Annotated in this window: 210 protein-coding genes, 3 tRNA genes and 2 pseudogenes (1 of these 215 running past the window's edge); 86 read left to right on the forward strand and 129 right to left on the reverse strand. The window is 61.2% G+C overall.

The annotated features are described in order from the left end of the window. The first annotated feature begins 102 nt into the window (after positions 1-102). From VIN30_RS00515 to VIN30_RS00525, 3 genes are all read left to right on the forward strand, one after another. Complete coding sequence (locus tag VIN30_RS00515; RefSeq protein WP_338208406.1) at positions 103-1,470, forward strand: magnesium transporter; 1,368 nt, start codon at positions 103-105, stop codon at positions 1,468-1,470. 75 nt (positions 1,471-1,545) lie between these two features. Beyond that, on the forward strand, positions 1,546-2,826 hold the full coding sequence (locus VIN30_RS00520) for an NRAMP family divalent metal transporter (protein WP_420915309.1): 1,281 nt from the start codon (positions 1,546-1,548) through the stop codon (positions 2,824-2,826). Between the two features lie 498 nt (positions 2,827-3,324). Then, the gene (locus VIN30_RS00525; RefSeq protein WP_326425719.1) at positions 3,325-3,810 is read left to right on the forward strand and encodes an Rrf2 family transcriptional regulator; all 486 of its coding nucleotides are present in this window, start codon (positions 3,325-3,327) and stop codon (positions 3,808-3,810) included. Here VIN30_RS00525 and VIN30_RS00530 read toward each other — a convergent pair. The 4 genes from VIN30_RS00530 to VIN30_RS00545 form a co-directional block, all read right to left on the reverse strand. Beyond that, positions 3,807-4,115, reverse strand: coding sequence for a hypothetical protein (locus VIN30_RS00530; protein ID WP_338208410.1), 309 nt, complete (start codon positions 4,113-4,115; stop codon positions 3,807-3,809). The genes VIN30_RS00525 and VIN30_RS00530 overlap by 4 nt on opposite strands. Before the next feature lie 179 nt (positions 4,116-4,294). After that, positions 4,295-5,938: a Na+/H+ antiporter NhaC family protein gene (locus tag VIN30_RS00535; protein WP_326425716.1), complete on the reverse strand. Its 1,644-nt coding sequence runs from the start codon at positions 5,936-5,938 to the stop codon at positions 4,295-4,297. A 118-nt stretch (positions 5,939-6,056) separates the two neighbouring features. Next, complete coding sequence (locus tag VIN30_RS00540) at positions 6,057-7,637, reverse strand: sodium:solute symporter family protein (RefSeq protein WP_338208412.1); 1,581 nt, start codon at positions 7,635-7,637, stop codon at positions 6,057-6,059. A 151-nt stretch (positions 7,638-7,788) separates the two neighbouring features. After that, positions 7,789-8,013 carry a hypothetical protein gene (locus VIN30_RS00545; protein ID WP_326425711.1) on the reverse strand — a complete coding sequence of 75 codons (225 nt, stop codon included), beginning with the start codon at positions 8,011-8,013 and terminating at the stop codon, positions 7,789-7,791. A 31-nt stretch (positions 8,014-8,044) separates the two neighbouring features. On the opposite strand from VIN30_RS00545, the gene VIN30_RS00550 reads away from it, so the two are divergent. Next, on the forward strand, positions 8,045-8,203 hold the full coding sequence (locus VIN30_RS00550; protein ID WP_338208414.1) for a hypothetical protein: 159 nt from the start codon (positions 8,045-8,047) through the stop codon (positions 8,201-8,203). Positions 8,204-8,237: 34 nt separating this feature from the next. On the opposite strand, the gene VIN30_RS00555 is transcribed toward VIN30_RS00550, so the two are convergent. The 4 genes from VIN30_RS00555 to VIN30_RS00570 all read right to left on the reverse strand — a co-directional run bounded on the left by VIN30_RS00555 (position 8,238) and on the right by VIN30_RS00570 (position 13,621). Beyond that, complete coding sequence (locus tag VIN30_RS00555; protein ID WP_338208416.1) at positions 8,238-9,167, reverse strand: alpha/beta fold hydrolase; 930 nt, start codon at positions 9,165-9,167, stop codon at positions 8,238-8,240. Position 9,168: 1 nt separating this feature from the next. Then, positions 9,169-11,310, reverse strand: coding sequence for a 2-succinyl-5-enolpyruvyl-6-hydroxy-3-cyclohexene-1-carboxylate synthase (menD, locus tag VIN30_RS00560; RefSeq protein ID WP_338208418.1), 2,142 nt, complete (start codon positions 11,308-11,310; stop codon positions 9,169-9,171). Between the two features lie 169 nt (positions 11,311-11,479). Further along, positions 11,480-12,844, reverse strand: a complete 1,365-nt coding sequence (locus tag VIN30_RS00565) for an isochorismate synthase (RefSeq protein WP_338208420.1) — start codon at positions 12,842-12,844, stop codon at positions 11,480-11,482. A 216-nt stretch (positions 12,845-13,060) separates the two neighbouring features. After that, entirely contained in the window at positions 13,061-13,621 is a 561-nt protein-coding gene (locus tag VIN30_RS00570) for a flavin reductase family protein (RefSeq protein ID WP_338208422.1), read from the reverse strand. 116 nt (positions 13,622-13,737) lie between these two features. On the opposite strand from VIN30_RS00570, the gene VIN30_RS00575 reads away from it, so the two are divergent. After that, a complete protein-coding gene (locus VIN30_RS00575) occupies positions 13,738-14,073 on the forward strand; it encodes a winged helix-turn-helix transcriptional regulator (RefSeq protein ID WP_326425702.1) in 336 nt (111 codons plus the stop codon). Positions 14,074-14,179: 106 nt separating this feature from the next. Here VIN30_RS00575 and VIN30_RS00580 read toward each other — a convergent pair whose 3' ends face one another. Next, positions 14,180-14,455: an ACT domain-containing protein gene (locus VIN30_RS00580; protein WP_326425701.1), complete on the reverse strand. Its 276-nt coding sequence runs from the start codon at positions 14,453-14,455 to the stop codon at positions 14,180-14,182. A gap of 118 nt (positions 14,456-14,573) precedes the next feature. Beyond that, complete coding sequence (folE, locus tag VIN30_RS00585) at positions 14,574-15,137, reverse strand: GTP cyclohydrolase I FolE (RefSeq protein WP_326425699.1); 564 nt, start codon at positions 15,135-15,137, stop codon at positions 14,574-14,576. Positions 15,138-15,252: 115 nt separating this feature from the next. Between folE and mscL the strand changes: the two genes are divergently transcribed. Beyond that, on the forward strand, positions 15,253-15,732 hold the full coding sequence (gene mscL / locus VIN30_RS00590) for a large conductance mechanosensitive channel protein MscL (RefSeq protein WP_338208426.1): 480 nt from the start codon (positions 15,253-15,255) through the stop codon (positions 15,730-15,732). A 170-nt stretch (positions 15,733-15,902) separates the two neighbouring features. Here mscL and rlmH read toward each other — a convergent pair whose 3' ends face one another. From rlmH to VIN30_RS00610, 4 genes are all read right to left on the reverse strand, one after another. Further along, on the reverse strand, positions 15,903-16,373 hold the full coding sequence (gene rlmH / locus VIN30_RS00595; RefSeq protein WP_338209082.1) for a 23S rRNA (pseudouridine(1915)-N(3))-methyltransferase RlmH: 471 nt from the start codon (positions 16,371-16,373) through the stop codon (positions 15,903-15,905). Positions 16,374-16,523: 150 nt separating this feature from the next. After that, a complete protein-coding gene (locus tag VIN30_RS00600; protein ID WP_338208428.1) occupies positions 16,524-17,312 on the reverse strand; it encodes an exodeoxyribonuclease III in 789 nt (262 codons plus the stop codon). A 76-nt stretch (positions 17,313-17,388) separates the two neighbouring features. After that, positions 17,389-18,996: an LCP family protein gene (locus VIN30_RS00605; protein ID WP_326425692.1), complete on the reverse strand. Its 1,608-nt coding sequence runs from the start codon at positions 18,994-18,996 to the stop codon at positions 17,389-17,391. Positions 18,997-19,230: 234 nt separating this feature from the next. After that, a complete protein-coding gene (locus tag VIN30_RS00610; protein ID WP_338208430.1) occupies positions 19,231-21,459 on the reverse strand; it encodes a MurT ligase domain-containing protein in 2,229 nt (742 codons plus the stop codon). 277 nt (positions 21,460-21,736) lie between these two features. On the opposite strand from VIN30_RS00610, the gene VIN30_RS00615 reads away from it, so the two are divergent. From VIN30_RS00615 to VIN30_RS00630, 4 genes are all read left to right on the forward strand, one after another. Then, the gene (locus VIN30_RS00615; RefSeq protein ID WP_338208432.1) at positions 21,737-23,008 is read left to right on the forward strand and encodes an ArsB/NhaD family transporter; all 1,272 of its coding nucleotides are present in this window, start codon (positions 21,737-21,739) and stop codon (positions 23,006-23,008) included. A gap of 145 nt (positions 23,009-23,153) precedes the next feature. Further along, positions 23,154-23,229, forward strand: a tRNA-Thr gene (locus tag VIN30_RS00620). Positions 23,230-23,388: 159 nt separating this feature from the next. Beyond that, entirely contained in the window at positions 23,389-26,100 is a 2,712-nt protein-coding gene (locus VIN30_RS00625; protein ID WP_338208433.1) for an excinuclease ABC subunit UvrA, read from the forward strand. A 211-nt stretch (positions 26,101-26,311) separates the two neighbouring features. Continuing rightward, positions 26,312-27,322 carry a Fic family protein gene (locus tag VIN30_RS00630; RefSeq protein WP_338208435.1) on the forward strand — a complete coding sequence of 337 codons (1,011 nt, stop codon included), beginning with the start codon at positions 26,312-26,314 and terminating at the stop codon, positions 27,320-27,322. Positions 27,323-27,404: 82 nt separating this feature from the next. On the opposite strand, the gene VIN30_RS00635 is transcribed toward VIN30_RS00630, so the two are convergent. The 3 genes from VIN30_RS00635 to VIN30_RS00645 all read right to left on the reverse strand — a co-directional run bounded on the left by VIN30_RS00635 (position 27,405) and on the right by VIN30_RS00645 (position 31,598). Next, positions 27,405-27,974, reverse strand: a complete 570-nt coding sequence (locus VIN30_RS00635; RefSeq protein WP_338208437.1) for an NAD(P)H-dependent oxidoreductase — start codon at positions 27,972-27,974, stop codon at positions 27,405-27,407. Positions 27,975-28,276: 302 nt separating this feature from the next. Further along, the gene (locus VIN30_RS00640; RefSeq protein ID WP_326425681.1) at positions 28,277-29,992 is read right to left on the reverse strand and encodes an FAD-dependent oxidoreductase; all 1,716 of its coding nucleotides are present in this window, start codon (positions 29,990-29,992) and stop codon (positions 28,277-28,279) included. A gap of 148 nt (positions 29,993-30,140) precedes the next feature. Next, on the reverse strand, positions 30,141-31,598 hold the full coding sequence (locus VIN30_RS00645; RefSeq protein WP_326425678.1) for a helix-turn-helix transcriptional regulator: 1,458 nt from the start codon (positions 31,596-31,598) through the stop codon (positions 30,141-30,143). 173 nt (positions 31,599-31,771) lie between these two features. Between VIN30_RS00645 and VIN30_RS00650 the strand changes: the two genes are divergently transcribed. The 4 genes from VIN30_RS00650 (at position 31,772) to VIN30_RS00665 (ending at position 35,496) form a co-directional block, all read left to right on the forward strand. Then, positions 31,772-32,209: a helix-turn-helix transcriptional regulator gene (locus VIN30_RS00650; RefSeq protein WP_338208440.1), complete on the forward strand. Its 438-nt coding sequence runs from the start codon at positions 31,772-31,774 to the stop codon at positions 32,207-32,209. 137 nt (positions 32,210-32,346) lie between these two features. Further along, positions 32,347-33,549: a HipA domain-containing protein gene (locus VIN30_RS00655; RefSeq protein ID WP_326425673.1), complete on the forward strand. Its 1,203-nt coding sequence runs from the start codon at positions 32,347-32,349 to the stop codon at positions 33,547-33,549. An 11-nt stretch (positions 33,550-33,560) separates the two neighbouring features. After that, positions 33,561-34,733, forward strand: coding sequence for an iron-containing alcohol dehydrogenase (locus tag VIN30_RS00660; RefSeq protein ID WP_326425672.1), 1,173 nt, complete (start codon positions 33,561-33,563; stop codon positions 34,731-34,733). 397 nt (positions 34,734-35,130) lie between these two features. After that, complete coding sequence (locus VIN30_RS00665) at positions 35,131-35,496, forward strand: DUF488 domain-containing protein (protein ID WP_326425670.1); 366 nt, start codon at positions 35,131-35,133, stop codon at positions 35,494-35,496. 216 nt (positions 35,497-35,712) lie between these two features. Here the strand turns inward: VIN30_RS00665 and VIN30_RS00670 are convergent, their stop codons facing one another. Then, entirely contained in the window at positions 35,713-37,092 is a 1,380-nt protein-coding gene (locus tag VIN30_RS00670; protein ID WP_420915310.1) for a uracil-xanthine permease family protein, read from the reverse strand. A 394-nt stretch (positions 37,093-37,486) separates the two neighbouring features. Next, positions 37,487-38,509 (reverse strand): VanZ family protein, encoded by a 1,023-nt coding sequence (locus VIN30_RS00675; RefSeq protein ID WP_338208445.1) that lies wholly within the window; start codon positions 38,507-38,509, stop codon positions 37,487-37,489. Between the two features lie 358 nt (positions 38,510-38,867). Between VIN30_RS00675 and VIN30_RS00680 the strand changes: the two genes are divergently transcribed. After that, the gene (locus tag VIN30_RS00680) at positions 38,868-39,509 is read left to right on the forward strand and encodes an LOG family protein (RefSeq protein WP_338208447.1); all 642 of its coding nucleotides are present in this window, start codon (positions 38,868-38,870) and stop codon (positions 39,507-39,509) included. A 70-nt stretch (positions 39,510-39,579) separates the two neighbouring features. Here the strand turns inward: VIN30_RS00680 and VIN30_RS00685 are convergent, their stop codons facing one another. The 3 genes from VIN30_RS00685 to VIN30_RS00695 all read right to left on the reverse strand — a co-directional run bounded on the left by VIN30_RS00685 (position 39,580) and on the right by VIN30_RS00695 (position 41,819). Next, positions 39,580-40,881: a GGDEF domain-containing protein gene (locus VIN30_RS00685; RefSeq protein WP_338208449.1), complete on the reverse strand. Its 1,302-nt coding sequence runs from the start codon at positions 40,879-40,881 to the stop codon at positions 39,580-39,582. 262 nt (positions 40,882-41,143) lie between these two features. After that, entirely contained in the window at positions 41,144-41,449 is a 306-nt protein-coding gene (locus tag VIN30_RS00690) for a thioredoxin family protein (protein WP_326425657.1), read from the reverse strand. A 145-nt stretch (positions 41,450-41,594) separates the two neighbouring features. Then, positions 41,595-41,819, reverse strand: coding sequence for a hypothetical protein (locus VIN30_RS00695; RefSeq protein WP_326425655.1), 225 nt, complete (start codon positions 41,817-41,819; stop codon positions 41,595-41,597). Between VIN30_RS00695 and VIN30_RS00700 the strand changes: the two genes are divergently transcribed. Continuing rightward, positions 41,818-43,140, forward strand: coding sequence for an MFS transporter (locus tag VIN30_RS00700; protein ID WP_338208452.1), 1,323 nt, complete (start codon positions 41,818-41,820; stop codon positions 43,138-43,140). The genes VIN30_RS00695 and VIN30_RS00700 overlap by 2 nt on opposite strands. Positions 43,141-43,463: 323 nt before the next feature. Beyond that, positions 43,464-43,910, forward strand: a complete 447-nt coding sequence (locus tag VIN30_RS00705) for a GNAT family N-acetyltransferase (RefSeq protein WP_338208454.1) — start codon at positions 43,464-43,466, stop codon at positions 43,908-43,910. A 73-nt stretch (positions 43,911-43,983) separates the two neighbouring features. Here the strand turns inward: VIN30_RS00705 and VIN30_RS00710 are convergent, their stop codons facing one another. After that, on the reverse strand, positions 43,984-44,514 hold the full coding sequence (locus tag VIN30_RS00710) for a GNAT family N-acetyltransferase (protein ID WP_338208455.1): 531 nt from the start codon (positions 44,512-44,514) through the stop codon (positions 43,984-43,986). Between the two features lie 189 nt (positions 44,515-44,703). Between VIN30_RS00710 and VIN30_RS00715 the strand changes: the two genes are divergently transcribed. Next, positions 44,704-45,321, forward strand: a complete 618-nt coding sequence (locus VIN30_RS00715) for a helix-turn-helix transcriptional regulator (protein WP_338208457.1) — start codon at positions 44,704-44,706, stop codon at positions 45,319-45,321. 162 nt (positions 45,322-45,483) lie between these two features. On the opposite strand, the gene VIN30_RS00720 is transcribed toward VIN30_RS00715, so the two are convergent. After that, positions 45,484-47,700: a cation:proton antiporter gene (locus tag VIN30_RS00720; protein WP_338208459.1), complete on the reverse strand. Its 2,217-nt coding sequence runs from the start codon at positions 47,698-47,700 to the stop codon at positions 45,484-45,486. Between the two features lie 190 nt (positions 47,701-47,890). Here VIN30_RS00720 and guaA point away from each other — a divergent pair, with 190 nt between their 5' ends. After that, complete coding sequence (gene guaA / locus VIN30_RS00725) at positions 47,891-48,871, forward strand: glutamine-hydrolyzing GMP synthase (protein ID WP_338208461.1); 981 nt, start codon at positions 47,891-47,893, stop codon at positions 48,869-48,871. A gap of 816 nt (positions 48,872-49,687) precedes the next feature. Here the strand turns inward: guaA and VIN30_RS00730 are convergent. From VIN30_RS00730 to VIN30_RS00740, 3 genes are read right to left on the reverse strand one after another with little or no spacing between them, the layout of a single operon-like run. Beyond that, complete coding sequence (locus VIN30_RS00730; RefSeq protein WP_338208462.1) at positions 49,688-50,038, reverse strand: hypothetical protein; 351 nt, start codon at positions 50,036-50,038, stop codon at positions 49,688-49,690. Continuing rightward, a complete protein-coding gene (locus VIN30_RS00735; protein ID WP_338208463.1) occupies positions 50,038-50,406 on the reverse strand; it encodes a hypothetical protein in 369 nt (122 codons plus the stop codon). Before VIN30_RS00735 ends, VIN30_RS00730 begins: the two co-directional genes overlap by 1 nt. A 9-nt stretch (positions 50,407-50,415) precedes the next feature. After that, positions 50,416-51,276: a helix-turn-helix domain-containing protein gene (locus tag VIN30_RS00740; protein ID WP_338208465.1), complete on the reverse strand. Its 861-nt coding sequence runs from the start codon at positions 51,274-51,276 to the stop codon at positions 50,416-50,418. A 259-nt stretch (positions 51,277-51,535) separates the two neighbouring features. On the opposite strand from VIN30_RS00740, the gene VIN30_RS00745 reads away from it, so the two are divergent. The 7 genes from VIN30_RS00745 to VIN30_RS00775 all read left to right on the forward strand — a co-directional run bounded on the left by VIN30_RS00745 (position 51,536) and on the right by VIN30_RS00775 (position 56,297). After that, positions 51,536-51,661: a hypothetical protein gene (locus VIN30_RS00745; protein ID WP_338208467.1), complete on the forward strand. Its 126-nt coding sequence runs from the start codon at positions 51,536-51,538 to the stop codon at positions 51,659-51,661. A 180-nt stretch (positions 51,662-51,841) separates the two neighbouring features. Then, complete coding sequence (locus VIN30_RS00750) at positions 51,842-52,006, forward strand: hypothetical protein (RefSeq protein ID WP_338208469.1); 165 nt, start codon at positions 51,842-51,844, stop codon at positions 52,004-52,006. Between the two features lie 111 nt (positions 52,007-52,117). Then, positions 52,118-52,717, forward strand: coding sequence for a type IV toxin-antitoxin system AbiEi family antitoxin domain-containing protein (locus VIN30_RS00755; RefSeq protein WP_338208471.1), 600 nt, complete (start codon positions 52,118-52,120; stop codon positions 52,715-52,717). Next, the gene (locus VIN30_RS00760; protein WP_338208473.1) at positions 52,714-53,571 is read left to right on the forward strand and encodes a nucleotidyl transferase AbiEii/AbiGii toxin family protein; all 858 of its coding nucleotides are present in this window, start codon (positions 52,714-52,716) and stop codon (positions 53,569-53,571) included. The genes VIN30_RS00755 and VIN30_RS00760 overlap by 4 nt, the downstream gene beginning before the upstream one ends. Positions 53,572-53,704: 133 nt before the next feature. Then, positions 53,705-54,673 (forward strand): GNAT family N-acetyltransferase, encoded by a 969-nt coding sequence (locus VIN30_RS00765; RefSeq protein WP_338208475.1) that lies wholly within the window; start codon positions 53,705-53,707, stop codon positions 54,671-54,673. Between the two features lie 628 nt (positions 54,674-55,301). After that, positions 55,302-55,853 carry a type IV toxin-antitoxin system AbiEi family antitoxin domain-containing protein gene (locus VIN30_RS00770; RefSeq protein WP_338208477.1) on the forward strand — a complete coding sequence of 184 codons (552 nt, stop codon included), beginning with the start codon at positions 55,302-55,304 and terminating at the stop codon, positions 55,851-55,853. Further along, on the forward strand, positions 55,854-56,297 hold the full coding sequence (locus VIN30_RS00775) for a nucleotidyl transferase AbiEii/AbiGii toxin family protein (RefSeq protein WP_338208479.1): 444 nt from the start codon (positions 55,854-55,856) through the stop codon (positions 56,295-56,297). A 150-nt stretch (positions 56,298-56,447) separates the two neighbouring features. Here VIN30_RS00775 and VIN30_RS00780 read toward each other — a convergent pair whose 3' ends face one another. After that, positions 56,448-57,386: a LysR family transcriptional regulator gene (locus tag VIN30_RS00780; RefSeq protein WP_338208481.1), complete on the reverse strand. Its 939-nt coding sequence runs from the start codon at positions 57,384-57,386 to the stop codon at positions 56,448-56,450. Positions 57,387-57,516: 130 nt separating this feature from the next. On the opposite strand from VIN30_RS00780, the gene VIN30_RS00785 reads away from it, so the two are divergent. Together VIN30_RS00785 and VIN30_RS00790 are read left to right on the forward strand one after the other, a co-directional pair. Next, the gene (locus VIN30_RS00785; RefSeq protein ID WP_338208483.1) at positions 57,517-58,356 is read left to right on the forward strand and encodes an SDR family oxidoreductase; all 840 of its coding nucleotides are present in this window, start codon (positions 57,517-57,519) and stop codon (positions 58,354-58,356) included. Between the two features lie 2 nt (positions 58,357-58,358). After that, a complete protein-coding gene (locus VIN30_RS00790) occupies positions 58,359-59,117 on the forward strand; it encodes a carboxymuconolactone decarboxylase family protein (protein WP_338208485.1) in 759 nt (252 codons plus the stop codon). 108 nt (positions 59,118-59,225) lie between these two features. Here VIN30_RS00790 and VIN30_RS00795 read toward each other — a convergent pair whose 3' ends face one another. From VIN30_RS00795 to VIN30_RS00810, 4 genes are read right to left on the reverse strand one after another with little or no spacing between them, the layout of a single operon-like run. Next, positions 59,226-60,431: a hypothetical protein gene (locus VIN30_RS00795; protein WP_338208487.1), complete on the reverse strand. Its 1,206-nt coding sequence runs from the start codon at positions 60,429-60,431 to the stop codon at positions 59,226-59,228. Between the two features lie 43 nt (positions 60,432-60,474). After that, complete coding sequence (locus tag VIN30_RS00800; RefSeq protein WP_338208489.1) at positions 60,475-61,380, reverse strand: ABC transporter ATP-binding protein; 906 nt, start codon at positions 61,378-61,380, stop codon at positions 60,475-60,477. A gap of 55 nt (positions 61,381-61,435) precedes the next feature. Then, complete coding sequence (locus VIN30_RS00805; protein ID WP_338208491.1) at positions 61,436-62,227, reverse strand: hypothetical protein; 792 nt, start codon at positions 62,225-62,227, stop codon at positions 61,436-61,438. Then, positions 62,220-62,732, reverse strand: a complete 513-nt coding sequence (locus tag VIN30_RS00810; protein ID WP_338208492.1) for an RNA polymerase sigma factor — start codon at positions 62,730-62,732, stop codon at positions 62,220-62,222. The genes VIN30_RS00805 and VIN30_RS00810 overlap by 8 nt, the downstream gene beginning before the upstream one ends. 324 nt (positions 62,733-63,056) lie before the next feature. On the opposite strand from VIN30_RS00810, the gene VIN30_RS00815 reads away from it, so the two are divergent. Both VIN30_RS00815 and VIN30_RS00820 read left to right on the forward strand, forming a co-directional pair. Then, positions 63,057-63,581 carry a type IV toxin-antitoxin system AbiEi family antitoxin domain-containing protein gene (locus VIN30_RS00815; RefSeq protein WP_326425608.1) on the forward strand — a complete coding sequence of 175 codons (525 nt, stop codon included), beginning with the start codon at positions 63,057-63,059 and terminating at the stop codon, positions 63,579-63,581. Beyond that, positions 63,578-64,396 (forward strand): nucleotidyl transferase AbiEii/AbiGii toxin family protein, encoded by an 819-nt coding sequence (locus VIN30_RS00820; RefSeq protein ID WP_338208496.1) that lies wholly within the window; start codon positions 63,578-63,580, stop codon positions 64,394-64,396. Before VIN30_RS00815 ends, VIN30_RS00820 begins: the two co-directional genes overlap by 4 nt. A 574-nt stretch (positions 64,397-64,970) precedes the next feature. Here VIN30_RS00820 and VIN30_RS00825 read toward each other — a convergent pair. Next, positions 64,971-65,582, reverse strand: a complete 612-nt coding sequence (locus VIN30_RS00825) for a helix-turn-helix transcriptional regulator (protein WP_338208498.1) — start codon at positions 65,580-65,582, stop codon at positions 64,971-64,973. Between the two features lie 221 nt (positions 65,583-65,803). Between VIN30_RS00825 and VIN30_RS00830 the strand changes: the two genes are divergently transcribed. After that, on the forward strand, positions 65,804-66,271 hold the full coding sequence (locus VIN30_RS00830; protein WP_338208500.1) for a hypothetical protein: 468 nt from the start codon (positions 65,804-65,806) through the stop codon (positions 66,269-66,271). 148 nt (positions 66,272-66,419) lie between these two features. On the opposite strand, the gene VIN30_RS00835 is transcribed toward VIN30_RS00830, so the two are convergent. From VIN30_RS00835 to VIN30_RS00850, 4 genes are all read right to left on the reverse strand, one after another. After that, the gene (locus tag VIN30_RS00835) at positions 66,420-66,803 is read right to left on the reverse strand and encodes a type II toxin-antitoxin system PemK/MazF family toxin (RefSeq protein ID WP_338208502.1); all 384 of its coding nucleotides are present in this window, start codon (positions 66,801-66,803) and stop codon (positions 66,420-66,422) included. Beyond that, positions 66,796-67,074 (reverse strand): type II toxin-antitoxin system RelB/DinJ family antitoxin, encoded by a 279-nt coding sequence (locus tag VIN30_RS00840; RefSeq protein WP_338208504.1) that lies wholly within the window; start codon positions 67,072-67,074, stop codon positions 66,796-66,798. Before VIN30_RS00840 ends, VIN30_RS00835 begins: the two co-directional genes overlap by 8 nt. A gap of 102 nt (positions 67,075-67,176) precedes the next feature. Beyond that, complete coding sequence (locus VIN30_RS00845; RefSeq protein ID WP_338208506.1) at positions 67,177-67,533, reverse strand: hypothetical protein; 357 nt, start codon at positions 67,531-67,533, stop codon at positions 67,177-67,179. Next, the gene (locus VIN30_RS00850; RefSeq protein ID WP_338208507.1) at positions 67,530-68,831 is read right to left on the reverse strand and encodes a helix-turn-helix domain-containing protein; all 1,302 of its coding nucleotides are present in this window, start codon (positions 68,829-68,831) and stop codon (positions 67,530-67,532) included. Before VIN30_RS00850 ends, VIN30_RS00845 begins: the two co-directional genes overlap by 4 nt. 86 nt (positions 68,832-68,917) lie before the next feature. On the opposite strand from VIN30_RS00850, the gene VIN30_RS00855 reads away from it, so the two are divergent. Both VIN30_RS00855 and VIN30_RS00860 read left to right on the forward strand, forming a co-directional pair. Continuing rightward, positions 68,918-69,778, forward strand: coding sequence for an alpha/beta fold hydrolase (locus tag VIN30_RS00855; RefSeq protein WP_338208509.1), 861 nt, complete (start codon positions 68,918-68,920; stop codon positions 69,776-69,778). 40 nt (positions 69,779-69,818) lie between these two features. After that, positions 69,819-70,334: a GNAT family N-acetyltransferase gene (locus VIN30_RS00860; RefSeq protein WP_338208511.1), complete on the forward strand. Its 516-nt coding sequence runs from the start codon at positions 69,819-69,821 to the stop codon at positions 70,332-70,334. A 59-nt stretch (positions 70,335-70,393) separates the two neighbouring features. Here the strand turns inward: VIN30_RS00860 and VIN30_RS00865 are convergent, their stop codons facing one another. Beyond that, positions 70,394-70,726, reverse strand: a complete 333-nt coding sequence (locus VIN30_RS00865) for a YbjQ family protein (RefSeq protein WP_326454215.1) — start codon at positions 70,724-70,726, stop codon at positions 70,394-70,396. 85 nt (positions 70,727-70,811) lie between these two features. On the opposite strand from VIN30_RS00865, the gene VIN30_RS00870 reads away from it, so the two are divergent. The 5 genes from VIN30_RS00870 to VIN30_RS00890 all read left to right on the forward strand — a co-directional run bounded on the left by VIN30_RS00870 (position 70,812) and on the right by VIN30_RS00890 (position 74,237). Continuing rightward, complete coding sequence (locus VIN30_RS00870; protein ID WP_338208514.1) at positions 70,812-71,561, forward strand: MerR family DNA-binding transcriptional regulator; 750 nt, start codon at positions 70,812-70,814, stop codon at positions 71,559-71,561. A 355-nt stretch (positions 71,562-71,916) separates the two neighbouring features. Then, positions 71,917-72,462, forward strand: a complete 546-nt coding sequence (locus tag VIN30_RS00875) for an AAA family ATPase (RefSeq protein WP_338208515.1) — start codon at positions 71,917-71,919, stop codon at positions 72,460-72,462. 14 nt (positions 72,463-72,476) lie between these two features. After that, positions 72,477-72,689 carry a hypothetical protein gene (locus tag VIN30_RS00880; protein WP_326438586.1) on the forward strand — a complete coding sequence of 71 codons (213 nt, stop codon included), beginning with the start codon at positions 72,477-72,479 and terminating at the stop codon, positions 72,687-72,689. Between the two features lie 56 nt (positions 72,690-72,745). Beyond that, complete coding sequence (locus VIN30_RS00885) at positions 72,746-73,702, forward strand: Fic family protein (RefSeq protein ID WP_338208519.1); 957 nt, start codon at positions 72,746-72,748, stop codon at positions 73,700-73,702. An 85-nt stretch (positions 73,703-73,787) separates the two neighbouring features. Further along, the gene (locus VIN30_RS00890; protein WP_326454210.1) at positions 73,788-74,237 is read left to right on the forward strand and encodes a zinc ribbon domain-containing protein; all 450 of its coding nucleotides are present in this window, start codon (positions 73,788-73,790) and stop codon (positions 74,235-74,237) included. Between the two features lie 32 nt (positions 74,238-74,269). On the opposite strand, the gene VIN30_RS00895 is transcribed toward VIN30_RS00890, so the two are convergent. Then, the gene (locus VIN30_RS00895; RefSeq protein ID WP_326438580.1) at positions 74,270-75,316 is read right to left on the reverse strand and encodes an ATP-binding protein; all 1,047 of its coding nucleotides are present in this window, start codon (positions 75,314-75,316) and stop codon (positions 74,270-74,272) included. 277 nt (positions 75,317-75,593) lie between these two features. Between VIN30_RS00895 and VIN30_RS00900 the strand changes: the two genes are divergently transcribed. Continuing rightward, entirely contained in the window at positions 75,594-76,013 is a 420-nt protein-coding gene (locus VIN30_RS00900; RefSeq protein ID WP_338208522.1) for a DUF3788 domain-containing protein, read from the forward strand. A 180-nt stretch (positions 76,014-76,193) separates the two neighbouring features. Next, positions 76,194-76,358: pseudogene (locus tag VIN30_RS11530) on the forward strand (GNAT family N-acetyltransferase); the annotation flags it as partial. 38 nt (positions 76,359-76,396) lie between these two features. On the opposite strand, the gene VIN30_RS00905 reads toward VIN30_RS11530, so the two are convergent. From VIN30_RS00905 to VIN30_RS00920, 4 genes are all read right to left on the reverse strand, one after another. After that, positions 76,397-77,359: a CPBP family intramembrane glutamic endopeptidase gene (locus VIN30_RS00905; RefSeq protein WP_338208524.1), complete on the reverse strand. Its 963-nt coding sequence runs from the start codon at positions 77,357-77,359 to the stop codon at positions 76,397-76,399. Continuing rightward, on the reverse strand, positions 77,356-78,234 hold the full coding sequence (locus tag VIN30_RS00910) for a MerR family transcriptional regulator (protein WP_338208526.1): 879 nt from the start codon (positions 78,232-78,234) through the stop codon (positions 77,356-77,358). The genes VIN30_RS00905 and VIN30_RS00910 overlap by 4 nt, the downstream gene beginning before the upstream one ends. A gap of 83 nt (positions 78,235-78,317) precedes the next feature. After that, positions 78,318-78,980: an HAD family hydrolase gene (locus tag VIN30_RS00915; RefSeq protein ID WP_338208528.1), complete on the reverse strand. Its 663-nt coding sequence runs from the start codon at positions 78,978-78,980 to the stop codon at positions 78,318-78,320. Positions 78,981-79,041: 61 nt separating this feature from the next. Further along, positions 79,042-79,968, reverse strand: coding sequence for a HipA domain-containing protein (locus VIN30_RS00920; RefSeq protein WP_338208531.1), 927 nt, complete (start codon positions 79,966-79,968; stop codon positions 79,042-79,044). 127 nt (positions 79,969-80,095) lie between these two features. On the opposite strand from VIN30_RS00920, the gene VIN30_RS00925 reads away from it, so the two are divergent. Both VIN30_RS00925 and glsA read left to right on the forward strand, forming a co-directional pair. Then, positions 80,096-80,560, forward strand: a complete 465-nt coding sequence (locus VIN30_RS00925) for a hypothetical protein (RefSeq protein ID WP_338208533.1) — start codon at positions 80,096-80,098, stop codon at positions 80,558-80,560. A 129-nt stretch (positions 80,561-80,689) separates the two neighbouring features. Then, the gene (gene glsA, locus VIN30_RS00930) at positions 80,690-81,658 is read left to right on the forward strand and encodes a glutaminase A (protein ID WP_338208535.1); all 969 of its coding nucleotides are present in this window, start codon (positions 80,690-80,692) and stop codon (positions 81,656-81,658) included. A 16-nt stretch (positions 81,659-81,674) separates the two neighbouring features. Here glsA and VIN30_RS00935 read toward each other — a convergent pair whose 3' ends face one another. Further along, positions 81,675-82,124, reverse strand: coding sequence for a hypothetical protein (locus tag VIN30_RS00935; protein WP_338208538.1), 450 nt, complete (start codon positions 82,122-82,124; stop codon positions 81,675-81,677). A 317-nt stretch (positions 82,125-82,441) separates the two neighbouring features. Between VIN30_RS00935 and VIN30_RS00940 the strand changes: the two genes are divergently transcribed. Continuing rightward, entirely contained in the window at positions 82,442-82,783 is a 342-nt protein-coding gene (locus tag VIN30_RS00940) for a SemiSWEET family transporter (protein WP_338208540.1), read from the forward strand. Between the two features lie 167 nt (positions 82,784-82,950). On the opposite strand, the gene VIN30_RS00945 is transcribed toward VIN30_RS00940, so the two are convergent. The 7 genes from VIN30_RS00945 to VIN30_RS00975 all read right to left on the reverse strand — a co-directional run bounded on the left by VIN30_RS00945 (position 82,951) and on the right by VIN30_RS00975 (position 91,176). Continuing rightward, positions 82,951-83,508, reverse strand: coding sequence for a nuclear transport factor 2 family protein (locus VIN30_RS00945; RefSeq protein ID WP_338208542.1), 558 nt, complete (start codon positions 83,506-83,508; stop codon positions 82,951-82,953). 125 nt (positions 83,509-83,633) lie between these two features. Further along, entirely contained in the window at positions 83,634-88,016 is a 4,383-nt protein-coding gene (locus VIN30_RS00950) for an MBG domain-containing protein (protein WP_338208544.1), read from the reverse strand. 252 nt (positions 88,017-88,268) lie between these two features. Beyond that, entirely contained in the window at positions 88,269-88,763 is a 495-nt protein-coding gene (locus tag VIN30_RS00955) for a hypothetical protein (protein ID WP_338208546.1), read from the reverse strand. A 286-nt stretch (positions 88,764-89,049) separates the two neighbouring features. Continuing rightward, positions 89,050-89,238, reverse strand: a complete 189-nt coding sequence (locus VIN30_RS00960; RefSeq protein WP_326424718.1) for a 4Fe-4S binding protein — start codon at positions 89,236-89,238, stop codon at positions 89,050-89,052. Between the two features lie 226 nt (positions 89,239-89,464). After that, positions 89,465-90,490: a hydrogenase expression/formation protein HypE gene (gene hypE / locus VIN30_RS00965; RefSeq protein WP_338208550.1), complete on the reverse strand. Its 1,026-nt coding sequence runs from the start codon at positions 90,488-90,490 to the stop codon at positions 89,465-89,467. After that, positions 90,490-90,912: a nickel-responsive transcriptional regulator NikR gene (gene nikR, locus VIN30_RS00970; protein WP_338208552.1), complete on the reverse strand. Its 423-nt coding sequence runs from the start codon at positions 90,910-90,912 to the stop codon at positions 90,490-90,492. The genes hypE and nikR overlap by 1 nt, the downstream gene beginning before the upstream one ends. A 9-nt stretch (positions 90,913-90,921) precedes the next feature. Continuing rightward, on the reverse strand, positions 90,922-91,176 hold the full coding sequence (locus VIN30_RS00975; protein ID WP_338208554.1) for a dynein gamma chain protein: 255 nt from the start codon (positions 91,174-91,176) through the stop codon (positions 90,922-90,924). A 101-nt stretch (positions 91,177-91,277) separates the two neighbouring features. Here VIN30_RS00975 and VIN30_RS00980 point away from each other — a divergent pair, with 101 nt between their 5' ends. After that, the gene (locus VIN30_RS00980; protein WP_338208556.1) at positions 91,278-91,709 is read left to right on the forward strand and encodes a hypothetical protein; all 432 of its coding nucleotides are present in this window, start codon (positions 91,278-91,280) and stop codon (positions 91,707-91,709) included. A gap of 442 nt (positions 91,710-92,151) precedes the next feature. Here the strand turns inward: VIN30_RS00980 and VIN30_RS00985 are convergent, their stop codons facing one another. Beyond that, positions 92,152-93,564: a phosphohexomutase domain-containing protein gene (locus VIN30_RS00985; RefSeq protein ID WP_338208557.1), complete on the reverse strand. Its 1,413-nt coding sequence runs from the start codon at positions 93,562-93,564 to the stop codon at positions 92,152-92,154. A gap of 177 nt (positions 93,565-93,741) precedes the next feature. Between VIN30_RS00985 and VIN30_RS00990 the strand changes: the two genes are divergently transcribed. The 3 genes from VIN30_RS00990 to galE all read left to right on the forward strand — a co-directional run bounded on the left by VIN30_RS00990 (position 93,742) and on the right by galE (position 98,490). After that, a complete protein-coding gene (locus tag VIN30_RS00990) occupies positions 93,742-95,271 on the forward strand; it encodes a helix-turn-helix transcriptional regulator (protein WP_338208559.1) in 1,530 nt (509 codons plus the stop codon). Positions 95,272-95,427: 156 nt separating this feature from the next. Continuing rightward, positions 95,428-97,137: an FAD-dependent oxidoreductase gene (locus VIN30_RS00995; RefSeq protein WP_338208561.1), complete on the forward strand. Its 1,710-nt coding sequence runs from the start codon at positions 95,428-95,430 to the stop codon at positions 97,135-97,137. A 135-nt stretch (positions 97,138-97,272) separates the two neighbouring features. Then, complete coding sequence (gene galE / locus VIN30_RS01000; RefSeq protein WP_338208563.1) at positions 97,273-98,490, forward strand: UDP-glucose 4-epimerase GalE; 1,218 nt, start codon at positions 97,273-97,275, stop codon at positions 98,488-98,490. A 148-nt stretch (positions 98,491-98,638) separates the two neighbouring features. Here galE and VIN30_RS01005 read toward each other — a convergent pair whose 3' ends face one another. Next, positions 98,639-99,088: a VanZ family protein gene (locus tag VIN30_RS01005; RefSeq protein WP_338208565.1), complete on the reverse strand. Its 450-nt coding sequence runs from the start codon at positions 99,086-99,088 to the stop codon at positions 98,639-98,641. After that, entirely contained in the window at positions 99,085-99,768 is a 684-nt protein-coding gene (locus tag VIN30_RS01010) for an HAD family hydrolase (protein WP_326424728.1), read from the reverse strand. The genes VIN30_RS01005 and VIN30_RS01010 overlap by 4 nt, the downstream gene beginning before the upstream one ends. Positions 99,769-99,963: 195 nt before the next feature. On the opposite strand from VIN30_RS01010, the gene VIN30_RS01015 reads away from it, so the two are divergent. After that, entirely contained in the window at positions 99,964-100,743 is a 780-nt protein-coding gene (locus VIN30_RS01015; RefSeq protein WP_326424729.1) for an SDR family NAD(P)-dependent oxidoreductase, read from the forward strand. Between the two features lie 102 nt (positions 100,744-100,845). Then, the gene (locus tag VIN30_RS01020; protein WP_326424730.1) at positions 100,846-101,370 is read left to right on the forward strand and encodes a ferredoxin domain-containing protein; all 525 of its coding nucleotides are present in this window, start codon (positions 100,846-100,848) and stop codon (positions 101,368-101,370) included. Positions 101,371-101,553: 183 nt separating this feature from the next. Here the strand turns inward: VIN30_RS01020 and VIN30_RS01025 are convergent, their stop codons facing one another. Beyond that, positions 101,554-101,820, reverse strand: coding sequence for a PIN domain-containing protein (locus VIN30_RS01025; RefSeq protein ID WP_326424731.1), 267 nt, complete (start codon positions 101,818-101,820; stop codon positions 101,554-101,556). Positions 101,821-101,932: 112 nt separating this feature from the next. On the opposite strand from VIN30_RS01025, the gene VIN30_RS01030 reads away from it, so the two are divergent. Next, the gene (locus VIN30_RS01030) at positions 101,933-102,544 is read left to right on the forward strand and encodes a hypothetical protein (protein WP_326424732.1); all 612 of its coding nucleotides are present in this window, start codon (positions 101,933-101,935) and stop codon (positions 102,542-102,544) included. 20 nt (positions 102,545-102,564) lie between these two features. On the opposite strand, the gene VIN30_RS01035 is transcribed toward VIN30_RS01030, so the two are convergent. The 7 genes from VIN30_RS01035 to VIN30_RS01065 form a co-directional block, all read right to left on the reverse strand. Next, the gene (locus VIN30_RS01035; RefSeq protein WP_338208570.1) at positions 102,565-103,692 is read right to left on the reverse strand and encodes a hypothetical protein; all 1,128 of its coding nucleotides are present in this window, start codon (positions 103,690-103,692) and stop codon (positions 102,565-102,567) included. A gap of 10 nt (positions 103,693-103,702) precedes the next feature. Further along, a complete protein-coding gene (locus tag VIN30_RS01040; RefSeq protein WP_338208572.1) occupies positions 103,703-104,371 on the reverse strand; it encodes a hypothetical protein in 669 nt (222 codons plus the stop codon). 547 nt (positions 104,372-104,918) lie between these two features. Then, entirely contained in the window at positions 104,919-106,115 is a 1,197-nt protein-coding gene (locus VIN30_RS01045) for a hypothetical protein (RefSeq protein WP_338208574.1), read from the reverse strand. A 147-nt stretch (positions 106,116-106,262) separates the two neighbouring features. Next, positions 106,263-107,474 (reverse strand): coiled-coil domain-containing protein, encoded by a 1,212-nt coding sequence (locus tag VIN30_RS01050; protein WP_338208576.1) that lies wholly within the window; start codon positions 107,472-107,474, stop codon positions 106,263-106,265. A gap of 11 nt (positions 107,475-107,485) precedes the next feature. Beyond that, positions 107,486-108,322: a hypothetical protein gene (locus VIN30_RS01055; protein WP_326424737.1), complete on the reverse strand. Its 837-nt coding sequence runs from the start codon at positions 108,320-108,322 to the stop codon at positions 107,486-107,488. Between the two features lie 4 nt (positions 108,323-108,326). Continuing rightward, positions 108,327-109,535 carry an OmpA family protein gene (locus tag VIN30_RS01060; protein WP_326424738.1) on the reverse strand — a complete coding sequence of 403 codons (1,209 nt, stop codon included), beginning with the start codon at positions 109,533-109,535 and terminating at the stop codon, positions 108,327-108,329. Beyond that, positions 109,504-110,373: a hypothetical protein gene (locus tag VIN30_RS01065; protein WP_338208578.1), complete on the reverse strand. Its 870-nt coding sequence runs from the start codon at positions 110,371-110,373 to the stop codon at positions 109,504-109,506. Before VIN30_RS01065 ends, VIN30_RS01060 begins: the two co-directional genes overlap by 32 nt. Positions 110,374-110,694: 321 nt before the next feature. Here VIN30_RS01065 and VIN30_RS01070 point away from each other — a divergent pair, with 321 nt between their 5' ends. From VIN30_RS01070 to VIN30_RS01080, 3 genes are all read left to right on the forward strand, one after another. Continuing rightward, positions 110,695-112,887 (forward strand): TIR domain-containing protein, encoded by a 2,193-nt coding sequence (locus tag VIN30_RS01070; RefSeq protein ID WP_326424740.1) that lies wholly within the window; start codon positions 110,695-110,697, stop codon positions 112,885-112,887. Positions 112,888-112,996: 109 nt separating this feature from the next. Next, positions 112,997-114,535 carry a RyR domain-containing protein gene (locus VIN30_RS01075; protein ID WP_338208581.1) on the forward strand — a complete coding sequence of 513 codons (1,539 nt, stop codon included), beginning with the start codon at positions 112,997-112,999 and terminating at the stop codon, positions 114,533-114,535. Between the two features lie 24 nt (positions 114,536-114,559). Beyond that, entirely contained in the window at positions 114,560-114,700 is a 141-nt protein-coding gene (locus VIN30_RS01080; protein ID WP_338208583.1) for a hypothetical protein, read from the forward strand. A gap of 42 nt (positions 114,701-114,742) precedes the next feature. On the opposite strand, the gene VIN30_RS01085 is transcribed toward VIN30_RS01080, so the two are convergent. Next, complete coding sequence (locus tag VIN30_RS01085) at positions 114,743-115,735, reverse strand: virulence RhuM family protein (protein ID WP_338208584.1); 993 nt, start codon at positions 115,733-115,735, stop codon at positions 114,743-114,745. A gap of 405 nt (positions 115,736-116,140) precedes the next feature. On the opposite strand from VIN30_RS01085, the gene VIN30_RS01090 reads away from it, so the two are divergent. From VIN30_RS01090 to VIN30_RS01115, 6 genes are all read left to right on the forward strand, one after another. After that, positions 116,141-117,352, forward strand: a complete 1,212-nt coding sequence (locus VIN30_RS01090) for a tyrosine-type recombinase/integrase (RefSeq protein WP_338208586.1) — start codon at positions 116,141-116,143, stop codon at positions 117,350-117,352. A 421-nt stretch (positions 117,353-117,773) separates the two neighbouring features. Then, positions 117,774-118,097 carry a hypothetical protein gene (locus VIN30_RS01095; RefSeq protein WP_338208588.1) on the forward strand — a complete coding sequence of 108 codons (324 nt, stop codon included), beginning with the start codon at positions 117,774-117,776 and terminating at the stop codon, positions 118,095-118,097. A 10-nt stretch (positions 118,098-118,107) separates the two neighbouring features. Beyond that, the gene (locus VIN30_RS01100) at positions 118,108-118,590 is read left to right on the forward strand and encodes a hypothetical protein (protein ID WP_338208590.1); all 483 of its coding nucleotides are present in this window, start codon (positions 118,108-118,110) and stop codon (positions 118,588-118,590) included. A gap of 591 nt (positions 118,591-119,181) precedes the next feature. Continuing rightward, a complete protein-coding gene (locus VIN30_RS01105) occupies positions 119,182-121,116 on the forward strand; it encodes a hypothetical protein (RefSeq protein ID WP_338208592.1) in 1,935 nt (644 codons plus the stop codon). Between the two features lie 4 nt (positions 121,117-121,120). Continuing rightward, positions 121,121-121,801: a hypothetical protein gene (locus VIN30_RS01110; RefSeq protein WP_338208594.1), complete on the forward strand. Its 681-nt coding sequence runs from the start codon at positions 121,121-121,123 to the stop codon at positions 121,799-121,801. A gap of 94 nt (positions 121,802-121,895) precedes the next feature. Further along, positions 121,896-123,701 (forward strand): BspA family leucine-rich repeat surface protein, encoded by a 1,806-nt coding sequence (locus tag VIN30_RS01115; RefSeq protein WP_338208596.1) that lies wholly within the window; start codon positions 121,896-121,898, stop codon positions 123,699-123,701. 118 nt (positions 123,702-123,819) lie between these two features. Here the strand turns inward: VIN30_RS01115 and VIN30_RS01120 are convergent, their stop codons facing one another. From VIN30_RS01120 to VIN30_RS01135, 4 genes are all read right to left on the reverse strand, one after another. Then, positions 123,820-124,761, reverse strand: coding sequence for a hypothetical protein (locus VIN30_RS01120; protein ID WP_338208598.1), 942 nt, complete (start codon positions 124,759-124,761; stop codon positions 123,820-123,822). Positions 124,762-124,891: 130 nt separating this feature from the next. Next, a complete protein-coding gene (locus VIN30_RS01125; RefSeq protein ID WP_338208600.1) occupies positions 124,892-125,329 on the reverse strand; it encodes a hypothetical protein in 438 nt (145 codons plus the stop codon). A 36-nt stretch (positions 125,330-125,365) separates the two neighbouring features. Next, a complete protein-coding gene (locus tag VIN30_RS01130) occupies positions 125,366-125,929 on the reverse strand; it encodes a hypothetical protein (RefSeq protein WP_338208602.1) in 564 nt (187 codons plus the stop codon). A 26-nt stretch (positions 125,930-125,955) separates the two neighbouring features. Then, positions 125,956-126,759 (reverse strand): hypothetical protein, encoded by an 804-nt coding sequence (locus tag VIN30_RS01135; RefSeq protein ID WP_338208604.1) that lies wholly within the window; start codon positions 126,757-126,759, stop codon positions 125,956-125,958. A gap of 540 nt (positions 126,760-127,299) precedes the next feature. Here VIN30_RS01135 and VIN30_RS01140 point away from each other — a divergent pair. The 8 genes from VIN30_RS01140 (at position 127,300) to VIN30_RS01175 (ending at position 131,153) form a co-directional block, all read left to right on the forward strand. Further along, positions 127,300-127,635, forward strand: a complete 336-nt coding sequence (locus VIN30_RS01140) for a hypothetical protein (protein WP_338208606.1) — start codon at positions 127,300-127,302, stop codon at positions 127,633-127,635. Between the two features lie 33 nt (positions 127,636-127,668). Beyond that, positions 127,669-128,007, forward strand: coding sequence for a hypothetical protein (locus tag VIN30_RS01145; protein ID WP_338208608.1), 339 nt, complete (start codon positions 127,669-127,671; stop codon positions 128,005-128,007). A 71-nt stretch (positions 128,008-128,078) separates the two neighbouring features. Beyond that, on the forward strand, positions 128,079-128,471 hold the full coding sequence (locus VIN30_RS01150; RefSeq protein WP_338208610.1) for a hypothetical protein: 393 nt from the start codon (positions 128,079-128,081) through the stop codon (positions 128,469-128,471). An 11-nt stretch (positions 128,472-128,482) separates the two neighbouring features. Continuing rightward, positions 128,483-129,253: a hypothetical protein gene (locus tag VIN30_RS01155; RefSeq protein ID WP_338208613.1), complete on the forward strand. Its 771-nt coding sequence runs from the start codon at positions 128,483-128,485 to the stop codon at positions 129,251-129,253. A 2-nt stretch (positions 129,254-129,255) separates the two neighbouring features. After that, positions 129,256-129,477 (forward strand): hypothetical protein, encoded by a 222-nt coding sequence (locus VIN30_RS01160; protein ID WP_338208615.1) that lies wholly within the window; start codon positions 129,256-129,258, stop codon positions 129,475-129,477. Continuing rightward, entirely contained in the window at positions 129,478-130,284 is an 807-nt protein-coding gene (locus tag VIN30_RS01165; protein ID WP_338208617.1) for an FtsK/SpoIIIE domain-containing protein, read from the forward strand. A gap of 168 nt (positions 130,285-130,452) precedes the next feature. Further along, positions 130,453-130,863 carry a hypothetical protein gene (locus tag VIN30_RS01170; protein ID WP_338208619.1) on the forward strand — a complete coding sequence of 137 codons (411 nt, stop codon included), beginning with the start codon at positions 130,453-130,455 and terminating at the stop codon, positions 130,861-130,863. Beyond that, positions 130,857-131,153 carry a hypothetical protein gene (locus tag VIN30_RS01175; protein ID WP_338208622.1) on the forward strand — a complete coding sequence of 99 codons (297 nt, stop codon included), beginning with the start codon at positions 130,857-130,859 and terminating at the stop codon, positions 131,151-131,153. The genes VIN30_RS01170 and VIN30_RS01175 overlap by 7 nt, the downstream gene beginning before the upstream one ends. A 178-nt stretch (positions 131,154-131,331) precedes the next feature. Here the strand turns inward: VIN30_RS01175 and VIN30_RS01180 are convergent. Then, a tRNA-Met gene (locus VIN30_RS01180) sits at positions 131,332-131,409 on the reverse strand. Positions 131,410-131,589: 180 nt separating this feature from the next. On the opposite strand from VIN30_RS01180, the gene VIN30_RS01185 reads away from it, so the two are divergent. Further along, on the forward strand, positions 131,590-132,576 hold the full coding sequence (locus VIN30_RS01185) for a DMT family transporter (protein WP_338208624.1): 987 nt from the start codon (positions 131,590-131,592) through the stop codon (positions 132,574-132,576). A 61-nt stretch (positions 132,577-132,637) separates the two neighbouring features. On the opposite strand, the gene VIN30_RS01190 is transcribed toward VIN30_RS01185, so the two are convergent. From VIN30_RS01190 to VIN30_RS01295, 22 genes are all read right to left on the reverse strand, one after another. Continuing rightward, entirely contained in the window at positions 132,638-134,062 is a 1,425-nt protein-coding gene (locus tag VIN30_RS01190) for an amidophosphoribosyltransferase (protein ID WP_338208626.1), read from the reverse strand. Between the two features lie 183 nt (positions 134,063-134,245). After that, positions 134,246-137,044 (reverse strand): AMP-binding protein, encoded by a 2,799-nt coding sequence (locus VIN30_RS01195; protein ID WP_338208628.1) that lies wholly within the window; start codon positions 137,042-137,044, stop codon positions 134,246-134,248. Between the two features lie 53 nt (positions 137,045-137,097). Beyond that, a complete protein-coding gene (gene menB / locus VIN30_RS01200; protein ID WP_394355782.1) occupies positions 137,098-137,937 on the reverse strand; it encodes a 1,4-dihydroxy-2-naphthoyl-CoA synthase in 840 nt (279 codons plus the stop codon). Between the two features lie 81 nt (positions 137,938-138,018). Next, positions 138,019-139,092, reverse strand: a complete 1,074-nt coding sequence (locus VIN30_RS01205) for a type IV pilus twitching motility protein PilT (RefSeq protein ID WP_338208630.1) — start codon at positions 139,090-139,092, stop codon at positions 138,019-138,021. A gap of 20 nt (positions 139,093-139,112) precedes the next feature. Then, complete coding sequence (locus tag VIN30_RS01210) at positions 139,113-139,742, reverse strand: hypothetical protein (protein WP_338208632.1); 630 nt, start codon at positions 139,740-139,742, stop codon at positions 139,113-139,115. After that, positions 139,735-140,346, reverse strand: coding sequence for a hypothetical protein (locus tag VIN30_RS01215; protein WP_338208634.1), 612 nt, complete (start codon positions 140,344-140,346; stop codon positions 139,735-139,737). Before VIN30_RS01215 ends, VIN30_RS01210 begins: the two co-directional genes overlap by 8 nt. Continuing rightward, positions 140,343-140,933: a DUF4860 domain-containing protein gene (locus tag VIN30_RS01220; RefSeq protein WP_326424749.1), complete on the reverse strand. Its 591-nt coding sequence runs from the start codon at positions 140,931-140,933 to the stop codon at positions 140,343-140,345. Before VIN30_RS01220 ends, VIN30_RS01215 begins: the two co-directional genes overlap by 4 nt. Next, positions 140,930-141,253, reverse strand: coding sequence for a hypothetical protein (locus VIN30_RS01225; protein ID WP_326424750.1), 324 nt, complete (start codon positions 141,251-141,253; stop codon positions 140,930-140,932). The genes VIN30_RS01220 and VIN30_RS01225 overlap by 4 nt, the downstream gene beginning before the upstream one ends. 4 nt (positions 141,254-141,257) lie before the next feature. Next, positions 141,258-142,310 (reverse strand): type II secretion system F family protein, encoded by a 1,053-nt coding sequence (locus VIN30_RS01230; RefSeq protein ID WP_338208637.1) that lies wholly within the window; start codon positions 142,308-142,310, stop codon positions 141,258-141,260. Positions 142,311-142,328: 18 nt separating this feature from the next. Beyond that, on the reverse strand, positions 142,329-143,291 hold the full coding sequence (locus tag VIN30_RS01235; protein ID WP_326424752.1) for a transglutaminase-like domain-containing protein: 963 nt from the start codon (positions 143,289-143,291) through the stop codon (positions 142,329-142,331). Between the two features lie 4 nt (positions 143,292-143,295). Then, a complete protein-coding gene (locus VIN30_RS01240) occupies positions 143,296-146,292 on the reverse strand; it encodes a hybrid sensor histidine kinase/response regulator (protein ID WP_338208640.1) in 2,997 nt (998 codons plus the stop codon). A 69-nt stretch (positions 146,293-146,361) separates the two neighbouring features. Next, a complete protein-coding gene (locus tag VIN30_RS01245; RefSeq protein ID WP_326424754.1) occupies positions 146,362-146,724 on the reverse strand; it encodes an Hpt domain-containing protein in 363 nt (120 codons plus the stop codon). A 30-nt stretch (positions 146,725-146,754) separates the two neighbouring features. Further along, positions 146,755-148,881 carry a bifunctional diguanylate cyclase/phosphohydrolase gene (locus VIN30_RS01250; protein WP_326424755.1) on the reverse strand — a complete coding sequence of 709 codons (2,127 nt, stop codon included), beginning with the start codon at positions 148,879-148,881 and terminating at the stop codon, positions 146,755-146,757. A gap of 100 nt (positions 148,882-148,981) precedes the next feature. Next, entirely contained in the window at positions 148,982-150,217 is a 1,236-nt protein-coding gene (locus VIN30_RS01255) for a phenylacetate--CoA ligase family protein (RefSeq protein ID WP_338208641.1), read from the reverse strand. A 225-nt stretch (positions 150,218-150,442) separates the two neighbouring features. Then, the gene (locus tag VIN30_RS01260; protein ID WP_338208642.1) at positions 150,443-150,862 is read right to left on the reverse strand and encodes a PIN domain-containing protein; all 420 of its coding nucleotides are present in this window, start codon (positions 150,860-150,862) and stop codon (positions 150,443-150,445) included. Further along, positions 150,859-151,155 (reverse strand): hypothetical protein, encoded by a 297-nt coding sequence (locus VIN30_RS01265; RefSeq protein WP_326424758.1) that lies wholly within the window; start codon positions 151,153-151,155, stop codon positions 150,859-150,861. Before VIN30_RS01265 ends, VIN30_RS01260 begins: the two co-directional genes overlap by 4 nt. Before the next feature lie 194 nt (positions 151,156-151,349). Further along, entirely contained in the window at positions 151,350-152,075 is a 726-nt protein-coding gene (locus tag VIN30_RS01270) for a response regulator transcription factor (RefSeq protein ID WP_326424759.1), read from the reverse strand. Further along, complete coding sequence (locus VIN30_RS01275) at positions 152,059-153,744, reverse strand: ATP-binding protein (RefSeq protein ID WP_326424760.1); 1,686 nt, start codon at positions 153,742-153,744, stop codon at positions 152,059-152,061. The genes VIN30_RS01270 and VIN30_RS01275 overlap by 17 nt, the downstream gene beginning before the upstream one ends. A 201-nt stretch (positions 153,745-153,945) precedes the next feature. Continuing rightward, on the reverse strand, positions 153,946-154,545 hold the full coding sequence (locus VIN30_RS01280; protein WP_326424761.1) for a 4Fe-4S dicluster domain-containing protein: 600 nt from the start codon (positions 154,543-154,545) through the stop codon (positions 153,946-153,948). Positions 154,546-154,548: 3 nt separating this feature from the next. Further along, a complete protein-coding gene (locus VIN30_RS01285) occupies positions 154,549-157,215 on the reverse strand; it encodes a molybdopterin-dependent oxidoreductase (RefSeq protein WP_326424762.1) in 2,667 nt (888 codons plus the stop codon). A gap of 219 nt (positions 157,216-157,434) precedes the next feature. Next, on the reverse strand, positions 157,435-157,746 hold the full coding sequence (locus VIN30_RS01290) for a type II toxin-antitoxin system RelE/ParE family toxin (RefSeq protein WP_326424763.1): 312 nt from the start codon (positions 157,744-157,746) through the stop codon (positions 157,435-157,437). Beyond that, positions 157,739-158,044 carry a type II toxin-antitoxin system Phd/YefM family antitoxin gene (locus tag VIN30_RS01295; RefSeq protein ID WP_326424764.1) on the reverse strand — a complete coding sequence of 102 codons (306 nt, stop codon included), beginning with the start codon at positions 158,042-158,044 and terminating at the stop codon, positions 157,739-157,741. Before VIN30_RS01295 ends, VIN30_RS01290 begins: the two co-directional genes overlap by 8 nt. Positions 158,045-158,293: 249 nt before the next feature. On the opposite strand from VIN30_RS01295, the gene VIN30_RS01300 reads away from it, so the two are divergent. The 4 genes and pseudogenes from VIN30_RS01300 to VIN30_RS01315 all read left to right on the forward strand — a co-directional run. After that, positions 158,294-159,634, forward strand: a complete 1,341-nt coding sequence (locus tag VIN30_RS01300) for an ammonia-forming cytochrome c nitrite reductase subunit c552 (protein ID WP_326424765.1) — start codon at positions 158,294-158,296, stop codon at positions 159,632-159,634. A 132-nt stretch (positions 159,635-159,766) separates the two neighbouring features. Beyond that, positions 159,767-161,284 carry an ATP-binding protein gene (locus VIN30_RS01305; RefSeq protein WP_326424766.1) on the forward strand — a complete coding sequence of 506 codons (1,518 nt, stop codon included), beginning with the start codon at positions 159,767-159,769 and terminating at the stop codon, positions 161,282-161,284. Continuing rightward, positions 161,265-162,026 (forward strand): response regulator transcription factor, encoded by a 762-nt coding sequence (locus VIN30_RS01310; RefSeq protein ID WP_326424767.1) that lies wholly within the window; start codon positions 161,265-161,267, stop codon positions 162,024-162,026. Before VIN30_RS01305 ends, VIN30_RS01310 begins: the two co-directional genes overlap by 20 nt. Positions 162,027-162,082: 56 nt before the next feature. Further along, positions 162,083-162,187 (forward strand): annotated as a pseudogene (locus VIN30_RS01315) (toxin-antitoxin system HicB family antitoxin); the annotation flags it as partial. A gap of 78 nt (positions 162,188-162,265) precedes the next feature. Here the strand turns inward: VIN30_RS01315 and VIN30_RS01320 are convergent. The 3 genes from VIN30_RS01320 to purE form a co-directional block, all read right to left on the reverse strand. Next, a complete protein-coding gene (locus VIN30_RS01320) occupies positions 162,266-163,033 on the reverse strand; it encodes a 2-oxoacid:acceptor oxidoreductase family protein (RefSeq protein WP_338208647.1) in 768 nt (255 codons plus the stop codon). After that, a complete protein-coding gene (locus tag VIN30_RS01325; RefSeq protein ID WP_338208649.1) occupies positions 163,030-165,381 on the reverse strand; it encodes a thiamine pyrophosphate-dependent enzyme in 2,352 nt (783 codons plus the stop codon). Before VIN30_RS01325 ends, VIN30_RS01320 begins: the two co-directional genes overlap by 4 nt. Positions 165,382-165,658: 277 nt before the next feature. Next, positions 165,659-166,120, reverse strand: coding sequence for a 5-(carboxyamino)imidazole ribonucleotide mutase (purE, locus tag VIN30_RS01330; protein WP_326424772.1), 462 nt, complete (start codon positions 166,118-166,120; stop codon positions 165,659-165,661). 169 nt (positions 166,121-166,289) lie between these two features. Here purE and VIN30_RS01335 point away from each other — a divergent pair, with 169 nt between their 5' ends. From VIN30_RS01335 to VIN30_RS01350, 4 genes are all read left to right on the forward strand, one after another. Further along, positions 166,290-166,520 (forward strand): hypothetical protein, encoded by a 231-nt coding sequence (locus tag VIN30_RS01335; protein WP_338208651.1) that lies wholly within the window; start codon positions 166,290-166,292, stop codon positions 166,518-166,520. A 190-nt stretch (positions 166,521-166,710) separates the two neighbouring features. Next, positions 166,711-166,797, forward strand: a tRNA-Leu gene (locus tag VIN30_RS01340). Between the two features lie 57 nt (positions 166,798-166,854). Continuing rightward, a complete protein-coding gene (locus tag VIN30_RS01345; protein WP_338208652.1) occupies positions 166,855-167,598 on the forward strand; it encodes a Fic family protein in 744 nt (247 codons plus the stop codon). Positions 167,599-167,935: 337 nt separating this feature from the next. Further along, the gene (locus tag VIN30_RS01350) at positions 167,936-168,931 is read left to right on the forward strand and encodes a hypothetical protein (RefSeq protein WP_338208655.1); all 996 of its coding nucleotides are present in this window, start codon (positions 167,936-167,938) and stop codon (positions 168,929-168,931) included. Positions 168,932-169,014: 83 nt separating this feature from the next. On the opposite strand, the gene VIN30_RS01355 is transcribed toward VIN30_RS01350, so the two are convergent. From VIN30_RS01355 to VIN30_RS01365, 3 genes are all read right to left on the reverse strand, one after another. Next, positions 169,015-169,494 carry a helix-turn-helix domain-containing protein gene (locus tag VIN30_RS01355; RefSeq protein ID WP_338208657.1) on the reverse strand — a complete coding sequence of 160 codons (480 nt, stop codon included), beginning with the start codon at positions 169,492-169,494 and terminating at the stop codon, positions 169,015-169,017. A gap of 106 nt (positions 169,495-169,600) precedes the next feature. Next, the gene (locus VIN30_RS01360; RefSeq protein ID WP_338208658.1) at positions 169,601-170,416 is read right to left on the reverse strand and encodes a hypothetical protein; all 816 of its coding nucleotides are present in this window, start codon (positions 170,414-170,416) and stop codon (positions 169,601-169,603) included. Positions 170,417-170,515: 99 nt separating this feature from the next. Continuing rightward, the gene (locus VIN30_RS01365; protein ID WP_326424778.1) at positions 170,516-170,854 is read right to left on the reverse strand and encodes a hypothetical protein; all 339 of its coding nucleotides are present in this window, start codon (positions 170,852-170,854) and stop codon (positions 170,516-170,518) included. 673 nt (positions 170,855-171,527) lie between these two features. On the opposite strand from VIN30_RS01365, the gene VIN30_RS01370 reads away from it, so the two are divergent. Next, positions 171,528-173,141 (forward strand): FAD-dependent oxidoreductase, encoded by a 1,614-nt coding sequence (locus VIN30_RS01370; protein ID WP_338208660.1) that lies wholly within the window; start codon positions 171,528-171,530, stop codon positions 173,139-173,141. A 67-nt stretch (positions 173,142-173,208) separates the two neighbouring features. Here VIN30_RS01370 and VIN30_RS01375 read toward each other — a convergent pair whose 3' ends face one another. Further along, entirely contained in the window at positions 173,209-176,271 is a 3,063-nt protein-coding gene (locus VIN30_RS01375) for a hypothetical protein (RefSeq protein WP_338208662.1), read from the reverse strand. Positions 176,272-177,647: 1,376 nt separating this feature from the next. On the opposite strand from VIN30_RS01375, the gene VIN30_RS01380 reads away from it, so the two are divergent. From VIN30_RS01380 to VIN30_RS01390, 3 genes are all read left to right on the forward strand, one after another. Further along, entirely contained in the window at positions 177,648-178,730 is a 1,083-nt protein-coding gene (locus VIN30_RS01380; protein ID WP_338208664.1) for an RNA polymerase sigma factor, read from the forward strand. Between the two features lie 137 nt (positions 178,731-178,867). After that, a complete protein-coding gene (locus tag VIN30_RS01385; protein ID WP_326424782.1) occupies positions 178,868-179,947 on the forward strand; it encodes a type IV toxin-antitoxin system AbiEi family antitoxin in 1,080 nt (359 codons plus the stop codon). Next, the gene (locus tag VIN30_RS01390) at positions 179,944-180,756 is read left to right on the forward strand and encodes a GSU2403 family nucleotidyltransferase fold protein (RefSeq protein ID WP_338208666.1); all 813 of its coding nucleotides are present in this window, start codon (positions 179,944-179,946) and stop codon (positions 180,754-180,756) included. The genes VIN30_RS01385 and VIN30_RS01390 overlap by 4 nt, the downstream gene beginning before the upstream one ends. A gap of 30 nt (positions 180,757-180,786) precedes the next feature. Here the strand turns inward: VIN30_RS01390 and VIN30_RS01395 are convergent, their stop codons facing one another. Both VIN30_RS01395 and VIN30_RS01400 read right to left on the reverse strand, forming a co-directional pair. Beyond that, positions 180,787-181,392 carry an ATPase gene (locus VIN30_RS01395; protein ID WP_338208668.1) on the reverse strand — a complete coding sequence of 202 codons (606 nt, stop codon included), beginning with the start codon at positions 181,390-181,392 and terminating at the stop codon, positions 180,787-180,789. Beyond that, on the reverse strand, positions 181,392-181,802 hold the full coding sequence (locus VIN30_RS01400; RefSeq protein WP_338208670.1) for a helix-turn-helix domain-containing protein: 411 nt from the start codon (positions 181,800-181,802) through the stop codon (positions 181,392-181,394). The genes VIN30_RS01395 and VIN30_RS01400 overlap by 1 nt, the downstream gene beginning before the upstream one ends. A 105-nt stretch (positions 181,803-181,907) precedes the next feature. Between VIN30_RS01400 and VIN30_RS01405 the strand changes: the two genes are divergently transcribed. Further along, positions 181,908-182,045, forward strand: a complete 138-nt coding sequence (locus VIN30_RS01405) for a hypothetical protein (RefSeq protein ID WP_338208672.1) — start codon at positions 181,908-181,910, stop codon at positions 182,043-182,045. A 146-nt stretch (positions 182,046-182,191) separates the two neighbouring features. Here the strand turns inward: VIN30_RS01405 and VIN30_RS01410 are convergent, their stop codons facing one another. The 19 genes from VIN30_RS01410 to VIN30_RS01500 all read right to left on the reverse strand — a co-directional run bounded on the left by VIN30_RS01410 (position 182,192) and on the right by VIN30_RS01500 (position 206,682). Beyond that, positions 182,192-182,905, reverse strand: coding sequence for a hypothetical protein (locus VIN30_RS01410; RefSeq protein ID WP_338208674.1), 714 nt, complete (start codon positions 182,903-182,905; stop codon positions 182,192-182,194). A 33-nt stretch (positions 182,906-182,938) separates the two neighbouring features. Beyond that, a complete protein-coding gene (locus tag VIN30_RS01415) occupies positions 182,939-183,676 on the reverse strand; it encodes a TorD/DmsD family molecular chaperone (RefSeq protein WP_338208676.1) in 738 nt (245 codons plus the stop codon). A gap of 10 nt (positions 183,677-183,686) precedes the next feature. Continuing rightward, on the reverse strand, positions 183,687-185,075 hold the full coding sequence (locus VIN30_RS01420) for a radical SAM protein (protein ID WP_338208678.1): 1,389 nt from the start codon (positions 185,073-185,075) through the stop codon (positions 183,687-183,689). A 55-nt stretch (positions 185,076-185,130) separates the two neighbouring features. Then, the gene (locus tag VIN30_RS01425; protein ID WP_338208680.1) at positions 185,131-185,748 is read right to left on the reverse strand and encodes a 4Fe-4S dicluster domain-containing protein; all 618 of its coding nucleotides are present in this window, start codon (positions 185,746-185,748) and stop codon (positions 185,131-185,133) included. 2 nt (positions 185,749-185,750) lie between these two features. Next, positions 185,751-188,216 (reverse strand): molybdopterin-containing oxidoreductase family protein, encoded by a 2,466-nt coding sequence (locus tag VIN30_RS01430; RefSeq protein WP_338208682.1) that lies wholly within the window; start codon positions 188,214-188,216, stop codon positions 185,751-185,753. A gap of 247 nt (positions 188,217-188,463) precedes the next feature. Then, on the reverse strand, positions 188,464-189,393 hold the full coding sequence (locus VIN30_RS01435; RefSeq protein WP_338208684.1) for a slipin family protein: 930 nt from the start codon (positions 189,391-189,393) through the stop codon (positions 188,464-188,466). Beyond that, entirely contained in the window at positions 189,393-189,803 is a 411-nt protein-coding gene (locus VIN30_RS01440; RefSeq protein ID WP_338208686.1) for a GntR family transcriptional regulator, read from the reverse strand. The genes VIN30_RS01435 and VIN30_RS01440 overlap by 1 nt, the downstream gene beginning before the upstream one ends. Before the next feature lie 27 nt (positions 189,804-189,830). Then, complete coding sequence (gene nrfD, locus VIN30_RS01445; protein ID WP_338208687.1) at positions 189,831-190,781, reverse strand: NrfD/PsrC family molybdoenzyme membrane anchor subunit; 951 nt, start codon at positions 190,779-190,781, stop codon at positions 189,831-189,833. Between the two features lie 245 nt (positions 190,782-191,026). Continuing rightward, entirely contained in the window at positions 191,027-192,781 is a 1,755-nt protein-coding gene (locus VIN30_RS01450) for an FAD-dependent oxidoreductase (RefSeq protein ID WP_338208690.1), read from the reverse strand. A 589-nt stretch (positions 192,782-193,370) separates the two neighbouring features. After that, positions 193,371-194,054 carry a PspA/IM30 family protein gene (locus VIN30_RS01455; RefSeq protein ID WP_338208692.1) on the reverse strand — a complete coding sequence of 228 codons (684 nt, stop codon included), beginning with the start codon at positions 194,052-194,054 and terminating at the stop codon, positions 193,371-193,373. A gap of 120 nt (positions 194,055-194,174) precedes the next feature. Continuing rightward, complete coding sequence (locus tag VIN30_RS01460; RefSeq protein ID WP_338208694.1) at positions 194,175-195,335, reverse strand: hypothetical protein; 1,161 nt, start codon at positions 195,333-195,335, stop codon at positions 194,175-194,177. 194 nt (positions 195,336-195,529) lie between these two features. Continuing rightward, complete coding sequence (locus VIN30_RS01465; protein WP_326424790.1) at positions 195,530-196,000, reverse strand: universal stress protein; 471 nt, start codon at positions 195,998-196,000, stop codon at positions 195,530-195,532. 150 nt (positions 196,001-196,150) lie between these two features. Further along, positions 196,151-197,803 (reverse strand): ABC1 kinase family protein, encoded by a 1,653-nt coding sequence (locus tag VIN30_RS01470; RefSeq protein ID WP_338208696.1) that lies wholly within the window; start codon positions 197,801-197,803, stop codon positions 196,151-196,153. A 605-nt stretch (positions 197,804-198,408) separates the two neighbouring features. Beyond that, a complete protein-coding gene (locus tag VIN30_RS01475) occupies positions 198,409-199,239 on the reverse strand; it encodes a mechanosensitive ion channel family protein (protein WP_338208698.1) in 831 nt (276 codons plus the stop codon). 76 nt (positions 199,240-199,315) lie between these two features. Next, a complete protein-coding gene (gene pknB, locus VIN30_RS01480; protein WP_479273908.1) occupies positions 199,316-201,292 on the reverse strand; it encodes a Stk1 family PASTA domain-containing Ser/Thr kinase in 1,977 nt (658 codons plus the stop codon). A gap of 98 nt (positions 201,293-201,390) precedes the next feature. Then, positions 201,391-204,168 (reverse strand): FtsW/RodA/SpoVE family cell cycle protein, encoded by a 2,778-nt coding sequence (locus tag VIN30_RS01485; protein ID WP_338208702.1) that lies wholly within the window; start codon positions 204,166-204,168, stop codon positions 201,391-201,393. Between the two features lie 7 nt (positions 204,169-204,175). Further along, complete coding sequence (locus VIN30_RS01490; protein ID WP_338208704.1) at positions 204,176-205,375, reverse strand: Stp1/IreP family PP2C-type Ser/Thr phosphatase; 1,200 nt, start codon at positions 205,373-205,375, stop codon at positions 204,176-204,178. Further along, complete coding sequence (locus VIN30_RS01495; RefSeq protein ID WP_326424797.1) at positions 205,375-205,788, reverse strand: FHA domain-containing protein; 414 nt, start codon at positions 205,786-205,788, stop codon at positions 205,375-205,377. The genes VIN30_RS01490 and VIN30_RS01495 overlap by 1 nt, the downstream gene beginning before the upstream one ends. Positions 205,789-205,827: 39 nt before the next feature. Further along, positions 205,828-206,682 carry a DUF3662 and FHA domain-containing protein gene (locus VIN30_RS01500; RefSeq protein ID WP_326424798.1) on the reverse strand — a complete coding sequence of 285 codons (855 nt, stop codon included), beginning with the start codon at positions 206,680-206,682 and terminating at the stop codon, positions 205,828-205,830. A 691-nt stretch (positions 206,683-207,373) separates the two neighbouring features. Between VIN30_RS01500 and VIN30_RS01505 the strand changes: the two genes are divergently transcribed. Then, on the forward strand, positions 207,374-208,039 hold the full coding sequence (locus VIN30_RS01505; RefSeq protein WP_338208707.1) for a 4Fe-4S single cluster domain-containing protein: 666 nt from the start codon (positions 207,374-207,376) through the stop codon (positions 208,037-208,039). A 115-nt stretch (positions 208,040-208,154) separates the two neighbouring features. On the opposite strand, the gene VIN30_RS01510 is transcribed toward VIN30_RS01505, so the two are convergent. Next, positions 208,155-209,927 (reverse strand): FAD-dependent oxidoreductase, encoded by a 1,773-nt coding sequence (locus VIN30_RS01510; RefSeq protein ID WP_326424800.1) that lies wholly within the window; start codon positions 209,925-209,927, stop codon positions 208,155-208,157. Between the two features lie 380 nt (positions 209,928-210,307). Between VIN30_RS01510 and VIN30_RS01515 the strand changes: the two genes are divergently transcribed. Beyond that, positions 210,308-211,669, forward strand: a complete 1,362-nt coding sequence (locus tag VIN30_RS01515) for a helix-turn-helix domain-containing protein (protein ID WP_338208709.1) — start codon at positions 210,308-210,310, stop codon at positions 211,667-211,669. Here the strand turns inward: VIN30_RS01515 and VIN30_RS01520 are convergent. The 6 genes from VIN30_RS01520 to VIN30_RS01545 form a co-directional block, all read right to left on the reverse strand. Next, complete coding sequence (locus VIN30_RS01520) at positions 211,596-212,828, reverse strand: sensor histidine kinase (protein ID WP_338208712.1); 1,233 nt, start codon at positions 212,826-212,828, stop codon at positions 211,596-211,598. The genes VIN30_RS01515 and VIN30_RS01520 overlap by 74 nt on opposite strands. Beyond that, positions 212,825-213,556 (reverse strand): response regulator transcription factor, encoded by a 732-nt coding sequence (locus VIN30_RS01525; protein WP_338208714.1) that lies wholly within the window; start codon positions 213,554-213,556, stop codon positions 212,825-212,827. Before VIN30_RS01525 ends, VIN30_RS01520 begins: the two co-directional genes overlap by 4 nt. A 121-nt stretch (positions 213,557-213,677) precedes the next feature. Continuing rightward, positions 213,678-214,730 carry a Na/Pi cotransporter family protein gene (locus VIN30_RS01530; protein ID WP_338208716.1) on the reverse strand — a complete coding sequence of 351 codons (1,053 nt, stop codon included), beginning with the start codon at positions 214,728-214,730 and terminating at the stop codon, positions 213,678-213,680. Positions 214,731-214,952: 222 nt separating this feature from the next. Further along, positions 214,953-217,286 (reverse strand): anaerobic ribonucleoside triphosphate reductase, encoded by a 2,334-nt coding sequence (locus VIN30_RS01535; protein WP_338208719.1) that lies wholly within the window; start codon positions 217,284-217,286, stop codon positions 214,953-214,955. 446 nt (positions 217,287-217,732) lie between these two features. Further along, positions 217,733-218,638: a homocysteine S-methyltransferase family protein gene (locus tag VIN30_RS01540; RefSeq protein WP_338208721.1), complete on the reverse strand. Its 906-nt coding sequence runs from the start codon at positions 218,636-218,638 to the stop codon at positions 217,733-217,735. Positions 218,639-219,166: 528 nt separating this feature from the next. Further along, positions 219,167-219,760 (reverse strand): hypothetical protein, encoded by a 594-nt coding sequence (locus VIN30_RS01545; protein WP_338208723.1) that lies wholly within the window; start codon positions 219,758-219,760, stop codon positions 219,167-219,169. A 170-nt stretch (positions 219,761-219,930) separates the two neighbouring features. Here VIN30_RS01545 and VIN30_RS01550 point away from each other — a divergent pair, with 170 nt between their 5' ends. The 3 genes from VIN30_RS01550 (at position 219,931) to VIN30_RS01560 (ending at position 225,883) form a co-directional block, all read left to right on the forward strand. Continuing rightward, complete coding sequence (locus tag VIN30_RS01550) at positions 219,931-221,049, forward strand: MBL fold metallo-hydrolase (protein WP_338208725.1); 1,119 nt, start codon at positions 219,931-219,933, stop codon at positions 221,047-221,049. Between the two features lie 68 nt (positions 221,050-221,117). Continuing rightward, positions 221,118-223,712, forward strand: a complete 2,595-nt coding sequence (locus VIN30_RS01555) for a YhgE/Pip family protein (protein ID WP_338208727.1) — start codon at positions 221,118-221,120, stop codon at positions 223,710-223,712. Beyond that, positions 223,709-225,883 (forward strand): YhgE/Pip domain-containing protein, encoded by a 2,175-nt coding sequence (locus tag VIN30_RS01560; RefSeq protein WP_338208729.1) that lies wholly within the window; start codon positions 223,709-223,711, stop codon positions 225,881-225,883. Before VIN30_RS01555 ends, VIN30_RS01560 begins: the two co-directional genes overlap by 4 nt. Before the next feature lie 250 nt (positions 225,884-226,133). Here the strand turns inward: VIN30_RS01560 and VIN30_RS01565 are convergent, their stop codons facing one another. The 4 genes from VIN30_RS01565 to VIN30_RS01580 all read right to left on the reverse strand — a co-directional run. Beyond that, positions 226,134-227,438 (reverse strand): GTP-binding protein, encoded by a 1,305-nt coding sequence (locus VIN30_RS01565; protein WP_338208731.1) that lies wholly within the window; start codon positions 227,436-227,438, stop codon positions 226,134-226,136. A gap of 149 nt (positions 227,439-227,587) precedes the next feature. After that, a complete protein-coding gene (gene hydG, locus VIN30_RS01570; protein WP_338208733.1) occupies positions 227,588-229,033 on the reverse strand; it encodes a [FeFe] hydrogenase H-cluster radical SAM maturase HydG in 1,446 nt (481 codons plus the stop codon). Positions 229,034-229,150: 117 nt separating this feature from the next. Then, positions 229,151-230,209, reverse strand: a complete 1,059-nt coding sequence (gene hydE / locus VIN30_RS01575) for a [FeFe] hydrogenase H-cluster radical SAM maturase HydE (protein ID WP_338208735.1) — start codon at positions 230,207-230,209, stop codon at positions 229,151-229,153. Positions 230,210-230,297: 88 nt separating this feature from the next. Further along, positions 230,298-230,686, reverse strand: the 3' end of a protein-coding gene (locus VIN30_RS01580; protein ID WP_338208738.1) for a [FeFe] hydrogenase, group A. It continues 1,324 nt past the right edge of the window; the window shows 389 of its 1,713 coding nt (coding positions 1,325-1,713); its start codon lies off the right edge, out of view — the gene reads right to left on this strand; its stop codon occupies positions 230,298-230,300.

Below are 230,686 nucleotides of genomic sequence, written 5' to 3' on the forward strand. Positions count from 1 at the left end.
GTATGCGCAGGTTGACCACGGGGATTAGCATCCTCGACCTGCTGGGTTCCCGCCCGGCCCCAACCTCCGGATACGCGCGCCCCCAACCACGGAGGAACATTCATGCTCTACCTGTCCCAAATGATCGGGGAACCGGTGGTGGATGCCACCGGCGAGCGCCTCGGCACCATATCCGACCTGGCCATTTCCACCGGCGAGGTTTTCCCGCGCATCACGAGCCTGGCCTTCCAGGGCCCCGGGCGCGTGCCCTTCATGATCTCGTGGCGCAAGTACGTGGACACCTTCGACGACGACGGCATCACGCTGTCGGTGGACGCCCACGACATCCGCTTCAGCTACTTGCAGCCCGACGAGGTGCTGCTGGCCCGCGACCTGATGGACCGTCAGATCGTGGACACCCAGGGGCTCAAGGTCGTGCGCGTGAACGACCTGAAGCTGTCGCAATCGGGCACGCAACTGCGCCTGCTCGGCGCCGAGGTGGGCGTGCGCGGCATCCTGCGCGGGCTGCACCCCCTGCTCGAGAAAGCCGTGGTGAATGTGGCGAAGCTGTTCCACAAGAAAGTGGACGAGCAGCTGATCGCTTGGAACTACATGGACCTTCTGGACCGCGACCTGTCCGAGGTGCAACTGTCGGTGACCCACCGTCGCCTAGACGAGCTGCACCCTGCCGACGTGGCCGACATCTTGGAGCAGCTGGACCCCCAGCAGCGCGCCAGCGTGTTCGAGCACTTGGACGACGCGCGGGCCACCGAGGCTATCTCCGAGATGGAAGACGAGTACCAGGCCGAGTTCATCGACGATTTGGACGATGCGCGGGCCGCCGAGCTCATCGGCAACATGGACCCGGATGACGCGGCCGACATCGTGCGCGACCTTCCCTACGAGAAGGCCGAGACACTTTTGCGCCTCATGGGCGTAGAGGATGCTGCCGAGATTCGCCGTCTTCTGGGCTACAAGGACGGCACCGCCGGCGGCATGATGACCACCCAGTTTGTGGCCGTGCCGAGAACGGCCACCGTGGGTGACACCATCGAGGTGCTGCGCGCCCTGCCCGAGGACCACCCCACCGTGCACTACGTGTACGTCACCGACGAGTACGGCAAGCTTCTGGGCGTGAACTCCCTGCGCACGCTAGTGCTGTTCAACGCCGACCGCCTCATGGGCGACATCATGTACGATGACATCATCAGCTGCCTGCCTTCCGAGGAAGAGGAGGACGTGGCCGCCGACATCTTCAAATACGACATTCCCGCCATGCCCGTGGTGGACGAGCACGGCACCCTGCTGGGCATCGTGACCACCGACGACGCCTGGGACGCCATCGAGGACGACGTAGCGGGCGACAAAACCCGCATGAGCGTACTGTCGGTGGCGGGCATCGTGGTGGCGTCGCTGCTGGGCCTGTTTCTGTACTCGCTCATCCTGCTGCAGCTGGCCGGTTCACTGCACATCGGCGGCTTGCACTACTAGGCCGGTGATCCTGTGAACGCGAAGAAAACCTCCCTCACCGCCGACGAGCGCGACCGCGCCCGGGCCGCCTCGGAGCTGGCCGATACCGGGATCCCCGCCGGGGACCAGGTAGGGCCTGCGGCCTCGAAGGGACCGAACAAGCTGCTGCTGGTGCTGGCGGCCATGGGGCCGGGCATCATCACCGCCATGGCTGGCAACGACGCCGGCGGCATTTCCACCTATTCTACCGCCGGCGCGAACTTCGGCTTCGGCACCTTGTGGGTCATCCCTATTATGTGCGTGCTGCTGATTATCGTGGAAACCACCGCCGGTCGCATGGGCGCCGTTACGGGCAAGGGCTTCGCCGCCCTCATTCGCGAGCGATTCGGCATCCGGTTGGCGGCCTTCGCCATGCTGGCACTGCTGGTGGGTAATGTGGCCACCACGTTCTCGGAGTTCGCGGGCATCGCCAGCGGCATGGAGATGTTCGGGGTGTCGAAGTACATCTCGGTGCCTGTAGCTGCCCTGGCCGTGTGGCTTTTGGTGGTGGGCGGCTCCTACAAGCGCGTGCAAAACGTGTTTCTGGCCCTGTCGTTCGTGTTCCTCACCTACGTGGTGGCGGCGTTTCTGGCCCAACCGAACTGGGCCGAGGCCGCCCACGACACCGTGGTGCCCACCTTCGTGGGCGACGTGAGCTTCATCTCGCTGGTCATCGCCATGATCGGCACCACCATCGCGCCTTGGATGATGTTCTTTACCCAGAGCAACGTGGTGGAGAAGGGCCTCACCACCAAGGATCTGTTCTCCCAGCGAGTGGATGCCGTGTCGGGCACCATCGCCGCCTGCGTTGTGGCCTGGTTCATCATCGTCACCACCGGGGCGGTGCTGTTCCCCGCCGGCATCACCATCGACTCGGCGGCCGACGCTGCTACGGCGCTCGCGCCCTTCGCGGGCCCCTATGCCGAGGCGCTGTTCGCCGTGGGGCTCATCGCCGCGTCGTTTCTGGCAGCCTGCGTGCTGCCGCTGACCACGGCCTTCGTCATCTGCGAGGCTTTCGGCTGGGAAGCGGGCGTGTCGTTCAAGTGGCGCGAGGCACCCACGTTCAAGTCCATCTTCACGTTCGTCATCGCGTTCTCGGCCATCGTGGTGCTGCTGCCCGATGTGAACCTGCTGGGCATGATGCTCACGGCCCAGTTCGTGAACGGCGTGATTCTGCCCATCCTACTGGCGTTCATGGCCATCATCTCGGCCGACAAGCGCATCATGGGCGACCATCGCTCGGGGCGCATTTCGAAGGTACTGCTGTGGGCCACCGTGGGCATGGTGGCGGCGCTGACGGCGGTGTTGCTGGTGATGCAGGTGCTGGGCCTGGCCTAAAGGGTCGCACTCCGCGAATGCCGCGGGCGGGCTGAAGCAGCAGCATGCCCGACATGTCCACGGAGTTGATCGCCCCTGCCCGGCGCCGTGGGCGGCCTGGCACCGCGGGCGGGCTGAAGCCCGCCCCTACGAGGGCGAGCCGCACGTTCAGGAGTCGCACGTTCACGTGGGAACCGCTTCGTAGGGGCGGCCTTCAGGCCGCCCGCAACAGAGACGCGATCGCTGGCGGGGAAGCCGCCACCTCTTCCCCACCAGCACCGTACCGCCATTTCAGGTGCCGAATTCAACGCCGCGGCAACGTATACGAATCGGCCCGCTCATCGTTTGGTACAACCCTTGTATTAGGACTTCGCCCGTCGTTACACTGCAAGTGTCGGATGGCAAAACAGACCGCCTCCGGCACACCTGAAGGGTGACGCGCACCGGCGGTACGTCGGATGCGGCCGTCAGTGCGGCGCACGCTGCAACCCGCAGGTGTTGGCAAGATAGGAGGCTGCAGTGCAACTGAAAGCATCAACAGATTATGGACTGCGCGCCGTTCTGTACCTGGCCGCGCAGGAGCAAACCTGCTCATCGAAAGATATCGCTCAGGACATGTCGATTCCCCGCGACTATCTGATTCAGCTGGCCCAGCTTCTGCGCAACGCCGGCATCATCGAGGCGCGCCCGGGCAAGCACGGTGGATACCGGCTGGCAAAGAGTCCCTCCGACATCACGCTGCTGCAAGTGGTGAACGCCCTTGACGACGACGCCAAGGACACCACCCGCGCGCGGCGCAAGGACCGGGCCGGCGCGCCCATGGTCCAGGGTATCAAAAAGGCCTACGACCTGGTTCTAGATGGCTACGACGCCTACTTCGACAGCATCACCCTGGCCATGTTGCTCGACTGCTCGCGCGACGAGAAGATGGGCAAGGAATTCCTGGCCGGTCGCCTGATCGCCGAAAGCCAGCGCCTGCTGGCCGAGGCCGCCGCTGCCGCCTAAGCGCCCCGGCAAACGCAGTTCCGCCCACTCCACCAGAAAGGCCCCGACGATCGGGGCCTTTCTGCTTCGCTCCACAAGAACAGCGTAGGGGCGGGCTTCAGCCCGTCCTCCACAAGATCAACCTTCCCGATCGGAGGGGCGGGCTTCAGCCCGTCCTCCACAAGATCAACCTTCCCGATCGGAGGGGCGGGCTTCAGCCCGTCCTCCACAAGATCAACCTTCCCGATCGGAGGGGCGGGCTTCAGCCCGTCCTCCACAAGATCAACCTTCCCGATCGGAGGGGCGGGCTTCAGCCCGCCCTCCACAAGATCAACCTTCCCGATCGTAGGGGCGGGCTTCAGCCCGCCCTCCCCGCAAGAAAGCATTCCCCGCTGAGAGGGACGGCTGAAGCCGTCCCCTACGAATTCAATGCCTAAAACCGTCCCCTGCGAATTCAACGCGCGTCCGCAATTCACAGGCAAGAACACGCAGCTCGCGGACCGGCCTACGCCTTCTTCTTCCCTGCTTCCAGCTTGACCAGCACCAGCACGGCCACCACGATGAGCACCACGCCGAGCGCCAGGGAAATCCACGGAGTCTTGGTGAAGCCCGCAATGATATAGCCCACGAAGCACACGACCATGACCAGCGTGGCATAGGGAATCTGCGTAGCCACATGGCGCAGGTGGTTGCACTTCGCGCCCGCCGACGACAGAATGGTGGTGTCCGAGATGGGCGAGATGTGGTCGCCGTACACCGCGCCGGCCAGCGCCGAGCCCACGGCCACCAGGAACAGCGGATCGTCAGCCGCAAACACGCCGATGATGATGGGCAGGATAAGCGCGATAGTGCCCCAGCTGGTGCCCATGGCGAAGCCGATGAACGCCGCCACCAGGAAGATAACCGCCGGCAGCAGATCGAGCCCCACGCCCAGGCCGTTCAGGAAGCCCGACACGAACTCGCCCGTGCCCAGCAGATAGCGGCAGCAGCCGCCGAGCGACCAGGCCAGCACCAGAATCATGATGGCGCCGATCATCGATCGCACACCTTCGGACATAGCCTCCACGAAGCCGCCGAGGTTCATGAGCTTGCGCGGCAGGAACATGGCCGCCGCCACGACGAGCGCCACCACAGCGCCGATGCACAGGCCCATAACCGGGTTCTCGCCCACGGCAGTGGCGAAGTCGACCCCGCTGAAGAAGCCGCCCACATACATCATGCCCAAAATGGAGAACACGATAAGCACCAGGATGGGCACAATGAGATCCCACACCGTACCGCGCTCGGAGATGTTCAGGCCCTTGTATTCCTCGATGGCACCCGCTGCAGCATCGTCGATGTCGCCCTCTTCGGTGACCACCGTGGGAATGTTGGGCGCTCCCTCCAGGTCGACCTGGGCCTTATCGGCAATGCGCGCGAGGGACACGGCCTCAAGCGCCGAGCCCTCGGCGGGAATGCGCCCGTCCATCTCGGCCTGGGCTGCCGCCATGGGTCCGAAGTCCTTCTGCAGGAACAGCATGAAGAACACGAAGAAGATGGTGAGCAACGCGTAGAAGTTGTAGGGGATGGAGGCCACGAAGGTGTTGAAGCCGTCCTCGCCCATGTAACCGCCCACGGCCACCGCCCACGAGGACACCGGCGCGATGATGCACACCGGAGCTGCCGTGGAGTCGATGATCCAGGCCAGCTTCTCGTGACTCACCTTGAATTTGTCCGTCACAGGACGCATGACCGCGCCCACGGTAAGGCAGTTGAAGTAGTCATCCACGAAGATGATGATGCCCAGAAGCGCCGTCAGGATAGAAGCGGCACGAGCGTTCTTCACGTGGGTGGTCACCCATTCCGCATAGGCGCGGGAGCCGCCCGCCGTAGCGATAACCACGGTGAGCGCCCCCAAAAGCGCAAGGAACAGCAGCAGCGCCCCGTTCCCGGCTATTTGCTCGGCCATCATCTGGGGCACCATGGTGAACGAGGCCACCAATTGCTCGCCGCCGGCGCCGTTCAGCGTGAACTGGTAAATGATCATACCCACGAACACGCCAATGGTCAGCGACGAGTACACCTCCTTCGTAATGAGGGCCAGCACCAGTGCCAAAATCGGCGGCACGATAGACCACAGGCCCGTGGCGATAAGATCGAAACCTTCCATGATTCTCCTTCCGTTCGCGCCCTCCCCTGTGGGGCAACCGAACGCTCGGACTACAGATGGGCATAAGTATACCCAAGTTGGTCATGAAATCCCGCGCAATCGCCTACGACTTCCTGCCTTACACGTCGGCGGCAGCTCCCGCAGCGGCGCTTTCCAGCATCTCCTGCTCCACTTCGCGATCGTACTCGCGGTCGATGGCGCTTTCCGGCGTGGGCGGCTTTATCTGGAAGGGCACCGCCGGCGTGAACAGACTGACCACCGGCACGATCACAAGCGAGATGATCATGCACAGCGCGCCGCAGTTGATGGGGCTGGCAATAAGCGGCGTACCGCCCAGAAGCCCCAGACCCATATTCACAGCCGTCAGCCCCACGCCCACGGCGAACGAGCACCACACGGCCGCCTTCGAAATGCGGCCGGAATACAGCCCCCACAGGAAGGGGCCGAGGAACGAGCCGGCCAGAGCGCCCCACGAGTAGCCCATCAGCTGGGCGATGAACACAATGCTGGAATGATACTGGAACAGCGCGATGATGGCCGAGATGGCGATGAACACCACCAGCAGCCCGCGCATCCACGCCAGCTGCTTCTTCTCGGACATGTTCTTCACCACATTGCCCTTGATGAGGTCGATGGTCAGCGTGGACGACGACGTGAGCACCAGCGAGCTGAGCGTCGACATAGAGGCCGACAGCACCAGCACGATCACCAGGCCAATGAGCAGGTCGGGCAGCGTCGACAGCATAGTGGGAATAATGGAGTCGTACACCGGCGTGCCGTTGGCGGCGTACTCGATCTGCCCCTCGTACAGGCGCCCAAAGCCGCCCAGGAAATAGGAGCCGCCCGCCACCACGAAAGCGAAGATGGTGGAGATGATGGCGCCTTGCTTGATGGCCGGACCCGTTTTAATGGCGTAGAACTTCTGCACCATCTGCGGCAGGCCCCAGGTACCGAGCGACGTGAGAATAACCACGCCGATGAGGTTGAACAAGTCGGGCCCGAAGAAGCTGACGAAGGGTCCCTGCATGGCGCTACCGTCGGCGGGAATCTGCGACAGCGACACAATGGCCTCGGAGAAGCCGCCGTTGTTGATGATAACGGCCACGATAACCGCAATGATGCCGAGCAGCATCACGATGCCCTGGATGAAGTCGTTCATCACCGTGGCCATGTAACCGCCGAGCACCACGTACAGGCAGGTAACCACCGCCATGCCGATCACGCAGGCATCGTAGGGCAGGGCGAAGGCCATGCCAAACAGGCGCGACAGGCCGTTGTACACGCTGGCGGTGTACGGAATGAGGAACACGAAGATGATGGCCGCCGCAGCGATACGCAGAGCCCGGGAATCGTAGCGCTTCCCAAAGAACTCGGGCATGGTGGAAGCCTTCAAGCGATGGGTGATCTCGCGCGTGCGAGGACCCAAGATCCACCAGGCGAGCAAACTGCCCAGAATGGCATTACCGATGCCGGCCCACGTGGCGGAAATGCCGTACTTGAAGCCGAACTGGCCCGCATAGCCCACGAACACCACCGCCGAGAAGTAGCTGGTGCCGTAGGCGAAGGCGCTCATCCACGGGCCCACGTTGCGCCCGCCCAGGATGAATCCGTCAACCGTACCGGCATGGCGACGGCAGTAGATGCCCACCGCCACGGCCACGGCCACAAAGGCCACGACGAGGAGAATTTTCGCGATCATAGCTCTTTCCTTCTTTCAATCGTGCGAATACAGCGGCGCTTGCGTTCCCCAACTCAAACGCCCTCGGCCCCCTTCGGAAACCGATGCCTCAGGCGCACACGACTTTTCGCCGGCGGCTACAAAAAAATAGCCACGGGCGAAAACCCGTGTGCTATTGGTATCGGAACTCGAATTGTGGGGAGACATCGCGCAGAGACTGCTGGGCCAAGTGCTGGCTGGCCACAGCGCGGGCGGCCTCGGCGATACACTGGGCGGCCTTGTGCGCGCTCATAAGGGCGCACGCCACCGCGCCGCACGACTGCTGCGCGATGTGCTGGCTGGCCACGGCGAGCGCCGCGGCGTCCATGCCGCTTTTATGTCCCTGAACGAATGTCATGGCCGACACTTTAGCACATTAAAGAGAGCTTGTGGGTTATCTTTTTGAAAGAGGCTGCGGGAAACTCAAGCGCGCGTTTTTTGGCTTGGAAATCGAGGTTTTGTTACCTGTCGAGGCGCCACAGGCAACAAACGCGCAGTTTCCAAGCCAATTTGAGCCTCTGAAGGATCAATCGAGCTTTCAGGCGTAACAAAGTCGGGTGTTTCAAGCCAAAGCAGGCGCCTTCAGGCTAGGATGGATGCCAGCGCCTCCAAATACGCCGCTGGCTGCTCAAGGTGCACGTTGTGGCCAGCCTCGGGAACAACGGACGCGGGGAGATCGGCTTGCCAGACGCGCTCGGCCAAGGCAGCGTACTTCTCGTCGCGCGCGCCGGCGAGATAGAGCGCGGAAACACCTCGCTCGCCAAGAGTCTGCAGCGCAACGAGTGTATCGGCCTCGATGGCCTGGTGCTGGGCGCCCCACGCTTCCAAGCTGCGGGCCAGCTCATCCGCCGTATGAACCATACGCTCGGCGCGCACGGCAGCGCGCATTTCCGCGGGCAAGGTTCGCTGGCTCGCGAACAGGGGCAGCGTCTCCCACCAATCCATGAAGGCCCCCACGCCCCCGTGACGCAAACGAGCCGCCCAATCCCGATTGCGCCGGGCCAGAACAGCGCGGCCAGCCTCATCCGCGGGGCCGAGGCCGGCACCCTCCAGCAGCACGGCGGCCAAGGGCAGGCCGGGGTGACGCACCAGGGTCTCGGCCACAATGCGACCGCCCATGGAATAGCCCACCAGCACCGGCGCGCCTTCGACAGCAGCCACGAGTTGCACGATGGCAGCCACCCGATCGCACACTGCGGCAAGCGATGCCAAGGAGCCGCAAGACGTCCCCTCGGGCATCGTTCCGAGCGAAGGCTCCCCCTCAAGCACGGGCGCGACCCCGGACGCAAACGCCGTCGCAAGTGCGGGCGCGATCCCAGACGCAGGTGCACCCCCAGGCGCACCTAGCTCGCCCACCGCCGGCTCGCCCCAAGTCGCACTCGAACCCATCAGGCCCGCACCGTACAAATCGAGCGCGTAAGTGTGATGGCCCGTTTCCTGCAAGGCGCGCGCCACCGTATTCCACGACCGCGGCGTTTGGGCGAACCCATGCAGAAGCACAAACGCAGCCATGTTAGGCCTGGTAGGGGGCGTAACGGTCTTTCACCCCACGCAAGGGCAGCTGCACCTCGATGAGGCTGAGGCCAGGGTGCCCCAGAAAGCCCGCGTAGGCTTCGCGAAACGCGGCCACCGTGGACACGCGAACCGACGGCACCATGAACGCATCGGCAGCAGCCTGGAAGTCGACGTCCTGGGGGGCCAGGAACAACCGCTCGAAGTAGGGGTCGTCGGAAGCCTGGGGCAGCATGTCGAAGATGGCGCCGCCATTGTTGTTCAGCAGCACCACAACCACCGACGGGGCGTCCACATCGCCAGCCAAGGCAGCCGCCATTGCGCCCCCCTCCCCATCATCCGCGGGCGCACTCGGACGGCCGTGCACCTTCAGCATCTCCCGCTGCAAGGCCAGTGCGCTCAGATCGTGCAGCAGGGTGAAGTCGCCGGTGAGAAACGTGGTCTGGGCGAAATGCTGGGCAGCCCCGATGGCCGTAGAGGTAACGCCGTCGATGCCGTTCTGACCGCGATTGGCCATCACAGCGATGGGCTTGCCGTCTTTCAGGTAGAACGTATCCAGGGCGCGAATGGCCATGGAATTGGCCGAGAACAGGCACGATCCCTCGGGAATGATCTCCAGCAGCGCGCGCACGAAAGCGCCCTCCACAGGCAGCGGCTCAAGAGTTGCCGCAGGGACCGACGCCACATCCGCCGCAGTTGGCGCAGCCTGCGGCATGCCGTCTACCAGCGGCAGCGTCACCGTGTCGCCGGCCAAGGGCGCACCGGCGGAAAACGCCGGGGCGACGCCGGCCTGCTCCACCGCCAAAATGCGCAGTCGAGCCTCGTCGTTTGCCGCCACCCACGCCTCGGCGAAGGCACGCTGCACCTTGCGACCCTCGCCGTGCCAGGGACTGCGCACGAAACCGAGGGGAGTGGTGCCCACGAACACGTCGGTGGACACGTTGAAGTCGCGGGTTTCCGCCACGTCCACCACGATGGACAGCGGGCGCACCTTCTCCAGGAAGGCCGCCGTGCTCTTCGATACCGGATAGCGCCCGAAACGAATGACCACCTCGGGGCGCGGGCAGCCGCCATGACGACACAGGTTGTCGTAGTTGTCGATGACCAGCGCATCGTCGATGGAACGCAGCCCCGACAACGGATCGGCCAGCAGCGGGAACGACCAGCGGCGCGCCCAGGCCACCAGCTCTTCAGCCTCGGCCAGGGTCTCGCAGGCGCCCTCTCCCACCAGCACCAATGTCGGGCGCTTGCGCAGAGCCTCTTCCAAGGCTGCCACGCTGGCATCCGACAACGTACCCGTCGGTCCCACGAGCGGTCCCAGAGCCGATCGCAGCGCGACCGTTTCCGGTTCGCCGGCATCGTCTTTGCGGCGTCCCGCCGGCAGAGAACGCGCGCCCACCGTAAAGCAATCGCGCGCGCCGTGGAAGGCTGCCTGAATGTCGGCACCTCCGAAGTCGGGCTTCAAGGGCGCCTCCAGGGGAAAGTTCAGGTGCACGGGGCCGGCGAAGTGCATGGAAGCCCGCGAGGCCACCTGCAAGGCGGAATCGTAGTTGGCCAGCGCGGCGAAATCTTCCAAACCCGTGCGCGGACCAGCCGGCGAGCCGGAAGCCGGCCCCGCCGACATCGTGGCCGAAGGACCCAGGGCCGCCAGCACAGCCTCGCGCGCTGCCTGGCGCACGAAGGCGATGTCGCGATCGCGGCCCCCGGGCAGCGGCATGGCGCGGAAGGCGCGCACGTGGTCACCATAGGCTTTCAGCTGATCGGTGGTCTGCGGCGCCCCCAACCCCTGCAGCTGGGGCGGCCGGTCGCCCGACAGCACAATGAGCGGCACCCGCGATGTTTCCGCCTCGATGACCGCCGGATAGTAATTCGCCAACGCCGTGCCCGACGTGCACACCAGCGCCGCCGGACGTCCGCTTGCCTTCGCCAGGCCCAGGGCGAGAAAGCCCGCACCGCGCTCGTCGATGTCCACGAACAGCCGCAAATCGCGCGGACGGCGGCACGACAGCTCGAACGCCGCCATGGCCAGCGCCGTGGAGCGCGACCCGGGACTGACCACAACGTCGCGCACGCCCCAGCGCACAAGCTCGTCGAAAAACGCCGCCACGAACAGGGCGGTATCGGTCTGATGGGTGGTGGTCATAGAGTTCCTTCCGCATGAGGTTCCGCACCATGATACCGCTCTTCACGCGCCGATACAGCGGCCCCGCATTTTCACCGCATCAAACAACGGACGCGCCGTTTTAGTGGCGGAAAATGCCGCGAGCAGTAATGCGAAAGCCCCAGGCCGCGAGGCGCATGCTGCCAGGGGCCTAGGCGCCGAAGGCCGACAGGATGGTGCGCAGCTTCAGGTTGATCTCCTCATATTCGGCCGTGGCGTCGCTGCCAGCCACAATACCGCAGCCCGCATACACCCAGCCGCTCTCGCCGTCGAAGACGCCGGTACGCAGGGCCACCGAGAACTCGCCGTCGCCATCGCCATCGACGAAGCCACAGGCCCCGGCGAAGAAACCGCGGTTGTAGGGCTCGATGACCCGCAGGAGCATCTTCGCCTCCCCTACCGGCGTGCCAGCCACCGCCGGCGTGGGATGTAGGTCCTCCATGAGGTCGGCCAGCGTAATGCCGGCGAGCACCCGGGCACGGGCCGGCGTGAACAGATGCTGCACGTGAGAGAGCGTCATGATCTGGGGCGTAGTGGGAACGTCTACGTTGTAGCAGACGCGGTCGAGCACGCCGCGAATAAGCTGCACCACGTAATCGTGCTCGGCGCGGTTCTTGCCGTCGTCCATGAGCTCGTCGGCAAGCGCCGCTGATTCCTCGGGCGTGGCACCCACCGGACACGTGCCGGCCAGGCACATGGATTCCACGGCACCGCCCTGCTTGCGCACCAAAAGCTCAGGCGTGCAGCCGCAGAAAAACACGTCGGCATAGCGGTACAGAAGCACGGTGCCGCGCGCATCGCCGTCGATGAGGTTCACCAGCAAATCCTTGGAAGAGAAGGGGCGCTCGGCCACCAGACGTTGACGCCGCGAGAGCACCACCTTCTGCACGCGCCCGGCGTCGATGGCATCCAGGGCCGCCTCCATTTCCGCATCCCACGCCGCGCGGGAATCGGGCTGCAGTGTGAAGGGAATGGTCTCGGAGGCGCGCGCAGGGGCCGCGGCCACCATACGCTGGAAGCGGGCCACACGACCCGGATACACCGGACCCAGCGAGTTCACCTGGAGGAAGCGGCCGCGCTCGTTCTCGATGAGCACGATTTCCGGCAGCATGAAACGCAGGTGCGGAAACGACGCCATCAGTTCGTCGGCGGGAGCCGGGTTGGTGGCGTCAAAGCGATTGAACGAGAAGAACACCGGCGGCTGCTCGTCGGCCGGCATGTGCCCCTCGGTAGCGCCCGCGGCCGTCCCGCAGGCCCCACCGGCGACATCGCCACAAGCCGGCACGCCGCCCGCCGCCTCACCCGCAGCCACCTCGCGAAGGGGACTGCCCTCACCGCACTCGTATTCCACATCGCGCAGGCTGGGCAGGGCAATGCAACGGCCGAGACCCATGTAGCGGCAGGCGCGGGCTTTGTCGTAGTACACGAACTGATCGGTGAACCCCTTCTGAAGCCAGCAGAATGCATCCACCAAATCGGCCTCAATGGGCACGTTGCACGTATAGATTCGGGTCATGACCGCCTCGCTCGCGTCGCTTACTATCGCGGGAAGCATTCTACCACCCGCACCATCCGCGCGCGGATGGTGGTCGCTTCATATCGACCGCAACGCGCGTGGGCGGCCCAGTCGCATCTCGTCGGCACTTCCGCGTTCGGCATCGCCCAAAACGGGAGCGCCCGTCGCGGAACCGGACGCTCTCGCATGGGTATGATGCCCGATCGCGACGGCACGCTACATCAGTGCCTTGCCGGCGTCCCAGGCGCCGCCCATTTCCTCGCCGACCACCCGGTAGATACGGCGCGTGGAATCGTACACGATCGGACGCATGCGAGCGAAGTCGACGCGGCCTTCCTCGTCGAGCACAGACTCGTCGACGCGGGTATTCACCACCTCGCCGATGAACCGCTTCTCGCCGCCCCAATCCTGCACGTCGCGCACGACGCATTCCATGGTCAGCGGAAACTCCTCGATCACCGGCGCGTCCACGTGAGCCGAGGGAACAAACGTCAGCCCCGACGTCTCGGCCTTGTTCACCGTACGCCCGGTGGCCATGCCGAAGTAGTCGGCCTCCACCACATGGGCCGCATCAGCCGGTGCCACGGTGAAGGCGCCCTTGGCCAGGATGTTCTCGGTGGTCTTGTGGTCGCCGATGTTGATGGCTATCTCGTGGCGCGTGCACGCACCGGCCCAAGCCACGTTCATGGCGTTGGGCACGCCCGCCTCGTCGTAGCTGGCCACGATGAACACTGATTGCGGGAAGAGCTCGCTGGCAACACCCAGATCCTTCTTCATGTTCGCTTCCTTTCGACAGCACTTGCTTTTCTGCTCGCTTCGAGTATCGTATAGCGTCGAAGCAATTTCTAGTACTGGTTTATTTGCCAGGTACTATCCCAAAAGAAAGTGAAACGATGGGAAATCTTCCAATTGCCGAGGCCGACTTCGCCCAAACGGGATACAGCTACACGCTTTCCCTCATCCAGGGAAAGCATAAGATGGTGATCCTCTACTGCCTGATGGAATACGAGCCCGTGCGCTTCAACGAAATGCGCCGCTACCTGGGACGCATCTCGGACAAGACGCTCTCGGTGAACCTGAAGGAGCTGGAACGCGACGGCCTCGTCCGCCGCACCGAGTACCCGCAGATTCCTCCGAAAGTGGAGTACTCGCTGACCGATCTGGGCGCGTCTCTCATGGAAGTGCTCGACCAAATGTGCACCTGGGGCGAGGCCCACCGCCCCCGCTAGACGCTACCGCTCGGCTCTCACAAGAAGGCGGGGAAGTTAACGCCTCCCCGCCCTCTTCCTTGTCTTTCGAGATACGGCCTCGCCTCTGCGAGCACCAGGCTACCGGCTAGATCTGGTACATCGCCTGGAAGACGTCCTCGCGCTGAATGAGCACCTGCATGCCCAGCTCGTCGCCGGTAGCGGTCAGGCGCTCCTGCACGGTGTTGAAGTCGGCGCGGGCAGGCTCCAGGGTGACCATCATGGTCATGGAGAACATGCGGCCCTCGCCGAGAATGGTCTGGGAGATGTCGTCGATGTTGGCGCCGCAGTCGGCCAGCACGGTGGCGATGGCGGCAACCACGCCGGAGCGGTCCTTGCCGAGAACGGAGATAACGCACTTCATGGGCAACCTTCTTTCTGTCGTACGGGCTGTCGAAAGATCCTTCGACTCGCTTCGCTCGCTCAGGATGACACGGGCGGGGACCTTGCGCTCGCTCAGGATGATGCAGGCTGATCGGGCTCTAATGGCGGAAGATCAGGGACAAGGCCTCGGCGCGGGCGTCGGCGTCGGTCTCGAAGCAGCCGCGCACGGCGCGCGTGGTGGTCTTCGCGCCGGGCTTCTTCACGCCGCGCATGCTCATGCACAAGTGCTCGGCCTCCAGCACCACGATGACACCAGCCGGATGCAGCGCCTCCACCAGCGTGTCGGCGATCTGGCCGGTCAGGCGCTCCTGCACCTGCGGGCGCTTCGCGAAGCCGTCCACGAGGCGCGCCAGCTTCGAGATGCCGCAGATGCGGCCGTCCTCGCCAGGAATGTAGGCCACGTGCGCGCGCCCGAAGAACGGCGCCAGATGATGCTCGCACATGCTGTAGAACGGGATATCGCCCACCAGCACGATCTCGCTGTGACCCTCGTCGAAGGTCACGTCGAAGTGCCGCGACGGATCTTCTTCCAAGCCTCCCAGCACTTCCTCGTACATGCGGGCCACGCGCGCGGGCGTTTCCAGCAGACCCTCGCGGTTGGGGTCTTCCCCGATACCTTCCAAAATCAGGCGGACGCCTGCTTCGATCTTCGATGTATCCACGGTTGTCGTTACTCCTTGCAAACGGTTGGCGTCATGTTATCACGACGTCACCGACCCACGGCGCCCGAGCGCGATAATAGCAAGATCAAAGGCTGTTCGCGAGAAGGGATCGACCATGAAGAACCTCTTGGCCGAATTCAAGGAATTCATCAACCGCGGGAACGTCATCGACATGGCCGTCGGCATTATCATCGGCGCCGCGTTCACCGCCATCGTCACGTCGCTGACCGACAACATCATCAACCCGTTCATCAAGCTCATCACCGGCGGCAACGGCACCGACGTGGCCGGCCTCACCATCCCCGTGCCCGGCACCGAGAACGGCATCGACTTCGGGGCATTCATCAGCGCCATCATCAATTTCCTCATTGTGGCGTGGGTGGTGTTCCTCATGGTGAAGGCCTTCAACAAGATGAAGGATGCCGGTGCCAAGAAGCTCGTGCGCCGCAACGGCAAGAACGAGGAGATCATCGAGCACGCTCCCACGTGCCCCTTCTGCCTGGAGGAGATCAACGTGGGCGCCACCCGCTGCCCCCACTGCACCGCCGAGCTTCCGGCTCCGGCCGAGATGACCGTGGAAGTGGTGGAGAAGTAGCACCCATTCGCTTCACCGGCAATTTCTGCTTGGAAAACGACGGGTAGCGTAGTCGTGCTGCCCGTTTTTCTTCTTTCGGAAAAAATGCGACCTGGGAAAACGCCGGGTTGTCGCAAGAATTCTGCTTTGAAAACTACGCTACCCGTCGTTTTCAAAGCAGATGAGCAAACTTACTTGTGGTACGGCTCGCCGCGGGAGATTTTGAAGGCGCGGTAGATCTGCTCGAGCAGCACCACTCGGGCCAGATTGTGCGGCAGGGTGATGGGGCCGAACGAAAACGCCTCGTCGGCCCGGGCGCGCACGGCATCGCTTACGCCATCGGAGCCGCCGATGACGAAGACGAGCTCGCTCTCGCCGCGCAGGGCCAGCTCGTCCATATGGCGCGAGAAGCCCTCGCTCGATCGCTGCTTTCCCTCGATGTCCATGAGGATGACCCGCGCGCCCTCGGGCACCGCGGCCAGAATGCCCGTGCCCTCGCGCTCGCGCGCCGCGTCCACCCCGCCGGCACGCGCCGGATCCACATCGGAAATCTCAGCCACCGATACCTTCGCATAGGGCCGCAGCCGCTTCAGGTACTCATCGCAGGCCGCAGCCCAGAACTTCTCCTTCAGCTTGCCCACGGCCACAATGGTTATCTTCAACACGATGGACTCCTTTCCGAGCGACCTTCTGCGGGGGTGGTGCTTGCGCCGCCCTCGGTCGCGGATGACACCGTTGCCGAAAGCGGGGGCAGGCTGAAGCCTGCCCCTACGGGATTGGCCCGCAAAATGGGATTGACCGACGGAACAGGCCTAGCCGATCTCCACATCGAGACCGACAGGGCAGTGATCGGAACCTTCCACGTCGTCGTAGATGCTCGCGGCCACCACGGCATCGCGCAGCGCGTCGCTTACGAGGAAGTAGTCGATGCGCCACCCCGCGTTCGTGGACCGCGCGCGGAACCGATAGCTCCACCAGCTGTAGCGCCCTGTCTCGTCGGGATGCAGCAGGCGGAACGTGTCGGTGAAACCAGCATCAAGAAGGTCGGTGAACTTTCCGCGCTCCTCGTCGGAGAAGCCCGAGGCACCGCGGTTGGGTCCCGGGTTCTTCAGGTCGATCTCCTGATGCGCCACGTTGAAGTCGCCGCACATCACCACGGGCTTGGGCTCGCTCACCTCGCCGCTCGGCAGGATGCCGGCCTCAAGTCCCTTGCAGAAGTCGCGGAAGGCGTCGTCCCATTCCATACGGTGGTCGATGCGCGCCAGCTCGTTCTGGGAATTCGGCGTGTACACGTTCACGAACCAGAACTGCGGGAACTCGCAGGCCACGATGCGTCCCTCGGTATCCAGATACTCGTTGCCCAGCCCATGCAGCACGCGCATCGGCTCCTCGCGGGTGAACACCGCCGTGCCCGAGTAGCCCTTCTTCTCGGCAGCGCTCCAATACTGGTGGTAGCCCGGCAAGTCCAGCTCCACCTGGCCCACCTGGCATTTGGTTTCCTGAATGGCGAAGATGTCGGCGTCGAAGGCGTCGAACACTTCCAGGAAGTTCTTCTTCAGCACGGCGCGAATGCCGTTCACATTCCACGAAACAAATCGCATGGGACTCCTTTACTGCAAAAGGCCCCGGACTATCCGAGGCCTTTCATAATGCTCGAACGGAGCAGGCGGCACAAAGCTACTCCCAGTCGGAACCGATGAGGATGAGGAAGTCGCCCTCGTACATATACTGGCCGTCCTTGTTCTGCACAGCGCGGCCGCAGCCCAGGGCATCCACCAGCTCCTCGGCGTACACGCGTTGGTCAGCGGTATCAAACACCACCACCGTCTCGTCGTAGCTGAAGCTGTTGGCGTTGCTGGCGTCGGCGGTATAGCCCAAAGGCTCGATACGCTCCAGCGCTTCGGCGCCGCACCCGTTGATGCCGTTACCGTTCTTGATGGTCACCTTGCCCGTGCGCGTTTCCGAGAACGTCTTGCCCGTGCCGGTACCGCTGGCCGTCTGCACGCCCGTCTCGTCGTCGCCCGCCGCGCCCGAACCGTCACCGGCGCTGGCCAGCACGGTGCCGTTCAGCTCATCCACCTCGTCTTCTTCAGTAGGAGGCAGACCCTGCTTCACGCGGTTCATCATGGTGTTCCACGCCGTTTTGTCCAGCTTCTCGTACCACGTGTCGTTGCGGTATTCGCTCTCGGTGGGTTCCATGGCCGAATAGATGTCCTTGGAAGGATCGATGTCCTTCAGCGAATTGGCCAAGGCAAGAATGTCGCCGATCTTGAAATCGGTGGTGATGTACTGCGACAGCGCCTCGATGGTGCTGGCCATGGTGGCCACATCCGACGACAGAATCTTCTTGGCGATGGCCGCCAGCACCAAACGCTGGTTGGCGGCGCGATAGCGGTCGCCGTCGCCGTACTGATCGTAGGCGTGGCGGGCGCGGCACAAAATGAGCGCCTGGTCGCCGTTCAGGGTCTGAAGGCCCGCGTCCACATGGCCGCCAGCCATGTCGTCGTTGATCTCCATGGGCACGTCCACTTCCACGCCGCCCAGGGCATCCACGGCAGCTTTGAAGCCGTCGAAGTTGATCTCGGCGTAATGGGAAATGGGCACACCAGCCATCTGGGACACCGCGCGAATGGCGCCGGCCGGGCCGTTGATCGCATAGGAGGCGTTCAGCTTCTGAGTGCCGTAGCCGTCGATCTCGATCTCGGTGTCGCGATGCAGCGACACCATGGTGACCTTCTTGTTCTCAGGGTCGACGCGCGTGAGAATCATGGAATCGGAGCGGAAGTTGTCGCCGGCGTACTCCTCGGAATCGGAACGCTCGGCCGAGCCGTCGGTGCCCATGAGCAGCATGTAGAACGTGCCCCCGTCGTAGGCGGCAGCGGGCTCGAGCGAGTCCAGGGTCTCCTGGGAAATGTCGTCGTTCAGCTGCGACTCGATCTGGCTGATGTAGGCGAAGGCCATGCCCACGCCGCCCATAACCACGGCCAGCACCACGGCCAGCACGCCGAGGGCCACGCGGCGACGGCGCTTGCGACGACGATCGTAGGCGTAGTCGCTTCCCGCGGCGCTGCGCGAATAGGGGTTCATCTCGCCTGCCGAAAGCAGCGGCGTGTCGCTCGGTTGCTTGCCCATGAGAGCCGGCTGGGTGTTCACCGGCTGGGAGTGACGGGGCTGACGGGGAGCCGACACCGGTTGGGAGTGACGGGGGTTGCCCTTGCCCACCGGCTGGGAGGCATGCTTACCGCGCTGGGCGCGGGGATTGTTCGTTCCTGATGGTTCGGCCATCGTGTGCGGTCTCGCTTTCGTTTGACATCATGCTATGGCGCGCCGGCCACAGACCTCTTCATCGAGGTTACATTTTGGTAAAAAGCACTCTGCCATGCAAGAAATCGCCCGTCATTACCAGCGAAAAGCCACAGGACAACGGTGGTTTATCCACAATTTTGCCACGGGAAACGCCGAGGGGGAATGTCAGGAAAACACACAGAGCATGCAGGGAAACCGCCCACAGGCTCCCGTTTAAGCCAAGCGCCGCACCATGGCCTCGTTGGCCGCCAGCTCCGCCGCATCGTCAAGCGGTGCCAGCGACGGCAGCGGCACACCCGTGCGAGCAGTCCGGCGCTCCAGGGCATGGGCGAGCAACCAATCGGCCACCGCGGGGTTCTTCGAAAGCAGCGGGCCATGGGAATAGGTGCCCACCACATTGCGGTAGCGCACGCCTTCCACGCCGTCATCGTCATTGTTGCCGAAACCCGCTTTGCCCACGATGCGGCCAAAGGGCTGGACACCCTCATCCAAGTAGGTGCGACCCGCATGGTTTTCATAGCCGATAACGGGCCGTTCTGTCAGGGGAGTCTCCAGCATCAGGTTGCCGATCAGACGGTTGGCCGACGTACCCGGGCGGCGCGTTTCCATGCCGATGATGCCAAGGCCGGGAACCAGTTCGTCGCCCCAAAGCCATTGGCGGCCGAGAATCTGATAACCACCGCAGATAGCCAGCAGCGGACCGTCGGCTTCCACATAGGCGGCCAAGTCGGCGGCCATGCCCAGCAGCTGCTCGCTGGCCAGCTTCTGCTCGCGGTCGGGGCCACCGCCCATGAACACCAGGTCCACTTCAGAGAAGTCCACCGACTCGCCGTAGGACACCCGCCGCACTTCCACAGGAATACCGCGCCAGCGCAGCCGCTGCTCCAGAATGCGCACGTTGCCTCCGTCGCCGTAGAGGTTCAGCAGATCGGGCAGCATATGAGCAATGACAACAGGGGTCTCGCCGGGGGTGGAAGCGGAAGCAGGATCCTTCGACTCCGCGCCTTCGGCGCTGCGCTCAGGACGACACGGCGAGGACGACGCGGCAGCACCGTCGGCATGGGCCGGCGCGGCGGAGACGCGGGACGCCGCATCGCCGGCGGCCATAGCGTTCAGGGCGCTGTGCACCGGCGGCAGTGCCGTGTAGTTCGCAATGGCGTACACAGCAGCCTCGACCGGCAGCCTCCCCTCGGCGATAAGGCCGTCCATGCGGGCGAAAGCGTCCCCGATACCATCCACCACCTCGGCGTTGATGCCCGCGTACTTCAGCCGTACGGCCACATCGTGAGCGCGCGTGCCCCCGGCGAACACCACGGTGTTCAGCTGACCGGCCAGCTCCTCGAAATCGATATCCCAAATCCAGGAGATGTCACGACCGTCCACGGCGTTGTCGTTCACGAAGAACGCCACCATCTTGGGCCCCTCATCCACCTCCACAATCTTCAGGTTCTGGTTGAAGCCCGTGGGGTTCTTCGCCAGGTTCAGCAGTACCTTGTGGCCGCCAATGGCGTAGTGCTGTAGACGCCCGTTCTGCGGATCGAAATCGTCCACCACCCGCTGAAGCACCGGCGTGGGAATGCCGGCTTCGCGGCAGGCGGCATAGGCGGCAATGAGGTTGTAGGCCGCATAGGGGGTGGCCTGGGGCGTGTGCAGCGGCTCGCAGGCCGTCGGCCCGCACGCCTCCATGGTCACGCCATCGGCGTTCAGGGCGATGGAGCGACCGACATAGGCCAGCGACGGGCGGGCGAAATCGCACTGCTCGCAGTAGTAGTCGCCCAGCTGGCCGTACTGGCGGAATCGGTACTGCACCATGCCGTCGCACTGCTGGCACATCTGGGCGTCGGTCACCGTGTTCTGGGCAAGCCCCATAGATTCGGCCAGGCCGAAGGCCACGCTGTGGTTTTGAACGGCCGCGGCAATGGCGGCGCACAGCGGATCGTCGCCGTTGTAGATGAGCACCGTGTCGGGCGATGCCGTCAGCGCGCCGGCGATGGACTCCTGGATGCGATCGATTTCCCCGCAGCGATCGAGCTGGTCGCGAAACAGATTCAGCAGCAACACATAGGTGGCCTGCAGCGAGGGCAGCACCCGGGCCAGAGACAATTCGTCGCACTCGATAATGCCCCACTGGGGATGCTTTGCCTGCAGAAGCGCCGAGGACACCCCGGCCACCAAGTTAGCGCCCGTGCGGTTGCACGCCACCGTGCAACCAGCGGCCTCGAAAGCGTCGGCGAGAATGTTGTTCGTCGAGGTTTTGCCGTTGGTGCCCACGGTGATGAGCATGCCCTCGGTGCAGCGGCCACGCAGGTCGCGCAGCAGGGAAGGGTCCACCTTCAGGGCCATCTTCCCCGGCAGGCTGGCTGCAGGGCGGTGAGCCACATGCTTCAAGCCCCACGTTGTCACGCCTCCGACGGCCTTCGCCAAAGTGAATCGCACGCTCATGCCCGTACCTCAACGTCAAATCGGGAGGGCGACAGCGCCCCCTCTGCGGTTTCCATGGCGACCAGTATACCGTGGCCCCTCCCCTCGCCCCAGCGTGCCCACGGCCTCTCCAAATTCGCTTCGTAGCCCGCGCGGGATGAGGGCAACCCTTATCTGGAGGGTAACGTTTCTCCGTCTGGGCCCTTTCCGATGGACGACGCGGCCCTTCAACCAAGACAGCGTCCCGTACGCTAGGGAAAATGCCTGCAGCCAATGGCGACGCGAAGGGAGGTGCCCGGTGACTATCGCGCAGATTGTCTCCATCGCCGTGTTCCTGGGCGTGCTGGCCCTCGTCGTTTCCGAGAAGGTGAACCGCGCGCTGGCTGCCCTCACCGGAGCTGTGCTGCTGCTCGCCCTGCATGTGGTGCCCTTCGACGCGGCCATGGGCCACGTGGACCTGAACACTCTCGGCGTGCTTCTGGGCATGATGCTGTTCGTGGCCGTGGTGAAGCGCTCGGGTGTCTTCGAGTACCTGGCCATCCGCTGCGCACGGCTCGCCCAAGGGCATCCGCGGCGCATCATGGCCCTGTTCATGGTACTGACGGCCTGCCTGTCGGCCTTTCTGGACAACGTGACCACCGTGCTGTTGGTGGGCCCGGTCACACTGACGTTGTGCCGGCTTCTGAACCTGCACCCCGTACCGTTCTTCCTGGCGGAGATCCTGTCGTCGAACATCGGCGGCACGGCCACCCTCATCGGCGACCCGCCTAACATCATGATCGGCTCCGCATCGAAACTCACCTTCGCCGATTTCCTCGGGATGAACGGCCCCGCTGTGGCCCTGGCGCTGGCGGCGGTCATGATCGTGTTCTATCTCATGTACGGCCGCGCCATGGAAAAATGCCCACGCAACCCCAACGTTGTGATGGAGCTGAACCCGGCCGACTACATCAAAGACCGGCGGCTCCTGCGGCTGTCAGTGGGACTCACGATGCTTGTGGTGCTTGGTTTCGTGTTCCATGGTGCATTGGGATTGGAATCCTGCGTCGTCGCCCTGGGCGCTGCCGCCGCCATCTTGCTGCTGTCGCGTACGAGCATCGAGGAGGCCTTGGGGCAGGTGGAATGGGTGACGCTCGCCTTCTTCACGGGGCTGTTCGTCGTAGTAGGGGCGCTCACGGAAACCGGCGTGATCGCCATGGTGGCCCAGGGCATCATGGGCGCAACGGGCGGCAACGTGTTCGCCACCATGCTCGTGCTGCTGGTCGGATCGGCCCTGGTGTCGGCGTTTCTGGACAACATTCCCTTCGTGGCTACGATGATCCCCATCTTGCTGTCGCTGCAGGCCAGCGGCATGGACGTGACGCCCCTGTGGTGGGCCGTGTCGCTCGGCGCGTGCCTCGGCGGCAACGGCTCCATCATCGGCGCGAGTGCCAACGTGGTGCTGGCCGATATCAGCAAGCAGAACGGGCATCCCATCACCTTTGCCCAGTTCTTCCGCGTGGGCTTCCCCTGCATGCTGCTCACCGTGGGAATCGCCGCCGTCTACCTTATGGTGCGCTTCCCGATGTGAGGCAGCCGAAATCCCCCGGCGCGAGTGGACATGATTCCGAACCGCTGACCCACGCATTACGAGTGCGTAAGTCAGTTGTGGTTTCTCCTTGCGCCCCGTGCGCGCATTCGCTATACTTAGCAGCCGCTTCTGAAAGAAGCGCTTCGCCAACGTGGCTCAGCTGGTAGAGCAACGCACTCGTAATGCGTAGGTCAGCGGTTCGAATCCGCTCGTTGGCTCCAGGAACTAAAGCCCCGCTTATCGCGGGGCTTTTTCATTTCGGAAACGCCGCTCCTCAAAAACGCGAACGGGAATCGGCGACGGCAGGACCGGAGCGCACAATGAGAGCGCTACACTACAGAGCATCGAAGCCGACGCTACGAACCCGAACGAGGAAATCCATGAGCAAGCACGAGAGCCATTCGCACCCCGCGACAAATCGCGCCGCAACCGCCACCTCCGCCGCAATCGCGACGCCGGCCACAACCGCCGCCATCCCCGCCACCTTCACCGAGCCCGAGGCCATCGAGGTGCGCGGAGCGCGGGTGCACAACTTGAAGAACCTCTCGCTTGACGTGCCGCTGCGCCAGCTGGTGGGCATCGCGGGCGTGTCGGGATCGGGCAAGAGCTCGCTGGCGCTGGGCGTGCTGTACGCCGAGGGAAGCCGTCGCTACCTGGAGGCGCTTTCCACTTACACCCGCCGCCGCATCTCGCAGAGCGGCCGCGCCGCCGTGGACGAGGTGCTGCACGTGCCGGCGGCCCTGGCCCTGCGCCAACGGCCCGGCGTGCCCGGCGTGCATTCCACCTTCGGCACCTCCACCGAGCTTTTGAATCACCTGAGGCTCATGTTCTCGCGCCTGGCCTCGCACCGCTGTCCCCACGGGCACGCGAACCCGCCTACCCTGAACGTGGCCCTGGAGCAGCCCATCACCTGCTGCGTGTGCGGCGAGGAGTTCTACGGCCCCGGTGCCGAGGAGATGGCCTTCAACAGCGGCGGCGCCTGCCAGACATGCGGCGGCACCGGCGTGGTGCGCACCATCGACGAGTCCACCCTCATACCCGACCCCACGCTCACCCTGGACGAGGGCGCCGTGGCCCCGTGGCGCCAGCTCATGTGGTCGCTCATGGCCCAGGTGGCCGGCGAGATGGGCGTGCGCACCGATGTGCCCTACCAGGACCTCACCGACGAGGAGAAGGAGATCGTGCTGCACGGGCCCATGGAGAAGCGGCACATCCTGTACGTACCGAAGAACAAGGACAGCGCCACTGAGCTGGACTTCACTTACTACAGCGCCGTGAACACCGTGAAGAACGCCCTTTCGAAGGTAAAGGATGAGAAGGGCATGGCCCGCGTGGCGAAGTTCCTCTGCGAGTCCCCATGCCCCGCCTGCCACGGCACGCGCCTGTCCGAGAAGGTGCGCGGCAGCGAGATAGACGGCCTGAACCTGGCCCAGGTCACCGCCTTCACCTTGGACGAGCTGCGCGACTGGCTGCCCACCGTGGCCCCGTGGCTGCCCGCCGACATGCGGCCAATGTGCGATTCCATCACCGCCGAGATGACCGAGCCCATCCAACGCTTGGAACAGCTGGGGCTGGGGTATCTGGCCCTCGACCGCGCAAGCGATACGCTCTCCAACGGCGAGCGCCAGCGCGTGGCCCTCACGCGCGCGGTGCGCAGCCGCACCACCGGCGTGCTCTACGTGCTGGACGAGCCCTCCATCGGACTGCACCCCGCCAACGTAGAGGGGCTTCTGGGCGTGATGGACGACCTGCTGGCCGACGGGAACTCCGTGGTGATGGTAGACCACGACGTGGCCGTGCTGCGCCACGCGAACCATCTTATCGAGATAGGCCCCGGGTCGGGCGCCGACGGCGGTCGCGTGATCGCCCAAGGATCGGTGGCCGACGTGGAGGCGAACCCCGCAAGCCGCATCGGGCCGTTTTTGGCGGGCACGGCGAAGGTGCGCGTGCGCACGCCCGTGGCGGCGGAGCACCTGTTCGACGAGGGGGTCATTCGCCTAAAGACCGGCGCTATCCACACCGTGCATCCGCTGGAGGTGCGCATTCCCAAGGGGCGCCTCACCGTGGTGACCGGCGTGTCCGGCTCAGGAAAGACGACCCTTGTGCTGGAAAGCCTGGTGGCGGGGTTGAAGGCCGCCACCGCGGGAACGCACCCGCCCGCCCATGTGCACGACCTGGATGCCCCGGGCATCGCGCGAGTCGACCTGGTGGACGCCACGCCCATCGGCGTGAACGTGCGCTCCACCGTGGGCACCTACTCCGGCGTGCTGGACGATCTGCGCCGCGAGTTCGCCAAGCTGCCCGAGGCGAAAGAGCGCGGCCTGAAAGCGGGCGCGTTCTCCTACAACACGGGAAGCCTGCGCTGCCCCACCTGCGATGGCACCGGCCAGATCTCGCTGGACGTGCAGTTCCTGCCCGACGTGGACATCCCCTGCCCCGACTGCCGCGGCTCCCGCTACAGCAAGGACGCCTACGCCATCCAAATGGCCATCGACGGCGAGGTGACCCTTTCCGCCGATGCCGAAAGGGAGCGCACCGCGTCCCACGAGACTTCGCATGAATCGGGCACAGCGCGACATCAGCACGCCGACGACTTCGAAAGCGTGCACACGCTATCGCTGCCGGAAGTGCTTACGCTTACGGTTGACCAGGCGCTTGTGGCTCTCGCCCATCTGAAGAAAGTGCGCGGGAAGCTGGAAATCCTCAGCAACTTAGGGCTCGGGTACCTCACGCTCGGCGAGGCCACGCCGGCGCTTTCCGGCGGCGAGGCTCAGCGCCTGAAGCTCGCCAGCGAGATGCGCCGCAACCAGGACGACACCCTCTTCGTCTTCGACGAGCCCACCATCGGCCTGCACCCGCTGGACGTGGAGACCCTCATCGGCGTGCTGCAGAACCTCATCGAGCACGGCGCCACCGTGGTGGTCATCGAGCACGACCTGGACATGATCGCCAACGCCGACTACCTCATCGACATGGGCCCCGGCGGCGGCGAGCAGGGCGGCCGCATCGTTGTGGAGGGGACCCCCGCCCAGGTAGCCGCCTGCCCCGAGAGCATCACCGGCCGCTACCTGGCCCGCGAGCTGGAAGCCTAGCGCGAAGAGTCGCAGGATCGCAAACGCCGGCCTGCGACTCTTCGCGCGCCGGCTGCCCGGCGTATCGCGTACCCCGATGTCGTAATAAAACGCGCTCATTCCTGATTTTTCGAGAAAATGTCGTAATAAACTCCCCGTTTCTTACGACATTTCGTATCATACGAGAAAAACTGGTACCTTTTATTACGACATCGGAAAGACGGGCCTGCTGATGTTGAGCACTTCATTTCCCTCCAGCGACTACCGCGAGGAAATCGCGCAAGTCGAATCTCTCGCCGCCACGTGGCGGCGGCAGCGCAGGCCCATCGCGAGTCTCGAGGCCTTGCGTTCCTACGAGGAGGACTTTCTCGTGCGCATGGCCTACAACTCGAACGCCATCGAGGGATCGACTCTCACGCTCGCGGAAACGGAAATCATCTACGAAGGCGAGTTCGTCCCCGGCAAGCCCGGCCGCGAGCAGATAGCGGCACGCGGCATTTTCGAAGGCCACGACTTTCTCTCGCGTTGTAGCGCCGAGAGGCATCCTTTCGACAAGAACCTTATCCTAGATACCCACGAGCGATGCGCTCTCGACCTTCAGCCCGCCGCCCGCGGCATCTACCGCAATGCGCCGGCCATCATACGGGCATCGCGGACAACCCCCACCTCTCCTTTGCGCATCCGTGAGGAAGTGGACGATCTGCTCTTTCACTTCAATCGTCTGATTCAGGAGGGCAGCCCCCTTCTGGCCTGTGCGTGGTTCCATGCCGCCTTCGAGGCCATCCACCCCTTCGCCGACGGCAACGGGCGCACAGGACGCTTGCTGCTGAACGCCCAGCTAGAGTCTTTCAAATTCGCCCCAGTCGCCATCAAGGCATCCCACGCCCTGGAGTACAAGGAGTCCCTGGAGCGCTGGCAGGCCGACGGCGACGATGCCCCGTTCGTGCACCTGCTGCTCGCCTGCGAAACCGAAGAGCTCGAGAAACGCCTGCAGTTCCTCGCGCAGTTTCCTGCAGACGCGAAGAGCCATGCACCGCTCGACGCACACGTTCTCGAGTTGCTGCAGGCAAATCCTTCCTCGTCGGCACGCGAACTTGCGGACTCGCTGGACGTGTCCACGCGCCACATCCAGCGCATCATGAAGCAGCTCCAGGAAGATGGCAAGCTTCACCACACCGGCCCCCGAAAAGGCGGCCGCTGGGAGGTCGTCGGCGATCTCACCCCCGATCTGCCCCTAGCTTAGCCGCCGTATGGCCTCATTGAACGAGGCGGTACTCAACGTGGCGTGTCACCGCATCGCCACACGCACATGAGGGCCTGAAGCCCTACCGCGTCGCCTTCAGCTGGGCGAGCACCTTGCGGGCCGCATTCAGGTTCGCCTCGATGTCGGCGCCGACCACGTCCAGGTTCTCGGCGGCCGCAAAGCGGGTCTCGGGAATGCCGAACATACCGGCAATGCCGCAGAGGTACTCGTAGCCGTAGTTCATGGACTCCACCGCGCCGCCGCCCGTGGTGATATAGGTGAGGTGCTTCGCGCGACACAGGCCCTCGCAGCGGCCCTCCTCGGTGTAGTGGAAGGTGACGCCCATGACCGCCGCGTGCTCGATGTACACCTTCAGCGCCGCCGGGAACGACAGGTCCCAGTAGGGCGCGCCGATGACGATCTCATCGGCCTCGGCGAAGTCCTTCCCGATATCGAACATGGGGTCGTCGAACAGGCCCTTCGCCTCCAGCTGGGCGCGGTAGGCAGCCGAATCGCCGTAGTAGGGCTCCAGGCGCAGCTCGGACAGGTTCACTTCCTTCACGTCCTCGATGCCTTCCAGATACTCGCGGCACAGCGTGAGCGTGCGGGACTCATCGCCTCGCAGACACGCATTCACGAACAGAACGGTCATGACGTTCCTCCTTTTCCGAAATCCACCCCATTGTAGCGCCGCGAAACGCAGCAGCCTTCGGCGACAACCACACCGCACCGCAAATGAACGCAACGGGGCAGCCCCCAGGCGCCCAGCACCCCAGTCGAAGCGTTCGCATGCCACGCAATCACCGCCCAACCGTCGCGCTCGCCGCACCCATTGCGGAAAATTCGCACAGCCAGACAATATACAGAACGGGGAGCCCGCTGCGGGCTCCCCGTCTACAGCGCGCTCTCGATGGGAGGGGGACCGAGGCGCTACGATAAAGACACTACGCGCTTCTAGGCTTCTTCGAATGTAATTTTCTCGCCCTTCGCCAGCGCCTCGCCGAGCACGCGCCCGAACGTAATGGCACGCCCGTGGCTGATGCCAGGAGTCAGCAGCGGATAGTCGCAGGCAAAGAAGTTGCCACACGTGTTGCCAGCCGCGTACAGGCCGGCGATGGGGCTATCGTCTGCGTCGCACACCTGCAGCTGATCGTTGCAGTTGAGGCCAAACTGAATCGTCATGGTGATAGCCGTGACCTTCGTGGCATAGAACGGCGGTGTCACGATGCTCGACTTCATCCATTTATCTTCCTTGCCGAAGTCGCGGTCATGCCCCTCGGCACACAACATGTTGTAGCGCTCAACGGTAGCCAGAAACGTGTCCGTGTCCTTAATGCCGAGCTGCACCGCCAAATCTTCCAGCGTGTCGGCCTTCCACATAACGCCCTCCTCCACGCCAGCTTCGATGGCGGCGGGAGTATTCTCGTCCACAATGATGCCCTTGTTGCTGCGGTTCGTTCCCAGCATATCGAGCACCTTCGCCTCATAGTCGTCGTCGAAAATCGACCAGGCAATGGCTCCCGGCTGCATCATCATGCCGTTGGAGTTGGAAATCTCGTTGGGCGTCTCGTCCACGAAACGACGGCCATCGCGATTCACCATCAGCCAACCGATATCCTGGCAAGACAGCACTTGGCCGGGACCGGCCACCGCGTGGGTCATAGGGGCGGCGGGGCCATGCTGGAAGTCGGCGCCGCACCACAGAGCCATCTGATGGCCCAATGCGTCGTTGCAGCCATCGGGCATGTAGAAAATGCCGTCGGAGCGCAAAGACACCGGTGAAAACGTCTCCACCATCTCTTCGTTACCGCCGATGTCCCCCGTGCACAGCACCACGCCCTTGCCAGCATTGTACTGACGATAGGCATCGTCTTCGCCCTTGGCAATAACCCCCACAACCCGGCCGGAATCATCCTGCACGAGCTGCTCGGCGCACGTGTTGAAGACGAACTGAGCTCCCGCCTCCTCGGCCTGCTTGAGAAAGGCGCTGCCCAACAGGTCGTTGGCCGCGCGACCATCCTCGAGATTCATGCTCGCCTCTGCCGCGCCCGCGGGCTTCCAGCTATGCGCTGTGGGATACTGACGGAAGAACAGCTCTGCGTCTTCCAGATCGCCGCGCGAGCCCACACCGGGAACCACTTCAGCGCCATTGGCCTCAAGAAGGTCGATAACCTCGTCGAATACCGCTCCAGACCGATAGATCCATAACTTGTACAAGTTCTCGTTAATGAGCATCTTCGACCACTGGGAGGCGTATTTCAAAAGCTCGGTCGGATCGATGTCCATGCCATGCTCCTTTTGGAACTTCGACCCCACAGCGCCATTATCGGCACCACGAACCGAATAGGTATTTGAGCGCTCGAGAACAACGACCTTGGCTCCGTTGAGAGCAGCGGCCGCAGCCGTGTTCAAGCCGGCCATGCCTGCGCCCACCACCACGATATCGGCGTCGACCGTTTCGGCGATATCGGCAATGGGCTCGGGTTTGGCCTCCCAGGAATGCTTGACCGTGGTCGTCCCTCCGTTCCCACTCGATCCCGATGTGGAAGACAGGGACTCGCTGGGAGCGCTCGGGGCGCAACTGGCCATACCGGCAGCAGCCGCAATGCCAGCGACACCCACGCCCGCGAGGAACTGCCGCCGAGACACCCCTTGCTGATACTGAGTCATAAGAATCACCTTTCCCGTAGTTGCAGGGGCATTCGTAAAATACGAACGCCATCCTTCTGGATGTCCGCATAGTAGCGAATGCGAAATGGGGGCAACTACACCCAAAAGCGGGGTGATCCCCCCCCCCGAACGATATGGCAAGACTTGCTTACAGAGGTGATTCGGCCGCGTGCCATGCTTCGAAGGCGTCTATCAATTCCTGACGGCCATGCACATTGCATTTGCGGTAAATGCTTTGGATGTAGCCCTTCACCGTCGACGGAGCTAAGCTGATTTCCTGTGCAATATAGGTATGCGTACGCCCCGCCACCAGCAAAGCGAAAACTTCCGATTCGCGTTTGCTGAAATCGTGGGCATCGGCAAAGCCACGCACCCATGCTTCAACCGAACGCTCTGCCGAACGGGATCCTGCCGGCGCCTCACGCTCCAAGAGAACCTTCCCGCTCGCTACATTCTGAATTCGCTTGCGCATTATGAGAACCAGTCCCATGGCAAACAGATACGCCGAAAGAAAGGCGATGAGCATCAACTGCATGGTTCCGAACTGGCTGCGAACGTACACCGATACCGAGAGGAACACCGCGAACAGGGTGCTAAAACAAAGTATGCCCCGGGAGATTCCGTACACGGCGTAGGCAGGAACCCGTTCTGCCTGGATGACCTCAACGGCATAGTACAGATAGTACATAGTCGTGAGGAAGTAAGCGGGGCTTACAAACCCATTCAGGAAAACGGCGTAGTTGGGCTCCGCAAAGGGAAGGAGCAGCAACCCCAGGGATGCCACAGCAAACACGCCCAGGTACACGTTGTCGAATGTCACCTTGCGACGAACCGCGAGCGCCAGCACACAGGCGATGAGGCCCGCGCCGGCAGCCCCCATAGGAGTAAACAGATGCTCGGCGCCTCGGGAAAACGGCACCGTCAGGGCGACCTGCCCGATAAGGCCAAACACAATACCGCAAATCACGGCGCAGAGCAGCACCGGCGCCAGCAAGATAGCAGCGCGCCCCTTGGACTGCGGCAAGGATTCTTCAGTTCTCGCGCAAGCTGCCGTCTCCTCTCTGCAAGCATATTGCAAGCAGAAGGAAGCGCCCAGGGGAAGCGCCAAGAGCACGAAAAAAGCCAACGCGTCAGGAAGCGCAACGACGAGGAAATATAAGATCGCGCCAACAGCAAGCCCCACGGGCATGCGTCGCCGCGCCTTTTCCAAGGAACCGTCGGCAAAATAGCGATCCCATGCAAGGGAAAGACCCGCATCTCCCAGTCCGCCCAGAACGCCTCCAGCTGCGAGCATCACAGTGCGGCTATCTTCGGGCGCAAATACCGACAACCATCCCAAGGCCATGCCAGAGGCGAGCACGACCCCCGCCGGCCAACCAGGCCTCGCGTTAGGCACCGCCTGGATTCTCAGAGAGAGAAAGCCCACAACGAGAAGCGTAGTGCCGTACGTCACCATCATCGCCATATTGAGTGGGTTGTTCGCCGTCGGGCCGTTGACCACCAGACCGAAAAGCGGGTAGTCGAAGGTCGCCACCAATCGCGTGGCCCATAGGAAGGCGTAGCCGATAAACCACGGTACGTAAGCCGATATGCGCTTGCCTTCCACGAGCTCCCTCCCAAAAAACGGTGACCCAATAATAGCGCAAACGCAAACCTTCAACCCTGACCGCAAGCCCAACCATCCATTTTGGAGGGTATTTTCCATCCCCTTGGAAGCTAACGAAGCCCTGTGGAAAACCCTAACCTGGAGACATTGGTCGCGAAAAACAGGGAGGAACCATGGGGAAATGCACGGGGCTCGATCGCAAGCTTTCCAACGCAGGCGGAAACGCGATGCTCAAAGGTCGTCGCAGAGAGGTGGCCTGGCACCTCTCTCAAGGCGCGAGCTATGCGGTCGTCGCCAAGCTCCTTTACCTTTCACCGGAGACGGTGCGAGGCTATGCGCGGGAGATTTATGAAAGAGCAGGGGTGTCCTCGCGGCGCGAGTATCTTAATTTCTTCCACGCCGATACCCTCGCCTCGAACCCAACGCTTCGAGGGCTTTCTCAGCGTGAAGCGCAAGTGGCGAACTGCCTCGCAGCCGGCATGACTCGAAGCCAAACTGGCACTCACCTCGGACTGTCGAGCGAAACCGTGAAGTCCTACGCCCGTTCGATCTTCAACAAGCTCGGCGTAAGCTCGCGCGACGATCTCTACCTTCTCACCCATAGCAGCTAATCTCAATTCCAAGGGGCACGAGGCAACCGATGTGCACCGCCGCGAGGTTTTTCTCTTGTTGCACTTGCGCGGGACAAAGCCGACTCCCTTATAATGGGGAAACATCGCGTGGGAGGACTTCGGAAGGCGGTGAGTCGGTGACGGTTGCCCATTACACGCTCATGAACAAGAACACGCCCGTGCTGTCGTTCGATTACGACCTGGACGACCACAAGGCCGTGCGCATTCGCGAGGTGCTCGCGCTCGAAGCGGCGCCTTTCGGCCTTACCGACCGCCACGGCGACATCTCGAAGGCCGAGCTGAACTACTGGTGGCGTCACCGCGCCATTCCCGCTTCTCGCGCGCAGATCAAGCGTCTTCTGGAGAACCTGCAGCTAGAAAGCACGCTCGTGCTGGCCGAGAAGAGCTTCGGCCTGTCGCTTTCCGATTGCTATTGGCTGAACGACGAGAACGACCCGAAATCCTGGGACGCCATCAACTTCTTCGACAACGACTTCACCGATGACCTGGGATTTCTCACCCTCGGCCAGGATTCGGCGGGGTCTTCCCCCGACGCGCCCGACTACCGCACGGTGAGTCTGTCCTCCCCCAACAGCACCCTGGGCGGCGATTTGCTGAAGAAGTGGAAAATCATAGGCGGCGAGCGGGTGCTGCTGAAGTCGGGCGTGGGCCTGGCGAACCAGGAGCCCTACAACGAGGTGGCCGCTACGGCGCTGCATCGTCGGCTCATGGAGCCCGGGGAGTTCGTCCCCTACACGCTGTTCGAAGATCAGCGACGCACCTACTCCGCCTGCCCGAACCTGCTGGGGCCCGACGAGGAGCTCGCGGCCGCCTGGGATGTCATCCGCAACGTGAAACAGCCGAACAACTTGTCCGACCTGAGCTTCTACGTGAAGCGCCTGGAAGATCTGGGGCTTGATGCCGATGCCGTCATGACCTCGCTGGCCAAGATGTTCGCCGGCGACTTCGTGCTGGCCAACCGCGACCGCCACTACCGCAACTTCGGCATCATCCGCAACGTGGAGACACTCGAGGTGACGGGCATCGCGCCGGTGTTCGACTCCGGCTCGTGTCTGTGGTCGAACGCGGAGCTTCTGGAAGTTCCCGGCGACTTTTTGTACATGGCCAAGCCCTTCAAGATGAACGGCATGAAACCGGACGCGCAGCTGCGCCTGTTCGAAGGTTACTTCGACTGGTATGACCCCGCCATGCTGGACGGCTATCCCGAGGAAGTGGCCGCTATCCTCGCGAAGAACCCCAACATCCCCGAGCGCCGCATCGCCACCATCGTCGATGCCGTGCGCAAGAAGATAGAGCTGCTCGATCGCATCGCACGGTAGAAAGGACTTCCATGGAAAACTTCGAATTCGTCTCCCCCACCCACTTCGTGTTCGGCCGCGGTGCGGAAGAGCAGGTCGGCGCCAAGCTGGCCGAGGCCGGCGCCAAGCGCGTGCTCGTGCACTTCGGCGGCGAGAGCGCGCGTCGTTCGGGCCTCATCGACCGCGTGGGCGCCTCGCTGGACGCGGCGGGCATCGAGCACATCGAGCTGGGCGGCGTGCGTCCCAACCCCGAGATCACGCTGGTGCGCGAGGGCGTGCAGCTGTGCAAGGAGGGCGACGTGGACTGGATCCTCGCCGTGGGCGGCGGATCGGTCATCGACTCGGCGAAGGCCATTGCTAACGGCGCCTGTGTCGATTGCGACGTGTGGGAGCTCTTCGAAACCAAAGCGCTCGATCACGACGTGCTGCCCATCGCCGTGGTGCTCACCATTCCGGCCGCCGGTTCCGAGGCCTCCAAGAACACCGTAGTCTCCAACGACGAGCTGGGCCGCAAGACCGGCTACGCCAACAACGCCCAGCGCCCGAAGTTCGCCTTCATGAACCCCGAGCTCACCTTCACCCTGCCGCCCTTCCAAACGGCTGCGGGCCTCACCGACATGTACTGCCACCTGCTCGAGCGCTTCTTCGACGATGTGGGCGCCGTGCCCGTGACCGACAACCTGAACCTGTCGCTCATGAACACCATCCGCGCCGAGGCGCCCCGCGTGCTGGCCGACCCCGACAACTACGACGCCCGCGCCAACATCATGTGGACCGGCATGCTCTGCCACCAGGGACTCGCCGGCGTGGGCCGTCACGAGGACTGGGCCACCCACGGGCTGGAACACGAGCTGTCGGCCCTGGACCCGGCCATCACCCACGGCGCGGGCCTGGCCGTCATGTTCCCTGCCTGGATGGAATACGTGTACGGCGAGAACCCCGCCCGCTTCGCCTTCTACGGCCAGGCAGTGTTCGGCCTCACCCCCACCGGCGACGTGGAGGCCGACGCGCTTTCCGCCATCGACGAGACGCGCGCCTTCTTCGCGAGCCTGGGGATGCCCACCACGCTCGCCGAGCTGGGCGTTGATGCGGCCGACATCCCGAAGATGCTGCCCACGCTCGCCCAGAACAAGGGCGTCCCCTTCGGCAGCTTCAAAAGGCTCACCTTGGAAGACGCCGCGGAAATCTACAAGCTGGCGCTGTAGGGCAGCGAGCAGCATAGGGGTTGGGCAGTGCACGTTCTCTCGGTCTCGGATTTTCATCCGAGACCGTTTTGTCGTCCGAACCCGTTTTTCTGTGGCGAAAATCACGTTTGTTAGCATGCAAAGATGGCACGGCGCAACGCATGGGGCGCACCTCACTAGGAAATGCCTGGTGGCGCCATGTCGTGCAACGCCGAGACCGGCTATAGGCATACCCGTAGTGCTAACAAACGCAATGTGTTGGCGGAAATTCCGCCCCTACTCCGTAACGGAGCAGGGGCGGTTTGCTTACAGGCCGCAAAACAGAGGAGGGGGCGAAAACGGGCACCCCATAATGGACGTCGCACGACCTTCCATGGATCGATCGTGCTGCCATGCACCCATCCAAGGAGGTATTCCTATGGAAATCGTCATCAAGCGCGTGTACGAACCCTACGAGGAAAGCGACGGCTACCGGGTGCTCGTCGATAGGCTCTGGCCGCGCGGACTCACCAAGGAGCGCGTGCACTACGACGAGTGGGCGAAGTTCCTGGCGCCCTCCACCGAGCTGCGCAAGGCCTTCGGCCACGACCCCGCCCACTGGGACCTGTTCCAGCAGAAGTACGTGGCCGAGCTGAACGCGAACCCCGAGGCGCTGGCCTTCGCGAAGAAGATCGCGAGCCCCACGCTGGCGGCCTACCCGCGCGTCACGCTGCTGTACGCCGCCCGCAACGAGAAGGAGAACGAGGCCGTCGTGCTCGCCCAGTGGCTTCCCCAGCACGAGTAGAGAACAGGCAATCCCCCCCGTATTGAGCAGAGTAGGTCGAGAGCGGCCCGGGGTGTCCCGCGCGCAGGTGCGAAAGCGTTCGGAACAGTCCAGTGGACAGTTCCGCCGAGCGAGCCATTGCTTGAGCACGGGACACCCCGGGCCGCTCTCGACCGGACAGACGCCTTAATCCAAGATGGGCAGGGCGCGTGCGGGCGATTGGGGCGAGCTGACAGCCTAGTCCGCGATAGGCAGATTCGTCACTTCCGCTTCCAAAGGCAGCGGCACGTCGTCAGCCTCGGCTTCAGCGGCCAGGCCGCCGTCCCACGCCTCTTCCTTACCCGGCAGCACAATGTTCAGCACAATGCCCACGATAGAGCCCACGGCCAGGCCCGACAGCGCGATGGTCACGCCGCCCACCTCGAAGGTGATGGCGCCGGCCGCGCTGTAGGCGATGCCGAGCGACAGCACCAGGATGAGTGCCGTGATAAGCACGTTGCGGCTCATCATGAAGTCCACGTGGTTCTCCACCAGATTGCGAATTCCCACCGCCGAGATCATGCCATACAGCACCAGCGACACGCCGCCGATAACACAGGCCGGCATGCAGGAGATGACCGCTGCGAACTTCGGGCAGAACGAGAACAGAATGGCGAAGCAGGCCGCGATGCGCACCACGCGCGGGTCGAAGACGCGGGTCAGCGCCAGCACGCCGGTGTTCTCGCCGTAGGTGGTGTTGGCCGGCGCGCCGAAGAGCGACGCTAGCATAGTAGCCAAGCCGTCACCGAGCAGCGTGCGGTGCAGACCCGGCTCGGCGATGAAGTTGCGGTTGCAGGTGGAGCTGATGGCCGACATATCGCCGATGTGCTCGATGATGGTGGCAAAGGCCAGCGGCATGATGGTAATGATGGCGGTAATAGCCAGGCCGGCGTCGAATTGCGGGCCGAACAGCGCGAACACCGTGTTGTCCCAGAGCACCGGCAGGCCCACCCACGAGGCCTCGGCCACAGGCGTGAAGTCCACGAGCCCCGCCACGGCGGCCACCACGTAGGAGCCGATGACGCCGAACAGGATGGGGATGATGCGGATCATGCCGCGGCCCCAGATGTTGCTGATGACGATGATGGCGATGGCCACGAGCGCCACCGGCCAGTTAGTCTCGCAGTTCGCGATGGCCGACGAGGCCAGGATGAGCCCGATGCAGATAACGATGGGGCCGGTGACCACGGGCGGGAAGAAGCGCATGATGCGCCGCGGCCCGAACACCTTGAACAGCGCCGAGATGACGAGGTACAGAAGGCCCGCGCAGGCAACGCCCAAGCACGCGTAGGGCAGAAGATGCGCCTCGCCGTTGGGGGCTATGGCCGCGTACCCGGCAATGAACGCAAAGGACGAGCCGAGGAACGCCGGCACCTTCCCCTTCGAGAGGAAGTGGAACAGCAGGGTGCCGAGACCGGCGAACAAAAGGGTTGCCGAAACCGACAACCCTGTGAGCGTAGGCACGAGAATGGTGGCACCGAACATGGCGAACATGTGCTGGATGCCGAAGACGGTCATCTTCGGGGCGCCGAGCTTTCGGGCATCGTAGACGGCATCGGGGGCATCGGCGGCGCCCATGGTGGGCACGGTTTTGGTATCGCTCACGGAAAACCTCTCATCGTTGCGGCGGACAGATGGCCGCCCGCAAGCCCGCGCTCCGTTCGAGCTGCCGCGCGCGCCGCGCATCAGCCCGAATGCGGCCGCCCTGCGAGCCGACCTCGCCTATTATGGCACGGCCCCCGCCGCCATCCCGTTTCGCCTCCGCGAGGGGCCGAAACGCCCCGCAAGCTGCTGAGCATCCGCACAAAACGGACTCGCTCCCGCGAATGGGGAAGAAAATGACGGTTTTCGTAGTCCGACCGCAGCTCACCAGACTTCCTGCCGGACGTTTCCCCAGGTGAGGCTTTCTCCGCTCACGCTGCATCGCCGACAGCACTACGAAAACCGTCATTTTCTTCCCAAAAAAGCCGTCTTAGGGAATCAGGTCGTAGGGCATCTCCCTTTTCACCAGGTAGAAGATGAGCAGCAGCGGAATGAGCCACGGCCATACCCACAGAGCCACCACCAGCGTGGCACTGCGAGCAATGTAGAACAGCACGCGACACCAAAACGTGCGCGGATGCGTCTCGAAGGTCATGCGCACGAAGGAGCCGCCTGGCGTAGACCCGTCGCGGAGCCACGGGATGACAAGCTCCACGAGAACGAGGGCCGCAAGGCCGCAAAAGCCCATCACCGCCTCGGACGTCTGAGCTGCCGTGAGCCCCGGCAGCTGCAGGGCCGCCGCGTCCGTCGCTTCCAGCCCGAGCGCCACCACCCCGTAGGGCACCACCGTGGCGAATCCCACGATCATGAGGTCGATCCACAGGGCCACGCAGCGACGCACAAAGCCCGGACGATCGGTGGGCTCGGCATCGGCCAGCTGGCCCGGCGGCGCCACGCGGGCCAGCAGCCACGTGCAAAGCCAGCCGAGCGCCGCACCCAGGGTATTGGCGATGGCGTCGTCCACATCGCAGCAGCGGTAGGCGTACGGGTACAGCCCAAAGAATCCCGTGAACTGGGCCGATTCGATGAGCACGGACGTGGCGCACCCCAGCAGCACCGCCGGCAGAAGGCTCCAGCGCAGCAGACGGCCCGCAATAAACCCTAGGGGCACAAAAAACACCAGGTTGAACAGCAGCTGGAACACCGCTTTCAGACCGTCCTTCTGGATATCGCCCACAAAAGCCAGCGGGTTGAAATTTGCCGGCACACCGTACGTGATACCCAAACCCGTATCGCCCGACGGCAATGGGTACAGCGTGAAACACCCAAGCCCCAGCACATACAGCACTGCCAAATACGTGCCCACAAACGACCCGAAGCGTAGCCGGCCGTCGCGATGGTACAGGTAGGCCAAAATAGGCAGCGTCAGCAAGAGCGAAACGAGCGGCCACAAGATGAGTGCCGCTGCGAAGTTATCGCTATAGCTTCCCAAAAAACGCTTAATGGCTCCCACAGCCGCTCCTTTCCTCTTTCAGCGCCCAGCATAACGGGGCCGCGAGCGCGGCGCAGCAAAGGTGACAGCATGGTAAGGGAAGTGATTGGAGGCCGTAAGGCACCCCGCCGTGTACAAAATTACGCTCGTGATGCAAGGGACGCCCCTTGAGACCGCTTGGTCACGGCTACGAACCGCTTTTCTTCGGCTGTGATGCAATTGGCGGAGCGATAGCGACCATCATCGCGCGAAATCTTCGATCAGGTGCATCATAGTCGAAGAAAAGCGGCAATTTCCCTAGAGGAGTTCCGCAAAAACCATCGCCCGTGCATCACAACCGCACTTTTGGCGACGTTTGCCCGCCTTCGAGGGTCGTGCTATGCTGAGTTCTTTCTCCGACCAGCTGAAACACACCAACGAGGAGAACCATATGAACATCACCGTGTACTGCGGGTCGAACTTCGGCGACGACCCGCGTTTCGAAGAGGCCGCCCGCGCGCTGGGCGCCTGGATCGCCCGAGCCGGGCACACCCTCGTCTACGGCGGAAGCTCCGTGGGGCTCATGGGCACCGTGTCGCGAGCAGTCATCGAAGGCGGCGCGCCTGTTATCGGCGTGGAGCCCGCGTTCTTTATCGAGGCCGGCGTGGCCCAGCACGACCTGACCGATCTTATCGTGTGCGACACCATGGGCGAGCGCAAAGCCAAGATGATCGAGCTGGGAAACGTGTTCGTGGCGCTGCCCGGCGGCGTGGGCACCCTGGAGGAGATTTCCGAGATCATCACCCGCGTGCGGCTCGATCTGGGGCCACACGAGTGTTTTCTGCTGAACATCGACGGCTTCTACGACCCCTTGGCCGCCTTCCTCGCGTCCATGGTCGACCACCGCTTCTTCGACCAGTGCGACCTGGACCGCTGCCATTTCCCGCGCACCGTGGAAGAGCTAGAGCACCTGGTGGCCACCGCTGACGAGCGCTCGGCGCTGCGTTGCGACGGCCCGCTGCTTCTGCAGAAAGCCGGGTAGTTTTCCCAAGTCCAAACCTGCTCGCCAACCGCCAAGCGGTCGGCAGCCCGTCTGGAACGCTGCGCGCCCTCTAGCCGATAACCGTCAGATGGAAGCGCGCCTTGCCCGCCTCCTTTGCCTGGTAAAGCGTGCTGTCGGCTACGGCATACAGCTCTTCGAAGGGCATGGGCGGCGTCACACAGCATGCTGCGCCAATGCTGATGGAAGGCGTCGCGCGCGTCGGGCCGTCTTCGGCACGCGGAGGATCGTCAGTCGACCGCTGCGTGGCAAAGGGCCCGCGTGCCAAATGTCCCAGCACGCGATCGGCCGCCGGGCCCGCCCCCAAGCCGGGCGCGAAAATAAGGAACTCGTCGCCGCCGATGCGGGCCACGATATCTTCCTTGCGCATCACTTGCGACAGGAAGAACGCCAGCTCCTTCAGCACGGCATCGCCCTCCAAATGACCGTAGGTATCGTTCACGGACTTGAAGTCGTCCACATCCACCACCACGAGCGTGCAGGGGCGACTCTCGCTCGCCAGCAACGTTTCAATGCGGTCGAGCGCTGCTGCTCGATTGTACAAGCCGGTCAGACTGTCGCGCTCGGCCTTGCGACGGAACTGGCTCTCGCGCTGGGCAGCCTCACTCGTGTCCAGCAAACGGCCCACATGACGCACCGGGCCGCCGTCCTCGCCGTATAAGACCACCGACTGATAGCGATACCACACCGGCTCACCATCGGGGCCAGGCGTGGACGTCTCGAAATCGACCAGGGAGTTCTCGCCGATCTGCTCCATCAGAGGCGAAAGGTCGTGAGAGGTTATATCTAGGCTGCAGGGCTTCTGGCAGCGCCGATGCACCACGAAGTCGGTCTGCTCGGGAGCGCGGCCGAAACGGCCTTCGAAATCGCCGTACACGTGAGCGTTACCCGTCGCGCACTGAATGTCGAACAACACGTCGTTGGAAAGCGCCGTGATGATCTCCAGCCGCTCGTTAGCCCGGCGCAGCTCTTTCTCGTGGTTCACCTGGTCCGTCACGTCCATGACGGTGACGTAGAACCACGGCGTGCCCGAGGCGTCCTGCACCAAACGGCCCCAGTCTTCCACCCAGCGCACCGTGCCATCGGCGCGCACGATGCGATAGCGTACCCGATCGTTGTCGCCAAGGGCGATCTGGTCGGCAATCTCACGCTCCACGCGCTCGCGATCGTCGGGATGCACGATGCCCGCAAACGTGCCTCCGGTAAGGGTGCGAAACGCATCGTAATCCTCGCAGCCGAACAGGCGAATCAGGCCCGAGCTGACGCAGTCCAACGTGTCGTCGCCCTCGGCCGAATAGCGGAACATGGCACCGGGGAAATTGTCGAGGAACTGCCAGGCAACATCGGCAACCATTGTGGGGGCGTCTTCAGCCTCAGGCTCGGCAACGGCGCTCGCGGAGGAAACGGTCGGCGGAGCGTCATTGCCCTCGCGCGTTTCTCTCCGATGAAAAATGTTGCCGAAAGACGCCATGTCGCTCCCTCTTCTCCTCTTGGATTTGAACGTTGGCACGATGAATGTTGACGCTGCAACATAATCCCCAATGATAGCACTTACCAGCAGGGATTACGCGTGAATCGAGCGAATGAGTTTCCCGCTTTGCCCCTCGCCTGCGTTGCTACGCTTGAAGCAACTTCTCCACCCGCGAGGCGGGCACCGCCCCCACAATCTCGCCGACGGGCACGCCGCCGCGGAACAGCACCAGCGACGGCACGCTCACCACGCCGAACGCCCAGGCGATATCGGGATAAGCGGCCGCATCCAGCTTCGCGAAGACCACCTCGGGATGGCGCTCGGCCACCGCCTCCAGCACCGGCTCCATGGCCCGGCACGGGCCGCAACCGGGGCTCCAGAAGTCCACAAGTACCGCACCGGGCACATCGGTCACCCGGGCATCGAAGTTCTCCTTCGTCAGTTCCAGCATAGGCGCTCCCTCATCGGCCGCGGCATCGCCAAAGTGCGCTCGCTCTGCGGCGCGTCAACGCTTTCAGTATATCGGGCTACGACCCCGTGCCACTCCCCGCACCCCAGCTGTAGCCAGTTTGACAGCCGCAAAGCCCTCACCTACACTAGGCGGACATTGGAATCGACCAAGGCTGGGTGTTTTGATGGCCGGAATGCTGGCGCTGTAACAGAACCCTCTCAGAGCTGAGAGCACGGTTGCCCATCGCGGGCAACTTCTTGTTGCGCCGTTTTGCAACCTGAAATCGCTGGCGCAACCCCTTCCGCAACCGCACCCTGAAGATGTCCGCGCACGCGCGCGACGCATCTGCACCCTTGAAGGAGATTTCCATGACCGAACAATTCCCCCATACTCGCAGCGATAACGTCACGCAGCGCCCCGCTGAGGCCGGCGGCGCTCCTGCGCCCGAGCCCGCATCCACGTTGAGCGCCGCCGGCCTGCCACTGCCAAAAAACTGGCTCGCCGTCATCGCGTTCATCTGGGCCGGCCAAGCCGTTTCCATGATCACGAGCTACGCCGCCGGCTACGCGGTGGTGTGGTACGTGACCGAGTCCACGGGGAGCGCTCTGGCGCTAGCCGTCATGAACATTGCCGTCATGCTGCCCATCGGCCTCATCTCGCCTTTCGGGGGCGTAGTGGCCGACAAGCACAACCGCAAGCTCATCATGATTGCCGCCGATGGGGCCGTGGGCGTAATCTCACTCGTGGCGGCCCTGCTCATCCTGGCCGGCGACGTGTCCATTCCGCTGCTTCTCGCCGTCTGCGTGGCCCGCGCGGTGGGGCAGGCCTTCCACAGCCCGGCCATGATGGCGGCCATGCCCATGCTCGTACCCGACAAGCACCTTCTGCGCATCAACACCCTGGACCAGCTGCTGGCGTCGGTCGCCTCCATCGGGGCGCCGGCCTTCGGCATCTTCCTGTACACCACCCTCGGGTTCTCGTCGGTGATGTTCCTCGACTTCGCCGGCGCCTGCGTGGCCATTCTGGGCCTGGCCCTAGCGAAGATCCCCACTGTGGTAGACGCCTCGGCGGAAACGCAGCACGTGCTGGCAAACCTGGCGGACGGCTGGCGCGCCATCGCGAAGACGCGCGGGCTGGTGCTGCTGATTGCCGGCGTGACGGTGGGCATGATGATCTTCGGGCCGCTTTCGGCGGTGTGCCCGCTTATGACCTACGACTATTTCGGCGGCGACGGCTATGCGGCCTCCATCGTCGAAGGGGCCTTCGGCGTGGGCATGCTCGTGGGATCGGGCATCCTCATCGCCTGGGGCGGCGGCAAGCGCCTGGCGGGGCTCATCGCCGTGGCAGCCGTCATCGTGGGCGCGACTACGGCGGCCTGCGGGCTTCTGCCGTCCAGCGCCTTCCCGGCCTTCGTCGGGCTGATGGCCCTGATGGCCGTGGCCTGCGCCTGGTTCAACGGGCCCACCATGACGCTCACCCAGCGCAACGTGCCCGATGACAAGATGGGCCGCGCCATGGGCCTGCTCACCGCCGCCATGGGCCTTGCCACGCCCGTGGGCGTGGCCATCGGCGGCGTGCTGGCCGAGGTCATGGGCATTGCGCCGTTCTTCCTGGTAGACGGGCTGGCCTGTCTGGCGCTCGGCCTCGTGCTGTACCTGCCTAAGTCGGTGCGCGCCCTGGACGAGGGATAGCCGAGGAAGGCCCGACGCCCGCTCCCCCAGCAACCCGTGATTCGCGAACCTGCACTCATTGAGTGCAGGTTTTGCCAAAAAGCGCACTCATTAAGTGCGTTTTGCATGCTGAAGCATACATCGTGACGAAAACCTTGACGCACACAACTACACTCCAGCAAAAAGACTGCAGGGGGAGTTTGACAAGCGCCTGGTCAAGCTCATCGGCCAGACCAGGCAGGGAAAGATGTACGGCGACTGGGGCGACTGGGGCGACTTCGGGCGCCTCCTGTAGCGGGGGGCGTGTCAAATAACTGCAAGTTGATCGAAAGGTGCAAGGCAACGTGGAAATTCGAACAGTGACCGAGGACAAGAAGCGGTTTCTCCCGCTGCTGCTTCTGGCTGACGAGCAGGAAGACATGATAGACCGCTACCTGGAAAGCGGGACTATGTATGTCCTTGACGACGGCGGAGTGAAAGCGGTGTGCGTGACAACCGACGAAGGGAACGGCGTTCTCGAGATCAAGAACATCGCCACCGTGCCTGAGCATCAGGGCGAAGGATACGGGAAGGCCCTCATAGAATTCGTCGCGGAAAAGCACCGGGAAAGCTATTCCATTCTGCAGGTCGGAACAGGCGATAGCCCCGCCACCGTGCCCTTCTACGAGAGATGCGGGTTCGTTCGCAGCCACAGAGTCAAGGACTTCTTCACGGAAAACTACGACCATCCGATCATCGAATGCGGCGTCCAGCTAAAGGACATGGTCTACTTGCGAAGACCCCTGCAGTAGGCGCATGTGCACGTCTCTCGATGACGGCTCCCCAGCCAACGTGCAGCCAGTTTTTCGCAACGGGTTCGGCCCCCTAAAGAACACATTCCAGCTGGCAATCGAACGGCTCATCCTCAACATGCTTTTGGCTATAGACTTCTGCTTCGACGCAACCCATCGACTTGTAAAAAGCTTGGGTCTCGGCGGCCGAGTGCGCAGATATGTAGAGCTTCCCAGCCCCTCTCTCCCTGGCCCACTTCTTCGCCGCCAGAAAAAGCGTCCTGCCAACTCCATTGCCCCTCACGTCCTCCGACACGTGAATGCTGGAAAGGTCGCAATACCTCTGCTCGCCGCCAAACACCTCTGGCTCCACCGACACAAAACCCTTCAGCTTTCCGTCAAGAAAGGCCGCGCAAACGAGGCCTTCGGAGAGGACCGTGTTCCTCAGACAGGAAACCAATATCTGGTAATCCCCTTCCGTCCAATCGTCAACGAAGGGAGCGTCCTTGATTGCCCACTTGCCGTTCTCTTTGCGCCAACACTTCGTGACGACTTGGCGGCGAATAAAATCGTTGAACAACTCCCTGTTGATCTCCTCTGATTGCAAAGCTTTGTATTCCACCATTATTCTCCTCGCTACATTGATAAGATCGCCGGCTCCCTTGACCAGAGCTTCATTTTGCTAACACCAGGTCAACGCCAATTGTAAAGCACTTTTGACACCGTAAACAAATTCAAAGGGCCCGATGTAAAGCCATCTTGGTGGTATTTTCGAACGGCGAATGGAAACCTCGTCTCATGAAAGGAGACACCGATGGAGTTGCCAGAGCAGCTGAAAGCCAACCGCGAACGGCTCGGTCTTTCCCAGGAGGACGTCGCACATGAAATCTATGTGTCACGCCAGACGATGTCCAGCTGGGAAAACGGAAAGACCTACCCGGACGTGCAGAGCCTGCTTCTGCTCAGCCAGCTTTTCGGCGTCTCCATAGACGAACTCGTGAAAGGGGACGTGATTTCAATGAAGAACATGATAAGCAAGGACGCGGTGACGATGGAGCGGATGTCTATCGGTTCCGCTGCGCTCATCCTGATGGGAGTTGCCTGCATGGTTGGGCTCCACGCAGTTTGGCAAGACCCTACGCCAGTGCCGTACATGACGACGGGGTCTTTGGCGGGTATCGCAGCCATGGTCGTCTGCTGGATTCCCTCGCTCATGCTCTCTTCGAAGATCGAGCGAATAAAGAAGAGTCACAACCTTGTGACCTACCGCGAGATTAGCGCTTTCATGGACGGAGAAGAGGCCCCGGAGGACAGCAACGCGCTCTCGAGGCGAAAGCCCGTACTGTACTCTGCGGTACAAATCGCCTGTGGTGCCGGAGCCGGGCTGATCGTCGCGTTCGCATTAACTCTGCTCGTGAATGCATTGCGATAGCCCTCGAAAAGGCACTTAGACACTCCGTCGACGTTGTATGCGGCTGCGACTCCTTCTATCCGCGCGCCCAGCAGCGCTACCTCAAAGACAGGAAGCTCCTTTATGCGAAATCCTGATGCAGTCGAGTGCCGCCAGCTGCTGAGCGCCGAGCAGTAGCGCGCTCTACTCCCCCAGCGTCATCTGGAGGACGTAGACGCGTTGGCGCAGGGCATTCGCGATGGGCAGGGATATCTCGCCGTGCTCCTGCAGGTGGCGAATCTGGTCGAGCTCGATGGAGAGCGCGTCGGCGTCCACCTCGTCGGCATAGCGGGCGGCCTCGGCGAACTGCTTGCCGAACAGCGGCTCCATGCCCTCGGGCAGGCTCTCATGGGGGCCGATGGTGATGTCGGGGCGGTCGGCCTGCTTCACGTCCTGCCCGTAGTTGATGCGGTTCCACAGCGAGTTCAAGGCCATGCGATGCTCTTCCAGAAGCACCGTGGCGGCCTTCTTGCGGCCGTCGTCCCGCGCGGCGATATCCTGCAGGTAGTCGATGGCGGCGTGTTCCAACTGAATGGCGAACAGGCAGGTGTCGTAGTAGATGCGCTCGTCCTGATCGGTTTCCACCGTTCCCGGCCGCGTGCGCTGCCACAAGAGGGCCGCCCGGCCGCGCAGGCTGACGAAGCGCGAACCCACGTTCACGTCGGTGCCGTCGTAGCCGATGGAGCGGCGAATGCGGCGCAGCGTGGCGTAGTAGGGCGTGCTCACCCCCACGCTGAGGCCGGCCGCGTTCTGCAGCTCATCGGCGCGCTTCTGCTGCGCCTCGCGCACGGCCCGGGAAAGCTCCTCGAGCGATTTTCCGCAGCCGTCGCTTTGGGCCTCGCGCTCGTGGATGAGCCGAATGCGGTACTGGGCGATGGTCAGCCGCAGGGCCGGGTCGTACTGGGACGTGTCGTCGGCATCCAGCATGGCCTGCAGCTCGCGCAGCGTCCCCTCCAGCACGCGGATGGTGGCGCGACGCAGGTCGTCCTCGTTGGTGGCGCTTTCCGTTCGCGGCGCCAGGCGGGGCAAGAGCCCATCGGCCAGAAGCAGCGTGCACAGCACGACGCTCGCCGTGAGGAACACGATGAGGTCGCGGTCGGGAAAGGGCGTGGTGCCGTCGGCCATGGTGAGCGGCAGCGTGAAGATGATGGAGAGGGTGACCGCGCCCTTCGGACCGCCCACCGTGAGCGCCGCGGCATTGCGCAGCAGGCTGCCCACGCGCTCGCGCCAATGGGGTCGCGCGTGGCGCAGGTGCGGCGTCGGGGAGGGCTGGTTGGTGTCGACGGTCTCGATCTTCGACGATCGCTGGCGCAGCTTCCGCCCGCGCCGGCGGCGCAGCGCGATGCGGTGGACCGCCTCCATGGCGAGCGCCCACAGAAAGCGGCAGCCCATGATGAGCACCGTGACGAGCGCCACCACCCCCAAAAGGAACGGCAGCGAGAAGTTGTCGGCAATGGCGGGCGTGAAGGCCTGGGGAAGCTCCATGCCCAACAGCGTGAACACCACGGAGTTGACGAGGAACACGATAATGCGCCAGAACCCGTTGGATACCAGTTGGCGCTGGGCGGCCGAGGCGGACGTGAGCCGCTGCTGGCGCTCGGCCATAACGAGCCCCGCGGCCACCACAGCCAGAATGCCGGAGGTGCCGAGCCATTCCGCGAACAGGAACGCGAAGAAGGGCGAGAACACCTCGTAGAGCACATTGGTAGTGGTGCTCTCATAGCCGCCGCGCCGCAGCAGCCGCACCAAGAGGCGCCCCGCCAAGCCGAGCGCCGCGCCCACGGCGATGCCGCCGAAGAACAGCCGCAGGAACTCGCCTCCCGCATCAAGCGCCGAGAAGGTGCCCGTGAGCGCGGCGGCGCTGGCGAACTGGAAGGCCACCACGCCCGAAGCGTCGTTGATGAGCGACTCGCCTGAGAGCAGTGTGGACTGGCGCTTCTTCAGGCTCACCGACGAGGCGAGCGCGCCCACGGCCGCGGCATCGGTGGGAGCAAGCGCGGCGGCGCAGGCGAAAGCGGCGGCCAGCGGAATGGAGGGCACGAACCAGTTCAGCACGAAGCCCACCACGAGCACCGTGACCAGCACAAGCCCCACGGCCAGCGACAGGATGGCGCCCTTGTTCTCCCACAGCTGCCGCGGGTCGGTGGAGCGGGCCTCGTCGAACAGCAGCGGCGCGATGAACAGCACCAGAAACAACTCGGAGGAGATGTGCACCTCGCGGACGCCGGGCGCCACGAGCGCCACCGCGCAGCCCACGGCGATCTGCACGAGCGGCAACGACAGGCGCGGGACCAGCTGGCACAGCGTGGCCGACCCGATCACGCAGGCCAGCACCACCAACGCGAATTCCAATGTCGCCACGAGCACCTCCCTTCCGCATGCCGACCGTCGCAAGTCCCGCTTTCCATGACGTTTTCCATTATGAATGGAACGTGCGCGCCGCCAAGGGGCCCCGCTTCTCTGTTGCGGCCCTGTCACGCCCCCGTCACAGCGGTCTTTCGCTATAATTCCCCCAATGGAAAAGCCGACGCAGACCCCCGAGGAGGTCCCCATGGATGAGAACGTTCGCCCCGACGACATGGAGCGTATCACCACGCCCGAGCTCGCCCAGGCATTCATCGACGAGCAGGTAGCCGCCATTCGCGAGCAGGTGGGCGATAAGAAGGTGCTGCTGGCGCTGTCCGGCGGTGTGGACTCGTCGGTGGTGGCCGCGCTGCTGATCCGCGCCATCGGGAAAAACCTCGTGTGCGTGCACGTGAACCACGGGCTTATGCGCAAGGGCGAATCCGAGCAGGTCATCGACGTGTTCCAGAACCAGATGGACGCGAACCTGGTGTACGTTGACGCCACCGACCGCTTCCTGGACCTTTTGGCCGGCGTGGACGAGCCCGAGACCAAGCGCAAGATCATCGGCGGCGAGTTCATCCGCGTGTTCGAGGAAGAGGCCCGCAAGGTGGGCGACGAGGTAGACTTCCTCGGCCAGGGCACCATTTATCCCGACATTCTGGAGTCGAAGGACGGCGTGAAGGCGCACCACAACGTCGGCGGCCTGCCGGAGGATTTGCAGTTCGGCCTGGTGGAGCCTGTGAAGCTGCTGTACAAGGACGAGGTGCGCGTCGTCGGCCGCGAGCTGGGTCTGCCCGAGTCCATGGTGGAGCGCCAGCCCTTCCCCGGCCCGGGCTTGGGCGTGCGGTGCCTGGGCGCCATCACCCGCGACCGTCTGGAGGCGCTGCGTGAGGCCGACGCCATCGTGCGCGAGGAGATGGAAGCGGCGAACGTGGGCGCCTGGCAGTACTTCGCCGTGGTGCCCGACATGCGCGCCACCGGCGTGCGCGACGGCGAGCGCGCCTACGAGTGGCCGGCCATCATCCGCGCCATCAACACCGTGGACGTCATGACCGCCGAGGTGCCCGAGCTGGATTGGGCCCTGCTCAAGCGCATGACCGACCGCATCACCCACGAGGTGCCCGGCATCTGCCGCGTCTGCTACGACCTCACCCCGAAACCTGTTGGGACGGTGGAGTGGGAGTAAATTGCAAGGTCAGAGGCCACTTTTTACCTAGTCAAATGTTTTGTAATTTTGTGTAATTTACACCCATTCCGTTAGGGAAAGGCTGTAAGCCACTGGGAAAAGCTCTCAAACGGAAATCGCAGAATTTGGACCCGCCGAAGCCTCGGCGGGTCTTTTTTCTTCCCAGATGGGAGCACACTTTTCGCTTCTGCGTCATCAAGAGAAATAGACAGTATTGGACAACATTGGGAAGCTTTCCAAAAGAATGGCGTCGGTTAACCACTCGCCACAGTTGCACAGGTGTATTTTTCGCTCGAAACGGCGAAAATAGTACCATTTTGAACTCACCCCCATTTTGGACGGCCTTTATTGATGTTTTCCCAGTTCAGGATGGGGTGTAAAAATTCTGTCGGTACTGACGAAATCACCGATTTCGCGGCGGATTTCGATCAACTTGCGCTCTGGCCAAGGCTCGGAAAACAGTACCAGGCGATCAAATGTCTCACGAAAAAGTCCATCCATAATTCCGAAACAAGGCCCTCTTGGAGATGGCGGGCGGTACTATTCGACGCCTTGCCGCTCGTGCAAGCGCTTCGGGCCATAAACGAAGGAGGACACCAAGCGGCGTCCTCCTAAGCGCATCGATATAGAGTTGGGAACTACATTCTGAACGATGACTTCCAGGACTTGTAGTCGTCCTCGCTCATCGCACCGCTTTCGAGCTCCTCTTTTGCGTTGTGCCAAGCCTGTATAGCTTGGACCATCTTCTGTGCGCCGTCGGCCTTCGGATCGATGGAGACGTCATCCGCGAAGTCGATCAGGAGTTCCTGGAAAAGGCTAGAAACAGGCTTGCGCCATGTTTCTGTACCTCTTGTCATCGACCTCGACGACGCTGCGCTTGCCGCCCTTGAACTCGATCCCAACGATATGGATTCCGTTTCGCTTCGCGGTCGCAGCTGCGACCAAGCCGATTGGTCCAAAGATGAGCTCGCCGACAAGGCCGCGCATGGCGGCGCTTGCCACGCTGATCTGGCTGTCATCGTCCAGGGGAGTGAGGGCACTCACGGTTTCCTTGTTCAGGTAGAGGAGCTTCGTCATGGTGAGCGATATGAACGCCTCGCCGAAGCTGACTCCGACAAGCTTGCCCTCGTAGTCACCGGCGATCACCTTGTTAGACGCTTTGGACATTAGGCAGCCTTTCGCATCATACGATTGACCCACTTTTGGAGTTTGTCGAAGTTGAATGATGGGTGCTCTTCATCGAAGTACCACTCCTTACAAAGATGGTACCTTCCGCAAATGGGATTGGCGTAATATCGCGGATAGCTATTGCTGTCCATGCGCCTAATGGAGCTTTCAACGAACAGCGGTCGACTGAATCCGAAGTTGGTTAGGCGGTAGCCCCTGTTCTCTTCGGCCTCAAGCCTTTCGATTTCTACAGAGGAGATAAGCTGGTTCTCAAAGAGGAAGGTAAATACCCTTTCAATGTAATCGCGGTTCTTCTCGCCTGGCAAAAGATCTGTGGTCATCTTGTTCATCTTGTTCATCTTGTTCATCTTTTCCTCCTAATCCCCGTTCGGGCTTTCTCGATTGCCTTCGCCGCTATTTTGCCGGTACTTGGCTGCGCGATTGGGCTTTTCCTTCTTACGCGTTGGCTTTCCGTACTTTTCGATATATTCGACACGGTTCATAACCGATGATTCTGAGATTAGGAGCTTGTTTCCGTATTTGTACCCATCCAACTGCCTGTCCTGGACCATCTTCTTGACCCTCGTTTGCGTTACGCCCAATCTCTCGGCAGCCTCTTTCACGCTCAGCAATCCTCCCAGATTCATCCTCTTCTGTATGAACGGGCTATCGATATCCGGGATATCGTGGTAGTAGTTGTAGAGCTCGCCTTTGAGGTCGAAGCTCTCTTCCCAAAGGTCGTTCTCTATGCAGAGCAGGATGCTTTCTTTGATGAAATCCGTCCTCTTTGATTCATCGAGTTCAAGGAGCTCAGGAGATAGAGGGTACTCGTATACGCACATGCCGAGAGGCTTGATGTACCCGAAGGCGTAGTCTTTCAGATAGAGGGCGAATATATCTCCCATGTCCTGAATAAGAAGCCTTAAATCGCTGTAGTCCCTCATGTAATCGATCTCTCGGGCTTGCGGCTCGTCATCAATGCTGTACTGCCCTTCTGCGATAGCGAGTCGCGCAAGCTCGGTGAACTCGACCTCGTAGAAGTCCAGTTTCCTAAAGGATGAACGATCCAGGAGGTTTCCCTCTTCTTGTTGGTTAAGAAAGTTGATCTTGTCGATCGCATTCACATCTTGTTTGACCGCTTCACGGATCTGCTCTGTGTTCGCCGGGTTTTCCTCGAAGTCGCTCCACCAGAGGTACTCGTCGATTATGTCCTGCAAGCTCTTGTCACTAAGCTTCATGCCATTCCCTTCTATTGCTGAGCAATAGTATCATTGTCTATATTCTTTCACAGCGAAATGCTGTTGTCAAGTATTTCTATTGCTAAGCAACATATTCTTTCGAACCAATAGGCTGATTCCGCCTCCATTGCAACACGAGCTTCCGCCTCGGCATTCCTACACTCAGCAGTTCGCTCGGGGGCGAAGACGGGACGGCACCGCGGCGGCGAGCTCCTGACTCATCGCGACGGCGCTGGCGGAGCCCTACGCGGAGAAGCTTGTGTCCTCCTTGCGCCGCAGACAAAATCCGCACACGGCCTCGGATAACAACGAGGCGGTGGCAAAAGGCGACAGCAGCGTCTACTTCATCGACGCCGACACCTGCCGCATCGCCCCTCACGAGTAGAAGCGTCCAGCTCCGCAACGACCAGGGGCGCGGTCAAGCCGCGCTCCCTACAGAAAGGACAGGCCCATAAACGGAAACGACATCTTCGCGACGCGCAGGGAGATGTAGTCGATCTCCAAGCTTACGCGCAGGAAGCTGCTCAGCGCCATCTACTGGCTCAACCAGGGGCTCGCGGGCCGCGTGATATTCGGCGGAGCTGCGGCTTGCGATTACGTCGAGCGCGAGCTGAAGAGGACTTCCACCAATTCGAAGCCGATGCTCATGCAGAGGTTCAACGAGATGGTGGACGAGCTGATCGGGACCGACCCGTATTCCCGCGTGCTTCGGATCTACAGGAAGAAGTAGCGGCAATCGACGAGCAGGCTTCGGATCGCTGTCGATCCGGGTCTGCTCGCCATGGCGGCATGATACAAACATTTGCACTGAGATTATGATAGTATGTCAGTGTGATTGTTTATGACAAATAGAAGCGAACAGAGAATCGAGCGCCTGCTCGACGAGAACAACGGCGTCCTCATCGCCTCGGAGGCGATAGGCTCGGGGATCCCGAGGAACGCGGTCTACGGCTTTGCGAGGTCACGCGGGCTGGAAAAGGCGTCCCCGGGCATCTTCGTGGACTCCGACGTGTTCCCCGACGAGCTCTACCTGCTCCAGGCGCGCTACCCCAAGGTCGTGTTCTCGCACGAGACGGCGCTCTACCTCCACGACATGGCCGAGCGCGAGCCCGTCCCCATCGCCCTCACGGTGGAGTCGGGCTACCACTCGGCATCCCTCAAGAACCAGGGCGTGAGGATCTTCTACGTGAAGCCGGAGTGGCACGGCCTCGGAGTCTCCGAGGCGGAGTCGCCTGGCGGCCATGTCGTGAGGGCCTACGACAGGGAGCGCACGGTCTGCGACGTCGTGCGCAGGAAGGCGGCCATGGACCCCGCCGCCTACGGTTACGCGCTTCGAAGGTATGCGGCGAGCAGGGAGAAGGACCTCGCCAGGCTCGGACGCTACGCCAAGGAGATGGGGGTCAAGAGGCATGTGCAGCAGGCGATGGAGGTGCTTCTGTGATCAAGGGCGCGCGCAGGGTGAAGGACCTTATCCGCAATAAGGCGAAGGGAGATAGCAGCAGATCCCAGGCGCTCTTGCGCCACTACGCCATGGAGCGGTTCCTGGAGAGGCTCGCGAACTCCCCCTATCGGGACAACTTCGTGCTCAAGGGCGGCATGCTGATGTCCTCGCTCGTGGGCGTGGACCAGCGCAGCACGATGGACATCGACGCGACCGTCAGGGGATTGGCGCTCGATACCGGCAACGCCCTCAAGGTCGTGGAGGAGATCGCCTCCGTCGAGCTCGACGACGGCATGGAGTTTCAGGTCGGCGGCGCGGGAGAGATCATGGAGGACTCCGAGTACGGCGGCGTGAGGATTGCGCTCGCGGCCCGCATGGAGAAGACCCGCATCCCCATGAAGATCGACATATCGACGGGGGACGCGATCACCCCGGCCGAGGTCATGCACAGGTACCGCCTCATGTTCGAGGACCGCGACATCGGCATATGGGCGTACCCGGTGGAGACCGTGCTCGCGGAAAAGATCGAGACCGCTCTCGCGCGAGGGATCCTCAACACGAGGATGAGGGACTTCTACGACGTCTGCATGCTCCGCGAGCTGGACGAGGGCCTTGAACCGTCCGGCCTGAGGGCGGCGCTTGAGGCCACCATCGAGAAGAGGGGCAGCGGCGTCAGTGCGTCCGGCTACGCTCAGACGTTGGCCGAGATAGAGGGCAGCGCGACCATGGCGGAGAGATGGCGGTCCTACGGCCTGTCGAACCCCTATGCCTCCTCGATCGCGTGGCCGGACGCCGTCGGGTCGATTCGCCTCCTGTGCGACGCGTGCTGGCAGGGCGCGCGAGAGTCCGATTAGCCGGTCGCGGATCCGGGGGTCTATATGGCAAATTTCGGTCGGAAACGGCGAGCACAACCGCCATGCGCCCAGGAAGAACCGCACCCGGATTACTCCGAAGAAGAGCCCGTTTAAGATTTAGGACGGTACCAAGATGGTGATTCTCATAGGCGGAGCGAGCCATACGGGCAAGACCCTCCTGGCGCAGAGGCTCATGGAGCGATACCGCTACCCCGTGCTCTCGATCGACCTACTGAAGATGGGGCTCATCCGCAGCGGCCAGACCGCGCTTACTCCCGAGGACGACGACCTGCTCATCCCGTACCTGTGGGGAATCGTCCGAGAGATCATAAAGACGGCCGTCGAGAACAGGCAGAACCTCATCGTCGAGGGATGCTACATTCCCTTCGATTGGGAAGACGACTTCGATTCCAGCTATCTCGAACAGATAGAGTACGTCTGCCTCATCATGTCGAGGCGGTATCTGGAGGATCATGGCGACGATGTCATATGCTACGAGAACGTAATCGAGCGGCGGCTCATCGACGAGGTGGACATCTCCGGGCTCATCGAGGAGAACGGACAGAACCTTGCGTCGTGCCAGCAGCATGGGCTGCGATATCATCTTATTGATGGCGACTACGATGTTGGAGAACCCGAGGTCGCACCCCTGTCCGGCAGCGACCTCGATGCGGCAGCCAAGCTGTTCCGCAACACGGTCCATGCGGTCAACTCCCGCGACTACGCCCCTGAGCAGCTCGATGCCTGGGTACCCCGCGACAAACGGCGCTTGACGCAAATTGCCGAAAAGCTTTCGGGGCAGCAGACGGTCGGTCTCAAGGAGTGCGGCATCCTCGTCGGCTTCGGCAGCCTGGACGATAAGGGCGATATCGACATGCTCTTCGTGCACAAGGATCGTCAAAAACAGGGCATCGCGAAGGTCATCCTCCGCGAGCTTGAGCGCTTGGCTCTGGAGCGCGGCAAGCAGGTCGTCTCTACCTTCGCCTCGGTGACCGCGCGGCCCTTCTTCGAGCGCATGGGCTATGCGGTGGAGCGCGAGAACGTCGTCAACAGAGACGGCGTGTCGCTCGTCAACTACCTGATGAGCAAGCAGCTTCCATAAGGTAGAGGCTCGAACTCATCGTGAACTCACTTTGAACTCATGGTTTCACGTTTGCGCAGGTAGAGGATTTACACCCATGCCTGATTTTATTCCTACGTTATTCCTGGGTGTAAAAATGCGTCCTGCTTAATTGATAGCTGAACTCAACTATATTGTGTGCAGAGAGTTTCGGCTGGCCAGGCAGTGAGTTTTTTAGTTTTCCGATTTACTCCTTTATGCTAAGACCAGAGATCGCAAAACGAGTGAGTTCAAAACGGTACTGGGAATGTTCGTCGCTGGTCGGACGTCCTATAACGAGGTGATACGACATGACCCTGTTCGGACAACTAACCGCCCCCGCCACCATCGAGTGGGAGTAGGATCCTCGCTATCTCGCGGTTAAGTTGTCGAAGCCCGAAGCGCTCCCCGGCATCCGCCCAGGAGCGCTTCTTGCATCTTGGCCTTCTCGCTATCTGGCATCTTTCGCCATTCGCCAGCGCGACTGTCACAACCCCGAATATACGATGCCAGCATTCGCCTCTTGCACTTGCACCAGCCCAGGAATTCAACAAGACTACGCGAAGCTAATGTTTCCCTAATCATACACACTAACTTGATTAATGTGTATGATTACGTTAACATCTCGCCCATGGGTAATACTCTGTTTACATATGAAGAAGCGCTGGAGCAAACCGGCTCGAAGCACCTGCTGTCAAAAGCGGTGGCAGACGGATCCATCCACAAGTTGGATCGAGGCTTGTATTCCTCAGTCGCCCATCCCGACCCTCTCGCTGTTGCGCATATCCAATACCCCGAGGGCGTCATCACAATGGATAGCGCGCTGTATGAGTACGGACTGACCGACATCATGCCGGATGAGGTTCATATCGCAACGGCCAGAGAGGCAACCAGAATTGTGAAACCTGGCTATCGACAATACTTCATCGAAGGCAATCTCCTCAATCCGGGCACAACCGAGGTAGAGAAGCCGGACGGGACCGTTCGCCTTTATGACAAGGAGCGCCTTCTTGTCGAGGTCATGCGCCGGCAAGCGTCGATTCCTCTCGATTACTACAAGGAGGTTATTGGCTCGTACAGGCGCATAGCCGAAGAATTGGACATCAGGCTCATCGAGGACTACATTGCCCTCTTCAAGAGGAATGAGTTCATGTTCGATATATTGCAGAGAGAGGTGCTCTAGATGGCTAGTCTTGCGAGGATAAGAGACGCCTACATCGATGAGGGACTGTCGTACGCCCAAGCTGAAGCGCGCACCGCGCAAGATGCCATGCTCGGGGATAGCGACGAGCAGGTTGTCGCAGAGAAGCTACGGTCGCTCTTGAGAATTGGAGCCGCTTCCACTAGATATAAGGACGTGTTCGACATCTATTATCTGTTCATCGTCAAAGGGGTGCGCAAGGAGGCCCTGAGCCGAGCGCTCCATGCCCTTGTGATAGACGATGCCGCCATGCGCGAGGCTAACTACGGGCAGATTGCAGCCAGGCTCAAGAGCGTCTTTGGGAACCGTAGGTTCAGCAACCAATTAATGCGAGCGAAGAACGATTGGCTTGGGGTGCCCCACGAAAAAGCGACATCTGCCATTGTGCGGTATTTCGAGCAGGAGGCTAAGAATCTGAAGGGCTGACCCCTTGGAAGTCTCGCGTCAAAACCTTTCCAAATATGGGAAGGTTTTGCCATGGGCAAATATGTCATCTACTATCGTAATAAAGTCGAGGCAGAATCTATGACGACCGTTTTCTTGAGAAACAGAGGACGCAATGGAATTCGGGCTCTCCTAGGTGGGCGTTATCTTCCTCTTGATGCTCTTCGTAGCGAATATCATCTGGTCCAGGAACAGGCCCTCCAGTATTTCTGCGAACTCTTCTACGAGCGGGCTCGTTCTGCTTTTCAGCCAGAACGCATAGTAGCTTTGGGACGCCTGCTTGCCCATTGCGTCTACCAGCGGGATGCGCTTCACGATGGCGCCCGAAGCCCCCTCGCTCTGGCGCATCTCGATCGGCATGAACCCGTGATTCCCCGCCACCAGCATGCGGCCCTCCTCGCGCGAGCCAACGAAGCGGAATTCGCAATCGAAATTGAGGTGGTCGCGATAGTAGGTGCGCTCCACCTCCGCCATCTCAGGGGCGGCGATCAGTATGGCGCATCTGCCCTTGAGATCCCTTACCGAGACGGCATCGCGCCCGGACAAGGGGTCGATCTCAGATATTTCCACATATCCGAAGCCCGTCATGAGGTGCAGGTTCACGAAATCGCCCGAGAGCTCGCGGCGCCGGTCGTTGAACACGAGATCCGCCTCGCCGCTTACCACCATGCGATAGAGCTCGTCGTGACTGCCGCCCACAGCGTTGATCTCGATACCGGGATGGCGCGCAGCGAATGCGGCCACGGCCGCCTGCACCTCCCAGCCGTCGTAGCGGTTGAGGTACCCCACGGTAAGGCTCGTGGCATAGCCGCCGGCAACGCCCTCCACCTCGAAGCGCAGATCGTCGAGCTGCGAGAGGATGTCAGAGCCCTTCCGATACAGGACCTGCCCGGCGGGGGTAATCGCAAAGCCGCGCCCCTTGCGCTCGAGCAATCGAACACCAAGCTCCGATTCCAACGATTTCACTTGCTGGGAGATGGCCGACTGCGAAACGAAATGATCTTCCGCCGCGCGCGTGAAGCTGCCGCGCTCGCAGACCGCGCAGAAGTATTCGAGCTGTCGCAACAACATGGAGCCCCCTTCAGCAATACATAAGCGTTGCTAATGCAATAGAGAAGATATTGGAATTGTTCATTAGCAATTCGCTTTCTATTATAGGAGTATCCACCGGAAACATCACAGTTCAATGAAAGGAAGCGCCATGGAAAACGCCAACACGTGGCTCATCACCGGCGTCAGCTCCGGCTTCGGAAACGAGATGACCCGCCAGCTGCTGGAGGCGGGCAAGACGGTCATCGGCACCGTGCGCTCCACCGACAAGGTGGCCGGGCTCATCGAGCGCTACCCCGACACCTTCGACTGCGTCATCCTGGACGTGACCGACGTGGCCGCCGTGCATTCGGTCATCAACGAGGCATTCGGCCGCCACGGCGCCATCGACGTCGTCGTGAGCAACGCGGGCTACGGTCTGTTCGGAGCGGCCGAGGAGCTCTCCGACGCCGACATCGACAAGATCATCGCCACCGACCTCACCGGGTCCATCCAGGTCACCCGCACGGCACTGCCGCACCTGCGCGAGCAGGGCCGCGGCCGCATCATCCAGGTGTCCAGCTACGGCGGACAGGTGGCCTTCGCCGCGAACAGCCTGTACCACGCCTGCAAGTTCGGCATCGAGGGCTTCTGCGAGTCGGTGGCCCAGGAGGTGGCGAAATTCGGCATCGGCGTCACCATCGTAGAGCCGGGCGGCGCGCGCACCGAGTTCCGCTACGGCAGTGCGCATGTGGCCGACCTCATGCCCGAGTATGACCACGTGCACGGCTTCCTGAACATGCTCGACCCCTCCAAGGGGCTGGCCGCCGGCGACCCGGCGAAGATGGCGGCCCGCATGATTGAGTCCGTGGACACAGAGCCGGCGCCGCTGCGCCAGGTCTACGGCAGCCAGGCGCTGCGCGACACCATCGCACGCCTCGAGGAGCGCGTGGCCGACTACCGGACGCAAACCGAGCTCGCCGCCTCCACCGACATCCCGGAGGGCGAATAGCCATGGCGTACCAGGCTCGCATAACGGAAGCCGCCCGCTCCTTCCACGAGAAGATGTTCCCGGGCTACGAGAGCGACTTTTTGCGCACCGACCCCGAGTTCATCGAGCGCTTCGACAACTTCGCCTTCGACGAGGTGGTCAGGCAGGTGGAACTGGACGATACGACCCGCTATCTAGGATGGCTGGCCACGCTTCTGGGCTGCCAGGGCATCGACGAATACCGCGCCATCTTGCCGGCGGCCCTTCGCAACGGCATCACGCCCGTTCAGGCCAAGGAGGTGGTCTACCAAGCCGTGGCTTATCTGGGTATCGGGCGCGTGTTCCCGTTCCTGAGGGCGACCAACGAGATCCTGGAGGCCGAAGGCGTGCCGCTTCCCCTACCCGAGCAGGCGACCACCGAGCCCGAGCGCGCAAACCGCATGGCCGCGGGCGAGCAGGCGCAGGTCGATATCTTCGGCGAGAGCATGCGCGGCTACAGGGACAAAGGGAATCCCGACTACCCCTGGATCAACGAGTGGCTCGTGGACAACTGCTTCGGGGACTGGTACACCCGCGGCGGCCTTGACCTCAAGCAGCGCGAGCTGATCACCTTCTGCTGCATCGCCGCCCAGGGCGGCTGCGACGAGCAGGCGAGGGCCCATGCGGCGGCCAACATCTCGGTCGGCAATTCGAAGGAGCTGCTCATCCGCGTCATCTCCAGCAACCTGCCCTTCATCGGCTACCCGCGAACGCTCAACGCGCTTTCGGCCATTCCGCTGTAGATCACCGACTCTCGCGCCGATGGCGCGCCCGCGCACGAGCAGAATCATCGCGGCGGCAACGAGCGAACGGCTCGGCTTGTTGCCGCCGACGTGAAGAAAGAATCGTGCTCAGGCCACCTGGTGCCTGCTGAAGCTCCGGGCGGCGAGCAGCGACCCCGCGGCAAACAGCAGTGCATACAGCACGCAGGCCATGACGGGAAGCTCGACAACAACCGGCCCGATGGCGTAGGACACCATATCGAAGAGGTTGTACGGATTCAGGGCGTTGTAGGGGAACAGGAACAGCACGTGGTTCGCAACGTTGTTGTAAAGGTTCGGCACGAACGCCGGGATTATGACGACCGCCACGCCGACGGCCAGGATGCCCATGGAGGAGCGTACGCGCGACGAGAGCGCAAGCGTCAACCCTAAGAGTCCGAGCATGGCAACGTACCCCACGAGGCAGCACACGAGCGACGCCCCCAGAAGGGTCAGGTTGTACGTAGAGGTCAGGTTGATAATCTGCAGATGAAGCCCCGCGCCGTCGGCGCCGAAGAAGACCAGCGGCACGACGAGCAGGAGAAGCACCGTAAGCCAGTAGAGAACGCTCGAAACAATGAGGGCGGCCAGCACCTTGGCGCAGCCGAGCCGCGTTTTCCCGAACTTCGTCGAGAGGAGCACGGCGTCGGTTTTCTCCCGATACTCGACGTTGAACACCGGGGCGCACACGATCACCACGGCAAGAAGCGCGAACACGAGGAACTGAACCAGATCGAGGAAGTCCATCCACCCGCCTGCGTACCCGTATTCCACGGGCACCGAGACGCCGCCTTCCTTGTCTTCCCAAAAGCTCTTCTCGGCCTCGGTGTAGGTGAAGGCCCCACCGGTGGCCCCCAGCTGGGAGGCGATCTTCGCGCGAATCTGCCCGTAAAGATCGACCGTTGCGGAATCGTCGATGGTGGCCGCAACCGACGCGGGCATCTGGTGGCCGACCATCCAGGGGCGGACCAGCAAGGACAGGTACGCGCCGTGAGTCGCGTGGAACCTCCAATACTCTTCCGCTTTGTCGCCCGGGATGTCGCGGTCGTACCGATACTCGTCCCTTATCTCGCCCTCATCGTCTATGAACGACTTGTACGCGCGCAAGACCTCGGTCGCCCTCTCGTCGGTGATAGGCCCGGCAAGCGCCTCGGCATCCGCCCTTATCTGGGCGATGGCCGCCGCGCCCTCGTACTCCTCGCCCACCCTGTCGGGATTCAACGTGTACTGAGAGACGATATTGAACCCCAGGACAACGCACAGCATGGCGAGAATGAAGACGAGGGACGCCCGCACAACCCGCCTGGAACATATCTTCTTTGTCTCGAATCGGATCAGGCTACCCATGGTACGCTCCCCTCTCGCCGGAGGCATCGCCGGATTGCTCGCTGAACAGGTGCAGATACACGTCCTCCAGGGTCGGCTCCACGAGGCGGGCCTGAGGATGGGGGCGCGTGTCCGACACCAACCGCACCACCGCCATGCCGCCTCGGTCGTAATGCAGGTTGCCCACATTCATGGACGCGGCCATGGCGCTTGCCTCCTGCGGGGTCACGCCGCATTCCCAGACGGTTCCGCGAATATCGGCAACAATTTGCGCAACCGTGCCCGCCATCACGATGGACCCGGCGCGCATCATGAGAATCTCGTCAGCGATGTACTCCACATCGGAAACGATATGGGTGGAGAGAATAACGATTTTATCCTGCGCGAAAGAGGAGATGATGTTGCGAAAGCGCACACGCTCCTTGGGATCCAGGCCGGCAGTGGGCTCATCCAGCACGAGCACCTTCGGGTCGTTGATGACCGCCTGGGCAATGCCGAGGCGCTGCTTCATGCCGCCTGAGTAGGTGCGAATCTTGCGCTTGGACACGTCCGCCAGCCCTACCATGTCGAGAAGATCCATCGACCGCCGCTTCGCCATGCGCCCGTCGATCCCCTTGAGGGCGGAAAGGTACAGCATGAAGTCGAGGGCGGTGAAATCCGGATAGTACCCGAAGTCCTGAGGAAGATAGCCGAGAAGCGCCCGGTAGTCCGCCCCGAGTCGCTCGATGGGGCCTCCATTCCAGATTACGCTTCCCGAGGTGGGCTTCAGCACGTCGCATATCATGCGCATGAGCGTGGTCTTCCCCGCGCCGTTGGCTCCCAGGAGCCCGTAGACTCCCGGAGAGAAGGCCGCGCTCACCCGGTCGACCGCAATGGCGGCGCCGAACTGCTTGGTGAGCCGGTCGAGTTTGAGTTCCATGAATATATTCCTTCCTTCTTTCGAAAACGACAGCGCCGCTGAATCGCGGCGCACCTCACAGCAGCACGGGAGCCGGCAGCGGAGAGGCGCCGTCTTGCGCCACCTGGAGGACGAGCCTTCTCGCCTCGTGGATAGCCAGGGCAAGAGCCGCGACCAAAGCCAAGGTCCACACTGCCATGGACATCTCGGCGTACCAATGCGGCACGATGGCACCGGCCCCCCATAGTGCCGCTAGGGCGCAGGCCGCCGCCACGGCGCAGGCCTTGGCGCAGCGCCCGCGCATCATGCGCGATAGGTGGAAGCAGATGGCGCAGAAGGCGAAGAACGGCGTCGCGGCGTAGAGGAAGACCCTGAACGGCTCCTCCCCGGCCAGCGTCGGAACCAGCCAGACCGCCGCCGACATCCAGAGCACGTCGGCAAGTCCGAAAAGGACGAGCCGGCTTGCGAGCACCTGCGCGGAATCATGGCGGCACGACGCCTCCAACTCCGCGACATCGTGATCGAAGCTCTTGAACACGGACGGCACGGCGAAGGCCACGGAAAGGACCGCCGAGGCCATCACGACCAGCATGCTGGACGAGCTCCCAGGAAGGATGCCCGCGACCGCCAGCATCCCGGCGAGCAGCGCAACCTGCATCGCCCAGGCAACCGGGCTGACGAAGCGGAGCTGCCCGACGACGAAACGCCAGAACAGAGCCCCGTCCACCGACATACCCGACGACCACCGGGCGGCCTCGCCCCGAACCATGGCCGCGACGCGGGCCTTCTCCGCCTCGTCAACAGGTGCGGCGGTTCTCTTGTAGTGGGCTCGCAGGCTCTCCTTCAGCGCGACGTTCCTATCAATCATCTTCCATCATCTCCCTGAGTTTTTCGAGGGCACGACGCTCGATACGGCGAAGCGCGAACCGTGATTTGCCCACAACTGCGGCGACATCCGCCACCTTGAGGTCTTGCCCGTAGCGCAACTCCAGCACCTCGCGCTCGTCCGCGGGCAGGCGCGACAACGCGTCCGCCAGGAGCAGGTCCTCGTGCATGCCGTTCTGCGCAGGGTCGGGAATGCGCTCTGCATCGGCATCGCTCAGCATGCTGACCGGTCTCGCACGCCTCATGATGTCGATGCACACGTTCCTCGCGCAGGTGTAGAGGTAGGCAAGCGGCTTTTCCCGGGAGTCGTAGACAGCACGGGACTTCGCCAGACGCAGAAACACCTCCTGCGTGGCGTCTTTAGCGTCCTCCGCCGAGGGCAGGCGCCGGGCGCAATAGCGGAAGATCTCGTCATAGTGCTCCTCTGCGAACCGCGCCAGCCGATCTGGATTCGACAGAAGGGCACGCCCGCACTCATCCGCGTCCATGGACTTGCTCTGCTTCAACCGCTTTCTCACCTCCTACAGCGTTTAACGTCGGCGCGCCCGAAAATGTGCGCACCAATTTAAAACGAGCATTCTTTGAGCTCATGTTTTCACGTTTGCGCAGGTAGAGGATCTGCACCCATGCCCTGATTTTATTCCTTCGTTATTCCTGGGTGTAACCGCCCCTGTCACCATCGAGTGGGAATAGCGAAAACGATACGCCATTACCCGATCGCCCTGAACAGGGCGCTTTTTTTCATATAGGGCCAGTGATTCGGCGAAGTTTCACTACTGGCAAAAAGTATACAAAAGTGCTAACCTTTTGGCATGAAGCATTTTGATGAGATATATGAGGTTGCTGCAGACAACTACGGCATAGTGACTACAGCGCAAGCTCGCGTTTTAGGGATCAGCAAGTCTGAGCTCAACAGGTGGGTCGACATAGGACGCCTTGAGCGCAGAGGCAGAGGTGTTTACAAGCTCGTCATGCATACGCCTACAGAGCTCGACCCATACGCTGAGGCAGTGGCCTTGGTCGGCGGCGATAGCTTCCTGCTCGGAGAAACCGTACTTGCCATGCATGGTCTCGCATTCGTGAATCCGAGAAAACTCAGCATCGGAACACCGAAAAGAGTCAGGAAAATCCTGCCTCCTTGGGTTGAAGCGGTCACTGTCGCCGATAAGGACACAACGCATTATGAGGGAATTCCCTCCCAGACCGTGACAGAGGCCATACTCGACTGCCGTGGTCGCGTTATGACCGAACGACTTCGCAATGCTGCGGATGCCGCCCGGCAAAGCGGCCTCATCACCAAATCTGAGCACCAACGTTTGAAAGAGGAGCTCACATGAGCATGCCCAATTCAAGGCGCAATCTCGACATAGCCATCGAACGTCTTGCGAAAGACAGCGATGAGGCAGTGCGCATCAAGCGGACCATGGCGAACGCCATCGTGGGGCAGCTCCTCCCCGATGGCGCGGTCAAAGGAGGAAGCTCGCTCAAACTCAGATTCGGCGATGGGGCGACGCGCTTCTCAAGAGATCTGGATACAGCGCGCGCATCCGACATCGATGACTATGTCAGTCGACTTGAGGATGCGCTCGCATCCGGTTGGAACGGTTTTACCGGAAAGCTCGTGCCCGGCAAACCGGCAAAGCCCAAGGGCGTGCCTGCGCAATACATCATGCAGCCTTTCGAGGTGAAGCTCTCCTACAACGGGAAGTCATGGATCACGGTTCCTCTTGAGGTGGGGCACAACGAGATCGGCGATGCCGACGATCCAGACATGCTGGCGCCCGAAGACGTGTCACAGATGTTTGTTGCGCTAGGGTTCCCTCCTCTTAATCCGATGCCGTTCATGAAGCTCGCTCATCAGGTGGTCCAAAAGCTCCACGTGCTGACCGAGGAGGGCTCGGATCGCGTACATGACCTAGTGGATCTTCAGATCATAATGCGGGAGGATGCTCCTGATGTTGCAGATATCAAGCCCCTTTGCATCAGGCTGTTCGCATACAGGGGGATGCAGGAATGGCCCCCTCGCATCGTCGATCACCCCGATTGGGAGATGGGTTATGCAGCCGCTGCGGAGGGATTGGATGTACTTGATCTGGAACATGCCATCGCCTGGGGAAATGATTTGATCGACCGAATCGACTCTCACGCCTAAGAATATGGGCAATGCGCAAACCGAACATCTTTCCTGCCTATTGGTAGCGACTGGTTCTCAGCGTTGCCGAGGACACAAGGGAGTACAAGCGAAATGGCTGAAGTCCCATTTGAGGGCACATGCGACTCGATCGGCAATGTATGCTTGCCGAAACGTGATTGAAAGTATAGCGTCAACGTGCCTGGAAAAGTGAAGCATTTCCCAATCGGGGATCTAGTCCAACAACGGGAACCAGTAGTCTCGCCAGTCGTGCATCCGGGCCTTTGATTCTAAGAGTAGTCTGCAAGCGGCTCAGTTTCATTAACCGACCGCAAAGGTCAAACTAATCCAGGAAATACGTACATGTCGTTGCCTCCGAAAGGCCGCTCCCTGAGTGCCTACATTTTAAGCGGAGCCGTCTGGAAGAACATCTCTTCGAATATCGCCGGAAAGAACACCGAGCCCTATCGCGAGTGCAAGGTGTACATGCCCCGCTTCGAGCTTGTGTCCGACAGTGTGGACCTCAAACGCTTCCTCCCACCCCATGCCTGCGCAATGTAACTGCGGACAGCAAGGTCATCCCGAACGCTCGCGACTACCCCTCCAGCGCGAGCAGGAGCCCTGCGAGCAGCAGGCCGATCATGGCGCCGCCGAAAAGCTTCACTACAACGCCGAGCGCCGGGTGCTTGCGGGCGAGGCCTTCCACATCCGGCTCGCCAACGACCCCGCTCTTGAGGAACCGATCGATCTCGCGATAGGTAACGATGTCGTGCTTCTTCTTCAGGCGACCCACCGCAACGGCCATGGCGAACCCGATGGCGTAGAGCACGATAAACGCGGCCGCCCCCGCGATGTTCCCCTTGCTCATGCGCGCGAACCCCGACGGCTCTTGCCACGCAAGCGAGAAGCCGAGCAGGAAGAGGAAGGCCAGCCCCGAGAAGGCCAGCATCCCGATTGACAGCAGCCGCATCTTGCGCGAGTCCTCCGCGATGGCGCGCTGCATGACGACCACATCTCCCCTCACGAGCTCGTCGATGGAGACGCCGAACAGCTGGCTGAGCAACAGCAGGCTCTGCACGTCCGGGTAGGTCTTGTCGTTCTCCCAATTCGAAATAGTCTGGCGCGACACGAATATCGCCTTCGAGACCTCATCTTGGGAAAGCCCATGCTCCTCTCGCTTGGCCTTCAGCTGCCGAGCCAGTTCCATCGATCCCTTCCTTTCGATTGCCTGTTGGCGCGTCGCGCCGCTTGTGCGCACCGAAATGATACCCCACAAGGCTTGCAAAACGATGCGGACACAGCTGTCAAAAGTCTTTTGCAAGGCCGTTGAACAGGCATTTTGTAAGGATGAGCCGTTTGCGGGCCTTGAGGAGAATTGGCAGAATACTAGCCGCCGACGCAAATCCGAGTGAAAGGAACGAAGCAGTTATGGCCCGCGAAGAGAAGGTTTGGGAATATGTGCTGAATGCCGGCTTCACGCCCCTGGAGGACCGGTGCATCATCGTCAAGGGGGCGGCGGGAGATCTCAGCGATAAGATCGTCCGCTTTTTCGAGACATGGGATGTGGCGGTTCTTCAGATGTGCGAGAACGAGCTCATCCTGCTTCCGTTCGGATCCTTTTGGGGAACGTTGGAACGGGACGTCTCGCTCGTGGTGCCGTATGCAGACATTGAATCTGTGAAGCTTACCGATGACTTGCTTAACGTGGTCATCGACATCGTGACGAGCACCGGCGGCGTGCGTCTCACCACCCAGCAGAAGGGACTGAGCGACCTACGGCTGTCCGGCATATACGCCTCGCAGTACGCCGGCGGCTACAAGAACTGGCACGCCGAGAACGTGGAGGGAACCCTGCAAGCCCTCAGTGAGCTTGGGCACAAGGCGTCGTGCGAGTAAGACATCTTCACCTCATCAGGAGGCCTCTCAGCACTCCCCCAAAAAAACGCAACAGACTCCCTGGCCGAACGAGACCACACTCGTTCGGCCAGGGAGTATCCTCGACAACTACCGACCATATGTCGGGAAAAGATGGCGAGGATAAGATTCAGCGCCCTTGCCCTCGGATCGTCAGATGCGGGCATTCTGCCCCTTCTTTAGTTATACCAGCAAGCATCGCCTTGATGGAAGCGATATCGTCCTCGGCAAGGCGACCAATGCGCCCCGCATCGCCCAGATAACCAGCGGGGATTTCAGCAATGCGGTCGAGCCGAGCGATGGAGGGCTTAGCAAGGCCTGCTGCCTCCCATTCTTGTATAAGATAATCATGCTCCAGAGAGAGCTTGTTAGTCGCGCTCGTCACCATCGCCACAAGCGTTCCATCGGGACGCATCGCCAATACGATGACCGGGCGAAACTTATATCCGCGACCTTCGGAAAAGTCGAAGCGCGCGTGCCAGACCTCCCACGGTTGAGGCTCTTTGTCATTCATCGCCGTCGTCCCATTCCGCCGGCAGCACGGCAACGCCCTCGGCATCAAAAGGGGGTCTGTAGGCCACCGAAGCGATGGCGTCATACGACGGCGCTTCCGGACGCAAATCGAACGGCAGACCACCAACCTCAATCGACTTGATGAGGAACGTGTTAATCGCATCATTGAGACTGAGACCCCATCGAGCGTACACCTCAGTCGCATCTCGTTTCACCTCATCAGACGTGCGCGTCTTGATCTCCGCACGCCTTGTCACTGCAGCCGTTGCCATCGAGCACCTCCTTCTATTAGTACCCATATTGTACCCTATTAGGGTACTAAAGAGATACCGCCAACTCAAAGGGCAACATTCTGTCACACCCTCGACGAAACCTCATACTCTCCCGCAATAGCCCGCTGCGTCAACAATTAAAGAAAGAGGACAGACCAGCACGGGAAAAGACATCCACATGTTTTGCGCGAGATCGCACTGCTGTCGTCCTTTTGCTGCTAGTGAACCGAGCGGCGTATGTCGCACCGCACTGGCAGAAAGTAGCGCTCGGCACCAACCCGTTGTTGCGAGATCGAAACGAATGCCTAGTGATTGGAATAGCTGGCTTTTGGCCGAGGGCGCAAGCTGGAGCGCATCCGGCAAGGGCCAGGGCGATTGGAACGCGTGCGCCCAGGCGCAGGCGAGCTGGAAAGTAACAGCGATGATCGCGTACCGGAGAAGCAGATCGATTGCGCTCATAGCGCCTCCCCCTTGTCAGCGAAACGCTCGATAACGGCGACAAACCTTGGGCTCTCACGGAGAGCGCTCCATCGCTCGTCCGTCTCAAGACGCTTCATGAGGGCCTCGCAGAGCGCGTCGGCCAATTCTTCCCGCGCAACATCCGTCGCCTCGTCGCCGTTTTCCCAAAGGTATTCCTGCACGCTTTCGAAAAACGGAGGGTTCTCCGGATGCGCGAGCAGGCCACGGCATTTCTCCAAATCAAGTTCGAATGCCTCCAGGTGGTCGAGCGCTGCATCCGTCTGCCCCGACTGCGCGAGCTGCGCGGCAAGTTCGCAGCGAATGAACGGGATGAGCGTCGGAGAAAGCACGGCGAATCCCTGCGGCTTCTGCAGACCCTTGGCGAGAGCAAGAAGCTGTTCCAAGTCTTCTGCGCCCAGATCCGGAAACCCCGCCAGAGCCTGGGCGCAGCTTGCAGCTTCCAGTAGAGAGAAGAGCATCTGGCGCTTGAGAACCCTCGCGGCCTCTTCAGCATCCCCCGCCCTCAGCTTGATGCCCGCGAACGTGACTGCCGCCATATCCGGCTTGGCTGCCACCTTCTTCTCGATGAGCTCGGCAGCTCGCTCCTCGCGCCCCGATGCCGCCATCAGCATGCAGATAGTCTGCAGGTCCATATCGGCAGAGGGTCCGTCGGGATCGAGCTGCAGCGATCTCTCCAACAGCCGCTCAACCGCCTCGGTCAAACCGGGCACGAGCTCGGGGGCGCCGTTCCCCAATTCGACGGCTTTCGCGTAAAGTAGCATGGCAATCATCCTGAGCAGCTCGGAATCCGACCAGTACAAAACAGCCTGCTCGTTGGCGTAATCGAGGGCTCGGGCTATATCGCTCTCAAGCAGCGACTGCATATTCTCCTGAATCTCGCTCCGCGTCTCGACACTCGCCAAAGGCTCGTAGCCCAGCAACTCATCCAATGTGATAGCGAATAGCGACGCGAGCTTCGGCAGCAACGCAATGTCGGGAGCGCTCTGGCCGCACTCCCACTTCGAGACGGCAGCCTTGGTGACCCCCAGGCGTCCGGCTAGCTCTTCCTGGGTATAGCCGCCCCGGCAACGCTCGGCCCGAATGCGCTCGGCTATAGGGTTCTGGTCCATGGGGCTCCTTTCGACACCTCCTATTATTGCCGCCGAAGCCACCAACAACAAGCGAGCATTCCTCAACTTCGCATACCTCAGAATCAACTGGCAGTTGACTGACTTACGCAACAAAGGCCGCTCACCACCGTGCTGATGGTATAGTGCTGTTTTCAGCGAGACGGCCAAACGAACGAGCTATTTTTCGAGACCTATCAGATGACCCCATTCATCTGATAGGCCCGAAAGCCCCACAGCAACCGAAGGAGAAGCCGATGGGCAACGTGAATCTGAGCGAGCGCCAACTTCAAACGCCTTCCGGCACCGTAGCCTACTGGGTCTCGCGCGAGGCTGGCACCGACCGCGCCTGGCTTGTTTTCCTGCCGGGGCTAACCGCCGACCATCGGCTCTTCGAACGGCAGCTCGAACATTTCGCGGGCCGGACGAACATGCTCGTATGGGATCCGCCTTCCCACGGCACGTCGCGGCCCTTCGAGCTTAGCTGGACGCTCGACGACCTGGCCGGGTGGCTCCACGAGATTCTGGAGCGCGAGGGCGCGCACCGGCCCATCCTGGTCGGCCAGTCCATGGGCGGCTACGTCTCGCAAGCCTACCTGCGACTCTATCCAGATGACGTCGCAGGCTTCGCGTCAATCGATTCCTGTCCCTTGGATTTCAGCTATTACCGAAGCTGGGAACTCTTTTTCCTAAAGCACACAAAGCTCATGTACTTGTCGATTCCCTGGAATACGCTCAAGCGCCTCGGCTCGAGTGGCTGCGCCACCACCGACTACGGCCGAGCGCTCATGGTCACCATGATGGATGATTACGGGAAGCGGGAATACTGCGAGCTGGCTGCCCACGGCTACGCGGCCCTCGCCGGCGCGATAGTCCCCGAGCGCACATATCACGTGCTGTGCCCGATGCTCCTCATCTGCGGCGAGAAGGACCAGGCCGGCTCGGCCAAGCGCTACAATCGAGCATGGTCCCAGAAAACCGGAGTGCCCCTGCACTGGATAGAAGGAGCCGGCCACAACGCGAACACCGACAAGCCCGATGCAGTGAACTCGCTGCTGGAGGAGTTCGCCCGCTCGCTTTACGAGCCGGCATTCGACGAAACACTGCGAGTGGGGTAGGATCTTCCACCGAAACACCCCGCCCCAAAAGGAGCCGACCATGCAGACCAGTACCAACCGCACCCCGAATACATGCGTCGATGCGGCGCGTTCCTGGCGTATTTGGCGGCTGGCGGAGCATCCTGAGATGACAGAAGAAGCAGCTGCATGGTTCTCCGAGAAGTGGGATATCCCCGAGGAAGCCTACCGAGAAAGCATACGGGAAAGTGCCCGGGCCGGTGACGTGCCCCAGTGGTATGTTGTGCGCGCGGACAACGACCCCATAGGCTCCATCATCGCCGGCTGCGGCATCATCGAGAACGACTTCCACGACCGACCTGACCTCGCCCCCAACCTCTGCGCTCTGTACGTGGAAGAGGAGCACCGGCACCACGGTCTCGCGCGGCACCTGCTCAACCACGCCCGCGCCGAGGCAGCTGCCATGGGCCACGAGCGTCTGTACCTGGTTACCGACCTGGTGGGCTTCTATGAGAAGTGCGGCTGGGAACACCTGGGCGACGTAAACGAACTCGAAGGCGGCACCATCCGCCTCTACGGCACCGACGCCCTTTCATAAAGCGGGGCTCCCGCAAGATGCCCCGCCATCCACGGTTGCCGCCGCACTACCCGTGCTTGCTACCTCGCTTTCACAGCAGTACCGTAGGCAAGCACCTCCACAACGTCTTCGATAAAGTTCGACGAGAAACGCACGCCGGTCACGGCGTCGGCGCCCAGCTGCTCTGCCTCAGCCACGAGGCGCTCAAGCGCGATGTCACGCGATTCCACCATAAGATCGGTCCACGTGGCAATCTCGCCTCCCACCAGCGTCTTCAAGCTTCCCATCAGATCTTTCACAACATTTCGAGACATGCACACGTTGCCTCGGACGAGGCCGATGGGGCGCATATCCCCATCGAGGCCCGTCTCGACGGTGAATACGGGAATGCTTGGCTTGAACGAGGTGCTCATGGAAATCCTTTCTTTCGCTGTTTGTCCTTTCGATTTGCGATGGTAAACTCTTGACCAACTCAAGAGTCAAGAAGGGATTCCAAAGATGAAGCGCGAAAGCGATTCTGCCGGCATGCTGTCTATTGGGCAGGTTGCCAAACTGTACGGCATATCCCACGATGCGCTGCGGCTGTACGACAAGAAAGGCCTGCTCAAACCTATCGTAAACCCAGAAACGGGCTACCGCAGCTACACGCTGGAGCACTTGTCTATTCTGGATATGATCATGGTGGGGCGCAAGACGGGCATCCCCTTAGCCCGCATGCAGCGTTGCTTCGCGTCTCCGAACGCGGCCGAGCATGCCAAGCTCCTAAGCGAACAGAGGGCGGCCGTACAAGAGCAGATTCGCGAGCTTCAGCACATTGAGCAGCATCTCAACGAGCTGTGCCCCCTGGTGGAAGACGCAATCCGCAACCCCAATGGCCGCGCCTTCACTTTGGAGCGCAACATCTTTCTGGAGTGCGTAACAGTCGCAGACCTCTTATCAACCGACGTCGCGGAAAGCCTCGCGGAGCGCGACGAGTTCCTCCTCTTCGGGCCCGACACCTCCGGCGAGTTCCACGAAGACGAGACACGCGCCTTCTACCCCCTTGCTCCTGGGCATACCGGCCACGAGCCCGCGGCGGTTATCAAGAAGGGCACCCGCTGCCATACCTTCCAAGGAACACTGGACGCCATCCGCCATCGCGTGACCACCCTGCGGAAAGGTGCGAAGCAGCCGGTCTTCGTGCGCTTCGACTACTGCCTGCCCGCCTCCGACCAAGACCATCATTACCTGTGCACGATATTCGCCTGACAGCGGATCGAAGTCTGGGGCGCTGGCACACCACACGCCGCCTCGGTCGGCGAAGGTGCTTGTTTCTGCATCAAATCGCGAGTTATCAGCGTCTGGACTTCCAAATCACACCAGTGGCCTTGAAGGTCCCCAAAGAAATGCCTGGTCACAGCCCTTCCGTTTCCAAACACCTCGCCCAACCTGTGACAAAGCAGCCCAGCAGACGCTGATAACTCGCGATTTGGTGCATTTTCGAGGCGGTTCGTCGACCGGAACATCTCGAGCGCAGTTTACGTCCCGCCTCACAGGCTGCGTTCCTCAATGCTGGTAGACTTTCACAAGCACGGAAACCCTTTGCCAACGAAGCGAGACGGCCATGGTAATTCTGATAACGGGCGCAAGCCATACGGGAAAGACGCTGCTGGCGCAAAAGCTGATGGAGCGATACCGCTACCCGGTGCTCTCCCTCGACCTGCTGAAGATGGGGCTCATCCGCAGCGTCCAAACGGAGCTAACTCCCGAAGATGACGAGCTGCTCGTGCCCTACCTTTGGGGAATCGCCCGAGAAATGGTGAAGACCGCCATCGAGAACAACCAGCACCTCATCGTAGAAGGCTGCTACATCCCCTTTAACTGGCAAAGCGATTTCGAGCCCGCGTATCTGGAACAGATCGAGTACATCTGCCTCGTCATGACAAGGCGTTATCTGGAAACCCACGGCGATGACGTGCGCCGCTTCGCCAACGTCATCGAGCAACGCCTGGCCGACAGCGTGGATATCGACGACCTCATCGCCGATAACGAGCGCATTCTTTCTGAATGCCGGAAGCACAATCTGCCATTCCGCCTCATCGACGAGAACTACGAAGAGGCCCAAAACAGCATCTCCCTGACGAATTACCGGATGAAGAAAGCACTTTAGCGGAGAGGAGCCCCATGCAGTACACCCATGAAGAACTGGCTGAAGCCAAGCGGCAGATCGATTCGCTGCTCCACAAACTTCGGGAGACCCATGCCTCGCTCAGCGCCAAGGAAACCGCCGACAGGCTGAAGCCCCAGATCACGCTCGCCGCCCGCAGAATCGACGCGCTGGAAGTAGCGAACGCCCTCATCGAGCGAGAGCTCGCTTGCTGCAACGATGCAGTCTAACTATCTTTTTACCGCCAATGACGGTAAAATGGTGGCGGTAAAAGAGAGGAGCAGCTATGACCTACGAACCGCCCTTTGAGCGCAGCGACCGCATCGACCCTCTTTCTATGGAAATCGCCGAGCTCGTCGGCATGCTGTCCCCGGAAGCGCCGTTAGCGAAAAGCCCCGTGCTTCATCGCGAACTCAGGATCAAAACCATTCATTCATCACTCCTTATCGAGGGAAACGGCCTCGACGCAAAGGCCGTGACCGCCATCCTCGACGGCAAGCGCGTCTTGGGAGACAGGCACGATATCCGTGAAGTTGAAAACGCGAAGCGAGCCTACGATCTTATCCCCGACCTTGATCCCACTTCCCTCGACGACCTTCTCAAAGTCCATCGCATGATGATGGATGGCCTCGTTTCCGAAGCGGGCCGCTTCCGTTCGGGCAATGTTGGCGTCTTCGACGGCGAAAGGCTCATCCACGCAGGCACGCCGGCAGCATATGTTCCCGAGGTGATGTCGAATCTCTTCAACTGGCTCAAGACCACGACTATGCATCCGCTCCTCGCCTCTTGCGTATTCCATTTTGAATTCGAGTTCTGCCACCCCTTCGCCGACGGAAACGGCAGAACGGGGCGACTCTGGCACACTCTGCTGCTCGCGCGATGGAGGCCCGTACTGGCTTGGCTTCCCGTCGAAAGCGCCATCAGGGAGCATCAGTCCAGGTATTACGAGACGCTGGCAGAAGGAGACGCAACCGGAACCAGTGGGGCGTTCGTGGAATTCATGCTCGAGGCGATTAAAGAAGCGATGCTCCCCTTTGCCAGGCCAATGAGCGAACAGGAGCAGACAAAGGCTCGAACCCTCGCCTTCTTCTCCGAGCATCCGGCAGGAAACATAACTCAGTTGGCAGACCATCTCGGTCGTCCGAAAAGGAGCGTCGAGCGCATAGTTGCCGATCTGAAGGAAGAAGGAGCCCTCGTAAGGGAGGGCAGCCCACGTTCTGGGGTCTGGCGCGTTTATCGTTAGCCGGCGCAACAGAACGTTGCTTGAAAGAGGACGCCTCGGCAGCCAGAATAAAACCAGCTGAGAAACCAAGAGAAAAGAGGCGACCATGCCGTTCAAAGAAACCCTTGCCGAAGCGCGGGAGCAGCGCGGAATGACCCAGCAGGAGCTGGCCGAGAAACTCTATGTCACGCGTCAGGCGGTGTCGCGCTGGGAAAACGGCGAGACCGAGCCGTCCGTGGACATGCGCAAGCTGATCGCGACCGTGCTGGATATCCCCGTTATCCAGCTTTTCGACATCGACGTAACCCAGCTGTGCCAGTGCTGCGGCACCCCCTTCACCGTGCCCAACATGCCCCACGGCACCGATGCCGACGGCGCGGAGAACGCGGCGTACTGCAAGTGGTGCTACGACGACGGCCAGTTCGCATATCACGACGAAGACGAGCTCATCGAGAAGACAACCCCCTTCCTCATGGAGGCCACGGGCATGTCGCAGGAAGAGGCCGTCTCGTTCATGGGCGTCATCGTCCCCCACCTGAAGCACTGGCAGAAGTAGCGCTGGGGTAGCACTTGCGACCTCTGCAAGTGCTACCCCAGATCGTAGTGAGCGAGCGCGTACTGGTCGAAGAACGGCAAGAGCACGCGCACGTAGCCGCGCTCGTCTCCGGAAATGATGCCCTTGCGTATAAGGCGTTGGCGGTAAGGATTAAACTCGTTGGTGCTCAAGCCCAGCAGCTCGCGTATGTCGCCAATGCGACCGGACTTCACCTGGGCAATGCCGCAAAGGACCTCGCGATCCTTTCGCGAGAGCTCGGACCACACCTTGTCGTAGGCATACTCGTCGAGATACTGTCGCGCGAGCTGCCGAGCCGCCCGAGGATCGTCGGCGTTCTCCCAAGCAAAATAACCGAGCACCTGGAACGCAAACGAGTACCCTTTTGTCAGCTTCGCAAGAGCCAGCCCCTCCTGCTCGCCAAGCCCGAGAACCGACCGGTAGTCTTCGGCAATGGTGCCAATGTTCAAGGGGCCGAGGTGAATCTTAGGCGCCCGATAGAGGAAGGTCAGGCTCTTCTCGTCCTGAAGCGCGCTCACGTTCTCGTACAGCCCCGTCATCAGAAGATAGACGGGGAGATCTTGACGCAGAAAAATCTGGAAGGCGGCAGCGAATGCTCTCATCTGGGGAGTATTGGTAACTTCATCAACGCTGATCAGCAGGCGCTTCCCCTTCTTTTTAAGGCTAAGGAGCATTTTTTGAAGTGCCGTCTCTATCTCGGTAATAGGGGCGGCACTCTTGACATCCAGTCCGAATCCGAAAAACGAGAGATTGATCTCAGCCGATTGAAAAAGACGCGCGAGCTCGTTTTCGCTGGACAGCTTCGCCGCAAGGCTCGTCAGCAGATCGCGCTCGGGATTGAGCTCGACGCTTATCCAATCCTTCTGTGAGGCGATTTTGCGGGCGATTTCGGTCATGAAGACCGTTTTGCCCGATCCTCGGATACCGGTGACCATGTACACCTGCTGGGCGCTCGGCTCGCCGAGAAAAGCATCGATGACCTGCTGCGACTGGGCCGCCCGCGCAATGAGCTGGGTGGGTTCCTTGCCGAATGTCAGAGTGTAAGGATTCTGCTGCTTCATAGCGCCTCCCAGAGTTTTACTGTTTTAGAATTCTTTTACTGTCGTTTACTGTTTCTGACATTTTTTACTGTCGTTTACTGTTTTGTCAAGAGACCACCGGCACGCCCCACGAGGAGGCCATCTCGTTCATGGGCGTCATCGTCCCCCACCTGAAGCACTGGCAGAAGTAGCACGCCCGCGCGCACTGTGCGCGAGCTCATTGCCAGTGGCGCGGCGAATCGTTAATATGGAGCCTCAATCCCTCGCCGCCCCCGCCCCTCCGTTCTTAGGAGCGCCCATGCTTGAACACACTCCCACCGATCAGGAGCTGATAGCACTCGTCGGTGAGCCTCTTTTTGAGGTCTGGGCAACCCTCTGTTCCGCCATTGACGAAAGGTACGATATGAATCGCCAATGGGCCAGCGGCGGCAAGGCGTGGGAGTACGAATACAAGTATCGCCGGGGCGGCAAGACGCTGTGCGCTCTATATGCCCGGAAGAACTGCGTCGGCTTCATGGTCATTTTCGGAGAGAGCGAGCGCGCGAAGTTCGAGGCAGACCGTGATACCTACTCCGAGGAAATCCAGAGAGCCTACGATGACGCACGGACGTACCGCGACGGAAAATGGGTGATGTTCGAACCGTCGGACACCTCCCTTTTCGAAGACTTCATGCGTTTGCTCGCAATCAAGCGAAAACCGAACGTTTCGCGAAAATAGAGGAGGGGCATCGTGCGGTTCAACTTCGAGAACGTTGAAATTGGCGGCGACACGGGGCTCCTCGCTGAGCTGGTGGCATGCTGGCGGGCGTCGGTAGAGGCGACGCATACGTTCCTTACGCCGGATGATATCGAGCGCATCGCGGGCTATGTGCCGGACGCGATCACATCCGTCGCGCACGTGATTGTTTGCCGAGACGGCGCCGGCGCGGCTGCGGGCTTTCTCGGCGTCGACGGCTCCATGGTTGAGATGCTGTTCATCGATCCGGCCCTGCGCGGACAGGGGCTAGGGACGCGCCTTCTCGACTACGCCACAAACGAGCTTGGCGCCACGCTGGTGGATGTGAACGAGCAGAACGACCAAGCCGTCGGCTTCTACGAGCACTACGGTTTCCGCACGTTCACCAGGAACCTCGGCGGATTCTTCCGCAGGGACACGACGCACAGGACGGCAACCGCGATGAGGCCGAGGCCGCCGATAATGCCGGTGCAGGCGGGGCCGACGAAGGGATTCGGCGTCACGGCCGTGAAGAGCGCCGGCGCGGCAACGCAGCCGTTCAGGGCACCGTGGGCGAACGTGGCCGGCAGGCAGCTGCCCGAGCGCAGGGTAAGCCAGCCGAAGAGCGCGCTCAGCGCCGTGCAGAAGCAGGTCATCGCGAGAATGCCCACAACCGGCCACCCCGGATAGTCGAGCCCGTAGTTGTGGCCGAGCACCGTGATGGGCGCGTGCCACAGGCCCCAGATAACGCCCACGACGACGATGCCCCACGTCGCAGAATGGCGCTCCATCAGATGCGGGAGCAGGTAGCCGCGCCAGCCCCATTCCTCCCCGAAGCACGTGACCACGTTCAGCAGCGGGCAGACGAGCACGAGCGCCAGCTGCATCCCCATCAGGGCCTGCGCCTGAGCTTCGTCCATGGGCGGCTGGCCGGCCGCCGCCAACTGGGCGTTGAGCGTCTCCCGGAACAGCGGGCACGACGGGTCGAAGTCACCCGGGAAGATGAAGAAGAACGCGACGGCGCCCAGCGCCACTAGCAGCATCGGGCCGAACCACCCAGCGACCCAGTACTTCCATGTGCGCCGGAACTCGCGCGGACGCACCCACGCGCCGCGGAAGCCCTCCCCTGTCAGCAGGCGCGTCAGCACAACGCCAATGGCCGGAAAGAACATGCCCGCCCCGACGAACAGCGTTACCGCCGGGCCGCCCAAGGGATTTTGCCCGGCCTGCAGCAGCGGAATCGCCGCAGGGTACACCGTTGCGAACCAGAACGCCCAGGTGAGAGCGAAGGTCACGACGCAGAAGGTGCCAGCTCGATGGGCGGCCAGAAACGCTCTCAGTCGGCTCATCGCGCACCTCCCTCTTCCGCCGCACACGCGCCGTGGGTACAGGTGCCGGGCACACATTCCCCGCGACCGATAGCAAGCGGCTCGGCGTGGAAGCGCTCGACGCACCAGTTCTTCTCGCCGCAGCAAGGGCAGGTAAGCTTGCGCGTAGTGGGGGTATGGCACGCCACGAAGAACGCGCCCAGATTCGGCCGGAAATCGGCCCGACACGCCGGGCACAGATAGGTCGTGTGGTCGTTGAAGTGAACGACCAGCCAGAAGCCCGCAGCCGCCACTGCCACGAGCGCAATGGGGAACGGCCACCACACGCCCGTGAGTATGCCGAGCACCAGGGTGCCGATCCACGCCACATCCATGAGGATGCCCACGAGGATCATCACCGCATGCCAACGCCTTTCCGCTCGTTTGTCTTCCATTCGCCTCACCATGGCGAGCTTGCTTGTCGCCGTCAGAGCGCCGTAGCGCCTGATGTCGTCGCCCATCGCCTCAATGGCGCGCAGCCGACTTTGGAGCTCTTCGGCTTCCTCGCGCAGTTCGCGCGCGTTCTCGTCCAGCAAATCGCCCAGGATGACGTGACGATGCGGGCTTTCGAGGACGCCCTTGATCTGCGCAAGGGAAAGTCCCAGCGCCTTCAGCATGAGAATGAAGTGGAGCTGGCGCGCATCGTCGGCAGTGTAGAGCCGTCGGCCGCCCTCGGAGTAGTCGGACGGCGAGAGCAGCCCCTTGCCGTCGTAGTACTGCACGGTTCGCACCGTCGTCCCGCACGCCTCGGCCAGCTCGCCGGTGGTATAGCGGGTCGCTGCTTCCGAGGCTCGCGCGCCGAGCCCAGCCGCGCCGCGGCGTTCCTCGCATCGTGTTGTTTCGTTCTTCTCGACCATGGTGGCACCTCCTTTCTTCCTCGTTTCTACAACACGACGCTGCGTCACGAGCAAGAACTTTTTCGGAAAACCGGGTGCCGCGCCTAGACGCCTTCGCGAAGCGGCAGGCGCTCCGCCATCTCGCCGAGCGAGTCGCACATCATCGTGGGGTTCTCGGCGGCAAGGGCCTCGCGCGGGAACATGCCCCAGAGCGCGGCCACCGTGGCGCAGCCGGCGGCGTTGCCGGCCTGCATGTCGAAGGGACTGTCGCCCACATACAGGCAGTGGGACGCATCGAGTCCCATAAGCTCGCAAGCACGAAGGATGGGCCCGGGAGCCGGTTTGTGCTCGGGCCAGTCATCGGGGGCGATGAGCACGTCGAAGAGGTCGCCGATGCCGCCCATATCCAGCCCGCGCTGGGCGAGCGCGTGGCGCTTCGAGGTAACGACCCCCATGGGAACGCCCGCGGCCCGCAACCGCTCCAAAGCCGCACGCGTGTCGGGAAAGGCCCGCACGCTGGCATCGTGCACGGCCACGTTGTGCTCGCGGTACGTGCTCAGCAGGTGCTCGGCCAGAGCCTCGTCGCCTTCCGCAAAGCCGAGCATCTGGTCGTACAGGGGCGTGCCCACGCCCGCCATAAGCGCCTCGTCGGGCAAATCGCACCCCAGCACGTCGTTGATGGTGTAGCGCATAGAGGCGAGAATAATGTCGTATGTGTCAATCAGCGTGCCATCCGCATCGAACAGCACACCCTGGATATTGTTCATAGCAACCTTCCGGTTAAACCCATCAGTCGGTAGCCATTGTAGAACAGCACGGGCCCCGCAGCTACAAAAGCGGGAGAATGCCCTCTTCGAGGCGCTTTCTCAGAAGGCGCTTGTGCTCCGCGCGCATTGGCTCCGACAGAAGAACGATGCCGTAGGCTTCCTCCGGCACGCTATCTATGAGCGCATCGACGGCATCCATATTCACCGCCGCCGTGAAACGCTTAATGGCGGCGGCCAAATCGGGGTTCGTCGTTTTCGCCATGTACTCGAAGGGATGAATCGCAGCGCTCCCGCCTTCGCCATCCGAAAGCCGATAGCACGAAATATTCGTCCCGAAAGCGTCCTCGTTTTCCGCCGCCTCGTCTCCCAGCCGACGCGCCGCCACGCTGGGACTGCGCTTGCTGAAGAGCGAGCTGCCCATGTCGTAGACGGGCGCGAGCTCGTAAGCCATCGGCGCCGTCATGAGAACGCCCCAGTTCCCGTTGTTGCGATCGGGGTTCTTAATGAAGGCATCTACCACGAACATATCCCAAAAGCGCTCGCGCACACCCGGCACCGTCTTCAAGACATCGGATGTCTCAATGGCGGCGAGCACATCGCCAAGAAGAATGACCTCTCCATCCGATGGCGCCGAGCTAAAGCCCGCATCGTCGTCGGAAAGAGCGTTCTTGATCTCCTTGAACTCGAAGAGACGCGCGTTCGGGAAGGTGAAGTCGCGGCACGCACACACGATCTTGCCGGCGCGGTACCCGAGCATCGTCTCATGAACCGGAATGCCCAACAGCCCGTAAATATGCGAGCCCAGATATTCGGAAACGGGACTCGAAGTATAAGACGGCAGATGCTTGCCCGCCAAATCGCGCGTCGTGCGCGGATACTTGGCTATCCAAGGCTCCCCGTTGATGAGAATGCCCTCTTTCTGTCCCGCTCGGCCGCCGTAGAAAAGACCACTGGGGGCGCAATCGCGAAGATCGGCGATTTCTATCACGAAGGCCCTCCTTCAACACCAGCGGAAACAGTGGGAAACATTGTAGCACGGCGGAAAGTCGGCCCGCATACCCGCAGTATAATCTGGAGGTCAACGAGCAGCGTGCGCCAGAAAGGTCGCCCCTTCCATGAATCCCCAGAGCCATAGCGCGGCACTCCGAGGGCCCCGCCCGCGATTCCTCTTTGGCGGCACGGCTGGCACCAACCGCATAGCGCGGGCCCTTCTTGCTCTCGGGTTAGCGGCGCTCCTGTGCTTACCAGCTTGCAGCTTTACTCCCAACAAGGCCGAGAGCGCGTCCTCCCGCAACGAGACCGCCGCTGAAGCCGCCTCGCATCTCGCCTTCCGCACCGACGAGAAGTTGCAGCAGCACTTCGAGAAGCACGGCCGGGAAACCGGGTGCGCCACCGCCGAGGAGTACCTCGCCGCCGCCAATGCCGTCATCGCCGACCCGGCTTCCCTGCACAAGCTGCAAGCTGAAGACGGCGACGACCTCTACTTCCTGGAACGCACCGGGGAATTCGTCGTGGTGTCCCCCGCCGGCTACATCCGCACCTACTACCTCACCGACCGCAACTACTTCGACCGGCAATAGGGCACGTCACCGCATCTGCCCTGAGGAAAAGCGTCTCCTTCCCACAGTTTGCCAACGAGGCCAAAGCGCATCCCTAACGATGACGGAAACAGCGTACTATGGGATTGTTCGCGCCTCGAAGGAGACCCCATGATTACCAAGCTCACATTCGACCAGATCAGCAGCGCCGTCCACGACGCATACAACGCTTGCAAGGACATCAAGGGTGGCCAGAACGCGCATTACATTCCCTATCTTGCGAACATCAACCCCGGCCTGTTCGGCATCAGCCTGTGCCTGCCCGATGGCCGGCTCATATCCGTGGGCGACACCGACTACCAGCTCGGCATCGAGTCGGTGTCGAAGGTGCACACGGCTATCCTCGCGCTGGAGCAGCACGGGGCACAAACGGTGCTGGACGACATCGGGGCCGACGCCACGGGGCTGCCCTTCAACTCCATCTTCGCCATCCTGTTGGAGAATGACCGGCCCTCCACGCCGCTCGTGAACGCCGGCGCCATTGCGGCGTGCTCGCTCATTGAGCCCCACGGCGATGCCGACGGAAAGTGGAAGGCCATCTTCGACAACATGACCGCCCTTCTCGGCAGCGAGCCGGTACTCATCGACGAGCTGTACCAGTCGGAATCGGCCACGAACTTCGAGAACCGCTCCATCGCCTGGCTGCTGCGCGATTACGAGCGCCTCTACGACGACCCGGAGATGTCGCTCGACCTGTACACGCGCCAGTGCTCGCTCGGCGTAACGGCCGAGCAGCTGGCCATATCGGCGGCCACTATTGCCGACGACGGCGTGAACCCCCTCACGAAGAAGCGAGTGTTCGGCGCGGAGCTTACCTCCAAGGTGGTTGCCCTTATGAGTGCCGTCGGCTTCTACGAGCACTCGGGTGATTGGCTCTACGCCACGGGCCTGCCCGCGAAAACCGGGGTGGGCGGCGCCATCATTGGCGTCATGCCCGGCCTCTTCGGCGTGTGCGCTTTCGCACCGCCACTCGATGACGCCGGCAACTCCGTGAAGGCCCAAGCAGCGCTGAAGCACCTGATGAAGAGCTTGAACCTGAACGTGTTCTCCAACACGCACTTCGACCTCGTGGAAGCCTAGATTTGCCGCGCCTTGCTTACGCTGCGTCTTCCAGGAGGCACACGCCGTAGGTGAAGTGGGAGCAATCGTTCTCGCGGTAGCCTTCGGCCAGCCCCTGCGCCAGCACCTCGTATTCAGCCTGCAGTTCCGCCAATGCACATCGCAGGGCCGCCACGTCGGCCCGCACATCGGTAGCACCCCGCCAAGCGCCATCCCATTCTGGCGGATCGCCCGTTGCAGCAGGGCGGTCGCGCGCGGCGACAAGCGCCGATGCCTCGTCCCGACTCCGACACACAATTTCACGCAACATGGGATTGCGATAGAGCGTGCTTCGGGCCACGTTCGCCCGCTTGGCCACTTGGTAGAACGACGGCACCTTTCCCTCAGCCTGCAAGCTGATCACCGCTTGGCGTACCCGCTGCTCGAGGGAGCAGCGGCGGCCGGTCGCGTTCCCAGGAGGCGCAGACAACGGCTTCCTCGCATCCATAGCCTTTCCTTCCAACAAACATTTGTTCTTGTTTTGGAGAAGTTTAGCGCAGGAAAAATCTCTCACAGACCCTATTGCGGGACACAGAAGGCGTTAACAGGCGCCATGCCGACACCTTCGATAGGCGCACCATACGAACAAGTATGCAGCAGTCTTGCTGAAAGCCGCCACGTCTTCGACTAGCGGGAATTCTGCGAAAGTCCCGTTACGAGAACCCTACGGCGATGTAAAAGAGTGCTTTCAGCCGAGAACCCGCGATCAGTGCTGCGAACCGTTGCCTTTACGGTAAAAGAGACCGAAAACGAAAGGAGGACTCAATGAGCTCGATCAGCCACGTCGCAGCACATCCCGCAATTCACCAGCACAAACGAACGGACACCCAGCACAAGCAGCACGAGAAGCAAGACATCGTCGCCATTATCGGCCGCATTGCCTCCGTTCTCTCGGTGCTCATGTACGTGTCCTACATCACCCAAATCGCGAATAACCTCGATGGCAACCCCGGAAGCCCTTGGCAGCCGCTATGTGCGTTCTTCAACTGCACCATGTGGACCATCTACGGCTTCATGAAGCCTAAACGCGACATTCCCATTATTGTCGCGAACATTCCAGGCATCGTCCTGGGCCTCGTCACTTTCATCACCGCTATCGTGCACTAACGGCAACGTCCGCACCTAATCATCGATCGCGGGTTGCGCACGATGCGCAACCCGCGATCGAGGCCCGCAACGATGCCGCCCCCCCCCCAGAAGCGTGGCCCATGCTCATCCATGCCAACATCCGCGTGTTTACTGAAATCCGGCCTGCCGATCTTAAGACGACTCGTTCACTCGGTCGGCCGCGGTGGCCACGGACGCCCGAGATGCTCTCCATTGCGAGCCGCAGAGCCCGTTTGACCTGCGAAGTGAATGTTCATGGCCGATGCCCGCCATTCCCCGTCAGGCTCTCGCACCAAGGCGAATTCGTAGCGCCCGAAGGAGAACTGATTCTCCGCGACGACATCATCGCCGAAGCTCAGGCTTTCACCGGTGCCATCCCAAGCCCATAACGCACAATGGGCCACAGCGGCATCGGGAGCCGTTACACACACCTGAATATTCGACACCCCGTGAGCCGAAAGGGCAATAGCCGGGAGAAGTCGCCCGTACAACTTGGCTATTTTTGCCCGACCGCATACCGGCGGAAACCCAGGACCGCACAACTGGCCTTCTTCTGTGAACACCGCAGCCACGCCTTCGGCATCACTCGCATCCACGCACCGAGCGTAATGAGAGATAACCTCCTCGATAGCCCGCACATCCTCCAACCGCCGAACGCGCTCCTCCAGCGTCACCGCCGGCCATTCCTCCACGGTAGCCAACATACCTTCCGCAACAGTCTTCATCCTCGCTCCTTCCCACGAACCATTTTTCTCCTGCAACTTTCATGCCAACCCCTGCATAAAAAGCGGAAGGGCAGCCGGGGGAGGCTGCCCTTCCGTGTGGGAGGGGGATAGCTTGTTAGGGGCGATTAGGCACCGACGTGATGGGCGTTGCCGCGCGCTGTCTCCGACTCGGATGCCGCCACGTGGCCACCCGTCAGATTGTCGTCAAGCTCGTTCGCCTTGCGGGCGTAGCCCAGGCGGCGCGCCACCACCACGGCGGCATAGGCAATGGTAAGCAGCAGGCCCATGGCCATCACCCAGTGCACCCAGCACTTCGGCTCGTCGAAAGCACCCAGAGCGGTAGCATCGTCCTCGATGGTCTCGCCGGTGCGCGTCACCATGGGCACGCCATCGTCGAACACCACGTCGGCGTACACAGGCTCGGCAAGCTCATCGATGCCCGCCATCACACGCGCCAGGGCATCCACGCTGCTAGCGGTGCGGTACACCGTCTCGATGGAGCCGCCGCGCGGACCGGGATTCATGCCCGAGGGGGTAGAAGTGCTGCCGACGTTCTGGATCAGCGTGGTATCGCCGATGGTGAACGTACCCGGCACCACCGTCACATTATAGTTCGGGTTGTACTCAAACTCCGCCGTCAGCGCATTCAGATACACACCGGCCATCTCGCCAGCCACGGTGCGCATATACGACAGGCCCTTCAGCGCATCGCCCTCGACCAGGCCGGCCACCTGACCCGTGAACTCGGGATCGGACGTGCCGGCGGGCTTGCTGGCGTTGTTCACCGTCACAATGGCGCGAGCCTGCTCCACCGTCAGGGTGCCGTCTACCGTGGTCGTCCGGAAGTTCTGCGTCACATCGGTACCGGAAGCGTCCACAATCTTGATGGAAGCCGGATCCACCGTCGTAGCGGTCACACCTGCGTTCGTGCGCGAACCCGCCACACGTGCCGTGGCCGTGAAGCCCTCGGGCACGCCGGTGATCTGCGGCTCGCCACCGCCCAGCGCCGTGCCGTCGTACACCTTGGAACGGCTGGGGGCCTCGATGACTACCTCGTCCATATGGGCCGTGCGCACCACCACCGTGGAATCCTTCGACACACGGCGAATCTTGAGCTCATAGCTGGTCTGGCCGTTCGCCACGGGCTGGCTCTCGCCGTTCACCACCACCGAAGCGATGCGATAGCCCTCGTCAGCCACAAAGGTCATGGTCTCGGAATCGCGATTGTACAGCACCGACTGGGTGGCATTGCCGCGAATCGCGCCGTGCGAACCCTCGGCGAACACGCCGCGCACCGTGTAGGCATCGCGGTTGTACACCACGTACAACACGTTCTTCTCCTCGTCGAGGGTCATAACCCGAGCGCCTACATAGGTGGGCTCGCCCGAGAAGCCCTGCACGGGGCGGTACTGCTCCACCAGCGCCGGCACCGGCGTCTCGAAGCCGGCCCAATCCCGCTGCACGCCCAGCACCTCGCCGTTCGTGGAGTCCTTGCAGTAAACAACCGTGTACTTGGCCTCAATGGGCGCAAACGTATAGGTGAACTCGGTGGTCGCGCCGCCCTTCAGCGTATCAGCACCGGGCTCCACATCCCATGCACCGGAATTCGGCTCGTAGCCGTAATGGGACGTGGCGATCGGAAGCTGCAACTGCACCTGGTCGTCGCCCAGGGGCGCCCACTCGCTGCCGTTCCACTCGTTCAGCGTCACTACCACGGTTTTGCTGTCGGCACCGTTGTCCCACGTGCCGTGCTGCACCGCGTACACCGCCGTCGCCTGATACTTGTCGGGAATGCCGTCGCCCTCGTTCGGGTTCGCCACACTCGTGCGGTCCACGCCGTAGCGCACCGTCACCACGTTGTTGGGCGCCTCCGAGGTGATCGCGCCGTTCTTGTTCTCGATGGTGTCGAACGCGTAGCCTTCGAACTGCCTATCCATATCATAGGGAATGGGACCGCCAAAGCCCGCAGTGCCCTCTTCCGTGGCCAGCACCGTGCCATCGTCGGCCACATAGCGCACCAGGTAACGGAAATTACCCATGGTGTACTTCGCCAGGAACGTCACGGGAGCCGTGATATCGGTGGCCGCGGTCGGCCAATTGCACGCGTCATCCAGCAGCAGGCCGTCCGTCTGGGTCAGCGCCGGAATCTGATCTTCGGTCAGATGGCCCACGCCGTCAATCGCCAGCTCACCGTCGGCGTTGTAGCGATTCACCACAGCGCTCTTCTGGGCCTCCTCGGAACCGTCGGCCCACACGCTGTTCTCGTCGTGGGCGAACTTCACCAGCACCTGGTACTTGTCGGGAATACCATCGGGCTCGTTGGGATCCTCCACGCCCATCACGTCGCGTGCGTAGTACGCCTTCACGATGTTCTCTTCCGCATTGTCCGACACCGTGATGGACAACTTCTGGCGGGAATCCCGCTCGTCGAAGACGTAGTTCGTGCCCTCGAAGGTGCGGGTCTTCGGCGCAACGAACGTGTACGTCGTGCCGAAATAGGGATGGTTGCCCGCGGTGCTGTACTCCATGCTAAGAATAGCATCACCGCTGTAGTATTGCGTCTGAACCTGATACTGCTGACGCTCGCAGCGGAACGTGATCACACGACCCGTGCTGCCCACGACCTGGGGCGCGTTCCCGGCCTGCGCGTAGACGTACCCGCGGGGGCATTCCAGCAGGTCGGTCGACACCTCGGTCGTAACGGAAACCGGCTCGCCGTTCAGCTCGGTCACCGTGCGGCGCTCGATTTCAACGTCCTTGCCGTCTTCATCCTGCCACACGAAGCGCGCGGTGAAGAACATGTCGCCATCATAGCTTTCCCACTGCGCCTGCAGCACCACATCGCGGGCCGGCATAGTGAACAACGCGCCCGGCTCGTAGATGCCCAGCTGGTTGCCAGCAGCATCCAAGCACTCCCAAGCAGCCAGGTAGAAGCCTTCCTTCGTTATGCCCGCATCGGTGGCCAGCGTCTTGGGCTCACCCACCACAGCCGAGAACGAGTCTACCGAACCCTCGGCGCCATTCAGGTCGTAAGAAGCCGTATAGCTGCGGGCGTCCACGAATACCGCAATGGCGCGATAGGTGCCCGTCGGCCAATTGATAGTCGTGCCCTGGTACATATCAGCGCCCGAGCCGTTGCCGCGGAACGCCAGCGCCTCGGCAGCCTCATAAGCCCCGGCCTCGTGGGCGCTGTCGTTGGAGATGTAGGCGTCAACCACCCGGTAGCTCACGCCATCGCCCAGGTCGAATCGCACACCCTGAGCTAGTTCGGTCACGCCACCATCGAAGTACATGGTATGGGTGAACAGCGGTTCATCGCCCTCTTCGGCGTTCTGGGAAAACACGAACACCTGCACGCCGTGGCCACCCGTCACGAGGGCGTCCATGGCCTTCTCCTCAACGGCGATGTTCAGCTTGTCGCGCGTGTCGGCGTTGCCCTGCAGCGTCGAGCAGAAATGGACCAGCTGCTCGCCCTCGCCCAGCGCCGTCCAATCGGAGGACGCGGTCTTGTACTCCACCGCACCATCAGTCACCCGCAAAGCCGTCACACTGCCGCCGGTATTGCATGCGCGGGAAATTTCCGCCACCTCGGGAGCCGTCGCATTGGCGGGAGCCACGCCCACCTTGCCGTTCAGCACGTAGCGGTCGCTGCCGAAGTTAAACACCGGCTCAGTTACGGGCAGCACCTGGTCAATGGCAACCTCGCCCACAACCGGCACGCTTACCGTGCGGTCACCCAGCTTCACAGGACCGCCCCACAGCGTGGTAGTCACCATCACAGCATCGCCCTCGATCAGCGTGATCAGCGGCTCATGCACGCGATCCACCGCGTTCGTGGCTACCTGGGTCACGCCCTGCGCAATGGCGTCGGTTACGGCGGTACCCACGCTGCTGACCTGATTCTCGGACTGATTGCCCTCGTCGCCCGCAAGATCCGCGGAATCCTCGTTCTCGGTTCCGTTCTCCTGGTCGGCGCCCTCGTCTTCCGGCACCTCCACGGCAGTCACCTTCAGCACCGCGCCGTCAACCAGCGCATCGGCGGGGATGACGTACAGAACATCGGCCATCGGCTCGGCATCTTCCGCATCGACGGCAACAGCCTCGGTGGACACCGTGCGCTGCGTGCCCGCAGCCTCCAGCACCTCGTCGTTATAGGAAACCGACTCAAGGGTGAACCGCTCGTCAACACGCACGGCAAAGCTGAAATCAGCCTCGGCGTCAACATCCACAACGTCCTGCACCGCTTGGCCGTTCAGCAGCACGCTGGCGTGCTCCGATTCCACCTTCAGCTGCAGGGCGGCTGCCACGGCATCGCCTTCGTCCATCGCGATGACGCGACCGGTCGTCTCCATGGCCTTGTCGGACACCGTAGCGCCGTCCATCTCGTCGGCTACGGCCAAGGCCGTGGGAGTAAACGTCGAAAGAGCCAGCATAGCCGTCAGCGCAACGGCCACCACCTTGCCCTCGGTGCTGTGTCGCGCGTCGATGAAGCGTTCGATTGCCTTCATTTCCACCAACAACTCCTTTTATCTCGGATCGCGGCGATACGCTCGCCTCGTCTCGGCGCCCTTGCGGGCGGCTGTTCCCTGAACCTACTTCTCAGATTGTTGATGATTTTACCGAGCATTTATATGAAAGAAAAAGGCCGCAACGCGCTATTGATGGGGAACTGATAGGGTATTGCCATGGCAACGGTTACGATTTTGTTGGAATTCTGTAGCGAACTGGTAGAAACAGTGCCAACTGCACGCGGAAGAGAACTAGCACTCCCCCATCAAATGGGCCAACTCGCTACGACTGCTGAAGGGTTTGGGACTGCCCGGCTGCACTACCTCGACCAGTTCGCCTTCCCACACATTGCCATTGTCGGCGAACTTCGACGTGCGCACGATACGCTGAAAGCGCACGCGAGAATTGGAGGGAAGCTCCGCCAGGTCAAAGCCGTAGTTCAGGCTGCTCAGCATCTTCTGCAGCGCATCCACCACCGAGGCGTTCGCGTCCAGCCGCACAACGCCGGTTTCGCAGTTGTACGCCAGTCCCTGCGCCAGAAATACAGTGCGTATGCGCTCGCGGCGTTTCTTCTCGGCCCAGTGAATAGCCACGCAAGCAGCGGCGATCACAAGCCACCACACCACAGTGACCACAATGTCAACGGGATTGTCGACCAGGCTGAACTGAAGCGCCTGCCACATCCACAAGAAGAGGACGGAGGCCACCACCAAAATAGTGACGATTATCCAGTTGCTCTTCTGCATCCCATTAACTCCATTGCGCAAGACCTGTTGAGGTCCGATCGTCGGTCTGTTACCAATTAGAAAACTATAGCACAATCCTTGGACCCAAAAGGGCGTAGTCGGTTTTTCTTCTCGATATATTTCCTGATGAAGTGCGCAAATTATGGAAGCCGCTCAATACCCTGTCAGCGGTGCCTCCTCCCAGCACCATGCGCAATGGCAGCGAAAAGGGGCCCGCTGCATCGGCAGCGGGCCCCTTCGGGCTTCTCGGGCGACACTTTGGCAGCGCCGTGTTCGCGTGGGCGAGCTAGTCCTCCACGATCTCCGGGATCGCGCCCATCGGGCACTCCTCGACGCAGTCGCCGCACGCGATGCAGGCATCCTCGTTAACGGCCTCGACCACGCCGTTGATAACCTCAAGCACTTCCTGGGGGCACGCGTCAACGCAGATGGCGCAGCCGATGCACTCGTCAGCTTCAATTACGGGATGAGACATGGGGAACTCCTTTGTTCTCAGTATACGATTCCTCGTCTTTAGGGGTTGGGGCCGAGGCCCTTCAACCACATTGCGCAAGATACCATGAAAGCCGTAAAGCGCAAGCAGGAATCGGTAACTTCTCAGGGAGTGGCTGAGCAGCCGCAAAGCCGCCGCATTTTGGCTCGGCGAGCGGTAGGTCGGGCCCTGCGAACTGGCTCAACGTCAACAAGGTCACGCAGCTGATTTAGCAAATGCGCGGGAGCTGCTCTCCCACCAGCATGTCCAGAATACGAGTGCTACCGAAGGACGTGCGCAGGAACACTTTGGAGCCACGCGCGGGATCAGCCTCGGCCACGCGCCCGATAATGGCGGCATCGCGACCGTAGGGACTCGCCTGCATGGCAGCCAGGGCGGTTTCGGCCTCGTCGGCGGCCACCACGCACACCATCTTGCCCTCGTTGGCCACTTGCAGCACGTCGTAGCCTAGCATCTCGCAGGCGCCCAGTACCGCATCGCGCACGGGCACGGCGTCCTCGTCCACGGTGATGTCGGTGTTCGACTGCGCTGCCAGCTCGTTCAACGTGGAAGCCAAGCCGCCGCGGGTGGGGTCGCGGAAGCAGCGCGTATTCGGCGCAGCGGCCAGCACATCGGCAATCAGATGGTTCAGCGGTGCCGCGTCGCTTTCGATATCCGCCGAGAAGTTCAAGCCCTCGCGACAGCTCATGATGGTGATGCCATGATCGCCCAGGGTGCCGCTGACCAGCACCGCATCGCCCGGACGAATCTGCGCTCCACCCAGGTTCACGCCCGCCGGCACCACGCCGATGCCGCTGGTGTTGATGTAAATGCCGTCGCCATGGCCACGGTTCACCACCTTGGTGTCGCCGGTCACAATGCGCACGCCGGCTTCCTGCGCGCAGGCGGCCATGGAAGCGCAAATGCGCCGCAAGTCGTCCATGGGAAAGCCCTCTTCCAAAATGAAGGCGCAGGACAGATACTGTGGACGCGCGCCCGCCGTGGCCACGTCGTTCACCGTGCCGCACACGGCCAATCGACCGATATCGCCCCCGGGAAAGAAATGCGGCGTGACCACGAAGCTGTCCGTGGAATAGGCCACACGCTCGCCCGGAGCCAACGCCGGCAGCACCGCCGCGTCGTCGCCCGCCAGCAGCTCGTCGGTGCCATAGGCCGCGAAGAACACCTCGTCGATAATGCGCTTCATCATCGAGCCACCGGAGCCGTGCCCCAGCATCACCTTGTCATCAGCCATTACAAATGCCTTCCCGTGGTGGTCAGCACCAATTTGCCATTCTTCACGCCCTTGGTGCCCAAAATGAGGTTGGCCACCGTTTGCACCAACCCCGTTTCGCCGCGCATCACGATCACTTCCAGGCACATGTGCTGGTCGACGTGCACGTGCATCGTAGAGATGATGTTGTCGAAGTAATCATGCTGAATGGTGTGCAGCTTTTCCTGCAAGTCGTTGGAGTGATGGTCGTACACAATGGTGAGCGTGCCCATGACCACCGTGCCCGGCGTAGAGCACTCCTCTTCCACCAAGGCATCGCGCACCAGGTCGCGCACCACTTCGCTGCGGTTCTTCGCCAGGCCGCGCCGCGCCACCAGCTGGTCGAACTCGATCAGCAGGGCCTCGGGCATAGCCACCGAGAACCGCACCAGGTCGTTGCTCATCGCGCGCGCCTACACCCGCTCGACGGTGAAGCCGGCCGCATCAGCCGCGTCGTCCTCCATGGCATCCTTCGCCTCGTCCAGCAGAGCGCGCACCTCGTCCAGCAGATGCTGGGCCGCATGCAGCTTCTCGCCCACCGTGGTGAAACCGGCGTCGGCAGCAGTGTGAGCCAGGTTGTGAGCCCAGCGGCGCTCCAGCTTGATGTGGTCGTCAATCTGGTCGATCATCATTTCCAGCTGGCCGGTGTTAACTCCGTTGGTGCACATGGGCGCCTCCTTTGGATTTGCTACTATATAAGCAGCCAATGTTTTACCGCGAACGTCCCCCCGGCGCAAGATGGAGTGTGAATTTTTCCGTGAGCAGTAACATGTTTGAGGTGACGGGCGAGTCGGTGCTTACCCTGTACGGGGCGAACGTGACAGGTGCGCCGACGTCGGCTCTGCTGGTAATCAGCCAAACGGCGCTCAGCGAAACTGCGCTGTCGGCCCTGGAGAAATCTGCCGCTTCCCTGGAGTTCGGTGCCGCCCCGCTGGCACTGCTGATCGCGGAAAGCCCGGAAGGCTCCGTGGGCGCTGAAGACGTGCGCACCATCGTGGAGGGCTTGGATCCTGTTGCCCTGGTCACGGCCGACGCCTTCGCCGCCGAGCTGCTTTCAGCCGCCTACCGCGTACCGGTAACGTTGGATGCACCCAACCGCCTGCTCGGCCGCACGGCCGTCATCTTCGAGGACTTCGAAGCTCTCATGGAAACCCCTGAAACCAAACAACGAGCCTGGGCTCTGCTGAAGAAGCTTCGGTAGGGGGCAGCGAACAACCTAGTCAAATCGGAGCCATCTCGCATTTCTGCAAAAATGATGGGCGATCTGACCGGGTTTCACCCCCTGCGCCTTGGCTGGGCGGCAAACCTACCGTGCAAATGCAGGCTGGCGCACTGGCCACAAATACCCCGATTTCTATGGACAAACAAACCTCCGACTAGATTTCTGGCCAAAAAATATCCTCTGTATAATGGGTTTTGCTGCCAAACCGCTCTCCAAGCCAGTTTCTCCTGCGAGACTGGCCTTTTTTCCGAGATGTCTACAACCCGCACCTTCTCTTGCTTATACATCCCAACTTTTACGGCCAGAAACAATCCTTCTTGCCGTTATTTGCTTATACATCACGCATTTTGAGGCCACCCACAAAGCAGGGGCCGAAAGCTGCGCGCTCTCGGCCCCGTCGCATACGGCTTTCCAGTCGCCTTTATAAACTCGTGACCACCGCTTCGGCGGCATCCAGCAGCTCGTTCACTTCCTCAGCAGTAGCGGCTTCGGCGTACACGCGCACCAGGGGCTCGGTACCACTCGGACGCATCATCACCCAGGCATCGCCTTCCAGCAGCAGCTTCACACCGTCGCGACGATCCACATCGATGACGCGCTTGCCGGCCACCTCGTCAGCCGTATAGGTGGGCACCATCTCGGCGCGGAAGCGCTCCATCTGCTCAGGGGTGATGGACAGCCCACGACGCGCGAACTCCAAACGCCCGATGTCCTCCAGCATCTCGTCCACCAGCGCGCCGAGGTCCTTGCCAGACTGGGCCATGCACTCCGTGAGCAGCAGCGCCATGAGCAGGCCGTCGCGCTCCTTCACATGGCCGGGAAGTCCGATGCCGCCGGACTCCTCGCCGCCGATCATCACGCCGCCCTTCTCCATCTCACCGTAGATCCACTTGAAGCCGACCGGCGTGCTGACCAGTTCCAGCCCCAACTTGCGGCACATGCGGTCGAGCATAGCCGAAGCCGTCACCGTGGACACCACACGGCCCGTCTCGCCGCGATCGACCATGTGCTTGGTGAGCAGCGTGATAATGCGATGCGCGTTCACATAATTGCCCCGGGAATCGCCAGCGGCAATGCGATCGGCGTCGCCATCGTTGATGAACAGCGCGTCATAGCCGAGCTCGCCCACCTTGGCGAGGCCCTCGTCCACCCAAGGCTGGATGGGCTCGGGATGCAGCCCCGCGAACGTGGGGTCCTCGGCGTTGTGGATTTCCACCACTTCCACGCCCATGTCGCGCAGCACGTCAGCCAGGTAGTGGCGGCCGGCGCCGTACAGCGGGTCGCACACTACGCGCAGGTTGGCGGCACGGATGGCCTCCACGTCCACCAGCTCGCACAGAGCGGCCAAGTAGTCGGTCATCAGGTCGACCGTTTGGAAGGGGCCGAGCACGTCGGTGGGCTCGGCCGGCAGCACCGCTTCCACGCGATCGGTAAACTCGGCGGGGCTCGCACCGCCATCGGCCATGCGCAGCTTCACGCCCAGATACTCGGCAGGGTTGTGGGAGCTCGTGAGCATAATGCCGCCCACCGCGTCGTCATTGTGAGCCACCGACCAGCACAGCGTGGGCGTGGGACAGTAGTCTTCCGTAAGCAGCACGTTGAAGCCGTGGCCCGCAGCAACCTGAGCGGCCAGCTCAGCGTAGGCGTGGGCGTCCTGACGGCAATCGTGACCAACAATGAGCGTGCCGGGCGCGTCGGCATCGCGCCCCGCGGCCACCGCTTCCTCCTTGAAAATGCGCGCGGCGGCGTCGATGACGCGATTCAGATTGTCGGGCGTAAAATCATCCCCGATAATGGCGCGCCAGCCGTCGGTTCCAAAATGAATATCAGCCATAGGTATGCCTCCTTGGCAATGCTGCGGTTTCCATGCCCGATCGATTATAGATGATAGGCAGACAATTTCGAAGGAAATGCGCTCGTACCCATCTGCCCTTAGTGCAGATTCAGCGTCGTTGTGCCTCCTTAAGCTATACTGGCCCCACACTCAACCGCCATCACCGCAGGGGAGAATATGGCAAGCCAACCATCGCCGTCGAGAAAACAACCGCTTTTTACTGCGCCGGCATGCCTCGTCGTCCTCGGCCTCGTATGCGCCATCACCACCGAAGAGCTGCTGGGCTATCAAGTTCTTTCCCTGGGAGAGCGGCCTTTCAGCAGCTATGTATTACTCTGCCTTATCCAGGCAGCCCTTGCCATCGTCTTGCTTGCAGCTGGACCGCATTTGGGAAGCATCCTCACCCGGCCGTCCCTGCTGGCGGGCACCGCGGCAATCGCTCTGGCCGGATCAGCCTTGGCAAATGCCGGAAGCACTGACACGGCCGGCATAGCCCCCCTCGTGGGATTCGCTCTTCTCGCCCTTGCCTCCTTTGTTCTGAAAATCACAACCCTGGAGATTTTCGCCGATGCGCCACCGTGGAAGCTGTCAGCGCTCATTTTCTGCGCCGTACTGATTCAGCCATTTCTTGCCCCGTTATTTGCCCTACCGAACCGCATCACGTGGTTTCTTGCCGGCGTGACGGCCGCAATCGGCATCAGCCTCACTGCAGCAGCCCGATCTATTCTGACAAAACGCGCCACCCAACACGACCCGGGAATCCCGCCATTCCAGCACCCTTTTACGCCCTCGCTTCCCGTTCTCGGAGGTGTTGGGGTCATCTGCGCCGCCACTTCGTTCCTGAATCCATTATCTTTGTACGACTCCATCACAACAAACGATTTTCTCGCCTTCACCTTCCTCACCCATTTTGCGGCCGCCCTCTTGTTCGGCATCGTCATCTTCGCAGGGCACAACTCCTCCTACGCCATCGCTTTCAAAAGCGTCGACTCGTTAGTGTTGATTGGGTTTTTCCTCTTGGCGCTCATGGGCGCAGGATCGCCGCTTCCTCGCGCCGTATGCACAGCGACATTTAGCCTGTTCGAGTTCATCACCTTCCTGGCCATAGCCGATCTGGCCTCCTACTCGAGCACGAATCGCCTGCGACTCTTCGGCGGCTATTACCTCCTTATGCGCACAAGTTCCCTGATCGGCATTGCGCTCAATGCTGGCGATGTGGCCTTTATCCCGCTTGCGTCAGGAGCGTCCCTCTTTGGCTCAATGTTGGCAGCCGCCTGCGTCATCGCGGCTATCTGGCTCATTACCGAACCGCATCTGAACCAGTTCTTCTGGGGTAATCCGGCGACGGAAATCGGAATCGCCGCAACGCGCCCAACCATCCAGCAGATGCTCGAAAGTGCGCCGCGCGATGCCGCCTCGCTCTCACCCGAAACGCCGGAGACCCCGGAAATGGACCTGGCCGCTCTCATTGATCGAAGCGTGGGCCAACTGGCGATCGAGCACGGCCTCACGCCTCGCGAACGCGACGTGCTTGCCCTCATGGCACAAGGCAGATCGTCCACATTCATCGGTGAAGAATTGTTCGTCAGCACCAACACGGTACGCAAGCACATTGCACATGTATACGAGAAACTAGGCGTGCACTCGAAGCAGGAACTTCTCACCCTCGTGCAATGCGAGAGCACTCATATTACCTGTTCACAGTAGTAATTATCTACCGCCTTACCCGTTTTGCACCAGACGATAATCCATGCAAAATGGTGCGTCATGCGGGTCGATTCATCCACCTTGAGACCCGTAACATCCTCCTTGTCATTCGGGGCGCGGAAGCAGCGCCTCGGCTATCCAAGGAGGGAACGCTTTATGACGAATGAGTTCAGCACCACACGCCGCAACTTTCTGAAAGGGGCGGGCATCGGCGCGCTCGGCATGGCGGGAATGACCGGCCTGGCCGCCTGCGCGCCGTCCAAGGCGAGCGACGATCCTGCGGGCGAGGCGCTGTCCGACACCGGCAACGCCACCAACGCCGACTGGCTGGAAGCCGAGCCCGAAATTGCCGCCGATCAGATCGTGGAGACCGTGGACGCCGACGTCGTCGTCTGCGGCGGTGGCAACTCGGGATTATTTGCCGCCTGCGCAGCAGCCGAAGAAGGAGCTCGCACGGTAATGTTGGAGCAGTTCGCAAAGGACTCCGGCAGCGGCGTGCGCGACGATCTGGCCGCCTACAACACCCGCATCCAGCAGCAGGAGGGCTCGCCTCTCGATCCTGCCGAGATGGGCACGTTCATGTGGGGACAGGCCTCGGGTTTTTCCAATCAGCGATTGTTCCGCGTTTGGGTCGAGGAAAGCGGCGAAGCCCTCGACTGGTACGCCGACCGCATCGAGGAAGCTGGCTACAAGATGAAGCATCAGCTGGTGAACCCGCCAGCCGACCAGGAGCGCAGCTTCTCGTGCTGTGTTGGTGTGGACTGGGGCACCGAGGGTATCACCATGGGCAGCACGACGAATAACGGCCAGTACATTCTGAATCCCTACGCTGAAAGCATCGGCGTCGACTGCCGTTGGGAAACCAAGATGATCAAGTGCATTAAAGACGGCGATCGTGTGACGGGCGTTATCGCACAGAATGCGAACGGCGATTACATTCAGTTCAATGCGACCAAGGGCGTTATCCTCTGCTGCGGAGGCTATCTGGGCAACCCCGACATGATGGCCGCCATCCAGCCCGACATCGAAAAGGTAACGGTGTACAACTGGACTTGGCCTGGCACCAACGGCGATGGCATCAAGGCCGGGCTGTGGGCAGGCGCCATGATGGATCCGGCCCATTCCGTCAGCTCGTGGGAGCAAGGGCTCGTGCCTCCGAACATGGTGGTGGCCGACGCCCATGACACCAACGAGACCTACTGGCTGGGACCGCTGCCCTTCTTGCGCGTAAACCTCGAAGGCCAGCGCTTCATGAACGAGTCTTCTTTCTTTGACACGCTGGGACACGCCCTGCAATACCAGCCGGGTCACACCGCCGTGCAGGTGTTCGACGCCTCTTGGAAGGAAGACGCCGAGCAATTCAATGTATATGGCGCCCATCGCTATTTCCCCTACGACAACGGACTGGCGCCGCTGTTTACCATCGACATGGTTGAGGAGAACATGGCCCCGCAGCTTGAGAGTGGGCTTATCGTGCAAGCCGACACCATCGAGGAACTTGCCGAGAAGGTTGGAGTGCCGGCGGACAACCTCGTGGCCACCGTTGCGCGTTACAACGAGCTCTGCGACGCAGGCGTTGACGAGGATTTCGGCAAAAAGCCCTATCGTATGTCTCGAGTCGACGAGCCGCCGTTTTACGCTGCACGCTTCGCTCAGCAAGGCTCGCACACCATGGACGGCCTCGTCATTAACGAGGACATGCAAGTATTGGATGAGAACTTGCAGGTGATTCCCGGCCTGTACGCCGCCGGCGACAACTCTGGCTGCTACCTGGGCATCACCTACCTCGGCAACGCCGCGGGCAACGCCGCCGGGCGCTCGGTGACCTTTGGTCGCCATGCCGGCCGTCACGCCGCGCAGAGCTAGGCCTTCAACCTCCTCGTTTCCGCCACGCGCGGATGCATTTCTGAAGCGAACCTGGGCTTTCCCTCCCCGCCCAGGTTCGCTTTCGTTTGGCGTGATACCATAGAGCCACCAAACGTTCTATGGAAGTGAGCAACTATGGCGAATGCACTTTTGGCGAAGGATCCTGCGCAAACCTGCGTGCTGGTGACGGGCGGTGCCGGCTTTATCGGCAGCCACACGGTGGTGGAGCTGCTGGAGCGCGGCTACCAGGTGGTCATCGTGGACGATCTGAGCAATTCCAGCCGCGAGGCCGTGCGCCGCGTGGGCGAGATTACCGGCGTGGAGCCCGTGTTCGCCGACGTAGCCACCGAGGAAGTGGCCGAGGCCGCGGCTGCTGTGGCCGGCGCAACGATACGCGAGGAGACCCCGGGGCCGTCGCTTACCTTCTACGAGGCGAACATCCTGGACCGCGCGGCGTTGGAGACCATCTTCACCGCGCATCCGGTAGACGTCATCATCCACTTCGCTGGCTTCAAGGCCGTGGGTGAAAGCGTGGCCAAGCCGCTGGAGTATTACTGGAACAATATCGCGGGCACGCTGGTGCTTGCCGAAGTGGCCCGAGAACACGGCTGCAAGAACATCGTGTTCTCGTCGAGCGCCACGGTGTACGGCGATCCGGAGTTCGTGCCCATCACCGAGGCGTGCCCCAAGCACAACGCCACGAACCCCTACGGCCAGACCAAGAGCATGTTGGAGCAGATTCTGACCGACCTATACGTGGGCGACAACGAGTGGAACGTCGTGCTGCTGCGCTACTTCAACCCCATCGGCGCCCATGAAAGTGGACGTATCGGCGAGGATCCGAAGGGCATTCCGAACAACCTGCTGCCCTACGTGGCCCAAGTGGCCGTGGGCAAGCTGGAGCGCGTGGGCGTGTTCGGCGATGACTACGACACGCCGGACGGCACAGGCGTGCGCGACTACATTCACGTGGTTGACCTGGCGCGCGGCCATGTGGCGGCGCTGGATTGGATGGCCGGCCGCGTGGGCACCGGCGAGCCCATCGGTCTGGGCTCGATGGCGGGCGAGCCCGCTGAGGACGGGTCGCGGCGCGGCGTGGGTATTTTCAATCTGGGAACGGGCAACGGGTCGTCGGTGCTGGATGTCATCCATGCATTCGAGGCGGCCTGCGGCCATGAGATTCCCTACGCCATTCTGGACCGTCGCCCGGGCGATATTGCCGCCTGCTACGCCGACGCGTCCAAGGCCCGCGACGAGCTGGGCTGGACGGCCGAGTACGACATGGCTCGCATGTGCGCCGACGGCTGGCGCTGGCAGTCGCAGAACCCCGACGGCTACGGAGACGCGAAATAACGCTGCCGAGCGACAAAAAGCACGTTTCTCAGAATAGGGGGAGGGCCGGAGCGCCCTCCCCCTAAGTTTGCGACGCGCAATTACTGGGCACTCTTCCGCCCCAAAAGCCGAACGATCGACCCCCCCGCAGGTTCTGAGAAACGTGATTTTAGTCACGAAATCTCCTGCGCAGCGAAAAAGCGGTTGCAGTGGCGCCCAGGGTAGCGCCGAGGGTGTCGGTAAGCCAGTCGGCTGGGTCGCACAGACGGCCGGGTACGAACAGCTGATGGAACTCGTCGCTCGCGCCGTACAGGCTGGCCAATCCGATGGCCGAGATCGTCAGCAGGGGAAGACGTACTTCGGGCCGTGTTTGGAACAACGCCCCCAGCACGAGCACGCCCAACACCACGTATTCGCAGAAGTGGGCGGCCACCGACACCACATCGGTTCCCTCGCCGAACACCGGTGCAGCCACCACCGAAAGCCAGCGCTTGATGTTCGCCACCAAGCCTGCGCCGTCATCCAAGTCGCTTCCGGTATGGGCCGACATGAAGAAGATGAATGCCGCCCACGCCGCCACCAGCACCCACGACAACGCCACCTTCGCCGAGGAACTCATTCCTGCACCAACGCCGTAATCTGGGCCGGATCGGTAGCCAGCATATCAGGCTCCCAGCCTTCAGCGGCAAAATCGGCCGGATCGTGATACCCCCAGCTCACGCCCACGGCATAGCACCCGGCGTTTCGCGCCACGTGAATATCTCCCGGCGAATCGCCCACATATACCGTACGCTCGGGAGTGCTGCCCAGCTCCTCAATCGTGGCAAGCAGTCCTGCCGGATCGGGCTTGCGCGGGAAGTTCAGCGGACCACCCTCGCCGTGCACCGCGTCCACCGTGCCATCAAGGCATTTCTTCACGATGAACTGCACGCCACCATCGAACTTGTTCGAAAGAATGCCCAGCTTGCAGCCATGCTCACGCAGCGCGGCCAACATGGCCCGAACACCCTCGTAGGGATGTGTGAGGTCGTTGGGATAGGTGTCATAGGCCTCCATCCACCGGCGATGCACCCGGTCAGTCACTTCATCGGGCGTTCTCTCCGGCACCGCCTGGCGAATGAGGGCCAAGGCGCCATTGCCCACATAAGAGTTGATTTGCTGGCGCGTGCGCGGCGGCAGGCCGGCTTCTTCCAGCACGTCGTTGGTCAGCACCACCAGGTCGTCCAGGGTATCCAGCAGCGTGCCGTCCAAGTCGAAGACGAACGTGTCGAAGGACGACTGCAATGCAGTTTCAGCCATAGGGCAGCTCCTTGATTGGCTTGCGAACATCTGAGCACTTTCCAGATAACCACGACTCGCAACGCCGGGCCAGCCCCTGCGCCGAAATGTCAGCGGGGATTCACAATTGTCCTGCGACGCACGCGAAGGCCGCGTCGTGGTATGGTGGAAGAACCGCGCCCGCCGCGCACCTTCCCCAGAGAACAGGAGTCCGCCATGGAGTCATTGAAGCGCATCGCACTCGTTACGGGCGCATCGTCGGGATTGGGCCGCGAATTCGCCCAGCAGCTCGACCGCATGCAAGCCGCCGACGAACTATGGCTCGTGGCGCGCAGTGCCGATGCCCTGAACGAGGTGGCCGCGCTGCTGGACAGCCCCTGTCGTGTTATTACCGCCGACCTGAGCACCAAGAAGGGCGTGGCGAAGGTAACGAGCGCTCTGAACGAGACCCAGCCTCGTGTGAATTTCCTGGTGAACGCCGCCGGATTCGGCAAGTTCGGCGATTGGGAGGCCGTTTCCCAGGCCGACGTTGATGCCATGGTGAACCTCAATTGCCGCGCGTTGGTGGACCTCACGCACGCCACGCTGCCCTTTATGGAGCGCGGCAGTCGCATCATCCAGGTGGCCTCGGCAGCCGGCTTCCTGCCGCTACCCCACATGAATGTGTACGCCGCTTCCAAAGCCTTCGTGTTGCGTTACACCCGCGCTTTGCGGTGGGAGTTGCACGGCAAGGGCATTTCAGTTACGGCGCTGTGCCCCACATGGGTAAAAACAGGCTTCGAGGCCGTGGCGCGCGATACGGACGACGCCAACGCCGTGGGCCACCTGTGGGGCGAGCAGGATGCCGCCACTGTGGTGCGCCGCGCGCTCTGCGCCAATCGGGCACACCTGGCCGTAGCCTGCGCCAGCCCACAGTCGGCCGCCCTGCGCCTGGCAAGCAAGGTTCTTCCCAGCTGCATCACCATGGCCGGCTGGAACATCGCTCGCCGGCTTTAGGGGCAGCACCGTCGCCGACGCGAGGCGGCACAGCAGCCGCGACATTGCGATTCTGAGCTACCATACAGGGCGTAATCCGCCACAGGGAAAGCGAGAGACCCCATGCTGTACAACGAACGTGATTTACGTGATGAGCAAGCGCTGGATATTGCCCAGAAGATGCTGGTGGCGGCACGCACGGCGCCGAAGGGCAAGGGCATCGACGTAGTGGAATGCGCCGCGGTGAACGGCGATGAGATGGAAGCCCTCGCGTGCGCTATGGAGGTCATCGGCGAGGAGCGTGGCCACAAGTTCTTCCTGCGCGATGCCGGTTGCGTGCGACGCAGCCAGTGCGTCGTGCTCGTGGGCACGCGCACGCAGGAGCAGGGTCTGAACTGCGGTTACTGCGGTTTCGCCACCTGCGTCGAGAAACCCGCCGAAGCCCCTTGCGAGGTGAACGCCGTGGATGTGGGCATCGCCCTGGGCGCCGCCGTGGCCCGCGCCCAAACCTACGGGGTAGACACGCGCATCATGTTCTCCGCCGGCACCGCCGCCGCGCACCTGGGCCTGCTGGGCGAAGGCGTGGGTCAGGTGTACGCCATCCCCGTGAGCATCAGCTCCAAGAGCCCCTTCTTCGACCGCGGCTAAACCAGAGGCGACCTTTCGCGCCACGCCTCCTTAGCCAATCGCGCCATAATCGCGCCAATCGCGCCATAATCGCGCCATAATCGCGCCATGGCGCAATTCCGAAAGGACGGATTTATCCAGCACTTCGCCGATGCAGCCCTCGCCGCCATCAACGCCTATCGCGCAAGCGCGCTGTAAGCGTGCCTACCAGTCGATCTCCTCGTAGACGAGACCGTGAGCGTTTTCAAGGTAAGCGAAAAACTCGGTACAGTCGTATACGGGGATGGTCGAGCGCTCGAAGTCGGCTTTATTGCGCGTAATGATGGCATCGACGTGCAGCTTCTTGGCGCACTGGTACAGGCAGGCGTCCTCGAAGTCGGGCCACGACGATTCCAGCGCGTTCTCGATGTCATAGTCGTAAAGCCGATTGACCACCCTCGACGCGGCAGAGCATGGAGCCGAAATTGCCACACGCGTGCACTACTCCCTCATTGGGCTATCGGCGGATCACTTGCGGAGGTATCCTTTAACAGAAGGAACAAAACCAACAGGTGCGTTTTCGCGCAAAATAGCAGGGGGGACCATGCAACCTATCGAAGGCGGCACGATCAAGGCAGACCGGCCGATGTGGAAAAACCTTCTCGTTGGGGCTCTCGCGGCCCTTGTCGCTTGCTCGCTCTGCGGCTGCTACCACTCATCAAGCACAACCTCCTCAAAGCCCAAAAAGCAGGAAACCTCGAGCTCTCAAAGCGAAGATCGGTATTGGGAAGAGCGCCAAAGAGAGCTCGAACGCGAGCAAGAGGCCTACGAGGAGGAGATGCGGCGACTCGAAGAGTCGACTCCCGAGGCCATTGCCGAACGTTTGGGCATCCCGCAATCTCAGCTGTGGTACAACGCCGGCAATCACATCGGCGAAACATGCACCATCGCCGGCCCCGTCGTCAACGTGTACCAAGCTAGAGACGCGAATGGGATGCCCATCTTCGTGGACATAGGAGCTGCCTACCCCAGCGACGACCGTGTCACCCTCGTCATATGGGCCGAGCACTACGACGACTTCGCAGAGATGCTCAACGCCGTAGACCACGGCGGCGCGTGGCTTTCAGTCACCAGCTACCTGGATGTCTACGAAGGCTCCCTCCAAATGAATAGCGACAATGGCTGCGATTACACCTGGTGGACGGAGGTGGAATAAAGCAAGCGGCACCGCATCCCTTAAATAAATTCGGAACGAGGGATGGTAACAGGCTCCACGTTGCCCCCATCGCTGCCAAAGGTGTAGGTGTATTCTCGTGATGGATTCGAAAAATCAAGAGCACGGTCGCTCTTGGCATACACCCCGTCTTCCCCAAACGCCTCTTCTGGACCAAGCCAGTCTGAACCCATTGCATAGTAAAACTCACATGCCCTTGCCGGAACACATGCTTCAACCGTTGTCCCCGATCGCACGTAAAACGAAAGCACAGTCTCTCCCGAGTCAGCATCCTTCAATTTAACGAAAGCATCAGCTCCATGCGGGGCAACAACCGTCAGCTGCGGCAGGCGGCCCTGGCTCTCTACGAGAAAAATCTGGCCCGTAACAGGTCGCTCCACGACAACGGGATGCCTCTCGACAACCGCCTCTTTCGGCTTTCGCTCTTGACGCGCGCAAGCACTGCATCCTGCAGGCTGTGCCATCTCGAGAGCACGACCCGTCCAAAGACGCGCATAATTGAAACGAGCCCAGAATGGGTGATCGGCCACATAGGCTTCGTAACTTTCATATCCCCAGCGACCGAAATCAAAGTCATCGGTCGAGAGCGACACCTCTCGGGATTCAATCCCCGATGTATCCTCGCTGTCACCCACTCCTACCTTATTGGGAACAATAACATCAGGCTCACCCGTTGAAACAAGCGTCTCCTTGTCGGAAAAAGAGGAGTTGCTGGCAATCGCATCGCTGGCACCAATCGCATCCATCCCCGCGCGCACCTCATTACTCGAGGATAGAACCGAAGGGTCGCTCTCGTCGTATGTATTCACCCCCTTAAGCGAAGAATTGATAACCACAGTCCCAGCTTCGATCGATCCTGGCTCTAACGCTAAAGCAGAAGTGCCCTCGCCCGCATACGACCCATCAGCCAGAACCACCGTGCCACCTTCCGGATTCTCTTCAACAGTCTGCCAGTCCACATCCGAAAGGCTCTGCTCTACCGCATCGTTTTGAGAATTGGGAAGAGGAAACAGCCACAAAAGGGCAACTATCAGCGCAACGGCCATCACAGCAGCCCAGCGCCGAGCACGGCCCTCCCCCCGGCGGCTAAAGCGATTTCGCCTGCGATACCTATCTCCCTGATTCGCCATCCCTAACCTCCTACCATGATCGGACAAGCCAAAACCACGCTATTGCCCCAAACGAGGACCAAGCCCATATTTCCAAGCTGTGATACGCCATCGATATAACGCGAGCGGGTAGGGGAGGTGCAGCATGCCGCTCCCTTATGCGCGCTATGTAGGCGGCAACGCCAAGCAGCCCCAGCAAAAAGGCCCACCTCAGCACAGGGGCATTCCATGCAACTGCAAAATGGGCGGCCATGCGCATCATTATGAGCATGCACGCAGCCACAAATACCAGCGCCACCGCCATTTCAAACGAAATGCGCGTTTTTCCATCATCTTCCAAGGATGCAGCGTAATGCCGTGGAAAATAAAGTAACTCCGGGCAGGCAAGCCAGCAGAGGAATAGCAACGTGGGCGGGAATGCAGCGCATAAAGGAGAGACGGTCCAGGCCACACCTACACATACCAAATCTCCAGCCACAAGCGCACCGACGCTTTTCCCCCGAAGTCTCAAAAGATGGCCGACGCCTATCCACGCAATGAGGAACGCAGCTAGAATGCAAGCAGACTTCTGCGCATCAAGAGGAAAAACGGACGGCATGAGGGCATCGTTCGCCCAACCAAAACCAGCGACATGGTGACCACCGCTAAATTGAACGAGCAGGCATGCTGCCACGCCCGCGCCAAAGCGAGCGATATACACGAGCACCCTATGCCGCCACATCATAGAGAAATTTCCTCATCTAGAAGAGACAAAACGCACCGTGCACATTGCCTAAAAAACTGCGTCAGATCCCCCACGCCACTGGCCGCAAATGAAAGTACCTCAATCCCTTCCCGTGCTCCCGAAGTTAGCTCGCAATTCCGAGTCACAACAACAAGGGCGTTGCCCAACACATCTGCCCCCGTTGTCGAAAAAGCAGCCGCCGCCTCCCCCAGCTCTCGGCAGACGCAATCCACATCCTCAGATGCTAAAGACGATGCACCCTCTCTGCTCAAACTAAGACGCAATGCGTCAACCGGGCAAAAAGTAAACGGCGCACGAGCTGGAGCATACTGGACCGCAAGACGAACCACTTTGACAGCATCGCGGTCATGCCTTAGCAACGATAGGAATGATTCGATTGCATCGGCCACCTGGACACGCATCGAGTCAGTCGAGGCCATATCGGCATCGACCAGAAGACCGCACAACACCAGCGGACATAAATCTCCAATTGGCTCGCCTCTCCTATCTCGCTGGAACAATCTCACAGAGCACCCCCTCGAAGGAAAAACCTTATGAAACCGACTAGCGTCATGAGGAGCACAGCCGCGCTCAGCGAGTAGCAGTACTGGCTTTTCTCGTAACCCGAAAGGGGATGCCTGCGCGCCACAAACAAGTTGTACGCCGCAGAGCCCGCAGCGGCCGCCACAACATAGAGCCACCAGGGATCAACGCTAATATGCTGGTAAGAGGTTCCTCGCAATGCGCCTAGCGCCATATCGATTGGCGTGAACCCGTTCATCGCAGAGCATATGCCCACAGCAGTCGCTAGCCACATCGTCGCAACCCAAAACCAAGCCGCGCTTCCGTAGCCACGCAAGCCCCATGGCCGGCGTTCAAGCTCGCTCGTCCTCTCCGCAGGCATACGCGATCCAATTACAAACCGCTTCACCCTGGCCTTCAACACCGAGAAACGGCTGCGGCGATTTCTCTCATCATGCTCGAAAACCTTACACAGCTCATAGGACAGCGTCCTCGCGTCCCCATAAGCGCCTTTCAGCAAGCTTGCCTCCAGAACCTTTCGGAACTTAAGGGGAACACCCCATAGTTTTCTAAGAAGCGGCGTATCGCCCTTGATCAGGGCGATAGCATCCACAAAAACGGGCCGATTCGTTATGTGAAAGACCGTCGCCCGCATATCTTCAGCTGAAGGGCCGTTGGCCTCCGAATAGCTCACATCGCCCCACACGCGCCCCTCAAAATCATCAGGAGGTTTTTTCTGCAAAAGCCCGCACACGTGCACAGCAAGATCGACCTCGCTTTGCCGCGGCAAGTCTTGGCGAGGCAAGCTTCCACCAGTTCCCGTATCGCGGAAAAAGACACCGTAATCAGAGGTAAGGAACACCCGACAAGTGGTTGGATCAACGAGGACACGTTTCGGAGTCATGCGGCCTGGGTAGTAACCAAACCGCGAGGAAAGCTGCACAAGCACGCACAGGTTGTGGGCAACACGCCGCCGTCCACGCCGATCAGCCTTCCCGAGCTCCAAATAACTGTCCAGGCTTACGCCCCCACGCATATGAGAGACTATCAGACCGGCAAACGCCCCATCATGATAGGCAACATCAACAGGACATGACACGTGCTTTTTCAGACCGTTAAACCGAGCGTCGTCGAACGCAAGCTGCTCTTTGGCAGTCTTTTCCCCTTTCGGCGTTAGAAGATGCGGGGGGAATGCCACAAAGGCAAGATCCTTGTCGTCCTGGAGGGGGACGCATTCCGGTGACGCCGAGCGAGCGGGGAACCCCTTGGGCGGAAGGAGATAAACCTTTCCCGATCTTCCTCGCAACTCCCGTGCCGTTTCTTGCGACTGGCCCATAGCTATCCGCTACGCACCCAATCCATCGGAGGACATCAGATCAAACCATTTTTTGATTCTCTGCTTTAAGGACAGCTTTGACGAACAAGAGGGAGACTCGGCATTCGCGTCAGCGCAACCTTCCACCTCTTCCTCACCCTCTAGATCCTTCGCTAGATCTGCCGTGTCCACTGCATCCGCTGCGCTATTTTTCTCCTTAGACTCTTCCAGATCCGCATCCCGCCGCTCGTCGTAATCCTCTTCAGTGGGAGAGATCTCTCCTTCCGCTTCAACTTCAGGAACAGCGTCATCACAAGCAGGCTTCTCCTCTTCCGCAAGAGTTTCGACAGCAGCTATTCTCTCTAATTCTTTGCGAGCCTGCTCCTCTTGCATCTGCGCTCTATGCTTATTTGCCCGCGCGATCTCTGCGTCAGCCTCGAGAACCGCCTGCCGGGTCATACGCTCAGCCTGCATTGCGGCCTTCTCTCCACGCATCTTTTCAAGGTTGATCTCAGAACGCTCTTGGCGCATCTGCCACCTTTTCTGCGCTTGTTCGGCACGCGCTTGCTCTTGGCGCATTCGCCGTTCATGCCGATGGCGCATCCGCGCTTGTCGAGCTTTCTTCTTCTCGTCGCGATGGACCTCGCGATTCTCCACCTGCTGTCCCTTTAGCTCGTCCCGCTTCATTTTCACAGCCTGGCGTCGCTTGGTCTTCGCCTCACGCCGCTCATAGTCGATCGCAGTAACCCGCAAGTCGTGCATACGTGCCCTGTCGATACTTTCTTCGCGCCGCTCACGAGCCTCACATACTGCTTGATAGGCGACAATATTCGCTCGTCTTATATCTGCGATGTGCTGATCGATGATACCGTTGCGTTCCATTTGAATGTGAGCTAACGTGCGCAACTCACTAAGAAATGCCTCAACAAGGGGCATTGCCTGCGCATCATACTGCCCACCGTGAAACTTCCTCTCAATAACCTGGATGCTTTCGGAAAGCTCGGCAAAGACCAAGGCCTCTGCATGGGTGGAGGCACAGACCGCGCTTTCGAACACTGAAGCCCCCACCAGGCCGCCCACGTCAATATGCTGAATTCGGGGTGCGCGCTCGCGAGGGCTCGGCCTATCGAAATTCAGGTCGTCAATACGAATGTGATCTGGTGCATAATAGGCATCCGCTGGCGCTTGCGCACCCAGACCGCTTAGCTTCGCGGCTTTCTTTCCTTTCCGCTTGAACCACATTTCGAAGTTCCTCACTCTCCGGAATCCGCATTGCAATCAGTATCTGTGCCCGAACCGGCCCTTTCCGCATCGGGCACCGGAGCAACCCCTCCGTGGATCAGATCCGTCTTTGGCTCGTTTTCCATCCCCCGTATGCAAGCCGCGAAAAACCGCTCATTATCTTCTCTTGGGGTCTTCGTCAACGCCTTGTCGTTAACGAATCGAGTCTCAACGGACATCCTCCGAGACACTCCTCGCGCATAGCAGGAAAGCCGTGCAAGAAAATCGATTCGGACAAGACGCTCGTGAGTCATGGACGCGTCCATGACATCCTGATACTGGGAAAGGACGATCCCGGCCTGGGCAGACGCCTCGTTAAGTGCCTCTCTCAGCACTACTTCACGGCCTGCAAACTCCCAAGCAACCAAAGACGACCGCCGCTTTCTGCGCCTTTCCGCCAAATGACTGCTCACCAGCTCATCTCCTTCGTGAATGGACTGAGCGGCATTATCTTTAAGTGCCTTCAGATTCGGTAGGTTGTCGATGCGACGGATAATCTCACCGCGCTTGCGCACCGCTTCTTCCAAAGCAGGGCGAAGCTCGAACATCAGCCCATTGGCTTCTTGCCACTCGGCATTGATACGCAGGTCAGCCTGTTCCACGAGCGATAAGCAAAAGGCTGAGTCGATGTGCCCGGCACGCGCAACCCAAACCTTTCCGCGAGCAGCGTCAAAATATCCACGCAACCACAACCGGACACGCGTAAACCAGCTGAGGCTTCTTGGAAAAAAGAGATCGTATCTTCTTTCGCGACTCTCCACCAAAAGCTTGTCAGCTACCTCGCTTTTTCCCTGACTCACATCGCCCACAGATCTACTCTCCAAAGACGATCTCAACTCGCCGGTTCTGGGCATCGTCCTGATAAGTGTCGCTCTCTCCCATACCCACAGCGGTAATTCTTCCTTCGGATACCCCAGCATCTACGAGGAGAGCCTTGACTGTATTAGCGCGTTGCTTCGATAGCTCCAAGTTGTATTCCTCATTACCAGCTGTATCGGTGTACCCATTAACGGTAATCTGCAACTCGGGAAAATCGGTCAGTTGGTCAACGTAGTCCTGCAGCGCCTGTCGAGCCGCATCAGCATTGGCGAGATCGCTTGAGTTGCGTTCGAAGGTGAAAGCCCCCTCGTGAGCCTTTTCGTTGAACTCGACATTGTCGCCAAGTCGTATGGGCCTCCCCTCTTCGTCAAGAGAAATGCGGGGCATATCAACTGGCGTTACCAAAGGCAAGTCGTCTGCGGGCCCGATTCCCGAGCCCGGCTTAAACATCTCATTGTCCTCCTCCGGCAAAGTTACGCCAGCGGCCTCGAAAAGAGCACGGTAAAGCTCTTGCATAGCGGCCTTGGTTCCCTTATTTAACGAGCCCTGAGGCTCGCTGGTCTCTCCCAAGCCGAACCACATCACCTCGTCGATATTATCGAACTTTGCCAAGTCGCCATTCTCTCTCAAAACGGCTATGAATTTCTCTGGGTCCAAGAGAGCGCGCCGGGAGGATTCCTCAATAAAATTGATGGGGCCTGCAGTCGATACGCCCGAGTCGATAATAATGAGCAGATTGGGAGCACCGGACCCGCTAACGGCACCCAGCTGATCGTTAGCCTTGCAGATGGCGGCAAACAAATCGGACTCCTCGCTTTGCGCCGTCCAATTCATCCTCTTTATGCTTTCGATATTGTCATGAATTTCCGCATTCCGTCTACGACCGTTCTCCTGGCTCAACTCAAATGACCCCGAAAACGACTGGGGCCTCCCATCGGAACTTACCCCAACGAAATAGCATTCGTTCTCAACAGCCGCCTTGATGTAAGGCTCGGCAACCGAGAGATCGCCCGATGAATTCGCCCGACTCGCATAAACAATAGCCAGATTTCGAGCGGGAGCGGCTTCCATTGAGGTGTCCATCTCAGCAGGTTCTGATGAGGAGCATCCGGCTATGCATAGGGACAGCCCGAAAATGAGTACCCCCCAAACCAGCTTGGCCTTCTTCCCTCTATTCATCTTCTCCTCCTTGCACATGGTCATTTATAGATCCTGCTCTCACCATTCTGCTGACGCTGCAAAAGTCATAGGCATCAGCAGGGTCGACGATACTGTTGAGTTGCGTCGAAAGCTCGCAGATGCGAAAGGCCGCATCTACCGTCCTCTTGTCGAGATTGCGCTCGTGCTCTTCGCGTCCAATGTTCTTATCGGGCCCAACGGCATAGGAGGCGTAAACGCTCTCGTAAAGGCGACGATCTTCGGGGACATGGGCTTCTGCGAGTCGTTTCTTCTCGGCCGCATAAGGATCCAGAGAGTAATACGCGTGGACAACCTCCAGGATGGCCCCCAAGAACATAACTGCCACCAACCCGAGAGTCTGGACTAGGGCCAACGAGGAAAATCTCAGATCAAGTGACAGGCCGGCATCGCTCTCATCGGTAAGACTTCCAAGCCCTTCTCCGAACCCGCCACCGACGGCAGTCCCGGCAAAACCCCCGCCAAAAGTGTCTGTCACTGTGCTGGAGTTGCCAATCGTATCCAAAATGCTGCAATATCGGACAAGGGCAATGAACACGAGAATGATGATCATCGCGATGAATAAAATGACCGCAACCGCAAAGGAGCCGCCGCCGCGAAAGGCTTTGAACTCCGAGAACTTCTTCCCAGCCACACTCCCGAATACCAGGTAAAGAACCACAAGCGCACCGCACGTCAACGCAGAGAACACAGCTCCTGCAGAATCGCTTGTTTGTCGGCCCCCGTTATGAGAAGTCAGCAGATCGGTGAGACTCGCTGTTCCCAGCATCCAAGCAAAAGCATCTTGAAGAAGATAGAAGTCAACCAGCGCAGAAATTATGACAACGAGAAAAAGTGCTCTCACCCACACCCTCTGTGCTTTCGCTGCGCGAGCAAGGTCGGCCACATACGTATCGCTCGGAAAGGCTTTGGGGAACCGACGCTCTCTATATCGGTCGCGGCATTGGCCAAACCACGTCAGAAAGCGTTTCGCACCTTTTTTGATGTGGGCCCACACCCTCACAACCCTGCTCCCATATCTCTCGTCCCTTTTGAGCGACCCTTGCGACCGCCCAGCTCCTGATGACATATCGTTTATTGTACGGATGAAGCTATTTTCCATTGCCCAATGAAAGGCGCCCCCGATCCGACCAACACCGCATCAAAGCAGGGTATAATTCGTTCCATGAATTGCCCCCACTGCAATAGTCCTCTACCCAGCGAAGCCTCATACTGCTCGCGTTGTGGGCTGGGAATTCCCGGTCGCAACGAGTCGACAGAGTGCGCATACGCCGCCTTCATCAGCTATCGGCACCTTCCTCGCGACACTGAAGTTGCCCAACAAGTGCAGAAGGCCATCGAAACCTATCGTCTGCCTCGGGGGATCGTCCTCAAACAACAGGATGACCTTGTTACGAGCGTCGGGCGGCGTCTCGGCAAATGCTTCCGTGACGAAGACGAACTCGCAGCCTCCCACTCCCTGCCTGAGAGCATTAAAAGAGCGCTCGCCCAGTCACGCTCGCTCATCGTTATCTGTTCGCCACGAACCCACGAAAGCATTTGGGTTCAAAGGGAGATCGAAATGTTCGCCACATTTCACGGCCGCGAACGAATTATCTGCGTGCTCGCCGATGGCGATACCGCATCAAGCATTCCATTGCGATTGAAAACGCGCCTGCAACCTGACGCTGATGGCATCATGCGCGAAATGCCAGCCGAGCCCCTCGCAGCTGATCTGCGCCCCGATTCAAAGCCCAAACACAACGCGGAGCTACTGCGCACCATTGCCGCCATCATCGGATGCAGCTACGACGACCTTTGCAGAAGGGAGCAATCACGTCGACGAAAACGGCTTGTCATTGGCTTTCTGTCGACCGTTGCCCTCGCTGGGCTACTCTGCGCCCTTGTTTTGCAAATATGCGTCGCCCAAAACAATGCCAAAGAAGCCGAGTCGCTCGCTCTCGCCGCTCAATCGCAGGAGCAACTTGCTCGAGGGGAGCGCATGCAAGCAATCGAAACCGCTTTAAGCGCGCTCCCCTCTTCTGGGTCAAGCGCCGATCGACCACTCGTGCCCGCTGCCCAGCAGGCCCTCGAGGACGCATTGACAATATATCCAGACCCCTATAACAAATGGCGCCCTCTCTGTACTATAGATACGACCAACCCAATCAAGCAATTTGCGGTTAGCCCCGCAGGAACTTGGGTTGCGACGCTCGACGAAGCTGGAGCAGTCATCACATTCGATGGCAAAACCGGTCGTCTGCTCCATACAATTGACCTCCGGGATTTTTCATCCGATCCTACCAACTTTAACGTTGAAGAATGGACCATTGTGGGTGCGGGACTCGATACTTTTCTTATGGCCTGCTGCACCGACAATGGCGGCATTGTTTCCGTGAATGCTCTTGAGGGGACAATTCTCTGGGAGGAAAAGGGTGCCTGCGCAACCTCTATCGCCGTATCGGAAGACGGCTATTACTGCGCTATTTTCACTATCACTCCCGACGGAACAATATTAATCGGCATAGTAGATGTTGAAACAGGCGAGGCAGTAGGATGGGGAGAGACCGAAAAGCTTGGCTACCGCAGAGGCAAGTCCTTCCTCCCCAGTTGTTTCTCGATTGAGTCAGGCATCGCCGCCCTTTGTGCAGATACTTCCGTGCTGTGCTTTAATCTGAACAACGACGACTACACTTTTGCATCCTTGGGGACCAACCATGTATGGTCCCTACTCGCTGGCGGCGGTTTTCTGGCCGCAGCGTCCATCGATTTGCCAGAGAACAGCGGGGGCCTCGGACTCATCTACGAATTTGGGGCATGCGCTTTACCAGCCGACTCAGGAGACCCGCTTTGGCATATTGACGGCACCTACGATATTACATCTTCGGGACCGCCAGAAGATGTCGTGTCTTACCACGGTGCCCCACGCGTGCAGTGTTTTACCCAAGCCACCGACCTCGCTGTTGCTTGCACGGCAGGACAGTCGCTGAACGTTCTTTCTTGCGACGGCGGAAAGGAGTTGTATCATGAAGAGTTTTCTGGATCCGTCGTAGAAGTTACTTCCTACTACCACTCAGGATGCGAGCCGAAAGACAGGGACACCCTCATCCTCGTTACCTCCGATGGCATGCTTAATATGAGAGCGATAGGAACTGCAGAGGCGGTCATCGACGGCTGGGATCGGCAGCTACCAAACCGCATAGATAGTGCAGGGTTTGCCCTGGGCGCTGAGGGCGGAATGATTGCCTACGCGCACGCCTCCGATCAGACCACAAGAATTCTTGCGTATCAATACGCCAACGACAGCGAAGACGACGAGAGAACTCTATCACTTGACGAGCTCATCGCAAGAGCGCACGAAGTCCTCGAAGATTCCTGACGCTTCCTCTCATTGCCCAACGGGGTGGGCGCGAGCGGGTATCATAGGTGTCACATTATTCGAAACCCCGTGTCGGGCGTCCGCGAGGAAGGGAGGGATTGGCCAACCGATGGCTAGCTCACGACGCTCAATGGCCAATCGTCCCGTGGATGCCGTTGAAGCTGCCCTCAAGCGCGAGGCGGCTAAGCGCGGCGACACCTTGAAGCCTATCGAAATCGTGAAGGTGGCGCTTTCGGCCTACCTCTCGTTCACGTTCCGCGAAGATGGAGACAGCGCATCGGCCACACTCGGCGTCGCAGAGTCGACCGATGCCGCGGGACTGCGCCGCGGCACCCAATCATCCATCGACCGGCTGCTCTTCAACGCGAACTACTGGCGCGCCGCCTACGAGTCGCGCATCGTTGAGGCCTGCGCGCGTCCCGAGAACGCCCGCGCGTGCCTCGATGCCGTATCGGTGTGGACAGCGCATACCTTGAAGCTGAACACACTCTCACCCGACGAGACCGTGGCCACCTTCGAACGCTTCTGTCCACCCTTCGCCCTGAACCGACGCCGCGGATCCCACGAGCGCGCCCGCGGCGGCAAGGGTCCTCTGCCCGATTTCAAGAAGGCCATCGAGGAGCTTGCACGGCAAGGTAACGAGCCCGAGGAAAGCCTGCGGAACTTGCAGCTTGTCCTGCAGGCTATGGAAGCCGAGGCCGCAGCCTACGAGTCGCTGGCCGCCGAAGGCTCAACGCCCCTCGTGGTGCTGTACGACATCCTGCCTGCTTGGTGCCTGCAGAACCGCATCGAGCTGGTCAGCGGACCATGGTGGGACGACTGCTCGGTTATGGGAGTCATCATCGATGCGCTCTACCGCCGATTCACCGAGCTGGGGTTCAGCGAGGCGGTCTGCCAGTATTTCCTCGACTCCTGCCATGAGGCGCTGGATGCCTATCACCGCGACCTTTCCAGCGAGCCTTCCGCCTTCGCCGATCTCGACATTCCCCCGATCATCGCTCTGGTACGACAAGCCCGCGAAGACTGCCCCAACTTCGAGACCGATGGCTACGGCCCCGCGCTGCCGCCATGGCTCATCAGCAAAGAGCAGCTTATCTGGAACATCCTGGTGTGCGCTCTGTACGGACCGGCCAGCGCGCGACCGCTGCTGGTGGATTCGCCCGACCTGCTGTCCCACCAGGGCTACGCGGGAAAGACCGACGTCATTACTGAGCTGGCGCAGACCTCGTTTCTGCGCTATACCGCCGACCGCATCGCATCCCAGGCCGATCAGGAGTTCGCCACCTTCGCCAGCCTGCCGGCCGACTTGCGTGACTCGTCCATCGCCTACATCAGCAGCATCCACCGCAAGCTGGACACCCTGGGCTACGAGGTGCTGCCGGCCGGCAGCTGCTATCCCGACCGCTGCGTGACCGCGTTCACGGCCAGCGAGGTGGAGTGCCTCGCCATTCTGGAGCACCGCCGCTGGCTGCGCGAGCGCCAGCAAGCCGGCTGGCGCTACGGTCCCGCCAAGGACGTGGCGCACAAGCGCAGCCCCTACCTGGTGCCCTGGGAAGAGTTGCCCGATCGCGCCAAGGAGTGGAACCGCTCCGCCGTGCGCAGCATCCCCAGCCTTCTGGCCAGCGTGAACCTCGCCGTGGTGAAGTAGCGAACCTCCCTGCACAACGGCGCCGTGGCGCAGGTGCTTTACAAGTTGTCCGTAGCACTGACCGACAAGGGCACCATGGGCGTCGACTACGGTGCCATCGCCGTCAAGGGCTGCCGTGACCGCAAGCCCGGCCACCATCACGACCGCGGCTGCAGCCGGCGCTAAAGACAGCGCGATAAAGCCGTCGAGCGAATGAACTCGGCGGCTTTATTGCTGTTTCTCCCAAAGGGAGAGCTGCTTGATGGCTCTATCGAAATCGCTTTCGAGCTGCTTCATCTCTCGGTCGCGGTATATCTCGAATTCGCGTTGCGCCTTCTCCAGCGCCTGTTCGTGAGATATGCTTCCTTTACCCTCTAACAGCTTTCGTCTTAATCGCACAATCAGATCATCTAAAGCTTGAACCCAATCTTCCATTTTCATAGGAACTTGCTCAAGCGCTTGGAATTCGGCGTAGTCGAGAAACTGCGACACCAGCAGGTTGAGACGCTGCAATTCGGCCTCGCTGAGATAGTTCTTCGCTATCTTCACATCGTCCTCGGTAACATAAGAACCCTTGAAGCTGGTCATGCCCACATAGGGTTTTTCGTTATCCACCCTCCGGTATATCACTTCAGCAGCGGTGTTCTCATGAACGGCGTAATGCAGCTTATTTTGCACAGTCGCGAAAAAATTCCTCGTTGTAAGAGATCGCGGGTCATAATCAATGGAAGTGGCGTAAATGTCTGTCACCTGTTGATAGAAATTGCGTTCACTCGACCGGATATCGCGAATGCGCTGAAGAAGCTCTCGGAAGTATCGTGCCCCGCCCTGTTTAAGGCGCTCGTCATCAAGCGCAAACCCTTTCTGAATATACTCATGCAGCCTTGCAGTTGCCCATCGGCGAAAACGAGTAGCAACAGGCGATTGAACGCGATAGCCCACGGCAATGATCATATCAAGGTTGTAGTGTTCGATCTCGCGATTTACTTGGCGAGAGCCCTCCTTTCGAACTAACAAGAATTTCTTGTGAGTTGCTTCCGGAAGCTCACCGTCCGTATAGATAGATCGGACATGTTGGCTGATATTCTGCTGCGTCGTTTGGTAAACCTCAGCCAATTGGTCCTGGGTCAACCAGACATCTTCGTCGCTGAACAGCACTGAAACGTTAGTTTCTCCGTCCTCGTCACGATAGAGCATTAACGTATTTTCAGCCTTTGTCATAATGCCCCCAGACGCCCAAAGCTTGCAGGATATAACAAAAAAGCCGCCGAGCGAACTCAGCGGCTGACAATTCTTGGTCGCGGGGGGCGGATTTGAACCACCGACCTTCGGGTTATGAGGGCGCGCAGGTCAAGTTCAATCCAAACCATCCCAGACCAGAAATTACAGGCCGTCTCGCAAAATGCCTGGTAGACTTCTTGGTTCTTACAGGTTGCCTCAAAGGGCGTCGCTAATATTACTTGATCCAAACCAGCTCGTGCTACTGTTTTTTAGTAAATCCGCACACTTCCCGCACACTTGTGGGTATAGCCCGCACACTTCACTGAAAAACGAACATTTGTGCCTTCTACAAGGAGTTTCCGATATTAAGACGGAAAAACCGAAGTAGACAGGAGCACGAGCAATATGGCAAAGCTGGAAATTAAGGGCCAAGGGGAAGTCATCGAGGTATCTCGCGGCGAGAAGTACCGCATCAAGTTCAAGTACCGCGACCCAAACACGGGCAAATGGAAGTACGCCCCCCAGCGCACCGTGAAGGGCAACAAGGCTAAGGCCAGGCGCGAGCTGGAAGCCTACAAAGCTGAGTTCGAGCAGGAGTGGAATAAACCGAAATCCACTTCCACATTCGGCGACTATGCCCGTAGCTGGCAACAGACCCGCAGGGAGCTGGCGGCTATCACGGTGCTGGCCCTCGACCGTGACGAGATCGAGATCGAGCGAATCAACGAATGCCTGGGTCATATCACGATAACCGACCTTACCGCCGACGATATTGAGGACTCTGTACTACGACTCAAGCGCCAGGGCCTCAGCGAGAACGCGCTGCACAAGTATTGGCAGAAGGTGAACCAGATACTCAAGCACGCCGTGAAGCGCAGGGTCATCCCGTTCAACCCCTGCGACCAGCTAGAGCCGATCAAGCGTCCCGATGCGAAGGAACGCAAATCTCTTGACTTCGAGCAGGCTGCTAAGTTCGCGCTGACGCTGAAGAACGAGGCCCGCGAGGGAAAGATCGTGGCAGTATGGCTTGCCCTCGCCCTTGGGCTTCGCAGAGGGGAATGCCTTGGACTGCGGTGGATGGACGTTGATTTGGAGAATGAGATCATTCACATTCGCCACCAGTACGACGTGCACCATAATTTGCGCAAGCCGAAGTGCGCATCGATTCGCGACCTGCCCATCGACGAAGGAACTATTGCGTTCCTGAAGGAATGGAAATCCATTGTTCTGAGCATGTTCCCCTTCAGCGAGATTCCTGACGAGTTCCCCGTGTGTTGCACCGAGATCGGAGATTTCATCGACCCCACCTATTTCGACAAGTGGCGCCGAAAGTTCTTCATTAACCACGGACTGGGCCAGTACACGAAGGTGGAGGAGTGGCGCGATAGTCGCGGAATCAAGCGCTACCGCTGCTCGGGCTATGAGGGGTATAACCTGCACGAGCTTCGACATACTCAGGCCACTCTGCTGATCGGCCTTGGCGCAGACCTGAAAGCGGTGCAGGACATTATGGGCCATGCCTCGATGCAGATGACCATGCACTACACCCACTCCATCACAGCCAACCAACGAAAGGCCACCAGCGCATTCGATCAGGCGGTTCTGCAGGCCCGCTAGAGCGCCGCACATATCGCACCCCGACCCCTTCCCGCCGAAGTAATTTACGAACGCTGGAGGGGGTCTCCCTTTCCCCAGGCATCCTCTCAAACGGGCGGCGTGAGCGCTGTCGCGGAGCAGCGGAGCGTAGCGGAGTGCCCTGCGGAGCGAGGGGGCAACGGAGCTGATAGCGGAGCTGACGGAGCGCGAGCGAGCGTCCCCATGGCTCTGAAAACGCTGTGCTCTGAAGCATTTACAATTTCTTCATATCTATTTTGAGAATAATTTTGAACTGGGGTTTAGCAACCGAAAAAATCCAATGCCATTTAATTAGGGGGTATTTGTTTTGCCACCTTAATTCGCACTAAAGGTCAATTCGCCAAAAAGTCGTGGTGTATGCTTCGCCCGAAATGTCAATCACGACACGAAAGGAGGTGAATACATGAGCGCATACGAGAGAACTCACGGCACGTTCATGGACACCTACGACATCATGGAATTCACGGGTCGCGGAAAGACCTTCGCTGGGTACACCCTGCACTCCATCGGCGAGGTCTGCGGCACGTACCACTTCGGCTCGCGCTGCCCCATGATCGCCTACGAGGACTACCTGTGGTGGCTGCGAGCCATGGGCGGCCTGAAGATGGACTGGGAGCGCCAGTGCCTAGAGGGCATCGAGACGGCCAAGAGGCAGTGGGAGTCCCGAGACACCCACCCCACGAACAACTGGGTCAAGAGACCCGATGAATACCAGATCACTGACTAAGGAGGCAGCAATGCTAGTACCCGATTCGACTTATGCCCTGACAAACCCCGACCCATGCGAGGAGGTTCCCGTGGAAAATCAGACCCCAACCCCAGACCATCGACTCATGGGGAACCCTTCCCACCAGCATCCGCAGATCAACATTGTTGACGGCGAGATATACGCCCGCAACCTGGTGACCCCGAACAAGTACCACTGCTACTCCGCGAAGATCAGCGGCACCAAACGTGGGGGTGGCCATCTCGAGGTTTTCGTCACCTCGCTCAAGGAGGTGAACATCTTCTCGACAACCGACCCCAACCCCATCGACCCCGCTCTGGTGAACGGCGAGAAATGGCGGGGCACGGCGTACATCTACGAGGAGGAGCGCGATGGCCGCAAGGTATGGCGCTACGAGACGCTCATCTTCGACCTGGAACACGGCCCCGTGGAGTCCGCGCCCTACCAGCCCGACAGGGGATACGAGGTCAACCCGCTCCTAGCGGCGCAGTAGGTCCCCGCGGAGGCTGTGGAGGTCACTGGATGACGGCAGGGCGGCTACATGTCGCCCTTTCTTTTTGGCCTGGATTGGGCTGATGACAAGAGTTTCCTGTATTTCGGGGGGTAAAACCTCATTTTGCCCTTAGCGCGCGGGACGGTGGTCTTGTCGATACCGTCCCGCAAACCCCAAATCACCTGGTAAATACCTAAAAATCTCCTCTCTGTCCTCTCCCCTAAAATCTCCTCTACCAGCCTAAATCAATGAGGTTTCACCCGAGGTCTCACCCGAGGTTTCACCCTTAATCCCAAAGTGAAACCTCACCTGAAACCTCTTTCCAGCACCTTCACAACCCATCTATAGGTAGCTAGGCATGCTCGCTAGCGCTCGCAGCCACCGCTACACACCTCCGCCCCAGGCTCCTGCACCTTCTGCCTTCGGCACGGTGCATCCGCCCCAGGGCTACGGTGCTCCGCGATGGCCATATTTTATTCTCAGCCATGCATAGATGATTAATCATGCATAAGTGCTGTTCAGAGTGGAATTTGTGATAGTAAAACTGAATTAAATTCAGTCAGACGATCCAACGAATAGGAGTTGATGATTATGGCAAACGTCCATAAGAATGTTACTGGTAGTTCCTACCTGACAACACAGTTCTGGAAAGCTCAGAACCCAGAAGAACAGGAACTACTCAATGAGTTAGTGCGTAGAGCACGTGATACATCCATTCCAGATGTAGAGGCCATTAAGGGCCTAGGCGATTACATAGTCGCCCAGGCTGAGGCAGATGGAGTGGAGTTCGAATGTGCCTACTTCGCACGGCATTTTCTAGATGACCCTGAGGCAAACGATATGATTGACCCAGCCACGGGTAAGAAATTCCCCCACCTCCACTTTGTCCTTCATGTCAGCAGCAAGGACGGCAAAGACCAGGGCTGTTCTTTTCCGCAGTGGGAGAAATACATTGGCATCAATCGTAATCGCATCGAGAAGCTAAAGCCTGGCAACACTGAGCAGCGCAAGGACAACTCTATCAGCTATCTAACGCATATCAAATACCCAGAAAAGACCCAGTACGGCCCCGAGATCGTATACACCGCAAGAGGCCGTGACTATATGGAGGTCTACTCCCAGCGCTACTCTGCGTGGAATGCTGGCCGTGCAGTTATCAGTCAAACTAAGGCGACCTCAAAAGAGCGCAAGGCTCTAGTTGTAGAGCAGATCGTCAATGATCAGCTTCCATGGAGGCAGCTCATTTCCACCAAAGAGGGTGTCCTGCTTTATGGCAAGTACAAGGCTGAGATCGATACCCTCTACGCCGTGACTGCAGAGCGTAAGCGCCTGGAAAAGTTGGAATCTTACGTCGATAATCCATTCAAGCGCACTAACATCTTCTTCACTGGCGACGCAGGGCATGGGAAATCATGGTCAGCAGGTCAGCTCGCTCAGCACATCGTTGACTACGTTCGTGCAGCCACAGGTGAGACCTGGACTGTATTCGACCCAGCCGATGGCCCCAATGGCCTTGATGACTACGCAGGGCAGGAGATCATAGTATTCGATGACCTCAAGCCTAGTGAACTGAGGTGGGAGGCAATGAAGAGGTTCTTCGACCCCTTCAAGCCTATCAGCTCCTTCGGCGCTCGATATAAGAACTCCCAGTACTGCGCCCGTGTCAACATCATCACCTGCACGAAGAACATCTACGAGTATTTCTACGCAAACAAGACCCGTGAGGTCGATGAGAACATCGAGCAGGGCCTCCGTCGTATCCACCTCTACGCTGAGGCCTACAACCTTGCCGCTGACACTGATACCACCGAGATTGACGTACTTCCTACCAGTGATACCATGCGCATCTCATTGAAGAAGCCAGTGCGCTTCTCTAGCGCTGACCCGATGCACTTGAAGATAGACTACCCTCGCTGCTCAAAGGATGTGCTGGACTACACGGTGCGCTATGCCCACCAGGTTCCCGCTGACCTACCTGCATGGCTGCGTCCTGAGACAGCCATTGACCTCATGCTAGAAGAGGTCATGAGGAACAACGACATCCCCCACCAGCGCACATCCAAGACAACCCAGAGCATTGCAGACAGCCTCATCCTCAATGAGCAGTACGACACTCGCCGCAATCGCAATATCACCGAGAGAGGTCGCACTAGCGAGGGTGGGAAGCCGAACTGGTTGAAGCAGAGCAAAGAGCAGGTGCAAGACGATAGACCGATAGTCCAGAGGGTGTACTACTCCCCTGGCTGCTTCTACCTTGATGCGCCCTTTGGAAAGTATTCCATCGCCCTACCCTCACCCGATGACCCATCGGATGAGTACCGCAAGACCCACCCGACATTCGACCTCTATAAGATGCGCGACTACTTGGACGCTCTCATTCAGCAGGATATAGCCGACTACGCATCCATGGTAGACGAGGAGCCAGAGCCTATCGACTTCGGCGGCAACGTGTTCAATATGCGCGCAGAAGATTTGCCTTTCGAACTGCGCCAGTATTTCCCAACCATTATGACAAGAAAGAGGTAAGACCATGAGCGACATTCAACCCCTATCCGAGGTGGAGTCACCAGACTACTTCGAGCAGCCAGGTGAGAACATTCTTGATGACTTCCCACCTCAGCCCGCCGATGAGAAGATCGATATAGGCACCTACATAGAGATAGGCAAGGCCTACAACCGTGAGCGAGATCGCACGGGCAACGCTGACCTGGATTTCAACGACTTCAAGGCCCAGTACCTCCGTGAGAACTGTAGTGAGTTCTCTGGCACTCACACCACCACGGGAAAGACCGACCTTGACCAGGACTCGTTGTTCTACGAGATCGATGATTTTCTTTCGGAAGGTGTCCAGATGACCTTCGATGCCAGCGGTCGTAGAGTCCTGGGTGCTGATGAGCCTGAGGATGACTTTCTCGCTTACCAACGGTCAGTGATGGAATCAGAGGACGAGCAATGGAGGAATACCTACCTCTCAATGCAAGCTGAGATGGCCGAGCAGCGCGAGCATGTAAATCGTCGCCGAATGCACGGCAACCCATTCCTCCACGAGGAAAGAGCTCTGAACATCGACCTCGACCGTGAGTTGATGAAGCAGAACGCCCGCATGGAAGAACTGCGCCAGTACGACGAGGCAGCAGACTACTTCGACCGTGAGCCAGAGTTCGATGAGAACGAGTACATGAGGCAGCAGGAGGATAGCTATCCCTGGTAACCTCTAAACTCAATCAAATTCAAATAGATATAAAAGGTGCAGGTCAGAGCACCTTTTCTTTTTGTTTACGCAACTCACAACGAAAGGCAAAATCATGGAATTAGTAACTAAGAACGAAAAGAAAAAGGGCATAGGTGCGTTAGCAGCGATACTTTGCCTCCTGGCCGTGGTCTGCACTGGCACCCTGGCCTACTTCACGGCAAAGGACACTGTCATCAACGATTTCAGGATTGCCGATGGGATAAAAGTTAAGGTGGTAGAGCCGAACTGGAACCCAGACGGCGCTCATGACCTCCTGCCCACCCAGACAGTCCCGAAAGACCCTGCAATCCAGAACCCGAATGATATTCCGATCTACGTTACTGCTGAGGTTACACTCCCCACTAAGGACATTATTACTGCCGAACTGGACGGCACACCAAAGCCCCAGCAGGTGACAGACCTTTTCTCCTACGAGGTCAATGATAAGTGGGTACTCGATGACGTGATCACTGGCGACGGCACAGTGACCTACCGCTATATCTACACTGAGCCTCTAGCCCCAGGCGACACCACCCAGAGTATTTTCGACAGTGTGACTGTCTGCAACTACGTGGATGGTCAGCTTACCCCCGATGAATTGCACCAGCAGATCATTGTGGTTGGCTTTGGCATTCAGACCGAGGGCATTGCGACCCCAGAGGAGGCCGCTGCCATCCTCTTTACGCAGAACACACCCAAGGTCACCTACGCAGTGTTTACGGCTTCTGACGGCTCTCTAAACTTCTTCAAGCGCACCTCTATGCCCGAGTCAGGCAACGGCATTGAGGTCTACCCGATAGACGAGGAAGATTGCGATTTCACGGACGGCAAGGCACCCTGGATTGCTCACACCCGTGATATTAAGAGCATTGCTGTTATCGACAATGGCATCAGCCCGACGTCAATGGGTGAGTGGTTCGCCGACTGCGAGAACTGCCTGACTATCGATGTCACGAAGCTGAAAGTTGAGCGAGTGAATACCTTCTGGGCCACCTTCGCTGGCTGCGCCTCAGTCGAGACCCTTGACCTCTCCACTTGGAATGTTCCCGCAACCGTAAAGACCACCGACTATATGTTCCATCAGATGCGCGATATAGCCACGATCTACGCGAATGAGTCCTGGGAAGCTATTGCTAGCGACACTAGCAGACCTACCAGCACCACATTTAGCGACTGCCAGAACCTAACAGGCGGTCAGGGAACTACCTTTGCCAGCAAACTGCCTCTGTTCAACAACTACCAATACGCCCGCATTGATGGCGGTGTTACTAACCCAGGCTACTTCACTGAGAAAATCCCGTTTGAACTGGGTACTCCTGACGTTGATGGTAATGCATTCGCGGTGTATCACAAAGCCACTAAGAACCTCAGTTTCTACAAGCGCGACACCCTTCCCACAAGCACCCAGGTTGAAACTGTCTACCCCATCGATGAGGCCAGCTGCGCCTATGGCAACGGTGCTCCGTGGGGTGGTAACTCCATCATGTCAGTTACAGTAGTAGACGAGGGAATTCAGCCCACCTCTCTTGATGGGTGGTTCATGTTCCCCGCTACCTCTTTCGATGTAGCCAAGCTGGACGTGCATAAGGTCACCAGCGCCAATGTGGCATTCGCTGGCTCTAACGCTGCAGTGCTCGACCTCTCCACCTGGAACGTCGCCAATCTCACTGAGGCTGAGCAGATGTTCGCGGGAATGTACAGGTTGACTACCGTTTATGCAAATGACTCATGGAATGGCGTTGCCGGCCCCACTACCTTCTTCGAGTGTCCATCCATCGTCGGTGAGCAAGGCTCGAAGCCATCCCAATATGGTTACTCTGGCGCTTACGCCCGCATTGACGGAGGTCCAGACAACCCAGGTTACTTCACGTCGAAGTAGTCCTCAGCAAAATAAAGAGACCAAAAATACAAAGGGTCGATGTGGCAATTGTCCATCGACCCTTTATAACACATGCGGGTAAGAAGGTTCCTACGCCTCTATAATCTTATGCGCAGTATCAAACGCCTTGTTGGTGCTTCTCATCCACCTCATCTTGAGTTGCGTAATCCTTAGCCTTAAGAGCCTGATCAATAGGCTCATACCCTTCATGCCCAAGATAATCGCTGAGGTTCTCAACGGTCATCATCTTATCATCACCATTGACAGTGAACATGTTGATAGGGTCACCATAGCCAGCTACAAGTCTCTTGTAAATAGGAGAGATGATGCAATATTCAGAACCTGAACGCTTATGAAGCTTAACATGAGCGTTATAGTTCACGTTATCCCAGAAGCTATCATTGAAGTCGATACCAGAGATCTCCTTAATCCTCTGCACATCACATTTGCTTCTGATAATCTCAGTAGGAATACCCATGCCATCGCTTATCTTGATAGCGAGATCACCTGGTTTCTTATCGTTCATCAGCTGCTTAAAATCAATAACCTCAATGTTAGAGCTGTCAAGAAGCACAATGCTATAGGGGATCACATAGAAAGTATAGTCGCCTTCTTTATAAGACTTTATATCCCCGTCGTTCTCAAGCTCAGCAACTTCATTATTGAAGGTTTTAAACTGCTCCTCATTAAGATTCACCCTAATAGGAGAAGAGCTAAATACAGGAAGAAGATTATTGATCTCATCTTCACTCTGGTTGCCGTAATTCATCACGACAAACAGACGAGAAGAATCTTCCTTAGAGATAATGATAAAGTAAGAATCAATACCTACCATAGGCACTATGTCCTCATTGAGACCGACGCAGCCACTGACAAAGTCATATAAAATGGGACTGTCAGTCATAGATACGCTATCAATATCAGGTAGGCTATAAGGGTTTACTACAACTTCATTCGTTGCGTCTGTGGTATCGCTTTCGTTATTCTTCCCACCATTTACGACGTTGAATATAACGCAGGCAGCTACAATAGCAGCAGTAACCGACACAGCTATGACCAAGAACTTCTTATTATCTTGCAAGAAAGACCTAAATATTTTGTCCTCCATTCATTCTAAAGAGACCAAAAATGTACAGGGTCGATGCGACCTACCCATCGACCCTTTATAACACATGCGGGTAAGAAGGTTCCTACGCCTCTATGATCTTACGCGCAGTATCAAACGCCTTGTTGGTGCTGCTCATAAACGACTTCGCGAGTGTGCAGAAAAGATAATCCCACCCATCTATGATAATCGGAATGGTCAGCTCAAGGTCGATGACGTTGTTCGAATCTTCGTATTGTGACGCTTTCAACCACTTGTGATTTTGGTTGATGGCATTGCACACCTCAAGCAATGTCTCGTGCGGCAACTCCTCTATGCTCACAATCAGCAGCGTAGAGATTGACACGCAGTAGGAGTCGTCAATCAGTACGTAGAAATCTTGCTCGCCCCAACTAACATTTCCAACGCAAATGTGAAAGGCGTCCGTGCCGTCGATGAGTTCGTTGGGAACACCTTCCTCCCTAAAATACTTCGAGAGCTGAACGCATCGCTCGTGCTCTACCGTTGTCTGTGTTTCGTCCATGCTTACTCCAATCTAGAAGTGAAAGTTTTCAATGCTCTAATCATCCACGGCCATCTTGATGATCGACACGCAGTTGCTGTAGTATGCCTCTTCCTTGGCAATGGCCTCGTCGTTGCGCTGGATAGTGCGAATCAGCGACATCACCGCGCTTGCCAGGTTCATCGGGATGGTAATCATGAATGCCTGTATGGTGCCGAAAATGCTCGTGCCCGTCTTAACGCCTCTTTCCAGGCTCTTCGTCACCCTGTTGTACCGATTCGCCTTTGCCTGTCGCTGCTTCATCTCAAGTCCGAGCTGCTTGCTGTTCCCGCAGAAATAGGCATTGACAACGGGTCGCACGCCACCCGACTTGAACATGATGCAGATGCCGAAGTAGTCGCCCTTGTGCTCGGGGTTGCTCAGCACGAGCACGTCGCCCGTGGTGTTGCTCAGCGCGTTACCTATGCGCAGCTCCTCGATGGCGAGATCGACGGGAATGCCGTTCGCCGCAGCGAGCTTCTCTATGCGCCCGCGCAGCCTGTCCAGCGTCATGCCGCTGTTCGCGCTCGAACCCTCGTAGTCCTCGATGACCTTGTCTTTCAGTTCCTTGTCCTTGAGCATCGTCTCTCCTTTACCTTCGTGCTCTCCTAGTACCCGCGCATCCTTTTCTCTTCCAGCTCAAGCAGTCTGCGCTGATCGCGCTTGATCTCGGCTTGCTCGCGCTCGACTCTCGCCTCGTGCTCCCGCTGCCGCTGCGCGTTGATCTGCTGCTCCATCATGAGCTGGTCGTGCTGCCGCTGCTGATCGCGGCGCATCATCACGATCTCCCTCTGAACGGGGTCTAGGGTGCCGAGATAGAGATTGTCGATCTCCCTGTAGTAGACACTGTTCTGATGGTCGTAAAGGCCCGTGAGCCTCATTACCTCGTCCTGTGCCTGCCTCGAAAGCGAATAGTATTCCGAACTCAGCTTGCTTGCCCTCTTGTCCTTCCTCTTCTTCAGGACGATGTAGGCCACGATAAGCCCGACTGTGATAAAGGTGGTTGGCTGGGGTAGCAGCACAAAGTCGGCGAATTCCCCTAGCGGGAAAAGCACGGAGGAGTGGTGGGCATTCCTGCCTAGAATGCTGAATACCATCATGAGAAAGAAGAACGCGAACCAGCCCAGAATGAACAGGGGGATGGTCTTAAGCTTGAAGAACCTCGACTTCTTCGCATAGCCAGCGACCACCTTGTGGGACGCATCGAGCTGCGGCTGCCATTTCTCCACGAGAGCATCGAACTCTTTGTTGTACTCCTCGTCGTCCCGCGCCGCCTTGGCCAGAACGTCGCCCACGCCGAGGACTCCCCCGTGCTCCTTGCCGTAGCGAAAGACCGATGCCGACGAACTCTTCAGCGCGGACAGGTCTTTGTTGTCCGGAACTTCGTACTTCAAAAGAGGCGAGAAACCCATCGAGGCCACCTTTCCCTAAGCTGACTGGGGAGGCCTCTCGTGAAGAAAGGCATCCGCGTAGATTGCTTAGGTCTACATGGCTTGTCGAAATAGCCACAGGGGCAGATGCCTTTCTGCCTGACTATTCCGACATGGGCCTGAAAACCCAGAACAATATTAACCATGTAAACCTAAGCGCGAGCATCATATCACATGCAATCCCGCCGCACCAGGCAAGTTGACGGAGAATCAAGAACGGCGGCATGAGGAGGCCCGTCGGAGTTGTTTAGCGACAGAAAGTTTCTGATAGAAAAAGGGGGAGTAGTACTCTTGCGATCTCCGCTGCTGCTTCCCCTTTTTGACAGCCCCTTAGGGCTAGTGAGGCTTGCTCGTTATACTACACCATCTTTCTCCTATTCAATTGGTGTTCCTACCTGCGCTTTCTCTTTCGTTGTGATTGTCTTGCAGCGAGCCTCACTGGCTCTGTGGGTCTGTTAACCACAGCTAACTTTTCGATAATAAAAAGTAAACTTAATCAACCCCAGTTGGGAGGTAAAGGCCATGAAGATCACGGTAGATCTACCTGAGGACGCTATAGAGAGAGCGTGTGGCTTCATCCGCTGTGACGGCGGCGAGAAGCAGGTCGTTGACATCTCTATAGTTGACGCTGAAGAAAACGAGCTCAACGGACTCATGTTCTACACCATTCATGAGTTGGCCGAGATCAACTGTGAGATCAAGTCTGACACTCCCAACACCTACCTGATTAAGACGGCACTAAGGAACCTGCTTGAAACCTACAGTGAGGCCCTCGATGAGGTCGAAGATGCGAGCAATCCAGCCGTTTTAGATAGCAGTGAAGTCGAGTGCAATTTAAGTGAACCGATCTCAGAGTAATTGTTATCTATCTTAAGAAAGGCGGAGATCGCAATGAGTACATGGAACGTGAATCTAACTGGAGTTATCGTCGCTACTGGCCCTGCTGTGCCGATGATGAAGTGGGAGGGGAATAAGCCGACCGACACCCCGCAGACCAACGCCGAGGGCGTGCCGCTGTACAAGATTCCCCTGCTTTACAAGCCTGAGGGTGCAGCCGACTACGAGAAGATCAGCGTCGAGGTGCCCAGCGCCAAGACACCTGAGACTATTCCTGACTTCACACCCGTTCAGGTTGCAGGCGCTAAGCTTCGTGTGAACACCTGGACTGACGGCAGCGGGAAAACCCGTCTCTCAGAGAAGCTAAGTGCTGCCTCAGTGAAGAGAGCCTAACAACGACATAGGGGGTCGCATGGGAACGTCTCCTGTGCGGCCCTTCTACATATGATGAAAGTGAGGCTCTAATGGCACTCCCTACGATCACGGGGCGTGAAACCATTGCGCCCTCGCGCACAACGAAAGTTCATTTGAAACCTCTCCCAGAGCCGCAAGGATTGATGGCCCTGCTGATGAGGCGAAAGCGCAAACCAACCCCCATTGACACCCTGGTTACCAACTTCTGGCACGGCCTCATGGCGCGTTATCGCACGTATCCGTGGGACAAATTCATGTCCATGGCTGCTCTGGATAACCTGGATGCCCTCGAAACGAAAACTATCTACCTCGATTCAGAGTGCATCCCTTCCCTAGAGGCCCTGAGGACGCTATGTAGCCTTGTTTACCCACAGGGCTTCACCGTTTCCCTTGTGCGGGTGCAGAACTCAATGGGAGACCTGGAAATACTCAGTAAAGAATAGGAGATAAGATCATGGCAGATAATTCACAACGTCCGAAGAATGACAACGACTATGGCCCTTTCAACAGGTTTGCATATGGCAGCGATCAGAGCGATCAACAGCCCAAGGAACTGTGGAAGCCACAGCGCACTTCCAACGCAACCACAGCCCTCATCGTTGCAGCCCTCGGCTTCTTAATCCTTTGGGCTATCGACTACGCTGCTCACGTTGACGCAGTGGCCCAACTAGGAATCGCCGTTCTCATCGACGCGCTGAAGTCAGTGCACGAGATAGTGGCGTTCCTGCTTTCCCCTGCATCCCTTGTCATCGGCATTGTTCTTCTCGTTGGAGGGATAGCCCTGGAGATGTGGGAGCAGACGAGAACCCCACCTCCAATGTACAGGGTGCGTGATGAACTCATCACCGCCCTCATCGACTCTGGCATATTGAAGCCTGATGTTGAGCGTATGAACAGCCAGATTCGCATATTCCCCTCAAGCCATTACGACAGACTTAACCATTGCTACTCATTGGAGTTTGAACTGAAGTCTGTAAAGGCAACTCCTGACCGCATGGAAAAACTGCAAGAAGGTCTTGCTAGCGCCTTTTACAAGGCCCAGGAGGTGGAACTGGAACCATCCAGGGATAAGCGAGGCAACCAGGTAGGCTGGCTGTTGCACGTCTTCTACGACGTAGACCCCTTCTCGAAGACCCTTGAGCAAAACAACCCCTTTGACGATGACCCGCTGGCCCCAGCGGACAAGGCAACGAGAATCAAGAAGATAATGAGAGCAGGTAGGTAACCATGACGAAGATAAACAAGTCCCAGGCCCTGAAGTACAAGGCAATGCGCGACCAGTACCGCAGTGAGCGCACCTCACTCATAGCAGAGCACAACGCCAGGATGGCAATGCTCATGAAGATGATCGATGAAGAATGCGCCTCCCATCACCGCAAACTCTCCTACCTGGAAAAAGAGTTTGAATTCAATGTTCAGAGCATCGGCATTGGAAATGAGGTGGCCTAGATGGATATGCTCGTTGGATATGACAAGATGCGCAATGAGGTGCGCATGGACATAAATGACCCCATGAGAATAGGTCTGCTAGCGTCCTCTGGCTCAGGCAAGACAACCCTCCTGCAGAACATCGTGCTCATGCTCTCACGTGAGTTGAGGGAAAGAGTGCAATTTCTTGGAATGGATCCGAAGTTGTCGTCTCTGACCTCGATAGAGCCGAGGTTCAGTGTGCCAGTGTTCACCCAGCCAGCGACCTGGCTCCCAACCATGAACAAGATCGAACAAATCATGAATGATCGTCTTGCGGAAATGAGAGCAAGAGGGTGGTCGAAGATCGACCCCATAAAGCACGGCCATGAGTTCCCGCAGATCATTGTTGTAGTGGAGGAACTTCCCTCCCTCATCAACAACAGTGAACTGAGCAAGAACGAGCAGAACGCTATTCGTGAGTGGTTCGGCTCCTACCTTCGCATGGCCCGAGCAGCGAACATGGGAATATTGGTTGCCTCCCAGACCTTTGATTCAAGTGTGACCATCGCCACCAGCATCCGCTCGCAGTTCAACATCAGGTTCATTGGCCGCTGTTCCCTTGGCGACGCGAATCTTTTCTGCGAAGGACAAACCGACAAGTGCAACGTACTGCGCCTCGCAGGCCCAGGAGAGTTCTTCTTTGCGCAAGATGACTTCAACCAGTGGGTAAGGTTTAAGACCTGGTATACCGATGAGGAACGCATTCGTACCATGGCCCAGGCCTACTCCGTTGACAACCGTGACATTGGCCTCGGATGGCGCGTCCATAATCCCTTTGAAGACTAACTAAAAAGTGCGGTAGGGCTATAGCGCTCAACCGCACTGCTACATTTAGTGAAATTCCAGGTCAACTGCCGAAAATAAGCTCTGGCAGACCTCTTTTCGACCCATTTGCTTATGTCATAAACGACATAATTAACACTGTTGACAGAGTGTCAAATGAAAGGAGCGAAAATGCAGGTCAACGCGGAATTCAATCAGCTATTCGATGCGCTAGTGCCAGCCCAGGGCAAGGCAGGAACACTGGGCGGTGAGTTATTACGGGCCACGGCCAGGCTCGGTTACCGTTACTTCAATGACGGCGATATGGTAGGCCGCGATTACGGCAATGAGACGTGCAATGCAGCAGCCAGGTTCATTGACGAGATGGTAGACCAGGACACTCCTATTCCTGGAATCATCGAATCACTCTGGATTGCCGATGGCCCCGCCTACGAGCAGCAGATCGTCACCCTCGTTGACGAGATCGTGTTCTATATCAAGCAACGCCCTTTGCTGATAGTGGAACCCTCTAACTTTGATCTGTTCAACTGGGCGAAAGTAGAGGATTACGAGTGGTTCGACCCTGAGGATGAGGAGTGGTAGCCATGGAGTTCAACACCACCTTCATGCGCGACTTCACCATCGCGGAGCAGTTCGGCACGGCAGCAGTGCAGGACACCTATGACAGGGTGTTCCAGCAGTGGCACGACGATTACCGCTATCTCACCGATCTTGTCATCGTGCTCAACCGCAAGCTGTGGGGTCATTGGGAGGTGAACCCAGACTCCTCCTTTACCGCACTCTACAACGAGCTGTGGTCAACGGCCAACGATTACGCACTAGACAACCTGAAGGGGCCTCAGCTGGCCTACTTCATTGACGCAGTGGACTAAGGAATTTCCTCAACACCGCTGGAAAGACATGGATAGCAGTTAGTAGAAGGTACATTGTTCTGTTTAGATTGGAGTAGTGCAGCTTAACGGAAGTTAACGGATCCGCACACTTCCCGCACACTTTGCTTGGGAAAAGAAAAAGGTCAGCACACTTGCAAGCGACTGACCTGGTGTTTCTTGGTCGCGGGGGGCGGATTTGAACCACCGACCTTCGGGTTATGAGCCCGACGAGCTGACCAGACTGCTCCACCCCGCAATGGGTTGCCTCAAAGGGCAAGGATATATATTACTCGCTCGGGTGCGGATTGCAAGACTCCGAGCGAACTTTGTCCCATTCGGCACAATTCCTGCACATGTTTACCGCCCCAATAGTCTCCACGGCAATTTGTCGCATCGCACACGAACGACCATTCTGCTCCGTGCTATGATGCCGCCTATGCTTACCTTCATCAAACAACACGGCATTCCCCTCTGGGTCTACAAGGCTTCGCTGCTTTTGGCGGCGGCTATCTGGGGCATGGGCACCGTGGTCATCAAATCCACGGTGGACGAGTTCCCGCCTTCCTGGCTCGTGGGCGTGCGCTTCACGGGCGCGGGTATTATCCTGGCGCTCTGCTGCCTGCGCAAGCTGCAAACACGCCTTGCCGACGCCGACGGCCGCGCCGGTCACGTGCGCGACGGTGCCATTCTGGGCGCGTTGCTGTTCCTGTCGTACTGGACGAACTCCACCGGCCTTACCGACACCACCGCTTCCAACAGCTCGTTTCTCACTACGCTGTACGTGGTGATCATCCCCTTCCTCGGCTGGTTCATCATTCGGAAGAAGCCCACGGCGTTCAACATCGTGGCGGCGCTCGCCTGCGTCGGCGGCGTGGCCTGCGTGGCCTACACGGGCGCTGGTGCCTTCTCGCTGCGCTTCGGCGACATGGTCACGCTGCTCTCGGCGCTGTTCCTCAGCTTGCACGTGCTGTACACAGCGAAGTTCGCGCCCGGCCGTTCCATGACGGTGCTCACGATCATCCAGTTCATCGTGGCGGGCCTTCTGGGCTTCGTCGTCGGAGCCATCACCGAACCTACCCCGAACTTCGCGAACCTCTCGCCCGACACCTGGACGAGCCTCGTCTATCTGACGGTCTTCGCCTCCTGTGTGGCCCTCGGCCTGCAAAACGCCGCCGTCGCCCGCGTCGATCCCGCCCAAGCGGCCCTCTTCCTCTCCACGGAATGCGTCTTCGGCGTCATCTTCTCAATTCTGCTGCTGGGCGAGACGCTCACACCCTCGCTATTCGCCGGCTTCGCCCTCATCTTTGTCGGCATCGTCATTAGCGAGTACTTGCCCCTGCGCGCCGAGCGCAAGCGCGAGCAACAACGAGAGGCACAAAAAGAAGCGTCGGCCCTCGAAGAGGCCGACGCCTTCATGCGCTAAAACCTGTAAAGATTCTTATCAGATTCCTCCGAAATCTGTAAAAATTTCTGTCAGATTCGCCCTACTCCCGGCCGTCCCAGCAGTAGGTGCAGATCTTCTCCGGGTCGATGCCGATGGCCTCGATCATGCCCTGGAGGCTCTGGTAGCTCAGGGAGTCGAAGCCCATGTCCTCGCAGATGGTCTTCAGCAGGCACTGGCCGCGCTCGGTGCTCGCGTCGGCGTACTCGGCCAGATGGTCCAGGCCCTCGTCGCCCTCAAGCTGATCCACCACGCGGCGGGCGATGAGGTCCATGTCCGACTTGCTGGACGAGAAGCTCAGGTACTTGCAGCTGTACATGATAGGCGGGCACGCGCTGCGCATGTGCACCTCGGCGGCACCCGAGTCGTACAGGAAGTTCACCGTCTCGCGCAGCTGGGTGCCGCGCACGATGGAGTCGTCCACGAACAGCAGCTTCTTGTCGCGAATGAGCTCGGGCACGGGCACCTGCTTCATGTTCGCGATCTTGTTGCGCAGATCCTGGTTGGCCGGCATGAACGAGCGCGGCCAGGTAGGCGTGTACTTGATGAACGGGCGGCCGAAGGGCATGCCGCTTTCCGTGGAGTAGCCGATGGCATGGGGAATGCCCGAATCGGGCACGCCGGCCACATAATCCACCTCGGGGCAGGCACCGCGGGCAGCCTCGTCGCGGGCCATGATGGCGCCGTTGCGGTAGCGCATCACTTCCACGTTCATGCCCTCGTAATTGGAATTCGGATAGCCGTAGTACACCCACATGAAGGCGCACATCTTCATCTCGTCGCGCGCCGGCGAGAGCACCTCCACGGCATCGGGCGTGAGCCGCACGATTTCCGCCGGGCCCAGCTCGTACTCGTCGTGGTAGCCCAGCTTGTGATAGGCGAAGGACTCGAAAGCCACGCAATGGCCGTTCTCGTCGGCCCCCACCAGCACGGGCAGACGCCCCATGAAGTCGCGGGCGGCGATGATGTCGCCGTCCTCGGTCATGATGAGCAACGTGAGCGAGCCGTCGATCTTCGACTGCGCGTACTGGATGCCGGAAACCAGGTCGTCCTTCTGGTTGATGAGCGCAGCCACCAGCTCGGTGGAATTCACCGCGCCGGAACTGAGGGCCATGAACTGGCTGTTGGCCTGGGCGAAATACTCGCTTACCAGGTCTTCGGCATTATTGATGGCGCCGATGGTGGTAATGGCGAACGTGCCCAGATGCGAGCGCACCAGCAGCGGCTGCGGGTCGGCATCCGAAATGCACCCGATGGCGCTCGTGCCGTGGAAGCGCACGATGTCGTCCTCGAACTTCGTACGGAAGGGCGTGTTCTCGATGGAGTGGATCTGCCGTTGGAAGCCGTCCTCGCGATCGCGCACGATCATGCCCGCGCGCCGCGTACCCAGATGAGAGTGATAGTCCACGCCGAAAAACACGTCCAGCACCACGTCGCGCTGGGAAACCGCACCGAAAAAGCCGCCCACAACATCCTCCGTCTCAGAAAGATTGACTGATAACGTCAGTATAAATGGTGCAGATGCGCGAATGTTGCCTGCCCGTTAAAAGGGCGAAAGAATCTACGAGACGCGCAGGTCACCGCGACCTGAGCCGCGACCGTCGCCGCCGCGTCGCCTTTCCCGAAAACCGAGCCCCTTGCGCCGGAGCGCCTATTCCACCACGTAGCGGCGCTTGCGCACCTCGGTCAACGCTCGCGCATCCAGCTGGCAGCCGATACCGCTCTCGTGCCCCGGAGCGTTCAGCGTGATGATGCCGTCGGGCGCCGTGTACGGCGGCGTCGTGAGGTCGATGTCGAAATAGCGCGCCGTCGCCCCCAAATCGCCAGGAATAACCACCCCGGGCAGCGTTTGGAAGGCGGCGTGCGCGAAACGCGAGATACCGGTGTCGTACATGCCGCTCATGCACACCTCGCGACCCTCGGTCAGCGCCCGGTGCACGAACTCCAACGCCGGCTGAATGCCGCCGAACTTGCCGATCTTCACCATGGCGCAGCGCAGTTCGGGATAATCGAACAGCCATGCCGCCTCGCGCCGGTTCACGAACGACTCGTCCACGCAGATGGGCATCGCCAGCGTGTGCTGGAACGACGCCAGACGCGAGAAAGCGTTCTCGTGGCGGCTCACCCCCGCCGCGCTCAGGTTCAGCGGCTCCTCGATCCAGCCGATGTCCAGCTGATCGTAGGCGCGCAGCTCGGCCATATGGTGCAAGCTGAAACTCTGGTTGGCGTCCAACGTAATCAGCAGGTGCGGAAAGGCCCGCCGCACCGCGCGCACGCTGGCCAGCCCCTTGCCCGGCGCCACCTTCAGCTTCACGCGCTGGTAGCCCTGGCGCACGCAGGCACGCACTTCCTCCACGGTCTGGGACGGCGTGCCCAGGCCCACTACCGCACCGCTGTACACCTGCCGCTGGGGCGTGCGCCGCTTCCGACCGGCCTTCCCCACGGGGGGCACGCTGCCGTCGCGGAAAGCCACCGCGCGGGTCAGGCGATCGAACTCCTCGCCGATGAGCATCCACAGCGGCTCCTCGGTGATCTTGCCGTACAAGTCCCAGCAGGCCATCTCCAGCGCGCTGCAGGCCATGGGATACTGCTCGGCCCCCTCGAGCGCGAGCAAATCGACCGACACCTCGCGCGGATGCAGATAGGTGCGCGCGATCAGCTGGGGCGCCAGCAGCTCGCGCATCACGCGCAGGTCGTCCTCCAGCGTTTCGGGCAGATACCAGTCGGTGTCGAAGGCCGTGCACTCGCCCAGGCCCACGCGGCCTTTCTTGTCCACCACTTCCACCAGAATAAGCTCGCGGTACGTAAGCGTTTCCTTGGGTGTTTTGAACGGCTTGGAAAACGGCAGGCGCACACGATGCAGTATCACGCGGGCAATATCGATATGCTGGCGGAACAGGCCCTCGCACGCCGTGCGGTCGATCTTGCCGATGCCGATGCGCGGCATCTCGTTCACGATGCAGATCTGCTCGGGAATGTACAGACGCGACAACCGTTTGGCCAAGGCACCGCGAATGGAGTCCACGCTGAGCGGCGGCGCGCCGGCCGACAGCTCCACCACCGCCGCGGGGCGGCGGCCCCACCGCGTATCGGGCACGCCGAACACATAGGCGTCGGAAATGCCGGGAATGCGCACGAGCGCGTCCACGATTTCCGCCGGATACACGTTCTCGCCGCCCGACACGAACATGTCGGCCGTGCGCTCGCGAATATACAGGCAGCCCTCGTGCAAAGCCGCCGTGTCGCCGGTGAGGAAGAAGCCGTCCACGGTGAACGTGGCCCGCGCGTTCACATAGCCGCTGACCACGCCCGGGCCGCGCAGGGCCAAACGTCCGAAGCCCTGCTCGTCGGGGTCCACGATGCGCGCCGAATAGCCAGGTAGCAGGCGCAGACCACCCGTGAACTGAGGCGTGATCAGCGTATTCGCCACCTGGCTTGAGGTTTCGGTCATGCCATAACTGGCATACACGCGCCCCTGGGCCGCCAGGGCGCGACGCACCGTGTTGGCGTTCAGGGGGCCGCCGCCCAGCAACACGCATTGGTACTGGTCCAGCGTTCCGGCCGGCTGCGACGACCCGGCGGGCGCAGCAGAACCCGCAGTGCCAGCCTTCGCCTTTCGGCCCTCTTTTTCCCAGGCCAACTGCACGTCCAGCATATCCTGCAGCATCTTATCGACCACCGAGATATGGGTGGCGTGCAGCTCGGCGCCGTCGGCCAGCACGCGCGCGGCGTCGAAATGCTCGTACAGGCGCAGCGACCAGCGGCTGCACACGCTGCGCACCAGCACCTGGAACCCGCCCACATGGAACAGCGGCAACACCCCCTGCCACAAACCGCGGCTACGCTGGTGTCCCACCAGCACCCGGTTCGAAGCTGCTGCGGCCTCCGTCAGGTTGCTCCAGGTAAGCTCGGCTCCCTTGGGCTTGCCCGTGGAACCCGAAGTGAACATAATCAACGCCCGCTGATCGGGATCGAAGATGTGCGCCGAGCGCTCGGCAAAATGGATAGCATCCTCCACCGATCCGCCCAGCGAGTCGTCCACCCGGCTGCCGCGCGACTCATTGCGCAGAAGCGAGTTGCACACCTGGTCGAACAGGCGCGGCGCCGACTCCTCGTCGATGCGGTAGGAAATGCGCACCCCGCAGCGCTCCAGTTCCAGCACGCGCGTCAGCTTCTCGGCCGAGGTCAGCCGGTGGTTCAGCGCCACCAGGCCGAACGACCCGTAGGCCGCCGCCAACGCCAAAAACACGTACATGGGGCAATTCGGCAAATCCACCGCCACCATGTCGCCGGGAAACACGCCCTTGTCGCGCAGGCGTCGCGCCAGCTGAGCCGCCAGCAGACGCGTTTGCCGGTAGGTGTAGGTCTTCTCCTCACCCGCCCGATCGACGTACGAGAGGAACACCGAATCAGGACGCGCCTGCGCCGTGCTCTCAAATATGTCGATCATAAACAGGTTCCATGCATCCTCGAAAAACAGCCAGCGGTACGAACAACCCGATCTTACGGGAACTTCGGGAACTGGGTGAAGTCGGGCTTGCGCTTCTCCTTGAAGGCGTCGCGGCCCTCCTTGGCCTCGTCGGTGGTGTAGTACAGAAGCGTGGCGTCGCCGGCCAGCTGCTGAATGCCCGCCAAGCCATCGGTGGCGGCGTTGAACGACGCCTTCATGAAGCGCAGGGCAGTAGGGGAGAACTGCATCATCTCGGCAGCCCATTCCATGCACTCGCGCTCCAGCTCATCGAAGGGCACCACCTTGTTCACCAGGCCCATCTCCAGGGCCTCGGCGGCAGTGTACTGACGGCACAGGTACCAGATCTCGCGAGCCTTCTTCTGGCCCACGATGGCAGCCAGATACCCCGCGCCGTAGCCGGCGTCGAAGGAGCCCACCTTCGGGCCCGTCTGGCCGAACTTCGCCGTATCGGCGGCAATGGTCAGGTCGCACAGAATGGAAAGCACATGACCGCCGCCGATGGCGTATCCGTTCACCATGGCGATGACGGGCTTGGGCACCACGCGAATGAGCCGCTGCAAATCCAGCACGTTCAGGCGCGGGATGTTGTCCTCGCCCACGTAGCCGCCGTTGCCGCGCTTTTTTTGGTCGCCGCCCGAGCAGAAGGCCTCGTCCTCGTGGCGGCCGCCGTGGTTCACGCCGGTCAGCAGAATAACGCCCACGCTGGCGTCATCGCGCGCCTCGGAGAACGCATCGTACATCTCCATCACCGTCAGCGGCGTGAACGCATTGCGGCGCTCGGGCCGATTGATGGAAATCTTCGCCACGCCGTCGCACAGCTCGTAGCGAATCTCGCGATATTCCTTGCCGACCTTCCAATCGTAGATGCTCAAATTCCCGTCCTTCCCACAGCCCCGAAGGGGGCGGTCATTTTTCCCAACCAGCCATGATACCCCAGATCGCGGGGAAATTGCCTACATTCCCTCGGTTTCGAAGCGCTTCTTTAGGGCTTCCTGGTGAATGGCGTGCTGCAGGGCCACTTCCTTGGACACCGTGCCCTCCTTCACCAGGCGATACAGGCTCTGGTCCATGGTGCGCATGCCGGCACCGGCCGAGCTGGCGATAACCGAGTCGATCTGGTGGGTCTTCTCCTCGCGGATGAGGTTGCGGATGGCCGGCGTGGCGGTCATGATCTCGAAGGCCGGCACGATACGTCCGTCCACCGTGGGCACCAGCTGCTGGGACACCACGGCCTGCAGCACCATGGAAAGCTGCATGCGAATCTGGCGCTGCTGGTTGGCCGGGAAGGCGTCGATGATGCGGTCGATGGTGCTGGCCGCGCCGGTGGTGTGCAGCGTAGAGAACAGAAGCTGCGCCATCTCGGCGGCGGTCATGGCCGTGCCGACGGTCTCCGAGTCGCGCATCTCGCCCAGCAAGATCACATCGGGGCTCTCGCGCATGGCGCTGCGCAGGGCCTCGGCGTAGGTGGCCACGTCCGAGGGAATCTCACGCTGGGTGACGATGCAGCCCTCGTGGCGATGCACGTACTCGATGGGGTCTTCCATGGTGATGATGTGGCCGCAGCGCGCCTTGTTCAGTTTGTCGATGATGCAGGCCAACGTAGTAGACTTGCCGGCACCGGCCGGGCCCGTCACCAGCACGAGGCCCTTCTGGAAGTCGGCACAGGCCATTACGTCGTCGGGAATGTGATAGTCGGCAGGATTGGGCAGCGTGAAGGGAATCACGCGGATGACAGCACCCAAGCTGCCGCGCTGGCGGAACACGTTCACGCGGAAGCGGCCCATGCCGGCCACGGCGAAGGAGAAGTCGTCATCGTGATTGTGGCCGTCCAGGAAGATGGCCACGTCGCGCCCGGAAAGCGTGTAGATGGCCTCCACCAGCGCCTTGGTATCGGCGGGCATGAGCGGCGCCATATCCATGCGAATCTGGCGGCCGTCGGCGGTGTAGGTGAGCGGAAGGCCGGCCACGATGAACACATCGGAGGCCTTCTGGTCGATCATTTGCTGCAGCAGTGTCTTCAGTTCCATGGGTTCGCTTTCTCCTCGCTTTAGCCGAGCCACAGGTTCTCGCCTGGGCCGTCGTTCATCCATTGGGTCGTGGTCTTCCATTGCTCGATGCGATAGGTGCCGTCGTCGTTCAGGTGCAGGGCGACATCCAAGGTGCGCCCGCTTTCCATTGAGAAGGTGGCGGAAACGATGCTGCCGTCGAACGTGCCCGAGACCGTGATGGGATCATCGGCGGGGCACACGACGACCTCCACCGTGTCGTCTGATGCGGCCGCACCGGAAAGGGTGTCGTCCTCGATGGCCTCGCCGGTGTCAGACGCCGTGCTGGCGGCCGCATCTGCCGTGGCGCCCGCCGTGCCATCGGCCGTCGCTTCCACGGGAGCATCCGCAGCCGCATCCGCCTCTGCCGAGGCGATGCCGTAGGCGGCCAGCACATCGGCCAGGGCATCGCCGCCCGACAGCAGCGCGCCGTCCACCTCGGCCACAAAGGTTTGGGCGGCTGTTTCCAACTGGTAGGTTTCCGTGGTGGTGGCGGCCTGACGCTCGGTAACCGACAGCTCGGCGCGAGCCGTGGTCAGCGAAAGCACCGAAAGCACCGCCAGGCACAGAATGATAATGAGGGTGAACAGGCCTATGGGGCCGATGCGCACCGATCCGTGGGGTTTAGCCATGGGACACCTCCCCCTCTGACGGTGCCTCGGGCACGTACACCGCCGTTTCCAGCGTGTACACCGGCTCGGCAGCGCGATCGGCCAAGGTCAGCCGATAGCGTCCGTCATCCCCCCGGGACGGCTCCACCGCCGTCACATCGGAAGCATGCCACACGGCAATGGACGCATGGTACAGCACTCCGGCCGCCGTCTCTTCGGGCTGCACGTCGCGCACCAGCACCAAGCTATCCTGGCGCACGATGTTGGGATCGTCGGCGTTGGCGTTCGATGCGAAGCTCTCGGCTGCCGTCAGCGGACTGGCCGCGAAGGTTTCCGCCGCATTGGAAGCCATGGTCATGGCACTCATCAGGTCGGCACTCTGCCGGCCGGCGACGTCGGCGTCGGCGTTCAGCTCCATCAGCACCGCCAGCGATCCCGTCAAGAACACCAGCAGCAATAGGGCCTCTACAATGAAAGCCGCCCCGGGCCATACGGTGCGCTCGGAACGACGGCGCCCCACATACTCGTGGTAGCGTTCCATGCGGCGGTCGCCGTCGGACGTTCCCTGCGCGTGAGTAGCCACGGCGTAGTCGGCCATGGAACGACGTGCATTTCCTCGGCTCATGCCCGATCACCTCCTCCGCTGCGCAGCGCCACCGACACCTCGCCGGCATCGGTGACTATGGTGAGCAGCCCGTTCTCGTAGGCGAAATCGAACACCGAGGAATCAACGATGGGCGTGGCCTTCTCGGGGTCGTAGGGCGCATCGGCCAAGGCGTACTCCTCCATGATAGTGCCGTCGTAGCGGTACAGTCGCGTCTCGTACACGCCGCTGGGCAGCGTTTCGCGCAGCACCAGGGCCGAACCTTCCAGCAGGTTGCTCTCCGACGCCTCGGCCTCCACCTGCGACGGCCCCAGGGCACCGCCCTCGGCCATGTCCATCAGCACGGCGTCCTCGGTCACCCAAGCGCGTGCCACGGCATCAATCTGATCGTTCGCCCGCACGTCGTTGGCTAAAAGCGTCAGCGACAGGCGCTGGTTGTCGGCAGCCTGGCCCTGCTGGTGCAGCACGCGGTACACGCCCGTGCCCGTAAGGATGGCCATCAGCAGCGCCACCACGAACAGCGCGAACAGAAGCCCCGTGAACACGCGGCCGAAATCATGCTCGCGACGCCGAGCGGCACCGCCAAAGGCCCTGCCCTGCGCGCTCATCGGGGCATCACCACCACGCTGGGCGGCACGTTCGAGGCGAAAGCCTCGTAGGTGACGGCGTAGTCGGCATGGTTCACGATAAGGCCGTAGTGCTCTTCCAAATACTGCAGCGACGAGGGGTAGGCGCCTTCCACGGCCGCGCATTGCATGGCCGCCTCAAGCACGGCGGTGCGCACCGAATGGGCGCCCTGGGCCTCGGTCTGCCCGTTGGCGGTGTCCCACGCGAGCCACAGCGTCACCGCGAGCACGCAAGCTGCCACCAGGGCGACTATCCGACGCGTGCGGCGCTTTCTCGCTTGGGCTGTCTTTCCGTGAATCATGGGGCTATCCGATCGATCCCATGATGCCGATGAGCGGCATCATGACCGAAATAAGCGTGGCGCCCACGGCAATGGTCAGGAAGGCGGCCAGGGCCGGCTCGATGTTGTCGATGGCCGCATCTATCTGCATGATGGCGTCATCGAAGAAGTTGGCCGACAGGCGGTCGAGCGCCGCGTCCAGAGAACCAGAGCGCGTGCCGATGGTCAGCATGCGGGCGTGAATCTGCTCGAACACCTCGGCCTCGCTGATGGCCTGGGCCAGCGAACGCGGTGCCGAGGCGTCAATCATGAGCGCGTAGGCCGCCTGGGCCTTGGCGCGCAGGCCCGCATGCTCCACCACCTCGATGGCTTCCTTCATAGCCACGTCGGTGTTCACACCCGAAGCCGTGTAGGCGGCCAGGGCCGACGCGAAGCGCGACACCGCCAGCTGCTCCATGGCCCCGCGTGTGGCGGGGAATTTCTCGAACAGGTGCATCACGGCGATGCGGCCGGCTTCCGAACGGCAGGCGATCACGCCGGCCAGGGCCACCACGGTGCACACCAGCGTGATGCCTAGAGCCACCCAGCCAATGCCGATAGAAAGCCCCACGGCACCGAAGGAGCCGTCGGTCAGCGAGCCGGCCATGGACACGTACACGTCCTCGAACACCGGCAGGATGATGATCACGGTGAAGGCCAAAATGATGGACATCACGCATAGCAGCGCCGCCGGATAACCCACCGACGATCGAATCTTCGCGAACAGGCGGTCCTCCTCGTCGTAGTACACGCCCAGCGCCCGCAGCACCTCTTCGGTGCGGCCGGCGTTCTCGCCCACGCGCACCATGTCCACGGCGTAGCGCGGGAAGGCACCCGACGCCTGCATGGCATAAGCCAGGGTGTTGCCCGCCGTCAGCTGGCCGTACACCACCGTGCAAGTGGCCTGCAGCCCCTCGTCGCCGATGTCCTCGGACAGCATCCCCACCGCTTCGTCGGTCTGGATGCCGGCCGCCAGCATCATGGCGACGCTCTCGCAGAAAAGGCTGATTCCCGCACTGTCGAGCTTCGGTTTGGCCATAGTCTCCCCTGTCTGTTCCTAATACGTGTATCGATCGGTGTAACTGGTGCCGTCGCCGATGGTGCTGGCCGCACCCGACGCGGCGAAGGTCAGATCGACCCGCGTCCAGTCGTTTGGCTTAATGCTGATTTCCACGCTCACCCATTCTCCATCAATATATACCATGTTCCAGGCATGGTACACATCATCAGGAGAAACGTAGCCGGTCACCACCTTACAGGGAATGCCCAGGCTGCGCAGCATGGCGGCGCCCAGCGAGGCGTAGTCGAAGCAAATGCCCGTACCCGAGGCCAAGGTCTCGTCGGGGTCGGGCACATAGCCGGTAGCCGAGGCCAGCTCGGCGGCCTTATCGTGATCGTAGGTGATGTTGGCCACCACCCACTCGTAGATATTGCGCACCACTTCGCCCTGATTGGTGCAGTCGGCCGTCAGCTCGCGCGCCTTGGCCACCACGGCCGACGACTCGCCGTAGTCCACGAACATGTTAGGCACCAGAAACGGCGCCTGCTCGCTGGCCAGCGTCACGTTCTCCACCACGCTGAACAGCTCCACGTAGTTGCTGCCCGAAGTGTTCTGCATCACGCGGAAGTTGTAGGGGCCGTCGCCCATGTTCACGGGCACCACGATAGGGGTGCCGTCGCCGGGCAAATCGTAGTTGTAGCTCATGTCGCCTTTGCTCACCTGGAACTTCAGGCGGCTGGACGAGGTGGCCGACGCGCCCACATAGCCTTCGGACACAGCCGAAGTGTCAATGGCGCAGTCGTTGCCCGTCTGGGCGAACTCGCCGTGGAAGGCCGACAGGGTCACCGAGCCGGGCTGGCTGTACGCCGGACCCGACGTGGTGCCGCCATCGCCCTCGCCGCCGGAACCGCCCGTCGCGCCGCCACCGCCCGAGCCGCATGCGGAAAGAACCGCCCCGCACAGCAGCAGGGCCGTCAGCGCCGCAGGCAGCGCACGCCTATGGGAACGCAGGCGGCCCATGGGTCTACAGCCATTCCTTCAGCGTTTTAATGAGCAGCTCGATTTCCATGGGCTTCGACATATGGGCGTTCATGCCGGCCGCGCGGGCGCGGGCCACGTCGTCGGCGAAGGCATCGGCCGTCAGCGCCACCACGGGAATGGTTCCCAGGTCGGGGCGCGGGTCGATCGCGGTGCCGTCGGGACCCTTTCCCTCGGCTGCGGCGCGAATGGCGTTGGCGGCCTCGTAGCCGTTCATCACCGGCATCTGAATGTCCATGAACACCAGGTCGTAGTGACCCGGCTCCGCATCCAGCAGCGTATCCACGGCCACGCGGCCGTTCTCGGCGTGATCCACTTCCAGGCCCGTCATGCCCATGATGTCCAGGGCGATGGCCGCGGCGATGGAGTTGTCCTCGGTCAGCAGCACGCGGTGGCCGCTGAAGTCGCTCTGCTGCAGCACCTCGTATTCACTCACGGGTTCGGGCTCGTCGGCAGCCAGCAGGCCCTTCATCACATGCACCAGACGGCTGCGGAACAGCGGCTTGGCGATGAAGGCATCCACGCCCACCGAGCGGGCTTCCTGCTCCACGGCCGTCCAGTCGTAGGCCGACAGGATGATGATGGGCATGTCGTCGGACACGATCTCGCGAATCTCGCGCGCCGCCTCGATGCCGCTCTTGCCGGGCATCTTCCAATCCAGGATGATGGCCACGTAGCTGCGAGCGTTCTTCTCGGAATCGCGCACGGCGGCCACGGCGTCGTCGCCCGACAGCACGTAGTCGGGCTCCATGCCGATGGACTTCAGCACCTCGCAGGCGCTCTCGCAGGCCTCTACCTCGTCGTCGGCCACCAGCACGTGCAGACCCTCCAGGGGCGTCAGGTCGTGCTCGTCGCCCTCGCGCAGCTTCATGTACACCGTCACCGTGAAAGTGGTGCCCTCTCCCAGCTTGCTCTTCACGTCGATGGTGCCGTTCATGAGGTTCACCACGGAACGGACGATAGACATGCCGAGACCCGTGCCCTCCACCTTCGTCACACGCGAGTCGTTGGCGCGGGTGAACGGCTCGAACACCGTCTTCACGAAGTCCTCCGACATACCGCAGCCGGTATCGGAGAAGGTGAACTCGTAGCAGCCCGAGCCCTTCACGCGGCTCGGCAGCTCCTTGATGCGCAGACTCACCGTGCCGCCCTCGGGCGTGAACTTCACCGAGTTGCCCATGATGTTCACGAACACCTGCTGCAGACGCATGGGGTCGCCCACCACGTGCTCGTGCTGAATGTCGGCGATCTCCACCTTCAAGTTCAGCTTCTTGTCGTTGATCTGCGGCGTCATGATGGAAAGCAGGCTCTCCACCGTCTCAGGCAGGTCGAAATCCTCCTCCGACAGGCCCAAATTGCCGCTCTCGATCTTCGCCATATCCAGCACCTCGTTGATAAGGCCGAGCAAATGCCGGCTCGAGGTGGTGATCTTCGTAAGGCAGTCCTTCACGCGCTCCGGATCGTCCACATACATAGAGGCGATGGCCGTGAGCCCCATGATGGAATTCATGGGCGTGCGGATGTCGTGGCTCATGGAGTTCAGGAAGTCGGTCTTGGCGCGGCTAGCGCGCTCGGCCTCGTTAAAGGCATCCTGCAGCGCGTTGTGCTGGGCAATCTCGCGCTCCTTCACGTCGGTCACGTCCTGCACCGACAGAAGCACGCTCGTCACCACGCCGTCGGCGTTGCGCTGCAGCGGAATCATGGACGCCTGGTTCCAGGCCACCACCCCCGTGTCGGGGTCTTCCAAACGGTATTCAAGGTGCAGATAGGGCACGCCCTCGGTCAACTGCGCCTGAATGTACTCGGGCGTGAGCGCCTCTTTCATGCGTGCGCACTCTTCCTCGTTGTAGAAGCGCGTCTGCCAGTAATAGCGGAACATGTTGTAGTCGCCATTGCGCGGCAGGTCGTCCTTGATGCTCTCGTCCTTCAGGTACTCGTAGGTGTTCTTCTCGAGGTCGATCACCGCGAAGCGCTGGAACAGCGCCAACGACGAGTACACGATGCTGGTCACATGCTCGCTCTCGCTGAGCAGTCGCGAGCGCTGGCGCATGGTTTGCACGAGCAGGTAGCCGGCCACCAGGGCCAGGGCGCCGCCGACCAAACCGACCAGCACCACGCCGGCCAGGGCCGCGCGGCTCTGCATGCCCTCGGTGATGCTGATGGGGAATGTGCGCATGAGCATCCAGTCGTAGTCGGGCAGCTTCATAACATAGGCCATGCCCGAGCCGGCGGGGCTGCGGTAGTCGAAGGTGACCGAGGCGCCGTCGGAGAACGCCTCCTCCAGCTCGGCGCGGCTAATTTCGCTGGTGCTGCCCTCGTTGGTGTAAATCTCGAAGGCGCTCAGCACACCGCCAGCCGCTTCAGAGGCGGCGGAATGGGCCACCACCGTGCCGTCGCGCGCGCACAGGAACGTGGAGGTCTTCTCGCCGAAGAAGTTCGTGGCCAGGAAGTCTTTCATGGAGTCCTCGCGGTAGGCGCCGGCAATAACGCCGATCACCTCGTCCTGGTACTTCAGCGGGGTGTAGAAAATGATGGACAGATCGTCGTAGAACAGCGAGCTATCGGTGGCGTACACGCCCGATTCGCCCTCCATGCCGCGCACGAAATAATCGCGGTCGGACGCATCGGCCGTGCGCCCCCGATCGTCGTAGGTCATGCCCGTGGCGTCCGAGAAGGTAACGTAGCTGAACTTCGTGTAGGCCGCCAGGGCGCGAATGCCGTCGATGGAGGCCTCGTCGGGATCGGTCAGCGAGCTCTCGTACAGCGAGGTGAGCAGGCGCACCTCGGTCTGCGAGTCGGTCATCCACTCGGAGATACGCCGGGCCGACTGCTGGGTCGACCCTTCCAAGTACTGGGCGTTCTGGGCCGAAATGCGATCGTTGTTCATGGTGATGAACAGGAAGAAGGCGGCAACGACCACGGCGAGCGCGATCAAGGCGATGATAATGCGCCCGCGTCTTATCTTGTTATCTGTTTCGGTCATCACGTCCGTTCCTTAACCCTTTTCAGAGAGACTTGGTCAGCAGCGTGCCGCCGTTTGGCGACCGCCGTTCTAAATGATGGCGATGGAGTCGACCACCAGCGCGTAGGCGTCGCGCACCGCCGGCAAAAGCTCCGGCACCGCCGCCAGGTTCGCCGGCGTGCCGGCGTCGTCCAGGCGCAGGGCGTCGGACAGGGCGCACGAGGCCTCGAACAGCGGGGTGAAGCCCAAGTCGCGGCTCACGCCCTTCAGGGTGTGGGCGCCGCGGTAGGCTTCGGAGAAATCCCCGGTTTCCAGGGCGTTCTCCAGCGTCTGCATGGACGTGTCCTGCAGGAAGATCTTCGCGAACTTCTCGATGCGCTCGTCGGTCATAAGGCGCCCGCGCACCGTCTCCAAGTCGCCGCCCATGGCAGCGTAGGCAATCTCCAACGACATGGTCTCTCCTTACCGTCTTTGTTGCGCAGTCTACTGGTCTGCGTCGCTTCTGTCTATGCCCGAGAGCGCCGTGGCTCCCTCGATCACCGAGCCGCGCTCGGCCTCGCTTAAATCGTCGTAGAACGCGTAGCCGCCGCGGCCGCCGCGCTTCTTGTAGTACAGCGCCACATCGGCCCGGCGGAACAGCTCGTCGTAGTCGCGCACGCCGTCGTCGGTGGTGGCCACGCCCATGGACACCGACAGCGGGAAGCCCTCGAACTCGCCTTCCAGCGAGCCGTGGATGCGCTCGATCAGCGGGCGCGGGTCCACGGGGCATTCCATGCAGATGAGGAACTCGTCGCCGCCCACGCGCGCCACCACGTCGCCGCCGCGCACGCTTTCCTGCAGACGCTCGGCAAAGTGCTGCAGCACCTTGTCGCCGAACTGGTGACCGTAGGTGTCGTTGGCCTGCTTGAAGAAGTCGAGGTCGCACACGGCCAGCACCAAGCGGTCGGTATCGCGGTCGCAGTCATCCCCGTCGCCCAAACGCTCGACGATCACCTTGCGGGCGAAGGCACCGTTCACCACTTCGGTCAGCGGGTCGTGATAGGCCTTGAACTGCAGGTCGCGCAGTTCGGCCTGGCGATCGTCGATGTCGATGAACTTGCCGATGGACCCCAGATAGGTCGGCGGGTTCTCGTCGGACCACAGCGCGCGGGCCAGCGCATGCAGCCAGCGCGTCTCGCCGTTCACGGTCACTTCCATTTCCATATCCACCAGGGGGTTCTCCCGGTCGCTGGAGCGCAGCAGACGTGACAGCTCGGCCAGATTCTCGTGGCCGAACACGCTGCAGAAAGCTTCGTCGTTGTAGGGATCCATCACAATCTCGGGCAGCCCCAGCTTGCGATCGCCCCAGTCGGACAGCACGATCATAGGCGGCTCTTCAGTGAACTCGAACTGCACCTCGTTGCTCATGGAGGCAAAGAAGTGGTACTTCATGCGCTCGTAGTCCAGAAGCTCCAAAGTGCGGCTGGACGCCTCGGCGGCGCCGTTGTCCAGCGCCCCTTCCGCCAGATGCAGGGTGTCCACGGCAATCTCGCGGCCCGTCACCCCACGGTTCAGGCGGTTTTCCAGATCGTCGGCCACAGCAGCCAGGCATTCCAGGATAAGCGGGTTGAAGGCGCCGCATTCGCCGTCGCGAATCATGCGCAGGGCCTCGTCGTGGCTGAAGGGCGGCTTGTACACACGCTGGCTGGTAAGGGCGTCGTACACGTCGGCCAAAGCCACCACCTGGGCCGATATGGGAATCTCGTCGCCCGCCAGGCCGTCGGGGTAGCCCCGGCCGTCCCAGCGCTCGTGATGCCAGCGGCAGATGTCGCGGGCCACGCGCACCAGCTTCTCGTCCTTGTACAGCTCCAGGTCGTCCAGCATGTCGCTGCCCACGGCGGAGTGCGTCTTCATGATGGCGAACTCCTCGTCGGTGAAGCGACCCGGCTTGTTCAGCACCTCCTCGGGGATGGCGATCTTGCCGATGTCGTGCAGGCTGGACGCCATGGTGATAAGCGAGATGTCGTCGGCGGTCAGCGCATACTGATCGGTCAGACGCACCAGCTGGGTGAGGATCATCTCGGTCATGGCCTGCACGTTCAGCACGTGCATGCCGCTCTCGCCGTTGCGGAACTCCACGATGTGCGACAGAATGTACACCATCAGGTTGTTCGACTTCTCGCGCTCGTACACCTGGTCGGCCACCATGCCCATCAGCGTGCGCTGCTTCTGATACAGCATCAGGGTGTTCATCACGCGGCGGCGCACGATGTTCACGTCGTAGGGGCGATTGATGAAGTCGGTCACGCCCAGCTCGTAGGCGCGCTCCACGTAGGCGGCGTCCGACTCGGCCGACACCATGATGACCGGAATGTCCTTAATCCAGCCGTTCTTGTTCATCACTTCCAGCACGTCGAAGCCGTTCATCTGCGGCATCACGTAGTCGAGCAGCACCAGCGAAACGCCCGTGCCCTCCTTCTGCAGCATGGCGACGGCCTGCTTGCCGTCCTCGGCCTCGATGATGCGGTAGGCGTCGCCGATCATGTCGGCCAGAAGCGCCCGATTCAGCATCGAGTCGTCCACAATGAGAATGGTCTGCTTTTCGTTCAAGCTCGTAATGATGGCTCTCATCCTCCCATCGGCGGGCTTTCCCTTGCGACCCGGAAGCCTTCCTCCCGTGTCATCCTGAGCGAGCGAAGCGAGTCGAAGGATCTCCCCGCCCGCCCCTTTGCTAGTAGCGGCTGTCAAAAATGCGCTTGGTCTTCTTCTCGGAACGCGGCAGCTCTCCCAGAGGCACGCCCTTGGCCTCCGGCGTGCAGCCGAGCTTCGCCTTGAAGATGAGCGCCAACTCCTCCTCGCAGCGGGCAAGAGCCTCGCCTTCCAGCGGCGTCTCGAACAGCACAGTGAGCACGTCGTGGCCGTCCACCGCCTCGATCATCACCTGGTATTCCGAGCTGGTGCCGTCGGTGGCCTTGATGACCTCCTCCACCTGAGCCGGGAACATGTTGCAGCCCTTCACTTTGAACATGTCGTCGGTGCGGCCGGTCAGCGTGGCGATGCGCGGGTGGCGGAGGCCGCAGGAGCAGGCACCGGGAATGATGCGCGTGAGGTCGTGGGTGCGGTAGCGGATGAGCGGCGCGCCCTGCTTGCGCAGGGTGGTGAGCACCAGCTCGCCCTCCTGGCCGTCGGGCAGCACTTCCCCGGTTTCCGGGTCCACGATCTCGATGTAGACGAAGTCGTCCCAAATGTGCATGCCGTCATGGGCGTCGCAGGAAATGCCGATGCCCGGGCCGTACACCTCGGTGAGGCCGTAGATGTCGTAGATCTCGATGCCCAGCTCGTCCTGGATGCGGTTGCGCATCTTCTCGCCCCAGCGCTCCGACCCGATGACGCCCTTCTTCAGGTGAATCTTGTCGCGCAGGTTGCGCTTGGTGATTTCCTCGGCGAGCAAGAGCGCGTAGGAGCTGGTGGCGCAGATAACCGTGGACTTTAGGTCCTGCATCATCTTCAGCTGCTTTTCGGTGTTGCCGGGGCCCATGGGAATGGCCATGGCACCCAAACGCTCGGCGCCCAGCTGGAAGCCGATGCCGGCCGTCCACAGGCCGTAGCCCGGGGTGATCTGGATGCGGTCGAGCGGCGTGATGCCGGCCACCTCGTAGCAGCGGGCGAACTGGGTGGCCCAGTCGATGACGTCCTGCTGGGTATAGGGGATGATGACCGGCGTGCCCGTGGTGCCGGACGAGCTGTGGATGCGCACCACTTCCTCGTCGGGCACGGCCTGCAGGCCCAGCGGGTATACCGCGCGCAGGTCGTCCTTCTCGGAGAAGGGCAGCTTCTCGAAATCGGCCTGGGTGCGCACGTCGGCCACATCGATGCCTTCGAACTTCTTCGCGTAGAACGGCGAGCGTTCCTTGATGGTGGCCAGCTCGTGGGTAATGAGCTCGAGCTGCTCGGGGGTCATCTCCATGGGTGCGCGTCTCTCCTTAGGGCACAGTTTTCGTAAGTCTGATCCATTCTAACAAACTGGCAACAAAAGACGCGTGTGATTCATCACAATCCCGCAGGTGAGATAAGGAGATGGCAAGCGGAAAGATGAGGGGAAAGGTTTGCATTGGCGGGAGGTGCGCGGGAGAGATCGCCCGAAGAGGAGTCGCGCGCGGACACCGGAAGGAAAGAGCGCGGCGCGACAGCGCTACAGCCCCTTGGCTTCCGCAAAACGGAGGAACTCGCCCGCCTTGAAAATGCGAACACCCGCAAAGGGAAAATCTTTGGTGTTGTTGGAGATCAGAAGCCCTTCCACATATACAGCAGCCTCTAAGAAAGGCTTGTCTTTCACATCGGGATACACGAGGGCGGGAATGAACTTGGGAACAACCTCGACCGCCACCTCGAGCACAAGCGCCAAAAGCGCCGTGGCCTCTTCCGAAAGACCACGAAGGGCGATGAGGCTTCGGCCCAGCACGTCTCGATACTCATCAACGATCTGAGAGCTTACGATGATCTCGAACGCCTCGGGGTGTTCGAGGATCTTCATGAGCGCCCGGGCGTGCTCGCCTTCCGGCGTCATAAGCGTGGCCACGAGCACATTGGTGTCGAGCACAATCCCAATCATGCAACGTGAGCCTTTGCAATGCGCTCTTCCCTGATCTCGTCAATGAACGCATCAATATCGTCGATGGAAAGCGCCGGCAAAGCCGAAGCTTCGTTTTTGGCTTGGGTCGATGCGAGAATTTGAGAGAGGCGCTGCGCCGGAGTTGCCTCGCTGCTGACATCCTGTGCTATGAGCTGCCTCATGCGTTCGGACATATTCTGACCTTGCTGGGTGCAACGCTCCCGAAACTGAACTTTAAGCAGAGGGGGCAGGACCACGCGCATTACCTCGCCTGCCGTTGAAGCTGTTGCCATGGCTAGCACCTTCCTTTCGATTGATAGCTATGATTGTACCATCTTTTAGCTATGATTACCGGAATGGCAGAGAGCTGCTACCGTCTCCTTCGCATGGGGAAGCCGGGGCGTCAAAATGCCCCCTTCCGCGGAAGGGGGCACAGGGAGGGTGCAGTATGAACAGTCGGGCTAAGCGTGAGCCGCTGCGCAGCAGGCTATTCGGCCGCTAGCTTGTAGCCGACGCGCCACACGGTTTGCAGATAGCGCGGCTCGCTGGGATTGTCCTCTATTTTCTCGCGAATCTTGCGCATGAACACCGTAATGGAGTTCTCGTCCACCTCGGCCGCGGGGCCCCACAAGTGCTCGTAGATGCGCCGGCGTGTGTACACTTCGCCGGGGCTTTCGGCCAGAAGGGAGAGGATTTCGAATTCCTTGGCCGTCAGCGGCACCACGTTGCCCCGCAGACGCACCTCGTACTGCTCGAACAGCACCTCCAATTCGCCGATGCGGCAGGGCTCGCGCTTAACGGGCGCCGTATCAGCGTCGGCTCGGGCATGGCGGATGTCGTCGCGGTGACGCCGTACGTGGGCCTCGATGCGCAGCAGCAGCTCGTCGGCGATGAAGGGCTTCGTCACGTAGTCGTCAGCCCCAGCCCGAAAGCCGGTGCTCTTGTCCACGATGTCGTTTTTCGCCGTAAGGAAGATCACGGGAATGCGGCGCCCCTCGTCGCGCATCTGGCGGCACACGTCGAAGCCGTTTAGGCCGGGCATCATCACATCCAGCAACAGCAAGTCGGGACGCTCCTCGTCCAGCAGGCGCAGCCCCTCTCTGCCCGACAGCGCGCCGCAGAAGGCATAGCCCGCCTCTTCCACCACGTCGCGCAAGCTGGCGTGAATGCCCGCGTCGTCGTCGATGAGCATCACTTTAATCGGCTTGTCCATTGCCTTTTTCCTTCCCTTCTTCCTGCGGGCCCTGAACGGGAATGCGCACCGTGAACGTGGCGCCCTGGCCCAATGCGCTTTCCACGTCCACCGAACCACCGTGCATTTCCGCGTACTCCCGCACAATGGCCAGCCCCAGGCCCGTGCCGTTGTAGCGCCGGGTGGACGAGGAATCCACCTGGGCGAACTTCTCGAAAATGCGCTCGTGGTCGGCCGGGGCGATGCCGATGCCCGTGTCGATCACGCGGAACAGCACCTGGTCGGCTGCCGCGTCGAAGACAGCTTCCAGCTTCACGCTGCCGCCGTCGGGTGTGAACTTCACGGCATTGCCGCACAGGTTCTGCAGCACGTGCACCAGTTTGTCGAAATCGGCGCGCACCAGGGGCACCTCGGGGGCCACCTCGCTGGTAAACGCCAGGTTCTCCTTGGCTGCCAGCGGGCCCACCGTGGCGCGCACCATGCCCACCACATCGCCCACATCCACCACTTCCGGGTTCAGCTTCACTCGACCGGCATCCAGGCGGCTCATCTCCAAAATGTCGTTGATCATCAGCATCAGCGCCTGGGAATTCGCCTCGATGCCCGCCAGCGCCCGCGCTTCTTTCTCGGTGGCAGGCACCACCTGCTTGCTCAGCAGATCGGCGAAGGCCACGATGGAGGTGAGCGGGGTGCGCAGCTCGTGGCTGACCATCGAGAGGAAGTCCGACTTGTACTGGTTCTCGTCCACCAGCTGGGCGTTCACCGCCTCCAGCTGGCGACGCTGATGCTCCAGCACCTCGTTGGCCTGCTGCAGCTGAGCCGTGCGGTCGGCCACCTCGTCTTCCAAGCCGGCGTAGGTATCGGCCAGCTCGCGCGCCATGGCATTGAACTTCGTGGTGAGGGCGCTCACCTCCTGGGACGACTCGCTGTAGGTGAGCTGCACGTTCAGATTGCCCTCGGACACCTGCTCCACACCGGTTTGAATCTTCCCCAACGGGCGCGTGACCAGGTGATTCAGCGCAATGTACACCGCAATCAAGCACACTGCCACCATCACGGCGAAAAACATCACGTCCTGCGTGATAGACTCGCGCTCGCTTTGCTGGTACACATCCAGGGGCATCACGATGCTGATGGCGCCCCCGACATCCCCCATGGTCCAGCCCTCCTTGGGATAACCCGTCACATCCAGCTCGCCCGCCGGCTCGCCGTGGCATTGCAGGCAAGCCTCTTCGATGGTCATGGGGGCCAGATAGCGGAACACCTGGTTGCCGTCGTATTCCGCGAAACCGTAGTAGTCGGCGCGCGAGCGATCGGCACGGAAGGCATTCAGAGCCGCCGCCTCGTAATCATCGGGCGTGTCGGCGGCGTTGCGCGGGTTGAAGTTCACATAGCGGGTGGTGTAGTCGGACTGCAGGGTGAACATCTGCCCAATTACGCGGCCGGCAATGGCGCAGTGCAGCCCCTGGTACGCCCCGTTTTCCGTGAACGCCACCTGGGCCAGGCGGTCTTGGTTCAGCACCATGAACTCCCACACGGAGTCCATCTGCTGGGCCAGGGCGCGCCCCTGCACGCGCAGCTCGTTTTCCATCTGCTTATGCTGGTTGGTGGTCGTCCACGCCAAGTTCGCCCCCAGCGACACCGCCAGCAACAGGGCGATCAGGCACAGGAACTTGGTTTTCAGCCTCACGCTTCCACCTCCCCTTTTCCCTTTTCAGCGGCACCGGCGCAGCCACATACCCCGCTGCGGCCCTCGGCCACATCATGCCTCCCTCTTCTCCGGCAAGACCCCAGTTTAGTGCAGAAAGCCGCCGCGCTCCACCTTGCCGCCCCAGAATGCGAAAAGCCGAGCCGCGCGGGGAGGGATCGCGCGGCTCGGCCGGGAAGTGCCCTACAGCACCAGCGATTTCGGATCGGATTCCAGCGCGGCGGGACGCGCATTGATCACCACCGACGGATCGGTCTGAGCCGCGTCGGGCAACACGGCAATCTGGTTCACCCCGTCAGGATGCGCGGCCCGTAGCTCGTCGATGGGCCCGAAGTCCAGCGCGCGCATGGGGCAAGCCGCCACGCACGCGGGCTTCTCGCCAGCCGCCCGCAGGTTGATGCAGCCGTCGCAGCGATGCACCACATTCAGCTCTTTAATGAGCACCGGGTGGCTGTACGGGCAGGCCTTGGTGCAATACTCGCAGCCGATGCACTTTTCATCGTCGTGCTGCACGGTGCCGTCTTCCTCGTTGATGTAGGTGGCGCCGGCGGGGCACACATCAACGCAGGCCGGCGTGTGGCAATGATTGCACGCCCCCGAGTAATGGTAGGTGGCCGGCTTGGGGAATTCGCCCGTCTCGAAGGTTTCCACCTTGCGGAACAGATAACCCACTTCCAGATCGTTCTTGTCTTTGCAGGCGATTTGGCACGTCCGGCAGCCCACACAAGCCTGCTGGTCGAAGTAGAAACCCTGGGGGTTCTTGTTTTCCTTCACGTCGGCCATGGGTTACTCACCATCCTTGCATACGATGCGGAGCGGCTGGTCGACATCGGCGCCCAGGGCCTCGCCAGAGTACTTCTCAATTTTGCAAATCACCGAATTGAAGCCCGAGGTGCCCAAGCCGTTGGGAACCTGACCGCTCAGGTAATTGTCGGCACCCGCCCGATCAACACCCGTCTCCTCGTCAACGTCAACCCAAGCACCATGGGGAATGGCCACGACACCGGGGCGCAAACACTGGGTAAGCGTAGCGTTGCGGAGCGTCTGGCCGTAAGCAGTGGAAACCAGAACCGTATCTCCGTCGGCAATTCCCTTCTCGGTGGCATCGGAAGTGTTGAGGAAAACCGGGTTTGCCCAGGCCTCTCTCAGCCAGCCAACATTGTCGAATACCGTATGGGACCGGCGCAGATAGTGGGGATTGATCACCTGCAACGGATACTCGCCTTTTTCTTGCGCGTCCCAATTGCTAAATGTGTCCTCGTAGCCATTGACCACATGCTGGTAGGTAGGAATGGGAGAAATCTGATTCCAGCCCATGTTGTTGCACAAATCGGCCAATGTCTGGCAGTAAATCTCAAGCTTGCCCGAGGGGGTGTCGAGCGGATTGGCCACGGGATCGTTGCAGTAGTCCTCAAAGGCAATGTAGCCGTAGTTGTCGCCCTGCTCGCGTTTGACCTGGTAAACTCCAAGTTCTCGCAGTTCCTTGTACTCCAGCTTGCCGTCAACGGGGTCGCCCTCAGCTCCCATCGCCTCGATATCATCGGCGGTGATGTTAACGGCAGGCACATAGGTTTTGCCGTCGCTGTCGAGCACCGTCATCGTGGCCAGCGTGTTGTAAAGCATCTGACCGCTGGTCAGCGGGGCCACCTCGTTTTCGTTAACACCCAGGCGTTTAGCCAGCTCTACGGCAATCTCGCCGTCGGACTTGCACTCGTACAGCGGGTCGATAACCTTGGTGTAGTGCACCATCATCTCGCGATTCGAGGAGTGCACCAGGGTGCCACCCAAAAAGCCCCAATCCTTCTCCCATTCGGTGGTCACGGGCAAGATGATGTCGGAGTAGCGGGCGTTGGTGGTGAAGAACTGCGCATGAGTGACCACCATGTCAACCTTGCGATGGGCCTCGATGCCCTTCTTCATACCATCGGAGGTCTGCAAGTCGGCAGCAGCAGGATGGTAGATGACACGGATGTCGATATCGCGCTTCTCACCAGGTTGATACTGAGTCGCCGAGAAAGCATGGCCGGCGCCGGTCCAGTTGTAGGAGCCGCCCAAGATGGCATCGTACACCTCGTTGGCGTTGATGGAGTCGTCCACGGGATTCTCGATGCCCTCCACGCCGTTCGAGCCGGCCGCGATCAGAGCATCGCCGCCATTACCCGAAGTGGCATGCATGGTGGAGCCGGTCATATGGCCCGACTTTCCCATGTGGCCGCCCATGGCACCCAGGGTCATGACCAACTGGGGCAGATTGTCCACGTTGTGCACGCGACCGGACGCCATGCCGCACAGGAACGCCACCTTGTTGTCCTTGCCCATAAGCACGGCCAGCTCGCGAATCTTGGCGGCTTCAACGCCGCAGATCTGCTCGGCCCATTCGGGCGTCTTGGGAGTGCCGTCATAGGCGCCCATCACGTAGTCTTTGAAATTCACGTTTTCCTTGGCGTCGGCCGGCATGTGATCGGCATCGAAACCCACCGTCAGATTGTTGAGGAAGTCCCAGTCGATAAGCTTTTTGTCGTCGTCCTGCTCGAGCATGGCATAGGCCACGGCCAGCATGAACGCCATATCGGTGGCGGGTCGCACCGGAAGCCACTCAGCCTCCAGCAGAGAGTAGGTGTCGTTGTAGAAGGGGTCAATGCAGATGAAACGGGCGCCGGCCTGCTTCGCCTGCCAATAGTTCCACGTCTGGCTGCCCATGGCGCTCCAGGCGGGATTCATGGAAAGCATGACGATGATCTCGCTATTGCGCAAATCGAATCGGTCGTTGATGGTCTGATCCCAGTTGCCACTATGATGGAAGCCGCACACAAAGGGCGTTTTCGACCAGGCGCCGAAGGAATTCGTGTTCCAGAACTCGGTATAGCCGCCAAACAGACCGAGCACGCGGGACATATCACTTCCGCCGCTGTTCCAGCCGCCGGACAGGAGAATGGAGCGATTGCCCGCCTGCTCCTTGGCCTTCTTCAGCCCCTCGGCAACATAATCCAAGGCCTCATCCCAGCTGATGCGCTCCCACTCATCCTTGCCGCGCATTTCACCATTGGGAGCATCGGGGCTCCAGCCCTTGCGCTTGAGCGGATACTTCAGGCGGTCTTCCGCAAGCACCTGACGCGTCTGGCTGCGGCCGCGCAGGCAGCCGCGCTGCTGGGGGTAGTCGGGACTATCCTCGTGCGTGTCGTCAGTCTTCTGACGCACGGGCATGCCGTCTTTAACGAGAACTTTGTTCAAACAACGACCGCCGCAGTTGTGCCAGCAAGCGGCAGTGATCCAGGTTCCCTCGGTTTCCGGCGACGGAGCGCCCGTTTCGGACAGGCCCTCCTGCGGCGCCGGGGCCGCGCAGGCGGCCAACGCACCGCCCACGGCAACGGATGCCGTAGCAGCCGTCGTGGCCTTGATGAAGCTGCGACGCGTCAGCTTCGACGGGTCGTGCCCTTCTTTCGTTTGTGCCATAAGGTCCTCCTCTTCTCGTTTCCCCTCATCGCACTATACGCATTTCAGCGCAAGACAAGGGTACGAGATCGGATTCCCCCAAGCCATTACCTCCGCCCGCAAATTTCCTTTCCGAATTATTAACGCCCCACACAAGATGCCTTCAAATGTTGGAGGAAGGCGACCGATGCGAGGCGTCAACGGCGAAACGATAGCCCTTTCGTCCGCTTACCCATTCGCTTAGAACTCAACCAAGCTGTAGGTGTCCATATTCTGGCGCTGGTGCATGATGCGGTAGACGGTAAGCGTGGCGGCGTTGTAGCGGTAGCAGATGATGTAAGAGCCCGCGAGGGTGGTGCGGTACTCGTGCTCGAGATGATCGTCGGTGAAATGGCCGCCCGCATCGGGAAACGTGCGCGCCATATCGAGGGCCGCATCGATAGCCTTGACGGCATCGAGCGCAGCCTGAGGGGCGCGCCTCTCGTGGCCAAGATAGATGGCGATAGACTCCCGGTCGAGATGGGCGCGCGGCCGCCATGCAAGATCAAGCATAGTCGAGCCCCCACACTTTGAAGATCTCGGCCATACGCGCGTCCGATTCCTCCGCCGTAAGGGCCTGGGGTCGGTAGCGCTCCTCTATCTCCGCCTCGCGCAACGCGAGGAACATGCGGTTGCGTTGGGCCGCCGCCTCGTAGGCCGCGCAATCTTCCAACACATAGGCGGGCACGCCGTTCTTCGTCAGAATGATGGGCTCCTGGGTTTCCGTCGCCTGAGTGCATACATCGTTGAACTGCGTACGCAGATCGGTAATGGGCCGAATAAGCGGAATCGCCGCCGTTGCAGATGCCATGGTATGCCTACTTTCCTATCGTGAATTATGGTAGGAATTATATACTCTTTTATAGACTCTTCAAGCTGTTTTCTTGATTGCCCGTCTCTAAGGAAACGCGCTGCAAGATGCCTTCTCAAAAGTGATTGCGCTGCGATTGCGAAAGCGCAATCTGAAGTCAAGGGCAGCACGATTGGCGGTATTACCTGGGGTTCGTATACTGAGGCCCAGGAAGGAAGGCAATCATAATAAGGAGAGGAAGGGATTTCCATGAAAGCATTCAGCTTCCAACGCAAACACGTCATCGGCGCCGCTTGCGTTGCTACCGTGATGCTCTTCGCCGCCATCGCTGGATGCGCGCCCGAGCAGGCGCCCCAAACCGATGCAGCACCCGCAGAAGCCACTGACGCCACAGCCGAGGGAACTATGGCCGGCTACGCCGAGATGTTCCCGCTGCAGTATGCGTCGCTGCAGCAGGAGCGCACCGACGAGAACGGCATCGTTAAGGGCCACAGCATCGGCCAGCTGCGCGATATCTGCGAGGCTCCCCTCGCCCGCGACCAGAACGGCGACGTGCTTTTGGGCGAGAACGGCACCGTAACCGCTTCAGGTTATGCCTACGACGAGGAGCTCGGCATGTACGTGCTGCCCGAGCAGACCGACGAGCAGCTGAAGGAGACCGGCCTGTACAGCGGCTGCGTCGCCTGCAAGTCCTCGAAGTTCAATGACATTTATGCCCAACAAGGAGCCTCCGCTTTCGGATCGGTATACAACAAGCAGGCCCGCGAGATCGTAAACGGCGAGTACTTCGACTGTGCCATGTGCCACGACGGCATGCCGTCTGCAGACAACCTTAAGGCGAACTTGGTGTACTTCAACGCCCTGGGCGATGACTTTGCGGCCAACCTTGTTCCGAAACTTGCCGTCTGCGCCCAGTGCCACAACTCCTACGACTACCGCAGCCGCATTACCACTGAAGCCGATTTGGAGAACTTCCGTCCCTATCGCTACGGCACCGACCTCGAGTCCGTATTCAAAGCCAGCTACGAGGATGGGGTGAACTTCGCGAAAGACGAGGAGACCGGCATTTCCACCAGCTACATGGTGCACCCGATCATCGAGATTTTCCAGACCTCGCCCATGGCCAATCTTGGTGTGACCTGCGTCGACTGCCATATGCCTAAGACCACCGACGCCGAAAGCGGCACCACCTACACCAACCACTTCGCCGCTAACAATCCGCTGGAGAACGAAGATTCTCTCGAGTACTGCCTGACCTGCCACAAGAACCAGGGCATTGAGACGACTGCGGATATGAAGGCCTACGCCGAGCAGAAGGCCGACGAGTTGGCTCGCGGCTATGAGGAGCTGACCGCCCAAGCCGAGACTTTCAAGGCCGCGCTTGAAGAGGCCATCAAGACCAAGTCCAAGGACGAAGCCACCCTGGACAAGGCACGTGAGCTGTACGCCAAGGCCTCCTGGTACGACCACTGCATCAATACCCAACCGAGCGTGATTTCGGTTGGCCACATGGCCTCCATGGTTGACGGCTCGGCCCTCGTCGAGGCCGGCGAGAAGGCCTGCAGCGAAGGCATGGCCCTCATCGCCTAGCGACCCAAACAACCTCGGCAATCTTTCCAGCCAGCAACCCGGCCGCCTCCCCCCCGGCCGGGTTGCGTTGCACCTGAACCCCCTTTATTCTTAAATCCCTCCCTTTCTCAGAGAGCACGGAGAGCGAGCCCCATGGCCAACACAAGCCCTTCAAGGAAATTCTCCGACGGTGCGACTCCTTCGCGCCGTCCGCTTCCTCGGCGTTTCAGCGAGCTTGTTGTCATTGTCGTGCTGCTCATCATGGCCCTCTACACCGCTTGGAGTCTGGCGGAACAGGATCGCTCCGTGGAAGACAAGGCCCTCACTGAAGCGCGCGCTCTCAACCGCCAGATGATGGCCTCGTGGGCCTATATCGACGACGTGCAAGACGCTATCAACTACGACGCCGACGGCAGCTATAACTTCAAGAACGTGTACTGCGCCGCCGCGGCCAAGGGCATCGCAGAAAGGTTCACCGATCTGTCCGATGGCTACGCCATTCGCTACGTACGCACCGACCCCCGCTCGGTCGACGATACTCCCGACGCATTCGAAGAGATGGCTATTTCCGCCCTTAACGATGGCACGGCTCTGGAATACTACGAGCTATGCAACTACGAAGGAGCACCAGTGCTACGCTATGCCTCTCGTCTGAATGCCGACGAGTCGTGCCTAAAGTGCCACGGAGCGCCCCGGGGCGAGCTCGATGAGATGGGCTTTTTCAAAGAGGGCATGGTCAAGGGCGACCTGGCCGGCATTGCGAGCATCGTCGTTCCCATCGAGTCCTATCGCCTCGACGCACAATTGCGCATGGCAGCAACGCTTGCTTTGTTCCTTTTGCTACTCGTTGTCATGGTATTCGTTATTCAGAAGGGTCTCAAGCACTGGGTTACGGGGCCTATGGCCGACGCCAACGAGAAGCTGCTGCAGGCAAACCGCGAGCTGGAGGAAGCCAGCGGACTTCGAGACGAGTTCCTTGCCACCATCAGCCACGAACTACGCACCCCCCTTTCGAGCATCATCGCCTTCACCGACTTGTGGGCCGGCAAGGATACTGGCGATGCGGGGCAGCGCGAACTGGTGCACCAGGTGGGGCAAAACAGCAAGGTTCTTCTGAACATGGTGAACAACATGATCGATACCGCGCGGGTCGACTCAGGCAAGTACCGCCTCGTCAGTGAAGAGGTCGACCTGGTTGACGAAATTGTGGACCTGCGCGCCATGGCTGGTCCGCTTGCCACGCGCAAGGGCATCGACTTCGCCGCCTCCATTGACTCCGACGTGCCCATCCTGCGCAGCGACTGGACCGCCATCCATACTATTTTGGGCAACCTGGTAGCCAACGCCCTGTCGTTCACCGACCGAGGCGGCTCAGTGTGCCTGCAGGCCACCCTTGATGCTGCGCACCAGCAAGCTGTCATCACCGTCGCCGATACCGGCTGCGGCATTGCCGAGGAAGATTTCGAGCGCATCTTCCAGAAGTTCGAGCGCCCCGGCATTGAGAAGCGCGCCGACACCGTGGGCAGCGGCCTGGGCTTAGGCCTTGCCCGCAACCTTGCCCGCATGCTGGGCGGCGATATCACCGTTGAAAGCGCCATCGGACATGGCAGCACCTTCACATTCACGCTGCCCCTAGAAGGAAAGGAAAACCATGAAGGTACTCGTAGCTGACGATGAGTCGAGCCTGAGACTGGCCGTCCGCCTCATCCTCGAGAAGCGGGGCTACGAAGTATGCGAAGCCCAGGATGGTCTGCAAGTGCTGACCCAGCTGCAGCGCGAACGTCCCGACCTCATCATTCTTGATGTAACGATGCCCAAGCTTGACGGTCTGGAGGTCAGCGGTGCCATCCGCGACATGGGCTTCGATGTGCCCATCATGATGCTTTCGGCCAAGGGGGCCACCGACGACCGCGTCCGCGGCCTGCGCTCGGGAGCTGATGACTACCTGCCCAAGCCGTTTTCAGAGGAAGAGCTAGTTCTGCGCGTCGATTCCCTCTGCCGGAGGGCTCAGCGTATGCGGGATAATGCCAGCGAGACGTTACCTGACGGCGAGCGACAAATTCCTCTTTCCGGAAACGTCGAAGCTGATGCCTTAGAACCTACCGGCGAGCGCTATGTTCGGCATCTGCGGAGCCTCACCATCGACCTGCGTCGCTGCGAGGCGTTTATCGACGGCGAGGCCGTTGCACTCACTCACCGGGAATTCCAGATCCTCGCCCTGCTATCCGAAGAACCAGGTGCGGTATTTTCCCGCGAAGAGATAATCGAGCGTCTTTGGGGCCTCGATTTCCTCGACGGCTCCATCAGCATTCCCACCTACATTCGCCATATCCGCGAGAAAATAGAGGAAGACCCCAGCGCACCTCAGTACCTGCAAACCGTCACCCGCTTCGGCTACCGCCTAGAGCCTTAAGATCTACGCTTGACCTCTCCACCCCCCGTAGGGGCGACTTCAGTCGCACCTACTCAGGCAAGTTCGCCCTCCGCATACCGCCCGAGAAACACCGCGAACTCGCCATCGAGGCCGCCGAGCAGCACGTCTCCCTCAACCAACTGGTGGTCTCCCGCCTTTAAGGCTACCTCACTTGAGGAGGGCGGACTGAAGTCCGCCCCTACGTGTGCAATGACATATTATTCCAGCAGAAAGAGGCGCTAACCGTAAGCCTGGGCGGCGTGGTCGATGGCGGTAAGGTTCATGGCTACGAACTGGGGTTTTACACAGGCTTTTACCGCTTGCTTTACCTCGTCTAAGGTGAGAGGGACGCGGTTTTGGGCCACGGCTACCGCCAGCAGCATCATGTTGAGGGATTTGCGAGAGCCCGCGCCGACCTCGCGCACCAGAGCCTCGTCGTCCACGGGGACGAACAAGGGCACGGGGTAGCCTTCCACGCCAGGGGCAGCCGTGTCGGCGCTGAGGGGATGCCTCGACTCCGCGCCTTCGGCACTCCGCTCAGGATGACACGGGGCCCCGGTCGCATCGGACGCGGCCAACACCGCCTCGCGAACCGTCGCGGCCACGGCTTCCCGAGAGGCCTCTGCTTGGAGAGAATTCGCGAGCGCCGCCACGACATCGCCGGCGCGATAGGGCTGGCTCGCCAGGGCTGCCGTTACAGGCTGAATGGCCGTCGTGGCCGTCACGAGCACGCCGCCCGGAGCCAGATAGGGCAGCGCGCGGGCGGCCTCGCCGGGCTCCAGGGCAATAACCAGGTCGGCCGTGCCCGGGGTGATGAGCGACGAGAACACCTCTTCGCCGCTCGAGCCCATGCGCACGTGGCTGGTCACGTTGCCGCCGCGCTGGGCCATGCCGATGGTCTCGGCCGTGCGCACCTGCCAGCCCTTGGACTGAGCCGCCTGAGCCAACACCTTCGCGGCCAGCACCGTGCCCTGACCACCCACACCTGCCAGAAGAACATTGATCATCGGATGCCTCCCTCTTCTGCAGCTTCTGCGGCTTCCGCCGCGCCCAGCGCCGCGCCGGGCGTCTCGTCCGGCTGGCCGGCCAACTCCGTTTCCTGGAAGTCGCTCACCTCGTCGACCAGCACGCGCGGAATCGGTCCCGTCTGGAACGGATCGGGATTGGGCGCGTACATCACCGGCTCCACCGGAGCCGCGCCGCCGAAGCCCGGCGCGCCCTGAATGGCATCGAACGGGCACACCTGGGCGCACAGGCTGCAGCCGTCGCACAGGCTCGCATCCACGAAGGCCTGGCCGCGCTCGCCCGATTTCGGACCGCGCCGCGCTTCGTCGAAGCCAATACCCGGGCAGCCGATAGAGGTAATGCACTTCTTGCAGCCAGTGCACACATCGGCGTTGATGACCACCGGCGCGTCGGGCTTTTTCAGCTGAATGCACGGCGCACGGAAGATGATGGCGGAAGGACCTTCGAAGTCGATAGCCGCCCGCGTCGCTGCCACGGCACCTTCCAAGCTATGGGGGTTCGCAAAACCAATATGCTGAACGCCCAGGCCGTGCAGCACTTCCTCGATGACGATAGGCCGGCGCCGCTCGCCCATGAGCGTGACGCCCGTGCCCGGATGCGGCTGGCTGCCCGTCATGGCCGTAGTGGCGTTGTCCAGAATGGCGAAGGTGACATCGTGGCCGTTGTACACGGCGTTGGCAATGCCGGTCATAGCGCTGGCGAAGAACGTGGAGTCGCCCACGAAGGCCACCTGCTTCTTGCCCGGCTCGGCCACAGCGAAGCCCTGAGCCATGGTAATGCCGGCACCCATGCACAGGCAGGTGTCAACGGCATCGAGCGGGGCGGCGTTGCCCAAGGTGTAGCAGCCGATGTCGCCGCAGAGCACGGCATCGCGGCCACGGAGCGCCTGCTTTACGGCGTAGAAGCTGCCGCGATGGGGACAGCCCGCACACAGCACCGGCGGACGGACCGGTAACGTGCCCTCGTAGCTGAGATGGTTCGCGCCGATGGTGCGAGCCACCAGGGCTGCAAGAGACGAGCAGTGCGAGGGAGAGGCTGCGTCCTCGCGCGCAGATTCCGCAGCGAACGGAACAGCCCAGTGGGCTGTTCCGCCGAGCGAGGACTTGCCTGAGCACGTGGATGCGGCCTCTCCCTCGCACGGAGGAAGCGCATTCTCTCCCGGTCCCAGCTGTCGATTCTCCCGCTCTGCCAGCCACTCGGAGTTCGTGCGATCGAAGAAGCGGCCCAGGCGACCGGCGATGTTCTCCGTGGTGTTCTCCCCGCGGTCGTTGGCAGAACCCGTCAGTTTCCCGTGCACACGCAGCGGCAAGTGGCGCGCGCCCGCAAGCTTCAACATCTCCTCTTCCAGCACCGAGTCCAGCTCTTCGAACACGATGACATCGGTCAGCCCCTCGGCGAAAGCCGCAGCGGTCTCAGCTGGGAACGGGTAGGGCGTACCCACGGCCAGCAGACGCCAACGCGGTACCGCAACCCCCGCCGCCGCGGCCTCGGCTTCCATAAGCGAAAGCGCCTCGCGGGCGTAGGCCGTCGACACACCGCCAGTCACGATGCCCACCGTGGGTGCCTCGGGCACAGCGCCTTCCGCAGCATCTCGTTCGGCCGCGCCGCATTCCCCGCCGCCTTCCACCACGTGATTGAACCGGGCGAAGTCAGGGTCGTGATCGAAATCCCAGGCGATCTGGGCCAGTCGGTGGTTAATCTCGCCGTGGCCCTCATAGGCGCGCTTCGGGAAGATAACCCACTTCGGGTCCTTCCGGAAACCCTCCTCGGGCAGCGTGCGCCCGTGGGTTTCCTCGGCCACATCGAAGAAGGTGGAGGCATGGTTGATGCGCGTGGTGGGACGCAGGATGACCGGGGTACGGTAACGCTCGGACAGCTCGAAGGCCGCCTTCATCATGGCGAAACCCTCGTCGGGCGAGCTGGGGTCCAGCACCGGCACCTTCGCGAAGGCTCCGAAGCGGCGCGTGTCCTGTTCGGTCTGGGACGAAATAGGACCGGGATCGTCGGCCACGAACAGCACGCAACCGCCACCCACGCCCACGTAGTTCAGCGACATGAGCGCGTCGGACGCCACGTTCAGGCCCACCTGCTTGCAGGTGAACAGGACGCGCGCGCCGCAGTACGAAGCGCCGGCCAAAAGCTCCAACGCCGCCTTCTCGTTGGTGGACCACTCCACGTGCACATCGCGCGCCGCACCGTTGGCATGCAGCTTCGCCACGGTTTCCACCAGCTCGGACGAGGGCGTGCCGGGATACCCCGCCACCACGTTCACCCCGGCCTCTAAGGCCGCGTGCGCGAACGCCTCGTTCCCCATCAGAAGTTTCTTCATAACACCTCTCGCACTCTTATCGACCCTCAATGCGACAACGCTTCATCGTTTTGCACGCGAAATTGCGTTTGTTAGCATCCAGCATCTTCCCAAAATCGGCATCCCGCAGGTTTTCCGCGCATCTTATAAGCCTTATCCTGCCTTTTTACCCCCCATATTGGGTCCGCGAGACGTCCTAGCGGCTCGCGAATTCCCAATACATGCTAACAAACGCAATTTCAGCGACAAAATCGAAACATCGCCCAACACTCACGGTGCCCGACCGCTAGACCAAGCGCTAGCGGGCCATATCCGCCTTCAGGTCGGCCACCTTCTGCAGCATGGCCGCATCGTTCGTGCCCATCATCTGCACGGCCAAAATGGCGGCGTTCTTCGCGCCGTTGATGGCCACGCAGGCCACCGGCACGCCCGAGGGCATCTGCACCATGGACAGCAGCGAATCCAAACCGCCCAGATCGCTCGTCTTCATAGGCACGGCGATGACCGGCAGCGGCGTGAAGGCGGCCACCACGCCGCCCAGGTGCGCGGCCTTGCCCGCCGCGGCGATGATGACCTTGATGCCGCGTTCCACGGCCGTTTCGGCCCACTCGTGCACCACGGCCGGCTTGCGGTGGGCGCTGGCCACTTTCACCTCGTAGGGCACGCCCATGGCGTCCAGCTGGGCCATGCACGGCTCCATGGCCGGCATATCCGATTCCGATCCCATGATGATGCCGACCACCGGCGTCGCGTCGCTCATTTGCGCATCCTTTCCCCGAAGGGCCGCGCGGGCGTGCCGTCGCGACCAGAAACAATGCCCTCCATTATAGAACCGCCGCGTTGCAAAACGCCTACGAATGGCCGCGATGGGCCGCGCGGGTCAGCCGTTGGTCTAAGGTTGGGGAACACATCCGACGGAAGGAGCCACCATGAGCGCCGAGACGCTGAAGCAGCACGAAGAGCAACAGGAGAAGCATATCGCCGACCACGAGCGCGAGGAAAAGCACGCTGAAAAGGAGCACGAGTACCGCGAGGATCACGGCATGCACGACTACATCGGTCGCGAGATCGCCCACGAGGAGCGCGCGGAACGCCGCCAGCAGGACGAGACCGACGCCGCCTTAGCGGAAACTGCCGACACAATTTTGCGCGGGGAATAGCATCCGAGACTTCTCGGCCGCGCGGGCGGACATCTTGCTGCCACGTCGTAACGCCCATGCAATCGCTCCCGCGGGCGCGTTGCCCCGTCCCGATCGAAAAAATAGCTGATTCCCGAAAAAACTTCTTGCACCGACGCCACAAGTCAGGTATTATCAACTACGCTCTTTTGGCAATGCCGAAGCAGCACCTGCGGGCGTGGCGGAATTGGCAGACGCGTACGGTTCAGGTCCGTATGGGGGCAACCCCATGGAGGTTCAAGTCCTCTCGCCCGCACCATTTTGAAACAAGCGCCCTCCTCGGAGGGCGTTCTTCTTTTTTGAAGAGGGGCGCCCCGTGAAAATCAACGTTGCTCAAATGCAGGTTATGAAAGCTGCCCCCAACTCGGCTTACGAAGTCATCATGCCCGAGTTTCTCTTCCATTCGAACAAGCTGGAAGGCTCCACGTTCTCTGAAGAGGAACTGGTGAAACTCGTCGAGCAGGGCCTCGTGGAAGGTTCCCACGACATCGACGACGTCTTGGAAACGAAGAACTCCGTCGACGTGTTCAACTACGTGGTGGATACACTGGGACAACCTGTGAACGATGAATTCCTGTGGACACTCAACGACATGCTTTTCCGTGAGACCACCGATGCAAAAGCAGGATTCACCGGGCACTACAAGGAAATCCCTAATCGCATTCGCAACTCATCGGTGCAGGTGGCGCTCCCCTCCGACCTTCCGCGCGCGATGCCCGAGCTGTTTGCCCAATGGGAGAATTCCGCGAAAGACTTCGACGCCATCGTCGACTACCACGTGCGCTTCGAGCATATCCACCCTTTCCAGAACGGCAACGGCCGTATCGGCAGATTCCTCATGATGAAGCAATGCATTGAAAACGATGTAGATATTATTGTGGTGGATGAGGCGCTGGAGCGGCCCTACAAGAGCTGGCTGGAAGTCGCCCAAACCACGGGAGATGCGCGCTTCCTGAAGGAAATCATGGCCGACTGCCAGCAACGCTTCCAACGGAAAATGGATGAGAAGGGCGTAACCCCCCTCATCCCTGACGAAAAAACCGCCGCCCGCCTGATATGATACGAACCGATCGATGCCCCGCCGAGCCGGGCAGCATCGGTTACATGACTAAGCCGGGACTACTTTGGACGGTGGCCCGGCTTCTTCTTTGCCGGCACTGCCCATTGCCTCTCTTCATCGCCGTCATTCGGAATTCATCCCCCCAGCAGGCTTCAGGTTGCTTTCTCGCTCGTAACAAGAATCGCGTTTCAACCTCTCTTCACGGACATTCTCGCGACAATGGGAAAAGCGGGATGACGGACGCGCGTCGTTGAGGCGAGCCGCCGACACACGGCGTTTGTGCAGACTGGCACGTGACAACACGACACCCACCACCACCTGTCCCAGGAGGCAAACCATGAAGAAGTCCACTTTGTTACCCGCTATCGCGACCGCCGCCGTTGGCGCGACCGCCGTGGCTGCGGTGGCCATGGCCGGCATCCTCGCCAAGCGGCGGCGTGTGCACGTCACCTGCAAGCCGTTTTACCGCGAGGCCACCCGTTGCTTCAAGATTCCGGGCCTCAACGACGGGTTCGTCCCCCAAGACCTCTTCTATCTGGACGATGAGAAGACGTGGCTGTTCAGCGGCTACCAGGCCAACCGCAAGCCCTCGCCCATCTTCCAGGTGCGCGAGGACGGTACCGTGCTTCGCCACGAAGTGCTTCTTCCCGACGGATCTCTCTACCGCGGTCACGGCGCCGCCATCACGGCCGCCGGGCCCCTCGTCTTCCTCACCGTGCGCGACGGATTCGTAGCCCTCGACCGCGCCACCCTCGCAGCGGCGGACGACGGCGAAACCCTGCGGGCCATCGGGCATCGCACCGTTCCCCTCATGCCAGCGTTCATGAATGTGCAGAAAGACATGCTCTACATTGGCGAGTTTCAGCATCGCGGGCTTTACCCCACTCCGAAAAGCCACTGGCTGCGCTGCCCTTCCGGCGAGACGAACACGGCGCTCGTGTACGCCTACGCACCCCACGCCCACGGTCCCTTCGGGTTCGGCGAGCATCCCGCGGCGGTGTACTCCATTCCCGGCAACGTGCAGGGCCTGTGCGTAACGCCCGACGGCAACATCGTGCTCAGCCTGTCCTGGGGCTTGGGCGATGCCGAAGTGCGTGTGTACGACCCCGCTCACGCCCATCGGGGCGGCAGCTACCTGGTGGAGGGGCACCACTGCCCGCTGTATTTCCTGGACGATGCGACTCTCGTGCAAACGCTGACGGTACCGCCCATGGCCGAGGGCATCGACGAGCACGACGGACAGGTGTATCTGGCCAATGAGTCGGCCAGCAACCTCTACCTGCTCGGCAAGTTCTACGACGGCGGCTACGTGTACTCGTTCCCCGAGTCGTAGGGAAAGCGGCACGGAACAGCCTCGTGGGCCTCGTCCCGCACGACGTGGCGACCGAGTTCCTCGAAATCGGCGTCGCCAACCGTCTAGGCGGAGGGCGCCACAGGCTCAATCCGTAGCCTTACCCCCATGCCGGCGGCGAGGGCCTGCACCAAGTCGAGGGTGGGGTTACCGCGCCCCCGCTCGATGCGGCTGATGACCGCCTGCTGAACACCCGTACGTTCAGACAGCACGCGCTGGGTCATTCCAGCTTCCCGACGGCACTGCGCCAACGTCGCGCCGACTTCGCGAGCCAGAACGTGCGCCTCGAAATCCCTTCCGCCACGTCCTTCCGCACTTTCACAACTCTCTTCCGGGGCCACCTCCCGCAACAGGAAATCATCCTGCGCGCACGCGCCCATCGAAGACATGAGCAGTGCGAACTCGTCATATTCGTCGAGCCCGTTGGCCTTCAGCACCTGACCGATATTCTGCCTGCCGGGCGGAGGGATGCGCTCCTGCACCCAGCGAAGACTCAGATCATGACCTACGGAGCGCTCCCCTTTTTGGGCCAGCAGCTCCAGCATAAGCGGAGCATGCTCCGAAGCCCTATCGGAAAGCTTGATGCTGAACTCGCGCGTTTGCTCATCGTACGAAAGCCACCCGCAGGGAAGCGCACGGCGGCGGCTTCTGTCAACTATGGCAAAGGTTCTCAAGGCGACACCACCTTTCCCACACGATGTCCCACATTTTGTCGCGATGCCCCTGCGGCAACGCCCCGTCAAGCCCGCGAAACAGCACCGTGCGATGCTCGGGACTCAAGGGCTGAGCCAATTGCGCAACGGCTCGCACGTCAACGAAGCGTCGGATGTTTTCCTCAAGGGAACGCGTACCCAGATAGTTGTTCGCGTTCACATCGCTCAACGGATCGAAGGCCCGCACGCGCTCTGCATCGCCGTAGCAGAAACAGGCAAAGGACAATCCGCTATCGAAGAGCGGCGCCAAGCGCACGGCACCTTCCCGATCGCGCAGCACCTCGATGTTCGCGCCATGGCGATCGCGGTTGGCGATGAGATAATCCACGATCATCATGTGCTGGATCGCCTCACTCCATCCGAAGCGATCCGCCAGTTCCAGGGGCGATTCACCGGGCTTCTTTTCCATATCGTAGAACGTATCGAAGGCGATTTTCCTCTCGCCTTGCTGCCGAAAGCTTCGCGAGCGGTTGAGCCAGGTGTCGTGCTCAACCCCGTCGATGGACACAAGCGCATGCACCAGCTGGTACTCAAGACGAGGGACGCCCAACAGTCCCATAAGACGACTCGCCACCACCTCGTTCGCGCATTCGTGGCCGTAAATACCCCGGTAGCTGTCGTAGCATGAAAGCTTGTAGTACCAAGTCTCAGCGCCGGTCGTTTCCCTCGCCTTCAAGAAGCAGCCGGCAGTGCCCGACGTATTAGCTCGCTCTGACCAAACAAGCCGCCGCAGGTCCTGGCGCGTTTTCACCACATCCGAGCTTCGCATTGCCGCTCTCCTTTTTGCAAAAGTATATGATTTAGAAATCATATACTTTCGTGAGGGAAAGCACAACATGAAGCTGGAGCAACTTTAGCGAGCGCCTGGCTTTTTCTCCGATTTCGAGGTGAGATGCCACCCCTGGCAGTAGGGACAGCGGTAGACGTGCAGGGGCGGGGCGCCGTGGTCGGAGCACTCGGCGGCGGTAAGCTCGGCCTCGTAGCGGCTGGCGTAACGGTTCTTGCGCTCGCAGGCCTTGCGGCGCAGGGCGGCCTCGTGGGCCTCGTCCCGCGCAGCGCGCGCGGCCGACTCGCGAGCAAAGGGGTCGCGTGCGACGGGATCGCCATCGGGAAACAGGCCGTCCACGCCGCCCAGAGACGCCGCGAATTCTTCCTTCTGCTTCTTCCACGCTGACCGCTTCTTGCTGCCCATGACGCTTTCCTTCCAGGCTGAACCAGAGTCGTCTCCCAGGTTACCATGCTACCAATATTAGTATCGATAACGTCGCCATATTCGTCGAGCCCATTTGCTTTCAACACCTGGCCGATGTTCTGTCTGCCAAGCGGGGAATGCGCTCCTGCACCCAGCGAAGACTCAGATCATGACCTACGGAGCGCTCCCCTTTTTGGGCCAGCAGCTCCAACATGAGCGGGGCATGCTCCGAAGCCCTATCGGAAAGCTCGATGCCGAACTGACGCGTTTGCTCATCGTACGAGAGCCATCCGCAGGGAAGCGCACGGCGGCGGCTTCCGTCAACTATGGCAAAGGTTCTCAAGGCGACACCACCTCATTCGCAGAATGTCACACATCTTGTCGCGATGGCCCCGCGGCAACGCTCCCTCAAGCCCGAAGAGCGGCACCGGCGAGGCATCTTCGCCCACCCCGAAACCCCCGAGCGCCCCCGCTCCCCCAGTCGCCTTTTGGAATGGAACCTGTGACCTGCCGTCAACACTGTCATTCTCGCAACAGTTGCCCTACCAACGCTCATCCTTTCTCGAGGCTTTACGCTCAACCATGAGTGAAAGAGTAAGAATAGCGCCATCCGAAGAGGCACCGACTGGCTGGCAGAGCCGATGCCCCAAGCCATCTTTGGGAGGAGCACCCCATGCGCGAACAAGAACTCACCCGCCGCAACTTCATCGGACTTGCCGGCGCAGCGGCCGCCGGAGCCGCGGCCCTGGGCCTGGCCGGTTGCGCGCCGCAGACCGATAGCGCCCACGCCGCCGGCGGCGGAGCCGCAGCTGCCGTGCCCGCGAGCTGGGACGAGGAGTACGACGTGGTCGTGTGCGGCGCGGGCATCGCTGGCCTGGCCGCCGGCATCTGCGCGGCCCGCGAGGGCAACGGCGCCAAAGTGCTCATCGTGGAAAAGGACGTCACCCCCAACGGCAACAGCCCCTTCTGCGCCGGATCTATGCTGTACTGCGACGACGCCGACGCCTTCGGCGTATACCTGAAGGCCATGCTGGGCGACCACACCCCCGACGACGTGCAGAAGGCCTTCTGCCAGGCGCTTACCGAGAACCTGGACTGGCTGTACGAGCTGGGCGCCAAGGAAGAGTGGCTGGACATCGGCGCACCGGCCACCGAGCCCGACCCCGCCAAGGGCGCCGAATGGCCCGAGCTTGAGAACTGGTGGACCTACGGACGCATTAAGTTCAAGACCAAGGACACCGACGGCCCCACCCACGTGCACACCTTCTTCGAGCAAACCGCCGAGAGCACCGAGAACCTGACCATCGAGTTCTCCACGCCCATGGAATCGCTTGTGCAAGACCCCGAGACGAAAACCATTTTGGGCATCGTAGCCGACGGGAAGAACATCAAGGCCAACAAGGGCGTCATCATGTGCACCGGCGGTTTCGAGAGCGACCCCGACATGCTGTACAACTTCACCGGCGTCACGGGCTGCGTGCCCTACGCTGGCAAAGCCAACACGGGCGACGGCCATCGTGCGTGCGCGGCCATCGGGGCGGGCTTCTGGCACATGTACGGCGGTGCGCAGTACTGGACGGCCCTGCGCAACCTGGACAACACCGAGTTCGTATCCACCGTGTGGAACTTCACGAAGAAGAACCTGGGCATCACCGTGGGCGTGAGCGGCCGCCGCTTCTACATGGACTACGACGCTTGCAGCTGCCCCAGCAGCCCCTACGCCGAGCCCGGCAGCGACATTCACCTGAACATGGGCTACCGCCACGGCATCACGAACTTCGGCGGCACGTGGAACCACCTGCCGCTGCCCGAGACCACCTGGTTTATCTTCGACGCCGACGCCATGGCCAACGGCGAGATCTTCACCGACATCACCACCGATCCCGTAGCCGACGGTTGGGCGCTGGAAGCCGCCAGCATCGAAGAACTGGCTGGTAAGATCGAGGTGCCCGCGGAAGAGCTGACCGCCACCGTGGCCCAGTGGAACGAGTTCTGCGACCGCGGCGCCGACATGGCGTTCTACCGCCCGGCCGATACGCTGACGCCCATCAAGACCGGCCCGTTCTACGCCATGCGCTGCGTGCCGGCTATGCTGAACACCGACGGCGGCCCCACGCGCGACGCCCAGGGCCAGATTCTCGACCCGTTCGGTAAGCCCATTCCGCACCTGTACTCTGCCGGCGAGTTCGGCAGCGTGTGGGGGCACCTGTACCAGGGCACCGGCAACGTGGGCGAGTGCGCCGCCTTCGGTCGCATCGCCGCCCGCAGCGCTCTCGCGAACGCCTAGTGCACAACACCGGCGGGCGTCCTCACCGCGAGGACGCCCGCCGAAACATGAGTAGGTCAGTTAGCCCCTACACGGTGGCGAGCTTGCGGTTGGTAGCGCGCACCTTGCGATGCAGCAGGAACAGCCACGCGGCGCACACCAGCAGAACCACGGCAGCCCACAGGAAGTCGAAGGGGCACAAGGCCAACGTCGCCAAAGCTGCAGCGGCCACGCCGATCAGCCCGAACACCGCATAGTCCGTCAGCCTCATGCGACGGCGAAGCTCTTCGGCATCGGAAGTCGCAATCGCGCCGGGCGCCGCGCTACCCGCGATCGCGCCGGGTGCCGTGGCATCACCCGTGCCAGCCAGCCCCATGCCATCCGCCGCAACATCGCGGCCCATGGCGCGGGCACGACGCAGCAGGCGACGGCGCGCGAACGATTCCAGGCGCAGCTTCATCATGCCGTAGGCCGAAGCCAGGACCATCAGCAGCGCGAACAGCGGATGCAGCGGACACGGCCCGAAGAAGTCGCCCGTTTGGGCCAGCGCCAACTGGGTGTAGTGGCCGCCGTACCCTTCCAGACCGCTGCTGCTGCCGCTGCTACCCGAGCGCACGCCACCCGCGGGCAGCGTCGTCTGCACGAACTCGGCCCGCACATCGTAGGTCACCCGCAGCGTCGTGGTGTTGCCCGCAGAATCGGAGAACACCTGCTCCACCTGCCACACCCCCGGCTTCGATCGATCCACCGAGGTCACCGGCAGTCCCTCGCTGTCGAACAGCGACACCGGGCTGCTGGTAATGGCACCGTCGACCAGCGTGGAGGCCACATCGTAGCGCTTGGCGAACAAAGCGGCGAAATCGGCCGGGGTCATCACGCCCTCGCGCAGGCCCACCACGATGGTGTCCTCAATCACGGCATGGCGCAGGCCGTTGGCGTCCTCCTGCACCGACACGGGGCCCAGCGGCCGCCCCGGCAGCGGGTCGTCGGGGTCCACCACGCTCACCGACGGTGTGCCGGCCGTGGTGCCACCCGAGTTGTCCAGCGGCGGCTTCGGGGTGGGATTGCTGGCCACCAGGTTGTAACTCAGTCGCAAAAGCGTGGTGTTGCCCTCGGCGTCGGCCACCTTGTAGCGAATGAGATAGGTGGTCGGGAACCCCTTGTTGATGAACGTCACCTTCTTGCCCGACGCATCGGCAATGGACATGCTCACGAACCGCGGCGCGTCGTCGCCCGTAGCCGACAGGAAGGCGTAGCGGTTCAGCACCAGCGACCGCACCTCGCCCTCGGAAAGCACCGCGCCCAAATCCACCGGCACGGTCATGGCGTCGTCAACCACGCCGTGATGGTTGCCGGCCTCGTCCACATAAGGCGGCTCAACGGGGTTCAGCGGCGCGGGAATAACGCCGGAATGATTGGGGTCATCGGGGTCGGGCTGGGAAACCACCAGGGGAATCTTCGAAGCCACCAGATGGTAGGTCAGCGCCACCGTCGTAGTGTTGCCCGCGGAATCGGCCAGCGTGTACGCAATGCGGTAGTCGGCCGGCCGCGACAAGTCGATGCGCTCCACCGCCGCGTCGTCAGCCAGGCGCACCATGGAATCCACGGCAATGGAAGGCGTGGAGCCATCGGCGCACGCCGGCGTGTAGTGGCGCAGCAGCAGCGCCTTCGCGGCGGCCTCGCCCATAATGCCCGCCATGGTGCCCTCGGTCACCTCCATCGACACGCGCGCATGCTGGGTGCCGTCGGGGTCCACCGTGGGCGGCCCGTCGGGCGTGATGGGCGTACGCGGCGGGGTGGGATCGCCCGGGTCGCCAGGGTTGGAAGGCGCACCCGGGCCGCCCGGGTTGCCGCCGCCCGTGCCGTCAGGGTCGCCGGGGTCGGTGCCCGGGCCACCCGGGTACACCTCGGGATACGCCGGCTTCACCAGGCGATAAGTCAGATTCACCGTGGTGGTGTTGCCTTGCTTGTCGGTTACCACGCGGCGCACCAGGCACGACCCCGGCTGCGTGGTGGGCAGCGAGCCGGCCGCCAGCGCCGAGCCGTCGGCAGCCAGAAGCTCGGTGGTTTGGGTCAGGCCGCCGGCCACGCCCGTGGTGAACGTGTAGCGGTAGTTCATCAGCGCCTCGGCGTCGGCGGCGTCGAAGGAGCCACCGAACAGCGCACCGGACGGGTCGGCCACCTGGGTGACCGTCTCGTTGATCACGGCATGGGTGGTGCCGTCGTCGGCGTCGGTCACCTCGGGGTCGGGCACCGGGTCTTTGTCACCCAGCGGCGGCCCCACCGGGTCGGCCCCGCCGCCCGGCAAGCTGGGCTGGGGCCGCGAAGGCGTAGGCGGCTGCACGCCGGCCACACGCACGGGCGCGCTCTTGTTGCCCGCGGCGTCCTCCACCACGTAGTAGCCGTTGGCCAGCCCCGACACCGCCTGAGACGCCGCCCCGTTGCCACCAGTAAGGCTGAACTGCTTCGTCAGCTGCGCGTTCGACCCATCGGCGGCCGTGCGGTAGAGCCGCCACACGCCCGAAGTGGCCTTGGAACCGTCGGAAGGCACATCGCTTACCGTGAGCACCCCCGACGTGGCATCGAACGTGGCCGTGGGCGCCGACGTGTCGACCTTCAGCGTGTCGGTAGCCGTTTGCGAGGTCACGCCCGTATCGGGGTCGGAACCTTGCAGCGTCAGCGGAAGGTTGGCCGTGTCATCAGAGCGCGTCCAGGTGCGATTAGCACTGGTCAGCGTGGCGGTGGGCAGCGCGTCCCCCGTCTTGGTAAGCGTTAGCTGAGGAACGCCGCCAGCCGTTAAGACACCAGGGAAGAAGGTGAACGTAACAGGAGAATTGTTCCACCCATTCGCATTAGCAAGCGGACGCCGCGCAAAATGGAATGACGTACCAGCCCCCGTGCCCGGGTTCTCGGGGTCGATGTCCCCTGGCGCAGGCGTGATGGGACGCTCGTTCAGCAGCGTTTTCGTAAGCGAGGCGGAACCATCGAACATATCGTCAGTAATCACCTGGCCCACGACCACCGCCGCCCCATTTGATTGGTTGATTCTGCCGTAGTATTCAATGACAGAATCGTTGGCGGTATTGTTGACGTTATTCGTACCCTTCAGCGTGACCGGCACACCCGTGGAGCTATTGATGTTTCCAGACACGGCGGCCCCATCAACTTTAACCACTTTTGATGTGTCGATTGTGATGTTTTTCGTAACAGCGGCGTCTAGCTTGAAGTGCGCCTTGAACTTCTCGCCTGCCGATTTATTGTCATTGTTGTACACGCTGCACACAACACGCACTGGTGTGTTTGGTTTAACCGCATCCGTTGCTTTAATCTCTTCACTAGTATTTGTGTTATAAACCCTAATGCTCCTTATCGCAGGATTAAGATGAGGAAGAGACATCGAATTGAATGTTAAGTACACCGATTGCCCTGGGTTCAAAGTGGGCAACCCGCCAGATGCCCTATAAGCTGCAAGCGTCCCCATGATGTCAATGTATGCGCTTTCTGCCGAACCTATGGTCGTAGTCGAAAGGGCCACCGACACACTTTGCGATCCTGCTGAAAGGGACAGAGTTCTTGAGGAAGCAACATACTTGAAAGTCACGTTATAGCTGTTGGCCGCTGGTATCGCAATCTGGGTAGATGGACGCGGTGTTCCAGCGGTGTTGACCATATCTTTAACAACCATATAGTGCTCGAGACCTGCAATTTTTGCGTGCTGCTTTTGAAGGGAAATGACAGCACCATCCAATTTGGTAGCATCGTTTGTGGTCGCTAAGCCAGCATTGATATTGAACCCAACCGAATCATTGTCCGCGTGGACACTAAGACCTCGGAAATCAACACTCGCCGCAATGCTCCAATCGCAGAGGAGCGACACTTTCTCCTTAGACACAAAGGCAGCCGATGATGACCGGCTGGTCGCGTCCACGGCCTGATAATAACTAGGCGAATCAGTGCAACATGCACGAAGCGTAGCACCATTGATTTGGCCCACAGTACCGCAACGATTAGATATAACGAAAAAGTCTTTGTAATTCGTCGTGCCCGCCCAATCGGCTTGTGCTTCCTCCACCTGAGAGGCGGGAATGCCGGGCACTAGCGTAACGACAATCAGAGCGGCAAGTGCGATGCGAGTTGCACGAGACAAGCCTTTGCGCAGAGAGCCCCCCCCCAGGCCGCTTAAGCGCCGGACGGCGCAGCTCTCCCTTCTCTGCTTTCGCGGAGGTCATGGTATACACCCCATTTCAAACGCCAGATGGCTTACCCAATTCTCTCAATGCGTGTATATTCCCGTCGTTTCTGAAATGGTTCAAATTCCGCCAAACTTTTTCGGCGAGGTGGCCGCGCCTCGTAAGTCGTCGCTGCCTTTATACCATTCGATGCGAAAACAGCTCAAAAAAGATTTTGGTTTTCCCGAGGATGGGCGGGCGAACTTTCGACCCGATGGCAGCGCGCTTCTTGCAGCGAAAGCAATGCTGCTTCATCATGGAAAGCCAGCCCGCGCCATCCCCTTCCGAAGGAGCCTCCATGCCCGTACCCTTAAGTCCCCACGAGCACCTGGCCCAGCTGGTGCGTCGGGCACAGGAGGGCGACCGCGCGGCCTTCGACGAGCTGTATCGCAAAACCGCCCAAGTGCAGTACTTCACCCTGGCGGGCAAACTCGGCGAGGCGGCCGCGGCCGACGTGTTGCAAGAGGTGTACCTGGTGGCATGGCGCAACATCCAGAAGATTCAGCCGCGGGCCGTGGTGGCCTATCTGAATGCCACAGCGCGCAACTTGTGCCGCAAGTACCTGCGCGACTCCAACGCGCCCAGCGCCGCCGTGGCCGTGGCCGACGACGACCTGGAGCTGCTGGCCCACGGGCGGCGCGACCCCAGCACGAGCGACCCTGCCGAAGCGCTGGCATCCCAAGACGAGCACGAGCGCCTGGCCCGCGCGCTGCAGGAGCACCTGACCGACCAGGAGCGCGACGTGCTGCTGATGCGCTACTACCAGAACCTGAAGCTGGCCGACATCGCCGAGCAAACGGGGCTGTCGCTAAGCACGGTGAAGCGCACCATCAACCAGGCGCTGACCACCTTGCGCATGAAGATGGGCGCGGCCCTACTGCCCTTCGGCGTGGCCGATGCGCTGGCAGCGGCCGTGGAAACGCGTACGCTGCCCGGCGTCGATGCGGCCCCGACCCCCAGCCCGCACGAGCGCCTGACCCAGTTGGGCACGCGCGCCGTGGCAGCTGTGGCGCTGGCAGCCGCCGTGGGCGCGGTGGGGCTGGCGCTGCAGCCCGTCGCGCCGCCCGAAGAGGTGCTGCCGCCCGAGCCCACGCCCACCGCCGAGGCCCCTGCCGATGTTGCCGCGCCCACCGTTGCCGCGCAGGAAGTGGAAAACGGCCTGGTGGTGCTGACCATCGCCGACGACATCTCCGGCGTGGCCGACGCTTGGTGCGCCGACGCGAACGGCGCCGTCTACCACCCCTTGGATGCAACGGGCACAGACACCTTGCGCTCGTACCGCTTCCAGCTGCCCAGCGGCACCTACGAGCTGCACCTGGCCGACCAAGCCGGCAACACCACCCACGGCCCCCTAGAAGTGCTCGTCTACCCCGACGAATAACCCAACCACACACCACCCGTAGGAAAGGGGTTCTGCCCCTTCCGCAAACGACCATCCTTCTCAGGTTCTTCTTGACAGATGTTTCCTTAAGACATACTGTTTCCTTTTAAAGAAACAATATGTCTTAAGGAAACAGTATGCTAAACGAGCACGACCTCATTCTGCGTGCGGTTGAGCGCGCTCTCCCCTTCGGAAAGCTTGAGCAGCTTGAAATACACCCACAATCAGGTACTCCAGGTCGGAGGTGGGACGCCTCGGGACGCCTCACTTTCGGAAAGAACTTGCCCTTCGACGTGTGTTTCGAAACGGGTTCGTTCCAAAGTATGGCGGCCCTCTCGCAAGCAGTGCAGCAGATCAGGGCCTTCAACGCCGCCTCGGGCCCCACCCCTCTCCTTGTTGCGCCTTATCTCTCGCCTCAAAAGCAGCAGTTCCTCCGAGAGGAAAATGTCTGCTACCTTGATGCGGAAGGAAACGCATGGGTAGAAGCCGAAGGCGTTTTCATCGACCGCTGCGGCAGCAGGCAAAAAGAGACTGCCCCGGCGGTGTCGCAAGACCCCTTCTCGGATAAGGCGTCCCTTGTCATAAGGCTTCTCTTCTCCGGGGACACGCTGGGCATCCGTCCCATAAGCGTTGCGCTCGGCGAGCAGGGTTTCGCCCTGAGCCCTGGTTACGTATCGAAAGTCGTCGCTTCTCTAGGCGAGCTGCATTATGCTACGAAAACAGCAAGCGGCATTCGACTCGTCAACCGCAATCTTCTTCTGCAAGATTGGAGCCACGCTTACCAACAGAAAGCGCGACGGCGGCAAAGTCGGGGCTGGTATTTGCCGGAAGCAAATCCTGCGCAGCTGGCTCGTCTCGTAGGTCGCGCGCTTGAGGGCAACGGGGCGCTTACCGACCGAAGCGGGGCCTCGTTTGTCGATCCGCACGCATCGTTCGACACCGTAGACATCCTGCCGAGCAATCGCGATGCCGTCAGCGAGATTCTGGAAAAACTGGGAGCCATGCCCGTCGAGCGCGGGGCCAATGTCAATGTGCGCGAAGCCGCCTACCCCCTCTCCTCTCTTTACGGGGTCCGCTCCGTTGACGGCGTTCCGGTCGTTTCCGATCTTCAACTCTATCTTGACCTTCAATGCCAGCCCCAGCGTGGCGAAGAAGCCGCCGAGCACCTCTACGAACGCCGCATCCGACCTCTCTTAAAAGAAGGCGATCAGCTATGAGCCTTTCCGCAGATAGGGTTTTGGAAGAATGTATTCAGGCCATAGAGCCCTATCTAGACCAGCTTGTCGTCGCTGGCGGATGGGTGCCCTATCTCTACGTCAAGCTCTACGAAGGAGCGGCAACCCACGAGCCGCTCTTAACGGCCGATTTCGATGCCGTTATCGCTCGCCATGCATTTGTCGAGCATGCCATCACCTTAGACAAAACTATCCTCAGCGCAGGCTTTAGCTACGATTTTTCCTCCCTCGACATTCCTCCCGTCGTTAAATACGTCAAGGACCTCGAAGACAACCAGCAGGCCGAAATAGAATTTCTCACCGAAGCCGGAGCGACCAGGCGCCCTGTCGAAGTTATTGGCTCCATCAACGCCCAGGCCCTTCAGCACATCGATGTTCTTCTCGACAACCCCTGGTCTTTTCCGCTGGAAAACTATGCGCTCAAGGGTTCCGGATGCCTTAAGGTCCCGCGGCCAAGCCAATACGTGCTCCATAAAATCCTTGTTGCCCCCAGAAGAAAAGGCGCCCGCAAAACCGCCAAAGACCTTTACTATGCGTTCTACGTTCTCGACGCTTTTCCCGCATGGCGTACGAAAGTTTTGGAAGGGCTGTCTCGCTGTTCCCATCAGAAGGACGCACAGGCGGCTGCGGGATATCTCGCAGCCATGTTCGCCGACATTGATTCTCCAGGTGTGGAGTGCGTAGCGTCGCAGCGCCCCCAAATCGCATACGCCGCCATGACCGACGATCAATTTCGCCAATACTGCATGCACCGCATGAATGAGCTTCGCAACGCCCTTCATCACCCATAGCGCCTCCAGGGCCTGCGAAACCCGCAGGCCCTACGCCCTCCAGAGGCTTTCGTCGCGCACTGCGTCCATCAGCCACGCACCGTGCTTCGCCACATTTCCCACCCAGGCAAGAACGCCAGCCCTCCAGCGGGCAATGGCGACGAATTCCACTGTGTTGTCCAGCACTGTCACCTCATCGCACACATCGAGCGCATGGGAGAAATTGCGCAGCGAGGCACGGTAGCGACGGCGCACCGCCGCATCGTCGATGTCGTGGCCTCCCACCGCCACACGATGTGCGATACGGTCGATGGCCACAGCAGGGGCGTCGACCCCAATGTAGTACAGCACAACGCGGTAGCCCGCATCGCGGGCGCGGCGCATGTTGCGCAGCACCGCGTGGCCCGTCAGCGTGGTTTCCTGGTTGAAACTGCGACCGCGCGAAAAGTGCTCCTCTATAAGGCGCACAGCCTCGCGGCCCGCGCGCAATTGGTCGGCATCTGAGGCCGGATCGCCACCCTGGGCCACAACGATCTCATCCGAATTCACCCGGGCCATGGAAGGGGGCATTCCCTCCTCACGCCACAGGCCCGCATGGTAGAACGTCGACTTCCCCGCCCCGTTCACCCCTGCAAACACCACGTAAACGGGCCGCATCAGAAGACCCCTTCCCGCACCAACTCCCGCTGACGTTGCTGAAGGAAGAAGTCGAATGCGGCCATGTAGAAAGACGCCTCCTCTTTGCTGCGAGCGGCGGCCATCAGCTCCGCAGAGGGAAGGCGGCCGAACATGCGCCGGCACTCGTCGTACACATCGTGGGCGCGGGCAGCCTGATCAGCGGGAAACACCACGCTTCCTTCCTGCTGCTGCGCCGCCCGACTTTCTGCCTCAGCGCGCCGCGGCCGCCCTGCACGGGGCGCCTCCGTCAGACGCGCCAGCACGTCCTCCTCGCGAAGCACCCATTCGCGACCGTTCTTTACAGCGAAAAGCTGACCGGCCTTGATAAGAGCCCTCACGCGGGAGGGGGTCACCCCAAGTTCCCGAGCAGCTTCTTTCACTGAAAGCATCGTCCCTCCTTCGCATTAATTATTGCGTTGACGCAATAATATCATAGCGACATGCAAGAGACTTTCGCCTGGTTGCGAAAAATGCGAAAGAGGCGCTTATTGCCGATGGGCGTTCAGAGCAACTACGCCTCCAAGTACAAAAGGCGCCTCTTGGAAAGCGGCGTGATAGGGGACGTAGGCCAGGGACGCTACACCATCGATCTGCCAGGATTCAAGGAATACGTGCAGGAGAGCCTTATCTAGCGTCATCTACGAGGCTCCCCCTCGTAGGAAAAGGGCTCTGCCCCTCCGCTATGCGTGAGCACCCATCAAAAGGGCCGGAAGCGAAAGGCTTCCGGCCCTTGGGAGGGAACTAAAGATGCAAGAGCTTGCGCTTGCCAGCGAGAACGCTATGCTTCGGCGAGCTCTCCATCCGGCGCAAACCGCATGTTCTCCGCGTGCCTATCACGATACGCACGACCCAAGCGACCTACGACATACACCAGTAAAATAGCCACATAGAGAACCACGTTCACCACGGCCTTGGCACCCCCGCCCATGGCCGACGGAAGAAGCATCGCGAAAACGTGGCAAAAGACCAAGCCGTAAAACACGTAGGCCAGCATCTGAACGCGCTTCCAAGTCACGGACGCCATGGCGTTGCGAACCACCTTGAACGAGGTAACCGTCAGCACCACAAGAAGAGCAATCAACACGAGAGACAAAACCGTCCCCCAAAACGTTCCCGCAGTCGCGTCCATTCCTCCGAAGAAAACGCGTGTCAGCATCGGATTGGCGTAGTGAACAACATGACCCGCAATAAGAATACTGGCAATGATCGACAACTCACCGCGAATGGGCCGAAGGGAACGCTTGAGGCTCCCTTCGGGCAATACGCCCACCATCATCACGACCGAGAGAATGCCGAAGGCAAACAGCGACTGCTGCAAATACGGAAAGAGCATACGAGCAGCAACGGGAGAGAAGCCGGCAATCGCATTCGTCATCATGAGCGCGTCCACTGCAAGCGCCACAAGATAAAAGACTCCAGGATGCTTCCGAATGGGCTTTCTGAGAAAGTAGGAGAAGCCCCCTGCAAGAATGCAGGCAACGATTAAATTCATTTCTATCCTTTCAGAGTGTTCACTTTCGTTGGCTCACGCGCCCTGGTCTCCCTCGGCGTCCATAAGCACGCAGCCCAGAGCTCCCACGCAAGGGTAAAGCGGGCCTCGGCCCTCCTGGGAAAGCCGTTCGAAAAATCGAGGCATCCAATTAAGCAGATGCTCCTCTTTGAATGCCGAGAACTGCTGGGAAAGCCCATTGAATCTTTCAGAGCAACGCGGCGCCTCACCGTCATCCGCAGTCGACGCCTCGTGCACGAGGGATGCCAGCCGGCAATGCATCTTCGAGGCGAACTCAAGCTCGACGACCATGTGATCAGCGGGAAGCTCGTGGCCCGGCACGCGAAATCCGGCACGCTTGTAATGTTCAACGGCATTCATAGCTATTGGATTGACGAAAAGGCATGGTTGAGCCGACTGCTTCCCAGCCGCAACCCTTTCCCCGTCCACAAACATGCTCTCATAGGGCTGAACGCAGGGGTGCTTCGGGTGCATGAACAAGCGCGTATACTCCTGCCGAATATCGGAAAGCCCGCACCTCCCTTCAGAAACGCTCCGATGAAGCTCATCGAGTTCCTGAAGCACTTCAGCCAGAGACGCCGCTTCCACGCCGGCCTCCGAAGCCATAGAGCGAACATCCCCCGAAGCCGAGAGAGCGCCAAGCTGCTCGATCATTTCCTCTGAAGGAGCTTGCAGGAAATAGCACAGCAAGGAATACCAGTCGGATAAGGCGCTGTGATACGCCACGGCGGCGTAACCGTTTGTTTCGCTCATAGCTTCCCTTTCATTCTTCGCAGTTCCCCGACACCGCCGCGCAAAACGCCCGCGGCGTTGTCTGTTCAAGCTTCAGTTCCCTCAGCACGGGAACCCGCTGTGCCGGCGCTGGGCTCGCCGCACCGATGCTCTCCCGCACGGCAACCTCCACCGCACCCACGCTGATGCCGATCGGCATATCCGGGAAAGCCTCGCAGAGCAGCGGCACGGCATGAAGGGGGAACTCCGCAAAGTCGCCGCGCTCGTTGTATTCGCAAGCGAACGCCCCCGTGTCCTTGGCAAGACGCGCCACTACTCCGGCTTCTTCCCCAAAAGCCTTGGCCGACTCCAGGAAATACCCCTCTTCCGAAAGCGTACGCAGCGGAAAGGCCTCTTGGAAAGGGGCGTTCTGGAGATAAAGCTGACTCGTGAACTTGTTCTCCAGGGAACAGTAGTGGCAGCCCATTGAGAGGTTGCGTTCTATCGCAAAATCAAACAGATCAAGGCACGCTTCCTCGCTCCCAGCTATGGGAAGACCACCTGCATACTCATAGTCGTAGTACACGCGATAGGGAGGATTCTTGATGGCATACCCGCGTCGCAGAAACTCGTGGGCGTTGTGAAGCGGATAGCAGAATTCCAACAGGTTAATGCCCTTGACGCCGATCGCATCCAGCTGGACGAGCAGCTTCCTCATAGGCTGCACCCAATCGGGGGCGACGGGCATTTCCACCATCACGTTGGGAATGTACCGAGCCGCCAACACCATGAGGGCGAGTACGTCCTCGTGGGAGGATTCGGATTCGTCCAACTTGATGCTCAACCGAATCTCGTCAAGACACACCGCGCGCAGACGCCGCAAAACCTCTTCATCAAGGTAGGCGCCACTTGTGTACAACCGCATATACGCATGGGGATACAGCTTCCTCGCGTAGTCAAAGAACTCTATGGTCTCGGACTTATGCACCAACGGCTCGCCACCCGTAAGGGCGATATGCTCCAGTTGAGCACCTCGGTTGTAATAGTTGGTCAGTTCTCCGCAAGCGTCTTGCATGCCCCGCTGCAGTTCGTCATGATCGCGCTGATTTGCGTTGAAGCAGAAATAGCAATTGCGCGGACATTGGGTCGACAACCCCAAGGTAAGGGTGTTCAGCCCTTTTCTGCACTGAATGCACGCTGGGGATATCCATCCGCGATGCAGGCTCTTGCCACCGTTCTCGACCAAAACGCCCCGAGAGGCCAAGTCCCGCACCCTCTGCTCCACCGCAGCCTGAGCAGCATCGGTTCTCCTAGAAGCGAAAGGGAGGCCCAGCGTCTCAACCTCTGCACGGTAGTCGCACTCGATGCCCTCGTAAAGCGCCACGTGCTGCGCAAGAGTAGGCTTGAACACCGCGCCTTTGCCGCTTGCGTTCCCCGACATCTGTCCTCCCCTCCTCCCAGCAGGCCGGACCCTTTCGGGCCCGGCCTCACACAGCCTACTTCACGTAGAAGACGTTCGGCTCGGTACCGCTATCAGTCAACAACTGCTCGAACTCCTTGCCCTCCAGGAACTTGCTCACATCGCTGTTGGGGTCGTCCAAGTCGCCCCAATAACGTGCCCGACCCGGGCAAAGCTCCATACAAGCCGGGATTTCCCCGCGATCCACACGGTGCGCGCATCCCGTGCACTTAGTTACCGTGTGCGCCACATGCGGACGAGCATCCCAATCGCCCACCGGGAATCCGACACTATACGTCGGCTCGTCCTCCAGTAGCGTGCGCACATCATAGGGGCATGCCGTGATGCAGGATCCGCAGCCGATGCACGTGTCGCCGTCAATGGTCACGAGGCCGTCCTCGCGTTTCACGCTTGCACCCGTAGGGCACACCTCAACGCACGCCGGCTTCGAGCACTGCTGGCAATTCACGGGATAGTGAACCATGTGCAGATCGGTGGGATAAGTTCCCCGGGCGCTGTCCTTGGCGTCGCCGCCATCGGTTCTCACGTTGTTCCAAAACACTTCGTTTGGAAGATTGTTGGCCTGCTTGCAGGAAATGGTGCAGGTATGGCAGCCCATGCAGCTTCTCAGATCGATCGCAAAACCATAACGCATGGCTATTCCCCTCCTTCGTATTTCTCGACTTCGCAAAGCGTGTCGAAGAAGCAGTTATTCGGCACCGTGGGATTGAACACGTGCGAGGTCAGGTCGGCATAATGGCCGGCGACGAACTGATCCTGCTCCCATCCCTTCGGAACGATGATCATGCCCGGACGCGTGCCAGGGTGAATTACCGCCTTGAGCACCACGAAGCCTCGATCGTTGAACACGCGCACATAGTCGCCTTCAGCGATGCCGCGCGCAGCCGCATCATCGGGGTTCAGCTTTACAATGGGCTCGCTGTACAGCTCGAGCAGCCAGGGTGCGTGGCCAAACTGAGTGTGGCACTTCATCTTGTTGCGTTCACCCGAATAAATGAGCGGATATTTCTGCGCCAGAGGATTCGCCTCGAACTCGCCGATGCTTTCCGGCCACGCCTCTGCCGGCGGCTCCCAATAGGGCAAACGCTCGCGCATATCGGTCAGCACCTGCCCGTAATCAACGTAGGGCGTGACCACTTCGCGGTAGAACTGCTCGCGACCCGAAGGCGTGGGGAACACGCCGTCTACGCCAAGGTAGTAGGGCTCGGCAGGATAATCGCGCAGGCACTTCTCCTCTTTTAGCTTTTCCCAGGTGATGCCCAGTGCGCGGGCATTATCGTTGTCGAGCGTGGCCGCCAGATACTCCTCTTCGGTGTACTGGAAGTCCTCCACCAGTCCCATCTTGTTCGCAATGAGATTGATGATCTCGACATCGGTCTTGGCTTCGTGCAGGGGATCGATGCACTTTTCCTGCAGCGTCATGTAAGGGGTAATAACCGGGGCGATCTCAGTCATCTCGAACCAGTGCGTGACAGGCAGAACGATATCGGCGTAGCGAGCCGTATCGGTCATGCGCATTTCGGCGATAACCACCAGCTCCATCTCGTTCAGGGCCTCAATCCACGCCTTGCGCTCCACCTGGTTCGCAACGGGATTCGCACTGTAGATATACAGGCTGCGCAGATTCACCGGACGACCCTCGATCTGCCCCTCCCTCACGCTGACGGGGAACAGCGGACCCGGAATCACGCCCGCAGGGCCTACGATCTGCTTGGGCATGGAAGCGGCCGAGATGCCGAAGCCTGCCACCGGCCAGTCCATACCGCAGGTGGCACCCGGCTTGCCCAGATTGCCCGTAATGCCGGCAAGACCCGTGACAGCAAAATAGAACATATGACCATTAACGTAGTGGTCGGGACCAAGCCCCGTGTAAATGGTCGAAGGTCCTTCCTGCGCGTACTCGCGAGCCAGCTCGGTAATAACCTCAACAGGCACGTCGCACAGCTCCGACGCACGTTCTACCGTCCAGTCTTTGATGGCGTCCTTGAGCAAAGTATAGGCGCAAGTGGCCTTCACTCCATTCACCTCATAGGTGCCTTCAATGACGGGGTTTGCGATGTCTGCGGGCACGCCGAAGTTGCCGTTGCCGTCGGTCACCACAATGGGATCTTCCGCATCCTCAGCAGGTGCCTCACCCGTGATGTCGCTCAGGCGCACATACAGTCCGTCGGTCTCCTTCACCAAGAAGGGTCCCACCGTGCCGATTTTGATGTAGTCCTCGTCAGTCCAGCCGTTATCGATGCAGAGATTCATCATGGCCATGACCATCGCAGTATCTGTAGCCGGTCGAATGGGAATCCACTGATCGGACTTAGCGGCACAGTTGGTGTAGTTCGGGTCGATGGTAATCAACTTCGAACCGCCATTGTGGGCCTCGGTCAGAAAATGCCAATGCTGCGTCTGCGCTTCGGAGGGATTGGCGCCCCACACGATGATGGTCTTCGCGTTGGGCATGTCGGTAATCTCGTTTACGCCCGTTCCCTTCGAGAATCCGCCACCGGCGAACAAGCCGTTGTCATAGCACGGGCTGATGGTAGTGAATCCCAACGCGTTGCTCAGACGCTGCGGATACTGCGTGGACGCCGAGCCAAAGTTGCCACCTGCGCTGGGCACCAGGCCGATGCTGCCCGCGCCATCTTGATCGATAATCGCCTGCCACGTTGTGGCGATTTCCTCAATGGCCTCGTCCCACGTGATTTCTTCCCATTGATCGGCGCCACGCTCGCCCACACGGCGCAGCGGCACCTTCAGACGATCGGGATCGTAAATGCGCTGCAAGTGGGACAGACCCTTAGTGCAAATGCGATTGTATTCAGGATTGGGGAATTCTCCCATGGTGGTGCTGACGACGTTTCCATCGCGCACTTTGATCTTCAGCTTGCACCCACCGAAGCAATTGCCTCGGCACGCCCCCGTGAAAATCTGCTCTTCGGGAGCCTCGGCAGCCGCAGAGCCTCCTCCAGCCTCGCCGGTTTCCCCTAGTTCTTCCTTCGGCGCGCATCCCGCGCCCGCCAGTGCCGCCAAACCCATTGTCGCCGCAGACCCTTTCAGGAACGTGCGACGCCCAAAGCTCGGCTCAACGGTGTTAGTTCCCTTGCTCATACCTACAACCTCCTTTGATGCCCTTTGCAACCGCTAACTCGCCTCAGGCGATGCAGGTTGCTTCCCTCGAGAAGGCCGCGTTTCCTATGGCCTGCGCATGGCCATGCAGATGGACTTCTCCCTCCAGAAGATCTCCGATGCTGTCATCTTATTATCATACAAGTTATATGACAAGTATGTATTTTAGAGAATAATGAGTCGGACCTTGGAAAAGGGCTGGTCAAAGGCTGTTTAAGAGGATTGCTTTCTAGCGCAGAAGATCCTTCATGGCATCGATTCCACCATCGTTGAATCCCTCGCTATAGGCGCTCGGCACGACAATCATGCCGCCATGTTGCTTCACGCTGTCGTGGACAAGGTTCATGGTTCTCAACTGAAGGGCCTTCTCAGGACAACCGTATACACTGGCCGCCTCAACGTACATCTCAGAGATGTCGCGCTCCACTTCGGCAAGCAGCACACGGGCGTCCCTTTCCCGTTCCGCCTGCGCCTGCTTCGACATTGCGTCTTGAAGCTCCTTGGGAATGACGATGTCGCGAATTTCCACCGATACCACCGAAAGGCCCCATTCCTCGACTTTTTCGGAAATGATGCGTTGCAGCTCCTTGTCGAGATAACTGCGACGGACGGCAATTTCGGAAAGGCTAATCTGGCCAATGGCGTCGCGCATAGCCGTCTGCGCGCACAGCGATATGGCTTGCTCGTAATTTCTCACTTCGGTGCAGGCCTTTTCGGCATCCCACACCACCCAGAACAACACCGCATCAACGTCCACAGGCACCAAATCGCTCGAAAGCGTCTCCTCGGCGCCGAAGGCCGTCGTTCTTACACGCTGATCAATAGTGGCCGCCTTCGACTCAATAATGGGAATAAGGAAGTATATTCCCGGACCCACAATACGGTTGATTTTGCCGAATCGCGCTATAACGGCTTTCTCCCACTGAAAGGCGATGTTGACCGCGCTAGCCATCAGCCAGCCCAAGAGCAGCGCTAGCGCGATCGTGACGATGCTGACATCACTCCAGGTAAGGAAGAGCACCGCTGCAGCAACTACCACAAACACCGTGAGCGTAAATAGCACGGAACCGTACTGCGATGTTGTGCTCTGCTTCTCTTCCATCTCGTAATGCGGCTTTTCCCTGCTCGCACGATTACCCACGCCATTCTCCTTCGCCATTACCGCCCCTCTCCGCTTCGGTCCGGATGATTAGCCTTGTACTGCTCGATTCTTCGTGCCACCTGATTTGCTATGTCGTCAAGGGGAACGCCGATCTCCAGGCAGCGGTCTATCATGAGGTCGATGACGCCGTCGGCCGGCGAGCTTTGGGTTTCGTTGCGCGACTTGGAGATATCGTCGACAAACGTTCCCTTGCCCCGAAAGGAAACGATGTACCCATCGTGAATTAAGCTAAGGTACACCTTGTTTACCGTGTTGTAGTTAATCTTGAGATTAATGGCCAGCTCTCGAACTGTGGGGAGCTTTTCACCTGCCTTATAGTGCCCCGAGGTAATCAGATAGATGAGACGATTCCGGAGCTGCAGCCAGATGGGAACGGTGCTGCGCTCATCTATTTCAAGCTCTTTCACGTCTTTTCCTGTCACACTCAATACCTCTCACACACCAATGGCCGCTATGGTCATTGCCCTGAAAACAACCGAGACCCCCATCACGCAATACCGGAGAAAATAGCCGCCTATCATGGTCGTGAATCCTAAAACGAGAACATGCCATGGACCAATTACGCGGGCCCTCAGCGACAGAGCGTCAAGGAGCAGTGGTGCTAGAATACCGCATCCGATGAAGCCGAGCAAAAAGGGCAGGCCGAGGCCGTCGGAGAAAAACAACGCGAACGGAGATTGCTCGTCAAGCCCTCCCATCTGAATGAACATGGCGATCAGCGATATCATCTCACCCGCAATGCATACGGCGTCAAGGCGCGCCAAAACCTTCAGCGGCTCGCTGCAAAGCTTTAGGTCAACATTGGAAATACCCACAACAAGAAAAGGAACCGCCAGCCCCGTCGCAAGAGACGAGAACAGGAAAAGCGGCACGAGAAACGCCGACGACCAGGGCACTATCGTCCATATACTGTTGAGATAAATCCCCGTGTACACGATGATAACGCAGGCAAGCGCACCCGCAAGAACCTTCAGGGCGACCAGCACCCTGAACGAAAGGTCGATACCCCGCAGGTCAATTGCAAGCAAGGCAATCAACACAACGAGGAACAATGCCAGAGCCAGTGCTCCCACATTAAGCACCGAGAAAACAGGACGAATGAACAGCAGGTGAGCCTGTTCGGGACGCACCATGTCGCCAAGAAGGCAAATGCTGCCCACAGCGGCAGCGAGTGTAGCCGCGATTAAGGTAGGCCGGCCAACCAGGTCATGAAATTGACGCCATACAAGAGCATGCCTTTGCCCCAAGGCAGAAGATGCAAGGGCGGCTCCGCCTGCTTTTCGCCAGGAAATGCTGGCACACGCCTTTATCAGGAGCCCCGCCAAGCAAGCGCCCCCCGCCATGCCTCCAAAGAAGAGGTACCAGGCAATCAGCTCACCGAACATGGCCCCCACCCTATCGGTTAATCATAGTAATCGTAGGTATTTTCGCCATTGTAGCACGCGCAAAAGAAGAAGGCCAACGAAACACCTGCTGGCCACCCGCACGTGTCCGCCGAACAAACGGCAAGGGCAGAGCCCTTGCCCTACGGGGCACCTACCACCGCAAAGCCTATTCCACATGCGAAGAGGGCGCCCCGGTTAGAAGCGCCCTCTTGCATTCGTCGCGTCTTTTCGCGTGAGCGCTTTGCTTACGCGAAATCGCCGGCGGCCAGGCGATGACCCAGGGTGTAGCCGAAGGTCAGGCAGTTGATGCCGTAGCTGTTGCCCGGGATGGCGAAGTTGTACTCGTTGGCGTACATATCGCCGATCATGCAGCCCACGTTGAACAGACCCGGGATGGGCTCGTCGTTCTCGTCGCACACCTCCATGTCGGCACTGGTGCGCAGGCCGCCCATGATGGTCATGAACGTGCAGGTGTTCACCGCGGCGTAATAGGGGCCCGTAGCCTCGATTTCCACCAGGTAGGTGGGATCCTTGTAGAAGTCGGTATCGGCACCGGCGGCCACCAGCTCGTTGTAGTGATCCACCGTTTCCTTCAACTTAGCGGGATCAAGCTCCAGCTTCTGGGCCAGCTCCTCCAGGGTGTCGGCCTTGAAGTACGAGCCGTCCTCGGCGCCGGCGTCCCAAATGGCGATCATTTCCTCAGCCGTCTTCGGCGGCAGGGTGTAGTCGCTGCCGAACAGATACCATTCCTGGCCGCGGTCGATGATGGCCTGGGGGTAGTTCTTCGTCCAAATGCCGTAGGCCTTCATCTCGGGCTGCGACAGCAGGTGATGCGCCGTGTAGGGCGCCGACACGTCCTCGCGCTGGTAGCGCTCGGCGCGCGTGTTCACGTTCAGGCCCCAGTGGAAGCCCAGCGGCTCGTGGCCGCCGCCCCAGCCGCCCTGGTACATGGGGGCCGCCTCGGCCTTCTGCCACGCGGCGCCAATCCACAGGCCCATCTTCTGGCCGTCGCCGCCGTAGATGCCGCCCATCTGGAAGCTGGTGTTGTAGTCGGTTTCCACCTGATCGAAGCCCACCACGTCAAGCGCCTCGGGGCAGTAGCAGGCCAGCATCTCCTTATCCAGGGAGTAGTCGCCCGTGGCCAGCACGATGTACTTGCCGTTGAACTGCACATAGCCCTCGCCGGAGCCGTTAATTTTCTGCGCCACCACGCCAGTTACGCGGCCGCCGTCCTCGCGGATGAGCTGCTCGGCCTTCATGTCGTACACGATTTCCACGCCGTATTCCAGCGCCTTCTTCTCCAGCGCTTCCACGGCGCCCTGCTGGCCCGTGGACACCATGGCCGAGTCGCCCAGCGTAGAGAACGCATGAGCGTAATGGGGCCCCAGGTCGAAGTTGTTGTCGCGCTCGAGAATGACGGACAGGCCGGCCTCGCTGGCGATGTCGATCATCCAGTTCATAGCCTCCTCCGACTCGTTGTAGCCGCGCATCCACTTGCGCTGGTCGATGGCGAACGACGCCGCGCGCATCTCGTGGTAGTAGAACGGCACGGGGTTGAAGGGCTCAACCTTCAGCTCTTCCATCACCTTGGAATTGCGCGCGTAGTTGGAGCCGCCGCGGCTGATGGGGCCGCTGGACGCCGAGAACAGCGTCACCTTGCCGCCCTTTTCGGCAGCAGCCACAGCCGTGGTGAGGCCCGACATACCCGATCCCACGATGATGATGTCGTTTTCCTTGGTCTCGGTGATCTGGTCGGCCGGAATGGGCTCGGGCGGCACCATGAACGACCAGGTGGGCATCTTGTCGCCCAGCTTCAGCACCACGTCGTTGGTGCTGGCGGCATCGCTGGCGCTGCCGGCCGCCGAGGAGCCACCCTGGCTGGCAGAGCCGCCATCAGCCGCCGGCGAGCAAGCCACCAGGCCCGCCGCTGCAGCACCCGCAGCGCCCACAGCGCCCATCTTCAGGAAATCGCGGCGTGAGAAGTCGTGTGTTTCAGTCATTGAAACCCCTTCCGTACGCGGCGGAGGCTCACCCCCACCTACTACTTTCAGGGATATGCCCTATGCCTATCCCTCCCACCAGCCAGTATGCCACGGAGACCCTCGACGATCATGGCGCAAAACGTCGCATCTGGCCGGATTTGCCTAGAATGAACCCTTTCGACCCAGAACCGACGCGAAAACGCCCGATCGTTTAAGGAGAGTTTAGTCTGGTGAATTGACCCGCAGTTAATCTGCGAGGAGCGATTCAAGTTATGTGGCTGTGGGAAAAGCAAGTCGCAGGAGTGTAGGTCAGATCGAGGTCGAACTTGCAGAAATGCGAGATGACCCCCGATCTGACCTATTTCAGCAACCGCAAAGGAGAGAAATCCGGTCAGATCGGGGGTCATCTTGCATTTTCGAGAGCGCGATATGATCAGATTGGCCCCTATCTCGCATTTCTGCAAGATAGGGGCCAATCTGCACTGATCACGAACGCGAGTGTGGCACCTCGCAGGCAGCACACGCGCCAAGCTGGCGTCTCGGTACTCGCGGCGGCCGCCAAGGCCGCCTCTCTGGCATAGCAGCCTTGCTGCTTGCGGTTTGACCGCTATTCCAGGCCCATTTCCTTCTTCAGGCGGGCCAGGTCGTCGTCCACGGCGGCGGTGGCGCCGGCTTCGGCATACTTCTTGGCCAAGTCCTCGGTGGGATCGGCGGGCTTCTCGGCCAGCTCGGCCACGGCGTTGGCGCGATCGAGCATCTCGTCGGCCTTGGCTTCCATGCGGTCGAAGGCGCTGCGGGCACCCTCGGCACGGTCGCCGGCCGAGGTCATCTCGTTCACCTTGCTTTGGGTCTTCGCCACGGCGGCCTTCGCCTTGATGGTGGCCTTGCGCGCGTTCAGCTCCTCAATGTCAGAAACCAGCTTGTCGTGCATCTGACGCATCTTGTCGGCGTTGGCCTTGGCGCCTTCGTAGGCCACCACCAGGCCCTCGGTGCGACCGGCCAGCTCCTGCTTCTTCGCCAGGAACACGCGCGCATCGGCCTCGTTGCCCGCAGCCAGCGCCTTACGAGCCAACTCCTCGTACTTTTCCATCTCGGCGTTGTTTTCGTCCACCAGCTTCTTGCAGCGGCGCTCCTCGGCCATCACGCCGGCAGTGGCCTCGCGTACCTCGGCCAGCGATTCGGTCATCTCACGCAGGTACTGGTCCACCATCTTCTGCGGGTCTTCCGCCTTGTCCAGAAGCTCGTTGATGTTCGCCTTCACGATGGAGGTGAAGCGATCGAGAATACCCATGTCGGTCTCCTATCTGGCCCGCAGGCCGAGTTGCCGCCCCTGCTGGGGCGGGACGGCCTTGCGGCCTGGTCGATTGGCCTCGCCGGGAGGCCGATTGCTTGCGCCCAGTGGCGCAGGTTGCTAGTGGGGGCGCGCCGGCTGAACCGGCGGCGCGTCCGACTCCCCCGCGGGGGCGCCGTACTTCTTTTCCAAATCGGCCAGTTCGGCGTCGGCGAGCGACTCCAACGGCGTATTCAGAATCTGCTGCATGCGCTCGGCTTCGCGCTGCTGGGCCGCACGGCGGTTCCGCACGATGAGGAACACCACCACAGCCACAATTATCACCGCCGCGCACACCGCAATGATCGGCAGCGGCGAAGGCGTCACCGTCATGATACGGTCGGCGGTGTCGCTGAAGGCCTTCGAGAAGATTTCCTCCTCGGACAGGCTGAGGTCGTCGTAGTCTTGGCTGAGGTAGGCCTTGAAAATTTGAATGGCCTCGTCGTCCAGCACCGAGCCTGTTTGCGCGCCGGCCCAGTAGGCAGCGTTGAACCGCCCATCGCCCGTGTCGCAGAACACCAGCACGAAGTGGGCCTGGTCGGTGAACAACTCGTTGTACTTTTCCTCGGCGATGGCCTGCAGCTGCTGATAGGACGTAACCGATCCGTTGGGCAGAATATACACGTGGGGCTGCACGCCCGTTTCCTCGTAGAAGTGGCGCAGGCCGCGCTCGAGCTTGGCGGGGTCGTGAATCCAGTCGCCATCCACATCGGTGTAGTAGCTGGTCTCCGTAGCGGCGCCGGCGGGCAACGCCGTGCGCTGCACCGTGGACGCCGGCACATTGGCCGACGAGCAGCCGCCTCCGCCCAGGGCCACCACCAACAGCACCACCAGCAGCAGTGCTGCCACGATAACGAAAACGGTACCGCATCCACTGTTGGGAGCCTTGCCCCGGGGCGTCTGCTGGGGCGCATTCGGCCCGCCGCCGGAAGACCCCGGCTGCTGCGGCCCACTCGGCTGCGGGGGCATCTGCGGGGGCATCGAGCCTCCGCCGCCGCTGCGACTGGAACCGATGAGGCCGCCAAGCAGGCCGCCCCAGAAGCTGCCCCCGCCGCCATAGTAGCCGCCGGGATAACCGCTGAAACCGCCGCCAACGCGGGGGCCGCTGAAGCCACCGGCCGAACGGCCGCCGCGACCCGAGCCTCCGGAGAACCCTCCCCCGAAGCCCCCGCCGCCGCTTCCAAAGCCGCCGCCGAAACCGCCGCCGCCCGAGAAGCCGCCGCCTCCGCCTGATCTGCCCATGTCGGTTCCTTTCTTCGCGCGCTCAAAAACGCTGAAATGGCTTCGAATCGACGGTTTTGTTACCGCCTGCCCAGGAAAAGGGTCCCTGATGCGTTATCTTGCGCATGTTTTCCCAGGTGGCGTATTGCCGGTATCCCTTTCAGGGCTCCTTCGCGTAACAAAACCGTGCTTTTCAAGCCATTTCACGCGAAACGCTATTTCACAATGAGCACGGGAACGTTGGTCTTGTGCAGCACCGAATAGCACACGCTGCCCAGCATACCGCGCACGGCGCCCAGGCCACGATGCCCCATCACGATGCAATCGTAGGCGCCCTCGTCGGCATAGGCGGTGATGGAATCATGCGGCGAGCCGTTCACCACAGCGATGCCCACACCCTGGGCGTCGCCCACCAGAGGCGCGATGTTCTCGGCAATGGCGTCGGTGTCGGCCTTGATGGCCTCGCTTTCCACCTGGTTCATCACGTCCATGTCCATGGCATCGCCCATCACGCCCGACATGCGCGAGGCAATCTTGAAGGTTTCCGCATTGAAGTCGTGCCAGTCCACCACCGACAGCACGGTAATCTGGGCGTCGGGCACGCCGGCCGCCAAATCGAGGGCCGCCGTAAGGGCGTTCTGCGCCGGCTCGGACTTATCGTAGGGAACGAGAATCTTCCGATACATGAGGGCCTCCTTCGCCTCCTACCAGGTATTCATTACCTATACACTCAGCAATTATGCCTTGATTCATTGTATCACGCGGCTTTTTCGCGCCGCAGCCGTTCCGCAGCTGTAGACGCGATGTTACGCGCGCTGCCGGCGGCGCCGACAACTCTAGCGCGGCTCCTCGTTGTTCAGCAGGCGATGGCGCGACACCATGATGCGGAACACCGTGTAGGCCCCCAGCACGAAGGCGCCCAAATAACCCAGCACGCCCAAAAGCGGCACGCCCAAAAGCTGCGGCTGCATGCCCGTGGTGCACAGAATGGACGACCCTAGGAACAGGCCAGCCGACAGCAGCGCCAGCGACAGGCGTCCCACCGAGGCGTACACAGTGGCCAGAATGCGCGCCGACACATCGATGTCGCCGTTCACCTTGATCTGGCCGCGGTCCACCATCTCCAGGGTGTTCGACAGCTGGGTGGGCAGCTTCGCCAGGGCCTCCACCGATCCGGCGCCGTGCATAACCACGTCCACCAAGCGCGTGGCCACGTACTTCGGTTCCGCCTGCTGGGAAATCACGTGCTTCGACACGATCTCGATGACACTGATGCTGGGCGCCACCTGCGCGATAACGCCCTCGATGGTGACGAACCCGCGGGCGAGCATGGTCACCGACGACTCCATCACCATGTTCTGGTCGCGCAGAAGCTCGATGATCTCGGTCATCACCACGCCCACGTTGATGTCCTTCATCTCGGCCGTGCTGTATTCCTCCAGAAGCCGCGACAGGGAATCGAGCAGCGCGCCGTGGTCCACCGGGCCGGTCACCCGCACCAAGCCCATGATGGCCTCCTTCAGCAGGTAGGTGTCGCCCGTGGCCACGGCCGTGAACACCTTCCCCACCAGCATGCGCTCCGATGCCGTCAGCGAGCCCACCATGCCCAGGTCGATCCACACCACCTCGTCGTCACGCACCAGAATGTTGCCCGGGTGCGGGTCGGCGTGGAAAAAGCCGTTGTCCAGCACCTGGGTCACATAGCTCTGGCACACACGCATGGCCAGCTGATCTACGTTCACGCCCTGGACGCGCAACGTTTCCACCTGGGATATTTCCACGCCCTGCACGAATTCCATCACCAGCACGGCATCGGTGGAATACTGCGGGTAGGGAATCGGCGAGGTGACGCCCGGCTCGTCGGCCAGTTCACGACGGAAGCGCACCAGGTTGTTCAGCTCGATGGTGAAGTTCACCTCGTTGTTCGTGGTGCGCTCGATTTCCTCCACAAAGCCTTCCAGCGACAGCAGCGTGTCGCGATGGGAGTTGCTGACGAACTCAGCCAGGGCCAGCAGATGCTTCATCAGCATCAGGTCCTCGGCCATAGATTCCACCACCCCGGGACGGCGCACCTTCACGGCCACCGTGGTGCCGTCCAACAGCACCGCCTTGTGCACCTGCGCAATGGAGGCAGCACCCAAGGGTGCCGGATCGATAGACGCGAACACCTCGTGCCACGACCGACCGTAGGAGCGGTCGATCTGCTCGATCACCTGGTCGAAAGGCATGGGGTTCGCATCATCGCGCAGCTTCTCGAAGGCGTCGCAGTAAGCCTTGGGCAGAAGGTCGGAGCGGTTAGAGGCCAGCTGACCGATTTTCACGTAGGTGGGGCCGAGCGCCTGCAGCACCTCCACGGCCTTCTCGGGCGTCAGCCCCCGCAGCACGTGATATTCGCGCATAATGTGCATGATCTGGTTCAGCCGCTTGTGCGAGGTTTTGTCTTTCAGGGAAATCTCAACGAGCTTCATGAACTCTTCGAACGTGGCCACGGGCGCCCCCTTCCTGCGTCGTCAGTGCATCGTCGGTGGTTTCCATGGTAGCGGCCGAAAAGCGACCTTGCGGCTCAGCGATTGACCTGGTATCGAATTGTTTCTCGCGGAGAAGGCGCGGCGGTGGAAAGCTCCGGAAGGAAAGCGGGACAAGGGGAGCTGCGGAAGGAACCGGCGCGCAGAAATGCCCCGCCCCCGCCAGAGGATGAACCCACCTCAAAAGGTGGGTGCTCGCATCTGGCCTCCTGGCTTTCGTATCAACGGATACGAATCTCCATTCCACCAGCTTCTAAAGCTCCCTCGTTAAAATACGTCGGTCCATCGCAGTGTGCGGCGGGAACAGGGCTTGGCTTTAGTATACGCCAAGATGTTCCGAGCGAAAGACTTGACAATAATTTGATATGTGGGAGACCGAAACGGGGCGGGCGGAACAGACGACCGGGATGGCGGAGGCAGCTGGTTGGAAGTTCACCGTAGGGGAGGGCTTCAGCCCTCCCTCCGACCCCGGGCGGCTCCCGGGCGGCCTGAAGGCCGCCCCTACGGGACGGGCGGCTCCCCAGCGGGCCTCGGGCGGGCGCGATCCTCGGGCGGCCTGAAGGCCGCCCCTACGGGGTGGTGGGGTTGTGCTCGGTTGAGGCGTCGGGGGCTGGAGCCTCCTCGGGGAAATGGTTGTGCACGTAGGGGGCGATGGCGCGGATGGCGGCATCGGTGGCAGCCGAGGCCTTGCTGGCGTCGGCGATGGTGAAGCTCAGCGAGCCCTGGAAACCACGGTCGGTGATGGCACTGAAGCTCACCTTCGGAGCCTTCTTGATCTTGCTCACTCGCGCAACGGCCTTCTCGGCGGCATCCTCGATATGGTGCGCCGCAGCCGTTAGGCGCTCGCTATCGGTGGTGACCACCATGTTGATGCTCACCGAGCTGGGCGGCGACAGCTTCACCACCGCCGTAGAGGTCATCACCGAATTGGGAATGTTGATCTCGTTGCCCGAGCTATCCACAATAGTGGTGTAGCGCCACGCCACATCCTGCACCACGCCGCTCACACCCGACGGCCCCATGCGAATGTTGTCACCCGGCTCCACGCTGCGGGAAACGCTCACCTGCAAGCCGCCGATGAGGTTCGACAGCGTATCCTGAAAGCCCAGCGAGATAGCGATGCCCACCACGCCAAGGCCCGTGATCATGGCGCTCACGTTCACGTTGAAGCACACCGACAGCATAACCGCAACGCCCACGATCCACACCGCAGCGCGCACCAGGTTGATGAAGATGGAACTGGAAGGCAGAAGCGACGTTTTGTTCAGCACCCGCCGCATGAACGCCACAGTGATGCGGCACACCACGAACGTGACCGCGCAGATAATAACCGCGCCCACCAAGGTGGTGAACCAATCCTCGTGGACGAACTTGTTGAATATGTCGAGTAGCTTCTCCATAACCTCCATTATAGAAGCGGCCCGCCACCTGCCGGCAGCGGGCCGTCCGTATTCACGGTTTCGTTATGGAACGCCCCTAGTTGGTGGTCGTTCCCTGCTCTCCCCCTTCGGGCGCAGGATCGGGCGTCGGCTCGGGCGTGGGCTCGGGGCCCTTGCTCACCGTGATGGTCACCGTGGAACCGGGCTTCTTCGAGCCGCCCGACGGACTCTGGCTGATCACGCGGCCCTCCTTCACGTCGCTGGAGTAGTCCTCCTTCACGCTCACCTCGAAGCCGGCGTCGCGCAACGTGCTCTCAGCGCTGTCGCGCGACGAGCCCACCACGCTCGGCACCTCCACCGTATCGGAGCCTCGGCTGACGGTGATAGTCACCGTGGAACCGGGCTTCACCTTGTCGTTCAGCGGGTTCTGCTTGATAACGCGACCTTCCTTCACATCGTCGCTGTACTCGCGCTTCACTTCCACGCCAAAGCCGGCATCCTGCAGCTGCTGGGTGGCATCGTCTTCCGATGCGCCCACCACGTTGGGCACCGATACCGACTCGGAGCCGCGCGAGATGACGTACTCAATGGTGGATCCGGGCGCCGCCTGCTCGCCAGAAGCCGGCGTCTGCGACATGATGCGGCCCTTCTCCACGTCGTCGGAATAGCCGCTCTCACGCTCCGCTATCTTGAAGCCGGCGGCCTCGGCGGCCTTGGCCGCATCTTCGGGCGTCATCTTGTACAGGTCGGGCACCGCCACGGTGTTGGGGCCCTGCGACACCATGATGGTGACCAGCGTTCCCTTGGCCCGCGTTTCGTTGGCCGCCGGGTCCTGGCTGATCACGTTGCCTACGGGCACGGCATCGTCGGTCACCTGGGTGACGTTCACCTCGAAGCCCGCTTGGCTCAGTTCGAACTCGGCCTCGCTCTGGGTTTTGCCCACCACGTTAGGCACCGACACGTCGCCCTCGGCCGCCCCGCCGCCCTGGGAGAGGGCGAAGGCCACACCGCCGATAACGGCGATGGCCAAGGCGCAGGCCAAAGCGATGATAAGCCCCTTCTTGCTCTTCTGCGGCGGCTTCGTGTCGCCACGATAGCTGGTGGGGGCGAAGCTGCCGGTGCTGGACGGGCTGACGCCGGCGCCGGCCACGGCAGGCATCACCTGGGTGCTGTCCACCAGCGGGGCCGCCGCGGGCACCGCGCCCATCACGCGCGTCTGGGCGCTGGTGAAGGCACCGCCGCCGGGCAGCGCCACGGGACGGCCGGCCAGGTAGTCGTTCAACGCCAGACGCATGTCGTTGGCGGTGGCGAAGCGATCGGCCGGGTTCTTCGCCATGGCCACCATGATGATATCTTCCAGGTCGGGATCGATATCGGGGTTGATGGCGCTGGGCGGCTCGGGGTCGTTCTTCACCTGCTGCAGGGCCACCGACACCGCATCGGGCCCATCGAAGGGCAAACGCCCGGTGGTCGCCTCGTACAGCACGATGCCCAGCGAGTAAATATCGCTGGCGGCAGTAAGATCTTTGCCCTGGGCCTGCTCCGGCGAAATGTAGTGGGCCGTGCCCAGCACCGCCGAGGTCTTGTCGTTCACGGAATTCTTCGCGCGGGCGATGCCGAAGTCCATCACCTTCACGTTGCCATCGGGCTGCACCATGATGTTCTGCGGCTTGATGTCGCGGTGGATGATGTCCTGGTTGTGGGCCACGGTAAGGGCCTGGCACACCTGGGAGCCGATTTCGGCCGCCTTGCGCTGGTTGATGGCGCCGCGCTGCTGAATGGCGGTCTTCAGGTCGGAACCGCGCACGAACTCCATCACGATGAAGTAGGTGTCGTCGTCCTGGCCCCAGTCGTACACATTCACAATGTAGGGGCTCTGCAGATTGGCCGCGGCGGCGGCTTCCTGGCGGAAGCGCTGGGTGAAGGAGGGATCGGCCGCGAACTGGGGCAGCATCACCTTCACGGCAACCACGCGGCCCAGCGTATTGTCCTGGGCGCGATACACTTCAGCCATGCCGCCGATGCCGATACGGTCTTTTATCTCGTAACGGCCGCTGAAGACCTTGCCTGTCATTGTTCCCTGTCCGGTCACGTTCTTACTCCTTAAAGTCACATACGGGGTCTGTTTGCGCTTGGTTTTCGATGCGATCTCGCGTGAGTCGTTTCATTGTACTACAGCGCTCCTGCCACTTCGAGAGCTGTTTTCAGCACGTCATGGGCGGCCGCGGCACCCGAGCCCGACTCGGCTCGCTCCAGGTTGATGGCCACCACCACCTTGGGGTCGTCGGCAGGCGCCATACCCACGAACCAGCTGTCGGTGTCGCCGTCGCCGCGTTCGGAGGTGCCCGTCTTGCCGGCCACCTTCACGCCGTCCACGGCAGCCCGGGAGCCAGTTCCCTCGGTGACCACGCCTTCCAGAATGGCCATCTCCTTGGCAGCGGTGTCCTTGTCGATGGACTGCTTCAGCTTCACCGGCATGGCCGTGAAGCTGCGCTCGCCGTTGGCGTTGTACACGCCGTCCACCAAATAGGGCTGCATGAGCGCGCCCTCGTTGGCAATGGCCGAGCCCACCATGCACATCTGAAGCACCGTGGCCTGCGGCCCGGCGGGGCTCTCGTGCTCGCCCACAGGCTCGCCGCAGGCGGCCCACGCCGTTTCCCAAGTGGTCATCTCGGCCGGGTCGGGCATGAGCGCCATGGCCAGGGGCAGATCGAAATTGATCTTCTCGTTGAAGCCGAAGTCCATGGCCATCTGCACCAGCAAATCGGCGCCGATTTGCACGCCTACCTGGCCGAACACGGTATTCGACGAATACCAGGTAGCCTGCTCCAACGTAAGGCGCCCGTAGTTGCGCTTCTTCACGTTGGTCACCGGCGCATTGCCGATGTCCATCTCGCCGGGGGCGTCGTATTCGGTATCGGCCGTGGCGATGGCATCCTGCAGCGCGGCGGCCAGCGTGACCATCTTGAAGGTGGAGCCGGGAGCGTACAGGGCCTGGGTGGCACGGTTGTACAACTCGGAAGAGGCCGAATCGGAACTCTGACTGAGCAGTTCCTCGTAGTTGGCGGCGTCGAAAGTGGGCGACGAGGCCATGCCCAGCACGGCGCCCGTTTCGGGATTCATCACCACGCAGGCACCCACCTGGCCTTCCAGAGCGTTCTGAGCCGCTTCCTGAATGCGCGAGTCAATGGACAGCGTCACGTCGTTGCCCTTGGTCTGAATGCCCGCCAGCGAATTCACCACATCGGTGAAGCTGGCGAAGTTCTGCTGACCGCGCAGGGTGTCGTTGTAAGCGGCCTCGATGCCGGCCGTGCCGTACTTCTGCGACGAATAGCCCACGATGTGCGCCGCCAAAGTGCCCGCCGGATACTCGCGCGTGTAGGAGCCGTCGTCCTGGCGCACCGAGCGGGCCAGCACCACGCCGTCAACAGCGGAAATGGTACCCCGCTCCATCTTCGCCTCGCGGGCGATGGTGTGGTTGTTGCTGGGCATGTTCTGGTATTCCGGCGCCTTGATGATCATCAAGTAGGTAAGGTTCGCCACCAAAATGGCGAACAGCAGCGAGTACATCAGCATGGCGCCCGTCAGGCGCTTGCCCAGGGCCACACGACCCAACACCGAGTCGCTCCCGTGCACGCCGATAGCGCCCGTACGCTGAATTTCCGCGCCCACACCAGTGCCCTCGTCGCCGCAGCGCAGCAGGCAGCCCACGATGATGAAGCTGGCGATGAGCGACGAACCACCCTGGCTGATGAAGGGCAGCGTGATGCCCGTCAGCGGGATGAGCCGCGTCACACCGCCCACGATGATGAAGGCCTGCAGCACGATGATGGAAGTAAGGCCCACGGCGGTGAACGAGCTGACGTCGCTTTTCGCGCGCGCCGCCGTCACCACGCCGCGGATGGCGAAGCACAGGTATAAAAGCAGCACGCCGGCCGCACCCATCAGCCCCGTTTCCTCGGCGATAACCGGGAAGATGAAGTCGCTTTCCGCTACGGGAATGCCGCCCGAGGCCACGGGCTCGCCGCCCATGCCACGGCCAATGCCCGTGCCGAACAGGTCGCCGTCGGCCATGGAGAACAGCGACTGCACCAGCTGGAAGCCGCCGCCTTGGGCCGCCGCGAAAGGATCCATCCAGATGCTCACACGGGTGCGCACGTGCCCCATGATGCCGTACAGCGCCACGGCCGCAATGGCCGCCAGGCCGATGGACACCACCAGGTACATCTTCTTGCCCGTGGCCACGTACAGCATGATAACGAACACGCTGAACAACACCAGGGCCAAACCCAGGTCCTTCTCCAGCACTACCACGACGAAAGCCAAGGCCCACATGATAATAAGCGGCAGCAGCGTGGGCAGGCTGGGCAGATGCACCGGCCCCACCTTCCACGTGAACACCGACAGCATCTCGCGGTTGGCCGCCAGGTAGGCCGCGATGAAGAACACGATGAGTATCTTGGCCAACTCGCCGGGCTGGAACTTGAAGGGACCGAACTGCAGCCACAGCTGACCGCCGCCCGACTCGTAGCCGATAACCGGCAGCATAGGCGACAGCAGCAGCAAAATGCCCAGGATCATGAGGGTGTATTTGTAGTTGGCCAGCTTGTCCAAGTTGCGCACGAAGGCCAGCACGAAGATCATCGCCACGATGCCCGCGAACAGCCACATCACCTGGCGCACGGCCAGGTCAGGCACAATGCGGGTCACGAACGCGATGCCGATACCCGAAAGCGCGAAGGCGATGGGCAGAATGGCCGGGTCGGCGGCTGGGGCCAACTTGCGCACGGCTAGGTGCGCCACCACGAATGCGCCAAAGATGCCCAGCGGCACCCCCAGGGTATTCACCGACAGCGCCTGGCCACCCGTCACCACCATCATCGCGAACAACACGATGACGATGGGAGAAGCCACTATCAGCAGCAGAAGCTCTATGTTGCGGCGGTTCATGGGGCGATCACCTCGCGGCCCCTGCAGCCGTCTCGCCGCCCTGGGCGCTCTTGTCCTCGTCACCGGAAGCGGCGGCGGGCGTCGTGGCGGCAGCGTCGGCATCCGCGGCAGCAGCCGCCGCATCGGCTGCGGCGTCGGCGATTTCCGTCTCGTATTCCTGCACCAGATGCTCGGCGGCAGCCACGCTGTCCACCTTGATGGCCTCCTCGCGCAGGCGATTGGCCGTGCCGGGCTGCAAATCATCCACGGTCACGTCGGTCACGCGCACCAGCTTGTGGGCGGAAAAGCCGAACAGGTCGCCGGGAACACCCTGGTAGATGACCACTTTCCCGTTCTCTTCCACCAGGTAGGCCGCATTGTTCGCCAAGTAAGTGAAGCCATAGGCGCAAGCCGCCAGAATGCCCACCAACAGCACGCCCAGCATAATGGCCGTAGCGCGGGCGCGGCGGGTCATCTTGCGGCGGTGCTGTTCGGCCAAACCCGTCACATCCACCACGATGACAGTCACGTTGTCGTAGCCGCCTAGGCCGATGGCCTCGTTCACCAGCTGCGCGGCGCACCGCTGCGGGTCGTCGGCGTTGGCCAGCACTTTCTCTATCTGGTCGTCTTCCATCATGGTGGAAAGACCGTCGGAGCACAGCAGCAGGCGATCGCCCGCCTCCACGCTGATCTCGAACAGGTCGGGGCTCGTGCGTGGGTCGGACCCCAAGGCTCGGGTAATCACCGAGCGCTGCGGATGCACGCGCGCCTCGGCCTCGGTAATCTGCCCCGCCTCAATAAGGTCGGCTACCAGGGAGTGGTCGCGCGTCAGCTGCTGCAGCTTGCCATGATGCAGCAGGTACGCACGCGAATCGCCCACCTGAGCGATAACCAGGCGCTCCTTCTCCAAAATGGCGGCGGTGCAGGTGCATCCCATACCGGCGCGGCCCACGCCCTCGCGAGCGGCCTTGATCACAGCCAGGTTCGCCTCTTCCACCGCTTGGCCCAAGGCATTGGCGTCGGCGTGATCGGGAGCGCGCTGGGAAATCACCTCCACGGCGATTTCCGACGCCACCTCGCCCGCCGCATGGCCGCCCATGCCGTCGCACACCACGTACAGTGGGGGCGCCACCGCCAGCGAGTCCTCATTATGCTCGCGCACGCAGCCCACGTCGGTGCGGCTGCCGAAGGTGGAATGGGCCTTCTTGCGGCCCGCCATGCGACTCATTATTGGTTCCTCACGCGCATGTCGACATCGCCGATGGTGACCACGTCCTTATTGCGCAGGGCCACCGGCTCGGTCACGGGACGCCCGTTCACCGCCGTGCCGTTCTTCGACCCCAGATCTTCCACGAACAGGTTCTGGCCCATCAGCTGGAACCGCGCATGGCGGCCCGACACATAGCCGGCGCCGATGACGATGTCGGCCCCCGGCGCGCGCCCCACGATAACGGGGCCGTGCACGGCAATGGACACGCCGCGCAGCTCCTTGGGGCCGCGCTCCACCGACACCGTCCAGGTGCGCTCCTTCTTGCGGGAGCCCTTCACCATGCCGATGCCCGTGCGCATGATGGCGAACAAGAACAGATAGAGCAGCGCCACGAACAACAGGCGCGCAATAAGCAATACGAGATCGATCACCAGGTATCCTCCTTAGCTCGAATGACCGCGCGAAGGCGGCTAGATGAGCTGGAATTCGAGGTTGGTGGTGCCCACGATAATGCGGTCGGCATCGTGCAGCGACGTCGACTTGATCTGGCGGCCGTTCACGAACGTGCCGTTGGTGGACCCCAAATCGGTGAGAATCCACGCGCCCGATTCGTCCTGACGAATTTCCGCATGCACGCGCGACACGTTGATGTCGGGGATGACGATGTCGTTCTTCGACTCACGGCCGATGCTCTCGGCGTCGCCGGGCAAGGTGAAGGCGCGATCGTTGGTGATGTCGTAGATGTAGGCCTGACGACCCTCGGTGTCTTCCGGCTGGAAGTCGTAGTCGTCGGGCATTTGGTTGAAGTTCATGGTCTGCGGCGGCGCGGACTGAGCAGCCGGAGCAGGCGCGGGTGCCTGATAGGGGGCCTGGAAACCGGCGGCCGGCGCGGGCGCGGGAGTGCGCAGGATGCCGTAGCGAGCGTATTCCTCCTGGCGCAGCTGCTCAACCAGCGGAGAGGCCACCATTTCGGCGATGACGTCGAACTTTCCATGGCGCAGATCGTCGTCGACAATGAAGCGCACGAGCGGCTGGCCATCCATCACCAGGCCCTGCTCAGCGGCCTTCGCGGACAGATAGGTTTCCGTCTCGCCGGCCAGCGTGGGATAGTAGCCCAGCAGGCGGCGATCATCGTCGGCGTTCACGAGAACCGTGTACAACGTGGGAGCATACTGCTTGCCTGCGCCGACCATCTTCTCGCGGCGCATCTGCTTCTCGGCCTTCTTGGCAATTTGCACGGGAGACAGCGGCGTGGCGCCCATGCGATCGGCGGCACCCTCCACGGTGTCTTCCATTTTGCCCTCGAACCTTGAGAGGAGTCCCATGTGCTTCTCCTTGTTTCTACCATGTTTAAGCTGCGACTAAATGCACATCCGCATATTTTGCCATAAACCATTGGTCACGGGGTCAACAAGGCCGCAACCTTACGCAATCGCCACAGCGGCAGATACGCACGTGCGGCAGCTGCTCGGAAATGGAGGGATCGAGGCGGGCGGCCGCTCAGCACGCACCTGATGCCCTGGACGAGAGCGCCCGGAAACCCGAGCACGCGTCCCCTGCGCACGCCCCCCGCCTCCCCTGCGCGCTGGAGCACGTCCTGCACCTCCCCTGAGCGCCGTCTGCGCCGCAGCGCGCCCTGCACCTCCCCTGAGCGCCGCCTGCGCCGCCCCCCGTACGCGTCCCGCACCCCCCACGTGAACCGCACTCAGCCCACGATCCTGCGCCCGCACGAAGGCACGACCAAAGCGCGCGAGGCGGACGTGGGGAAGGCGCAGGAGCCGCGAGGTCCGACGAGACGTGCATTGCCCAGGAGGCGCATATTGTCGGGAAAATTGAGAATTACGTCGACAAAATGGCGTTTGTTAGCATCCGCAACCCTCACCCTCCCTCCTTTTCCTTCCTTGAACTACGTTTTCCGCCCTTTTCTCCCCCGTTTTCACCGCAATTCGTCAAGATCTATCAACGACCATGCTAACAAACGTCATTTTCCTTACCAAAATGCTAGAATGGCGCGTCATGAACACTACTGCTGACAACGCTTCCCACGAAGCCTCCGCCCCCGCCCCCGCCCCCGCCCATATTTCCCTGTTCGGCACTGTGCCCGATTCCATCGTGGACGGCCCCGGCCTGCGCTACGCCGTATTCGTGCAGGGATGCTCTCACGGCTGTCCCGGCTGCCATAACCCCGAAAGCCAGCCGGCTGAGGGCGGCACGGAAACTGCCCTGACCGACCTGCTGGCCGACATCGAGTCCAACGGCCTTGTGCACGATGTGACGCTGTCGGGCGGCGAGCCCTTCGAGCAGCCCCAGGCGTGCGCAGCACTGGCGCGCGAACTGAAAAAACGCGGCTACGGCATCTGGTCGTTCACGGGGTATTTGTACGACGATCTGCAGAAACGCGCGGAAGCGGCCCAAGCCGAGAAGGCGCGCCGGGCAGAAAGCGGCACCCTGGGCGCCGCGCTGACCGAGGGCATTGCCGACGACCTGGCCGTGGGGGATTTGCTGGATGTCATCGACGTGCTGGTGGACGGCCCCTTCGTGGAATCGCTCAAATCGTTGGAATTGAAGTGGTGCGGTTCTTCCAACCAGCGCCTCATCGATATGCCCGCCACCCGCGCCGCCGGCCACGTGGTGCTGTGGCAGCCCCTCGACTTCAACCTGCAGAAACCTTCCAACTGGTAACCGCGAGCAGCCTTGTCGGCTGCCCTTGCCGCCGTAAATGGGGCGCCCCGCTGCGGGGAGGGTCGCAGCGGGGCGCAGGTAACACGAGCCCGTTCAGGCTTTGGAAGTGAGCGATTTACAGCTCGGCCAGATCACGACCAAGCAGGTACGACAGCGTGCCGCACACCGCGCCCAGGTTCTGGCCCGGCATTACGAAGTTGTAGGTGTTGGCGTAGAAATCGCCCGTCATGATGCCCGTGCAGTACAGGCCCTCGATGGGAGAATCGTCCTCCTGACACACCTGCATCTTGTGGTTGGTGCGCAGGCCGCCGCACACCGTCAGGAACGTGGCGCCCACGGTCTTCGACGCGTAGAACGGCGGCGTGGAGATGGGGTAAAGGATGGACGGATCCACGTAGTATTCCTCATCCAGATGGTTCTCAGCGTACTTGTTGTACTGCTCGATGGTCTTCAGGGCCTGCTCCTTGTCGATGCCCTCCATCTGCTCCACCAGCTCCTCGATGGTGTCGGCCTTGTAGTAGGTAGAGCCGTTGCCGATGGAGTTGCTGCCCTCTTCTACGTTCTTGTCCCACTTCTCGATCAGTTCTTCGGGCGACAGGGGCATGATGCCGTTGGTGTACCCCACCGAGCAGCCGAACTGCTCCCAGGAATCGCGGGTGTAGGCGTACGCCGTATCCCACACGCCGAACGCGGTCTTTTCGGGAAGCTGCAGCACCGAGATGGCGCCGTAGGAGAAGTTGGTGTTCTCGTTCTGGTAGCGCTCGCCGTGAATGTTCATGTTCAGGCCCCAGAAGTTGGAGATAACGTCGTGGGACGGGCCGGCACAACCGCCGTTGATCATGGGCGGTACGGGGAAGGTCTTCTGCCACGCGGCACCCACCCACAGGCCCATCTTGTGGCCGTCGCCGGGCATGAGGCCCGAATAGCCCAGCTCGACATCGTAGTCGACATCGCCGACGCTCAGGGTCTCCTTGAAGTTCTCCCAGGCCCAGGGGCTGTACTTGGCCATCATGTCGGGGTTCTTCGAGAAGTCGCCCGTGGCCAGCACCACGGCCTTGTTCGCCACATACTTCACGTAGGTGCCGTCTTCGCGCTTCGCCACCACCGCCGACACGCGGCCGGTGTTGTCGTTGTCGCGAATGAGGTACTGGCCCACGGTGCTGTAGTGGATCTCGCCGCCGAAGTCCTCGGTGAAGATATCGGCATAGGCCTGGGCCTCCAGCGGGGCGCCGAACAGGGCACCGAAGGGCTGCTCGTCGTTCCAGAAGTTATGGGAGGCCGGCGGCACCGTCAGCACGCCGGTGGGATCGGTGTAGCCCGGCTCCAGGCAGCACTTCAGGCCGCGCGCCGCCATGTGATCGATCGTCCAATCGATAGACTCGGCCGAATGGTTGATCCAACGCTCCCACTTCTTCTTGTCCATGAAGTAGGAACCCGAGGTCTGCTCCATCTTCACGATGTGCGCCGCCGACTCGGGCGTGTAATCGATGTTGAACTCCTTCTGGATCTTGGAACCGATGGCATGGTTCGAACCGCCGCGGCTGATGGGCTTCGTGCTGGCCGAGAACACGATGACATCGGCGCCCTGCTCGGCGGCGGACACGGCCGTGCACAGACCGGCCATGCCAGCGCCCACGATGACGATGTCGTGGGTGATGGTCTCGGCGATGTCGTCATCGGCCACCGGCTCGGGCGGAATCTCGAAGCTCCACTTCTGATCGGCGTAGTTCTCGGCAGTCAGCAGGTTGTCTGCGCCCTCGGCGCTGGCGGTGCCGGTGCTGCCGGCCTCCTGGCTCGGCGAGCAACCCGCAAGCGCGGCACCCGTCGCCGCAAACGCACCCGTCGCAAGAGCGCCTTTCAGAAAGTCTCGACGATTAATCTGTCCCATGTTTCCCTCCTATAATCGGTATCGGAACACCAAGCAGCATGGCACACATCTGGCGCGGACGCGCTCATCCAGATTCGGTGTTTATGCGCAAAAAGGGGTCACACGTATTGGGTGAAAATGGCATTTCGCCCGCTCAGAGCCTTCACTGGCTCTCACGCTTTTTGAGCAGAGGACCCACGGTTGGCCTACAATAGCCAAAGGCAGAAATCTCCCAGGGGAGGGCGGAGATGCACGTGAGTCACAGCAACAGCGGACGATTTCCTTTGGCGGCAATCGGGTTTGCCGCCTTTCTCGCCATGAACTCCTTTTCACTTTGGGGGTTCTCGGCGTTGCCCCAACGCGCTTTCGGAATGGATGCCAGCAGCTCGTGGACTATCCCCTTGCAACTGAGCAACGTGGGCACGTTTCTCGTCTACTTCCTGGGAGCCCGTCGGCTGCCGCGCCTGCTCAACCGCGTTCCGTTTCTTGAAGCCATCCTTCTTATCTCTTGCGGAATGATCCTGCTCCTGGGATTCTTCCTCTCGTCGGCCCTGGGGCTGCTGGTGGCTGCCGCCGTGCTCGTCGGCGCGGGAACCACCTGCTGCTTTATCTGCTGGGAACACGTTTTCTCATTCGGAACGGTTTGCGAGGGCCAGCAGCGCATCATCGCGGGATCGGCGCTTTCCATTCTCGCGTTCGCCTTTCTGTTTGTCCTCGGCAGCGACACGACGTTGTTCACGGTGGCCCTGCTCGCTTTCTTGAATCTGGTGCTGCTCTACGCCTCGCTGGTTCTGGAGCGGAGGCGCCCCGCCGCATCTGCGGCACCCGACGGCATTGCCGAAGATTTCCCGTCCCACGCCGACCCCAGCCCCGGGGAAGCCGAGCGCGCCTGCACCTCCCTGCGCGTTATGGCGCAAAGGTTCGGCAAGCCCATCCTCTGCATCGTCATGGTGGGCATTATTTCCCCCGTTCTGGGCAACGTTGCCTACCCCGAGCCGCTCGCCCTGGAGGAGAACTGCCTGCTGGTGCTGTCGGCGAACCTGCTTTCGGCGTGCATCCTGGGCGTCATCTGGTTCGTGCTGCGCAAGAGCACCACCGTGGTGCGCGTCTACGTCATCCTCTTTCCCTTGCTGGTAACGGCCCTTCTGCTGCTGCCTTTCGTGGCAGATGCCTTCCGCATCGCCATTATGTTCGTAGGCAGTTTCGCGTTCACCTTGTTCTCCATCGTGATGATGATGTGGTGCATCACCGCGGCGCGACAGTGGCAGATGAGCCTTACCGAGGTATATGCCCTGTTCGGCGGTATCACCTACGGATCGCGCCTCGTAGGCCAGTGTCTTGCATCGGTGATCAGCTCGAGCTCCCTTTCTCAGGAAACCCAGATTTTCGCCAGCGTGGCCATTCTGCTGTACGGCTGCTCGCTGGTCATGTTCGTACTGGCCCGCAGAGGGGAAACCCGCACAGGAAGCGCGGCGGCAGTGGCAAGCGGCGTGGATGTGCTGCACGAGGCCTGCCGGCAGCTTTCCCAGGAGCACGGGCTTTCCGCACGGCAGAGCGAGGTGCTCGACTTGCTGGTGCACGGCTACGACGTGCCTTCGGCCGCAAAGAAGCTGTTCATTTCGGAGAACACGGTACGCACCCACATGAAGAAGATCTACGCGCTCATGGACGTTCATTCCAAGCAGGAGATCATCGATGCGGTGAATGCGCGATGCTCGTCCGATGCCCAGGGTTCCCAACCGCCGCGGGAAAGCGCAGGGTGAAAGTGGCGCCGTGGCCTTCCGTGCCGCCGACCTCGATGGTGCCGCCGTGGCGCTGGGCGCCGTGCTTCACGATGGCCAGCCCCAGGCCCGTGCCGCCGGTTTCCTTCGAGCGGCTCTTCTCCAGGCGGTAGAAGCGCTCGAAAATCTTCTCGCGCTGGTCTTCGGGAATGCCCGGGCCGTTATCGCTCACCCGCACCATTATGGGAAGGGCGTTGGCACTTTGCCCGACGGAGCCTTCCACCGCGCGGCTCTCCACGCCGGCACGCGGCTCATCGGAGCCGAGCGGCCCGACGCCGGCGCCGCCCGAGGGCTTTCCCACGCTCACTTCCACACGCACCTGGCCGCCCGACTCGTTGTAACGAATGGCGTTCTCGATGAGGTTGTAGAGCATCTGCTCCATCAGGCTCTCGTTGCCGGCCACGGTGGCCGGCTCGCCCACCACTTCCACGGCAATGCCATGTTCTTCTGCCAGTTTCGCCAGCCGGTCGGCGGCACGGCAGGCCACTCCCAGCACTTCCACCGGCGCCGCCGTAGCCTCATCGGGGGGCACCTCGTCCAGCCGCGACAAAATGAGCACGTCGTTGATGAGCGCCCGCATGGCCTGGGATTCCTGATAGATGAGGCCGGCGAAACGGGGCACGTCGTCGGGGGGCACCATGCCGTTGGCCATCAGCTCGGCATAGCCGGAGATAACCTGCAAGGGCGTTTTCATCTCGTGGGACACGTTGGCTGAGAAGTCGCGACGCAGGCTCTCGGCGCGGGCGAGTTCCTCGTTCTGGGCGCGCAAGGTGCGCTGTTGGGAGTCGATGCGCGTCAGCAGGGGCGCCATTTCGGCGTAGGCGCGCCCCGCCAGGGGGTCGGCCACGTCCACCTCGTCCAGCGGACGCATGATGTAACGGGTAAGCAGGCGCGACACCGCGAAGGCAAGCACCACGCCCACTATCAGCGTGGCCAGCACGCACACTGCTAAGTCGCCCGCGAAGAAGTCTGCCATGGCATCGCGCGAGCCGGGCATCTGGCGCACCGCAGCCGCGAAGATGCTCACGAACAGCAGGGTGAGCGACGCGATGCCCATCAGCGTGAACAGCAGCACGCTGCGGAAAATGCGGCCCGACAAACTGGGTGCGCCCGCAGCGGCGGAGCGAGACGGGGCGCTCACCGCAGCACCTCTTTCAGGCGATAGCCCACTCCGCGCACGGTGCCCAAGGCTTCCTCGGCGCCGGGGGCAGCGGCGGCGAGCTTCTTGCGCAACGTTTTCACGTGCATGTCCACCGTGCGCGTCTCGCCGACGAAGCTCACGCCCCACACCTGGTCGAGCAGCTGCTCGCGGGTGAGAACGCGGCCCTTGTTCTCCATCAGCACGCGCAGCAAATCGAACTCCTTGCGCGTCAGGGGAAGCTCCGCGCCGGCCGCCGTGGCCGTGCGCGCCTCGGGCGTAAGCACCACTGACCCACAAACGAGTTGCCCCGGCTCGGACGCGGAGGAGGCATTCGTGGCGCGGGCGGGCCGGGCCGCGCGACGCAGCAGCGCGTTCACCCGCGAGACCAGCTCCATCATGCCGAAGGGCTTCGCCAGGTAGTCGTCGGCACCGGCGTCCAGCCCGCTCACCTTGTCGAACTCGGTGCCCTTGGCAGTGAGCATCATCACGGGAATGTCCTCGGTTTCCGCCGATTCCCGCAGACGCGCCACCAGCGCAAGGCCATCTTCACCCGGCAGCATGATGTCCAGCAGCGCTGCGGCCGGCGGTTCAGCGCGGCAGGCTTCCACGAAGCCCTCGCCATCGGGAAAGGCCCGCACTTGAAAGCCGGCCTGGCGCAAGGCGTAGCTCGTCAGATCGCGAATGTTCTCGTCGTCTTCCACGTAGTATATGAGAGGCGCGTCGGCCATGATGCTCCTTTCGGCTGCCTGGGCGCATTGTAGCGCAGACGCCCGCCAAGAAACGGAGCAAGGCCCCGCACCGTCAGGAATCTGACGCGGAGCCTTGCTGAAACGCGGGCGCGTCGGGCCCCTATGCTGCGGCCGCGTCCGGCGCAAGGGGCGCCTCGTGGGCCAAGGAACCGTCGGCCAGCGGGTTGCGCGGGCGCAACGGCTTCTCGGGAAGCACCGCCATCACCAGGCGCACCATCAGCGACACACACGGCAACCACAGCACGGTCATGGACACGTTGAACAGCGTATGGGCGTTCGCGATCTGGCGGGCGATGACCTCCACTTCGGCCCCCGTCGGCGGAATGGCGGCCACTACACTGGCGAACGGGCCGATAAGCCCCACGAACAACAGGCAGCCCGACAGGTTGAAAATGCAGTGCGACAGCGCCAGGCGCTTCGCGTCGCGCGACTGGCCCACGGCGGCCAGAAGCGCCGTGATGGTAGTGCCCAGGTTGTCGCCCAGCAGAATGGGAATAGCCCCCTCCAGTCCGATGATGCTGGCACCGTCGGGACCAGGCGTGGCGGCGAAGTTCTGCAGCACGGCGATGGTAGCACTGGAGCTTTGCACCACCAGCGTCATCACCGTGCCCACCACCACGCCGAGCACAGGCACGCCGGCCACCTGGGCGATCAGGTCGGTGAACACGGGATTGGTGGCCAGCGGCTTCATGACGGCGCCCATGGTGTCGATGCCGAGGAACAACAGGCCGAAACCGAAGATGGCCGTGCCGATGAACTTCAACTGCCCCTGGCGGCCCAGCTGCATGACCACGAAGCCCGTCAGCACAATGCCCAGCACGTAATCGGACAGCTTGAAGGCGATAATCTGCGCCGTAATGGTGGTGCCGATGTTCGCACCCATGATGATGGGGATGGCCTGGCGCAGGTTCATGAGGCCGGCCGCCACGAATCCGATGGTCATCACGGTGGTGGCGCTGGAGCTTTGCAGCACCGCCGTAGCCAGCGCGCCGGCAAGCACGCCAACGACCGGGTTCTTCGTCACCGCAGCGAGAATAGCGCGCATGCGCTCGCCGGCGGCATCCTGCAAGTTGCTGCTCATGAGGCTCATACCGTACAGGAACAGGGCCAGACCGCCGAAAAGCCCCAACCCGATCTGCAACAGCTCTTCCACCTGCGTCTCCTTCGTCGCATCGCTGCAGGCGCGCCGAAGCACCCGCTAACACGTCTCAACGAACACGCAGTATGCCGTGCCTGTGAGCGCCCCAAGTAATCCACCGGTAAAGGGAATGTAAAGTTTCACAGGTCGTTCCCGGCGTCGCAAACAGCGCAGACAAACAAAAGAGGGCCGTCTTACGGGACGGCCCTCGGGCTCAGCTGTGTGCGTTCGCGTTGCTTACTCGCTCGTCGGCACGTCGTGCTTCACGCGCTGGCTCTCCTCGGCGCGCTTGGCGTCGTTGAAGCGGTCCAGCGTGCCTACCAGGTAGCCCGTGATGCGGCGAATGCGCTCGAAGGGCTGGTTATGCTCGTCCTCGGTGCGGCCGCACTTGGGGCACACGTCCTCGATGATGCCGTTGTAGCCACACACCGGGTCACGATCGACCGGGTGGTTCACCGAACCGTAGCCCATGCCGCAGTCCTTCATGTAGCGGATGACGCTCTCGAAGGCCTCCAGGTTGTCGGACGGGTCGCCGTCCAGCTCGATGTAGCTGATGTGTCCACCGTTGGTGAGCGCGTGGTAGGGCGCCTCCAGGGCGATCTTGTCGTAGGCGGAAATGTCGAAGTACACCGGCACGTGGAAGCCGTTGGTGTAGTAGTCGCGGTCGGTCACGCCGGGGATGACGCCGTAGCGCTCGCGGTCGATGCGCACGAAACGGCCGGACAGGCCCTCGGCGGGCGTGGCGATGAGCGTGTAGTTCATGCCGCGCTCCTTCGAGATGCGGTCGCAGTAGGAGCGCATGTGGCCCACGATCTCCAGGCCCAGGCGCTGCGCCTCGGGCGACTGGCCGTGATGCTGGCCCGTCAGCGCCACCAGGCACTCGGCCAGGCCGATGAATCCAGTGGTCAGCGTGCCGTGCTTCAGCACCTCGCGCTGCTCGTCGGTGGGCTTCAGCTTCTCGGAATCGATCCACACGCCCTGGCCCATGAGGAACGGCGCGTTGTACACCTTCTTGCGCGCCTGAATCTCGAAGCGCTCGTCCAGCTGGCCGGTCACCAGCTGCAGCTTGGAATCGAGCAGATCGAAGAACAGGTCCACGTCGCCCTTGGCGCGGATGGCCAGGCGGGGCAGGTTGATGGAGGTGAAGGACAGGTTGCCGCGACCGGGGGTGATCTCGCGGTCGGGGTCGTACAGGTTGCCCATCACGCGGGTGCGGCAGCCCATGTAGGCGATCTCGCTCTCGGGGGTGCCGTTGTAGTACTGGGCGTTGAACGGCGCGTCCAGGAAGCTGAAGTTCGGGAACAGACGCTTGGCCGAGCAGTGCATGGCCAGCTTGAACAGGTCGTAGTTCGGGTCCTCGGGGTTGTAGTTCACGCCTTCCTTCACGCGGAAGATCTGCACGGGGAAGATGGGCGTCTCGCCGGAGCCCAAGCCCTCCTCGGTGGCCAGCAGCATGTTCTTGATGACCATGCGGCCCTCGGGGCTTGTGTCCATGCCGTAGTTCACCGAGCTGAACGGCGTCTGCGCGCCGGCGCGGGAGTGCATGGTGTTCAAGTTGTGCACCAAAGCCTCCATGGCCTGGAAGGTCTGGCGGTCGGTGTCGCGGGAGGCGTTCTTCTCGGCGTAGGCCACGATGCGGTCGGCCGTGGCCTCATCGGTGCCGGCCTCCACCAGCGCGCTCACCACGGCGGCGCGGAAGGCGGGGGCCATCTCCAACGAGGCGATGGTGCCGGTCTCCTCCTCGATGCGGGCGAGCATGTTCTCGGCGAAGTCGCGATCGTCGGCGATGTCGGTCAGCAGATCGATGCCCTCGGCGATGTGCTTCTTGAACAGGCGACGGAAGGTCTTGCGCACGCCCACGGCCAGGCCGTAATCGAAGTCGCACACCGACTGGCCACCATGCTGGTCGTTCTGGTTCGACTGGATGGCGATGCAGGCCAAGGCCGCGTAGCTGGAGATGTCGTTGGGCTCGCGCAGCACGCCGTGGCCGGTGGAGAAGCCGCCCTTGAAGAGCTTGCGCAGCTCAATCTGGCAGCAGGTGGTGGTCAGCGTGTAGAAATCCATGTCGTGGATGTGGATGTCGCCCTCGCGGTGCGCCTTGGCGTAGCGCGGATCGATGACGCACATCTCGTAGAACTGCTTGGCCGATTCCGAGCCGTACTTCAGCATGGTACCCATGGCGGTGTCGGCGTCGATATTGGCGTTCTCGCGCTTCATGTCGGAGTCGGCGGCCTTCGAGAAGGTGATGTCCTTCAGCGTCTGGATGAGGCGGGAGTTCACATCGCGCACGCGACTGCGCTCGGCGCGGTACAGAATGTAGGCCTTGGCGGTCTGCACGAAGCCGGACTCGATGAGGGTCTCCTCCACCAGATCCTGCACGCCTTCAACCGTGGGCGTGCCCTCGATGGCTCCGCTCTCAAGCTTCTCGACGACCGTCGCGGCGATCTGCTCGGCGGTGGCGCGATCCTGCATGGCCGCGCAAGCCTGGAACGACTTCTCCACCGCGTCGGCGATCTTCTGGGGATGGAACTCCGCCGTGCGCCCGTCGCGCTTGATGATGGTTTTAACCATAACCGCTTTCTTCCTTTCGTCTGTCACGTTTCCGCGCTGTGCCAACCACAACATGCAGAAGCCCGGCAATGTTTTCCCCATCGCCGGCATTCGCTGTTTCTGAGGGGGTAAACCCGTGTTTTCGATTGTTTTTCCAACAAGCTTTCCACAGGTTATTCACCGCTTAAAACACTATATCTTGTGGTTAGTTGTTCTTGCGGCGGATACATATAGTACTCGCCTGGGCGTTCGAGTTCAACCGAACAAGTTGTGTTTTTACAACTCGAAAAAGAACAGAAATTTTTTCGATTAAAGGTGACGCCCTGTCAGTAGCGCAGGTTTTCTCGCGGCCGACGACTCAGGTTTCCAGAGCGCAGCCACCCCTCCCTCGCGACATGACAGGGTCTGCGCGGCCGAGCACACGCCCCGCCGCGCCCCCATGGGCAAAGGAAATGGTCCAAGAACGACTACCCTACGACCACATCCTGTCCTGCCACGGTGGCGGCCAGCACGCCGGTGTACGCCGGCGTGGCATCGCCGGCGGCGCGCAGGAACTGCACCCCCGCAGCACGCAGGTCGGCCGCAGCGGCCATCATGGTATCGGCAGTGCAATAGGGGTTCTCGGCCGTGGGGCCCTGTTGCTTCGAGTTGCGATCGCCCACCACCAGCGAGGCCAGCACGCACAAGTCAGCCCCCTGAGCTGCCAAGTGATCGCGCACCGAGGCGGCCAGGGCCGTCGCAACCGTCGGCTCGGCCAGCGTGGTAAAGCCCGCCACCGCCGCGCCAAATTCCACCATGACGTCCACCGCCTCGGCCAAGGTGCCCCGACCCGATGCCAGCGCGCCGTCGGCCGTTACATCCACCGAGGCGAACACGGGAAGATCGCACGCCTTGCGCACCCCCATGAGGGCGCACTTCAAGTCGTCGGCCGCAGCGAAGCCGTTCAGGAACACGGCATCCACCGCCGTGCCGTCGAACAGATGGGCCGCCCGGGCGTACTGGTCGCGGTTTTCCACCAGCGATGCCTTTGAAGACGCGTCCAGCGGCAGGCCGCACGGGCCGATTTCCGCCAGCACGTGCTGGGGCTTAAAGGCCTCCACCGCCTGCAGGGCATGTTGGGCCAGCTCATCGCCCTTGCCGTTCATGCCCAGCTCGGCCAAACGAGCAGGCGTAAGCAACGCCGTGGGCAGCACGAGGCACTGGGGGCCTGCCACTACTTCCAGGCGATAGGCCTCTTCGATGGTCTCCGGCTCCAGCAGCAGCGTGAGCATCTGCTCGCGGGCGCCATTAATGCCCTGGCGGCGCAAGGCCGCATCCACCGGCGACGAGAGAACGAGCATGTCCTTGAAGAAACGCAGCGCGATATCGGCCATGGGGAATTCCTTTCCACAGAGAATGTCCCCCCATGATACAGGAATTCACGAACTGCCGCCGCGACTTCCTGTGCGGGGCGAACGGGGTTTTCGTAGGGGTGAGCGGGCCTTTCTCGGCATTGGAGTGCACTTCACCGCCAAAACCATGCCGTTCTCGCTCAAAGCCATGCATATTACTCAACATAAAACAAGTCTTGCTTTATTATTCGTATCAGCGATTCGGAAGTTCCCCTGCTTCCATCGCTCTGCTTCATACCCCTTGAAAGCAGAATGCGGCACTCGATGTCGCATTACCCCCTCCTCCGGCGCGGCGAAGTACCCCTCTTCGTCGCGCCACTTCTTTTCTTGGCGCTGCATTCGGGCGCCTTCCGGCTCCCTCGGACACGTCAAAATCGAGGGGTTTGGTACCCCAAAATTCAAGGATTTGGTACCCAGTGATTACAAAAGCCCAGGTCGCATTTTACGAAATCCGGGGATTCGGATACCAAACCCCCGGATTTTGGCGGCAGAGTCGGAGAGCCCTGACAGCTACTCCTCTCCCTCGTCGGCCTCGGTGCAGCCGCAGCCGCAAGCATCGGCGGCGTGGTCGTGGGCGCCGCAGCACTCGTGGCCGCCCTCGTCCTCGTCGTCGGCGTACTTCTCGTCGATCTCGTCGTCGGTGTAGGCAACCGGCTCCTTCAGGGCCTCCATGAAGTTGGGAGCCTCGCCGATGTAGGCCGGCTCGGCCTCGAAGGTGTAGGCGCCTTCGCCATCCTGGGTGTACAGGTAGGCCACGGCGTAACCCGTATCGACGCCCGGCTGGCCGCCCTCGGCAATGATGGCGTCCTTCACGCCGTCGTCGGTCTCGATGTAACCGTCGTAGCAGAACGCGTAGGCGCCCGCCCCGCGCGCACCGCGTACGGTGTGCTCGGCGGCGGCGAAGCACTGCTCGGCGTCGTCGCCCGGATGGCTTTCCAGGAACAGATTCTCTTTCACGATAAGAGCCGTGAACGGAATGAGATCCTGACCCGCCTCCATGCGCTCCTTGGCCTCGTCCAGCGAGAACACCAGCACGCGCTCGAGCTCCTCGGGAATCTCGGGCACCTCCTGGCTGTCGTTTTCAATATTGCGGTCGGCCACCATCGGCCTCCTTTCTGGCTTTTTCGTACGGTGCCAGTGTAGGCCAGTAGGGAAAAATCCTGCGCCGCAGCGCCCCTCATTTCGGCGATTCTCCAAAGGCGCGCCACCGAGACGCCTATACTGGCACGCAGTGCTCCCGTGGCAACCTGTTCGACCCCTCCGAGGAACAACCTATGAGCGACCCCTCCAACACCCTGGCATGGCTCGACCAGCCCCACACCGGCGAGACCGTCACCTACCGCGACTGTGCCGGGCAGTCCCATAAGCTGCCGGTGCGCTACCCCCGCGTCACAGCCGTTACCCAAGCTCAGGGACGCGAAATCGCCCCGCATCTGTTCTGGTGCTCGTTCGCATTGGACGGCTTCCACTTCTGCGACCGCATCGACCTGTACAGTATCATCGAGCCCGGCAAGCAGGCGCTGCTCATCGACACGGGCCACTACGATCTGTGCGGCATGACCTTCCTGGACGATCTGCTGGCCCAAACTGGCACGCCCTGGGAGACTGTCGACGTGTTCCTCACCCACCTGCACGACGATCATACCGGCAACGTGCCCTATTGCCTGCACCAAGGCGCACGGGGGCTGATGCGCGGCGCGTGCGACCCCTACGACCCGCGCAACGTGCAGGCCTTCCTGCAGGAAACCGGAGCGGCCGCGGTGCAGGATACGGCCCTGGACGCCTTCGTAGCCATGCTGCTGGGAAAGGACAACCCGCTGTACGAGGCGCTGCCCACTGTGCGCGAAGTGGACGCTGGCGACAGTCTGGACTACGGCGGCTATCACCTGGAAGTACTGGAAACCCCCGGTCACACCTTCGAGCATCGCTGCCTGCTGGAACCCGAGCGGGGTATCCTGTTCGCCGGCGACCACATCATCGTGGCCACGCCGGGCGTTATGCAGTTCCAACGCGACCAGCAGCTGCTGCGCCGGTATCTGGAAAGCCTGCATATGCTGCGAAACAGCGGGCTGCGCACCGTGTACTTAAGCCATCATGAAGCGCTGAGCAGCACCGACGACATTGTGCGGCTGATCGACCGCATTGCGACCACCTACGAGAAGCCCCTGGAGAAAACCCGTGCCATCGTGGCTGAGCAGGGCCCTGTCACCATTTACGCCACCGCCGCGGCATCGTGCCGTCACCTGCCCGGCGGCCTGGCCGGCCTCGCCAACGGCATGCGGTCGCGCCGGGTGGCCACCACCTTCGGTTACTTGGAATACCTGGCCGACACGGGTTGGGCGCGCCGGCACACGGCTGACGACGGCGCGCTGGTGTACGAGAAGGCGAACTGACAGCCACAACGCGGTGACAAACGCCACGTGCCCAGCCGCCCATTCATGAGCCGCGGGATAATTTTTCCATGCTGAGGCGCGTCTGGACATATCTTTCGGTTATCTTCGCCATTTTCGCGCGGGACGTGCGCCGGGTGGCGCGCAACCCCGTGGCGCTGCTGGTGGTGCTGGGTATGGCGATTATCCCCTCGGCCTACGCCTGGTACGTAGTGGCTGCGAATTGGGACCCTTACGGCAACACCGCCGCCATGAAGGTAGCCGTGGCCAACGAAGATACCGGCTTCGAAAGCGCCGAGACTGGCAAGCTTGACGTAGGCGCCCAGGTGGTGGCCGACCTGCACGACAACCACGACCTGGGCTGGGAGTTCACCGATGCCGACAGCGCCGTGAACGGCGTGTACGAGGGGCGCTACTGGGCCGCCATCGTGATCCCCGCCGATTTCAGCCGCGACTTCGCCAGCGTGCTGACGGGCGATTTCACCCAACCCACCCTGGACTATTATGTGAACGAGAAGCCCTCGTCCATCGCGCCAAAGGTGATGGATGCCGGGGCCAACGCCGTCGAGAAGGCCATCAACGAGAACTTCGTGAAAACTGTAGCGGAGAAGGTGGTGGAGACCACCCAGGACGCTGGCGACTACGCCGAGGCGAAGGCCGACGACGCCGAAGGCAGCTTGACTGCGGGCATCCGCAGCGCCCACGCCACCGTGGGCGAGGCGCGCACCACCATCACCGGCCTGCAGGACACGGTGAGCGCGACCCGCGATGCCGCAACCAAGGCCGATGCCACGCTGGCCAGCCTGCAAGAAAAGATACCCCATCTGCAGAAGGCCGTCGACGAATCGCAAACGCTGTTGGAACAGACGCGCGGCACCGTGAGCAGCTACGGATCGTCGCTGGCCCAGCAGGCCACCGACAGCGCCTTGAAGCTGGGCGAGGCTGCCACCCAGGCCCAGCGTGCCCTGGGTACGGTCACGGCGGCTGTGAACCAAGCCCATACCGACACGACAGCGGCGCTCGCCGAGGCCAACGCCCTGCTGACTGCCAACCAAAAACTCGTGGCCGACCTTGAGGCCCAGGCCGCTGCCTCGCCGAGCACCGCCCTGACCCAGGCGCTTGACGAAGCCCGCGAGGCCAACGCCAAGCTGACCGCCACCGTGACGGCCTTAAGCCAAGCCAACGACGCCCTGGCCTCCACGGCCACCGGTCTGGAATCGGAAGCGACGGCGGTGGACGAGGCGGCGCGTACCGGGGCCGCCACCATTCAGCAGACGGCCGCCACCTTCCAATCGACCATTCTGCCCTCCATCACCAGCAGTCTGGACAGCTTGGTGAACGCCTGCGGCACCCTGAAGGGGGCACTGGCCGGGCTTGCCCCCTCGCTGGCCGAGGCGCGGGCGGTGCTGCAGGAGCTGAACAGCACCCTGGGCAGCTCGCTCACCTCACTCGGCTCCACCGCGGAATCGCTGACCGGCATGGAGGACACCCTGGCCCGATCGCTGTCCGACCTGGAGGCGCTGCAAAGCTCCGCCACCGTGGAGCAGTTGGCCCGCTACCTGAAGGCCGACCCGGCCGACGTGGGTGCCTTCATGGCCGCCCCCGTCACGCTGGACACCCAGCTGGTGTACCCGGTGAAGAACTACGGCAGCGGCGTGGCGCCGTTTTTCACGAACCTGGCGCTGTGGGTGGCCGGCTTCGTGCTGATGGCCATCGTGAAGATGCGCGTGGACCCCACAGGTCTACCGCGCTTCACCGCCACCCAGGCCTACTTCGGGCGCTGGCTGTTCTACGTGGTGGTGGGCCTGATCCAGGGCTTCATCTGCTGCGCGGGCGACGTGCTGATGGGCATCCAATGCGAGAGCCCGGCGGCCTTCATCGGCGCCGGGCTGCTGACGGTGTTCGTGGATGTGAACCTGATGTATGCCCTGGCGTACGCCTGTCGCCACATTGGGAAGGCCCTGGCGGTTATCCTGCTCATCATGCAGATTCCCGGTTCGTCGGGCATGTTCCCCGTGGAAATGATGCCAGCCTTCTTCCAGGCCATTCACCCCCTTCTGCCCTTCACCTACTCCATCGACGCCATGCGCGAGGCCATCGGAGGGTTTTATGGGCTGAACTACCTGAAGGACATGCTGTTCTTAGGCCTGGTGTTCGTGCCACTGGGCTTTCTCATCGGCCTGGGCATCGGTCGGTGCGACTTCAACCTCACCCTGATGTTCGACGAGAAGCTGCGGGCCACCCACCTGTTGTTGGCCGAACCGGTCACCTCGACCGCCGCACAGAACGCCGCCAACAGCCCCGTGCGCTTCCGCATGCGCACCCTGATGCGCGCCCTGCTTGACACCGAGGCCTTCCGCACGAAGCTGGCCGCCCGCGCCGAGCGCTTCCAGCGCCTGTACCCACGGCTGCGCCGGCTGGGTTGGGTGGCACTGGTGGCCCAACCCCTGATCACCTTCGCCGTGATGGTGCTGGTGCACGCCGACGTGGACACGCGTGTGGAAATGCTGGTGGCCATGGTGGCGGGCATCATCGTGGTGGACCTGTACCTTATCGTCATCAGCTATCTGAACACCAGCCTGGCTCATCAGCAGGCCTTGGCGAACTTGAGCCTGGACGATCTGCAGCAGAAAGTCTCCCAGCGGGCAGGCGGTGATGCCTCATGAGGATGATCGGCGCCATTTTCGCCGGCGATGTGCGCAACCTGTTCCGCAACGTTATCGCCGCCATCGTGGTGGTGGGCCTGGTACTGGTGCCTCCGCTGTACGCGTGGTTCACCACCCTGGGCTTCTGGGACCCGTACGCGAACACGGGCAACATCAAGGTGGCCGTGGCCTCAGTCGACGAGGGTTACCAATCCGATCTCATACCCACCCGCATTAACGCGGGCGAGCAGATTATCAGCACCCTGCGGGCTAACGACCAGTTCGACTGGCAGTTCGTCAGCGAGGATGAGGCCATCGAGGGCGTGAAGTCGGGCGCCTACTACGCCGCCATGGTGATTCCGAAGTCGTTTTCCGCCGACCTGATGACGGTGTTCTCAGGCCACATCACCGACTCGAAGATCGTCTACTACAGCAACGAGAAAGAGAACGCCATTGCCCAGCGCGTTACCTCCACGGGTGCGTCCACTCTGCAGGAGACCATCGATGAGACGTTCACGAAAACCGTGGCCTCGGTGGCGCTCGACACCACCTCGTCGCTCACATCGTTCATGAGCGGTGAGGGCATTCTCACCTACGGGCGCACCCTGGTCGCGCGCATCGACGGCGCCGTGGCCGAGGTGAGCGCCGCCGCCGACCAGGCCACCTCCTACGCCGACCTCATGCAGTCCACCGCCTCGCTGGTGAACGCCACCTCCGCCATGCTGGACGAGGCGGGGAAGGCGCCCGATGCCACAGCGCCGCTGATAGGCGAGGCCCGCGATGCACTGGACAGCTCGCAGAAGGCCCTCGCCGGTGCCACCGATGCGGCTGACGAGGCCTTGAAGAACGCCAACGACAGCTACGATGCCGTAACCCAGGCCGTGAACCAGGCTTTTGTCTCCATGAAGAACGATCCGGCTGCGGCGAAGGCCGTGCTGCAGGCCGCCCGCGACGACGTGCAGGGCCTGCAGAGCGCCTACGCCACCATGCGCGACCAGGTGGCAGCCGTGGCGCCGGGCAGCGCGGCCGCAGTGGCCATCAACGCCGCCATCGCCGACCTGGGCACGCTGGATGCCAGCCTGCAAGACGCCGAGAACGCCATCGGCGGCGATGCGCAGACTCTGGAAGACGCCCGCGCCAAGGCCGAACAGGCCCTGCAGCAGGCCCACGACACGCTGAACCAATCCCAAAGCACCTATCGCGACCAGCTGAAGGGCGAGCTGGAATCCCTGGCCACCAGCTTAGGCCAGGTGGGCGACGACACCACCTCGCTCGCCCAGTCGCTGCGCGACACCGCCACGGGCCTCAGCTCCTCGGCCGGCTCGCTGGGCAACAGCCTTTCCGCCGCCGAAAGCTCGCTGCGCACCACCGCCGACACGCTGCACCAGGCCGCGAACGACCTGGCCCAGGCACGTGACGACCTGCAGCACGCGCTGGACACCGGCGACATTAACGAGGTGCGTCGCATCATCGGCGACAACCCCGACGCCATCGCCCAGTTCCTGGCCGCGCCCACTCACCTCGAGCGCCACGCCGTGTACGCCATGGCCGACAACGGCAGCGCCATGAGCCCCTTCTACACCTCGCTCTGCCTGTGGATCGGCGCCATTTTCATGGTGGCGCTCATGAGCGTGCAGGTGCCTGTCGAGCAGCAGGAGGCGCTCGGGCAACGCTACGGGCGCCGCCCCACCCAAGCCGAGCTGTACCTGGGCCGTTACGGCGTGTTCGCGCTGCTGGGGCTAGCCCAGGCACTTATCGTGGGCCTGGGCAACGTATTCTTCCTGGGTGTCGAATGCCAGCACTTCTGGCTGTACCTGGCCGCATGCTGCCTCACCTCGGTGGTGTGCACGAACCTGGTGTACACCCTGACGGTGTCGTTCGGCAACATCGGCAAGGCCATCGCCATCATCGGGCTGGTGCTGCAGCTGGGCGGTGCCGGCGGCCTCATGCCCGTGCAGATGCTGTCCAGCCCGCTGTTCCAGGCCATCTATCCCTGGCTGCCCTTCGCTCATTCCATGCCCGCTCTGGAGGGCGCCATGGCCGGCATCTACGGCAACCACTACCTGGCGCAGATGGGCCTGCTGGCCGCCTTTCTGGTACCCAGTCTCATCCTGGGCCTCGTGCTACGCCGCCCCGTCATCCGCCTGAACGACTGGTTCCTCCGCAAACTGGACGAGACGAAGTTCCTCTAGCGCCTGCCGTGCCTTCCCTTGACTTAGGTTGCGGAATTCGCCAGTCGTGACAATTCCGGGCGTGTCCGTGCGCATTTTGCGACTTATATAGACGCTCGAAACGCTGAGAGCGGCTATTGAGCCTATATAAGTCGCAAAACGTGCAGCACCGCCTCTTCGAATGTCTATATAAGTCGAGAAACGTGCGCCAAGAGGGCTCTTTCTGTCACCGACAGACTTCGCCGAGCGGAACGAGAGCGTAGCGAGACCGTTAGGAGAGGGGCTTAAGAGCGCGGTTGAGGATATTGTGGGCGCGAGCGATGACCATGCCGTAGTTGGTGATGGGAACGCCCTGGTGGCGGGCGCGCTGGATGCGGGAGGCCATGTCGCGGGCGTTCAGGGTGCAGCCGCCGCAGTGGACAACGGCGGCATAGGAAGCCAGGTCGTCGGGGAAATCGCGACCCGAGGTGAATGCGAACTGCGGGTTCGCGCCGCTGATCTCGCGAATCCACTGGGGCAGCTTCACCGTGCCGATGTCCTCACAAGTACGGTGGTGGGTGCAGCCCTCGGCAACGAGCACCATGTCGCCGTCGATCAGGTTCTCCAGGGCGCGCACGGCCCGAAGCTGTGCGGGCAGGTCGCCCTTGTAGCGGGCCATGAGGATGGAGAACGACGTGAGCGGCACCGATGCCGGCAGGAGCTCGACCACGCGCCCGAACGCCTGGGAATCGGTCACCACCAGGCGCGGCGGGCACGTCAGCGTGCCCAAAAGCTGGGGCAGTCCCTCGACGCTCGTGGCGCAGGGGAAGGCGCCGGCTTCCAGCGCGTCGCGCAGCACCTGCTGCTGAGGCAGGATGATGCGGCCCTTGGGCGCAGCAGAGTCCAGCGGGATGACGAGCACCACTACATCACCTGGTGCCAGTAGATCGGCCACCAGGCGGCGCTCCCCCGCCGTGCCGGCGGCCAGGGCGGCGAGGACATGTTTCAGGTCGCCCAGCCCCTCTCCCGTCCGCGCCGATACGCGCACACGGGCGCTCGGGGCAGAAGCACGGTCGCTTTCGCAGGACACCACGGCATCGCGTCCGACGCTCTCCCGAGCATCGCCGATGTTCGATTCGCCCTCCACCGCGAGTGGCAAGGACAGCGAAGGATCCCCGTCGCCGGGGCGCTCGCTTTCCGCAAGCAAGTCGGTCTTGCTCTCGGCGACAACGTAGGGGATGTGTCTCGCTTGGAAGGCGGCAAGGAGCTGGTCGTCGAAAGAGGTGAGACCGCGAGCGGCGTCCACTACCAGCACAGCCACATCGGCCTCGTTCAGTGCAGCCTCAGCCCGCTGAACGCGCAGGTCGCCCACGTCGCCAGCATCGTCGATGCCCGGAGTGTCAACGATGAGCACCGGGCCGGCGGCCGCCAGTTCCATGGCCTTGCGCACCGGGTCGGTGGTGGTGCCGGCCACATCGGACACCACCGAGACGGTCTGGTTCGCCAATGCGTTCACCAGGCTTGACTTACCGGCGTTGCGCACCCCGAAGAAGACGATGTGTGTGCGCTCTCCGGAGGGGGTATCGTTTAGAGACATGGGGCTCCTTTGGGTTGGGGGAATCCTTCGGCTCCGCGGGGCGGGCGCCCTGCGCTCCGCTCAGGATGATGCGGGAGGGGGGCGGAATCGCACCCTTATGTCATCCCGAGCGGAGGCCGTAAGGCCGAAGTCGAAGGATCTCAGGGTGGTTAGAAGCGGAAGTCGCGTTCTCCGGCGCGAATGCGAGCGAGACAGTCGGCAGCCACAGCGCGCCGACGGTCGTCGGGGACGCGGGCGAGCTCGGCGTCGATCATCTTCCATCCCTTCTCCGCCACGGCAGGACTGGCGTAGTCGCACAGGTACTCACCCAACGTTAGCAGGGCGTTCGGCACGCAGAAGCTGCTGATCTGCCCGCTCTTGCAGAACTCCATGAAGCGGTCGCCCGTGCGGCCGGCGCGGTAGCACGCGGTGCAGAAGCTGGGAATATGCCCCTCGTCCATCAACCATCCCACCACTTCGTCCAGCGTGCGCGTATCGGACACGTCGAACTGCTCGGTGTCGCGCGGCCGCTGCTCGTCGGTATAGCCGCCCACGCTGGTACGACTGCCGCCGGAAATCTGCGACACGCCCAGCTGCAGCGCCCGCGCGCGCAGATCGGCCGCCTCCCGCGTCGAGATGATCATGCCCGTATAGGGTACGGCAATGCGAATGAGCGCGATGATCTTCTCGAACATCTCGTCGGGAATGCCGCCTTCAAAGGCACCAGGATCGATGTCCATGGCCGGCTGCACCCGGGGCACGCTGATGGTATGCGGCCCCACCCCGAACACCGCCTCCAGATGCTCGGCGTGCATGAGCAGCCCGGCGAACTCGTAGGCGTAGCCCTCCAGCCCGAACAGCACGCCCAGCCCCACATCGTCGATGCCGGCGGCCATGGCCCTATCGTGGGCTTCGGTGTGCCAGGCGTAGTCGGCCTTGGGCCCGGTAGGGTGCAGCGCCTCGTAGCGCGTGCGGTGGTAGGTCTCCTGGAACAGGATGTACGTGCCGATTTCCGCCGCCTTCAGCTGGCGGTACGCGTCCTCGGTGGTGGCAGCGATGTTCACGTTCGCACGGCGGATGGCGCCGTTTTCATGTTTGGTGGAGTAAATGGTCTGGAGGCTTTCCAAAATGTAGTCCAGCGGATTGTGACGCGGGTCTTCCCCCGCCTCCACGGCCAGGCGCTTGTGGCCCATGTCCTGCAGGGCCACCACCTCGGCGCGAATCTCCTCCTGGGTGAGCTTGCGACGCGGAATGTCGCGGTTCTTTGCATGATAGGGGCAGTACAGGCAGCCGTTCACGCACCAGTTGGAAAGGTACAGCGGCGCGAACAGCACCACGCGGTTGCCGTAGTAGGCCTGCTTGATATCGCGGGCGAGCTGGCGTATCTCGGCGTTCACCGCGGCATCGTCGCACGCCAGAAGTACGCTCGCCTCGCGGTGGGTGAGCGTTGTGCCGTGGTCGTGGGCCGGCGCCAGGTTGGCGCGAGCCTTCTGCAAAATGGAGCGCGCCAGAGCGGCGTCGTTTTTGTGCGCCTCGGCATAGGCCAAGGTGTCGAGGATTTCCTCGTGATTGATGAACTCGTCGGCATGGGGTGAGCGCACATCATAGCGAGTCATGAGGGTTCTCTTTCATGGGACAAACAGCGGGCACGGGAGGGGAATCGGAAGCGACCAGACGGACCGGCAAGGAGCCCGGCGGAAGGGATGCTCGCCGCCCGGAAGTCGCAGGGAACTCTAGCTGGAAGAAGCCCTGGGGTCCCCGCGGTCCACCACGAGGCGCCGCCCCAGGGATACGAGCTTCGCCGCCAGGTCGGCCCACTTGCGAGCCGCACCGGCCGACGAGCAGGGCTTGCCGTCGTAGAGCGCGTAATCACCCTGGAGCTCGGGTGGCGACACGTTCGGCATCACGACGTTGGCCCCGGCGAGGATGCCCTTCTCGCGGCCGTCAGGCGCGAGCGCCTCCAGAGCCGTCGTGGCCGGCAGCAGCACTGCGGGTCGCATAAGCCGAATCAGGGAAAGCAGGTAACAGGTGAGCTCTACCGTGCCGCCCTCTTCGTTCGCGAAGGGAGTCCCGTGATGGGGAACGAAGGGACCGATGCCGCACATCTCGGGTTTGAACTGCTCCATGAACTTCAAATCGGCGGCGATGCGGGCCGGCGTTTGGAAAGGCGAGCCTACCATGAAGCCCACGCCCACGGCGTAACCGAGCGCGCGCAGGTTTCTCAGGCACGCCATGCGGGCATCGAAGCTCATGGGGGCGGGATGCAGCTGCCGGTAATGGGCGGGGGTGGCGGTCTCGTGGCGCAGCAGGTAGCGATCGGCACCCGCCTCCCTCAGACGCCGGTAGCTGTCGCGCGACCGCTCTCCCACCGACAGCGTAACCGCGCAGCCGGGAAACGCCGCCTTCAAATCGCGCACCAAGGAGCACAGCCACGCATCGGTGAGGACCGGGCTCTCCCCTCCCTGGAGCACGAAGGTGCGAAAGCCCGCGCGCCAGGCCTCCTGGGCGCAGGCCATAACCTGCTCGGCGCTCATCCGATAGCGCGCACAATCTCGGTTGCTGCGCCGGATGCCGCAGTAGTAGCAGTCGTTGCGACACACGTTGCTGACCTCGATGAGCGCGCGGGCGAACACGGCGTCGCCGTACACGCGCTCGCACGCCTCGCGAGCGCGGCCGGCCAGCTCGGCGGCCAGCGCGGGCGTGCGGGCGGCAACAAGCCGCTCGTATTCGTCCGCGGAAAGGGAGCGCCCGGCAGCCAAGCTTTCGACGAGCGACGTTACGTTATCTGCCATGGCGCATCCTCCTTTCCGAAATGCAGGGGGCGGGACGCCGGCGTTGCTTCCCGTCCCGCCCCTTCAGCGGGTTTGCCCGCCCTCGTTGCTAGATCTGCCACATCTCCTGATCGGTGTGCAGCCATTCGTGGGCCGTGTGGGAGAGCGGCTCGCCGATCCAGTCGGCATACAGCTGCGCGATATCGGGGTTCTCGTGGGAATAACGCAGGGTGTCGCCGGCGTCCAGGCGGTTCAGCACGCCCGCACGGTCGCTGGCCAGCTCGCAGTTGAATGCGATGGGCTGGCCGCCACCGCCCACGCAGCCGCCGGGGCAAGCCATGATCTCGACGAAGTCGAAGGCCGCCTCACCCGACTCCAAGGCATCCAGCAGCTTCGCCGTGTTTTCCAAGCCGCTGGCCACGGCGATGCGCACCGTGGCGTCGCCCACCGTCAGCTCGCGGGAAATCCACGGGGTCTCCGGCGTGGCATCGGTGGTGT

The organism is Adlercreutzia wanghongyangiae, assembly GCF_035989245.1.
GTDB classification, from domain to species: Bacteria; Actinomycetota; Coriobacteriia; order Coriobacteriales; family Eggerthellaceae; genus Adlercreutzia; species Adlercreutzia wanghongyangiae.

Excerpts from the sequence above, each read along its gene's own strand:
- VIN30_RS00515 (WP_338208406.1), top strand. The coding sequence starts at position 103 with ATGCTCTACCTGTCCCAAATGATCGGGGAACCGGTGGTGGATGCCACC.
- VIN30_RS00535 (WP_326425716.1), bottom strand. The coding sequence starts at position 5,938 with ATGGAAGGTTTCGATCTTATCGCCACGGGCCTGTGGTCTATCGTGCCG.
- VIN30_RS00540 (WP_338208412.1), bottom strand. The coding sequence starts at position 7,637 with ATGATCGCGAAAATTCTCCTCGTCGTGGCCTTTGTGGCCGTGGCCGTG.
- VIN30_RS00545 (WP_326425711.1), bottom strand. The coding sequence starts at position 8,013 with ATGACATTCGTTCAGGGACATAAAAGCGGCATGGACGCCGCGGCGCTC.
- VIN30_RS00555 (WP_338208416.1), bottom strand. The coding sequence starts at position 9,167 with ATGGCTGCGTTTGTGCTTCTGCATGGGTTCGCCCAAACGCCGCGGTCG.
- menD (WP_338208418.1), bottom strand. The coding sequence starts at position 11,310 with ATGACCACCACCCATCAGACCGATACCGCCCTGTTCGTGGCGGCGTTT.
- VIN30_RS00565 (WP_338208420.1), bottom strand. The coding sequence starts at position 12,844 with ATGACCCGAATCTATACGTGCAACGTGCCCATTGAGGCCGATTTGGTG.
- VIN30_RS00570 (WP_338208422.1), bottom strand. The coding sequence starts at position 13,621 with ATGAAGAAGGATCTGGGTGTTGCCAGCGAGCTCTTCCCGCAATCAGTG.
- VIN30_RS00575 (WP_326425702.1), top strand. The coding sequence starts at position 13,738 with ATGGGAAATCTTCCAATTGCCGAGGCCGACTTCGCCCAAACGGGATAC.
- VIN30_RS00580 (WP_326425701.1), bottom strand. The coding sequence starts at position 14,455 with ATGAAGTGCGTTATCTCCGTTCTCGGCAAGGACCGCTCCGGCGTGGTT.
- mscL (WP_338208426.1), top strand. The coding sequence starts at position 15,253 with ATGAAGAACCTCTTGGCCGAATTCAAGGAATTCATCAACCGCGGGAAC.
- VIN30_RS00600 (WP_338208428.1), bottom strand. The coding sequence starts at position 17,312 with ATGCGATTTGTTTCGTGGAATGTGAACGGCATTCGCGCCGTGCTGAAG.
- VIN30_RS00605 (WP_326425692.1), bottom strand. The coding sequence starts at position 18,996 with ATGGCCGAACCATCAGGAACGAACAATCCCCGCGCCCAGCGCGGTAAG.
- VIN30_RS00610 (WP_338208430.1), bottom strand. The coding sequence starts at position 21,459 with ATGAGCGTGCGATTCACTTTGGCGAAGGCCGTCGGAGGCGTGACAACG.
- VIN30_RS00625 (WP_338208433.1), top strand. The coding sequence starts at position 23,389 with ATGAGCAAGCACGAGAGCCATTCGCACCCCGCGACAAATCGCGCCGCA.
- VIN30_RS00630 (WP_338208435.1), top strand. The coding sequence starts at position 26,312 with ATGTTGAGCACTTCATTTCCCTCCAGCGACTACCGCGAGGAAATCGCG.
- VIN30_RS00635 (WP_338208437.1), bottom strand. The coding sequence starts at position 27,974 with ATGACCGTTCTGTTCGTGAATGCGTGTCTGCGAGGCGATGAGTCCCGC.
- VIN30_RS00640 (WP_326425681.1), bottom strand. The coding sequence starts at position 29,992 with ATGACTCAGTATCAGCAAGGGGTGTCTCGGCGGCAGTTCCTCGCGGGC.
- VIN30_RS00650 (WP_338208440.1), top strand. The coding sequence starts at position 31,772 with ATGGGGAAATGCACGGGGCTCGATCGCAAGCTTTCCAACGCAGGCGGA.
- VIN30_RS00660 (WP_326425672.1), top strand. The coding sequence starts at position 33,561 with ATGGAAAACTTCGAATTCGTCTCCCCCACCCACTTCGTGTTCGGCCGC.
- VIN30_RS00665 (WP_326425670.1), top strand. The coding sequence starts at position 35,131 with ATGGAAATCGTCATCAAGCGCGTGTACGAACCCTACGAGGAAAGCGAC.
- VIN30_RS00670 (WP_420915310.1), bottom strand. The coding sequence starts at position 37,092 with ATGGGCGCCGCCGATGCCCCCGATGCCGTCTACGATGCCCGAAAGCTC.
- VIN30_RS00680 (WP_338208447.1), top strand. The coding sequence starts at position 38,868 with ATGCTGAGTTCTTTCTCCGACCAGCTGAAACACACCAACGAGGAGAAC.
- VIN30_RS00685 (WP_338208449.1), bottom strand. The coding sequence starts at position 40,881 with ATGGTTGCCGATGTTGCCTGGCAGTTCCTCGACAATTTCCCCGGTGCC.
- VIN30_RS00690 (WP_326425657.1), bottom strand. The coding sequence starts at position 41,449 with ATGCTGGAACTGACGAAGGAGAACTTCGATGCCCGGGTGACCGATGTG.
- VIN30_RS00700 (WP_338208452.1), top strand. The coding sequence starts at position 41,818 with ATGACCGAACAATTCCCCCATACTCGCAGCGATAACGTCACGCAGCGC.
- VIN30_RS00695 (WP_326425655.1), bottom strand. The coding sequence starts at position 41,819 with ATGGAAATCTCCTTCAAGGGTGCAGATGCGTCGCGCGCGTGCGCGGAC.
- VIN30_RS00710 (WP_338208455.1), bottom strand. The coding sequence starts at position 44,514 with ATGGTGGAATACAAAGCTTTGCAATCAGAGGAGATCAACAGGGAGTTG.
- VIN30_RS00715 (WP_338208457.1), top strand. The coding sequence starts at position 44,704 with ATGGAGTTGCCAGAGCAGCTGAAAGCCAACCGCGAACGGCTCGGTCTT.
- guaA (WP_338208461.1), top strand. The coding sequence starts at position 47,891 with ATGGATGAGAACGTTCGCCCCGACGACATGGAGCGTATCACCACGCCC.
- VIN30_RS00730 (WP_338208462.1), bottom strand. The coding sequence starts at position 50,038 with ATGTCCAAAGCGTCTAACAAGGTGATCGCCGGTGACTACGAGGGCAAG.
- VIN30_RS00735 (WP_338208463.1), bottom strand. The coding sequence starts at position 50,406 with ATGAACAAGATGAACAAGATGAACAAGATGACCACAGATCTTTTGCCA.
- VIN30_RS00740 (WP_338208465.1), bottom strand. The coding sequence starts at position 51,276 with ATGAAGCTTAGTGACAAGAGCTTGCAGGACATAATCGACGAGTACCTC.
- VIN30_RS00755 (WP_338208471.1), top strand. The coding sequence starts at position 52,118 with ATGACAAATAGAAGCGAACAGAGAATCGAGCGCCTGCTCGACGAGAAC.
- VIN30_RS00765 (WP_338208475.1), top strand. The coding sequence starts at position 53,705 with ATGGTGATTCTCATAGGCGGAGCGAGCCATACGGGCAAGACCCTCCTG.
- VIN30_RS00770 (WP_338208477.1), top strand. The coding sequence starts at position 55,302 with ATGGGTAATACTCTGTTTACATATGAAGAAGCGCTGGAGCAAACCGGC.
- VIN30_RS00775 (WP_338208479.1), top strand. The coding sequence starts at position 55,854 with ATGGCTAGTCTTGCGAGGATAAGAGACGCCTACATCGATGAGGGACTG.
- VIN30_RS00780 (WP_338208481.1), bottom strand. The coding sequence starts at position 57,386 with ATGTTGTTGCGACAGCTCGAATACTTCTGCGCGGTCTGCGAGCGCGGC.
- VIN30_RS00785 (WP_338208483.1), top strand. The coding sequence starts at position 57,517 with ATGGAAAACGCCAACACGTGGCTCATCACCGGCGTCAGCTCCGGCTTC.
- VIN30_RS00790 (WP_338208485.1), top strand. The coding sequence starts at position 58,359 with ATGGCGTACCAGGCTCGCATAACGGAAGCCGCCCGCTCCTTCCACGAG.
- VIN30_RS00800 (WP_338208489.1), bottom strand. The coding sequence starts at position 61,380 with ATGGAACTCAAACTCGACCGGCTCACCAAGCAGTTCGGCGCCGCCATT.
- VIN30_RS00805 (WP_338208491.1), bottom strand. The coding sequence starts at position 62,227 with ATGATTGATAGGAACGTCGCGCTGAAGGAGAGCCTGCGAGCCCACTAC.
- VIN30_RS00810 (WP_338208492.1), bottom strand. The coding sequence starts at position 62,732 with ATGGACGCGGATGAGTGCGGGCGTGCCCTTCTGTCGAATCCAGATCGG.
- VIN30_RS00815 (WP_326425608.1), top strand. The coding sequence starts at position 63,057 with ATGAAGCATTTTGATGAGATATATGAGGTTGCTGCAGACAACTACGGC.
- VIN30_RS00820 (WP_338208496.1), top strand. The coding sequence starts at position 63,578 with ATGAGCATGCCCAATTCAAGGCGCAATCTCGACATAGCCATCGAACGT.
- VIN30_RS00825 (WP_338208498.1), bottom strand. The coding sequence starts at position 65,582 with ATGGAACTGGCTCGGCAGCTGAAGGCCAAGCGAGAGGAGCATGGGCTT.
- VIN30_RS00830 (WP_338208500.1), top strand. The coding sequence starts at position 65,804 with ATGGCCCGCGAAGAGAAGGTTTGGGAATATGTGCTGAATGCCGGCTTC.
- VIN30_RS00835 (WP_338208502.1), bottom strand. The coding sequence starts at position 66,803 with ATGAATGACAAAGAGCCTCAACCGTGGGAGGTCTGGCACGCGCGCTTC.
- VIN30_RS00840 (WP_338208504.1), bottom strand. The coding sequence starts at position 67,074 with ATGGCAACGGCTGCAGTGACAAGGCGTGCGGAGATCAAGACGCGCACG.
- VIN30_RS00845 (WP_338208506.1), bottom strand. The coding sequence starts at position 67,533 with ATGAGCGCAATCGATCTGCTTCTCCGGTACGCGATCATCGCTGTTACT.
- VIN30_RS00855 (WP_338208509.1), top strand. The coding sequence starts at position 68,918 with ATGGGCAACGTGAATCTGAGCGAGCGCCAACTTCAAACGCCTTCCGGC.
- VIN30_RS00860 (WP_338208511.1), top strand. The coding sequence starts at position 69,819 with ATGCAGACCAGTACCAACCGCACCCCGAATACATGCGTCGATGCGGCG.
- VIN30_RS00865 (WP_326454215.1), bottom strand. The coding sequence starts at position 70,726 with ATGAGCACCTCGTTCAAGCCAAGCATTCCCGTATTCACCGTCGAGACG.
- VIN30_RS00870 (WP_338208514.1), top strand. The coding sequence starts at position 70,812 with ATGAAGCGCGAAAGCGATTCTGCCGGCATGCTGTCTATTGGGCAGGTT.
- VIN30_RS00875 (WP_338208515.1), top strand. The coding sequence starts at position 71,917 with ATGGTAATTCTGATAACGGGCGCAAGCCATACGGGAAAGACGCTGCTG.
- VIN30_RS00880 (WP_326438586.1), top strand. The coding sequence starts at position 72,477 with ATGCAGTACACCCATGAAGAACTGGCTGAAGCCAAGCGGCAGATCGAT.
- VIN30_RS00885 (WP_338208519.1), top strand. The coding sequence starts at position 72,746 with ATGACCTACGAACCGCCCTTTGAGCGCAGCGACCGCATCGACCCTCTT.
- VIN30_RS00890 (WP_326454210.1), top strand. The coding sequence starts at position 73,788 with ATGCCGTTCAAAGAAACCCTTGCCGAAGCGCGGGAGCAGCGCGGAATG.
- VIN30_RS00895 (WP_326438580.1), bottom strand. The coding sequence starts at position 75,316 with ATGAAGCAGCAGAATCCTTACACTCTGACATTCGGCAAGGAACCCACC.
- VIN30_RS00900 (WP_338208522.1), top strand. The coding sequence starts at position 75,594 with ATGCTTGAACACACTCCCACCGATCAGGAGCTGATAGCACTCGTCGGT.
- VIN30_RS00905 (WP_338208524.1), bottom strand. The coding sequence starts at position 77,359 with ATGAGCCGACTGAGAGCGTTTCTGGCCGCCCATCGAGCTGGCACCTTC.
- VIN30_RS00910 (WP_338208526.1), bottom strand. The coding sequence starts at position 78,234 with ATGGTCGAGAAGAACGAAACAACACGATGCGAGGAACGCCGCGGCGCG.
- VIN30_RS00915 (WP_338208528.1), bottom strand. The coding sequence starts at position 78,980 with ATGAACAATATCCAGGGTGTGCTGTTCGATGCGGATGGCACGCTGATT.
- VIN30_RS00925 (WP_338208533.1), top strand. The coding sequence starts at position 80,096 with ATGAATCCCCAGAGCCATAGCGCGGCACTCCGAGGGCCCCGCCCGCGA.
- glsA (WP_338208535.1), top strand. The coding sequence starts at position 80,690 with ATGATTACCAAGCTCACATTCGACCAGATCAGCAGCGCCGTCCACGAC.
- VIN30_RS00935 (WP_338208538.1), bottom strand. The coding sequence starts at position 82,124 with ATGGATGCGAGGAAGCCGTTGTCTGCGCCTCCTGGGAACGCGACCGGC.
- VIN30_RS00940 (WP_338208540.1), top strand. The coding sequence starts at position 82,442 with ATGAGCTCGATCAGCCACGTCGCAGCACATCCCGCAATTCACCAGCAC.
- VIN30_RS00945 (WP_338208542.1), bottom strand. The coding sequence starts at position 83,508 with ATGAAGACTGTTGCGGAAGGTATGTTGGCTACCGTGGAGGAATGGCCG.
- VIN30_RS00950 (WP_338208544.1), bottom strand. The coding sequence starts at position 88,016 with ATGAAGGCAATCGAACGCTTCATCGACGCGCGACACAGCACCGAGGGC.
- VIN30_RS00955 (WP_338208546.1), bottom strand. The coding sequence starts at position 88,763 with ATGCAGAAGAGCAACTGGATAATCGTCACTATTTTGGTGGTGGCCTCC.
- VIN30_RS00960 (WP_326424718.1), bottom strand. The coding sequence starts at position 89,238 with ATGTCTCATCCCGTAATTGAAGCTGACGAGTGCATCGGCTGCGCCATC.
- hypE (WP_338208550.1), bottom strand. The coding sequence starts at position 90,490 with ATGGCTGATGACAAGGTGATGCTGGGGCACGGCTCCGGTGGCTCGATG.
- nikR (WP_338208552.1), bottom strand. The coding sequence starts at position 90,912 with ATGAGCAACGACCTGGTGCGGTTCTCGGTGGCTATGCCCGAGGCCCTG.
- VIN30_RS00975 (WP_338208554.1), bottom strand. The coding sequence starts at position 91,176 with ATGTGCACCAACGGAGTTAACACCGGCCAGCTGGAAATGATGATCGAC.
- VIN30_RS00980 (WP_338208556.1), top strand. The coding sequence starts at position 91,278 with ATGTTTGAGGTGACGGGCGAGTCGGTGCTTACCCTGTACGGGGCGAAC.
- VIN30_RS00985 (WP_338208557.1), bottom strand. The coding sequence starts at position 93,564 with ATGGCTGATATTCATTTTGGAACCGACGGCTGGCGCGCCATTATCGGG.
- VIN30_RS00990 (WP_338208559.1), top strand. The coding sequence starts at position 93,742 with ATGGCAAGCCAACCATCGCCGTCGAGAAAACAACCGCTTTTTACTGCG.
- VIN30_RS00995 (WP_338208561.1), top strand. The coding sequence starts at position 95,428 with ATGACGAATGAGTTCAGCACCACACGCCGCAACTTTCTGAAAGGGGCG.
- galE (WP_338208563.1), top strand. The coding sequence starts at position 97,273 with ATGGCGAATGCACTTTTGGCGAAGGATCCTGCGCAAACCTGCGTGCTG.
- VIN30_RS01005 (WP_338208565.1), bottom strand. The coding sequence starts at position 99,088 with ATGAGTTCCTCGGCGAAGGTGGCGTTGTCGTGGGTGCTGGTGGCGGCG.
- VIN30_RS01010 (WP_326424728.1), bottom strand. The coding sequence starts at position 99,768 with ATGGCTGAAACTGCATTGCAGTCGTCCTTCGACACGTTCGTCTTCGAC.
- VIN30_RS01015 (WP_326424729.1), top strand. The coding sequence starts at position 99,964 with ATGGAGTCATTGAAGCGCATCGCACTCGTTACGGGCGCATCGTCGGGA.
- VIN30_RS01020 (WP_326424730.1), top strand. The coding sequence starts at position 100,846 with ATGCTGTACAACGAACGTGATTTACGTGATGAGCAAGCGCTGGATATT.
- VIN30_RS01030 (WP_326424732.1), top strand. The coding sequence starts at position 101,933 with ATGCAACCTATCGAAGGCGGCACGATCAAGGCAGACCGGCCGATGTGG.
- VIN30_RS01035 (WP_338208570.1), bottom strand. The coding sequence starts at position 103,692 with ATGGCGAATCAGGGAGATAGGTATCGCAGGCGAAATCGCTTTAGCCGC.
- VIN30_RS01050 (WP_338208576.1), bottom strand. The coding sequence starts at position 107,474 with ATGTGGTTCAAGCGGAAAGGAAAGAAAGCCGCGAAGCTAAGCGGTCTG.
- VIN30_RS01060 (WP_326424738.1), bottom strand. The coding sequence starts at position 109,535 with ATGACCATGTGCAAGGAGGAGAAGATGAATAGAGGGAAGAAGGCCAAG.
- VIN30_RS01070 (WP_326424740.1), top strand. The coding sequence starts at position 110,695 with ATGAATTGCCCCCACTGCAATAGTCCTCTACCCAGCGAAGCCTCATAC.
- VIN30_RS01075 (WP_338208581.1), top strand. The coding sequence starts at position 112,997 with ATGGCTAGCTCACGACGCTCAATGGCCAATCGTCCCGTGGATGCCGTT.
- VIN30_RS01085 (WP_338208584.1), bottom strand. The coding sequence starts at position 115,735 with ATGACAAAGGCTGAAAATACGTTAATGCTCTATCGTGACGAGGACGGA.
- VIN30_RS01090 (WP_338208586.1), top strand. The coding sequence starts at position 116,141 with ATGGCAAAGCTGGAAATTAAGGGCCAAGGGGAAGTCATCGAGGTATCT.
- VIN30_RS01095 (WP_338208588.1), top strand. The coding sequence starts at position 117,774 with ATGAGCGCATACGAGAGAACTCACGGCACGTTCATGGACACCTACGAC.
- VIN30_RS01100 (WP_338208590.1), top strand. The coding sequence starts at position 118,108 with ATGCTAGTACCCGATTCGACTTATGCCCTGACAAACCCCGACCCATGC.
- VIN30_RS01105 (WP_338208592.1), top strand. The coding sequence starts at position 119,182 with ATGGCAAACGTCCATAAGAATGTTACTGGTAGTTCCTACCTGACAACA.
- VIN30_RS01110 (WP_338208594.1), top strand. The coding sequence starts at position 121,121 with ATGAGCGACATTCAACCCCTATCCGAGGTGGAGTCACCAGACTACTTC.
- VIN30_RS01115 (WP_338208596.1), top strand. The coding sequence starts at position 121,896 with ATGGAATTAGTAACTAAGAACGAAAAGAAAAAGGGCATAGGTGCGTTA.
- VIN30_RS01125 (WP_338208600.1), bottom strand. The coding sequence starts at position 125,329 with ATGGACGAAACACAGACAACGGTAGAGCACGAGCGATGCGTTCAGCTC.
- VIN30_RS01130 (WP_338208602.1), bottom strand. The coding sequence starts at position 125,929 with ATGCTCAAGGACAAGGAACTGAAAGACAAGGTCATCGAGGACTACGAG.
- VIN30_RS01135 (WP_338208604.1), bottom strand. The coding sequence starts at position 126,759 with ATGGGTTTCTCGCCTCTTTTGAAGTACGAAGTTCCGGACAACAAAGAC.
- VIN30_RS01140 (WP_338208606.1), top strand. The coding sequence starts at position 127,300 with ATGAAGATCACGGTAGATCTACCTGAGGACGCTATAGAGAGAGCGTGT.
- VIN30_RS01145 (WP_338208608.1), top strand. The coding sequence starts at position 127,669 with ATGAGTACATGGAACGTGAATCTAACTGGAGTTATCGTCGCTACTGGC.
- VIN30_RS01150 (WP_338208610.1), top strand. The coding sequence starts at position 128,079 with ATGGCACTCCCTACGATCACGGGGCGTGAAACCATTGCGCCCTCGCGC.
- VIN30_RS01155 (WP_338208613.1), top strand. The coding sequence starts at position 128,483 with ATGGCAGATAATTCACAACGTCCGAAGAATGACAACGACTATGGCCCT.
- VIN30_RS01160 (WP_338208615.1), top strand. The coding sequence starts at position 129,256 with ATGACGAAGATAAACAAGTCCCAGGCCCTGAAGTACAAGGCAATGCGC.
- VIN30_RS01165 (WP_338208617.1), top strand. The coding sequence starts at position 129,478 with ATGGATATGCTCGTTGGATATGACAAGATGCGCAATGAGGTGCGCATG.
- VIN30_RS01170 (WP_338208619.1), top strand. The coding sequence starts at position 130,453 with ATGCAGGTCAACGCGGAATTCAATCAGCTATTCGATGCGCTAGTGCCA.
- VIN30_RS01185 (WP_338208624.1), top strand. The coding sequence starts at position 131,590 with ATGCTTACCTTCATCAAACAACACGGCATTCCCCTCTGGGTCTACAAG.
- VIN30_RS01195 (WP_338208628.1), bottom strand. The coding sequence starts at position 137,044 with ATGATCGACATATTTGAGAGCACGGCGCAGGCGCGTCCTGATTCGGTG.
- VIN30_RS01205 (WP_338208630.1), bottom strand. The coding sequence starts at position 139,092 with ATGGAACTGAAGACACTGCTGCAGCAAATGATCGACCAGAAGGCCTCC.
- VIN30_RS01210 (WP_338208632.1), bottom strand. The coding sequence starts at position 139,742 with ATGGCTAAACCCCACGGATCGGTGCGCATCGGCCCCATAGGCCTGTTC.
- VIN30_RS01215 (WP_338208634.1), bottom strand. The coding sequence starts at position 140,346 with ATGAGCCGAGGAAATGCACGTCGTTCCATGGCCGACTACGCCGTGGCT.
- VIN30_RS01220 (WP_326424749.1), bottom strand. The coding sequence starts at position 140,933 with ATGAGCGCGCAGGGCAGGGCCTTTGGCGGTGCCGCTCGGCGTCGCGAG.
- VIN30_RS01225 (WP_326424750.1), bottom strand. The coding sequence starts at position 141,253 with ATGATTCACGGAAAGACAGCCCAAGCGAGAAAGCGCCGCACGCGTCGG.
- VIN30_RS01230 (WP_338208637.1), bottom strand. The coding sequence starts at position 142,310 with ATGGCCAAACCGAAGCTCGACAGTGCGGGAATCAGCCTTTTCTGCGAG.
- VIN30_RS01235 (WP_326424752.1), bottom strand. The coding sequence starts at position 143,291 with ATGGGCCGCCTGCGTTCCCATAGGCGTGCGCTGCCTGCGGCGCTGACG.
- VIN30_RS01240 (WP_338208640.1), bottom strand. The coding sequence starts at position 146,292 with ATGACCGAAACAGATAACAAGATAAGACGCGGGCGCATTATCATCGCC.
- VIN30_RS01245 (WP_326424754.1), bottom strand. The coding sequence starts at position 146,724 with ATGTCGTTGGAGATTGCCTACGCTGCCATGGGCGGCGACTTGGAGACG.
- VIN30_RS01250 (WP_326424755.1), bottom strand. The coding sequence starts at position 148,881 with ATGAGAGCCATCATTACGAGCTTGAACGAAAAGCAGACCATTCTCATT.
- VIN30_RS01255 (WP_338208641.1), bottom strand. The coding sequence starts at position 150,217 with ATGGAGATGACCCCCGAGCAGCTCGAGCTCATTACCCACGAGCTGGCC.
- VIN30_RS01260 (WP_338208642.1), bottom strand. The coding sequence starts at position 150,862 with ATGATTGGGATTGTGCTCGACACCAATGTGCTCGTGGCCACGCTTATG.
- VIN30_RS01265 (WP_326424758.1), bottom strand. The coding sequence starts at position 151,155 with ATGGCAACAGCTTCAACGGCAGGCGAGGTAATGCGCGTGGTCCTGCCC.
- VIN30_RS01270 (WP_326424759.1), bottom strand. The coding sequence starts at position 152,075 with ATGGACAAGCCGATTAAAGTGATGCTCATCGACGACGACGCGGGCATT.
- VIN30_RS01280 (WP_326424761.1), bottom strand. The coding sequence starts at position 154,545 with ATGGCCGACGTGAAGGAAAACAAGAACCCCCAGGGTTTCTACTTCGAC.
- VIN30_RS01285 (WP_326424762.1), bottom strand. The coding sequence starts at position 157,215 with ATGGCACAAACGAAAGAAGGGCACGACCCGTCGAAGCTGACGCGTCGC.
- VIN30_RS01290 (WP_326424763.1), bottom strand. The coding sequence starts at position 157,746 with ATGCTTGATCTTGCATGGCGGCCGCGCGCCCATCTCGACCGGGAGTCT.
- VIN30_RS01295 (WP_326424764.1), bottom strand. The coding sequence starts at position 158,044 with ATGGCATCTGCAACGGCGGCGATTCCGCTTATTCGGCCCATTACCGAT.
- VIN30_RS01300 (WP_326424765.1), top strand. The coding sequence starts at position 158,294 with ATGAAAGCATTCAGCTTCCAACGCAAACACGTCATCGGCGCCGCTTGC.
- VIN30_RS01305 (WP_326424766.1), top strand. The coding sequence starts at position 159,767 with ATGGCCAACACAAGCCCTTCAAGGAAATTCTCCGACGGTGCGACTCCT.
- VIN30_RS01310 (WP_326424767.1), top strand. The coding sequence starts at position 161,265 with ATGAAGGTACTCGTAGCTGACGATGAGTCGAGCCTGAGACTGGCCGTC.
- VIN30_RS01320 (WP_338208647.1), bottom strand. The coding sequence starts at position 163,033 with ATGATCAATGTTCTTCTGGCAGGTGTGGGTGGTCAGGGCACGGTGCTG.
- VIN30_RS01325 (WP_338208649.1), bottom strand. The coding sequence starts at position 165,381 with ATGAAGAAACTTCTGATGGGGAACGAGGCGTTCGCGCACGCGGCCTTA.
- purE (WP_326424772.1), bottom strand. The coding sequence starts at position 166,120 with ATGAGCGACGCGACGCCGGTGGTCGGCATCATCATGGGATCGGAATCG.
- VIN30_RS01335 (WP_338208651.1), top strand. The coding sequence starts at position 166,290 with ATGAGCGCCGAGACGCTGAAGCAGCACGAAGAGCAACAGGAGAAGCAT.
- VIN30_RS01350 (WP_338208655.1), top strand. The coding sequence starts at position 167,936 with ATGAAGAAGTCCACTTTGTTACCCGCTATCGCGACCGCCGCCGTTGGC.
- VIN30_RS01355 (WP_338208657.1), bottom strand. The coding sequence starts at position 169,494 with ATGCTGGAGCTGCTGGCCCAAAAAGGGGAGCGCTCCGTAGGTCATGAT.
- VIN30_RS01365 (WP_326424778.1), bottom strand. The coding sequence starts at position 170,854 with ATGGGCAGCAAGAAGCGGTCAGCGTGGAAGAAGCAGAAGGAAGAATTC.
- VIN30_RS01370 (WP_338208660.1), top strand. The coding sequence starts at position 171,528 with ATGCGCGAACAAGAACTCACCCGCCGCAACTTCATCGGACTTGCCGGC.
- VIN30_RS01380 (WP_338208664.1), top strand. The coding sequence starts at position 177,648 with ATGCCCGTACCCTTAAGTCCCCACGAGCACCTGGCCCAGCTGGTGCGT.
- VIN30_RS01385 (WP_326424782.1), top strand. The coding sequence starts at position 178,868 with ATGCTAAACGAGCACGACCTCATTCTGCGTGCGGTTGAGCGCGCTCTC.
- VIN30_RS01390 (WP_338208666.1), top strand. The coding sequence starts at position 179,944 with ATGAGCCTTTCCGCAGATAGGGTTTTGGAAGAATGTATTCAGGCCATA.
- VIN30_RS01395 (WP_338208668.1), bottom strand. The coding sequence starts at position 181,392 with ATGCGGCCCGTTTACGTGGTGTTTGCAGGGGTGAACGGGGCGGGGAAG.
- VIN30_RS01400 (WP_338208670.1), bottom strand. The coding sequence starts at position 181,802 with ATGCTTTCAGTGAAAGAAGCTGCTCGGGAACTTGGGGTGACCCCCTCC.
- VIN30_RS01405 (WP_338208672.1), top strand. The coding sequence starts at position 181,908 with ATGGGCGTTCAGAGCAACTACGCCTCCAAGTACAAAAGGCGCCTCTTG.
- VIN30_RS01410 (WP_338208674.1), bottom strand. The coding sequence starts at position 182,905 with ATGAATTTAATCGTTGCCTGCATTCTTGCAGGGGGCTTCTCCTACTTT.
- VIN30_RS01415 (WP_338208676.1), bottom strand. The coding sequence starts at position 183,676 with ATGAGCGAAACAAACGGTTACGCCGCCGTGGCGTATCACAGCGCCTTA.
- VIN30_RS01420 (WP_338208678.1), bottom strand. The coding sequence starts at position 185,075 with ATGTCGGGGAACGCAAGCGGCAAAGGCGCGGTGTTCAAGCCTACTCTT.
- VIN30_RS01425 (WP_338208680.1), bottom strand. The coding sequence starts at position 185,748 with ATGCGTTATGGTTTTGCGATCGATCTGAGAAGCTGCATGGGCTGCCAT.
- VIN30_RS01430 (WP_338208682.1), bottom strand. The coding sequence starts at position 188,216 with ATGAGCAAGGGAACTAACACCGTTGAGCCGAGCTTTGGGCGTCGCACG.
- VIN30_RS01435 (WP_338208684.1), bottom strand. The coding sequence starts at position 189,393 with ATGGCGAAGGAGAATGGCGTGGGTAATCGTGCGAGCAGGGAAAAGCCG.
- nrfD (WP_338208687.1), bottom strand. The coding sequence starts at position 190,781 with ATGTTCGGTGAGCTGATTGCCTGGTACCTCTTCTTTGGAGGCATGGCG.
- VIN30_RS01450 (WP_338208690.1), bottom strand. The coding sequence starts at position 192,781 with ATGACTGAAACACACGACTTCTCACGCCGCGATTTCCTGAAGATGGGC.
- VIN30_RS01455 (WP_338208692.1), bottom strand. The coding sequence starts at position 194,054 with ATGGGTATTCTCGATCGCTTCACCTCCATCGTGAAGGCGAACATCAAC.
- VIN30_RS01460 (WP_338208694.1), bottom strand. The coding sequence starts at position 195,335 with ATGGGCAGATCAGGCGGAGGCGGCGGCTTCTCGGGCGGCGGCGGTTTC.
- VIN30_RS01465 (WP_326424790.1), bottom strand. The coding sequence starts at position 196,000 with ATGTATCGGAAGATTCTCGTTCCCTACGATAAGTCCGAGCCGGCGCAG.
- VIN30_RS01475 (WP_338208698.1), bottom strand. The coding sequence starts at position 199,239 with ATGGAGAAGCTACTCGACATATTCAACAAGTTCGTCCACGAGGATTGG.
- pknB (WP_479273908.1), bottom strand. The coding sequence starts at position 201,292 with ATGACAGGCAAGGTCTTCAGCGGCCGTTACGAGATAAAAGACCGTATC.
- VIN30_RS01485 (WP_338208702.1), bottom strand. The coding sequence starts at position 204,168 with ATGAACCGCCGCAACATAGAGCTTCTGCTGCTGATAGTGGCTTCTCCC.
- VIN30_RS01490 (WP_338208704.1), bottom strand. The coding sequence starts at position 205,375 with ATGAGTCGCATGGCGGGCCGCAAGAAGGCCCATTCCACCTTCGGCAGC.
- VIN30_RS01500 (WP_326424798.1), bottom strand. The coding sequence starts at position 206,682 with ATGGGACTCCTCTCAAGGTTCGAGGGCAAAATGGAAGACACCGTGGAG.
- VIN30_RS01505 (WP_338208707.1), top strand. The coding sequence starts at position 207,374 with ATGAACACTACTGCTGACAACGCTTCCCACGAAGCCTCCGCCCCCGCC.
- VIN30_RS01510 (WP_326424800.1), bottom strand. The coding sequence starts at position 209,927 with ATGGGACAGATTAATCGTCGAGACTTTCTGAAAGGCGCTCTTGCGACG.
- VIN30_RS01525 (WP_338208714.1), bottom strand. The coding sequence starts at position 213,556 with ATGGCCGACGCGCCTCTCATATACTACGTGGAAGACGACGAGAACATT.
- VIN30_RS01535 (WP_338208719.1), bottom strand. The coding sequence starts at position 217,286 with ATGGTTAAAACCATCATCAAGCGCGACGGGCGCACGGCGGAGTTCCAT.
- VIN30_RS01540 (WP_338208721.1), bottom strand. The coding sequence starts at position 218,638 with ATGGCCGATATCGCGCTGCGTTTCTTCAAGGACATGCTCGTTCTCTCG.
- VIN30_RS01545 (WP_338208723.1), bottom strand. The coding sequence starts at position 219,760 with ATGGTGGCCGACCGCAATATTGAAAACGACAGCCAGGAGGTGCCCGAG.
- VIN30_RS01550 (WP_338208725.1), top strand. The coding sequence starts at position 219,931 with ATGAGCGACCCCTCCAACACCCTGGCATGGCTCGACCAGCCCCACACC.
- VIN30_RS01555 (WP_338208727.1), top strand. The coding sequence starts at position 221,118 with ATGCTGAGGCGCGTCTGGACATATCTTTCGGTTATCTTCGCCATTTTC.
- VIN30_RS01560 (WP_338208729.1), top strand. The coding sequence starts at position 223,709 with ATGAGGATGATCGGCGCCATTTTCGCCGGCGATGTGCGCAACCTGTTC.
- VIN30_RS01565 (WP_338208731.1), bottom strand. The coding sequence starts at position 227,438 with ATGTCTCTAAACGATACCCCCTCCGGAGAGCGCACACACATCGTCTTC.
- hydG (WP_338208733.1), bottom strand. The coding sequence starts at position 229,033 with ATGACTCGCTATGATGTGCGCTCACCCCATGCCGACGAGTTCATCAAT.
- hydE (WP_338208735.1), bottom strand. The coding sequence starts at position 230,209 with ATGGCAGATAACGTAACGTCGCTCGTCGAAAGCTTGGCTGCCGGGCGC.